Here is a 230686-nt window from a genome sequence, read left to right as displayed (position 1 = left end):
TCTCGCAGCTCCTCCTGGAGCGTGGCGTGTACGCGCCGGCGCACCTGCCGTGGTTCCTGTCCACGGCGCACGAGGACGGCGATCTCGATACCGTCGTGTCTGCGGTGGAAGGGGCGGTGAAGGCGCTGGCCGGCAGCGGCGCTCTGCCGCGCGAGGCGATCGTGGAGCGGCCGCTCGACGCCCGGCAGCGCCAGCTCTGGATCCTCGCGCAGCTCGGCCCCGAGGCCTCGATGGCGCACAACGAGTGCGGCGCCCTGCGCCTGCGCGGCCGCCTCGACATCCCCGCGCTGCGCGCAGCGCTGTCCCGGCTCATCGCGCGGCACGAGGCCCTCCGCACCACCTTCCGCGCGGACGGCGAGGCCCAGATCATCCACCCGGCCATCGACGCCTATCTCCCGATCCACGTCCTCTCCGGCGCCGAGGGAGAAGCCCTCGCCGAGGCCATCCGGCGCCGGGCCGCCGCGCCCTTCGATCTGGAGCGAGGTCCGCTCTTTCGAACCGAGCTGATCCAGCTTCGCGACGACGACTTCGTCCTCGTGATCGCGCTGCACCACCTGATCACCGACGGATCGTCCATGAGCGTCCTGCTCGGGGAGCTGACCCGGGAGTACACCGCCGCGGCCTCCGGCGCGCCGTCGCTGCTCGAAGCGCCTGCCGCGGCGCCGGCGCCAGAGGCGTCCGACCTCGACGAGCGATTCTGGGTCGGCGAGCTCCACGATCCGCCGCCTCCGCTCGCGCTCCCGCTGGACCGGCCGAGGCCGCCTCGGCGGACGTTCGCCGGCGCGGTCACGCGCTGCCGGCTCTCGCGGCCTCATCCGGCCGACGTGCGCGCGCTCGCCGCGGCTCACGGCACCACCACCTTCGTCGCTTTGCTCGCCGCGTACACCGCGCTTCTCCACCACCTGACCGGCCAGCCGGATCTGATCGTCGGCATCCACGCCGCGCCGCGCGCCGCGGGCGGCGCGCCGCGCGTCGGGTACTTCGTCCGCCTCCTGCCGCTCCGCAGCGGCGTCGAGCCGGCGCAGCGGTTCTCCGATCACCTGGTGGCCACGAGCCGCCGCGTCCTCGCCGCGCGCGATCACCAGGACGTGTCGCTGCCTTCCCTGAGCACGAAGATCGGCGCGCGTCACGAGCCCGGGCGCACCCCGCTCGTCGCGGCCACGTTCAACGTCGATCGGCCGGCGCCGCCCATCTCCCTTCCGGGGCTGACCGTCGAGGTGGACACCGTGGGGACCGGGTTCGCCAAGCACGAGCTGAGCCTCAACGCCGACGACACCAGCCTGACCTTCGACTGGACCTTCAACACCGATCTCTTCTCGCCCTCGACCATCCAGCGATGGAATGCGCAGCTCGGCGCGCTCCTCGCCGAAGCGGCACGAAATCCCGACAGCACCCTGGCCGAGCTCGCGGCCGTGCTCGACGGCGCAGCGAGAGAGCGCCATTCCCCCGGGCCGGTGGGGTTCCTCGACGGCGGCCCTCCCCTTCGCGACGGCCCGCCGGTGCACCAGCAGGTGGAGCAGCGCGCCGCCGCGCTCCCCGCCGCGATCGCGGTCGTCGCGGGCGAGGAGCAGATCAGCTACCGAGAGCTGAACGCCCGCGCGAACCGGCTCGCGCGCGAGCTCCTGGCGCGCGGGGTGAGGCCCGGCGTAACGGTCGCCGTGCTGCTCGATCGTGGCATCGACGAGGTGGTCGCCGCGCTGGCTGCGCTGAAGGCCGGCGGGGCCTTCCTGCTCCTCGATCCCGAGACGCCTCCCGATCGCCTCCGCGTGCTCCTGGCCGACGCGGCGCCCGCCGCAGTGATCACCTGGCAAGGCATAACCCCCCTTCTCCGTGGAGACGAGGTCGTGCTGGCCCTCGACGCCGACGCGCCCGCCATCGCCGCGCGCTCTCCGGCTCCTCTGGCCCTGCGGGTCGATCCTGCCGCGGCGGCCTACGGGGTGTACACGTCGGGCTCCACCGGCACACCGAAGGCCTCCATCAACACCCACGCGGCCACCGCGAACCTGGTGGCCTGGCTCGCGCAGCGCCTCGACGTCCAGCGCACCGACCGGGTGCTCCGCAAGGCCCCCGGGGGCTTCGACGTGGGCGTGTGGGAGATCTTCCTGCCCCTCGCTGCAGGCGCGACCATCGTCGTGGCGCCGCGAGGCGCCCACCGGGACATGGCCGCTCTCGCGCGCCTGATCCACGAGCAGGGCGTGACGATCGCGCACTTCGTCCCGTCGCTGCTCGGGCCCTTCCTCGACGAGCCCGGCGCCGCGGCCTGCCGGCTATCGCACGTTCTCTGCGGCGGAGAAGCGCTGCCCGCCGAGACGCGGAGCCGGTTCCACGATCGCCTCTCCGGGGCGACGCTGCACCACCTCTACGGCCCCAGCGAGACAGCCGTGGACGTCACCGCGTGGCGCGATCCGGCCGGCCCCTGGGAGGGCAAGATCCCGATGGGATCGCCCATCGCGGGCGTTCACTTGCACCTGTTCGACGAGGCCGGGCTCCCGGCGCCCGCGGGGGTGCCCGCCGAGCTGTTCATCGGCGGGGTGGCCCTCGCCCACGGATACCATCGCCGTCCGGGCTTGACGGCCGAGAGCTTCGTGCCCGACCCCTGCTGCGCCGGCGGCAAACGCCTGTACCGCACCCGGGATCGGGTGCGACAGCGCGCGGATGGAACCCTGGAGTTTCTGGGGAGGATCGACGACCAGATCAAGCTCGGCGGCGTGCGCATCGAGCCCGCCGAGATCGAGGTGGCGCTGGGTGGTTTGCCGGGCGTGAAGCAGGCCGCGGTGGCCCTCCAGCCCGGACCCGCCGGCCCTCGTCTCGTCGGTTACGTGGTGGGCGATCCCCGGCTCGATCCGGCGTCGCTCGCCGAGGGGTTATCGAGGCTCCTCCCGAGCGTGATGATCCCGTCCGCGTGGGTCTTCCTGGATCGACTGCCCACGCTGATGAGCGGCAAGATCCATCGAGCGGCGCTCCCGCAGCCCGCCGCCGGCGCCGGAGCGCACCCGGGCGCCGCGCCCCGATCGCCGGTGGCGCAAGCCCTCGCGGCCATCTGGTCGCGCCTCCTCGGCGTCGAGGGGCTCTCGGTCGAGGACGGCTTCTTCTCCGCGGGCGGCCATTCGCTGCTGGCCATGCGCCTTGCCGCCGAGGTGCGCGACGCGTTCGGCGTCGAGCTCCCGCTGGGGGCGCTCTTCGATCGGCCGCGCCTCGGCGACGTCGCCGAGGCCATCGCGGAGCTGATGGAAGGCGCCGGAGGATCCAGCGCGCCGATCCCCGATCTCGCCTCGAGGGAGCGAGCGCCCCTCTCCCTCGTGCAGGAGCAGATCTGGCTCGCGCAGCGCGTGGACGCCGGCTCGGCGGCCTACAACACCGCCGAGGGGCTCCGGCTCACGGGCGACCTCGACGTCGGCGCGCTCCGCCGATCGCTGGACGAGCTGCTGATCCGCCACCCCATCCTCGCGACGACGATCGCCGAGATCGAGGGCCAGCCGTGGCAGGTCGCGCAGCCGGGCGCGACGATGCCGCATCGCTTCGAGGATCTGACGGATCGCGCGCCGGAGCGACAGCCCGTGGACGCGCTGCTCGACGAGGTGATCGGCGCGCCCTTTCACCTGGATCGCGATCTCCCCGCGCGCGCTCTGACCGTGAAGATGTCGCCTTCGTGCCACCTCGTCGTGCTCGCGATCCATCACATCGCCTGCGACGAGGGATCGCTGTCGGTGCTGCTCCGCGAGGCGCTGGTCCTGTACCAGGCCTTCGTGGAGGGCCGGCGGCCGGCGCTGCCCGCCCCGCGCGTCTCGTACGCCGCGTTCGCGGCGTGGCAGCGCTCCCGGCTCCCCGACGTGCTCTCGCGGCAGCTCGGCTACTGGAGAGAACGGTTCTCCACCCCGGCGCCGCCGCTCGCGTTTCCAGGCGCCGAGCCGCTCTCGTCCCCCGCGGCGCGACGGCGGGCTCGCGCGCTCGCCGCCGGTCAGGGGCACGCCGTGAAGCGACTGACCAAGGCGCTCGGCGTCACGCCCTTCGTGGCCTACCTGTCGGTGTACCTGATCCTCCTGCAGCGGGCGTGCAGCGAGAGCGATCTGGTCGTGGTCACCCCGGTGGACGTGCGCGCGCAGAGCGAGCTCGACGAGGTGGTCGGGCCCTTCGTCAACCTCCTGCCCCTCCGGGTGGATCTCGGCGGAGCGGCGACGTTCGCCGACGTCGCGTGGCGCGCGCGGGCCGCGACCCTCGGCGCGCTGGCGCACCGCGAGATCCCCTTCCAGTCGATCGTCGCCACCGTGGCCCCCGAGCGGAGCGGTCCCGCGGCGCCGCTCGCGCAGGTCGGCTTCGCGTTCTACGAGCGACCCGTGCCCCCCTTGCACCTGCAGGGGCTGACCATGAGCCCACTGGAGCTCGATCCTGCGGCGCCCAAGCTGGACCTGCTCGTCACCGTCGACGTCACCGCGGCCGAGCCCGTGGTGACGTTCGAGCACGCCGGCAGGGCGCTCGATCCGGATGCGGTCGAGGGCCTGCTCGACGGATGGGTGGCCTTGATCGGGGCGATCGTGGAGGATCCGCAGACGCCCCTCTCGAACCTGGCGCTGACCACGCCGCAGGATCAGCGGCGGATCGTCGACGACCACAACCCGGTGTCCCCGCCCTTGCCCGGCCCCGGGCTGCTGGGCCGCTTCCGCGCCATCGCGGCGCGGCGCCCCGACGCGCTCGCGCTGGAGTTCGCCGACGGATCGTTCAGCTACGCAGGGCTCGCGCGGACCGCCTCGGCCATCGCGCGGCGGCTCAAGGACGCAGGCGTGGGCGCCGAATCCCCGGTCGGATTGCTCTTCGAAGGATCGGCGTGGCTCGTCGCGTCGCTGCTCGGCGTCCTCGAGGCGGGGGGCGCGTTCGTGCCGCTCCATCCCTCCGATCCGCCCACGCGCATCGCTCAGATCGTGCGGGAGGTCGGCATGTCCGTGATCCTGGCCCCGTCCGAGGTTACCGTCCTTCCCGGGCTAACGGTGATCGACGTGGGATCCATCCGCATCCCCGCGGCGCCCTCGCCTCTCCCCGCGGAGGCGCCGGATCCGGCCACGCTCACCGCCGTGCTGTACACCTCGGGATCGACGGGGCAGCCCAAGGCCGTGGGCATCACCCACGGAGGCCTCCTGCGCATGGCGGTGGGCCAGGAGCCCCTGGAGCTGACCGCGCAGGACGGCGTCGTGCAGCTCGCCGACCCACGGTTCGATGCATTCCTGTGGGAGGTCTGGACGACCCTGCTCGCGGGAGGGCGGCTCGTGGGCATCGAGCGCGACGACGTCGCCCATCCGAAGCGCCTCGCCGGGCATCTCGCCGAGCGCGCGATCACGGCCGGCCTCTTCACCACCGCCTTGCTCCACCACGTCGCGACGATCGATCCTGCGGCGTTCGCCGGCCTTCGCTTGGTGCTCTTCGGGGGCGAGGCGGCGGACTCCGCCGTGTTCGCGGCCGCCTGCGGCGCCTGCCCGCGGACCAGCTTCGTCAACGGCTACGGCCCGACCGAGGCGACCACCGTCGCGTCTCTCTTCACCCTCGACCGGGTGGACCCGGCGCGCCGCGTGCCCATCGGCGGGCCGATTCGCGGGGCCCGCCTGCACGTCCTCGATGACGCAATGGCGCCCGTCGCGCCCGGCGTCGCGGGCGAGCTCTACATAGGCGGCGAAGGGCTGGCACGGGGCTACCTCGGGCAGGCGCGGGCGACGGCCGCTCGCTTCGTCCCCGATCCCTTCGCCCGCACGCCGGGGGCGCGTCTCTACGCGACCGGAGACCGGGCGCGGCGTCTGAGCAGCGGCCTCCTCGACTTCCTCGGCCGCGCCGACGAGCAGGTGAAGATCCGGGGCTACCGCGTGGATCTCCTCGAGATCGAGCGGCGACTGGAGCAGCACCCGAGCGTGCGCGACGCGGTGGTCCTCGCCATCGGCGGCGCCGGCATGGAACGGTGGCTCTGCGCGCACCTGGTCCCCAGGGCGAGCCCCGTCGACGCGGCGGAGCTGATCGACTTCCTGCGGGCCCGTGGGCCTTCCTTTCAGGTCCCCGCGGAGATCGTCTGGCACGCGGCGCTCCCGCTCACCTCCCGGGGCAAGGTGGACCGGGCGGCCCTCGCGGCGGCGTCGGCGCGCACGCCCCGGAAGGGCGGCTCCGGCGGCTCGCCCGAGACGCCAACCGAAGCGCTGGTGGCCGGCGTCTGGGCCGCCGCGCTGGGAGGTCCCGTCGGGCGGCACGACGACTTCTTCCATCACGGCGGGCACTCGCTCATCGCCGCGCGCATCACGGCCCAGCTCGGCGAGCGGCTCGGTCTCCAGATCCCCCTGCGCCTTCTCTTCGACGCGCCCACGGTGGCCCGCGTCGCGGCCGCCATCGACGCCCTGCGCCACCAGCGAGCGGGCGCCGCGGCCCTGCCCGGGCCGAGCACCGAGCCCGTGCCGTCCCGGCTCCAGCTCGCCCTGCAGCAGCAGCAGATCTGGCTCTTCCAGCAGCTCTTTCCGAACAATCACATCTTCCACATCCACCTCGGCTTCCGCGGCCGCGGCCCTGTCGATGCCGATCGGCTGGCCCGTGCGGTGGACGCGCTCGCCCGGCGTCACGACGCGCTTCGGACCGTGTTCGCCTTCGACGAGGAGCAAGGCCCCGCGCAGGTGGTCCTGGAGACCGTCCCCAGCGCCTTCGAGGTCTTCGATCTCCGCGCGCTGCCCCCCGAGCGAATCCCCGACGAGACCCGGCGCATCCTGGGAGAGGTGCGCGACCGTCCGTTCGATTTCGACCGAGGCCCCCTGTTCCGCGCAGCGCTTCTCCACGACGGTCCCGATAGCTTCCTCGCCGTCCTCGTGATTCACCACATCGTCTGCGACGGCGCGTCGCTCGCCGTGCTCGCCCGGGAGCTCGGCGCGACCTACGCGCAGCTCGGTCGGGGCCAAGGCCAGCTGCCCGCGGCGGCGGTGCAGTACGGCCACTTCGTGCGCTGGCAGCGCGAGCACCTGACGGCGGAGCGGCTGCCCGCCGACATGCAGCACTGGCGCGACGTGCTGGAGGGAGATCTCGCCCCCTTGCCGATCGGCAACGTCCACAGGAAGCAATCCATCGTCTTCCGCTTCACGAGCGTCGAGACCTCCCTCGACGAGGACGTCGCGCGGCGGCTGCAGGCGGTCCTCTCGCGGGAAGGCGCCACCCTGTTCGCGGCGGGCCTGGCGGCGCTCGGCCGGGCGGTCCTGGCCGAGACCGGCGCGACCAGCCTCCGCGTCAGCACGCTCGTGGCCAACCGCCACCGCGCCGAGCTCCTGGGCGTCGTCGGGCTGTTGGCCACGGTGACCATCCTGCGGCTGCGCCTCCCGCCCGGCGGAGGTCCCCTGGAGGCCCTCCGCGCTGCCCGCGAGGCCGTCTTCTCCGCCTTCGACCACCTGGATCTCCCCTTCGAGGAGGCCCTCCGCGTCCTCGAGTCGGAGCGCGAGATCGATCGGAGCGCGCTGGCTCAGGTGATGCTCCTCGCGCAGGAGACGAGCGAGCTCCCCCTCGACCTGACGGGCCTTGCGGTGGAGCCGGCGGAGATCGACGGGGACGAGCCCGGTCCCACGGTCTCGGGGCACGATCTCCTGGCGCGCCTCGACCATGGCGCGCGGGGACTGCGTCTCCGGCTGCAGTACGAACAGAGCCGGCTCGACACCGCCCTCGCAGAACGAATGTTGAACCACCTCCGGCGTGCCCTCGAGGAGATCGCCGGGCTCTCACCGGCGGACCGCGCCGCGCCCGCGACGGCTCCCCTGCCTGGGTCGGCGCTTCCACAGAAGGAGACCTGACCGTGACGGATCGAGCGCAGCGAGTGACCGAGTTCTACGAGTTCCTGTGGCCCTTCCTCGCGGAGATCGCGGAGGGCGACGCCGCGGCGTGGCTCGACGCCGACCCGGGGGGCCGGCCCTACAGCGAGTACCTGCCGGAGATCCCGGAGCGCCAGGGGGTCGGAAAGGGCGACACCCTGCTCGATCTGGGCTGCGGCAAGGGCCGGCTCACCGTCGAGTTCGTCAAGAAGCTGGGCTGTCGCGTGATCGCCGTCGACCCGCTGGAGCAGAACATCACCCTGGCCGCGGAGCGGTTTCGCAACGAAGGCGTACAGGACTCCGTCACGCTGCTGCGCGGGGCGGCCGAGGCCATCCCGCTGCCGGACGCGTCGGTCGATTTCATCTGGTGTCGCGACGTCTTCAACCATATCGACGATATCGAGCAATCCGCCGCCGAGTGCGCCCGCGTGCTGCGGCCCGGCAAGCGGATGATGAACTACAGCGTGCTCGCCACGCCGAACCTGGAACCCGGGGAGATCCCGCGGTTCGCCGAGCCGCTCGGGCTGAACGTCGACACCCTCTCCGAGGACCGCATGATGACCGCCTTCAAACGCGCGGGCCTCCGGGTGGTCGAGTACGGGACCACCAACATCGAGACGTCCCCCTACTACGAGGCCCTCGGCGAGGACAGCGGGCGCGATGCCATGCGCCTCGCGCGCGCGCTGCGCGCCCGCTCGCGCACCATCGCCCGGCTCGGGGAGCGCAACTACGCCTGCCTCCTCGGCTATTACTACTGGAACCTCAACCTGTTGATCGACAAGCTGACCTACGGCGTGTGGATCCTCGAACGAGAGCAGCCGTGAGCGAGAACCGAGACGGCATCTTCCGCGTGGTGAAGAACCACGAGGAGCAATACTCCCTCTGGCCCGCGGACCGGAGCCTGCCGCTCGGGTGGAGCGAGGCGGGCAAGACGGGAAGCTGGGCCGAGTGCTGTGCCCACATCGATGCGGTGTGGACCGACATGCGCCCGCTGAGCCTTCGCAAGCGCATGGAAGCAGCGCAAGGTGCGGGGCTGCCTGCCGTGGAGGATGTCGATCCGGCCCTGCTGGGAGAGGATCTGGTCACCCGCCTGTGCCGCGGGGACCATCCGGTGGTGGTGCTGCCGCCCTCGGGCGCGACGCTCGACGACGTGCTCCGGCGCGAGTTCGTGCGGATCCGGTTCGTGGGCACGGAGGGGCCCACGGAGCTCGGCGTGCGCCTCGCGCGCGAGGCGTCCACGCCGCCGGCTTCCGGCCTCGCCCGGACCCACCTCGAGGGGGCGTTGACGCTCGACGGGGTGCGGGTCCGCTGCACGGTGGACGTCGACGCGATGAGCCTGGAAGGACGGGGGCGCCTCTCGCGCCTCGACGAGGGCTGAGCCGTGCTGGAGAGCGGCGCCGGAGGGGATCTGCAGGTCGCCGACGTCCTGTTCCCTGAGCAAGAGCTCGCGGCGCTCGTCCTGCCATCGCGTCCAGGCGAACGCCTCACCGAGATGGCGATGCACCGGCGTGACGCCGTGGAGGCCGCGCTCACGCGCTACGGCGCGGTGCTCTTCCGGGGCTTCGCCCTCGCCGGCGCGGCGGACTTCCAGGCGTTCATGACCGCGGTCGCGGGCAACGTGCTCCCGTATGTCGAGCGATCGTCGCCCCGGCGGCAGGTGGAGGACCGGGTGTACACCTCCACCGAGCACCCCGCCGAGGAGGCCATCTTCCTCCACAACGAGCAGTCGTACAACGCGATCTTCCCGCAGAAGATCGCGTTCTTCTGCGTGAAGAGCGCCGCCGCCGGGGGGGAGACGCCGATCGCGAGCTGCCGGCGCGTCTTCGATCGGATCCCGCGCTCCCTGCGCGACGCGCTGCTGACCCGCCGCTACCGCTACGTGCGTACCTACCACAAGAACGTCGGCGTCTCGTGGGAGACGGCTTTTCAAACCACCCACCGGGGCGAGGTGGAGGCGTACTGCCGCGCCAACGACATCGGGCTCGAGTGGCTCGATCGCGGCCGGCTGCGCACCTGGCAGGTGCGCGACGTGGCTCTCCGGCACCCGCGAAGCGGCGACGCGACGTGGATGAACCACCTCACCTTCTTCCACCCATCGACGCTGCGGCCCGAGGTCCGCGCGTTCCTGGCGCAGCTCTGCGGCGCCGACGGCCTGCCGAGCCAGACCCATTACGGCGACGGCGAGCCCTTCGAGCCCGACGTGCTCGCCACGCTGCGCGAGGCGTACGCGGCGGAGACGTGCGCCTTCCCGTGGCGCGAGGGGGACGTGCTGCTGCTCGACAACAGCCTGACCGCCCACGGACGCTCGCCGTTCCGGGGTCCGCGGGTCGTGTGGACGGCGATGGGTCAGCCGTGCCGCTGGGCCGACGTCGCGTTGCCGTCGAGCGGATCCGGCGCCGCCTGAGTCAGAGGAGCCCATCCTGGCGCATCGCGCCCACGCCCGCTTCCAGGGCGCTCGCCACCCGATCGAGATCCGCGTCGGAGTGCGCGGTGGAGACGAAGCACGTGCCGCCTTCCCACACGTAGACGCCCTGCTCGATGAGGTGGCCGAGGAGCAGCTCCGCGTGGGCCGCTGCGCCCTGGAACGCGAAGTTGAAGAACGATCCGAACGAGGCCACCCGGAGCGGCGCCCGAAGCTCGGTGAGGATCGCGTCGAGGCGCCGGGTGAAGTCGCGGGCGCGCCGGTTGAGGTTCTCCTGGAGGGCGGGCCCCTGGGCGGACAGCTCGTCGAGCACGGCGCGAGCCGCGGCCATGGCGAGGGGATGCTGGCAGGACGTGCCGTCGTAGAAGGCCCGGAGCGCCGCACCGTCGATGGCCGCCAGCAGATCCGCCCGGCCGCCCACGACGCCGATGGGCAGCCCTCCGCCCAGCACTTTTCCATAGGTCACGAGATCGGCCTCGACGCCGAGCCAGGCCTGAGCCCCGCCGGGGTGAATTCGAAACCCTGTGATCATCTCGTCGAAGATCAGCGGCACTCCGGCCTGCCGGGTGACCGTTCGCAGATCCTGGAGCAGGGCCTTCGGCACGAGATCGGGACGGCGGCTCTGGATGGGCTCCACCAGCACGGCCGCGAGCTCGTGAGCGCGCTCGCGCACGGCGTTCACCGACGCGGGGCTCGCGTAATCGAGCACGATGGCGTCCTCGATCATGCGCGGAGGGATTCCCGGCACGGCCGGCAGGGTGATCGATCTGTCCCCCGAGAGTCCGCTCCGCGCGAGCAGGCCGTCGTAGCTGCCGTGGTAGGAGCCCGCGAAGAGCGCCACCTTCTCCCGCCCGGTGACGGCCCGCGCGACCCGCAGCGCGAGCATGACCGCCTCCGTGCCGGTGTTGCAGAACGCCACGCGCTCGACGCCGGTCATGGCGGAGATCCGCTCCGCCACCTCGCCCGCCGATCGCACGTCGGGAGCGCAGTTCATGCCGGAGACGAGCTGCCTGTCCAGCGCGTCGCGCAGGAACCGGGGCGCGTGGCCGAACAGGTTGACCCCGAACCCCATGGTCAGATCGACGTACTCGTTGCCGTCGACGTCCCAGAGCCTCGACCCTTCGGCCCGCCTCGCGACGAGGGGATAACAGAGCTTCTTCCAGGCCGACCGGAAGCGCACCATCAACCGGTTGTCCGCGTGCGTCGAACGATGGCTCTCCGCGAGCCGCCTCGACGCGCCGGTCCGCGCGGTCAAGCGGGCGATCAGCGACTCCACGTGTTCCGCGACGCGCGACTCCTTCGCTCGCCTCGAGCCCTCGGCCGGCGGAGGCTCGGGGTCCGGACGCAGCCAGTGGCGCTCGCGCCGAAGCGGATGGATGGGCAGCTCCACGCGCAGGCGCTTCTCCCCGTCGTAGTAGCGGTGCACGAGGACGGGGACGCCCTCCATCCACAGCTTCACCAGGCCGTCGAGCAGCGGCGAATCGTCCGGTGCTCCGCCGGCGCCGGCGCTGGCCAACGACGGGAGCCAGCTATCGACTCCGGAGCCCGCAGGACGGTCGGCAGCTCCCGCGCAGACCACCAGCCAGGATCGATGGGCCTGCGGCGGCGGAAGATCGGGGCTCGGGCCTTCCACGCTCCCATCGGCTGAGGCGGCCCGCCGGAGGCCTTCCTCGAGCGAAACCTCGCCCCGGACGACCGCGGCGACGATCTCCCCGACGCCGCTCCCGGCGACCTGGTCGGGCTGGAGGCCGCAGTCCAACCAGAGCTGACCGAGCGCCCACGCGAGGGCGAAGGACGCCGCCCGGTCGCGGGCCGCGCCGTCGACCCCGCGCGCGGGACAAGGCGCCGCGCCGGGAGCGAACCCCGGCAGCGCGATGCCGAGCTCGGACGCGAGGAGCTCCGCGCAGGCGGTGAGGTGCGCGTGAAGCGGATCGCAGCGCCGATCGAAGAGGCGCGCGATCCGCGCTGCGGCCGCGGCGTCGCCCGGAAAGAAGAGCAGCACCGGGCCGGGCGATCCGGAGACGCGGACGGACGGCCCGCCGCGAGGCTCACGCAGCGCCGCGACGGCCTCCGCGGACGTTCTGCACAACACCGCCCGGCGATGGGCGTGCGCCGTGCGACCGACGCTCAACGAGAACGCCGCGTCGGCGACGTCGACCTCGGGGTGGGCCTCCAGGAAGCCGGCCATGTCGGCGCAGAGCGCGCGCAGGGCGGCCTCGGACTTGGCCGACAGGATCAGCGCGTGACGCTGCCGCGACGACGCCTCGCTGCGCGGTGGATCCGTCCACTCCTCCACGATGACGTGGGCGTTGGTCCCGCCGATCCCGAACGAGCTGACGCCCGCGCGGCGGGGCCCCTCCGTCGTCCACGGGCGCAGCCGGTCGTTCACGAAGAAGGGCGACGATTCGAGGGGGATCTCCGGGTTCGGCCGCTCGAAGTGCAAGCTCGGCGGGATCATCCGATGGCGCAGGGCCAGCACCGTCTTGATGAGCCCCGCGACGCCGGCCGCCGCGTTGAGGTGCCCGATGTTCGTCTTGACCGAGCCGAGCGCACAGAAGCCCGTGCGGCTCGTCTTGCGCCGATAGGCCTGCGTCAGCGCCTCCACCTCGATGGGATCGCCGAGCCGGGTCCCCGTGCCGTGGGCCTCGACGTGCGAGATGCTATCGGGCTCGACCCTCGCGACGCTCATGGCCTCCGCGACGACGCGGGCCTGCGCACGAACGCTGGGCGCCGTGTAACCGACCTTGTCGGATCCATCGTTGTTGACCGCCGTCCCACGGATGATCGCCAATACCTGGTTGCCCGCGGCGAGGGCGTCGGCGAGGCGCGCCAAGAGGACGATTCCGACGCCGTTGCCCCCGACGGTCCCGCCTGCCCGATGGTCGAAGGCGCGGCAGTGCCCGTCGGGGGAGACGATGCCGGGTTGGTAGAGGTATCCGGCCTTGAGAGGCACCGTGATCGACACGCCCCCCGCCAGGGCCAGATCGCACTCGCCCGCGAGCAGCGCCTGGCAGGCCAGGTGCACCGCCACGAGCGACGCCGAGCACGCGGTCTGCACGGTGATGCTCGGGCCGACCAGGTTGAGCTTGTAGGAGACGCGCGTGGTCAGGTAATCCTTGTCGCTCGCCAAGAGGGCCTGAAACGTGCCTGATCCGGCGCCGATGCGGTGGTAGTGGGGCAGGAGGTTGTGCACCAGATAGCTGTTGAAGTCGGCGGCCGCATAGACGCCCACCACCTCGTCCCGCCCCTCGGCGCCGTGGCCCGTGCGATCGAGCAGCTCCCAGGCGTGCTCCAGGAAAATCCGGTGTTGCGGGTCGAGCAGCTCGGCCTCGCGCGGGGTGAGGCCGAAGAACTCCGCGTCGAACAGATCGGCGCCCTCCAGCGCGCCCGCGGCGGGCACGTAGCCGGGCGCGTCCACCAGGTGGGGCGGGACGCCCGCGGCGATCAGCTCCTCGCGCTGGAAGAACGAGATCGATTCCACGCCGTCGCGCAGGTTCTCCCAGAACTGCGCGGCGTCGCGCGCGCCCGGCAGGCGGCAGCTCATGCCCACCACGGCGATGAGGTTCTTATCGTCCGCGGCCGTCATCTGCCTCGCTTTCGACGGGCCTCACCGAGCGAGAAGCCCTCTCGCCCGGCTTCGCGGAGGCGCCGCGCGTCCGCCTGCTGATCGCGCAGCGCCCGCCGGGCCTCGGCGTCCGCGGGCTCCCGGCGGCGGGCCGGCGAGGCGCCGGGGCTCCGTTGAGCCAGGAGCTCGGCGAGGCCCGCGATGGTGGGGCACTGGAACAGATCGACGATGGCCAGCCGGACGCCCAGCGTCTCGACGATGCGCGCGTGGGCGCGCGCGATGCGCAGCGAATCTCCGCCGCGATCGAAGAAGTTGTCGTTCCGGCCGACGGCATCCACCCCGAGCACCTCGCGCCAGATGGACGCCAGGGCCGCCTCGACCTCGCTCCGCGGCGGCGCGAAGGCGGCCGCGCTCTCTGCGTCGAGGGCCGGCGAGGGCAGCTTTCGCCGATCGATCTTGCCGTTCGGATCGAGCGGCAGCTCGGGCACGAAGAGGTGATGGCGGGGGCGCATGAAGTGAGGCAATCGATCGGCCACGTGCGCGCGGAGCTCCGCCACGGACACGGTGGATCCGGGACGGGCGACGACGTACGCGACGAGGAAAGGGTCCCGTCCCTCAGGTTGGAGCGCGACCACGAAGGCCGCCTCGACGCCAGGGTGCTCGCTCAGCGCGACCTCGATCTCGGCGGGCTCGACGCGAACGCCCCGGAGCTTGATCTGCCGGTCGGTCCTGCCCAGGAAGACGATGGTGCCGTCGGTCCGGTATCGGGCCGAGTCCCCCGTGTGGTAGAGGCGCGCGCCCGGCTCGCCGGAGAGCGGATCGGGCAAGAAGCGAGCGGCGGTCGCCGCGGGGGCGCGGAGATAGCCGCGGCCGACGCACGCGCCGCCGATCAGCAGATCGCCCGGGGCCCCGATCGGCGCCGGCGCCATGAGCCCGTCGACCAGGTAGATGCGGGTGTTGAAGATCGGCCGCCCGATGGGCGCCGACGCAGGCCACGCGTCGGGCGGGCCCTCCATCCAGCACGACGTGACGACGTCGCACTCGGCGGGGCCGTAGTAGTTGCCGAGCCGCGCGCGCGGATGGTCCTGGAGGAAGCGCCTCATCTCGGCGGTGATGCGCAGCTCCTCCCCGGTGGACGCGAGCTCCCGCAGGTGCGGGAGGCGGAGCCCGTGGAGCTGGGCCGCCTGCGTGAGGTGATTGGCCATCGCGTACGTCATGACCGCGCGCTCGACGGCCAGATCCGCCATGGCCTCGCCGAGCGCGCGAGGGTCGGCGCGCACGTCGTCCGGGATCGTGACGAGGGTCCCGCCCTGGCAGAGCGTGCCGAACACCTCGAGGTACGCGATGTCGAAGCTGGGCGAGGCGAGCTGGATCGTGCGGAGGGGGCCGCGCGTGGGGCTCGCCTCGTGGTGCCACGCGATCTCGTTGGCAAGCGACGCGTACGTCATGGCGATGCCCTTGGGGCGCCCCGTCGTCCCCGAGGTGTACACGACGTAGGCGAGCCCCTCGGGGCGGCTGAGGTCGCGCGGGTTGGTCGCGCCGTCCGCGGAGGACGAGCCGTCGTCTCGAAGGGACAGGACCGGGCAAGAGGCCCATGGAAGGTCGGGCAAGCCCGGCTGCGCGAGCAGCACGGCGGGCGCGGCGTCCTTCAGGATGTGCTGCACGCGCTCGCGCGGGTAGGTCGGATCGATCACCAGAAAGGCGGCGCCGCGCTTGACGATCGCGAGCAGCGCCATCGCGGCCCACCACGACCGCTCTACGTGTACGCCCACGATGACCTCGGGCCCCACGTCGAGCGCCGCGAGGCGCCTCGCCAGCCGGTTGGCACGGCGATTCAGCTCCCGGTAGGTCAGGCACTCGTCCCGGCCCGCGACGGCGACGGCGTCGGGACGCCGGCGCACCTCGGCCTCGAACATCTGCTGAAGGCTCGCCCGCAGCGCAGGCTCGGAGCGCGTGTCGTTCCACACGGACAGCGCGCGGACGCGCTCCGCCTCGGAGAGCAGCGGCAGCGACCGGACGTCCCGATCGGGCGTGCTCGCGGCCGCCGAGAGCAGCGCCGCGAAGCTCGCGATCATGCGGTCGATGGTGCCCTCGTCGAAGAGATCGAGGCGATATTCCATCGCGCCGTGGAGGCCGTCCTCGGCCTGCTGGACGGTCAGCGTGAGATCGAACTTGGACGTGCCCGTGTCCAGCTCCTCGACGGCGGCGGTGAGCCCCGGCAGATCGAGGGGCGGCAGCGGCCGATCGTGGAACACGAACGCCATCTGGAACAGCGGGGGATGGCTCGGATCGCGGTCGGGGCGCATGGCGTCGACGACCTTCTCGAACGGAGCGTCCTGGTGCGCGTACGCGTCGAGCGCGCCGCTGCGGACCCGCCGGAGGACCTCGCGGAAGGACGGATTGTGCGAGAGATCCGTGCGCAGGACCATGGAGCTCGCGAAGAAGCCGATCAGGCCTTCGAGCTCTGGGCGGGGGCGGCTCGCGATGGGGAACCCCACCACCAGATCGGTCCCGGCGCCGTAGCGGTGGAGCAACGACTTGAAGGCCGCGAGCAGCACCATGAAGAGCGACGCGCCCTCCTGCTCACCGAGCGCGGCGAGCGCCGCGGCGACGGCAGGGGAGAGACGAAACCGGCGCGTGGCGCCGTCGTGCCTCATCACCGGGGGACGGGGCCGATCGGTGGGCAGCCCGATGAGCGGCGGCGCGCCCGCGAGCACTCTTGTCCAGTAGGCCAGCGCGCCGTCGAAGCGGCCCTGTTCGAACGCCTCGCGCTGCTCCACGGCGTAGTCGGCGTACTGCAGGGGAAGCTCGGGCAGCCCGGGAGGCTCGCCCCGCGCGATCTGGCGGTAGAACGCGGCGAGATCGGCGGTCAGGACACCCACCGACCACCCGTCGCAGAGGATGTGATGGATGGTCACGAGCAGCTCTTGCCGGCGGTCCTCCAGCAGGAAGAGCGTCGTGCGCCAGAGGGGACCTGCCTCCAGATCGAACGGGCGGCGGGCCCGCTCGCGCTGCGCCTCGGCCAGGGCGCGGCGTGCGTCCTCGGGGGGCCGATCGCGGTAATCGACGATCTCGAAGGGCACCTCGATGGAGGGCGCGATGACCTGCGCCGGCCGGGTGCCATCGAACGAGAAGGTGGTGCGCAGGATGGCGTGCCGCTCCGCGACCAGGCCCAGGGCCCGGCGCAGCGTGGGGATCGGGAGATCGCCCTCCAGCGACACGACGGCCGCGGCCACGTAGAAGGGGCTCTCGGGATCGAACCGCGAGAGGAACCACAGGCGCTCCTGTCCGAGCGAGAGCGGCGAATACCCCGTCCTGGGGACGTGCCGGCGCGGGGGCGGCGCAGCCTCGGCCGGCGCGCTCCGCGCCTCGAGCGCTCGCTCGATGATCCCGGCCTGCGCCCCCAGCGTGGGCCCATCGAAGATGTCGCGGACCGAGATCTCCACGCCCCAGGTCTGCCTCACCCGCGAGGCGAGCTGCGTCGCCGCCAGGGAGTGCCCTCCGAGCCGGAAGAAGTCGTCGTGGACCGAGACGTCGCCGACGCCGAGGACCGAAGCCCACAGCGCGGCCAGCGCGCGCTCCACGGCGGTGCGAGGAGCGGGGCTCTCCCCGGCGCGATCGGGGAGCGATGGAGAGGGCAGCGCGAGATAATCCACCTTCTCGCTCTCCAGCATGGGGAGGGCGTCCAGGAGCACGAAGCGCGCGGGCACCATGAAGTCGGGGAGCTGCTCCGCGAGGCGGCGCCGTAGCGACGCTTCTGCGCGCGCCCCGCGGCGCGCCGGCGCTGGCACGGACGCAGAATCGAAGAGGCGCTCGTAAAAGGGAGATCCCCGATAGGCGCTCTCGTAGGGCTGGCAGGCGTGGTGGAACTCGACCGGAGCCTCGCGCCGCCGCAGGAGCTGGCCCCGCAGCTGGTAGTCGCGCAAGAGCCCGTCGGCCGCGGTGCGGCCGGAGCAAACGGCGGTGATCCGATCTCCCGCCTTCACCCGGACACCCGGGTAAAAGGCGGGAAAGAACGTGGGCATCCAGCAGTGCTGATGATGGAGGGTGTCGAGCGCCTCGCCCTCCATGGTCGCGACCGACAGCCAGAGGACGAAACCGTCGATGCGCCCGTCCTCGGTGACGGTCATGTCGATGGATCGCTCGTACGAGGCGCCGATCGGACCGCGAAAATCCAGGTCTTCGAACACCGCCGGCGTCGACGCCACGAGCGAGGGCGGATAGCCGCGGACGCCCACCGGCACGTCGAAGCGGCGGCCCACCCGCCGGAAGATCGCCTCCACGTACGGTCGAGCCAGCGCCCCGAAGCGTGGCTCTTCGTGCAGATCGTCGGGGAGCCTGGCGGCGGCGATGAAGGTCGTGCAGCGCTCCGGAATCATCGCGGCGCCCGGGCGCAACAGCCGGCGCGCGTCGTCGAGCAGCGCGGCCGCGCCCTCGCAGCCGCCGATGCCGCCGAGCAGCTCCGACACGCAGACATCGGCGGGCTCGGGCAGCGTGACCTCGCGCGAGTCCCCGTGGATCACGTGGATGCGATCCCCGAAGCCCAGCGACGCGACCAGGTCACGTGCCGCGCGGTAGGCCGCGTCGAGGGTCTCGATCGCGTAGACGCGGCGGGCCCCGGCCTCGACGCACATCAGCGCGAGCACCGCGTCCTTTCCCGTGCCCACGTCGACCACCACCTTGCCCGGCACGTGTCGCCGGATGGCCGCCGCGTAGCGGCGGTTCCGCTCCACGTCGTTGGTCATGGCCTGGTAGACGAGCTCATCGTAGACGAGGTACTCGCCGAGCGAGGGCCACAATTCCGCAGGAGGTTCCTTAGCCTTGGGGGCGCCCCGCAGCGCGACATGGGCGACGATCTGCCCGGCAAAAGGGGCCTCGCACGCGAGGGTGACCGCGGCCGCGGCGACCTCCGGAAGCGCGCGCAGGCGCGCCTCCACCTCGTCGAGCTCGACGCGGTGGCCTCGCACCTTGACCTGCCGGTCCGCGCGGCCGAAGAACTCGATGGCTCCCCCCTCGGCCCAGCGGCCTCGGTCCCCCGACCGGTACATGCGCCCGCCGTCGTCCCAGACGCTCGGCACGAAGCGACACGCCGTGAGACCGGGCTGGTTGCGATAACCGCGCGAGACGGGCGCTCCCGCGATGTGGATCTCGCCGGCCACGCCCGGAGGGACGATCTCGTCGTCCGCGTCGAGCACGAGGACGCGGGCGTTCGGCCTCGGGGCGCCGAGCAGCGAGACCTCGTCGTCGCGCGCGCCGTCGAAGCGGTGGGTCAGGACGATCGGGCTCGTCTCCGAGGGGCTGTAGCCGTTGAGGATGATCCCCGTCCGCGCGATCAGCCGGCGGCATTCGCGGACCAGCTCGATGGAGATGGCCTCGCCTCCCACCGAGAGCGTGGCGAGATCGGCGAGCGGTGCCTCCCCCGAGCCAGCGAGGTAGGCGCAGAGCTCTCGCAGGAGACTGGGCACCTCGTCCACGCACTGGATCTGCTGGTCTCGCAGGTAGGCGACGTAACGGGGGATCTCCAGGCGAAAGCGGGGATCGACCACCAGAACCGTGCCGCCCGCGGCGAGAGGGGGAAAGAGCTGGAGGATGGTTCCGTCGTACGCCACTGAGGTGCCGAGCAGGCACCGGACCCCTTCCCTGTGACCGTATTCGCCCGCGGCCCAGCGCGTGAAGCTGGAGAACGCGCCGTGCTCCACCATGGTGGCCTTGGGCGAGCCGGTGCTGCCTGACGAGTAGATGAGATAGGCCAATTGGGCTGGATCGACGTCGGTGCCCGCGAGCGGCGGCGCGTCCGCGCCGAGGCGGTCGTCGAGCGCGAGCACCCGGCCGCCGAAGCGCGGCGGCGAGGTGCCGGGGGGAATCACGAGGAAGGCGGCGCCGCTGTCGCGGAGCAGAAGCTCCAGCCGATCGGCGGGGAGCCGCGGATCCAGGAGCGTGAAGGCGGCCCCGGCCTGGAGGACACCGAGCGTGGAGACCGCGAGCGAGGTCGTGTACGAAGCGAAGATCGCCACCACGTCCTCCGGCCCCGCGCCGGCCTGCACCAGCGCGCGCGCCAGCCGGCTGCTCCTCGCGGCCAGCGCCCGATAGCTCAGGTGTCCGTCCTCGCCCACGACCGCGATCACGTCCGGCCGCAGGCGGGCCCTGTCGCCGAAGAGCTGGTGGACCGCGCCGAAGGGAGGCTCCACGGCCGAGCGGTTGTAGACGGTCCGGATGCGCGCCTCCTCGTCGGGACCGAACCACCGCAATTGCCCGATCGGGGTGCGTGGGCGCCGCAGGCCGTCGGCCAGCACGTGGAGGACGCGGGCCACGAACGCCTCGGCCTCGAACGGGCGGAGCGACGACCCGTGGCTGCCTCGCAGCGCGGCGGAGCCACCGGCGATCGCCGGGTGGAGGTCCAGATCGAAGGCGTCGACGAAGGGGCTCTCCGAGCGGCCCAGCGCGATCCGGAAGCAGTCCGGATCGAGGGCCTCGCCTCGCTCGCGGAGGCGGCCGATCAGGGCCTCGAAGGGCAGCTCTCGATGCGCCATGGCCTCGAGAAAGTCCTGCTCGACCCCCTGCACCAGCTCTTCGAACGGCGTGTTGGGATCCATCGAGCGCTGCAGGAGCAGCAGATCGGCGGCCGGCCCCGGGGCGAGCTCGTCAAAGCCGGCCAGGCCGATCGTGACGGAGTCCCCATCAGCGGAGCGCCGCCCCGTGGCCAGCAGCGCGCTCGCGAGGAGCACCAAGAGCCCGAGCTCCGAGCCCTGGCAGGCCTTCTGCGCAGCTTCGAAGAGATCCGGAGGGATCGCGATCGCGAACGCCCTCCGGGGCGCCTTGGGAGCATGGCGAGGATCGACGGCGGCTCCTCGCCGGATCACCGGCGCGAGCTTGCGAAGCCAGTGATGCTCCAGGAGCTTGAGCCGAACGGGGTCGGCGCTCATGGCAGCTCGACCTGCTTCTTGCAGTAGAGCCGCTCGGCCACGAGGCCCCTGCGCCTGCACGCCTCGACGAGCCGATTCGACTCGACGATGGGGCGGGACTCGGCGCCCTGTTCGAGGCTCATGAGATAGTAGAGCCACGGCTCCTGCCCCATGGCGTAGACGTACACGTGGGAAGGCTCGAAGCGGGCCACGAGATCGAGCGCGCGCGCGCAGTCGGATCCACGAAAGCGGCGCGACTCGCGGTGCTCGGCCAGAAGGGGCGTGGTCAGCACCGGACCGTACAGCGAGGTGAGCGGCGATCCCTCGCACTCCATGCCCAGGAACATGGCGTCGACCGGCCCCACGTGGGCGCGCACGGACGCATAGACCCGGGGCTCGACGTTGTCCGAATCGGCCATGCACAGCACCTTGCGACCCCCGCCTTCCACGAGGTACGCGGCCTTGCTCCGGATGGCGAGGTCGCCGTGCTCTCCCATGAAGGGAAGCGCCGTGATGGCCCCGCCCGCGCACTCCAGCCGGTCGAGATCGTCGACCTCGACGATGTCACGGAAACCGGCGGCCCGCAGCAACAGGCGCAGCGAAGGATCCTCTAGGCGGCCCCCGCCGCTCTTGGGGACCACCACGCGCCGCACCTTGTGCCTGAGCTCGATCAGCGTCTCGAGGTGCAGGTGGTCCTCGTGGCCGTGGGTGATCACCACGTCGTAAAGGACCTCCGGGAGATCCTCGAAGGAGAAGTACGGCTCCCGGCTCTCGTAGCGATGGTTGATGAGGGGGTCGACCAGCGCATTTCCCCCAGCCCATTCGAGCAGGACGCAGGCGTGGCCGAAGTAGCGGGCGCGGATCCCGGGGCCCGCGTAGGCCTCCACGGGGCGAGGGGCGGTGTCCGTGAGGAGCGCGGAGAACCGCTCCCGCGCGCCCGCGTCGAGGCCGAGGCGCTCGGCCATCTCCTCGGGCCGGCGCGGGGCTCGCCGCATCGCGAACAGCTCGTCGACGAAGGGCGCGTCGAACGGCAGGGAGAGCTCCACGACGCCCTCGCCGGGGAGGCGCGGCGTGCTGAGCGCCGGCGGCCGCCGGTGGCCGGAGACGATCGACAGCGACATCCCCTGCCCGGCCCGGGGGTAGAGCGGGCTCTTGTACAGGAGGGCTTCGAGGAAACGCATCGACGGATGGTTCTCCCGGTCATACACGAGCTCGACGTAGCCGCGGAGCGCGGAGGGCACGCGCTCGTACACGCGGTCCAGGCTGCCTCCCCGCGCCTCGGCGCCGAGGATGTGCTCGAGCTCCGTGATGCCGGAGGCGAGCTCCAGCAGCGGGGTCTGCTCGGCCAGCGTCCTATCCAGGAGGGCTCGAACGGCGTCGGTCTGGATCGTGTCGAAGGCCACCACGGGCGCGCCGAGATCGAGCTTCCCGCGGGCCGCCTCGGCGTGCGCGTTCGGGTCGGCGAGGTACGAGCGCAAGAGCGGCAGATGGGCGTTCGCCAGGTACAGCGCGGCCGAGGGCGGGAACAGGAGGTAAGACCAGGCGTACCAGCGGTCGACCAGGGGCTCGGCGCGCACGTCCGCGCGGAGGAACGACGAGCGAGCGGCGCGGCTCATCGCCTCCGGAGCCACCCTTCCATGCGCGACATGGCCTCGGAGAATGAGGCCGGCGGAATGCCGAACCCGATGCGGAAGTGCCCCGGCACGTCGAACACCTCCCCCGGGAGCACGAACACCCCCGTGCGCTCGACCAACCCGCTACTGAAGGCCTCAGTGGTCATCCCGGGGGCGCTCAGCCGGGGGAAGGCCACCACGCCGGCCTCGGGCGGGATCCAGGACAAGAGATCGGGATTGTCGTCGACCAGCTCGCCGAAGCGCGCGACGTTGGCGCGAATCCAATCCCGGTAGCGAGCCACGATGGGCCTCCAGTGCGCCAGGATCGTCGTCGCCAGGAAATCGCTCATCGGAGACAGCGTGTGCGTGGTGTAGTCGCGGAAATCGCGGCACCGATCCAGCAGCTCGGCGGGGCCCAGGATCCAGCCGACCCGCAGCCCGACGCAGCCGCAGCACTTGATCATGGATCCCACCGCAACCACGCGGTCGGAGGCACCGTAGAGGGAGGGGATGGGATCGTCCCCCGCGTAGGGCAAGAAGCGATAGTGCTCATCCACCAGCACCTCGGCGCCGTGCGCTTCGGCCAGGCGCAGGATGGCGTCGAGTTCCCGGGGCGTGTAGCGCACGCCGGTGGGGTTGTGCGGATTGTTGACCACGATGGTCTGCGTCCGATCGTCGACGAGGCGCGCGAGGGCGTCGAGGTCGGGCCGGAAATGATCGTCCGCGCGGAGAGGCAGGGTGCGGACCTCGTAGCCGAGGTAGCGCGGGACCTCGTACAGCGTCTGGAAGGCGGGCACCGGCACCACCACGTTGACCCCGGGCCGGTGGCGGATCTGGAAGTAAATGAACAGCGCCTCGCTGGTCCCGGTGGTGACCAGGACCGACGCCGGATCGACCCCCGCGTAGGTGGCGGCGACCTGCTGCCGCAGCTCGAGTGATCCCCGGGTGTCGCCGTTCCGGAGGCTTGTGCGGAGCAGCCTCCGGGGATCTTCACCCGTGGCGGCGAAGATGTCCTCCACGGTCTGGTCGAGCACGCCGCTCTCGCCGAGGTTGTACGGCACGTCCTGGTACTGGATGAGCCAGGGCTCCATCTGGTGGGTCGGGATCTTCACGGCGGCTCCGCGGCGGCTCTGGCGGGGGAGAGCGCGACGAGGTGATCGAAGATGCGCTGCACCTGCTCCTCGAGATCGCCTAGGGCTGCCACAGTCGCGATCTCCGCGAGCCAGCCGGCGCGGCACGCGCAGCCGAGGGATCCGAACGACGAGGCGTCGAAGCGGTGATTGTAGGCCTCGATGGCCCGCACCACGGCGGGGGTACACTCCCGGCAGTTGGCGGCGTGGGCCAGGGAAGGCACGCTGTAGTTGGGAGGGCTGATGTAGACGGGCGTAGTGAGCCCGAGGGTCCGGCTCCGCTCGACCACGGCGATCACCGACCAGAGCCGCGGAGGCTGGTAGAGGCCGTGCCGGTAGAGATCCTGGACCAGGGTGTGCGCCTCGACGGTGGCCATCTCGAGGTCCACCCGCGGCAGGCCGAGGCCCTCCAGGAACTGCAGCGTGCTCACCACGTCCTCGATGGCCTGCGCCTCGGTCAAGAAAGGCGGTTTGACCATGACCAGCGGGACGAGTTGCGCACCGAGGCTCTTGACGAGTGCCGACTTCTGCTCGAACTGGCGCAGGCTGAAGCTCTTGTTCACGCACAGATCCCGCACGTCGGCGTTGGCGGACTCAAAGCCCACCGCGATCTCGATCTGCTTCGGCGCCGCAGCGTCGACCAGCTCGCGCACCAGATCCTCGCGCAGGTCGGACACCTTGGCCTCGATGACGACGCGCCGGACGGTGGGGAGCTCGGCGATGCGCCGCACGATCGTCGTCACAGCGCCCCTGCCGATCTCGGCCTCGTCAATCAAGCTCCCGTCGTTGTAGAGGCAGACGATGGGATAGCGGGCTATGCGCGCCCCCTCCGCGTCGACGGCGGCCTCCACCTGCTTTCGATACTGCTCGTCGGTCACCCGCTCGCCGAAGCGCGTGGCGTCCCAGAATCCGCAGAAGGTACACCCGCCGCCCTGGCTGACCCACGCGCACCCGGTGCCCCGCAGGAACAGCACCAGACGGTCCACGCACTCCCCGTCGAGGTGGCCCTTGCGCGGATCGGTGAAGAGGAGCCGGTCGAAGTCGTCCGGGCGCAGCTCCGCGGCCCGCGCGCGGCGGGCATCGTCGCGCAGGCCCCGCATGTACTGCTGGATGCCGCGGCGAAGGCGCGCGCGGGAGGGCCGGGCGAGAGAGACCAGCTCCGTCACAGCCGAATCTCCAGCGAGGGCAGCGAGGAGAAGCTCTTCTCCTCGGGCAGCGTCAGGTCGCACGCGGAGAGGGGCCGCTCCGGATGGGCCGTCACCCCGGCCAGCGACAACAGATACTTCGCGTGCAGGATCCGGAGCGTCGTCACGTCGTAGAGCTCCGTGCTGCCCTCCAGATCACACCAGATCTCGCCGTCCGTCTCCATCATCGACAGGCACAGATCGGCCATGGAATAGCGCGTGACGTGCGGCAAAAGGGTGGTCCTCACCGCGGGCAGGGACAGCTCGTCCCCGGTGTGCCGTAGGAAGCTGAACATCACGCGGGAGCTGTCGTGGGAGGGTATATCGCGATCCGGTGGGGCGTCCTGCGAGTGTCGATGGGCGGCGAGGACCACGTCGCGGACGCGCTCGATCAGATCGAAGAAGGTGGGATCGCCCGTGACGTCGATGGCGAGGGAGAGCGTGCTCACCAGGACGCCCACCAGATCCTGAAGCTCGGGCCGGCCGCGATTGGAGAACGGACAGGCGATGGTGAACCGCGGCGATCCCGTGTAGCGATGAACGAACACGGCGAACGAGGCCAGGCCTGCGATCGCGGGTGTAGCGCGAGCCGCCCGCGCCGCGGCGCGGAGCGCGTCCGAGACGGACGGACGGAGCACGGCGGACTGGCTCGCGCCGACGAACGTTCGCGTGCGGGGGCGCGCGCGATCGGCAGGGAAGATCGGCGAAGGGGGGAGCGTGGCCGCGCTGGCCCGCACGGACCGCGCGCCCGCCCACACCTCTCGCTGCCATCGCGCGAAGTCGACGGGACCGAACGCAGGAGCGGGGAGACGCGGGGCCTCGCCGCGCGCGAGGGCGCGATAGAGGGCGGAGAGATCTCTCAACAGAACGCGCAGCGCCTCGTGATCGCAGATGATGTGGTGGAGGGCGAGCTGGAGCCTGTAGATACCTGCGGACAGCGCGGCGAGGGTGACCCGGAAGAGAGGGCCTCGCGACAGGTCGAAGGGACGTCGCGCCTCGGCGTCGAAAAGCGCCGAGCACGCAGCCTCAGCGTCGGGTCCGCGGCCGGTGAGATCCACCGTGTTCAGCGGAGAATAGGCCTCCTCCGCGATCACCTGGACGGCCTGGCCGCCCCGCTCGGGAAAGGCGGCGCGAAGGGCGGCGTGGCGCGCCACCAAGGCCTGCAAGGCGGCATCGAGAACATTTGCATCGACGGGACCTTCCAGGCGCGCAGCCACCGTCACGACGTATAGCCCGGTGCCCGGCGCGATCCGTTCGAGGAGCCACATGGCCTCCTGTCCGAACGCGAGAGGCCCGCTCTGGGCCGTGCCGCCGGACGCGATCGGCGCGGTGGGCGCGACCTCGCCCGCGGCGGGTTCACTGATTTTCGCGGCGAGCTCCGCGATGGTCGGATGCTCGAAGAGGTCCGTGGTGGATAGCTGGACGTGAGAGACGCCCTGGAGGCGCGCGACGATCCGGAGGGCGTGCACCGAGTCACCCCCGAGGTCGAAGAAGCTCTGTCGGACTCCGACGCTGTCCCTCCCGAGCACCTCGGCCCATATCACCGACAACAGCTCTTCCATCGAGGTGCGCGGTGGGGAGTCGCCGAGCCCCATTTCCGGGTCGGAGGCCCGCCAGGCATGGAGGGCGTCGAACGAGCCCGCGAGGTAGGTCTCGCGACAGAGCCTCCTCCGCACCTTGCCGCTGGTGGTGGTCGGGATGGCCCCGGGCCGGACCAGGAGCACGGCGCGGACGGGGATCTCGTGTACCTCGGCCACCCGGCGGCGGATGGCGAACGCGGCCGCCCGGAGATCGCCGGAAGCGTGGGAGCGAGCCTCCTGGACGATCACGAGGCCGCCGCCCTCGTCCGGCTCGGCGTCGAAGGCGGCGCTGCCGCGGCAGAGCGCAGGATGGCATGCGCTCGCCGTCTCCTCGATGTCGGAGGGGTGGAGGTTTTTGCCATGGAGAATGATCAAGTCCTTGAGCCGGCCCGCGATGAAGATTTCCCCGTCGAGGGAGAACCCGAGATCGCCGGTGCGCAGGAAAGTATCGTCGGATCCGCCCGCGAGCCGGGCCTTAAAGGTCTCGCGGGTGTCGTCCTCGCGATTCCAGTACCCCGCGGACACGCTGGGGCCGCGGACCCATATCTCGCCCACGGCATCCGGCGGTGAAAGAGCACGAGTCTGTGGATCGACGAAGCACACCTGCTCTCCTGGGAGCGCGCGGCCCGACGCGATCAGGGTCCTCGCACCGGGCTGCGTGGGCGCACTCTCGATGATCCGGCCCTGGGCCAGCGCCTCCCGCTGGAAGGCACGAGGGGCGCCGGGGGCGCCACCGGAGACGATCAGGGTGGCCTCGGCGAGGCCAAAGCAGGGGCGAAACGCGTCGAAGCGGAAGCCCGCGGCGGCGAAGTGACGAGCGAACCGCGCCAGGGTGGCCGCGTGTACGGGCTCGGAGCCGTTGAACGCGACGCTCCAGGCGGAGAGGTCGAGCTCGCGTGGAGGACCGGCGGGGAAGGCCTCGACCGAGAGGTCGAACGCGAAGTTGGGCCCGCCGCTCGTGGTGGCCCGGAAGCGCGCGATGCCCTCGAGCCAGCGCTGGGGCCTCTGGACGAAGCGCACGGGATCCATGAAGACGCAGCGCGCCCCGAGATACAGCGGGTGGAGCAGGTTCCCGATGAGGCCCATGTCGTGATAGAGCGGCAGCCATCCGAACACCACGGGATGCTCCGGTGTGCCAAAGGCATGCTGGATCATGCGCTGGTTGTGGATCAGGTTCCCGTGAGTCAACCGCACGCCGCGCGGGTCTCCGGTGGAGCCCGAGGTGTACTGCAACAGGGCCAGCGCATCCGGATCGCTCGGAGGCTCCCGCCAGGAGGCGGGTGAATCGCCGCGCTCCTCCGGAGCGATCCAGGAGAAGGGCGTGGCCTGTCCTGTCTCAAGGAAGAGCTGCTCGACGCGGGCGCGCAGCGTCGCGGGCGCGATGGCGAACGCAGGCCGGGCATCCGATACAATGGCGAGCAACCGTGGGAGGGTGTTGCGGCCCCTCGGCGGACAGGCGGGCACCGCGACAGCCCCGGCGTAGAAGCAGGCGAACAACCCCCGCACGTAATCCAGGCCCGAGGGGCAGAGCAGGATCACGCGCTGTCCCGTCGCGCCGAGCGCCTGGAGCCTGGCGCCAAGGACGCGGGCCGCGCGATCGAGCTCCGCCCAGGTGCATGTGTCCTCGCCGGTCTCGCCGTCGAGGAGAAACGTGTACGCGGGGGCATCGGGGGCGAGGGCCGCGCGGGTGCGCAGCAGATCGACGACGGTGGCTCCCTCGGAGGCGCGCGCGGGCTCGGAAGGCGGCGGGGGGCGGCTTCGCGGGGCGGACATGATGGGCGTCAGGAGCGCGTATGTTGGAGGGTCCCGAGCCCGGGTGTCAACGGCTTGTAGGCGGCCGCCGAAATCCGAGGAAATCACCGCCCGGCTTCAACGGTCGACGCGCCCGAAAATCCTGCACGCCGCCGAAGACCTTTGCCGGGGGCACGCGCCGGCCCTTCGCCAGCACCAGCACCGTCGATAGACACGAGGGGGCGCGCTCCCTCATTTCGACGGTGCGTACGTGGCTCGGCGTGAGCTCGGCCCGCTCGGCGAGCTGCTCGAGCGTGAGTTCAACGGCCTCGCGCCGCCGCCAGACATCCTTACCGAAGCGCATCCCGGCCGTTTCGGAGAAACCGTGTCGCCTTCCACGGATCCCCGCACCCAACCCAGCACGCCTCACCCCACGCCGACCTTCGGCGTCGTGCTCTTGGCGCTCGTCGCCATGACAGCGCTTGGTCGCTCGAGCGAGCCGACGAGGATCGTCAAGGGCCGCTCGCCGCGTTCCAGGCGCAGCGCACGAGGAAGCTGGCGGGGCCGATCTTCTTTTACCTCCGCGGTTGTAGGCTTCGAGCTCGGCGGATGAGCGGAGCATCTCGCCGCAGAAGAACAACAAGCGCAAGCCTCGGGAAGTTACGAGGCATCAACGCGTTGCCGTCCTCCGCGTTCGCGGAGGCCACCGTGTACCGGAAGGATATCTCCTCGATCTTGGCCGCGGTTCTTCAGGAGAAGCGGGACATCCTGGCCACCGCCTTCGGAGGCGATCCACCGGCGGTCGTTGGAGAACAATTTCTCCGCGGACATGTTCGGTCCGACGCTGGTCGTGAATCAGGCACAGAGCACTCGCCCACATGAACTACATATAGAACTACACTCAACATAGGCTCCCAATAGAAACATTCCGAACCCCACGGCGACGATCCACCTCCTCGTCGATCGGCCATCTCCCCCAGCATCCGAGGAGCACGGCTTCCCTCCTATAAGGGCACTTACTTCGGATAAGGGCTCTTACTTCGGACGTCCTGGCGTGGTACTTGTCGTGGCTCTCGCCGTCCGATCAGGCCCGCGGCGGTCCTTGAACTTCAAGGGACGGCCGTGAAGAACAAGAAGCCCAGCCACGACGCCGGCGATCTCCTGCCAGCGTGCAGGACGAGCTCGCCGCCCCCTACGCGAGGTTCAGCGACCTCGTACCAACGGCGGGGGCAACGAGTGCTGGTACCGGCTGGGTGCGGTGAACGATCGCGGCTACGGTGTCTTCCGGCTCGGAAGTCGCATCGTCATGGCCCACCGGCACATGTTCGCGATCGAGCACGGCCGCCCTCCCGCCAGGATGGTCCTGCATACGTGTGGCCAAGAAGACGCGCGTCAACCCGCGTCACTTGTACGAGGGCGCTCGGGCATGTACCGCACTCCGGGGGCAAAGAACAACGCCGCCCTCCGGCGCGTCCGGGCTAGAAGAGACGGGCCGCACCCATCCCATCCCCCGATGTCGCTCGGGCGGCAGCCCCGTCGCCCGGTGGCGGGCACCCAGTCGACCGTGTACAGCGGGCTTGCGCCGGCGTCGGGAGACGCATGGCGACAGAGGCACGAGCCGCACGCCGTCGCCTCATCGTCCGCAGCGAGCGCAGCGCGGACCTGCCCCCCTTGCCAGAGCGCCACCGCTTCGGGCAGCGTCGCGAGCGCCCGCGGGTGAGCGGGGTCGCGACGCAGCCACGCCTTCAGCAGCGTCTCGCGGCAGCGTCTCGCTCGCTCCCAGCGTCGCGATGGTGCGCGTTGCCCTCGGACTCGGGGCGATCGCCATCCAGATTGAGTCCATCTCGAATCTCCTCACCGCCCGTCGTCGGCGCCGTCGTGGAGCTCCGTGCGGGTGGTGACGAGAGCGTCGGACAAGGCGCCAACTTCTCCGCCGCCTGGGTGCGTTGTTCTTCGGCGTCGCTCTCGGAAGCGGCCCTGCCGACGCGCGGCCGCACGGCCCTTGAAGCTCCTCGCGTACCGCGCAGCAGCTCCACGACGAGAGCGGCTGCGCGCCCTGTCGCGGCGCTCCGAGCGGCAATAGCGGTCGCCGCGGTCGCACCGCGAGCAGAGGAAGAAGACCTGGCCGCAAGCCCACCCCCGCGCGGATGACGAAGCGAACGGCTCGTCAAGAGCGTCCGGCAGGTCGGCTGGCGCGCGCACCTGATGGCGCTCCTCGTCGCCGAGGCGGGGCTCCGCCAGGACGGTCCGTGGAGAAAACCTGAAACAGGCGGGAATGCTGGCTGAAAATCTCAGCAATTCCGCGTAATTACGTGGTGGGTCGACAGGGACTCGAACCCTGGACCTACGGATTAAAAGTCCGCAGCTCTACCGACTGAGCTATCGACCCGATCCAGCGGCCGGCGAAGCTAGCAGAAGCTCCTCGCAGGTTCCACCTTTCCGTTCCCGCCGCCTGCCAGCTCTCCGCTCCCTCTCGCCGCCTTCCACCCCTACCCGGCGCTCCACCCCTACCCCGCCTTACGCACCCTCCCGCTCCTGCCACCCCTCCCGCCTCTCCCCTCGCTTCCCGCTCACCGCCGCCTTCCTCGCGCCCTCGCCTCGCGCTATGAGGTCGCGCCATGTCGTCGTCACGCCCTTCCGCCGCCTCCAAGGAATCGTTCGCTTCGCTCTTCGAGCAGTCCGAAGGAGCTGGCAAGCAGCGCCGCCGCCAGTACCACACGGGGGAGACCGTCGAGGTGACCGTGGTCGCGATCGCTCGCGAGGCGGTCTTCGCGGATCTTGGCGGCAAGCAGGAGGGCATGTTCGAGCGCGTCGCGCTCGCCGACGGCGACGGCAAGCTCCGCGTTGCGGTCGGCTCGCGCGTCTCGGCCGTGGTCGCCGGCGTCGACTCGGGCACCGGCCAGGTGCGCCTCACGCCGGTCGTCGTGCGCGCGAGCGACGACGGCGACGGCGGGACGTCGCTCGCGGTCTCCGCGCCTGCCGCGGGCGGCGCGCCGCTGCTCGTCGAGGGAGCGCGGGTCAAGGGCAAGGTGACGGGCATCGAGCGTTACGGCGTCTTCGTCCAGATCGCGGGCACCTCGGGCCGCTCGGGCCGCGGCCTCGTCCCGACGGCCGAGACGGCGACGCCTCGCTCCGCCGACCTGAAGAAGCACTTCACGGTGGGGCAGGACGTCGAGGCGAAGATCCTCAACGTGGACGAGTCCGGCAAGATCCGCCTCTCGATCTCCGCGCTCCGCGTCGACGAGGAGCGCGGCCAGTTCGAGTCGTACGCGAAGGGCGAGCGCTCCGGCGGCGGCAACGACAAGGGCGCGAAGCCTGCGCCTCGCAACTTCGGCACGCTGGGTGACCTGCTCGCGAAGAAGGTCAAGCGCTAGCGCTTCTTCCCCCTCGTCCCGTCTCCAGCTCTCCCTCCCGTCTCCCTCTCCCTCCTCTCCCTCCCCGTCCCCAAGCCGCCGGCAGGAGATTGCATCTCCCCCTCGGTTCAGCATACACCTCGCCCGCTCAGCCCTTGCGGCTCCAGCTTCGGCTCCTCGTCGCTCGCTGGCTCGCTGGCCCCGCGCGCCTTCGCACCTCGGGCCTGGGTCTCCCTGCCTCCGCCTTCGCGTCGATGCCTTCTCTCGCTCGAGCCTCCGCCCCCGCGTCGCTGCCCGCACCGCAGCGCTCTCCGCGCACGCGCGCTCGCCCCCGCGTCGGCTCTCGCGCCACGGCGCCCTACCGCTCGCTCTCCGGCGCCCTGCTCCGCGCTGGCGCTCTCGCCGTCGCCTTCGCCGGCGCCTCCCCGCTCGTCCTTTCGGCCACGGCCTGCGCTCCGTCCCAGGATCCACCCGGCAGGGCCACCGACGATCACCGCTCCGGCGCTGCTCGCGCGCCCGCCCCGTCCGCCACCGGTGCCGCCCTCGCGGCCCCGGGTCTCCCCGCGCCCGAAGCGCTGGCCCCCTCTCCTGGATCCGCCGCGCCGGACGCCGTGTCCCCTGCGTCGCTCGCGTCGTCGGCCGCCGCATCGCTCTCCTCGAAGGAGTCCACGCTCCCGGGCCGGGGCGCGAAGATCGCCAGCATCGCGATGCGCACCTGGATCTACGTCGCTCCCGACGAGCGCTCGACGAAGCTCGGTTACCTGCGCGCCGGCGCGGTCGTCGATCGGGCCGAGCTCCCTGCGGGCACCGATGGATGTGCCGGCGGCTGGTACCGGATCGCGCCGCGCGGTTACGTCTGCGTGGGCAAGGGCGCCTCGCTCGCGCTCGAGCACCAGGTGGTCGCCGCCGCCGTGCGCGGCCCGCGCCGTGGTGCGCCGGTGCCTTACTACTACGTCATGTCGGGCTCGCCCCCGCCGCACCTCTACTTCCGGCTCCCGACCGTCGAGGATCAGCGCCGCGTCGAGGGGTCCACGCTCGGCGTCCACCTCGCCCGCGCCGCTGTCGCGCCCTCGTCGTTGCCGCTCGATCCCGTGCCGGAGTTCCTCCTCGCCGGCCGGGATCTCCCCAAGCCGTACGGCGCCGAGGAGAAGCTCCACTACTCGGTGCATACGGGCCGCACCAAGGAGAGCTCCGCCTTCGGCCTGATCACGACCTTCGAGTGGACCAACCGCCGCTTCGGCCTCACGACCGAGCTCGATCTCATCCCGCTCGATCGCACCCGCCCCGCGCGCCTCAGCGCGATGCGCGGCGTGATCATCAAGGATCTCGACGCCGAGGGCGCCGAGGTCCCCGCGAGCGCCTCCGACACGGCATCGGCGGCCGTCGCGGCGTCGTCGGCATCCCCCACGTCCTCGACCGCCCCGACGCCCGCCGCCGCTCCACCGGCCGACACCGCGAGCTTCTCCGTCGCCGAGCTGCCTGCCGACGAGCTGCCTCCCCCGCCGCCCGGCACCGATCCCCGCCCCGATCCCGCCTTGAAGGGCGCCCCTGCCTTTGTCCGCGTCCACGGCACCACGCGGCAGCGCCCGTCCGCGTCGGGCCGCGCGCTCGTCGACGCGGGCCTCGCGCCGCACCGCTCGGGCTGGGTGCTCACCGGCCGCACGCGTGGCGGCGTCAAGGGGTTGCTCGAGACCACCGAGGGCTCATGGCTCGCCGCCGACCACCTCGTCATCGCCGAGCTGCGCAAGGACCCTCAGGGGTTCGCGCGCGACGGCAAGAAGTGGATCGACATCTCGATCCGCCGCCAGATGCTCGTCGCTTACGAGGGCACGCGCCCCGTGTTCGCGGCGCTCATCTCCAGCGGTCGCAGCGGCATGGCCGATCCCGAGGAGACCGACGCCACCGTCCGTGGCTCGTTCTACATCCACGCGAAGCACGTCTCGACCACGATGGACGGCGATGACGAGGCGTCCGAGGCGGCGTTCGACCTGCGTGACGTGCCGTACACCCAGTACTTCCACGGGGGTTACGCGCTGCATGGCGCGTACTGGCACGACGAGTTCGGCAAGGCGCGCAGCCACGGCTGCATCAACCTGGCCCCTGCCGACGCGGCCTGGCTCTTCGAGTGGACCGAGCCCGCCGTCCCGCCCGAGTGGCACGGAGCGATGAACATCGAGGGCGGCGGTACGCTCGTCTATGTGCACGGCTGACGGCTCCGTGCACGGCTGACGGCTCCGTGCACGGCTGACGGCTCCGTGCACGGCTGACGGCTCCGTGCACGGCTGACGGCTCCGTGCACGGCTGACGGCTCCGGCTGCCCCGGCCCCCTCAGGACAGCCGGACGACCGGCCCAGCTCGCCAGGTGCATCCGGCAAGCTGGGCGGGAGGGCCACTCACCCGAGCGCTGCCGGCCCTCCGGTCCGCCCCGTTACCCCGTTACTGGCAGGACGCCGGCATCTGCGCGCCGACGAGGAGGCCGCGCAGGGTCGAGAGCGCTTGCCGTCCCTGCGGCGAGTTCGCCAGGCCGTCGCACGCCGAGGCGGCCGCGAGGTAGCCGCCCTGCTGCTCGGGCGGGGCCGACTTCGCGTTCTGGCGCAGCGCCGCGCAGCACTTGCGGATCCCGCTGGAATCGCCCGTGCCGACCACCTTCTTTCCGGCGTCCGCGTCCGCTGTGTCGGCGTCCGCCGCATCCGCCCCGGCGTCCTCTTCGGGCACGATCTGCGTCGTGGGGGTCGGCGTCGGGGCCGGCGTCGGCACGACGGGCGCCGAGGGCACCGGCGGAACGTCGTCCTCTTCCTTCTTGGGGCACCCGCTGGTGACCAGAGCCACTGCAAGGGGGAACATCAGCGCCCCCAGAACCGTGAAGAGCCGTGTAGGTTTCATCTCACCTCAAGTATCCGATTCGCGTTTGCGTGGGAACTTCTGTTCGACGAGGAACGCCCCGATCGCAACCAACTTCCCCGAGCGCACGCGGTCATGAGGCCCGCCGGCTGCACGCCCTCGGCGATCCGAGCGGTCGAAGTATGGGCGTCACGAGCCCGCTCGCAAGATCGTGAACGCCGCCGACGGGCGCGCTTCAGGTGCTCCCCGACCTCGGTAGCAGGCGCGTGCGTCGCGGCGAACACGGCGAGCGCGACGGACGCGAGGCACGCGGCGAACGCGGCGAACGCCGGCGCGCGCGCGGGGCGGAATCGCTCGCCGCGCTCGGCGACCGCCGCCGATCAGCGTGAGCCTGGGCGCACGGCGGGCCCAAGCACGCGCGCGTGTGCATGTCCAAATCTCGAAAGGACACGCCGACCGGCCGACGCAGGCGCGCGACTCCAGCGCTCGACCGATACGGCTGAAGCGGGAGCAACCATGAAGTACACGCAGCACGAGGAGTGGACGAACGAACCGCGAGCCGCCGCCGCCAGCCCCGGAGAAGACACCTCGGTCTCGTTCTCGGTGGACGCGCCCTCGCAGGACGCGCCCTCGCTGGATACGCCGGCGATCGCGGAGGATGCCGCCGTCACGACGCCGCCCGCGGCGCGCGCCGCGAGCGAGGAGCGCGACGCGTCCTCGGGGCAGATCGACCTCACCGCGCTGAAGGCCGGCGAGGAGGGCGCCCGCCCCCAGGTCCTCGACCTCTTGCCGATCTTCCCGTTCGGCGAGCCGCCCGCGTCCGCACCCGTGCCTGAGGCGCCGGCGCTCGACGTGCCGGCGCGCGCGTGGCGCGCCCGCTCGATCGCCGTCCTGCTCGCCGGCGCCACCGCGATCGCGGCCCTCACGGCGGGCATCTCTGCCCCGGATGCCGCCGCCACCGGCCCTCGCGCGGCGGCCGGCCTCGCCACCGCGGCCCGCGCGGTCGAGGCGCGGCTCCCGCGCGTCGAGGCGCCCGCCGAGCGCGCGCCGGTCGCGCCTCCTGCCGAGCGCGACAGCTCTGGCGACGCGCCCGACGGCGTCGCCGCCTCGCCGCGCGCACCCGAGAACCGCGTACGGGCCCCGGGCGCAGCCGCGCCGACACGCGCCAAGCCGGGCCCTGCGGCGCCGAACACGACCGACCGCCGCGCTCCCACCGACCCGTGCCGCGGCGACCTCCTCTGCGCGATGCGCCGCGCCACGGGCGGCTGATCCACCGCCGAGCCCCTCGGCAGACCGCCGCGGCCTCGGTCGGGCTCGCTCCCGGCAGGACCCCGCTCAGATAACTCGTTCAGGCAGCGCGCCGGGCTCGCGCCCGGCAAAGCCCCGCTCAGACGGCGCGCCGGGCTCGCGCCCGGCGTGAACCTCGTCAGGCGGAGGCCGGGCTCGGGCCGGACGGGCACCCCGTGTGCGCCGCGATCGAATCGAGCAAGCGGTTCAGATCGAACGGCTTTGCGACCGACGCGCACGCGCCCACCTCGCGGGCCCAGGTGCCGGCGTCCACCGCCGCCGTCATCACGAGGATGGGCGCGCGCGGACCAGGACACGACGCGTACGCGCGGGCGAACCCCCAACCGTCCATCACCGGCATGCGCATGTCGAGCAGGATGAGATTCGGCCGGTTGCGCTCCAGCAGCGCGAGCGCGGCCTCGCCGTCGCTCGCCGAGAGGACGTCATAGCCCTCCTCCTCCAGCGTGATCTCGAGCATTTCCCGGATCTCCTGGTCGTCGTCCACGATCAGGATCTGCTTGCGCCGTGTCACGCGGCTCCTTTCGGTTTGCAGCTTGGCCCGAGGCTCGGCGCTCGCCGTCCCCTCCGCTCCGATTCCACAGTACCCGTCTGCCACGATATCCCCCCACACGGGCGCTTCCCATGCGCGACCACCACTCAGGCAAACGATGTCACGCCCGCGTCCCATGTCGCACGCGACGAGCGCAATATCGACTGCGGAGCCCGTTCGGGTCAGACGCTCAGGGCCGCGAACGCGCCCCGGACGGCGGGGGCGGCGCGACATCGCCCGCGATCTCCATCCTGGGCAGAAGCGAGGCGTCGATCTCGGTTCTCTCTCCGCGCACGAGCTGTTCGATCGCGGCGGCTGCGCGGGTGATGTCGTCGACGAGCAGCCGGATCGCCAGCCCGCCCATGCCATCCGGCGTGCCCGCGAGCCGAGCGCGCGCCTTGTCGAGCAGGCGCAACGCCCCCGGTGGGCTCTGCATCCTCGTGAGCTTGTGCAGGGCCGCGGCGACGAGGATGAGCCCCTGGAGAAACGTCTTCCTCACGGGGTCCCGCTCGTCTCGCCACCCGGACTCCCACAGCTCGTGCGCCTCGAAGAACCGCCCCGCGCGGTAAGCCTCCAGCCCGCGTTGGACGATCGCTTCGAGCGCGGCGTCGGTGGAGGAGCTCATGGCGCGGAGCGACGGCGGACAGCGGAGCGTACCACGCGCCCCGGACGCCCGCGCTCCGGCGCTCCGGTGCTACGCTCGGCGCGTGCAGCGGTGGATCCTCGTCGCGGTGATTGCTGGGCTCCACCTCCTGGCGTTCGCGATCGGCATCCTCCTGCGCCGCCGCAGGCGACGGCGGCGCCTGCAGGCCGACGAGGCGCGCGCCATCGCCGCGCACGCCGACGCAGCGCGCGCCCGAGCCTCCCGCCCGGGCTGACCCCGCTCGCCCGCGCCGACGCCGCGCGCGCCCGCGCCCCCCGCCGCCCCCTCAGCGCGCGAGCAGGCTGCGCAGCCGATCGAGCGCCGCCGCGTGCGCCCGCACCGAGAGCCGGCCGCCGACGTCGTCGTACTCCTCCGAGAGCACGCGCGCGTTCTCGTAGATCTCCCCGATGAGGCTCTGCTTCGCGTACGGCAAGAGCAGCTCGGCCTCCACCATCGACTGCTCGAAGAACGCGATGATCGCCTCCCGCAGCGCCGCCACGTCGTCCGGGATCTTCGCCGACAGCTGCGTCGCCTCGGGGAACTCGAGGCGCAGCGCCTCCCGCTCCTCCTCGGAGAGCCGGTCCACCTTGTTCAGCAGGAGCCGGCTCGGCACCTCGCTCGCGCCGATCTCGGAGAGCACGCCGCGCGTCACCGCGAGCTGATCGCGGAACGTCGGATCCGACGCGTCGGCCACGTAGAGCAGGAGCGACGCCTCGAGCGCCTCGTCCAGCGTCGAGCGGAAGCTCGCCACGAGATCGTGCGGCAGCTTCTTGATGAAGCCGACCGTGTCCGAGACGAGGATCCGCGGGCGCACCTCCGGGTGGAGCGCGCGCACCGTCGTGTCGAGCGTCGCGAAGAGCTTGTCGGCGACGAGCACCTCGCTGCCCGTCAGCGCCCGCATCAGCGACGACTTCCCCGCGTTCGTGTAGCCGACCAGCGCGACGCGGCGCTGCCCTTGCCGGAGCGCGCGGCGCGTCGACTGCTCGCGCTGGACCGCGACGAGCTCCTCCTTCAGCTCCGCGATGCGATCGCGGATCTTGCGCCGATCGAGCTCGAGCGCGCTCTCGCCGGCGCCCTTGCCGCCGATCCCGCCGCGCTGCCGATCCCCGCCGCCGCCCGTCTCCCGGAGCCGCGGCGCGACGTAGTTGAGCCGCGCGATCTCGACCTCGAGCTTCGCCTCCCGGCTCCGCGCGTGGCGGTGGAAGATCTCGATGATCACGCCCGCCCGGTCGAGCACCTGCGCGCCCGTCGCCCGCTCCAGGTTGCGCGCCTGGCTCGGCGAGATGTCGTGGTCGACCGCCACGACCGTCGCCAGGCGCGCCGCCTGCCCGGCGCCGCCCGCGCGCGGCTCCACGCCGTCGTCGTCGCCCGCGTCGTCGCCGTCGTCTTCGCCGAGCTCGACGTCGTCCTCACCGCTTTCACCGCTCTCTGCGGCCCGGCGCGCGCGCGCCTTGTTCTTTCGCTCCGGCGCGCCCGAGGGCACGACGCCGCTGCCGCCCGTGAGCTCCGCGAGCTCCCTGAGCTTGCCCTCCCCGAGCACCGCGGCCGCCGCGAGCGCGCTTCGCCGCTGCGATACGGTCGCGATCACGTTGAAGCCGAGCGTGTGCACGAGGCGGCCGAGCTCGGCCAGATCGGCGGCGTGCTCTACATCGTCGACGCCGGGGAGCTGCACCCCGACGAGCACAGCGAGGGGACGTTCTTGGTTGGTGGTGGTCATACGGTCGTGTGCGAGGGCGGGAGCTTCGCCTCATCCACCCCCGCGACGCAAGCCGCCGCGCGCTCGCCCGCGCATCGCTGCGTCGCCTCGGACGAACCCGCCGGGCTCGCTCCGGCGAACCGCCGAGCTCGCCCCGCCATGGACCACGAGGGCGGGCAGGGACAGCCCGACGCCGGCGGCGGGCGTGGCCTTCCGGGCACGCCCGGGGCACGCGCGTCACATCCCGAGGCGCACGAGCGGCGTCACCTCGCTCGCGCCGCCTCGCCGTGCAGCCGCGCGCTCTCGATGGCCAGCGACGCGAAGCGCCCGAGCTCCGCGGCCACGCCCGTGTCGTCTTGTCGGAGCTCGCGCTCGACGGTCCAGAGGCTCAGCAGGCCGAGCTTGCGGCCGCGCGCCGCGAGCGGCACGAGGATCGCCGAGCGGGCGCCGAGCTCTCGCAGCGCCGAGAGGTGCTCCGGCCCTCGGGCGATCCGCTGCAGCCACGGATCGGTGACCAGCGGGATCAGCGTGGCCTCCCTGCGGGCCGTCGCCTCGGCCAGCGAGGCGGCGTCGCCGAGCAGCAGCGGCGGGTGCTTGAGCAACCTCGGCAGGAGCGCCCGCGCCTCGGGCAGGCGCGCCGACGCGACGAGCCGCGGGGCGCCGCCGTCGTCGAGATCGAGCGCGCAGAGGTCCGCGAAGCGCTCGCCGCCGAGGCGCACCACCTGCTCGATCGTCCCGTCGTGGTCGAGCGACTCCGCCATCAGCGCGCTCGCGTCGATCAGGATCTGCCGCGCGCGCTCGGCCTTCCTGAGCTCGGTCACGTCCTCGACCGTCATCACGGCCGCGGTGATGCGCCCATCGGCGTCGCGCACGGGGGCCACGCTGAAGCTCCCGAGGCGGCGCTCTCCGTCCGCGCGGACGAACTCCATCTCGTCGCGGGAGACCGTCTCGCCGCCGTGCAGCGCCCGGTGGAGCAGCCAGCGCGCGCGCTGGTCGTCGTCGGTCTCGCTGAGCAGCGTCCGCAGCGGCGCGTTGCTCGGGGTCTCCTCGGGGCCGCGGACGATCTCCGCGAACCGCCGGTTGTTGAGCGCGACGGCGCCCGACGTCCCCTCCGCGACGACCACGCCGACCGGGAGCCGCTGGATCGTCGCCTCGAACCGGCCGCGCTCCGCGGCGAGCTGCTCGCGCAGCTGGGCCTGGGTCGCGAGCGCGGCCGCGCGCTCGGCCGCCTTCTTGAAGAGCAGCCGGTCTCCCTCGGAGAACTCCGGCACGCGGCGGGAGCTCACGACCGTGACGCCGACGAGGCGGCCCTCCGAGAGCATCGGCACGCCGTAGAGCGCGTGGAGCGCGTCGCTCGGGCGCTCGCTCTGCGCCCCCGACTCGGGCCCCGCCGCGCCGCCCCCGGCGTCGGTGGCCAGCGGATCCGGCGCCGCCGAGCGCAGCGCCACCGGGCGCCGCTCGCGGACCACGCGCCCCACGAAGCCCTCCGCCAGCCTGTAGGCGCGCAGGCCCCACAGCGCCTCATCGACGCCGATGCCGGCGCGGATCCGCAGCACCTCGCCCTCGAGCAGCAGCATCACCGCCCAGTCGACCGACCGCGCCGACTCGACGAGCACCTCGACGAGCCGCCGCAGCAGCCGATCGATGTGGACGTTGCCCATGCCCTCGGCCGACACGCGATCGAGCGCGCCGAGCGCGCGCTCGCGCAGCGCGGCGCTCCGCGTCGCCGGATCGATGATCACCTGATCGAGCACCTCGTGCAGGATCGTCATCTCGACCCACGACGGCTGCGTGCCTGTCCGCTCGAGCATCCGGAGCACGCAGCGGCGCAGCACCGAGTACTGGGCGGCCACGTCCTCCAGCTCGAACCCGTCGCGGAGCTTGTCGAGCACGCGGAAGCCGAGCAGCGGCTCGGGGAACTCGACCGACACGGACTCGACGCCGCTCCACGCGTCCTGCTCCTGGTCGCCCGGCGGCGCAGCCGCGGCCGACACGGCCGCCTCGAGGCGCTCGGCGAGGCGCGCGAAGATGGAGGGCAGCTCCTCGCGCAGCGCGATGTAGCCGGGGGACTGCTCGCCCGGCGCGCGGCGACGCTCGGCGCGCTCCCAAGCCTCCAGGATCTCCGCGCTGTGGGCGCGCAGGAAGACGGCGAGCGGCGATCTGGGAAGGTCTCTAGGGGCCATTCACGCGCTGGCCGGAGCCGCGGCGCCCTCAGTCTACGCCAGCCCACGAGGACGTAGATCCAGAAACGAACCGGCGGCGGCTCGCCCGTCCGGCTCTCCCGCGGACGGCGCCGAGTCGGTCCGCCCTCTCCGTCCGTACCCTTCTGCCTGCGCCATGCGAGCGCTCTTCCATAAGCGGTTATGTTGCGCTCGTCTGCGCGCCTGTGCCGTCGCGCTCGCTCGTGTGCCGTGGCGCCCGTGCTCCCTGCCGCCGGCGCGCTCGCGCGTGTCGCCGCGCTAGCGTGCGCGCCGGCGCCGCCGCGCGCTCGCGAGGCCCGCCGCGAGCGCGAGCCAGACCGCGCCGCCGGCGGACGGCGCGGCGTCCTCGCCCCGCGCCGCGCCTGCCGCGCCGATCTTGCACCCGCACCCGTCCGAGGCCTCCTCTTGTGGCGGCTCGGATCCCCCGCCGCCGCTGCCGGCCGCTGCGGCGCCGCCGTCGCACTGCTGCGAGCCGATGGTGAGCGCCGTCGCACCCCACAGCGGAGCGCAGGTCGAGGTCGCCCCGCTCTCCGGCGCGCACTCGATCGGCCCGCAGAGCCCGTCGAGGTGCAGCAGCGCGGAGAAGCTCTCGCCGTCGTCGATCGATCGGCCCACCGTGAAGCCGTCGGCGAACTCGTCGCCGCAGGCGAAGAGCGCCGCGGCGGTCCAGGTCAAGCACCGCGCGCCGACGTCCGAGATCTTCTCGAACTCGAGCGACGCGGCCGGCGCGCGCCAGATTCCGTCCTGGGGCCCGCCCACGATCACGGTCGCGCCGTCCGGCGAGAGCGCGAACCCGAGGAGGTCGCCGGCGCTCTCGAAGGCGGTGGTGAAGCTGCGCCCTCCGTCCTTCGAGACGAGCAGCGCGTCGGTCGGATCGCCGTCGAGCCGCACGTAGACGATGTCGGGGTCGACGGGATCGATCGCGCCCAGGAACGGCAGGCGCATGTCGTCGCTCCCCGGGATGTCGAGCCGCTCCCAGGTCGCGCCGCGATCGTCGGTGCGCTGGAGGGCCCCGGCGTAGTCGGGCGCGCCGTAGCGGCCGCTCACGTAGACGCGCGCGCGGTCGGAGGGCGCAGCGTCGACCGTGTGGGCGAGGAAGTCCCCGGGCAGATCGACGCTGGCCTTCGTCCAGCTGTCCGCGTTGTCGCTCGTCTCCCAGAGCTGGGTCAAGAACTGGCCCGCCCCGAGCCCCATGCTGACGACGAGCACGGCACGGGAAGGGTCCTCACGATCGGCCGAGAGGTCGATGACGTAGCGGTTCATCAGATCGCCCTGAGCGAACGACCAGTCGCAGCCGCCGTTCTTCGACGCACTGAGGCCCTCGAAGACCCCGGCGATGATCGTCCCGTCGGCGAGGAAGGCGAGCATCGGATCCTCGTTCCCGCCGAAGCCGACGACCGGCTCGCAGATCCAGCGCCAGCGCTCGCCGCCGTCGTGCGTGGCGAGCAGGCCGTAGGTCGCGCGGACCATGAGGCGCGACGGGTCGCTCGGGTGCGACGCGATCAAGCCTGCGGCCGGGAAGCGGCCGTTGGCCGAGGCCGGCGCGGCGAGCGCCGCGACCGAGAGCAGCGCCGCGACCGAGAGCAGCGGCGCCGCGCAGGACGAGAGGGGGCCACGCCGCCGCGCGCCTGACCCGCTGCGGGAGTGACGCGTCAGCGCTGGGAGGGCTCGCACGGAGCGTTCTGTAGGGACTCGCACGAGGGGTGAGCCTAGTGGACGTCGAACTCGAATGCCGCCTCGTCGATGAGCGACGAGGTCAGGGCCCGGCATTGCACGTCCCAGAGCCCCCCCATCCCGAAGGGCACGTCGGCGACCTCGTACAGGCCGGGCTCGATCTCCGTGCCCTCGTGCACGGACCCGTGCCCCATGCTCGTCATGCTGGCGTAGCAGCGGAGCTTCATCCGCTGCGCCGGGTCCCGCGAGTCGGTCCAGGTGAGCCGCACGTGGAAGGTGTTGAAGCCTCGCTTGATCGGCTCGGTCGACTCCACCGCGAACTCGATGCGCCCGTTCGCACCGACGTCCAGCCGGTGGCCGTCGTCCGGCGCCACGTCCCCGGATCCGCAGCCCGCCGGCGAGAGGACGGCGAGCGCCGCGATGAAGGCGGCGCGGGCGCGCGCCCAGCGGCGCCTGGGAGGTGACTTCGGCGAAGGCTGTTCACGAGGTTCAATCACGTCTTCCCCACACGTAGCGGAGGCCTGCGGACAGGGCGGCGAACGCGCCCTCGTTGCGGCCGATCCCGGAGATCGGCACGTCCACCTGGAGGTTGCCGACGGCGGTCCAGCGCGCGCCGACGTCGTGGGCCAGCACGGCGAGCAGCGCGGTCCGCACGCGCTCCTTTCCCATGGGATCGCGCGGGCCCGGGCCAGGCTCATCCTCGCGCGGCTCGCCCTCGCGCTCGTGGAGCGCGCCCACGGTGAGCGAGGCGCCGGAGGGCCACGAGGGCCCCGCCGCGGCGAGGATCTGCAGGCGGGGCGCGGACCGCGCCGCGTCGCCGTCGGGGAGACGGTAGCTGGTGCGGACGCTGGTCGAGGCGGAGAGCAGCGCGTGGAACGAGCCCCACGACTTCTCGAAGACCATCCCCGGCCGGATCTCGGCCACCCCGAGGCCGGTCGTGTCGGCGCCGGTGATGTCGACGCTGTCGACGCCCATCGCGCGGGCGCCGCTCGCGCCGCTCACGCCGGCGTCGAACGGCGCCGTCGCGGTGCTCGGGCCGCGCCCGGTCGGGAGCGTCACGCCGAGCGTGAACGCGGCGGACGGGATCCACGGCGACGCCGCGCCGTCGATAAGGTCGATCCTGGCCGCCGCGCCCAGGTCACCCTGCCCGCCGCCGGACGACGTGGCGCCGAGCCCCACCCCGCTCCAGGTGACCATCATAGGAACGGAGACGGCGAGCTGAAGGTGATCCCCGGCCCGCACCAGCCACCCGGCCTCGGCCCTCAGCTCGCGGTGGTAGACGCCCTCGCCGGACGCGTCGAAGCCTCCGTCCACCGCCCACGCCCCGAGCTGCTCGGAGATCCGGACGGAGAAGCTCGCCGCGGCGCGCTCCGAGGGAGCGAGCCACTGGGCCATGCCGTGGCCCGCACCGCAGCAGGCCGACGCGCGCGCGGCCCTCGGGTGCGCCGCGACCGACAGCAGGAGCACCACAGCGGCGACGGCTCTGGCCAGCACGGCCGCTCCTATAGGCGAGGCTCCTGCCCCGCGCCAATGCGACACGTTGTCGCGCGGAGGGCGCCTGATCTCGGTCGGGCCGCACCTTCAGGCGGTGTCCCGAGCCGTTTCCGTTCCGCGCGCAGCGCCTCGCGACCGCGCGCGGGGCTCGGCGACGGCGCGGCGCTCAGCTGGCGAGGGCCTGGCGGTAGACCTGGACGTAGCGGCGCGCGGGGCGATCCCAGCCGAGGTCGAGGCGCATGATGCGGCGCTGGACCGCGGGCCAGCGGGGCGACGTGAGGGCCGCGAGGGCGCGCTGCACGCCGCCGAGCAGCGACGTGGCCGTCGGCTTGTCGAACAGGAACCCCGTGCCGGTCTCCAGGGCGGCGTCGATGTCGACGATCGTGTCGACGAGGCCTCCGGTCCTGCACGCCACCGGGGCAGCGCCGTAGCGTTGCGCGTACAGCTGCACGAGGCCGCACGGCTCGAAGCGCGACGGCACGACCACGAGGTCGGCCGCGGCCATGAGCCGGTGCACGACGGCCTCGCTCACCCCGCCGAGGAACTTCGCCCGCTCGGGCGCCTTGGCCGCGGCGGCGGAGAGCTTCTCCATGAGCTCGGCGTCGCCCTCGCCGGCCACGACGACGCTGACGTCGCCCTTCAGGATCTTCGGCATGGCGTTCGCGAGCAGGTCGCTGCCCTTCTGCGCGACCACCCTGCCGATGGACACGAGGAGCGGGCGATCCGGCCGGATCTCGAGCCCGAGCTCCTGGAGGAGCGCGCTCTTGCAGCGGCCCTTGTTGCTCACGTCCTCCGCGTCGTAGCGGGCGATGATGGCCGGATCGGTCATCGGGTTCCAGACGGCGTAGTCGATGCCGTTGACGATGCCGGACAGCTGGTTCGCCCGGGTGCGGAGCACGCCGTCGAGGCGCTCGCCTTGCTTCGGCGTGAGGATCTCGTTCGCGTAGGTGGTCGAGACGGTGGTGAGCGCGTCCGCGGCCAGGATGCCGCCCTTGAGGAAATTGAGCTGGCCGTAGAACTCGAGCCGCTCGGGCCGGAAGTGGTCGTCGTCGAGGCCGAGGTACGGGAGCGCGTCCTTCGGGAAGAGGCCCTGGTGCGCGGCGTTGTGGAGGGTCAGCACGGTCCGGCCAGGCGCGGACTGCTGGTGGCGGAGCAGGTACGGCACCATGGCCGTGGGCCAGTCGTGGGCGTGGACGATATCGAACGGCGCGCCCGACCGGGCGCGCTGGCGGACGAGCTCCACGACGGCGCGGGAGAACAGGGAGAACCGGCGCGCGTTGTCCTCGTAGTCGCGCCCCTCCTCGCCGTAGATGCCGGGCCGATCGTGGAAGCCTGGTACGTCGAGGACGACGAGCTCCACGCCCGTGCTGAGCCGCCCGTCGAAGAGCGTCACCTGGATCGGCCCGCCCGGCGACACCTTCGCGTCGACCTCGAGCGGCATCGGGGTGAGGCGGCGCGCCATCATCAGCCCGCTCGAGTCGAGCGCCTGGTAGCGCGGCAGCGCGATCGTCACCTTGTGCCCGAGCAGCCGGAGCGCCTTCGAGAGCGACGAAACGACGTCGGCCAGGCCGCCGACCTTGACGATGGGCGCGATCTCGGACGCAGCGAAGAGGATGTCCATGCGGGCGCCGTGTGTAGCACGAACCGGGGTGCGTACAGCGCGGCTTCCGAACCCACAGCTGCGCTGAACGCTGGCCAGCGCCCGGGTGTCGCCGCAGAGGCAGCGCCGCGCGCGCCGTTTTGGAGCAACTTTCCATCCGCGCCACACCCCCTTCCAGGGCCCTACATGGCGGATTCCAGGGCCCTACATGGCGGAGACGGGCCGTCCTGCCCTGTGTATCGTTTCTCCATGAGCAGTACGCTTACCTTTCCCAGGCTTTCCTTGGTCCTCGCCCTCCTCGCCACCGGCGTCGCCGTGAGCTGCGGCGCCACGAACGACGGCGGCGGTTCGTCCCAGGGCTCCGGCGGCATCGGCGGCAATGGCGGCAGCGGCGGCAGCGGCGGCGCCGACCCCGGCACCGGTTCGGGCTTCGGCGAAGGCGGCGCGGGGCTCGACTTCGCCGGCTCGCACGGCTCGAGCGGCACGGACGGCGGCGGCGGCGGCGCCTGCCAGCAGCTCGACATCACGTTCGAGCCGCAGACGCCGACCGTGATGATCGTCGTCGATCGCTCGGGCAGCATGTACGGCAGCGGCTTCTGGGATCCGCTCAAGACCGCCGTGCTCAACGTCGTCGACAGGCTGCAGGACAGGGTGCGCTTCGGCTTCGTGACGTTCACCGGGATCGAGAACATGCAGTGCCCGCTGCTCGCGAGGGCCGACGGCATCGCCCTCAACCACCACGCCGCCATCTCGGCCGCCTACGAAGAGGCCTCCACGGTGCCGCCCGGCAAGCTCGAGACGCCCACCGCCATGACGTTCAACGAGACGGTCGTCCCGGAGCTCCTCGCGTTCCCGGAGCCCGGCCCCAGGTACATCCTGTTCGTCACCGACGGCGAGCCCGATCGCTGCGACGACGTGCTGGCCGTGTGCGCGCGCGACGACGTCGTCGGCGCGGTGCAGGACGCCTACGAGCAGGGCATCGGCACGTTCGTGTTCGGCCTCGGGTCGGGCGCGCTCGCGCAGCACCTGCAGGACGTCGCGAACGCCGGCGCGGGCCAGCCCGTCCAGCGGCCCCGGAGCGGCACGAACGAGGATTGCTTCGCCGGCGCGGGCACTTACGCCGACGCCGGCGGCACCGCCACCTACTACACGCCGGACCCCACCGACGCGTCCTCCCTGGAGGACGAGCTCGACGCGGCCATCGCCGGCGTCAAGAGCTGCACCTTCGACCTCCAGGGCTCGATCGAGGTCGACCTCCGCAACGCGTCGCTCGGCCAGGTGCTCCTCGACGGCGCGCCCGTGCCCTACGACGCGCAGAACGGCTGGACGATGGAGAGCGCCACCCGGCTCACCCTCGTCGGCGACGCCTGCGAGCAGCTCAAGGGCGCGCAGGAGATCTCGTTCGACTTCCCCTGCGAGATCCTCGTCCCCCAGTGAACCCAGGGAGCAGCGCGCCGGCGCGCGCCGCCCCTTTTCCGCGCCGCGGGCCGGCGCTTTTGCTAAAGGCCAAGGCCGGCTCGGCCCATGACCAGGATCAGCGCGCGAGAGCTCGCCGGCACGAGCGGCCCCTTCGGCCGCGGCACGCCGGTGGTGCGCCCCGCGGAGGTGCCGGAGGGGTCGGTCGTCACCGTGCTGCGCGTGCCGCCTGAGTCGGCAGGCATGCGGCTCGACCGGTTCGTACAGACCCAGCTCAAGCGGACGAGCCGCACGCGCGCCGCCGAGATCGTCGCCCGCGGCGCCTACTCGCCCGAGGCGCGGCGCCTGCGCGGCAGCGATCGCGTCCGGCCGGAGCAGTGCATCCTCCTCTGGCGCGAGCCGTGGGACGAGCAGGCGCCCGACACCCCGATCCCGGTCCTCCACGAGGACGACGCGCTGCTCGCCATCAACAAGCCGGCGGGCCTGCCGGTGCACCCCACGGCGCGGTACCACAAGAGCACCGTGATCAAGATGATGGAGGCCGCGCGCCCCGACGAGCGGCTGTTCCTGGCCCACCGGCTCGACCGGGAGACGAGCGGCGTGCTGCTGCTCTGCCGCACGCCCGAGGCCGACCGGACCGTGAAGGCGCAGTTCGAGGAGCGCACCGGCGTCGTCAAGCGCTACGCCGCGATCGCCTGGGGCTGGCCCGAGCACGATACGTTCCGGGTCGAGCTGCCGCTCGAGCTCGACGACGCGAGCCGCTACAAGGTCAAGATGCGGGTCGCGCCGCCGGGCCGCGGCCTCGCGTCGGCCACCGCGTGCGAGGTGCTGGGCCGCCGCGCCGATCCCCTCACCGGCCGGCGCTACGCGCTCATCCGCTGCACGCTCGAGACCGGCCGCCAGCACCAGATCCGGGTCCACCTCGCGGCGAGCGGCCTGCCGCTCGTCGGCGACAAGCTCTACGGCCCGGACGAGGGCATGTTCGCGCGCGGCGCCGACGGCGAGCTCACCGACGACGACCGCCGCGCGCTCGAGCTCGACCGTCACGCCCTCCACGCCGGGCTCCTGGAGCTCACGCACCCGATGACAGGCGAACGCGTGCGCATCGAGGCGCCGCTCTCGGACGATCTGCGCACCTTCTGGGACGCGCTCGACGCGTGATCCACGCGGAAGGCGGAGGATCCAGCGCGGGCCACCCCTCCGCTCGTGTGTGTGCGGGGTGACGCTTGCGGGACGCGATGACACCGGTGGGCGAGGCGGCGCCTGCGGCGCGCCATGGACGCTGCAACCGGAGCCCCGCGCGAGCGCGCTCGAGCGCCTGCGGATCTTGTGCCGAAGTACCGACTTACGTACGATGGCCGAGATGACGCGTGCGCGAGACGACCTCGAGGCGCTGCGGGATCCAGCGCTCCGGTCCACACCGCTCGAGGCCGAGAGCACCGCCCAGAGCACGACATCCGGGCCGGTGCCTGGTCCGGGAGAGACGAGGCAGGACGCGGCGGCGCCCTCTCCAGGAGAGCCTGCCGGCGCCGGAGAACCGCGGCAGGCAGGCCCGGAGCGGGCCGCAGCGGCCTCATCGGCCGGCGCCGCGCCGCTGCAGGCCGACCCGCGGGCCCGGGGCGACGAGAGCCTGGATCGGGAGCGCTACGAGCGGTACGCGATGCCGGCGAGCGACCTGCCCGCGGCCAACGTGCAGGCCTTTCGCGGCGACGCGAGCGGGGTGCTCGCGATCGTCCGGCGCGCCGTGCAGTCCGTCACGCGCGATCCGGCGCGCCACCGGCGCCGGCTGCCGAAGTCCCGCTTCGACGCGATCCGCAGCTTGCCGGAGCTCGCGATGGCGCTCGACTACGCGGTGACGCGCATGCAGCCCGAGAGCGCGCCGCCGCCCGAGATCGTCGAGAAGCTCGATGTGCTCTACGGGGTGCTGCGCCCGACGCTCGCCACGGCCGAGGTGTACTTCCCGCGCAGCATCGTCCCGGAGACCTTCGGCATCGTCCGGCGCGCGCTCGTCGCCGGCGATCCCGCGAGCGCGACGGCCACCATCACCAACCTCATCCTGGACCGGTGGAGCCACGTGCAGAGCCGCATCCCGATCACCAGGGAGGAGCTGACCCAGCTGAACAGCACAGCGAAGTGGCTGCTCAGCAACACCCGCCCGCCCGAGCGGCTCGACTCGAGGGACATCCGCGATCGGCTGTGGTCGCTCCTGCGCGAGCGCTACGAGCAGCTGCGGGCGATCGCTCAGGAGGTCTCGGGCGACGACTCGCGGGAGTACGCGCCCGAGCGGCTCGCGGCCGATTGATCCGGCGCGCGGGGCCGCCCCGGCGCGGCGTGGAAGCCCGGCCAGGTCCGGACGGACTTCCGGGGGGCGGGGCGGGTGTACCGCACCGCGGGCCCGATCTACGCTGCCGCCATGCAGGAGCTCCGCAAGACGACCTGTAACCGCGACTGCCCCGACGCCTGCAGCATCGTGGCCACCGTGGAGGACGGCCGCGTCGTGCGCCTCGGCGGCGACCCGGACCACCCGATCACGCGGGGCTTCCTCTGCTACCGCACGTCGCGCTTCCTCGAGACCCAGTACTCGCCCGAGCGGCTGACGACGCCGCTGCTCCGCAAGGGCGGCGAGCTCACGCCCGTCTCCTGGGAGGAAGCGCTCGACACCGCGGCCGAGCAGCTCCTCACGATCCGGCGCGAGTCGGGCCCGGCCGCGATCTTCCATTACCGGAGCGGCGGCTCGCTCGGGATGCTCACGGGCATCGCCGACGCGTTCTTCGCGCGGTTCGGGCCGGTCACGGTCAAGCGCGGCGACATCTGCTCCGGCGCGGGCGACGCCGCGCAGCTCACCGATTTCGGCGAGGAGGACAGCCATGATCTCGCCGATCTCCGGAGCGCCCGGCACATCCTCCTCTGGGGCAAGAACGTCTTCACCTCGAGCCCTCACACGCTCCCGGTGCTGCGCGAGGCGAAGGCGCGCGGCGCGGAGCTCGTGCTCATCGATCCTGTGCACCACAGGACGGCGTCGCTCTGCGGGGCGTTCTACCAGCCGCGCCCCGGCGGCGACTTCGCGCTCGCGATGGCCGTCGCCCGCGTGCTCTTCGACGAGGGGTGGACCGACCCGCGCGCCGCGGACTACTGCGATCACCTCGACGCCTTCCGCGCGCTTGCGCGCCGGAGCTCGGTCGCCGCGTGGTGCCGCGAGGCCGACGTGCCCGAGCGCGCGGCCCTGGACCTCGCGCGCCGCCTCGCCGAGAGGCCCACGGCGATCCTCGTGGGCTGGGGCATGGGCCGGCGCACCACGGGCGGTGCGATCGTGCGCGCCCTCGACGCGCTGGGGGCGGTGAGCGGGAACCTCGGCATCCCGGGCGGCGGCGTCTCGTTCTATTTCAAGCGGCGCCGCGCGTTCGACCTCTCGCCGTTCGAGGGCGAGCGCCCGGCGCCCCGCACCGTGTGCGAGCCCCTGCTCGGGCGCGAGGTGCTCGGGATGAGCGACCCGCCGATCCGCGCCGTCTGGGTGACCGCCGGCAACCCGGTCGCCATGCTGCCCGAGTCCGACACGGTCGCGGAGGCGCTCCGGACGCGTGAGTTCGTCGTCGTGGTCGACTCCTTCCTCACGGACACGGCGCGGGTCGCCCACCTCGTGCTGCCCACGACGACGCTCCTCGAGGCGGACGACGTGGTCGGCGCCTACGGCCACCATTACCTCGCCGTCGCCACGCCCGTGGTCCCGCCCCCGGCCGGGGTGAAGAGCGATCTCGAGATCATGCAGGCGCTCGCGCGGCGCGTGGGCCTCGGCGGCGCGCTCGACGGCAGCGCCCGCGACTGGAAGCGGCGGGTCACCGAGCCCAGGCTCGCGCCGCTCGGCGTGACGCTCGAGACGCTGGAGCGCGGGCCGGTGCGCAACCCGCTGGCGCCGAAGGTGCTGTTCGAGGACCGCAAGTTCCCGACCCCGAGCGGCCGGGTCAACCTCATCACCGAGGCGCCCGAGGAGCGCGTGGATCCCGACGCGAGCGAATTCCCGCTGCTGCTCATGGCGCTCTCCACCGAGAAGTCCCAGTCGTCGCAGTGGGCGCGACCCCAGCGCGGTCCGGCCGTCGTCACGGTCCACCCGGACGCGGCCGGCGGCGTGCCCGACGGCGGCGCCTGCCGGATCACGTCGCGCGTCGGCGCCATGACGGCGCTGCTCCGCCACGATCCTGCCCAGCGCCGCGACGTCGCGCTCCTCCCGAAGGGAGGTCACCTCCGGGACGGCCGCTGCGCCAACGCGCTGATCACCGCGCGCACCACCGACATCGGCGAGGGCGGCGCGCTCTACGAGGAGCGGGTGCGCGTCGAGCCGATCGACCCGCCGGCGCCCCTGCCCTAGCGCGCGGCCCGCGCGGCGGACGCGGCGCACGCGAGATCCCCTGGCCCGCGCGGCCGGCGGTCTCTTACGCTCGCGCGATGGCGAGAGAGCTGCCTGCACGGTTCGGTATCACACCGCACGCGGCGCGCCGCCTCGCGAACCGGCAGATCGCGATCGGCGCGTCGATGGCGCTGGTGGGCGCGGGAGTGAGCGTGACGGGGCTCGGCAGCGTCGCGGCCGGAGTGCCCTTCGGGATGGCCGGCGCGCTCCTGATCGCGATCGGGCTACGCGCCCGATCGATCGGCGTCGCCGTGCAGGTCGTCAACAAGGCGTACAACCTCGCGGCTTCCGGCCAGCGCGAGGACGCCGCCCAGCTGCTCGACTACGCGGAGGCGACGTGCCGCTCGCGCTACGTCCTGCGCGTCATCGACGTCCAGCGCGCGCTCGCCGCCATGCAGCGCGGCGATCTCGCGGGCGCGCTCGCCCGCGCCGACGCCGCGGTGACCCGCCGCACCGACCCGCTCTCCTTTCACCTGGAGCACGCGACGATCGCCGCGGCGCGCTCGCTGAGGGCCCTGCTCCGCGCCTCGACGAGCGATCGCGACGGCGCCGCGGCGGACATCGAGTTCGTGCGGACGAGCGCCCTGGCGTCGCCCGAGGTGCGCGCCCGCGCGGAGCTCGCGGCCGCGGTGCTCCTGGAGCGCTCGGGCGACAGGGAGGCGCTGCGGGCGCACCTGCTCCGCGAGCGGGGCCTCCTCGTCGAGCACACGCGCCCGCGCGAGCGCGCCCTCGTCCGCGCCTACCAGCGCATGCTGAAGGCGAAGGCGAGCTCGGTCTACCGCACCGGCGCGAAGCGGGAGCCGGAGGCGGGAGGCGAGCTCTCGGCGGCGGACTGGGCGGCGCGCATCTCGCCCGACGCGGCGCCGTTCATGCGCGCCCCCGCGCTGGCGGCGGGCGGTGTGGAGGAGCTGTCGCGCGCGGAGGTGGACCGCGCCGACGCCTCCACGCGCGCCGCGGCGGAGGGGCGCGCCGGGAGCAACCGCCAGCCGGCGACGAAGGCGGCGCGCCGCACGGTGCTCCTGTGGGTGGCCCTGGTGATGCTGTTCCTGGGGGTGTGGCAGTTCTTGAGCCCCGATCAACCGCCGGTGGCGCCTGGGGTCGAGCGTTTGCCAGCGAGGCTGATCGTCCGACCGCTCTCGATCGTCGTGGCGTTGCCGATCTTCTTCATCGTGATGCTCGTCGGGGCCGTGCTCGTGAACATGGCGCGCGCGCGCAAGCTCTCGCAGCGCTTCATGGCCGCCCAGATCGCCGTCGCGAAGGGCGAGGAGCAGCGGGGGAAGGGTGAGCTCGAGGCCCTCACGCGAAGCAAGGTGCCCGCGGCCGCGGCGCAGGCGCACCTCGCGCTCGCCGAGCTTTCGGAGCGACAGGGAGAGCTCTCCGCGGCGCTCGCGGCGTGCGAGGCGGGGCTCGCGCGGCTTGGCACCGAGGCGGCGCGCGCGACGGCGGCGGACATCCTGTTGCCTGCGCTCCTGGCCGAGCGCGCGTTCCTGTTCGCGGCGATGGACCGGCGCGCCGACGCGCGCGCCGAGATGGCGCTGCTCGCGGAGCGGTACGCGTCGTACCCGTTCCTGGAGAGGGCCAGGATGCGGGTGGCGCTCGCGCTGCGGGCGCGGGAGGGCGACATCGCCGGGGCTGCGCGCCTCACCGAGCGAGACGCGGACCTGCCGCTGAACGCGCGCGACGAGCTGCTCGCCGACGTGTGCCGCGCGGCGGCGAGCCCGGGCGCCGCGGGCGCTGGCGAGGTGGAGCGGCTCCGCGAGGAGCTCCGGCTCGACGCCGCGAGCCGGCGCTGGCTCTCGGCGGTCGCGCCGGCGGCGCTCGCGGCGTTCGAGCGCCTGAGGGAGCAAGGCGACGCGGACGAGCTCGCCGGGGCCGAGGCCCTCGCGGAGAGGGAGGCGCTCGCCGAGGCCGAGGCGCTCGCGGAGCGCGCCGGGGTGCGCCCGCGGGACGCCGGGGCGGCGTGAGCGCCGCGGCGCCGCGGCGTGGGAGCGGCCTCAGGCGCAGCCGCGCAGATCCTCGCGCCGGACGAGCGCGGCGCCCGATCGATCCACGGCGCGCGTCGCCGCTCAGTTTCCTCGAGCAGGCGTCCGCATCGGCTCCCTCGGCCTGGTCCGCTCGGGGGGCGCGGCGGCCGAGCCCTCCACGGCGTCGCCGATCTCGCGCGCCACGTCCTCCACGGTGCGCAGGCTGATCCTCCCGGCGAGCACCAGGGTCGCGCCGATCTCGCTGCAGTCGATGGGATCCAGCCGCACCGGCGACGCGAACGCGTTGACGGCGGCCATCTGCCCGGCGGCGTAATCGAGGCGCGCGCCGAACACGAGGTCGCCGTACCGGGTATAGGAGACCAACCCGAGCGACGCGTGGGCGCCGCTCATCCGCTCGAAGAAGAGCTTCGACTCGGCGGACATGGGGCCTCGCAGGCTCGACAGCGCGTTGAAATCGGAGGCGACGCCGCCCACGAGGCTGAGGTCGCGCGTGAGGAACACCTCGGCGCCGAGCCCGACGTTGACGAGGGGCGCCGCCGCCTCGACGATGTCGAGGCGGCCTTGCGCCCGGCTCGTCACCGCGCCCCCGGCGATCGCGATCTCCTCGCGATCGGCGGTGATCCGCGCGAACTCGCGCTGGCCCATGTAGAAGAAGCCGTCGAGCTCCAGCCGCAACCTGCTCCACTCCGCGCTCGCGCCGACCGCGACGCGGGCTGGAGAGGGGGCCACGAACGCCCCTTCACCGGCCCAGTAGCGCGCCGCCGCCGTCCCATCGGCGCGCGTGTCGACGTAGCTCGCGTCCAGGGAGTCGACGGCGTGAACGCTGGGCGTCCGCAGGCTGATCCCGGCCGAGAACACCCGGCTCAGCCGGTACGTGACGCCGAGGTGGGCGAGGAGGTCCCATGAATCGCCCGAGAGCGCGGCCTGGTAGGTCGCGTTGCTCGCCGAGCCCGCGCTGGTGTCCTCCACGAGGCTGGCGACGCCGAGCGAGCTCGTGTAGCGGGTGCGCACGAGCGAGAGCGAGGCGCCCACGGCGAGGCGCGAGGTGGCGCTGTAGCTCCAGGAAGGGCCGGCGCTGAAGCGACCCCACGCGTAGCGGAGCGTCTGGGCCTGGCTCACGCGCCGCGAGGCGGACTCCCCCGAGAATCGCAGCGCGTCGAACCCGAACTCGTTCTCCTCCGTCTTGCCGAGGCAGGCGGCGACGACCTGGCGCCCGACCGGCACCCGCGTCGAATCCGCGCCTCGTGCGCCGCTCTTCCAGTTGAAGAAATAGCATGTCGCGTCGGGGAGGCTGTCCACCCCATGATCGCTCACCGACGTGCGATCGAGCCGGAGATCGCCGTAGAGGCCGGGGTCGACCGGCCCTGGCTGGTGCCACCGTTGCAGTGTGCGGTGCGCGTAGCGGAAGAACGCCGACGAGAACGCGATGTTCCGGTCCTCGATGCGGACGATCGTGGCCGGGTTCAGGAAGGGCGCGGCGCCGTCGACGCCCAGCACGACCCCCGTGCCCCCCAGGAGCGCCGATCGCCCGCCGAGGAGCGCGGATTCGTACCTTCCCTGCGCGCGCGCCTCGCCTCCGTCGATCGTCCCGAGCAGCGCGCTGACGAGGCCGAGCAGCGCTCGGCGCGCTCCGGAGCAGCGAACCAGGGCGCGCGGGCTCGGCATGGCAGGCGCCAGCATGGATCACAGCGCCGTCGCCGCAATGGCGGCAGCGCCCGCCCGTCCACGGCCCCCTCCCGAGGCGACGTGCTCCTGCCCGATCCTCGCCCGCAGCGCGGCGTGTCCCTGCGACGCCGCCCCGCGGTCTCTCTTGAGTCGCCGCTGGAGGGTGCGAGAAGTAAACTGCAAGGGATGTCTGATCCGCTTCGCAGAGATGGGTCCGCCATGCCCGCGCCGCCCCTTGCCCCGCTGAAGGCCGTTGATCTCGAGGACGAGCGGCTGAAACGCTTGAACGCCCTCGGGCATTTTCTGGACAACTCCATCCGTATCCCTGGAGTCGGCTACCGGGTCGGCTACGACGCCGTGATCGGGTTGATCCCTGGGGTCGGCGATCTCATCGGTTTCGCGCTCTCGATTTACATCGTGCTCGCGGCGACGCGTTACCGTCTCCCCGCCTCTGCGGTGCTGCGCATGGTGCTCAACGTGGGCCTCGAGACGCTGCTCGGCACGGTCCCACTCGTAGGCGATCTCTTCGATGCGACCTACAAGGCGAACGCGCGCAACCTCGACCTGCTGCGCGCCCATCTCGCGGCGCGAACGCAGGGCGGCGCGCCGCCCTCCAATCTTCGTTTCTACGCCGGCCTGTTCCTGGCGCTGGCAGGCATCCTCGCCCTGGCGGCTCTCATGCTCTTCTCGCTGACAAGAGCGCTACAAGCCCTCTTCGGCTCCTGACGCCCCCATGCCCCCGCACCCCCTGCGGCGCGCCCAGCTCAACCCGCCTCCCCTCTCCACGACGGCCGCCTCCCCTCTTTACAACGGCCGCTGCCCCATCTGCCGCGGCCCCGGCCCGAGCGGGGTGCACCCGCACAGGAGACGGGCCCAGATCGGCGTTTTCGGCGCGGAGGCGTACTCTTGTACGCCGAGCACCGAAAACGCCGAGGTGGGCCCGTATCCGAAGCGGGCGCCCCCCGCTCAGTTGCGGGAGCTGATGAAGAGGCGGAGCACATGCCAGAACAGCATGGCGACCGACGCGAAGAGCTCGAGGGCGGCGCCGACGTACCGGTCCTCGGGGAAGTGGTGCAGGATGTTCGACGTGTCGTACAGGATGGCGGCCCCAGCGAACGCGACCATGGCGACGCTGAAGAAGGTGCCCAGCTGGAAGCCGAACAGCGCGCCTGCCGCGATGAGGACGAGCGCGCAGATGGCGCCCCAGCGCAGGAGCGCCCCAAGGAACGAGAAATCCTTGCGGGTCACGAACGCGATCGCGGTGAGCCCGGCGAAGCCGGCCATCGTGGCGAGCCCAGCGCTCTGGATCGCGCCGGGAGCGACCATGTCCGCGATGTAAAGGAGCGGCACGAAGACGATCGCCTGGGCGAGCACGAAGCCGCCGAGCGCGGCGTACTGCGCAGGCTTCGATACCGACGTGTGCGCCGCGCGGCTGGCCAGCCAGCTCACGAGCATGAACGCCCCGAGAACCAGCAGCCAGCTCGTGCCCATCATCGCCCTGGCGATGACCGAGGCGATGCCGGTCTTGAACAGCGCGACCTCGATCGCAGCGAAGAGGACGATCGCACCGAACAGGTGGTTGTACGTTCGCACGATGAAGCGCTCGCGCGACTCGGCACCGGCGCGGAGCACCGACGAGCGTGTCCCGTATCCTACGTAGTTCTGGTCCATGTTCCCTCTCTGGTAGGCCTCGACTCTAGCACGTGAAGCACGCTGCATGCCCGCGGCGAGGCGGCCGGGGGACGAGGCGCAGCGCCACGACGTCGCGAGCGCCGGCGCCTGTGCAGGGGCCCTCCGCCGCTCGCCGGCTCCCGGGAAAGCCGGCCGGCCCGCAGGTCCCCCACGGCACCGCTCAGGGCCCCCCGGAGCCCGCGGCGCCCGCCGCACGATGATGGAAATGCGGACGTCGCGCCCTGCGTCCTGTCGAAGTCTCCCTGGAAGAAGGGATTAAATCCCCTTCGGGATCTTGTCGAGGTCCACCTGGGAGAGCGCATGCCGGATCAGCGCGCTCCTGTTGGCCTTGGTCATCCCGCGCGCCTTGAGCGAGCTGACCATCTCGTCCAGCCGCTCGAGATCCTCGGTGTACATCGAGATACAGATGACCTTGTAGTGCTGCGGTCTCTCCGGCGCCGGCGCAGCACCGGGCTCGGATGCGGCGCCGCTCGTCCGGGCCTTCGCGCGCACGCGAGGCGCTTCCGTGGGCGTATAGAACGCCCCGGACAAAACACCTTCCACTTCATCGCGATCGAGCAGCGCCCGCGCGGCGCCCCCGAGATCGCCTTCGCTTTTCATTGCTTCCTCCAGCTCCCCTGCCCGGTCGAGGCTCCGCGACTGCGGGCCCTTCATTCAGCGAAACCCCGCGTCCGCGGGTCCTTCATCCAGCGGGACTCCGCGTCCGCGGGTCCCTTCATCCAGCGGGACTCCGCGTCCGCGGGTCCCTTCATCCAGCGGGACTCCGCGTCCGCGGGTCCCTTCATCCAGCGGGACTCCGCGTCCGCGGGTCCCTTCATCCAGCGGGACTCCGCGTCCGCGGGTCCCTTCATCCAGCGGGACTCCGCGTCCGCGGGTCCCTTCACGCCCCCGCCGCCGCAGCGCCCGGCCGCTCGGTGGCCGCATCCCCCCGGTCGACGCTCCACGCTGTCCCGTCGCGCGCCGCCCCTGCCTCGGAGCCCGCCGTGCCGCGCTCGCGGCTCTCGATGATGCGATCGACCACCGCGAGGTAGTCGTCCGCGGCAGGGGTTCCCGACGCGTACTCGAAGATCGTCTGCCCTTGCGCGGGCGCCTCCTTGACCTTGATCGCCTGCCGGATCGGCGCGAGGCAGCGCTCACCGAAGTGCTGCTTCATCGTGCTCACCGCCTCGCGCGCGATCTTCGCGCGGCCGTCGTAGAAGGTCGGCAGCACGCCCCAGATCTGCACCGGGTGATGCAGCAGCGCGTTCACGTTCTTCACCGTCTTGATCACCTGCCGGACGCCGACGAGCGACAGATAGTCGCACGCGACCGGGACGAGCACGCTGTCGGCGAACACCAGCGCGTTCTGGTTCATCAACGACAGGCTCGGCGAGCAGTCGAGCACCACGTAATCGTACTCGGCCGCCGCAGCGGAGAGGCGATCCGAGAGCACGCGGTCGCGGTTCTGGCGCCCTGCCAGGTAGAGCTCCGCCGCGGCGAGCGTCTCGTTGGACGGCAGGAGATCCAGGTTCGGTCGCACCGTCTTGGTCGCGTCCGCGACCCGGAGCCCCATCACGAGCACGTGATAGAGCGACCGCTCCGCGCCCGCGCCGAGCGAGACAGAGACGTTCCCCTGCGCGTCGGTGTCGACGAGGAGCACCCGCTTGTCGCGCGCCGCGAGCCCGGCCGCCACGCTCACGGCCGTCGTCGTCTTGCCCGTACCGCCCTTGTGGTTGAACACGGCCAGGCAGCGGGGCACCCCGGCCGGGCGCTGCGGCGGCTGCGCCGGCCGCTTCGCGCCCCCTGCCGGTGACAGGGGCACCGCGACCGCGCCCTGCCCTTTGAGCTCCGCCGGGCGAGCGGCAGACGCGGCCGGCGCAGCCCGCCCCGTCGCCTCGCCCTGGGCGCTCGCCCGAGCCGCCGGCTGCGCCGGCTCACCTGCCGCCACGGCGGAGCGCGACCCGCCTCCTGCCAGCGGCGCTTCGTCCACGGTCGGCGTTGCTCCCTCGGCCGGCGCCGCGGCCGCCGCCGCGATGTCGCCGAGCCGCACCCCCTTCGCCTCACGGACCAGCTGCGTCCGGCACCCCAGCGAGCACGCGTAGTGCCGGCGCCCGGCGACGTAGAGCACCTGGGACACGAGATCCGGTGGAAACCGCTTCGCGCACGCGTCGCACGTGGCGAGCGCGGCGCCATCCTCCCCGCCGAGCTGGCTCTTTTCCAGGCATTTCTGCGAGCAGAAGAAGGAGAAGCCGCCGTCCTTCTCCTCCATCTGGTACCGGAACTGGACCTCGAATCCGGTCCCGCACACGCTGCACGTCTCGCTGATTCCGCCCACAGCTCGCTCCTTCGCGCCGCGCACAGCGCTTTGCCCAGGCGCAGCGTTGACCATCATCACAGTCAAGGCGCAAAGGTCAACTTTTCTGCGAGCGTGACCCACCCTTCCGGCGCAAGGGCGTGGGAGCGCACGCATCCCGGGACAGAGGCGCGAGGCGGTTCAGTCACGGGACCTCGGCGCCAGACCAGCTCAGTGACGGAAGTGCCGGGCCCCGGTGAACACCATCGCGATCCCCGCCGCGTCGGCCGCGGCGATGACCTCCGCGTCCTTCACGCTGCCGCCTGGCTGCGCGACCGCCGTGATCCCGTGCTCCGCGGCGAGCACCACGTTGTCCGGGAACGGGAAGAACGCGTCCGACGCAAGGACGCTCCCACGAGCCCGCTCGCCCGCCTTGCTGCAGGCGATGCGCACGCTCTCGACCCGCGACATCTGTCCGGCGCCGATCCCGACCGTCCGCCCCGGCATCGCGAGCACAATCGCGTTGGATTTCACGTGCTTGCAGACGCGCCAACCGAGATCGAGCGCCTCGATCTCCTTCTCCGTCGGCGCGCGCTTCGTCACGACCCGACCGCCGCGCACCTCGCCGGCCGCCGAGGCATCCCGCTCCTGGACCACCAGGCCGCCGCCGACGCGCTTGAACGTCAGCTCCCGGTGATCCGCGGGCAGGAGCGCGCCGGTGGCGAGCACCCGGAGGTTCTTCTTGGTGCGGAGCACCTCCAGCGCCTCGGGCGTATAGGCGGGCGCGACAACGCACTCCAGGAACGTCTCGACGAGCACCTCGGCAGCAGCGCGGTCGACCTCGCGGTTCAGGGCGACGATCCCACCGAAGGCGCTCACGGCGTCCGCGTCGCGCGCCGTCCGGTAGGCGGCCGCGAGGCTGTCGCCGGTCGCGACGCCGCACGGGTTCGTGTGCTTCACGATGACCGCGGCGGGCTGCGCGAGCTCGCGCACCGCCTCGAACGCGGCGTCCACGTCGACGAGGTTGTTGAACGAGAGCTCCTTGCCGCCCGCGCCCAGCGACTCCGCCAGCGCGAGCGACCCCGCGGCCGCGCCCCGCTCACGATAGAACGCGCCGGACTGGTGCGGGTTCTCGCCGTACCGGAGCGGATAAGCCCGCTCGAGGGCGAGCGTGAGGAAGCGCGGATAGGCCTCGCGCTCCGCCGCGTTCGGCTCACCTTCCTCGGGGAGCGAGGAGAGGTAACCGGACACCATCCCGTCGTAGGCCGCCGTGTGCGCAAACGCCTTGGTGGCGAGCCGGCGGCGGGTGGCGCTCGACACCTCACCTTGCCTGTCGATCTCGGCGAGCACAGCATCGTAGTCGGCCGGATCGACCACCACCGCGACGCGCGCGTGGTTCTTGGCCGCGCTCCGCACCATCGACGGCCCGCCGATATCGATGTTCTCGATGATCTCGGGGTGCGTGACCCCCGGTTTCCTGACGGTCGCCTCGAAGGGATAGAGATTGCACACAACGAGATCGATCGGCGCCCCGCCGAGCCGCGCGAGGTCCTCGTCGTCGATCGCGCCGCGCATCAGGATGCCGCCGTGCACCCGCGGATGGAGCGTCTTCACCCGGCCATCCATGACCTCGGGAGAGCCGGTATAGGCCTCCACCCCGATGACAGGCACGCCGGCGTCGGCGAGCGCCCGCTGCGTCCCCCCGGTCGAGAGGATCTCCACGCCCTTCTCCGCGAGCCGCCTGGCCAGCGGGAGCAATCCCGTCTTGTCGGATACCGAAATCAGTGCGCGTCGAATCATTGCGACGCACAGCTAGTGCGTCTCTGCGGCGACCGCCAGCCCATCCGACGGCGCCGCGCTCACGCGCCGGGCGGCGCGGCCGGCGTCGGCTCGCCCGCCGCGGCCGGCGGCGCCTTGACCGGCGCCGCCTCGGCGACGAGCTCGCCGTCCCGGTACTCCAGGACGCCCTTGGGCGGCCCGAAGATCGCATAGGCGTCCGGCAGGATGAGCGCCTCACGGAGCACGTCGTCGACGTGCTCGACGAGCACGAGCCGCAGCGCCTTCAGCACCCGCCGCGGCACGTCCCGGAGGTCCTTCCGGTTCTCCTTCGGCAGGATGACGGTCGCGATTCCGCCGCGGTGGGCCGCGAGCAGCTTCTCCTTGAGCCCGCCGATCGGCATCACGCGCCCGCGCAGGGTGATCTCGCCCGTCATCGCGAGATCCCTCCGGACAGGCACCTTCATGAGCGAGCTGACGAGCGCGGTCACCATCGTGACGCCGGCGCTGGGCCCGTCCTTGCGGACGAAATCCGGGAAGTGAATGTGGATGTCGACCTTCTGATAGACGTCCGCCTCGAGCCCGAGGCGGTCGAGGCGCGAGCGGACATAGCTCATCGCCGCGTGCCCGCTCTCCTCCATCCCCTTCTCGAGCAGCCCGGTGATCACGAGCTTGCCCTTGCCCGGCACCACCGTCGCCTCGGCCGGGAGCAGATCGCCCCCGACATTGGTCACGGCGAGGCCGTTCACGAGGCCCACCTCGTCGCGCTCCTCGCGCCGGCCGAGCCGGTACTTGGGGACGCCGAGGTACTTCGGGATGCTCTTCGCGACGACCTCGATCGGCTTCTCCTTGCCGTCGGACACCACCCGCCTGGCCACCTTGCGGCAGACGCTCGCGATCTCGCGCTCCAGCGAGCGAACGCCGCTCTCCTTCGTGTAGTGGTGGATGATCGTCCGGAGCGCGCCCTCCGTGAAGTCGAGCGACACGTCCTCGAGGCCGCACTCCTTCCGCTGACGGGGCACGAGGTACTTCACGGCGATGTTCAGCTTCTCGAACTCCGTGTAGCCCGAGAGCTGGATGACCTCCATGCGGTCCTGGAGCGGCACCGGGATGCCAGAGAGCGTGTTCGCCGTCGTGATGAACATCACGTCGGAGAGGTCGTAATCGAGATCCAGGTAGTGGTCGTTGAACGTGTGGTTCTGCTCAGGATCGAGCACCTCGAGCAGCGCAGCCGCCGGATCCCCGCGGAAGTCGGTCGACATCTTGTCGACCTCGTCGAGCAGGAACACGGGGTTGTTCGTCCCGACCTTCTTGAGCGACTGGATCAGCTTGCCGGGCAGCGCGCCGATGTACGTCCGCCGGTGGCCGCGGATCTCCGCCTCGTCGCGCACGCCGCCGAGCGACAGCCTCACGAACTTGCGCCCCGTCGCGCGCGCGATCGACTTCGCCAGGCTCGTCTTGCCGACGCCGGGCGGCCCCACGAAGCAGAGCACCGGGCCCTTGAGCTTCTTCGTGAGCGCCTGGACCGCCAGGTACTCGAGGATCCGCTCCTTGATCTTCTTGAGGCCGTAATGGTCCTCATCGAGGATCCGCTCGGCCTCGACGAGGTCATAACGCTCCTCGCTCTTGTCGTACCAGGGGAGCTCCAGGATCCAATCGATGTAGTTGCGCACCACGGTCGCCTCGGCGCTCGTGGGGTGCATCATCTTCAGCTTCTTGAGCTCCTTCTTGACCTTCGCGGCGGCTTCCTTGCTCATCCGCTTGGTCTTGAGGGCCTCTTCGATCTCCTGGATCTCGTTCTTGAACTCGTCGCGCTCGCCGCCGCCCAGCTCCTTCTGGATGGCCTGCATCTGCTCGTTGAGATAGTATTCCTTCTGCGTCTTCTCCATCTGCTTCTTGACGCGACTCCGGATCTTCTTCTCCACCTGGAGAATCTCGATCTCGGCCTGCATCAACTCGATGAGACGCTCGAGCCGCTTCTGCGGCTCCTCCATCTCGAGCAGCGCCTGCCGGTCGGTCAGCTTGATGGTCGGCAGGTTGGCGATGATGGTGTCGGCCAGCCGCGAGGCCTCGTCGATGGCCTGCACCGCCATCAGGACCTCGGGCTGGATCTTCTTGTTGAGCTTGACGTACATCTCGAACGTCGACTGGACCGAGCGCATCAGCGCCTCGACCTCGACGCTCGCGACCGAGCTCTCGACGATCTCGTCGTACTCGATCAGGAAGTACGCATCGCTCTGGACATAGCGGCGGATGCGCGCCCGGCGCTTGCCCTCGATGAGGACCTTGACGGTGCCGTCCGGGAGGCGGAGCAGCTGCATGATCGCGCCGACCGATCCGACGCCGAAGATGTCGTCCGGCGTCGGATCGTTCGTCTTCGCGTTGCGCTGCGCGGCGAGGAAGATCTCCTTGCCGCGGTTCATCGCCTCGTCGAGCGCGGCGATGCTGCGCTCACGCCCGACGAACAGCTGCGAGACCATGTGTGGAAAGACGATGATGTCGCGAAGCGGGAGCAACGGGACGATCCCGCGCTCGGGTGCGTTCTTGCCGCGATCACTGTCGTTCTTGAAGAACATCCGCCGTCTTTCCGGGAGTATCGGGAGGTCGGGGCACCCCCGCCTCGGTTGTCACAAATGCCTTGATCTGATGCTGAACTTCCGCCGGCTCGCCCCGCTGCCCTCCAGGGACACGCGGCGCCGGCGCGCTCGGAGGGGCCTCCGGGGGCGAGGGCGCAGCTCGGTCCGCGCCTCGCGCCCCGGCCCGCCGCCCCCCGGGGGCGAGCGCTACGCGAGCTCCGCCTCCTTCGTGTACACGATGAGCGGAGGCTCGTGCTTCACGATCACGTCCTCGCTGACGACGACCTCCTTGATCCCCGTGCGGGACGGGACGTCGTACATGATGTCGAGCATCGCCGACTCGAGGATGGCGCGAAGACCGCGGGCGCCGCTGTTCCTCTCGAGGGCCTGGCGAGCCACCGCCACGAGCGCGCCGCGGGTGAACTTGACCTTCACCCCGTCCATCTCGAAGAGCTTCTGGTACTGCTTGACCAGGCTGTTCTTCGGCTTCGTGAGGATGTCGATGAGGGCCTCCTCGTTCAGCTCGTGGAGCGTCGCCACGACCGGCAGGCGCCCGATGAACTCCGGGATGAGCCCGAACTTGAGGAGGTCCTCCGGCTGGACGACGCTGAGCAGGTCGCCCAGCTTGAAGTCCTTCTTCGCCTTGATGTCCGCGCCGAAGCCGAGGGTGTTCTGGCCGATGCGCCGCTGGATGATCTGATCGAGCCCGACGAACGCGCCGCCGCAGATGAACAGGATGTTCGTCGTGTCGACCTGCAGGAAATCCTGCTGCGGGTGCTTGCGCCCGCCCTTCGGGGGGACATTGGCGATCGTCCCCTCGATGATCTTGAGCAGCGCCTGCTGCACGCCCTCTCCCGAGACGTCGCGGGTGATGCTCGGGTTGTCGCTCTTGCGGCTGATTTTGTCGATCTCGTCGATGTAGACGATGCCGCGCTGCGCGCGCTCGACGTCGTGATCCGCGTTCTGCAGGAGCTGGACGATGATGTTCTCGACGTCCTCGCCGACGTACCCGGCCTCGGTCAGCGTCGTCGCGTCCGCGATGGCGAAGGGGACGTTGATGATCTTGGCGAGCGTCTGCGCGAGCAGGGTCTTGCCGGACCCCGTCGGCCCCAGCAGGAGGATGTTCGACTTGGACAGCTCCACGTCGTCCGAGGAGACCCGGCTGTCGATGCGCTTGTAGTGGTTGTGCACCGCTACAGCGAGGATCTTCTTGGCGCGGTTCTGGCCGACGACGTACTCGTCCAAGGTCGCTTTGATGTCGGCGGGCTTGGGCACCGGGGTCGACCCCGCGTACGGCTCGTCCTTCTCGACCTCCTCCGCGATGATGTCATTGCACAGCCCGATGCACTCATCGCAGATGTACACCGTGGGGCCCGCGATGAGCTTCTTCACCTCTTTCTGCGACTTGCCGCAGAAAGAGCAGCTTAGATTGCCATTCGAGTGATCGTCCCGCCTTCGCTCCACTTCGACCCTCAGTGCGGTCTGCCGACGCTACCGCTTCAATGAGAGGTGGGGTCCCGCCGCGGCGGCGGCCCCTCCAACTTGCGGCGGGAACGGCTTCCACCGTCCCCTGTATTTTCAGCGATGCGCAGCCAAACGCCGCGCTCGGATTCTAGTGCGGTGCCCGTACCGTCGCAAGCTAACGGGGGTGGTCTCCAGCCTGTGGCCGAAGTCAGGGAATCACCCGATGGCGCCCCGCAGTCGGCCACCGACACGCCCGCGCATCGCGCGAAAAACGCGAAAAGCAGCGGATCGAGCGAGCGCAGCGCGGCGCGTGAGGCGCCGGGCCCGCGTGCTCCGCTGCTGCGCGCCCGCGCGCAATGCCCCGCCCGCCACAGCGGCGGGGCGTGGCGCGGCATCGCCACGCCACGCCGCGCCGCGGCGCGGCCCCGGGCGACGCCGCGCCGGCCTTCACCCCGAGCACGCCCGCCGGACGCGGCGGCGCGGCCACCTACTTGTTCCGCTTCGGGAAGACCTCGTCGATCAGGCCATACTCCTTGGCCTGCGTCGCGCTCAGGTAGAAGTCGCGCTCGATGTCCTTCGCCAGCTCGTCCCGGTTCTTGCCGGTCGCGTCGACGAGGATGTCGATCAGCGTCTCCTTGATCTTCTTGATCTCGCGCGCCTGGATCTCGATGTCCGTCGCCTGGCCGCGCGCGCCGCCGAGCGGCTGGTGGATCATCATCCGCGCGTGCGGCAGCGCGAAGCGCCGACCCTTGCGACCGGCGCCGAGCAGCACGGCGCCCATCGACGCGGCCTGGCCGATGCACATCGTCGACACCGGGCAACGCACGTACTGCATCGTGTCGTACATCGCGAGCCCCGACGTCACCACGCCGCCCGGGCTGTTGATGTAGACCTGGATCTCCTTCTCGGGATCCTCGCTCTCCAGGAAGAGGAACTGCGCGATCACGGCGTTCGCGACGAAGTCGTCGATCTCCGTGCCGATGAAGACGATGCGATCCTTGAGGAGACGGCTGAAGATGTTCCACTCCCGCTCGCCGCGGTGGGTCACCTCGGTGACCGTCGGGAGGATGTAGGCCTTCTCGCGTTCGAGAAACTCGATGGCTTGGGTGCGGGTTTCGACTCGTCGGGTCATCCGGTGCTCCGGGGGGTTCGCTGCCGCGCGGCAGGGGCTCTACTCCTGGGCCAGACTGCGTCCGATCGCAAGACCGAACGCGCCCGAGGTTACCGGAAATATCGGCCGCTCGCCGCGCGGCGCACGGAACACGCGGCGCGCCGCGGCCCGCTCGATCCGGCCCGCGCGCGCCCGACGTCGCTCGAGAGCGCGAGAGGCGCGACCTGGACAAACGGCGCACGCCGGCGCAGCAGAGCTGAGGCGCCGGCGTGCGGGGCAGGAGTCCGGCCATTCCGCGCCGGACCGCTGCTGGACGAAGCTAGCTCGCGTCGGCGACCTTCGCCGCAGCCTCGATGATGTCGAGGATCTTGTCCTCGAGGATCATCCCGGCGAAGAGCTCGCGCTTCTGGGGCTCGCGGTACTCCGCCTTGATCTTCGCCACGTTCTTGCCGGTCTGCTCGGCGAGCTCCTCGTAGCCCTTCTCGAGGTCGGCCTCGGTGATCCTGACCGCCTTCGCCTTCGCGATCTCGGCCATGACCAGGCCCGCGCGCACCTTCATCTCGGCGTCGAGCCGCACACGGGCGCGGAACTCCGGCGTCGGATCGACGCGCTGCCCCTGCCTCCGCGCCGTCGCGAGCAGCTCGCGCTCGGCGAGCTGCGCCTGCTGATCGACGAGCGACGGCGGGACCGGGATCGGGTTCGCCTTGCAGAGCTCCACGACGAGCTGCTCGGCGACGGCGTCGCTCGCCCGCTGCGTCAGCTCCTTCTCGAGCTTCTTGCGGAGCGACTCGCGGAGCGCGGACAGGCTCTCGTCGCCGCAGTCCTTCGCGAACTCATCGTCCACCTCGGGGAAGATGCGCTCCCGCAGATCCTTCAACGTGATGTGGAAGGTCGCCTGCTTGCCGCGCAGATCCGCGTTGGAGTGCTGCTCGGAGAACGTGACCGAGACGTCCTTCGACTGGCCGGGCGTCATCCCGGCGAGGGCGTCCTCGATCTCCTTGAAGACCTGGCCGCTGCCGAGCTCGGTCTCGATCTCCTGCTCCTTCGTGTCGCGCAGCGCGCCGCCGACCTCGAGGGTGAACGCGATCGTCGCGACATCCCCCTTCGCCGCGGGGCGCTCCGGCTCGGGCGCCTGCAGCGTCGAGTGCTCGCGCCGGAGGGCGGTGATCTCGGCGTCGATCATCTCGTCGCTCGGCGTGGTCGAGGGGCGCTTCACCTCGAAGCCCTCCCACTTCACCTCGGCGATGTCGGGGCGGACCTCGAAGCGGGCCTTGTAGGAGAACGCGTCGTCAGGGCGGAGCTCGGTGGGCGCGATCGCCGGCTGGGACAGGGGCTGCACCTGCTTGTCGGCGAGCGCCTGGTTCAGCGTGGCGTCGACGAGCCGCTGGGCGACATCGGCGTGGACGCGGCCGCCGTAGAGGTGCGCGAGCACCTGGCGCGGCGCCTTGCCAGGCCGGTAGCCCCGGACCCGGGCCGTCCGCTGGAGCGCCGTATAGGCCTTGTCGACCTCGCTCCGGACCCGGTCCGCGGGGACCTCCACCTGAAACTCCATCAGCACGGGAGAAAGCTTTTCGACGTTGACTTGCATGGCGGTTTTTTCGAAGGGCGGCACTCGTGCCACGCGTCGCTGGGGGGGTCAAGACGAGCGACAGGACGCTGCTTTAAAAAAAAAGGAGCCCCGGCGGAGAGGCGGCCGCCGGGGCTCGGATCCCGGGAGGGATCGTGCAAGCTGATGTTCAGCGCCGCGCAGCGCCGGCGCTGGTGATGCGACGGAGCAGCAGCGCCGAGCGCGACCGCGAGGACGTGCGAGGACGTGCGAGGACGTTGAAGCCATGCCGCACACCACGCCGCCGCGCCGCCGCGCTCAGTCGTCGTCCGAGACGTCGAAGGGGTCCTTGTCGAAGTCGAGCTCGGCGTCGAAGGACCCTTCCTCCTCGACGATGTCCTCGAGCGAGAAGCCGACACGGCTCGGGCGGAGAATCTCCCGCTCGAACTCTGAGAAGCTCTGATACGACCTGGGAAGCGGCATCTGTCCTCCTCACATGTGCCGAGGCGACGTCGGTGCGTCGGTCTGCTCGGCGAAGCTGGGCACCACGTCCGTGATCAAGGGGCGGTCGACGTCGTCCCGCGACTCGAGGTCGAGGGCGGACGACGGCGCGAGCCGATCGCCGACCTGCGTTGAAGCGAAGGCGAAAGCACGAGGACCTGGGCAGGGGCGAGCGGCGCAGGGCCGCGCCCGTCGCCCCAGAAGGCGCGAGCAAGGACCCGGTCGACGGGCCCCGGGTCGCAGCAGGCGAGCAGCGCCCCGCCGAGGCCGAAGCAGCGGCCTCGCCTCGAGGCTCGACCGCGCGCCCATGCCTTCGCCGTTCGGCTACCTTTGCCTACATCAAGCGACATGTGGGCACTGTAGATATCCCTGCCGTTCAGGCCAACAATCCGGCAAGCGATCGATGGGAGGGCGGCGAGCGGGTGACGACGCCCCGCGCGGGTCACGCCCCCGAGGGCGCTCCAGCCCGGCGTCCAGGGCGAGTCCTCGGCGCCGCAGCCCAGCGTCCAGGGCGGCCCGCGGCGGCAGCGCGCCGGGTCCGCGCGCTGGGCCGACCGCAGGACAGACCCGCACGCTCGGTCGAACGTTTGTGTCGAGGCGCCCGCTTCTCTCGACGTGCCGATGGGGGTCGTGTAAGCAGCCTGGTCGGACGCGACACAGCACGATGCCATCGCCCAACGAGGGGGGCGCGCCCGGCAAGCCCGGCTCCGCCCCCAAGCCTTCGCCTGTCATCTTCGCCGTCGCCAACCAGAAGGGGGGCGTCGGCAAGACCACGACCTCGGTCAACCTGGCCGCGAGCTTCGCCGCGGCAGAGTGCCGTACGCTGCTCGTCGACTGCGATCCGCAGGGGAACGCCTCGAGCGGCGTCGGCGTGCGGCGCGGGAGCTTCGAGCTGTCCCTCTACGACGTCCTGATCGGGCGCGCGTCGCTGAAGGACGCGATCGTCGCGACCGAGGTGCCGCTCCTCGGCGTGGTGCCCGCGACCCAGGACCTCGTCGCGGCGGAGCTCGAGCTGGTCGACGCGGACGACCGCGCGGTGCGGCTGCGCAACGCCCTGCGCCCGCAGCTCGCGGGTTACGACTACGTCGTGCTCGACTGCCCGCCGTCGCTCGGGCTCCTGACGCTGAACGCGCTCACCGCGGCGCACCGGGTGCTCGTGCCGCTCCAGTGCGAGTACTACGCGCTCGAGGGGCTGACGCACCTGATGGCGACCATCGACCGGGTGCGGAGCGCCTTCAACCCGGAGCTCACGGTCGAGGGCGTCGTCCTCACGATGTACGACGGGCGCAACTCGCTCACCCACCAGGTGGCCGACGAGGTGAAGGCGCACTTCCGCGTCTTCGACGCGATCATCCCGCGCAACGTGAAGCTCAGCGAGGCGCCGTCGCACGGCAAGCCGGCGCTGCTCTACGACGCGCAGTCGAAGGGGGCGCAGGGCTACCTGAGCCTCGCGCGCGAGATCCTGGACGGCCCGCCCGCCGCCGCGGCAGACACGAAGAAGCGGCCGCGCGGGGACGCCGCCGAGGCGGAGCCGCCGGCTGAGCCTTCGCCCCCGCAGAACCCCGGAGAGCGCGCGAGGGACGCACGACCCAGATCATGAATGCCGATCAGAAAGGGGCGCGGCGCGCGCTCGGACGGGGGCTCGACGCCCTGCTCCCCGCGGCGCCGCCGGCGACAGCGACTGCGGCCGAGGGGCGCAGCGTGTTCGTGTGCGCGATCGAGAAGATCGTCCCGCAGAAAGGGCAGCCGCGGCAGCACTTCGACGAGACCGAGCTCGAGGAGCTCACCGGCAGCATCCGCGAGCACGGGCTCATCGAGCCGCTCATCGTGCGCAGGACGCAGGCGGGGAACGACGCCTTCGAGCTCATCGCGGGCGAGCGGCGGTGGCGCGCCGCGCAGCGCGCGGGGCTCAGGGAGGTGCTCGTCGTCGTCAAGGACGTCTCCCCCAAGGAGGCGTTCGAGCTCGCGCTCGTCGAGAACGTACAGCGGGCCGACCTCAACCCGATCGAGATCGCCGAGGCGTTCGATCGGCTGCTGCGCGAGCACAGCTACACGCACCAGACCCTCGCCGAGCGCGTCGGCAAGGACCGCACGACGATCGTCAACTCGCTCCGGCTGCTCCGGCTGCCGCCGCGGATCCGCACCATGGTCATCTCGCGCGAGCTCAGCGAGGGCCACGCGCGCGCGCTGCTCGGCGCGCCCAGCGACAAGGTGATGGCCGACGTCGCGGAGCGGACTGTCCACGGCAAGCTCCCCGTCCGCAAGGTCGAGGCGCTGATCAAGGCGGCGAAGGAGAAGGAGCTCCGGGCCGCCGAGGGCGAGGAGCCGGGCGAGAAGAAGCGCGGCGGGAAGTCGCCCGCGATCAAGGACCTGGAGGCGCGGCTCGCGCGCCGGCTCGGGACCCGCGTCGAGGTGCGCGACCAGGGCGGCCACGGCGAGCTCGGCATCACCTACGGCTCGCTCGACGAGCTCGACAGGCTCATCGCGCTGCTCGGCGCGTGAGCCGGCGGCCGCGCATCACTTCAGCCTGGCGCTGAGCTCCTTCACCTTGGCGCGGGCGCGCTTGCCGATCTCGGTGTCGCCGCCGTGCTTCCCGGCCTCGGTGAGCGCGGCGATCGCGCTCTGCGGCTTGCGCTCGGCCAGGAACGACAGACCCAGGTAGTAGTGCGCGGCCGCGAACCGCGGGTCCACCTTGATCGCCGCCTGGTAGTCGGCGCGCGCCCCCGGCTCGTCGCCGAGCTCGTGGCGGCACGTCCCGCGGCGCACGTGGAACTCGGCCTCCGGCTTCAGCTTGATGGCGCGGTCGAACGCCGCCACGCAATCGGCGTAGGCCTTCGCCGGCCCGAGCATCCGCCCGATCGTCGCGATCGTCGCCACGTCGTCGCCGGTCGCAGCGAGCGCCTTCCTGAGCTCGGCCGCGGCCCGGTCGAGCACCTTCGCCTCGAACAGCATCGCGCCGTAGGCGAAGCGCGTGGCGGCCGTGTCCTCGGCCTTGAGCGCCGCCTCGTAGTGCTTGCTCGCGTTCGCGACGTCGCCCTTCAGCCCGTACGCGTAGCCCAGGTTCTGGTGGAGCGCCGCCCGGTCCGGCGCCTGCTCGATCGCCTTCGAGAGCACCGCGATCGCCTCGTCCGGCCGAGGCGGCTCGTCCAGGTAGAGCGCGGCCAGGTTCAGCGCGGCGGCCTCGAGCTTGGGATCGCTCGCGAGCGCCTTCTTGTACGACGCCTCGGCGCCGGCGCGATCGTTCGTCTTCTCGTTCGCGAGGCCGAGGTAGTAGTGCGCCTCGGCGCTGCCCGGCTCGTGCTCGATCGCCTGGAGGAGGTGCTGCTTCGCCTCCTCGTACTTCTCGTTCTTGATGTACGCGATGCCCCGGTCCAGCGCCGTGGACGACGCGCCCTTCGAGGCCGCCGCGTCGCTGCCTTCGGGCGGATCGGCCAGGAGCGGGTCGCGCTGGGGCTCCTGCGCGCCACCACACGAAAGGGCGCACGCCGCGACGCACGCGGCGAGCGCCATAGCCGAAAGGACCCGCTGCGCGGCGGGCCTCGCCGTCGTCGTCCACACCGCGCGCGTAAACCACCTCTCGTTCATCCGACACTCCCTTCGCCGTCCAGGCCCTGGAGGACCGCGTGCAGCCGCTCCTCCACCTCTTGCGTCCGCTTGCCGTTCGGGATCTTCGTCCCGTCCGCGTCGCTCACGTAGAACACGTCGGCCACGCGCGTCCCCTCCGTGTTGATCTTGGCGACCGAGATCGAGAGGCCGAGCTGGTAGAGCGCGTCCGAGATCGCGAACAGGAGGCCGGGGCGATCGCGCGTGAGGACCTCGATCACCGTGTGGTGCGAGGCGCGATCGTCGATGGATATCTGCGTCCGGACCTTCGGCGTCGGGCGCTCGCGCAGCGCGCCGCCCCGGCGCTTCTTGGCGAGCTCGGCGCCGGAGAGCTGCCCCGAGAGCACCGCCTGGATGTCGGTCACGAGCTTCGGGATGGCGCGCGCCACCCCCCCTACCCCTTCGCCGCGGTCGCGCACCCAGAACAGGTCGACGGCCTGCAGGCGCACGCCGGCGGGCGGGGACGAGCCCGCCCTCGCGCGGATCACGCCGCCGTCGTCCATCCCCTCGTCGTCGCACGCGCGCGAGTGGATCTGCGCCGCGTGGACCTCGAGGCGCGAGGCCGCGAGCGCGGCCGTGATCGCCGCGAGCAAGCCGGGGCGATCCGGCGCCACCACGCAGACCTCCGCGGCCTCCGGGTGGCGCGACGGGACGAGCGCGACCGAGACGGTGTTGGCGCCGGACTGCTGCTGCCGCGCGAGCTCCGAGTGCGCGGCGATCGCGGCCGGGCTGTTCGCGAGCAGGTAGCGCTCGGGCATCGACGCGAGGTAGCGGGCCAGGAAGTCCCGCTGCGCGCGCCGCTCGGCCTCGCTCGCCGCCGGGAGGTCCTCGAGGGCGCCGACCGTGCCGCTGATCGCGCGGGCCATGCGCTGGTCGTCGATGTCGAACGACCCCGCGTCCTCGCGCGCGCCGCGCAGGGCCCTGTCCGCGGAGAGGTACAGCTCGTCGAGCATGCGCGCCTTCCACGACGTCATCGAGGTCGGGCTCGTGGTCGAGATGTCGGCGACCGTGAGCAGGTAGAGATCGCGCAGCCCCTCGCGGCCGTGCACCTCCTGGCAGAACTCCGAAATCGTCGCGGGATCATCGAGATCGCGCCGGGTCGCGATGAGGTACATCACGAGGTGCTTCAGCACGAGGTGGCACGCCTCGTCGATGTCCTCCTGAGGGAAGCCGAGCCGCGCCAGGATCTTCCGGGCCATCTCGGCGCCGCGCCCGCTGTGATCGGTGCCCCCGATCGCCTTGCCCACGTCGTGCAGGAGCGTGGCGAAGAACAGCATCGTCGGCCGGGTCGCCTCGGCGGCGAGCCGGCACGCGAGCCCGAACTCGCCCGCGAGCTCGCCCCGCACGAGCGCCGCCAGCCGATCGACCGCGGCGACCGAGTGAACGTCGACCGTGTACACGTGGTAGACGTCGTGGTGGACGCGCCCGACGACCGGCAAGAACTCCGGGATCATCGCGAGCAGGAGGCCGAGGTCGTGCAGCTCGCGGACGACCGAGCCGCTCTGCAGCTCCGTCTCCTTGCACGTGGCGACGAGGGTCCGGAACCGCTCGGCGGCCTCGGGGCTCTCGCGGAGCGCCGCGCAGAACGCCGGATCACCGGCGGCGCGGACGATCGCGCCGCGCGCGTACGGCAAGAGCGGCACGCCGCGCTCGACGGCCTCGGAGACGAGCCGCAGCGCGATCGCCGGATCGGTCCTCAGCAGATCCGGATCGCTCATCGTGATGCAGCCGTCGAAGAGGCGGACCCCCGCGCCGAGGTCCTCGTCGCGGCGGCGGCGCCGCGTCAGCGTCGGCGTGGCGCGCGAGACGATCATGTCGAGGGAGCGCGAGATGGTCCGGGCGCTCCGGTAGTAGTCGCTCATCATCCGCTCGATCGCCTCGGGCGACACGGCGCCCTCGCCGGGGGGCGGCGCGCCCTTCCGGCCGGCGTCGGCCGGGCCGGCGCCCTTGCTGTAGCCGAGCGCGCCCGCGCAGAGCTCCTGCTCGTCGAACGTCAGCCGGTCGGTCCTCCGCCCGGAGTGGGCGTGGAGCAGGTTGCGGATGCGCCAGAGCATCTCCGCGGCGCTCCGGATCTCCTCTGCCTCGCGGGCGACGAGCGCGCCGAAGCGGACGAGCGCGTCGAACTCGCCGACGCCGTAGCGCGCCTTCGCGGCCCATCGGGCGACGTCGAGATCGCGCAGCCCGCCCGCGCCGTTCTTCACGTCCGGCTCCAGGAGGTAGACCGAGCCGCCGAAGCGCTCGTGCCGCTGCGAGATCTCCTTCCCGAGCCGCTCGATGAAGCGGGGCAGCTCCGAGTGCGCGAAGATGCCCGACGAGGCGCGCTGCCAGAGCGACTCCGACAGCGACGCGTCGCCGACGACGTGCCGCCAGTCGAGCAGGCTCGTCGCGGTGGGCAGGTCCTCGCGCGCGCCGTCGATGAGGTCGTCGATGGTGACGACCTGGTGCCCCACGGCGACCCCCATGTCCCAGAGCGGGTAGAGCAGCGCGTCCGCGATGGCGCTGGCGCGCTGGGCGTTGTGGGCGAGGATGCGCAGATCGAGATCGCTCCGCAGCGCGACAGCGCCGCGGCCGTAGCCGCCGACGCCGGCGATCGCGACCGAGTCCCACTCCTTGCGGCTGGGCCCGCCGGACTCGCGCAGCAGGTGGAAGAGGCGCGCCAGGAGATCGTCGAGCAGGCGCGCGTGGCGCCGCCCAAGGGCGACCCCGACGGCGGCCGGGTCCGCGGCCGGCGTGGGGCCGCTCGGCGCCGTGCGATCGAGCTCGGCGCGCTCGCGCGCATAGGCGGCGCGGAGCTCGACGAGCCCGCTGGGCCTGGACGTGGGGGAGAGGTCGACGCTCATGCGGTGTCGTTCTGCTTTCTCAGGCGCCCGGGGCGCGGAAGGCGGTGACGTGCGCGTTCACCTTGACCGGCGTGAGGCCGGCGCCGCAGAGGCGCGGCGCCTCGCTCGCGGCGGAGAACAGGAGCCCGCCCGGGCCGAGCTCGGCCGCGAGGCGGCGCGCCACCGCGTCGCCGGCGGGCTCTGCGAGATACAGGAGCACGTTCTTGAAGAAGATGATCTGGAACCCGCCGCTCGGCACGGCGTGCACCAGATCGCAGACCTCGAAGGACACGACGTCGCGGAGCTGCTGGCCGACGTGCAACGCTCCGCCCTTCTCTTCACAGTACCGCTGAACGAAGGACGGGGGGAGCTGGTCGACGGCCTCGGCGGAGTAGACGGCCTCGCGCGCCGCCTCGATCGCCGGAGCGGCGCGGTCGACCCCGAGCACGCTGAAGCGGCGGCCCGCGCTCGCGAGCACCATCGCCAGGGTATAGGCCTCCTCGCCGGTGCTGCACCCGGCCGAGAGGCCGGCGATGGGCAGGTCGGGCGGGAGCCTGGGCAGCACCGAGGTGGCGATGGCCTCCCAGATGATCGGGTCGCGGTAGAAGCGCGTCTCGCCGACGCGGAGCGCGCTGACGATCTCCTCGATGGCCTCCCTGTCGTCCCGCAGCCGCTCGGCGGCCGCGAGCGGCGACACGCCGTGGCGCGCGGCCACGGCGCTGAGCACGGCGAGGACCCGCTCGCGCACCCAGCCCGGGGCGGCGAGGCTGCGGCCCAGGCCGAACCGGCGCTGCAGCTCGGCGAGCGCGAGGTCGACGGCCCGCTGGGCGGACCGCGCCGCAGGACCTCCTCCCGCTCTCGACGATCGGGCCATGGAAGGTCGTCGCTATCAGCCGAGGAAGCCGGCTTTCCTGGCCTGGGCTCCCTTGCCGCCGCCGTCGAGGGCGATGGCGAACACGTCCTTCAGCGCGAGCACGAACGTCTCGCCCTTGGTGCTGCGCGCCTTGAGGAGCCCGCCCGCGCTCGACACGGCCTCGATCTTGGTCACCGGGAGCGACACGCCGTCGTGCGCGGCGTAGATCGTGAGCACGCGCCCTTCAGGGAGCTCGGCCCAGCCGTCTTTGTCGGTCTTCGCCTCTGCCGTCTCGAGGGCTGCCTTGAGTAGGTCGTCGGTCATGAGCAACGTTTCCGTCCCGCGCCCTGCCGCGTCAAGCACGTGCTCGCCCTTACCGTGATGCAAGGCGATCGGCGTCCTGCGGGGCCCCCTCCGTGGTACCGTACTGTGCGGATGTCGAGAAGGCCGCCCAGCCAGGTCTCTCCCCCCCCGCGCGCGACCCCCTCGGAGGCGCAGCAGGTGGGCAACATGCCGCCGGGGTGGCAGCCGGAGGATCACCTCTTCGTCGACGACATCAAGAAATCGTTCGGGGCGACGAAGGTGCTGCACGGCATCACGATGCACCTCCGGCGGACCGAGACGGCGGTGATCATCGGCGGGTCGGGCGCCGGCAAGACCACGCTGCTCCGGCTGCTCATCGGGCTGGAGCGGCCGACCACCGGCCACATCTGGGTCGACGGCGTGGACATGGGCGCGCTCGACGATTTCGAGATGAACCGGATGCGCCAGCGGTTCGGCATGGTGTTCCAGTACGCGGCGCTGCTCGACTCGCTGACGATCTTCGACAACGTGGCGTTCCCGCTGCGCGAGCACCGGAAGCACATGTCGAAGCGGGACATCCGCGACAAGGTCGTGGGCATGCTGAACTCGCTCGGCCTCGAGAACAAGGAGGACCGGATGCCGTCAGAGCTGTCCGGCGGGCAGCGCAAGCGCGTGGGCCTGGCGCGCGCGCTGATGCTCGAGCCCGAGATCCTCATCTACGACGAGCCGACCAGCGGGCTCGATCCGCTGACGAGCCGGATGGTCGACGACCTGATCGAGGAGACGCGGGCGCGCTTCAAGGTGACGAGCGTGGTGATCTCGCACGACATGGCGAGCACGTTCCGCATCGCGCACCAGGCGTTCCTCGTGATCCAGGGGCGCGTCGTCGCGTCGGGGACGCCGGACGAGCTGGCGCACGGCGACAACGAGCAGGCCCGCCAGTTCATCGCGGCGTCGGGGGTGGCGACGGATGAGGTGTCGCGGGTGAACCGGCCTGCGCTGGCGGACAGCACGGGCGGGCGGGTGATCGAGTTCAGGAAGGCGGCGGAGTAGCTGGCGGGTGCCGAGCACCGCGACACCCAGCGAAAATCGGGACCTGGCGGCGTGCTACAGGCGGAGCAGCGCGACGTGGCGGCCGCGCGGCGTCGTGACGTCGCTGAACCGGGGCGCGGTCCGGGCGAGCCGGCCGCGGGCGTCGAAGATCACGAGCGTCGCGCGCCTCTGGCGCAGGCGCGCGAGGTAGCTGTCGAGCTGGGCGAGGCCTTCGCGGAGCGGGTCCTTCTGGCCCTTGCGCCACACCTTGAGCTCGAGCGCGCGCCGCTGGACGGCCCGAGCACCGCCGGGCTTCTGGTAGGGGAAGCGGACGAGCAGATCGATGCGCCCGCGGCCGACGCCGTACTCGCGATCGATGGATCCGCCGCCGTTGGCCGCGCGCTGGAGGAAGGCCATCAGGACGAGCTGCGGGGCGACCTCGGGGTACGGCATCCCGGAGGCGAGCACCTCGCCGTGCTCGTGCCAGAAGGCGGCGAACGCGCGGAGCAAGCGCCGGAACGCGAGGCGGCCGTCGGGCAAGCGGAAGCGCTCGGGCGGGGCGTCGATCCGCTCCTCGGCCGAAGAGGAGAGGACGCGGGCGATCACCTCGCGGTAGATGGGGTTCGCGACGCGCAGCGGCTTGCCCTGGGCGATGAGCCCGAGATCGCGGGCGTAGGAGACATCGTCGTCATACGTGTCGCCGCCGCCCTCGTACGTCCCCGCGAGCATGGGCTCGATCACGCGGCGGACGCGGGGCTCGGCGAGCTTGCTGACCAGCGAGTCGAGGTGCGTGGCGCGCGCGAGGAGGAGGTGCTCCTTGGCCTTCTCGACATGCGCCGCGGTGATGGGCTCGCTCGGCGAGATGGCGAGCTTCTCGACGATCTCGCGGCCGAGGGCGTTGACGAGCCACGGCTGGCCGACGGTGAGGTCGAAGGCCCGGAAGAGCGCCGCGTCGAGGAAGACCTGGCCGGTGTCCTCGGTGTGCTGAGCATAGAGCGCGCGGAGCTCTTCCTCCGAGAAGTCGCCGAGCCGCAGCGACTCGAGCTTGATGTTGAACGGGCTCGCGGTGCCGAGGCGCTCGGGATCGCCCCCGCTCGCGGCCTTGTAGTCGCGCACGTCGCGCAGCCCGCAGAGGATGATCGAGGCGGGGAAGTGCTCGGGGCGGCTGGGGAAGCCGGCGCGGAGCTGGCGCAGGACGCTGAGGAGGCCCTGGCCACGCAAGGCGTCGATCTCGTCGAAGATGAGGGCGAGCGGACGCGGGCAGGCGCGCGCCCAGGCGGTGAGGGCCGCGGAGAGGAGGCCCTCACCGCCCTCGAGAGAGAACGGCGGCGGCTGGAGCTCGGGCGGCAGCGCGATCTGCGCCGCGCGCGTGAGCTCGCGCAGGACGGCGCGCTGGGCGGAGCCATAGTCGTCGCCGGCGGCGCTTCCCTCCTCGCAGGAGAAGAGGACGGCGGCGTGTCGACCCGAGGCCGTGAGCCGCTCGGCGACGGCGCGCAGGGCGGTCGTCTTGCCCGTCTGCCTCGGGGCGTGGACGACGAAGTAGCCCATCTGCTCGACGAGCCTCGGGGCCTCGGGCAGGCGGCTCTCGGCCGGGATCATGTAGTGCAGATCGGGGCGGCACGGCCCGGTCGTGTTGAAGCGGCGCTTCACCCGCGCCAGCGTTGGGCCAGCGGCGGGGAGGATGCAATGGCACGGCCGCCGCTTACGGTCGTCGCGACCTGAGCGAGAAGGTGAAACGAATGGATCGGTGGTTCTGGATCGGCCTCGGTGGCGCAGCGGGAACGCTCGCCCGCTACGGGCTCTCGACGTGGTGCCAGCAGCGCTTCGGCGCCGAGTTTCCGTACGGGACGCTGGCGGTCAACGTGATCGGGTCGTTCTTGCTCGGCGCCGTCGGAGAGATCGCCGCGACGACCGAGCTCCTGTCGCCGACGCTCCGCCTCAGCCTGAGCACCGGCGTGATGGGCGGCTTCACCACGTACTCGAGCTTCAACAACGAGACGATCCGGCTCATCGAGTACAGGTCGTGGGCGGCGGGGCTCGCCAACATCGCGATCACGCTGGTCGGTTGCTTGCTCGCCGGCGCCCTCGGGATGGTCGTCACGAGGCGGCTCATCGCGGGCTGACGCGGTGGGGGCGGGCGCTGAGGAGCGCTGGCTCGGGGGCTGGGATCAGCCGCCGACGCCGGGACTCGGTGTGGCCTCCGGCGTCAGCGCGCTGCCGCCCGGCGCGCTGCCGCCCGGCGCGCTGTCGCTCGGCGCGGTGCCGCTCGGCGCCTCGCCGCCGCCGGACGGGGCTTTCTTGGCCGAGTTGCCGGAGCGGGTCTCGAACATCCACGCGGCCTTGTTCAGCTCGGGGACCAGGATGGTCCCGTCGACCCGGCGCGCGGCCCTGAAGGCGCGGAGGATCTTCTCGATCACGACCGCGACCCTGCCGTCCTGGAGATCGAGCGCCCGCTGGGTCACCCGGCGCCCCGCAGCGACCTGGACGCTGGCAGTCCCGCGCACCCGCTGCGCCATGGTCCGGAGCGCGGCCGCGCACTCGGCACCGACGTCATAGTCCTCGAGGAGCTGCGCGTCCTGCGGATCGGCCCGCCGGGTCTCGTCGATAAAGGCCGCGAGCGCCTCGAGGCCCCTGGCGAGGTTCTCGGGGGAATCCGCGCGCCCGACGACGGCGTCGACCCGCGCCATGCGGCGCGGGCCGAGCGCGTTGCGCAGGCCGTCGTAGCAGAGGTCCCGCTCGGCGATGCCGTCGCGCATCGCGCTCCGCCCCTGCACCTCGAGCGCGGCCCGGGCGCCGGCGACCTCGGACGCCGCCGCGTCGTGCGACCGCTTCATCGCCTGGAGCCTGCCCGCCTCGGCGACGAGCAACGGCAGGAGCGCCTCGGGCATGCGCACCTTGCCGCGCTGCGCCCCAGACAGCGAGCCCAGGATGCGCCGCGCCGAGGCGACGAACTGAGGGACGTCATCGATGAGGCTCTGCGAATCGATGCGCGTCCCCTCCGCTACGAGGTCCTCCTCGGGAATGCCCGCGTACGTCCGCGCGGCGAAAGCGCCGTCCGCGGGGCCGAGCTCCCGCGCGAGCGCGTCGAGGGTGGTGGTGGAAACGATAGGCGCCTCGGCCGGCGAGGTCGCCGGCGCGGGCTTCTTGGTCTTGGAAGTGGCCATGAGAGGGGAAGCTACGGGAAAGCGTCAAGGAACGGAAAGCGAACACGTCGTTGCGCAAGACCACGTCGCGACGATCCTGTCCGAACGAATGCACGGGGGCCGGGAGAGCGGCGCAGGGTCGGTGGCTGGGGCGCGCTCGGCGGGCGCGACGCGCGGACCAGGCAAGATCGACGGCGTCACGACGGCGGGCGGCGCACGCGAGACCGGCGAGGGAACGCGCGCAACCCCGGCCGCGCCGGCGCACCACAGGCGCGGGGCGCGCGCGCAACGCGGGGCGACGCGCGCACAGGCGGCCCGGACATGCGCACGACGCGGAGGCGGCGTGCGGCAAGCCCGTCGCCCCCGCGCGCCAGAGATCCCGGGCACGCGCACGGAGCTCGGGAACGCGCGCACGACGCGCCAGCGACGCGCGCACGACGCGCCAGCGACGCGCGCACGACGCGCCAGCGACGCGCGCACGACGCGCCAGCGACGCGCGCACGACGCGCCAGCGACGCGCGCACGACGCGTTGCGTCACACATGTCCCCTGCCCTTCATCGCCGGCGACCGCTGCGCCGCAGGCTCGCCGCGTCCAGTACGGCGGGTGAGCTCCCCTGCCGGGGACCTGCTTCGCGAGAGAAAAGAGAATTCAACGCAAAGGCGCCATCAATTTCATGCATTTTTGCGCCTTTGCGTTGAACTCTCTCTCCCGATCCCTCGCCGGACCCCTGGTGAGTGGAACCAGAGAACCTCAGGACGGGCGCGCTGCAGCGCGGAGTAGCTCGTCCCACGCGGGCACGCCGAGGCCGCCGAGAGGTTGGGCGAGCGCTGCGGCGCGCTGCGCGGCGGAGCGGGCGTCACCGGCGCCGGCGCTCGCGAGGCGCCGCGCGAGCTCGCGGTGCGCCGCCACGGCAAGCACGCGGCTCATGTGATCCTCCGCGGTGTCGCCGAGGAGCGCCTCGGCCTGGTCGGCGAGAGAGCGGGCGGACGCGAGGGCGTGATCGGCGTCCGTATCGACCGCGGCCCCCAGCAGCTCGACGAAGAGCTCGGCCCGCAGGCGTGATCGCCGGTCCAGGCCCCAGTCACCCCACTGGGCAACGGAGCTGCGCGCGCTCATGAACCACATCGCGGCATCCCAAGGATTCCCCATGACCATCGAGAGGAGCCCGGACGCCACCGCGCCAAACGCCTCCGCACGGAACCCGCCGTCCGGCTCGAGTCGCTCGTCCGAGGGAGCCCGCCCGTCCCTCCGATGCCTGAGGAGCTTCGCGGCCCGCTCCTCGTTTCCGCGGGCGATCTCGACGAGCGCCTTGGCCGCTTCACAGCGGCGCGCGAGGCTCGCGTGCTCCTTCGGCCAAGGCGCGCCCTCGGCGAGCGCTCGCTCAAGCCCCCAGAGCGAGGCGTCGAGATCGCCGGTGAGGAAGTCTAGATCTGAAATCACGACGCGCATGATCACATCGACACCCACGGATTCACGCCGGGGAGAGCTCGCGTGCGGCCCGGGATCGAGCAGCGCGGCAACCCGCCCTCGCGCCGCCGCGACCTGACCGCGCTCGGCAAGCCGGAGAAGGTGCGATCGGGCGGCGATCGGAACGAGCCGCGATCGGATGACATCCGTCGATGCCTCGACCTCGGTCGCGAGGGTCTGGTCGAGCTCTTGCGCGCGCTCGAGATGACCGAGGCACCAGTGCACGAACGCGTTCGCCCGAAGCGCGCCGTACATCGCGTCGCGCGCACCGTGCAGCGAACCATCCCCGTCACGAAGCGCCCGGTCCGCATAGGGAACCGCTTCAGCCGCGCGATCCTGCGCGGCAAGCGCAATGGCGAGCCCGGAGCATGCACCGACCGCGAACGCGACGGAATCGCCGTCGAGACGCTCGATCGCCCCGGAGAAGAGCCCCGTCGCCGACCTGAAGTCCCTACTGGCAAGATCCCAGATGGCAAAGTGCAGATCGCGCAGCGGTCCCGGTGGGTGGACCACCGAGGGCTCGGTGATCTCCGCCGCGGCGAGCACGGAGAGCAGATCGTCGACCCACGGCCGGACCACGATATCTCCGCCGAAGAGCGCGAGCGGGGACACCGCTCTCATGAGCAACAGCGCATCGTTGACGCGCCTGCCCTCGCTCGCCGGTGCCGCCGCTGTCAGCGAGGAGAATGCCGCCTCCACGCCGCCAACGAGGGCCGGCGCTCCTATCTTGTGGCTCTCCAGGATCGGCTCGATCGCCATGTCACGCGACAGGCCACGCGCTACGCGCGTTGTCCCCGGTAAGCTGTTGGGCGCGCCCGCGTCCTCCTCGATGACGTACTCACCGCTCCGGATCGACCACACGTCGGGCGCCGCGGCCGCGAACACCGGTGCGAGCGCGCGCGGCAGCATCACCACGACCTCGCCGTGTGACGGCCCGAGTACGTTGCGCTTCTCGTTCCAGAGGGAGAACACGCGCGCCCACGGCTCGGTGTCCGCGTAGGCCGCGCGCGACGCGTCGACCAGGTGGATCGCGCCGCGGAGCTCGTCGGGTGGGTCGAGGAGCGGAAGCAGGACGCGATCCGCGAGCTCGCCGTCGGTGAGCGGCGTGTCCTCGGTCCGTGCGCCGTACGGCTCCAATCGGACGAGACGAACCTCCGCGCGCCCGCGCCGCGGGAGCTCCGCGGAGAGCTCGGCGACCAGCTGGTCCGCCGCGCGGGGGCTCGCGCACCGTGCAAGGTACAGGTGGAACCGCCGCGAGAGCGCGAGCGCCCGGACCAGCCGCGAGCGCTCCCCGCCCGCGGCGCCGGTCATGCGCTCTTCTCCCCCGCGGCGTCCTTCGCGTCCGGAACCGGCCCCGCGAGCTCCTGCATGCCGGCCACCGACGGGTGGACGTCGACCCACTCGTCATCATTCAGGTAGCGCAGGATGACGTTGTTCTGGAGCAAGTGATCGGCGGCCTCGCGCTCCTGCTCACTGTTCGTGATGAGGCGCTTCGTGCGGTTCACCGTGGCGAGCCACGGGATCGCGCCGCTGTCGTAGACGATGCTCCGGTAGGCGTTCCCCGCCCGATGGAGCTCACGCTCGAGCGTCTTCGCGTCCACGGGGAACGTCTCGAGCTCCAGCAGCGTCTGGAGCAGCCGCACGATCTCGCGCGGGTAGCCGCCCGACCACAGCGCGATGTCGCGGATCCGGCTCCGGAGCGCCGCCTTGCCGAAGATCTCCTCGAGCGCGGCCTCGTCGATGCGCTTCTTCACGAGCTCCGTGATGACCTCGACCCCCTCGGCGTGGAGCGTGCCCCCGGCGTCCCGGACCTTGATCATCGGCAGGAACGACACGGGCGGCTCGACCATGCGGCGCGCGAGCGCCGGCGGGATCGTGTAGAGCACGTGTACCGGGAGCTGGAGGTAGGGCGCGCCGGTGGAGAAGATACGCTCGGCGCTCTCGAGCACCGGCTTCCAGGTGAGGCTCGTACCCCGGAGCTTCTCCAGCGAGTCGAAGAGGATCACGACGCCGGAGCGCCCGAGCTTGCGCGCGCGCCAGTCGAGCTCCCGGAGCTCGTCGTGCACGAAGCGGACGAACGTGGACAGGTGCCGAGCAACGATCTCGCGGACCCGGTGACGTACGGTCGGGTTGGTCTTGAGGTTGAGCTCGACCCCGGTCTTCGTCCCCGCCTCCACGCCCGCGGTGAGCTTTCCGATCTCCACGTCGGTCCGCGAGAGCCACGCCCAGAGCCGCCGGTGAGGCCCCTCCGTCAACGCGCTGGCCGCGTCCTCGCCCTCCGCAGCCAGGACGGTACGCTCGGTGTGGAGCAGCACGAGCGCCAGGACGTCCGAGATGTCGATCTCCACGGTCAGGTCGAGGACGTCGTCCGCGTCGATCAGGACCGTGAGCAGGTTGCGCCGCTTCGGATCGGAGAGCCTGGCGGCGAGGCGCTGGATCTCGGTGCTCTTTCCCGTGCCGCGGAGGCCCGTGAAGAGCTGGCAGACCGGCGTCCTGGAGAGCTCGATCTGGCGTGCGAGCTTGTTCGTCCAGTGAGCCCCGCGGACGCCGCGGACGTCGATGTCCACGTTGCGCTCATCGCCCGGCGACAGCGGCTCGTCGGGGTTGCAGCGGTTGTAGAGCTCCTGGAGGCGCTCGAACTCCATCGCCGGGAAGGTACCCGACGGCACCATGCTCGTCAGGGAATTCGCGCCGCCCGTCGGCACCGCCCCCCGGGTCACTCCACGAGCCCGCGCTCCCGGCTCGCCTCGTCCAGCCGCACGAAGCTCGCTCCCATCCGCGCAAGGTCCTCCACGAACGCCCCCAGCGCCTCGATCCGCCTGCCCAGCGCGATCCGGAGCTCCGGCTGGTACGGCGCGAGCGCCTCGAGGCCGTCGCTCCGGTCGAGGAAGTCCATCCCGTGCAGCTCCAGGTTGACGAGCGCCTCCCCGGCGCACGCGCGCGCCAGGAGCCGCGCGCCCGCCGCGCCCGCGAGCGCCACGCTGCCGCCAATGACCGGCAGCCGGAGCCCCGGTGTCACCTGGATCGGCAGCTCAACGAAGCGCCGGCCGCCGCGCCGGTACCACGGTCGCCCCGGCCGGTACGGCCGGCGCGGCGCGGCGAGCACTCGCGGGGTGTCCAGGATCGCCGACGACCCCCTCCCCTTCACCCGCTGCACGCCCATCGCGAGCGCCTTCGCGGCGTAGTACGGCGGACACGGGAACACCGAGGAGTCGAACGCGACCCCGACGGCGTCGAGCGCGTCGAACAGCGCGTCGCTCACCGTGTACCCCGGCGCGCGGAAGCCCGTCGGACGCCGGCCGACGGCCTCCGCGATGGCCTCGGCGCCCAGCAGGACCTCCCGCGCGATCGCGGCGCGCGGGAGCCGCGAGAGGTCGTAGCGGTGCCCGTACGAGTGGTTCTCGACCGCGTGACCGGCGTCGCTCAGCGCGCGCAAGGCCGCGGCGCTCTCGGGGCGCGCGAGGTCGCGGCCGATCGCGAACAGCGTGACGGGGATGCCGTGGGAGGCAGCGAAATCAGCGATGCGCGGCAGCGCCGTGTCGTAGACGGCGCTCAGCGCGGCCGCCGCCCCGGAGCGATCCGGGACGGCGAGCCCGTGGATGGCGAAGTAGTTCGGGACCTCGTCGAGGTCGATCGAGACGGCGGCGAGGCGCCCCCGCATCGGACCGCGTCAGCTCGCGGCCATCTTCGCCACCTCGGCGGCGAAGTCGTCCTCTTTCTTGGCGATGCCCTCGCCGCGCTCGTACCGCACGAAGCGCGTGAGCTTGAGCTCGCCGCCGGCCGCCTTCGACGCCGCCTGGAGGAGCTTCTCGATGGTCTGGCCGCTCTCGCCGCGCGAGGCCGCCTCCACCGACTCCTGCTCGAGGAGCGCGACCTCCGAGTACCACTTGTTGAACTTGCCCTCGATGATCTTCGGCCACGCCGCCTCGGGCTTCGGCTTCGGATCCTCGCGCAGCTGCGCCTCGAAGATCTCCTTCTGCTTGGCCTTCAGCTCCTCCGTGACCTCCTCGCGACGGAGGACGAGCGGGCTCATCGCGGCGGCCTGCATCGCCGTCTCCTCGACGAACTTCTGCACCGCAGGGTGCTCCGCCACCGCCTGGCTCGACGCCTCGACCGCCACGAGCACGCCGATCTTGCCGCCGAGGTGCACGTACTCGTGCGCCACGCCGTGCTTGCCCGCCGGGATCGACACGCGATCCCAGCGGCGCACCGCGATCTTCTCGCCGATGCGCGCGGTCAGCTCGGTGGCCGTGTCGGCGATCGACTTGCCGCCGATCGAGAGCTGAGCCGCGTCCGCGCCGTCGGGCGCCTTCTCGACCGCCGCGAGCACGTCGCCGACGAACTGGCGGAACGCGTCGTTGCGAGCGGCGAAGTCGGTCTGGATGTTGACCTCGACCATCGTCGCGCTGCGCCGGTCGGCCGCGACCACCGCGCGGACCTCGCCCTCGGTGGCGGACGCGCCGGCCCGCTTGGCGCTCTTCGCGAGACCCTTCTTCAGGATGATCTCGACCGCCTTCTCCATGTCGCCCTCGGCCTCCGTGAGGGCGCTCTTGCAGTCGCTCATCCCCGCCTGGGTACGCTCACGAAGCTCCTTGATCGCCTGCGCATTGATGCCGGCCATGGCTCTTTCTCCTTCAACCTGAAACCTAGATAGGAAGAGGCCGCGCCGAGCGGCCCCCGTTCACCACACGTCCGACTGCTGTTGCACGAACGGCCCAGCGAGGGCGGGTCGAACCGCAGAGGCACAGAAGGCGCAGAGGCGTGAAATTTTCATTTCTGTCCCTGCGCCCTCTCTGCTCTCTCGCGGCTGCCACACCGCCCAGACGAGCAGCGACGTCGTCGTCACCGCGCCGCCCGAGCGCTGGGCCGCTCCGTCGCGGCTCGCGCCGCGCTACGACGCCTGCTGCTGGCGCGGACCGCCGCCGCGGCCGCCGCGGCCGCCCTGGTAGACGTTGATCTCGTCGCGCTGGCCGCGACCGCCGCCTGCTGCCCGCCCTCGCCGTGATCCTTGCGGCGCTGCGCGCCCTCGACGCACGCGTCCGCGACGCGGGCCGTGATCAGCCGGATCGAGCGGATGGCGTCGTCGTTGCCAGGGATCACGAAGTCGACGAGATCCGGGTCGCAGTTCGTGTCCGTGATGGCCACGACCGGGACGTTCAGCTTGCGCGCCTCGCTGATCGCGATGGACTCCTGGTGCGGATCGATCACGAAGATCGCCGCCGGGAGGCCGCCCATCCCCTTGAGGCCGCCCAGGTACTTCTCGAGCCGCTCGCGCTCCTTCTCGAGGCGGACGACCTCCTTCTTGAGCAGCTGCTCGTAGGTGCCGTCCTCCTTCATGCGCTCGAGCGTGCGCAGGCGATCGAGGCCCTGCTTGATCGTCCGGAAGTTCGTCAGGGTGCCGCCGAGCCAGCGGTTCGTGACGAAGTACATGCCCGCCCGGCGGGCCTCCTCCTGCACGATGTCCTGCGCCTGGCGCTTCGTGCCGACGAACAGCACGTGGCCGCCGCGGCCGACGGCGTCGGTCAGGAAGTCGTACGCGCGCTTGAAGAGACGCGTCGTCTGGTCGAGGTCGATGATGTGGATGCCGTTGCGCGCGCCGTAGATGAACGGCCGCATCTTCGGGTTCCAGCGCTTCGTCTGGTGGCCGAAGTGCACGCCCGCGTCGAGCAGCGAGCGGAGCGGAAGCGGGAAATCCCCCGGCTGGGGGGCGGCGGCCTGCATGGTGTCGGCCGCGGGGACGGATGCGGAGAAGCTGGTATCAGTCACGGCAGTGCCCTTTCGGTTGGTCCGCCGCTCCCCCTCCCGCGACCAACCCCATGCGCGGACAGGAGCGTCCGTGCTGATGGGGCACCGGGCCGCGGAATGCCGTGGGTGCCAGGAGAGCGTGTGGATTCGGTTCTGCGGCAGCGAAGGCGAGGATTCAGCCTCCGCTGTCCCCCTCGTCACGAGACCGCAAGAAGGGGGCGGTTTGCTACCCCGAGGCGCCTCGCTTGTCAAGCGATGAAGCCGCCACCCCGGCGTGCACGATTTCCGTGTGTTTGCGTGTGTCTCCGCGCGGTTGTCCTCGCAGCCACCCACGCAGTTGCCTTCGTGCAGTTACCTTCGTGCAGTTACCTTCGTGCAGTTACCTTCGTGCAGTTGCCTTCGTGCAGTTGCCTTCGTTGCGCCAGCTGCGCCGGTGGGACCACGCGGCGCGGAGCACGGGAACGCCGGGCCACGCCCCCTGGCGCGCCGTGGCCCGGCATCCGCGATGGCGTACACTCGCCTCGTGCGAACCGCATCACGAGGCTTTCTTACCGCACGCTTCGCTTCAGTCTGCGCAGGGCTCGCGATCGTCTCTGCGTGCATCGCCTCGGCGCCGGAGGGCATCCGCCGGCAGACCGACGGCGATGGCGGCGATTTCGGCGTGGACCCGCAGACCACGTCGACGTCATCGTCCGCCGGCGCAGGGCTGCCCGGCGGCGATCCGCACGCGCTGCTCGGCGCGGACCCGACGCACGGGCCGTTCAACGGAGGCCAGCGCGTCCTGCTCCACGGCAACGGCTTCAGCTCCCAGGTCCGCGTCTGGTTCGGCGACGTCGAGGTCGATCCGTCCGCGATCGTGCCCATCGATCCCAGCCGGGTCCAGGTGGCGGCGCCGCCGGGCGCGGCGGGCCCGGTGGAGCTCGCCGCGCAGAACGGCGACGACGCGTCGACCCGGCGAACGCTGCCGGGCGGCTACGTGTACGACGCGCTCTATGCGTCCCCGTCGAGCGGGCCGATCTCCGGCGGGACGACCATCGAGCTCGTCGGCCAGGGCACGCGCTGGAACGAGAGGACGGTCGCGAAGATCGATCAGAAGCCGTGCACGTCGCTCGCCGTCCAGGAGCCGACGCGGCTCCTGTGCACGGTGCCCCAGGGCACGCCCGGCGCGAAGACGATCTCGGTGACGACCGGCGGCGAGACGATCCTCGTGCTGGACGGCTACACCTACGAGGACAGCGAGAACGGCTACAAGGGCGGGCTCAGCGGCGCGCCGCTCGCCGGACGGCTGAAGGTGCTCGTCTACAACAACTTCACGGGTGATCCGATCCCCGGAGCGAGCGTCGTCGTCGGCACCGACACGACCTCCCCGATCGAGGTCGACGCGTCCGGCGTCGCGGTGATCGAGGACGCGTCGCTCGATTCGCCGCGCACCGTCACCGTGGCCGCGACGTGCCATAGCCCGATCTCGTTCGTCGACGTGGCGGTCGACACGGTGACCGTCTACCTGGATCCGGTGCTCACCCCCGCGTGCGGCGCGTCCGGCGATCCGCCCCCGCCAGTCGGCGGCAAGGTCGGCAGCGCGGGGGCGATCGAGGGCGAGCTCGTCTGGGACACGTCGCTGGACCCCGGGAGCGCCGCGTGGGGCAACATCCCGAGCCCGCGCCGCGACACCGAGCGAAAGGCGGCGTACCTGTTCACGACGGGCGCCGATCCGCTCGCGACCTTCAGGCTGCCGTCCGAGTTCCAGGCCATCACGCCGGAGACGTCGGGCGAGCTCGGGCACGGGTTCACGATGTACGTCGCCCCCGGCAACCGTACGATCTACGCGCTGGCGGGCCTCGAGGATCGCTCGACGACCCCGCCGCGGTTCACCGCGTACGCCATGGGCGTGGTCCGCGGGATCCCCGTGCTCCCGAACGAGTGGACGAGGGAGGTGTTCGTGCGGATCAATCAGCCGCTCGACCACGCCCTCTCGATGGACGTCAAGGCGCCGGCGAAGGGGCCGAAGGGGCCGGATCGGATCCAGGCGAACGTGTCGCTGATGATCGGCAACGACGGGTTCGCGACGCTCCCGATCGGCGCGCAGAGCCCGCTGATCCCGTTCGACGGGGGGCTGACGTTCGTCGGCGTGCCGCCGCTCGCCCGCGACCTGCTCGGCGCGAGCTACCACTCGTCCGCGCGCGCGGTGACCGGCCAGGCCGGGCTCGCGCCGCTGTCCGTCGTCGGGCGGGTCCTCTCGACCAGCACGAGCGAGCCCGTGCGCATCGGCGACTTCGTGGGGGTGCCGACGCTCGAGGCGCCCGCGCAGAACACCGCCTGGGATGGGTCCCACCTCGCGACCTCGTTCGGCGCGGGCGCGCCCGTCGATCTCAGCGTCTACGACATCGCGAGCGGAAACGGCCTCATCCGGTGGACCGTGGCCGTGCCGGCAGGGTCGCACGCCGTCGAGGTGCCGGACCTCCGGCAGCTCGGGCTCGAGCACGGCGCGCTGCCGCCGGGGCCGCTCACGATCGGGGTGTACGGGGCGCGGATCGACGGCTTCGATTACGGCAAGCTCGTCTACCGGCAGCTCAAGCCGGCAGGGATGACGGCCTACTCCCTCGACAGCTTCAACGCACACCTGTGATGAACGCCCCGCCCCACCCGACGCGAGCGCGCAGGCCGACGCGCGCACGGAAGCCAGGACGCCGCGCCCGATCGCGGCACGCTGCAGCCGCCCTCGTCGCCGTCGCCGCGGGGCTCGGGCTCGCGCCGAGCTGCTTCGACAGCGGCACGCGGTGGGGTGAGCGGCCGGAGGAGCCGCCGCTCTGCACGGCCGGCGACGTGCGCTGCGGGGCGGAGCTCGCGCGTTGCGAGGAGACCGGCGCAGGGCTGGCCTGGGTGACGCTCGACGACTGCGCCGCTCGAGGGCTCGTCTGCGCGTCGCTCGAGCTCGGCTGCCGGCCCTGCGTTCCCGCTGCGCGCTCGTGCCGCGAGCAGGACGTCGTCGTCTGCGACGCGGACGGCCGCTTCGGCCGCGTGATCGACACGTGCGACACGGAGGCCGGCGAAGCGTGCCGGAGCGGGAGCTGCCAGCAGCTCTGCGCCGTCGCGGAGCTCGAGCGGAGCAACGTGGGGTGCGAGTACTGGGCGGTCGATCTGGACAACGCGCGGATCGACGCGACAGGAAACGCGGCGGCGCAGCAGTTCGCGGTGGTGGTCTCGAACCCGCAGCCGGACGTGCCGAACGAGATCCACATCTTCCAGGACGACGGCGCGCCCGGCGACGAGCCGGCCCCGGTGGAGATCGCGAGCGCGCTCATCGCGCCGCTCTATCTCCAGGTGTTCAAGCTCGGGCCGCGCGAGGTCGATGGCAGCCCGGAGGGCGAGTACAACACGGGCACGCACACGGCGCTCACGCGGCACGCGTACAAGATCACGTCGAAGTTCCCCATCGTCGCCTACCAGTTCAACCCGCTGGAGAACGCCAACGTGTTCTCCAACGACGCCTCGCTGCTGAAGCCACGCGAGGCGCTGACGTACAGCCCGGGCGCGATGGCGACGGCGTACGTCGTCACAGGGTGGCCGCAGACCATCGCGGTCACGGACGATCCGGACACGAACTTCGATCCGCAGAACCCGATCGACCTCCGGGCGTTCCTGACCATCGTCGGGACGCGCGAGAACACGACCGTGCAGGTGACGACGAAGGCGAAGGTCGTCGGGGGCGGGCCCGTCCCGGAGACGCCGGAGGGCGGGTCGATCGAGGTCAAGCTCGGCGCGTTCGACGTGCTCAACCTGGAGAGCGGCGGGTTCAACGCGGACTTCACCGGATCGATCGTGAAGGCCGATCAGCCGATCGCGGTCTTCACCGGGAGCGAGGCCTCGGACGCGCCGCACTTCGAGGTGCTCGCGGATCGCCGCTGCTGCGCCGACCACCTGGAGGATCAGCTCGATCCGACCCGGACCGCCGGCAAGCGGTTCGCGGTGCCGCACACGCCGAGCCGGTCGCTGACCGTCAAGGAGGCCGGCGCGCGGATCGAGGCCGTGCCCGAGCCGGAGTACGTCAGGATCGTGGCGGCCAGCGGCAAGGGCGCCGTGATCGAGACGACCCTGCCGCCGCCGGACGATCGGATCACGCTGTCGGCGCTGGGCGAGTTCCGCGAGGTGACGGCGTGGGGCGACTTCATGATCGAGAGCTCCGAGCCGGTCATCGTGTCGCAGATCATGGCCAGCCAGAACGCGACGGGGGTCAAGCAAGGGCTGCCAGGCGGAGACCCGAGCCTCATCATCCTGCCGCCCATCGAGCAGTTCCGGCCGGACTACGTGTTCCTGACCCCGGACAAGTACGCGTTCGACTTCATCTCGGTGGTCGCTCCGAGGTCGGCCGTCGTGCGGCTCGACGACGCGACGCTCGGGCCGGACGAGTGCGAGATCGCGCCCGCGGACGGGCTCACGGAGGAGCAGCGCGGGGGCGGCGCGCCGTCGTTCGTCGTCTACCGCTGCCAGCTGAGCTTCGCGGCGATCGATCCGGCGCGGCAGGCGCCGGACAACGTGCTGCCCGGGATGCAGCGCGACGGCGTGCACTGGCTCACGGCCTCCGCGCCCGTGGGGCTGCTCGTGACGGGGTTCGACTCGTTCGTGAGCTACGGGTACGCGGGCGGCACCGAGCTCCGCGAGATCGCGCCGCCGGACTGAGCCGCCGCGGTCAGCCGCCGCCGCCGAGGAGCCCCTTCAGCTTGGCCACGAGCCGCAGCGCGTCGAGCGGCGCGAGCCGATCGATGTCCACGGCGCGCAGCGTCTCGATGACGGCCGACTGCTCCGGCGGCACCGCGGCCTGCGCGGGGACGAACAGGTCGAGCTGCGCGGCGCCGCCGCGCGTGCGGCCGCGGAGGGAGGCGTGCTTGCCGCCCGGCAGCGCGGCGCCCGACTCCAGCGTCGCGAGGATCGCGCGGGCGCGCGCGAGCACCCCCTCGGGGACCCCCGCGAGCCGCGCGACCGCCACGCCGTAGCTGCGGCTCGCGGGGCCCGCCTCGAGCTTGTGGAGGAAGATCACGTCGTCGCCGTGCTCGCGCGCGGCGACGGAGTAGTTCGCGATGCCCGGCGCGCGCGCCGAGAGCTCCGTGAGCTCGTGGTAGTGCGTCGCGAACAGGGCGCGGCAGCCGATCGCGTCGAACAGGTGCTCCGCCACGGCCCACGCGATCGCGAGGCCGTCGTACGTGCTCGTGCCGCGGCCGATCTCGTCGAGGATCACGAGCGATCTCCGCGTCGCGTCGCGGAGGATCTCGGCGGTCTCCCGCATCTCCACCATGAACGTGCTCTCGCCGCGCGCGACGTTGTCGCTCGCGCCCACCCGCGAGAGGATCCGGTCGACGAGGCCGATCTCCGCCTCGCGCGCCGGGACGTAGCTGCCCATCTGCGCGAGGACCACGATGAGCGCCACCTGGCGCATGAGCGTCGATTTGCCCGCCATGTTGGGGCCCGTGATCAGCCAGAGCCGCTCCCCCGAGAGATCGAGGCGCGTGTCGTTCGGCACGAAGTGCCCCGCGGCCGCGTAGCGCTCGACCACCGGGTGGCGGCCGTCGCGGATCGCGAGCGCCTCGCCCGTCGTGACGTGCGGCCTCACGTAGTCGTTGCGGTGGGCGACGTCGGCGAGGGCGGCGGCGACGTCCCACGCCGCGAGCTTGCGCGCGAGCGCGCGGAGGCGGCCCTCGCTCTTCGCGACGAGGGCCCGCAGCCGGTCGAAGAGTGCTGTCTCCCGCTCCAGCGCGCGCGCCCCGGCGTGCTCGATCTTGTCGGCGAGCTCGTCGAGCTCGTCGCTCGTGTAGCGCTCGCCGGTCGCGACGGTCTGCTTGCGGCGGAAGGTCGCCGGGACCTTGGCGATGTGCGCGCGCGTCACCTCGATGTACCAGCCGAAGACGCGCGTGTACTTGACCCGGAGCGAGGGCGCGCCCGTCTGCGTGCGCAGCTTCGCCTCGAGCGCGAGGATGAGCTCCGTCGCGTTCTTCTCCACGCCGCGCGCGTCGTCGAGCTCCTTGTCGTACCCCTCGCGGAAGATGCCGCCCTCGCGCGTGTTCGGGGGCGGCCGCTCGATCAGCGCGGCGGTGAGCTCGGCGCACACGTCGGCGACGACATCCAGCGACGCCGCCTCGGCGAGGAGCGGCTCGGAGCCCGATCCGGCCGCTGCAGCGTCCTTGCCCCGCGCAGCTGCGCCTTCCTTGCCCCGCGCAGCGGCGCCGTCGTCGCTCCGCGCCGCCGCCTTGCCGAGGTCGGGGATCGACCGGACAGCGGCGATCGCCGCCGGGGCCGCCGTGAGGCCGTCGCGCAGGAGGCCGAGGTCGCGCGGCGTGGCCTCGCCGAGGAGCGCGCGGACGCTGAGGCGCTCGAGGTCGCCGACGCCGCCGAGCGCTTGCCGCAGCTCGCCGCGGGCGCGCGGGTGCGAGACGAAGAGCTCCACCTCGTCGAGGCGCCGGCGGATGCCGGCCAGGTCCGCGAGCGGCGAGAGCAGGCGGCGGCGCAGGAGCCGGGCGCCGCCCGGGGTGACCGTGCAGTCGATGACGTCGAGCAGGGTGCCGCGGCGGCCGCCGTCCGCGGCGCGCACGAGCTCCAGGTGCGCCTGGGCCGTCTCGTCGATGCGCAGCGTGCCCGAGGTGTCGTGCGGGGCGATGCGGCGCACCGGGATGCGCGCGCCGGGGCTGCAGCGGCGCGCGAAGCGCAGCGCCCGGGCCGCGGCGCGCACCGCCGGGAGCGGGTGCTCGGCCAGCGCCGCCGCCGAGATCGGCTCGATCGCGGCGTCGTCGAGGATCGACGCGACCTGCGCGCTGTCGAGCTCCTCGTCGTCGCGCAGCGCCGCGCGGCAGGCGAGCGAGGCGGCCGCCGCGCGGACGTCCGGGAGGTCCCGGGCGATGAGCGCCTCGCGCGGATCCGCCCGGGCGAGCTCCGCGAGCAGCGTCGCGGCGTCCGGGACCGAGGTGGCCGAGAGCTCGCCGGTGGAGAGATCCAGCAGCGAGAGGCCGTAGGAGCCCCCCGCTCCAAGGGCGTCGCCGCGGGGCACGCCGCCGCCGTCGACCGCCGCCAGGTAATGGTTGGCGCGCGCGTCGAGCTGATCGGTCTCGGTGACGAGCCCCGGCGTGACGACGCGCACGACCTGCCGCGGCACGAGCCCCTTGATCTTGGACGGATCCCCGCACTGCTCGCAGATCGCCACCTTGTGGCCGAGCGCCAGCAGCCGCGCGATGTACCCGTGCGCCGCGTGGTGCGGGACGCCGGCCATCGGGGATTCGTCGGGCTCGCCCTTGTTGCGGCTCGTGAGCGTCAGGTTCAGCGCGCGCGACACGAGGACCGCGTCGTCGTTGAACATCTCGTAGAAGTCGCCCATCCGGAAGAAGAGGATGGCGTCGGGGTGGAGCGCCTTCGCATCCTCGTACTGGCGCATCACCGGGGTCAGCTTCTTCCTGGCCGCAGGCTGCTCGGACGGCTGCATCGCCGGCGTCTTAGTCTCGACCGCCGGTGAGGTCTACGCGTGATTCGCGCGTTTGTTCCGCTGTTTTCGTGGAAATATCGGCGCCGAAGCCGCAATGCCGCGGGGCCGGCAGGTGGCTCAGCGGTACCGGCGCGTCACGGCGACGTCGCGTGAGCTCAGCAGGAACAGGCCCTGGACCGAGCCGTCGGTGACGGCGAGCTGGCCCGTGGCCGGAACGAGCTGGATGGACTGCGGCTGGAGCTCCGATGTGTCGCTGATGTCCGCGAGGTCCAGGGCGAGCGGCGTGAACGCCCCCTGGGTGGTGAAGCGGAACTGCATGTCCTGCTCGGGCACGCCGCCCGTGACCGCGAACCGGAACATCGGGTTGAGGAACGCACCCACGTCACCGTCGGTGACGCGCCCGTCGCGCGGCGTATGGGCGACGCGCCCGTTGAACCGCGAGAGGCGCGTGTCGCACGAGTTGCGGCAGTAGCCGCCCGCAGGATCGGCGATCACGTGGTGCAGGAAGCCGGCGCCGTTGCTCCGGACGACCCACTGGCCCCCGGCGCGGATGTCGAGCTGCACCGAGCCGGCGAAGCAGCACGCCGCGAACCCGACCTCGTCCGTCCGCTCGAGCTCGAGGTGGTCCTCGTAGGCCTCGACGATGCGGAGCGCCGGGCGCGACGTGATGACGCTGCCGTACTTCGCGTTGCAGGTGTCGAACGAGCAGACGGCCGAGTCGACGCTCTTCCAGTAGGTGGCGTCTTCGTCCGGGAGCTCGGACGTGATCTGCGCGAAGTCTGCGAGCTGCTCGGCGCGGGTCTCGGCCTCGCCCTCCGGGACGCCCGCGGCCTTCAGCTGCGCCTTCACGCTGGTCAGGCTCTGCACGCCGCGGCGGCAAAAGCGGGCGTCGGTCCCCCTCAGGTCGAGGTCCTCGTCGAAGGCGACGGAGGCCCGGGTGATCGACGTGAGCACCCCCTCGTACGTCACGGCCCACGTCTCGTTGGCGATGTGCACCCGCGGGTCCTCGAGGTTCATCGTCAGCGCGTGCTGCGGCCCGCCGGACCTCAGCACGAGCCCCCGCTCGTCGAGCTCGCTTTCAGCGCTGTCGCTCGACGCGATCACCTCGCGCTGCACCCCCACCGCGAGCGCGAGGTCAGGCGCGGCCCCCTCGGACGGGAACGTGGCGCGCATCTTCGGGCTCTCCCCGGAGAGCGGCACGACCGCGCCGCTGCGATCGTAGAGGATCGGCAGGCCCTGCACGCCGGGCTCGATCTGGCCGGAGCCGTCGCTCGCCACGATGTAGGTCTCCGAGCGGACAGCGTGCGGGAGGACGACGTTGCAGGACGCCTCGCCGCTCGTCTCGAGCAGCGGGCTGCTCGGCGAAGCGTCCGCGTCGCAACCCGCGCGGACGCTCTGGCGCTCGGGTCCGCGGCAGGCCGCGTCGAGGTCGTCGATGTCGACGATCGCGACCTGCCCGTTCGTGAGCGCCATGTACGCGAACGTGCCCCGGAGCTTCAGCGGGCCGGCGCCGGAGTCGCGATCGCTCGACGTGCGGTACAGCGTCTCGAGGTCGCACGACGTGACGCTGCTGTCGCACGCCCTGAGCTCCGGGAGGGGGCTGCACCGGATCCCCCTCGGCACCACGCCCGTCGCCGGGAGGCTCCTCGGGACCTCGCGCTGCACGATCGCGAGATCGCGGACAGGCGCCGGCAGGCGGATGCGGTCGGGCGGCTGGAACGGGTTCCAGTCCGGGTTCTCGCGAGAGAGCGGCGATCGGCTGGACGCGTCTTCGCTGACGTCGTCGCTGATGTCGAAGACCATCACGCTGCCGTCGCCGGCGTCGACCGCGTAGAGGTAGCGGTTGAACTCGGGGGGCGACGCCTGGCTCACCGCGAGGCGCCTCGTCGTGACGACGCGCCCGGGCTCGAGCGTCGACGCGGGAAGCAGCGGGGGCTGCTCGCGCGGCTCGCAGGGCGTCGGGAGGTCGACGACGTGGATCACAGGCGCGTCGAGATCGGCGATGAACAGCCGGTCGCCGGAGAGCGCGAGCCCCGCGGGCCGGGCCTTGTCGAAGGCCTGCTCCGGGCTGGCCGCGACCGCCGGCTGAGCGCACGACACGTCGTCGGGCGGCACGTCGCCGGGCGGCGGCTCGTCGGGCGGCGCTGCCGGCGGGAGCGAGACCTGGAGAGGGACCCACCGCTCCACATCACACGCCGCGAAGCCTCCGTCCTGGTACGCCGTGTCCTCGAGCAGCTTCTGCGCGTCGATCACGACGAAGCCGCCGAGATCCGGCAGGGTCACGAGGAGCTTCTGCCGGCCGCCGCCCTCCATGGCGAGGCTCCCGTTCGACGTGGAGCAGACGTCGTCCACGAACGCGCCGGGGGGGTCGCCAGGCGGGGTTGGCTCGACGTCGTACCCGTCGTCGTTGCACGAGCTCCGCAGCTTGGCGCTGCTCTCCGGGTCCGCGTCCGGGTCCGGCGGGTCGGCGACGAGCAGCATCTCGCCCGGCGCCGAGGGGAGCGAGCAGGCCGGCCAGGAGCTGAGCGACGGGACCGGGCAGCCCTCGCGCGGCAGCACCTTCGCCGACGGGAGCGCGTAGATCCCCGCGCGCCCCGGCTCGGCGACGGCGACGAACGACGCGGTCCCCCCCGGCGTCGCGACGATGTCGACCGGCTGCGCGCCGACCGGGAGGAAGCTCGGGGCGGGCGTGCCCGTGTCCCGATCGACGATCAGCGAGGACTCGGTCGTCAGGTCGACGACCGCGACCTCGCCGTGCGCGGTCTGCGTGACGAGGCCGTAGAGGTGCGGGAGCGTGGCCCTGCCCCCGTCCTTGGCGTCGACCTCGTAGTCGGTGGACGACTCGACGGTGCCGTACGAGCAGTCCGTGATCGGCAGCGAGCGCATCACGCCCGGCTTGTTCGGATCCGGCCGGTCGATGGCGAGGCAGACGAAGGCGCTGCGGCCGGACTGCGCCAGGGCCTCGACAGGGACCGGCGTGGCCTCCGCGGCGCACCCGGCGAGCGCCAGGGCGGAGGTGGAGGCGACGAGCGCGAGGCGCGGCTTCATTGGGACTCCCGGGGCGGGACGGGCGTGCCCACCGTGAGGATCATCGTTCCGAACGTGTTCGTCTTGCGCATGTCGAGGTTGACAACGCCGAGGTACGAGTCGGTGAAATGCGCGATGTACATGAGGGAATAGGGGTCGCAGCCGGCGCTGCCCTGCTCGCGTTCGCAGCGCTTCTTGTCGGCATCGTCGCTGCGCGTGGAGCCCGTGTCGAACGCGAGCGCCTGCGGCCCGCGCCCGGTCTTGATGACGGCGTCGACGCGGCGCGCTTCCGGGTCGTAGGAGAACGCGAGCCCAGAGTCGAACGCGAGCGCGAAGACCCTCCGGCGAGGCACGCCTTCCAGGTCGATCACCTCACCGATCTCGATCCGCGACGGGTAGGCCCCGAGCACGGCGGCGTCGTGGAACCCGATCGAGTAGAACACCGAGGCCCGCTTCGCCGCGGGGACGTCCGAGTCCTTCTTGACCAGCGTCGTCGTCAGCTCGCCGATGAGCAGCGAGTTCGGGCCGCGATGCGCCACGTACACCGGGATCGGGATCTCCACGCACCGCTCGAGGCACTCGGCCGCGCCTGCGCAGCCGTCCTCGCACGCCTGCCGCTCGCTCGCGTCGAACGCGATCCCGCGGGAGTCGGTGCCGCTCGCGAGCGCGGTGATCGGCGCCGGGGTCGACTCGTACAGGCGCGGCGCGCCGCCCGAAGCGGCGTCCTGATAGCGGAGCAGGCCGAGCTCCGGCGCCGCGAGGTACGTGACCGCGAACGCCGGCTGGTCGTCGATCGCCCACCCGCCCTGCTGCAGCGCCCCGAGCACGCCCGGGCGCGGCACGGCCGCGACCTCCGTCGGCCCGAAGGCGAGATCCGTGAGGACGTGCGCGAGCTGCGGCCTCTCGTTCGCTTCCCAGCGGTTCACGATGACGCTCGCGGCGCTCTCCGTCTGGTGCGAGACGACGATGCTCGTCCCGCCCGGGCCGGCGGCGATCCCGAACGGCTCCAGCGGCAGCTTGCGCCGGATGAGCTCCTGGCCCGGGTCCTCCCCGATGCGGTGATCTCTGCTGCAGCGCTCGCCCGCCGCGCTCGCGCCGCAGTCCAGCTGGAAGCAGGCGTCGCCGTCGCAGCGCTGCGCGCCGGCGCCGTCGGACCGATCGTCGGCGACGTCGAAGAAGGTCACCGAGGGGTCGCCGCGCACGGGCACGAACAGGCGCGCCTGCCGCTCCGCGCCGGGGTCGGCGCCCTCGCCGCTGAGCGGCCTGTGCACGAGGAGGAGGTTGGACGCGAACGCGCCGATCACGGCCGAGCTCCGGACGACCTCGTCCTCGCCCTCGAGGGCGGAGATGTCGAGCGGCCCGCACGGCCCCGGGTAGAGAGACGACGCGGCGTTTGTCGCCAGCCCCACCTTATTGCACGCATCGCGCACGCTGGCGCTGGCGTCCGGCCCGCCGGGAGCGAGCGCCGACTGGAGCGTGAGCGCCCGCCTGCGCAGCCGCTGGAGATCCAGCGCCTGGACCGTGCCGCCGTTGAACTGGAGATCGAAGTCCGAGTTCGCGACGTAGAGGACCCGTCCCCCGAGAGACACCGCCAGGCCCGTCGGGTAATAGAGCCCCTCGACGGGCGGCGGGAGGCCCTCGCCCTCGACGAAGCAGCCCACGCCCCCGAGCCCGCCCACGCCCACGATCGAGGCCGCGAGGCCCACGCCAACGATGCGAGGTGTCTGGAGAAGTGTGCGGGCGAGCTTCATGCGGGCGCGGAGACTAGTCAGCACCAGGAGCACTGGCAACCCGCTCCGCTCGGTGGGTTCGTTTGCGGCGGACACGCGCCGGGCGCGGCGCTCGCAGCGGGCCTCCTGGCGAACGAGCGGCACACGCCGCTGCGAAGCCCCTCGTTTCTCGCGCGCACCTGCCGCAGCGCAGCACGCCCGCACGGCCTGCCCCGGGTGAGCGCGCACAGCCCGCCAGGCGCAGCCTCTTCGTGGCGAGGCGCGCTGCAGCGGTCGCCTGTCACGGGGTGGCGAGCCCTGCGGCGGGGTAGAGGTGGCGCTCCCCTGCGCCGGGTGGTGCCCAAGGTGCGCCCCTGCAGTGTGGGCTCCGCAGGTCAAGGTCGACCAAGATCGATCGCCGTCGTCCGTCCCCCTGCACGTTGATCTCGGAGACGCGGCGCGCCTTTGCTACGTTGGTCGCCGGGACATGGCCGATCTCGCAGCCGCCCTTGTCATGGGAATCGCCCTTCTTGGGCTGATCTATTGGTATTTTCGCTCGAACAACGGCGACCGGACCCGTCCTCGCGCGGCGACGACGCTGACGCAGGGGGGCCCAGGAGCCCAAGCCCTCGACGAGGGGGAGGGAGATCTCGAAGATTCAACGACCAGGCCAGGCGCAGCAGGGCTGCGGGGCGGCGCGCCCGCGAGCGAGAGCGCCCACGCGAAGACCGCAGGAGGTCACGGCCGCACCGAGCGGGTCTCGAGCGCCGACTGGAAGCGTTCGAACGGCCCATCGCGCCGCGACGACGACGACGCGTTCGACGACGATGACGACGACCTCACGCTGATCACGCTGGCGCCGCCGGAGGTGCTGCAGAACACGATCAAGCGCGCGAGCGTCCCGTCGTACGGCGGCGACGATGACGACGACGATGATGACGATGGGCACGAGCGCGAGGAGCCGTCCGCCGTCCCCATCATCTACGACGACGAGGCCGCCGTCGACGAGCCGACCAGCTCGTCGCCGCTCCTGCTCATCAGCGCCGTCGGCCAGACGGACCCCGGTCAGAAGCGCAAGAAGAACGAGGACTGCTACCTCTGCCTGGACGAGCACTACCTGTTCGCCGTGGCGGACGGCATGGGCGGCCACGCGGGCGGCGACGTCGCCAGCCGCCTCGCGGTCGACACGATCGCGCGCGCGTTCAAGGATCAGTCGTTCGTGGACAGCGACGCGGAGAGCCCCTACCCCGACGTCCCTCGTCGCGGCAGCGAGCTCGCGGTCGCGATCCAGCAAGCGAACCAGGCGATCTACGAGCGGGCCCACGCCGAGCGGAGCCTCACGGGCATGGGCACGACCCTCGTCAGCGCGCGGTTCTCGCCCAACAAGCAGCGCCTCTACATCGGCCACGTGGGCGACAGCCGCTGTTATCGCCTGCGCGACAACGAGCTCACGCAGCTCACCACCGATCACACGATGGGCGCCGCGGGGATCACCGGGCCGATGGCGAACCACCTGAGCCGGGCGATCGGAATCTCCCCCGCAGTCAAGGTCGATCTGATCATCGCCCGGCCCCACCCCGGCGACGTCTACCTCCTCTGCTCCGACGGCCTGTCGAAGATGACGACCCACGAGGCGATCCGCGACATCCTGCTCGCCGAGCCCGATCCCGAGAAGGCGTCGCAGGCGCTCATCGAGAAGGCGAACGCGGGCGGCGGGCGGGACAACATCACTGTCATCCTCGTCCGCGTCAGCGATCCCAAGGACCTGGCGCGGCTCGCCTCGCGCGCTGGCGCCAGCGCCGGCGCCAGCGCTGGCTGATCGCTCGCCGGCCCCCTCCCCCCTCCCCTCCAACGAGATCGACCGCGCACGGCGCTGACCGAGAGGTCCGCGCGGCCGGCGGAGCATGCCCGCCGCGCGCAGGCCATTGCAGACAGCGTGTCTGCATTGCCACGAATCCCGACGGATTCTCATGCTCCGCGCCGGTCAGCTGCCTGCGTGCGTACGGGCGAGTGGTCACGCTCGTCACGGATCCGGATCCCGCTCGTGCGCAATCGCGATTTCGCGGCCATTACCATTCACGAGCTTCGATTATCACGTCAATTGACGCCTGCCGGGATCGGCAAGAGAAGCGACGTGAGCTCTTGACGTGCTTTGCCTCGAGAGCGCTTCATGGCGGCCACGGATGGCTCGTCCAGCGGAGCCGCTGACCGGGGATATGGCACGCTCCTTTCTCTGCATGATCGTCTTCGCCTCTCTGCTGCTCAGCGCGCCATCGCGCGCGGCGGAGCCGGCACGCCGCGCGCTGCGGCTGCGCTACAGCGAGGATGCGCAAGCGGCCTCGTGCCCCGGAGAGCGCGCGCTGCGCGAGCGGATCCGGCTGCGCGTCGGGTACGACCCTTTCCGCGAGGACGCGACCGAGGAGGTCGACGTCGCGATCAGGCCTCACGGCGCCCACGTCGTCGCGACGACGACCTACCGGAACGCCGACGGGCGGGTCTCCGGCCGAGGCTTCGACCTCTCGCACGGAGACGGCGCCTGCGAGCAGCTCACCCATACCGTCGCGGTCGCGATCTCCTTCACGCTGACGCCGTTCGCGGGCGACAAGCGAGCGCCCGACGCGCCGCCTCGCCCGGAGATCGCGCCGGCGCGCCCGGAGCCCGCGAGCAGGCCCGACGAGCCGTGGAGCTCGGCGCGGGTCGGCATGGGCGCGATAGCGGGGCTCGGGGTGCCCGAGGGGCTGTTCGGCGGCGCCTCCTTTCTCGTCAGGGTTCGCTGGTCACAGAGCCTCTCCTTCTCGCTGGAGAGCCGGGGCACGTTCGTCGTCTCGAAGCCGAGCGCGCTCGGACACGGCGAGGTGTCGAGTCCGTACGCCCCGAGCCCCGGCGGGAGCACGAAGGCGCGATCGCCGTACCCGCGCACGCACACGAGCGGCGCCTTCGCTCCGTGCCTCCACACGGTCGACCTGCTCGTCACATGCGCTCTCGTCGAGGTGGGCGTTGCGCAGGTCGGCGATCGGACCACCCCCGCCGGCGACGTGTCCCTGCTGTTCATGGCGCTCGGGCTCCGCGGCGGGATCGAGCTCGCGCTCAACGACACGCTCTCGTTCTATACCCACGCCGAGGTCCTCGCCGCGCTCGGGCTCGTCGACCACCCGCTCGCCGGCGCGCTGAGACATCTGCGTCCGAGCGCTTCCCTCGGCGCCGGGCTACTCGCGGGGTTCTGAGCGCACGGAGGGCCCCGCGCGGGCAGGATGACGGTGCGGACGGCGCGGCGGCGCGGATGCTGGCTGGAATTTTCGAGCGCCGTGCCCCGATCGCGCCGCTCGTGGCGGCGCTACGCTGCGGAGCAGCACGATGACGGCGCGCGATTCGGGCTTCGGCCCAGGTCGCCCGCCGGCGCTGCGCGCCGCGCAAAACGCCTTCTCGCTGGCATGAAGACGCGAGGTTCGCGTAGCCTATCCGGACGGTGCTCCCGGAGTTCACCGACCCGACCGACCGCTTCATGATCGAAGCCCGCAGCCGAAGCGGCGGCATGGGTGATATTTTCAAGGGCACGGATCAGACCACCGGCGCCCCGGTCGCGCTCAAGGTCCTGCGCGCCGCCGCGTCGCACCAGGAGCGCGCCCGCTTCGCGCGCGAGATCTCGATCCTCGCCGATCTGCGGCACCCCAACATCGTCCAGTACGTCGCGCACGGCACCTGGCTCGACGGGCGCCTCTTCTTCGCGATGGAGTGGCTGGACGGCGAGGATCTCGGGCAGCGCCAGCGGCGCGCGCCGCTCGGCCTGCGCGACTCGGTGGAGGTCGTCCGGCGCAGCGCCGCCGCGATGGCCGCCATCCACGCCCGCGGCGTCGTCCACCGCGACCTCAAGCTCTCCAACATCTTCCTCGTCCGCGGCAAGGGCACCGCGATCAAGCTGATCGACTTCGGCGTCGTGAAGCTCGCGGTCCCGGACGACTGCCCCACCGAGCGCGGCACGATCATCGGCACCCCGCATTTCATGGCGCCCGAGCAGGCGCGCGGCGAGGCGGTCGACGCGCGGGCCGACGTGTACTCGCTGGGCGCCGTCCTGTTCCGCCTGGTCACGGGCAGGAACGTGTTCGAGACCGAGAACGCGATCGCCCTGCTCAGCCGCCTCGTGGTCGAGGACCCCCCGCGCTCGCAGCAGATCCGCTTCGACGTGCCCGAGGCCCTCGACGAGGTGCTCGCGCGCGCCATCGCCCGCGATCGCGAGCAGCGGTACGAGAACGGCGGCGAGCTGGCGCGCGCGCTCGCGCGGGTCGGGGAGCTGAGCAACGATCCCCCCGCGACCGACAGGTCCGCCTCGATCGTCCGGCGCGCGGCCGCGCAGGAGATGATGCCGAGGCCCGCCGGGCCGGGCGACGAGCGGCCGCAGGTGCGGCTCGCCAACAGCGAGCGGCGCGTGGTCGCCTGCGCGCTCTTCGAGCTGGGCGCCGGCCCGCTCCGCCCCGCGGTGGACGCCGCGCTCCGCGAGGTCCTCGGCGACGACCCGCGGTTCGAGCCGCTCCCCGACGGGAGGCTCGCCGCGGCGCTCGGGGTGGAGCGCTCGCGGGGCGACGAGGCGGCGCGCGCCGCGCGGGCGGCGCTGACCGTGGCCCGATCGACGCCGGGCGCGCGGGCCTCGGTCGCGGTCGGGCACGCCGTCCGCGGCAGGGCGACCCTCGCCGGCGAGGCGCTCGATCGCGCCGCGCAGCAGCTGGAGTACGCGGCGCCCGGCGCGGTCCGGATCGACGCCCACGCGACAGCGGCGCTGGAGGGGCGGTTCGTGGTCCAGGAGGACGCGCGCGGCGGCGTGCTCGTCCACGAGGACGCCGCCGGCTTCGACGCGCGCAAGCTCGCCGGGCTCCCCACGGCCCCCTTCGGGCGCGAGCACGAGCTCGCCAGGCTCCAGGGCATCTTCAAAGAGATCGCCGAGGGCGGCGCGCCGCGCGCGGCGCTCGTGACCGGCCCCGCCGGCATCGGCAAGAGCCGCGTCCGCGCCGAGCTGATCCAGCACCTCGAGACGGCGCCGCACGCGCCGATCATCCTGCTCTGCCGCGGCGACGCGATGAGCCAGGGCGCGGGCCTCACGGGGCTGGGCCGCGCCCTGCGCGCGCTCATGGGCATCCGCGAGTGCGAGCGCCTCGAGGAGCAGGTGCAGAAGGTGAGCGCCCACGTGGCGATGCGCCTGGCCCGCCCGCTCCGCTTCCTCGCCGGCTTCATCGGGGAGCTCGCCGGCGTGCCCTTCCCCGACGAGGGCAACGAGCCGCTGCGCGCGGCCCGCGAGAGCCCGCAGCTCATGGAATCGCGCACGCGGATGGCGGTGGAGGCGTTCTTCCGCTCGAAGTCCGAGACCACGCCGCAGATCCTGGTCATCGAGGACATGCACTGGGCCGACAGCACCACGGTCGAGCTCGTCGACTGGCTGCTCGGCTGCGCCGATCTCCGCTTCGGGGTCTTCGCCTTCGCGCGGCCCGAGCTCTCCGCCCGGTTCCCGTCGCTGTGGGAGCACCGCGACGTGACCCGCGTGACGCTCCCGCCGCTGGCCCCGGAGGCCGCGGATCGGCTCGTGGCGAGCGCCCTCCCGCAGGCCGACCCGGCCACGCGCGGCGCCATCGTCCAGCGCGCCGGCGGCTACGGGCTCTTCCTGGAGGAGCTCATCCGGTCGGCCGCGGAGGGGCGCGACGGCGTGCCGCTCAGCGTGCAGGCCCTTGTGCAGGCCCGCGTCGATCGCATGTCGAGCGGGGTGCGCGGGGCGCTGCGCGCCGCGTCCGTCTTCGGCCAGGTCTTCTGGACCGCGGGCGTCGCGGCGCTGCTCGAGCGCGCCGTGGGCGCGGAGCTCGCCGAGCTGGAGGCGGGCGAGATGATCGCGCGCCAGCTGGAGCCGCGGGTCCCGGGGCAGGTGCAGTGGACGTTCCGGCAGGCGATCGTGCGCGACGCGGCGTACGCGTCGATCCTCGAGGAGGACCGCGCCGCGCTCCACCTCGCCGCGGCCGCCTGGCTCGAGTCCGCGGGCGTCGATCCAGGGCTGATCGCGCGCCACGCCGAGGCGGGCGGCGACAAGGCGCGGGCGGCGCTGCTCTACGCGCGCGCGACGCGGGACCCGGCGGCGAGCGGCGCGGAGCTCGACGAGGCGCTCGAGCGCGCGACGCGCGGGCTCGCCTGCGGGGCCGAGGGGACCACGCGCGCCGCGCTCCTGGTCCGCCGGGCGGAGATCCTCGAGCTGCTCGGCCGCCTCGGCGAGGCGCTCGACGCCGCGGAGCAGGCGTCGCGCCTCGCGCTGCCCGGCTCGGATCTGTGGGGCGAGGCGCAGGTCGTCGCGGTGACCTGCATGATCGAGGCGGGCCAGGGCGCCGAGGGCGACGCGCGCGCCGCGTCCGCGCTCTCTCCGCAGTTCGCGGCGGCGCTCTCGCCGTCGATCCGCGCGAAGCTCCTCGCGTCGCGCGTCCGCGCCCTGGCGGCGCTGGGCCGGCCCGCCGAGGCGCTCCGCGCCGCGCACGCGGCGATGGAGACCGCGCGCGGGAGCGGCTCGACCGACGCGCTCCTCCTCGCCAGGGAGGCCCACCTGGCCGCGCTGATGCACGCCGGCGATCTGGCCGCCGCGGCCTCTCTGGGCGCGCCGCTCGTCGCGGACGCCGACGGGGCCGGCGACGCCGTCATCGCGGCAAGGGCCCGCCTGAACACCGGCTCGGCGCTGAACCAGCTCGGCCTGTTCGAGGAGGCGCAGGCGCTGCTCGATCGCGCGCTGCTCGACGCGCGGAGCCGGAAGCTCCGGGCGATCGAGGGGTTCGCGCTCCACAACCTCGGGATGTCGTACGCGCGGCTCGGCGACATCGAGGAGGGCGTCGCGCTCGAGCGCCAGGCGAGCGCGATCGCCGACGCGTGCCAGATCTCCCGCCTCAGGTTCGCCGGCCGGCTGTACGAGGCGCTCTTCCTCGTCTGGCGCGGCGCCCCCGGCGACCACGCGACCGCCCACGCCGTCGCGCGCTGGCTCTGCGAGGAGGCGGCGCACCACGCGGCCGCGCTGCAGGCGATGGCGAGCTTCGCGATGGCGCGCGTCCAGCTGGCGCGCCGCGAGCTCAGGGCCGCGGTCGACGCGGCGCGCGAGGCCTCGCGCCACCTCGCGGGTGGGCCCATCGAGGAGTGGAGCGACGCGATCCGCGTCACGCTCGTCGAGGCCCTCCTCGCGATCGGGGACGAGCGCGAGGCGAACGCCGCGCTCGACGCCGCGTTCTCCGCCCTGGCCGCGCGCGTCGAGGCCCTGCGGGATCCCCGCCAGCGCGACGCGTTCCTCCGGGGGAACGACGACGTCGGGCGTCTGATCGCCCTCGCTCGAGAGCGCCTCGGCCGGTCGCTGCCCTCGACGCAGCGGCCGCCGCACGCGGCGGACCCGTCCGCCCAGCGGGCCGCCGGGGCGCCGTCACGGAGCAAGGTCGCGAAGACCGCCGGCGCCCTGGGACGGAAGGAGCGCGCCGAGGCGCCGAGCAGCAACGATCCGGCGGCGCACCGGAGCGCGAGCCCTGCGCAAAACAAGGACGCGCACCCGGAGGGCGCGGCGGCGGCAGCGCACGAGAAGGGCGCGCCACGTTCTTGACGTTGGGTGGCCGGGTAGCTAAGGCCATCCGCGATGCGAAACAACGCTCCTGAGCGGCTCGTCGCGCGCTGTTCCACGTTCTCCACCCCTGCGCGTCCGGCCGGCGCGAGCCAGGGTGCTGCGCTGGCAGCCCGCCCGACCTCGGGCCGGTGGCTCACGGCGCGCGTCCTGCCGCTGCTCGCGGCCGCGGCGCTCGGCAGCGCGGCGCTGCTGTCGCCCGCGATCGCGTCCGCGCAGTCGAAGATCGCCGTCGTCGACGTGCGCCGCGCCATGCTGGAGACCGAGGAAGGGCTCCGCGTGCAGGCGACGCTCAAGAAGCTGTTCGACAGCCGCCAGGTGGAGCTCGACACGAAGCGCCGCGCGCTCGACGACGAGCGGGACAAGCTCGACAAGGAGGCCCAGGCGGGCAAGACGCCGAAGGACGTCCTCCAGCGCAGGTTCGAGACCTGGCAGCGGCAGGCCGCCGAGTTCCAGGCGACGACGCTCGACGCCCAGCGCGAGATGCAGCGCAAGGAGAGCGAGCTCACGACGCCGATGCTGCAGAAGGTGCTCGGCCTCCTCCGGCGCCTCGCGGCGCAGGAGGGTTACGACCTCATCCTCGACAAGTCGGCCGTGCCCTACTACCGCGCCGATCTCGAGCTCACCGATCGCGCCATCCAGATGTACAACAGCGGGCAAGCCGGCGAGGCGCCGCCCGCGAAGGGCGCGCCGCCGGCAAAGGGCGCGCCGCCCGCCGCCCCGGCGAAGCCGGCCGCGCCCGCCAAGAAGTAGCCGCGCAGCGCACGTCGCTCGCGGGGCGCTCGTGGCTCACGCCGCGCGGCGCGATATCCTCTGGGCGGGGGCACGCAGCGCGAACGGGCGCTGCGGGGCCACCTGGCACGGAGGTGGTTCGGTGGGCTCTTTTCTCGTCGGCCGGGGAGCGCGCCTCACGGCCTGCATCGGGCTCGGCGCCGCAGGCGCCCTGGCCGCTCCCGCCGCCTGCCTGTACCCCGAGTACACCTTCGATGAGCCCGAGCCTTCCGGCGGCGCCGGGGCCATCAGCAGCGCCAGCGGGGACGGGGCGGAGGACTGCACGAACGGCGCCGACGACGACGGCGACGGCCAGATCGACTGCGCGGATCCCGCGTGCGGCGACTTCGTGTGCACGGCGGCCGTGCCGGAGGGCTGGAGCGGCTACTTCGCGCTGTTCGACGGTGAGCCCGCGATGGACCCGGGCTGCCCACCCGAGTTCGCCGCGGGGCCGCCGTTCGTCGGAAACCGCGGCCTGTCCGCGCCGCCGGCGAGCTGCGCGTGCTCGTGCGGTCCCGCGGAGGGGCAAGCCTGCGGCCCTGTGGACGCGATCACGATCACCGTCGCCGACGCGCCTTGCGGCTCGGAGCCGCACTGCCTCTTCCCGCTCGCGACGCCCGGCTGGGCGGCCCAGGTGTGCAGGGGCCCCGATGGAGTCTTCAGCGACAGGCTGACCTGCGGCCCGAGCAGCGACGCGGAGTGTTCGGCGACCACCGGCGCGCCGTGCGCCGTGTCGGTCAGCGTGAGCCCGCTCGCGGCCTCCGGCGGCGCGTGCGCGCCGAGCGCCGCGCAGGTGCAGAGGCCGGACCCGAGGTGGACGCGCCTCGGCCGCGCGTGCGCCGCGGCCGAGCCGCTCGGCAGCGGCTGCAACCTCGGCCAGGTCTGCGCGCCGAAGCCGGCCGCGCCGTTCGAGGGCGGCCTCTGCATCGCCAGGGACGGCGACGCCGCCTGCCCGCCGGGCCCCTACACGGAGCGGCGCGTCTTCTTCACCGACATCGAGGACAGCCGCGGCTGCGACGACGACTGCGCGTGCGGCGCGCCGTCGGGCGGGACGTGCCCGGCGACCGTCGCCCTCTACTCCGACGCGCAGCTGCACACCTGCTCGATGCAGGTGACGGAGCTGCCCGCGGGAAGCTGCGTGGACCTCGAGGACAACCCTTCCGTCGTGGGCCGCAAGGTGACGTCGCTCGGCGCGCCCACCGGCGGCGCGTGCCGGCCGAGCGGCGGCACGCCCAGCGGAGAGGCCCGCGGCGCGAGCCCGCGGACGTTCTGCTGCCGCACCTGATGCGCCCGCCGGCCCGGACGGCGCCGGGCCTCAGAAGCTGCCGGCGACGCTGAGGCCCGCGAGGTCGGCGCCAGGCGCCTGCGGCAGGACCTCCGCGCGGCGGACGCCCGCGCGGGCGCGCCGCCCGGCCGCGGCAGCGGCTGCGCGGGCGCTCGCGTCCGGCTCGGCCGCGGCCGCGCTGCCGCTCATCACGAGCAGCGTGATCCCCGCAGCGACGCCGACGACACCGAGCCCGATCGCCGCATCGGCGACGCCCGTGTAGAGCCGGCCTCGATCGGCGACGGGCCTGGCGGAAGGAGGGCAGCTCCTGTCGCCGCCGCACAGCGCGTCGAGATCGCTCAGCGTGCCGGCGCGGAGGCCGAGGAAGACCCCACCCACGGCGCCGCTCGCGATCCCCGCGCCGAGCACGGCGAGGCCCGGCACCTTCGACGGACGCGTCGCCGGCAGGCGCGCCAGCGCGGCCCTCGGCGGCACGTCCACGGGCGCGCCTCCCGGCGACGCGCTCGCCGGCCGCGGCGCCGCCGGCGGCTCGGCGATCGCGATCTCCACGGTCTTCGCGTCCCGCTCCGCGAGCGTGACGGTCTCCCGCGCCGCCTCGCGATCGCCGACCCAGGCCGAGACCACGTGGGGCCCTGGATCGACCGGGATGTCGGCGCTGATCTCCGAGGCGCCGAGCGCGGCGCCGTCGAGCAGGATCGTGGCCGTGAGCGCCCCCGCGCCCCGGCGGATCGCGAGCCTCGGGATGCGCGCCTCGAGGTCCTCGATCCGCGCGCCGACGTTCGCGCTGACGTCGTTCGCCCGGGGGTCCCCGTCGGCCGCGGCCGCGGCGATGCGGTAGTTGCCGAGCGCCGAGACGAGCTTGCCGAGCCGCGCCTCGCACTCCGCGATGTTGAACAGCACCTGCGGCGTCCGCCGCACGCTCGCGACCGCGTGGAACTTCGCGAGCGCCGCGGCGCAGTGGTTCGCCGCGCTCAGCGCGACCCCCTCCTGGAAGAGCGCCCGCGCCTCCGCGAGCTCCTCCTTGGACTGGGCCCGCGCCGAGGGCGGCGCGATCAGCGCGGCGCCGAGCGCCGAGGCCGCGATGACCCGCCGCCAGCTGCTCGTCCGAAGTCCGCGTCGCTCCATGCATCCCCCCTGCCGGGCGCCGCGCCCCTCTTCGCGCTCGGCTCGCTGACGTCCGCGCGCCGTTTACCCTACGCGCCGGCGGGGCCGCGTCCAGCGGCCCGGGGCGCCGGAGGCGCGCGCCGCGATCGGCCGCCAGGCCTGGATCGCCTCCTCCTGCGCCACCACGAAGTCGTGCGGATCGAAGCGCACGAAGTGCCCGGTGCGGAGGATCAGCTCGCGCTGGAGCAGCCGGCGCTCGCCCGGGGTGACCCGCCCCGTATCCAGCTCGTCGAGCACGACGTCGGGCGTGTAGGGGCGCCCGCGGCGGTAGCGCGCGCTCATGTCCCAACCCTGGCAGCGCTCGCGCCAGAAGGCCCGCCAGCGCGCGGCGTCCACCGTGGGCTGCTCCGCCATCTCCGGCGCCGGCGCCTCGGGCAGGTCGTTGGGATCGCTGACCAGCTGCGCGAGCTTGAGCTCGCGAGGCTCGCCCACGTCGGGCTCGGGCGGATCGGCGACGAAGATCTCCTCGTCCTCCACCGCGACCTCCTCCCACATCCCCGCGCCGGTGATCCGCTCCAGCGCGTAGGCCGCGGCGAGCTTCACTTCCCCGTCCACGTCGCGCTCGAGCAGGTCGATGAGCAGCGGCACCGCGGCGGCCGCGCCGGCCCACCCCACGGCGAAGATCAGGCCGCGGCGCGGCGCCTCGGCGGTGCGCGAGGCGAGCAGCCGCGCGTCGGCGTCGTCGCCCGCGAGCGCGAGCAGGAGCGCCGCGGCGTCCGCGCCGTCGGCCTCGTCCAGCGCGCCGCGCAGCGCGAGCGGGGCGTGCGGGTGATCCGAGAGCGCCATGGCCGTCCAGGCGGCCTCGCGCAGCGCCGGGTCCGGCGCCGCGGTCGACGCGAGCGCCCGCTGGATCAGCTCGGGCAAGCGGGGGCCCGGCGTGCAGCCGAGGTGGTGGAGCGCGCACGCCGCCACGGGGGCCTCGTCGTCCGACGCCGCCGCGACGAGCTCGTCCTCGGTCGCGAAGCCGCGGTAGGCGAGGACGTCGATCGCCATCGCGCGGACCAGCGGCTCGCGCTCGCGGAGCAGGCTGCGGAGCGCGAGCGGCAGGAGTTCGTGCGGGACAAGCTTCAGGGCAGCGCCGAGCGCGTCGATGAACGCCCTGTCCTTGCCGCTCCGGAGCAGCGCGAGCTCGGCCGCGGCGAGCGCGTCGCGGCCGGCGAAGCAGCCGAGCACCATCGCGCTCGCGAACGCGACGCTCGCGTCCTTCACGGGCGCGTCGGCCACGAGCCGCGGCACGTGCTCGAGCGCCGGCGCCCCGATCGCCGCGATCACGTCGATGGCCGCGAGCATGCGCCGCTCGAGGATCAGCGCCCCGCGGAAGGGATCGCCGAGCAGCGGCGCCCGCTGCATGCCGACCATCGCGACCTCCTCGAAGCACTCGCGGGCGCGGGCGCGGAGGAAGGCGAGATCGTCGATCGCGTCACCGATCTCGGGCGCGAAGCCCGGCGGCACGGGGCGCGCAGCTCCCTCGTCCGGCCGCGCCGCGGGCGGCCGCACCTCCGCCGCCGCGGGGAGCGCGCCGGGCGCGGGCGCCTGCTGCTTCAGCGCCTCGACGGCGGCCTTGAGCTCCTCGAACGTCCGCGGCGGCGGGATCGGCGGCGGGGGCTTCGCGACGAGCTCGGCCGGGGGCGGCTCCGGGACCTTGAGGAGCGGCGCGAGCGACGCCCGCTGGACCGCGTGCAGCCGCGGCCGGTCGCGGCTCGCCAGGATCGGCGGCAGGTCGAGCGGCGGCGCCGGCGGCACGAGGGCGAGCCGCGCCGCCGCTTGCTCGAGCCAGCCACGCGCGCTCCGGAGCAGCTCGTCCACCGCGGCGAAACCCGCGTCGAGCCCGATCGCCTGCTCGATCCGAGCGGCGACGTTGTCGGTTTCTGCCAGGGCGGCACGCACGGCGCCGAGGGGTTCGGCGCGGCCGTCGAAGGCGTCGTAGATCGCGCCGAGGGCCCGCTCCAGGGCGCGCGCCGGCCCGGTCAGGTCGGTCACCGGTTCGACGTCGTGCTCGAGCGACAGCGCTGCGCGGCGGAGCGCGGCGTGCGCGTTCTCGAGCTTGTCGTGGGCGAGCACGTCCGTGCCGGCGGGCGCGGAGGGCTGCCCCTCCTGACCGCCGGGCGCGACGAAGGGCAGGTATGAGAAGGACACGCGCCATGAATACACCTGCGCGAAGGAGGCCCCAAGACGCGCGCTGAGGTAGCCTGCCCGGACGATGAAGGATCCTCCGCAGAGCGCGCAGAACGTCGACGACGTCGAGGCGTACGCGACGCTGGCCGCCCAGCTCGCGGACCCGAGCGCCGACCGCGCGGCGCTCCTCGCGGCGCACGGGCTCGACGAGGCCGGCTGGGAGGCGCTCGACGACGCATGGCAGGCGCGGCTCTCCGAGGCGGACGATGACGACGGCGAGGAGGTGGGCGTGCCGCCGCTCGTCGTCGCCTACGCCGAGACGTTCGCGAGGGTGCAGCGCGCCCGAGCGAAGAGCGAGCTGTCGTTCGAGCGCTTCCTCGAGGCCGCGCGCGGGTTGAAGCGGGGCACCGACATGGCGACGGTGCTGAGCCGCCTGGACCTGACGCTCGAGGACTACCTGAGCGCGCAGCAGCGATGGACCGCGGCGATGCTCGAGGACGAGGCGCTCATGGCGCGGTTTCAGCGGGCGATGAGGTAACCGGGACGGCCGCGGGGCGACATCGGCCGGGCCGCCGCAGCGCGCCGCCCGACGGCGACGAGGGGGTATGTTCGTGGACATGGTGGAGGGCGACGAGGAGGTCCGATCGATCCGGCTCGAGGAGCTCGCCGCCGTGGCCGGGGCCCTCGAGGCGGGCCTGCCGCGCGACGAGGTGCTCGCGGACGCGGGGCTCTCGGCCGCGGCGTGGGAGGCGGAGCGGGAGCGTTGGATGTCCAGGCTCGCCGCGCAGGCCGCGCGCGGGCAGCTGCGATCGAGCCGCCGGTACCTGGAGCTCGTCGCCGCGCAGAAGCGCCGCGCCGAGGAGAAGGCGCGGGGCGCGCGCAGGAAGCTGGAAGGGCCGATGCCGGTCGCGCCCGCAGCGCGCATCGCCCCGCTCCAGGGGGCGCCTCGGGATGGGACGACGCCGCCGCCTGCCGCAGGCGTGAGCGACGAGGGGGCTGCGCGATCTCCCTGGGCCAGGCTGAGCGCCGCCCCGCCGCCGCCCGAAGTCGTGCAGCCTTCGCCGTTGCCGCCGGCCATGCCGTCGCCGTTGCCGCCGGCCATGCCGTCGCCGTTGCCGCCGGCCGTGCCGTCGCTGCTCTCGGCGGTGCCTTCGTCACTGCCCATGCCGAGCCTGGAGCGGCCGTCCACGGCACCGCGAGCCCGCATGACGCTCCTCGGCACGACGTCTCTCCCGAGCCGGGATGCGCTGCCGTTCCGTCAAGACGTGTCGGGCGCGCCCGCGGTCGAGGGTACAGCGACGTCACCGGCAGACAGCCCGGAGATGGAGGCGCCGACCATCGGCACGGTCGGCGCGCTGGCGGCCGACAGAGCCTTGCCCTTCTCCGGCACGGCCCCTGTGCCCCCGCTCGATGCCGCTCTGCCCTTCTCCGGCACGGCCCCTGTGCCCCCGCTCGATGCCGCTCTGCCCTTCTCTCGCCCGGCCCCTGCGCCTCCGGCCGACAGAGCCTTGCCCTTCTCTCGCCCCGCCCCTGCGCCTCCGGCCGACAATGCCTTGCCCTTCTCTCGCCCGGCCCCTGCGCCTCCGGCCGACAACGCCTTGCCCTTCTCTCGCCCGGCCTCCTCGCCGCCGGCCGCCAACCCCTTGCCCTTCTCTCAACCGGTCTCCTCGCCGCCAGCCACCGATCCCCTGCCCTTCTCACGGCCGGCCTCCTCGCCGCCTGCCGGCAACCCCCTACCCTTCTCGCGACCGGCCTCTTCGCCGCCGGCCGATAACGTCCTGCCGTTCTCGCGACCGACCCCCTCGCCGCCGGCAGACAACGCCCTGCCCTTCGCTCGTCCGGGCCAATCGCCCGCGCCACCGCGGCCTGCCAGGGGAGAGATCGCGCCGCAGCCGCCCCAGATCCCGACGGGGAGCTGGGCCCTGCCCTTCCTTCAGCCAAGCGCCGTCGAGCCGTCCACGAGCCCCTCGCCCGCGGAGCCCGCCGCGCAAGCGCACGCAGGCGCGGAGGACGACGAGATGATGCGCCGCGTGGAGCGGATCTCCCTCGCGCGGTACGCGAGCCTGTGCGCCGACATGCGCGACCATCCGAATCACATCCCGCAGATCCAGAGCCACTATGGGTTGACCCCACAGAGCTGGATCGCGCTCCACAGGAGTTGGCACGAGCGCCTCGAGTCCGATCCGGCGCTCAAGGCGCAGTGGCAGGCGCTCCTCGACCGGAGCGCGCGGAGCTGAGGACACCAGCGCTCGAGTCGGGCGCCGTTCAGCGCTGGCGTCGAGAGGTGTCGAGGCTCACCGCGCGCCGGATTTTGATTGACATCGGCCATGTGAACGTTCACATTTGACCCCCAGGGATATCCTTTCGCTTCGCCCTGGAAGCCTGCGCTCGGGACCTCGCCTGTACCAGTTCGGGGGCGAAGCGCCGCCCGAGCGGCCATGATCAAGGGCTCTGGACCAACAGGTAAGGTGAACATGCGTCGCTCACGTACATTGGCGAGAACGGCTTGTTGCGGGGTTGCGCTCGCCTCGGTCGGGCTCGTCGCGAGCCCCTCCGCGCTGGCCGATTACCCCATCGCCTCGCACCGCTACCTCGCCGACCCGGCCTCGCTGGTGCACGACGGGCGCGTCTATCTCTACGGCTCGAACGACGACGACAACGTCAAGGCGGACGGCTCGGACGACGGCTACAAGATGGCCTCGTTCGTGGCCATCTCGAGCAGCGACATGAAGAACTGGACCGACCACGGGGAAGTGATCCGCGTGCCCCGCGACGCCTCCTGGGCGGCCAACACGTGGGCCCCCGCGCTCATAGAGCGCAACGGCAACATCTACATGTACTTCGCCAACAACGGATCAGGTATCGGCGTCGCCAAGAGCGACAGCCCGACCGGACCGTTCAAAGACGCGAAGGGCAGCGCCCTGATCACCTCGAGCACCCCCGGCGCCTCGGGCCAGAACATCTGGCTCTTCGATCCGGGGGTCTTCATCGATGACGACGGCCAAGCGTACCTCTACTTCGGCGGCAACGGCGAGCAGAACGCGCGCGTCATCAAGCTGAACAACGACATGGTGAGCGTCTCGGGCTCGGCCTCCACGATCACGATCCCGTACTTCTTCGAGGCCTCGTGGATGCACAAGCGGAACGGCGTTTACTATCTGTCGTACTCGACGAACCCCGCGAACGGCATGCGGATCGACTACCTCACGAGCTCGAGCCCCACCTCCGGCTTCACCCACCGCGGCACGGTGGGGCCCCAGCCGCCGAAGAACAACAACAACAACAACCACGCGGGAATCTTCGAGTTCGGCGGCTCCTGGTACCACGCCTACCACAATCGCTCCGTCGCCAACGACGCCGGCGAGCCCCCGGGCTATCGCCGGAACCTCGGGATCGAGTCGTTCACCTACAAGGAGGACGGGTCGATCGTGCCAGTGACCTACACGACGGACGGGCTCAAGCAGGTCAAAAACCTCGACCCCTACGCGCGCGTCGAAGCCGAGACCTTCAACGCGCAGCGCGGCATCGAGACCGAGCCCTGCGAGGAGGGGGGGATGAACCTCTCCAACATCGAGGACGGAGACTGGGTGCGTCTCCGCGGGGTCGACTTCGGCGAAGGGGCGGAGAGCTTCAGCGCGCGCGTCGCGAGCGCCGGGCAGGGGGGCAGCATCGAGCTCCACCTGGAGACGCCCGACGGCACGCTCGTGGGAACCTGCGCGGTCGCGGCGACCGGGGACTGGCAGACGTGGGGCGACACGTCGTGTGCGGTCGACGGCGCCACCGGCGTTCACGACCTGTACCTGGTCTTCACCGGCGGCGATTCGTACCTCTTCAACGTGAACTCCTGGCAGTTCTCGCCCATCGGGGGCGAGGGCGCCGGCGGAGGTGCCACGGTTGGAAGCACGAGCGGCGGTGGCGACGGCAGCGTCAGTGGCGTCGGGGGCGGCGTCGGCTCCGGCTCCAGCTCCAGCGCCGGCTCCGGAGGAGCGGCCTCGACGGGTACGGCCACGGGTGGAGGGTCCCCCAGCTCAACGTCAGCCGCCCAGGCGTCGTCGGGGGGCACCTCCGGCGGGGAGTCGGGCGATCCGGCTGGTTGTAGCTGTCGCGCGGCGAGCCGCGCGCCGTCCGGAGGCGCCCTCGCGCTGACAGCGCTGCTCGCGGCGTCCCTGGGGCTCCGGCAGCGCGGCCGGAAGGGGCGTCGTCCGGGAGTGACGAGCTGAATCGGTAACCTTGGCGGCGATGGCCACATCGCCGCCGGCGCGTGGGGTCAGCCCTCTTCGGGTCCGGGCCCGATCTCCGAAAACCAGTCGTCGAGGCCGGCGAGCGTCCTGGCCCAGGCCACGAGCGCGGCTTCGCCCCCCAGGCGCAGGAGGAGCGTGTCCAGGCACGCGCCGTTGTCATAGCGTCGATCGTACGTGAAGAGAGGCGTGATCTCGGCGATCGTGGGGCGCCACGCCTCGGGTGAGGCGCGCTCTCGCCATACGTCGCACAGGCTCTCCACCGACATCCAGGGGAACATGCTGCAAAGCGCGTCATCCGACTCCTCGGGGCGCTCGCGGAGCGTCTCCTTCACCGTCTCGGCGACGGCCCCGGACAACCGCTCCCTCGCTTCCAGGGAGAGCGACGGGAACACGGTCGCCCACGCGGACAGCCTGTTCGACGCTCGGGCAGCGCCACGCACGAGCTCCGCGAAACGCTCCGCGTGCTCCTCGCCCTTCAGCGCCTTCCCTACCATCTCGAGCATTCCAGACGCTTCCTCGTCGTCTAGGTCCGGGCGCACGAGGCGCTCCACGTCGGAAAACGGGCCCAGCGCGAGCGCGATCTCCAGCTCGGCCTGATGTCGGTCGTCGTCCCCTTCCATCGCGGCGCAAAAGCTGGTCGCGAGATCTCTGTCGCCGAGCGCCACTGCACGGCGGGAGAGCGCCGCGAGCGCGTCGTCAATCTGAGAGCCCATGCACGGCAACACCTTCTGGTGAATGGTGCGGAGCTCCTCCAGCGTCGCCGATTCCGCCCAGTTCTCGATGGCGCGGCCCTCGCCGCGAAAGGCCTCTGGTGGCTCCGAGAAGAACATGCGCGCCAGCTCTGCTCGGACATCCGCCGCGACGAAGGACACGAGCTCGGAGGCGACGTAGTTGCGGTCGGAGACGTCCGTCCGCGCTTTCACCTCCGCGAGGGGAGCATCCTGCACCTCGGCCGCGAGCCACGGAGGCAGCTGCCCGCAGCGGAGCGGCCCGAGCGAATCCGCGGATCCTCGCGATTCGCCTTGCCAGCGACGGACGAGCGCTCGGGCCTCCTCGGGAACGAGCCGGTTCCATTCACTCTCGGGAACATGAAAGAGAAAGCGCTGCGCTGTGAGCGGAAACCGTTCGGAGGACAGCAGCCATCCCATGGCTCGCTGAACGATCGCGCTCGCTCCAGCCGAGGTCCCCAGGAGCCGCTCCGTCAAGACTTCCAGGCGATCTTCGAGCTCCGGCAAGGCGGAGATCTGCGCGTCCACGTCCTCGAGTCGCTCGGCGCGGCGCTCCTCGGGGTAGAGCGGCGCCAGCAGGGCAGCCCAGGACGCACGGCGCTCTGGATGGATCCCGGCAAGGCGCCTGGCCGCCAGCAGCAGAACCTCCTCCCGCGCGGGGGAGCGGAGCCGCTCGGCCATACGCCGGAGCGCGCCGATCACGAGCGCCTTCACGACACGACGTGATTTCAGCCCGCCCAGTACGAAGCGTCTGCGGTCTAGCTGGTATGCCGACGGGGGCTCGGTCGCGCCGGCGGCCTCGAGCCCTCCGACGGCGCGGTCTGCTTCGTGCAGCAAGGGCGTTGGCCATGCTACATCCGCCTCGGACACGGCGGGCCGGACTGCCCGCCACAGCCGAAGCCTGTCTTTCTCGTTCAGCGGCTTGGCGAGCTCGATGCCTGCGTCCGGCCGAAAGATCCCCTCGTGGATGGCACCGGCAACCACGTCCGGGAGCGCATGCACGAGCAAACTGATGATCTGCTCGAAGATCGTGCGCAACCGCAGCGCCTGCACCATGCACCGACCGCGCGCGGCTTCCGACGTCGCCTCGCCGAACGCGGCGTGGCTTCGCCGCCACGCGGCGACGACGAGCGCACGAAAGCCGAACGAACCGCCATCCAGGGGTTCCCAGGCGGCGCGCATCGGCTCGGCGATCACGCGATCGAGCTCTCCCGCCGTGGCATCGTGCCGCACGAAGTGCATCGCCCCGTATCGAATGACGTACTCCGATGGAGCGACAGGGGCGATGCTCCCTTCGGAGCAGCTGTCGAGAGTAGCCCGGACATGTGCGGTCAAGAGCGCCCGCCCGCGGGCGTCACCCAGGCTGCTCAAGCGCAGAGCAAGCTCTTTCGCGAGAGCTCGATGACGGAATGCAGCGCCATGCGTTATGTGACAGAGCCATGGTTCTAGCTTCCGGAACGTGGCAGACACTCGGGCCTCGGCCTGATCGCCTCCCACGATCTGGACTAGCTCTGCCCCCGAGATCGGCCCGCTAGCGGCGCTCAAGACGCACACGGTATCTGCGTCAACGTCACCAGGCAACGCCGCGACGGAGCACTCCGGCGGCGTCTCCAAGACGACATTGGACCAATCGTTCAACCGATGAAGGACCTCACCCCATTGGGCGGCCGTGACACCGGGGTCATTGTCCGCAGACACCCACACGCGGACGTTCCCGGGCAGCCCGGCTGACCATCCGATGCGCGACCATACCGTCGGATCATCGTTCTCGTGGGCACCGTCGAGGACGAGCAGCAGCGGCATGTCGGGGTTCTCGTCACCGGCGAGGATCGGTCGGATGTCATCTGCCACGCGCGGGGCGAGCGCGCGCTCGGAGGCCTTCCTGGAGGTCAACGCTCCGAGCCGCGCATGCAGCGCGGCGACCCATACCGAGGGATCCGCCATGCCGCCGTGGACCGAGATCGGGATGAACGCCACGCGGGCCAGCCCTCGCCGCGTGAGATGAAGACAGAACGCTCCGAGCAGAGCGCTCGTGCCAGAGCGCGCAGGAGCCCTGAGCAAGGCCCGCTCGCCTGGGCGGGAGCTCGCCCAGAGCGCTTCCAATGCTGACCACGGGCGCTGCTCCGGAGAGGTGGGAGCACGCGGCTCGCCGTGAAACCAAGCCGCCACAGCCGGAGAGGCGAGGAGGGCCCGCGTGGCCTGCCAGACCCCGTCCGGCGCGCGCTCCAGCCCGGCGAGCAAAGCTGAAATCGCGGCTTCTTCGTCGACTTCTGTCATCGCCAGTCCTGGCTCCGGGTCGGGTTCTCCATGGGCCCCCCGCCGGCGAGCGCCGTATCGCCGCGAACGCGCGCGATCAGTCCGGCCAAGGTCCGATCTCCGAGAACCACTCGTCGAGCTCCGCGAGCGTCCTGGCCCAGGCCACGAGGGCGGCCTCACCTCCCACACGCAGGAGCAGTGTGTCCAGGAACGCGCCGTTCCTGTAACCCCGATCGTACGTGAAGAGAGGCGTGGCCTCGAAGATCGTGGAGCGCCACGCCTCGGGCGAGGCACGCTCTCCCCACACATCGCACAGGCTCTCCACCGACATCCAGGGGAACATGCTGCAAAGCGCGTCATCCGACTCCTCGGGGCGCTCGCGGAGCGTCTCCTTCACCGTCTCGGCGACGGCCCCGGACAACCGCTCCCGCGCGCCCTGGGAGAGCGATGGGAACACGGCCGCCCACGCGCGCAACCTGTTCGATGCCCGAGCTGCGCCCCGCACGAGCTCCGCAAAGCGGGCCGCATCCTCCTCGCTCTTCAGCGCCTCCCCTACCAGCTCGAGCATTCCAGATGCCTCCTCGTCGTCCAGGTCCGGACGCAGAAGACCCTCCACGTCGGAAAGCGAACCCAGCGCGAGAGCGACCTCCATTTCGGCTTGATGCCGGTCGTCGTCTCCTTCCATCGCGGCGCAGAAGCTGGTCGCAAGCTCCCTATCGCCCAGCTCCACCGCACGACGGGAGAGGGTGGCGAAGACCTTGTCATCACAAGGTCCGACGCGTGGCAAGATGTCCTGGTGGATGCGACGGAGTTCTTCCAGCGTTGCCAACGCGGCCCAATTCTCGACGGCGCTGGTCCTGCCGCGATAGGCCTCCGGCGGCTCCGAGAAGAACATGCGTGACAACTCGGCGCGACGTTCCCCACTGACATGCGGAGCGTACTCGGAAGCGCCATGGACCCGACTGGCGCCCTCAACCCGTCTCACCGAGTCAACAAGTCTGCATTGGACTTCATCGGCGAGCCAAGCCGGGAGGTTCCGGTCGAGAAGCGGCTCGATATCTCCCAAATATCCCCGGGATTCACCCTGCCAGCGTCGAACGAGAACCCGCGCCTCCTCAGGATCCAGTCGGCTCCACTGGCTTTCGTGTACGTACTGGAGGAAGCGACGTGCCATCACGGGGAACCGATCGGCAGACGCGACCCAGCCCATAGCCGTGTGCACGATTCCGGCTGCATCCTCCGAGCTCACCCGAAGCCGCTCCGCCAGTACGTCCAACCGGTCCTCCAAGCGCGGCAAGGCGACTATCCCAGCATCCACCTCATGAAGCAATCTGACACGACGCTCGTCCGGACAGAGACGCGCAATCCTGGCACTCCATACCAGCAGCTCTTCCTGACGCAAGCCCGAGAGGCGTCGCTCGGCGAGGAGGAGCACCTCGTCTCGCGCTGGAGAGCTCAGGCGCTCCGCGATTCGTACAAGTGCACCAATGGCGGGCGCCGCGATCATACGACGAGACTTCAACTCGTAAAGGATGCGGCTCTTGAGCTCTGCTCCACGCTCGACCAATGAATGGATCGAGCCGGTTTCCACCAGCTCAGCGACGGCGCGCTCGGCTTCGCCCAGCAACGGCTCTGGCCACGCCACAGCAGCTGGCGACACTGCAGGTCGGACGGACTTCCACAGACGTATCCGCTGCTCCGCGCTCAGCGGCTTGGCCAGCTCAACGCCTGCGCCCGCTTGAAAGATCCCTTCGCGGATGGCGCCAGCGACCGTCTCCGGGAGCGCATGTACGAGCGAAGTGACCAGCTGTTCGAAGATCGTTCGCAACCGCAGCGCCTGTACCATGCACCGGACGCGCTCGGCTTCCGACACCGCCTCGAGGAACGCAGAATGGCTTCGCCGCCACGCAGCGACGACAAGCGCACGAAAGCCAAACGCGCCACCGTCCAAGGACTCCCAGGCGGCGCGCATCGGTTCGGCGACAATACGATCGATCTCTTCACCGGTCGCCTCATGACCCACGAGGTGAATCGAGCCGTACCGAACGACGTATTCTGCTCGGGGAAGGGCGACATCGACCTCTCCGAAGACACCATCGAGAGTCGCTCGAACGTAGGCATTCACGCACTCGTGTCCGCGAGAAAGCCCATGGTCGATCGAGCGGCGGACGACCTCTTCACCCCATGCTCTATCCAGGAACGCTACGCCGTCCTCGGTGCGGGAAAGCCATTGTCCGAGCCGCTCCAGCGTATCCTTCACTCGATCCTCCGACCGGCTGGAACCAGCGACCCTGGCAAGCTCTGCCTCCGACATTGGCCCGCTTGCGGCCGCCAGAATGTACGCCGTATCGAAATCGACGTCCTCGGGCAGCTCTGCGACTGGGCGCTCAGGCAGGTCCTCGATCAAAAGCTCTGACCACTCGTTCCCCCGATGAAACAACCGATCACGCTCCGCAGCCGTTCGTCTCGATCCATCACTCTCGACACCGGACACCGAGACCCACACGCGAACATCAGTGGAGAATGCCTCAGACAATCCGAGCCGGGACCATACAGCCGGGTCGTCATTGTCACCAGCGCCATCGAGAATGATGAGCAGCGGAATCTCCGGGGTTTCGTCGCCGTCGATGAGCGGCCGGATATCATCGGCCACGCGCGGTGTGAGCGCGCGCTCGAACGGTCCCGTCCGAGTCAACCGTCCGAGGCGCGCGTGCAACGCAGCAACCCATACCGAGGGGTCAGCCGTACCGTAACGGACCGCGATCGGTATGAACGCGACCCTGGAGAGTTCTCGCCTCGTGAGACATATCGCAAACGCACCGAGCACCGAGCCTATTGCAGCGCCCACCGGAGCTCGAATGAGAGTCCGTTCACCAGGCCGCGAGTTTGCCCAGAGAGACTTGAGCCTGGACCAAGGGCCCGGCCCGCCCGCCTCGAGATGAGATTCGCCCTCCTGGGGAGAATCCAGTTCGCCACGGACGCTCGCGGTCGAAGCCGCGGTTGCAAGGATCGATCGAGTGGCGCGCCATACCGATCCCGGGGCGCGCTCCAGACCTTCCAATAAAGAATGAATCACGGCATTGTCGTGGGAATTGCTCATTTCTTGGTCGAGGCGGCGGTGTCGTCTTCGGGCGGCACGAACTTTGGTTGCGGTGGCGGCGGCGGCTTGTCGGGCCGCCTAAAATTGCCCTGCTCATCGCGGAACGCATTCGGATCACGCCTCGTCACTTGCTGCGATCCGTCCGGGTTCAATTTCGGCACCACATTGGTACTAGATGGATTCTGAAGCGCCACCCCCTTCCCCGGATCGTTCCTATCCGCGTCATAGACGCCGTCTCTCTCGTGATCCCATTTTTTCCCGTCATGCATGACCCCCCCGACCGCCTCGCCTGCAGTGAGGCCCGCCCCCTTCTTGACTGGATCAGACACGCCTTTGTTCGGATCCGCGTTGATGTTCTCCGGGTGGATGCCCAGTTCGCGGAAGACTTGCGCGCAGAATGGGCAAGGCTTCTCGGGAGATATGTTTTTCTTGCTCTGCCTGTTGGACGCCTCGATTCGCGCGCCGCGGCGATACTCTTCGCGCAGCTCGTTGCGAACACCGGCGTTTTGCTCGGCTTCGGACATCTTCGCCCACCCCTCCTTCTTGCTGAGGCGGCCGCGAATGTCTTTGGCTTGTTGGTTCAACGCATCGATCTCGGCGCATCGACCCGCTTTACTGGATGCTTTCGGCTTTTCTACACCATTTGCATCGACATTCCGAGGATCATTGGGTGGCTTATCAGGATCCTTGAACTTGTCTCGCGCATTGACGACGGCATCCTTGAGCGCCGGGTCCAGGTCATTATCACTCTGAACCGTCGAACTCTTCCCTTCGATGCTCTTCAGCTGATTACCATCCGCATCCTGGCGTCTGGTAATGGACGCGAACATCAACCCCGTCGGATCAACCATCTTCGTGGGCCGATTCCCCGCATAGGAGAACCCGTTCTGCCCGCCGAGCAGCCCGACCGGATCGACGCTGATGTACCGCCCTACCGCGGGGTCGTAGTAGCGATAACGGTTGTACGCCAGGCCCGTCTCGTCATCGTAGTACTGCCCGAGGAACCGCAGCGGCGTGTCCGTGCGCGCGCCTTCCCGCGGGCGCGCGCCCCACACCGTGCGGTCGAGCTCACAGGCGACATTCCCGGCGGCGTCGAGCAGGCGTTCCGGTCTGCCGACGGGGTCGTTCAGGTAATAGTACCACTCGGCCGAGACGGCGTCGCCTTCGCCGCTCCTCGCGTCCCTCTGCGCCCACGGCGCCGACGTCTCCTCGTCGGTGCAGTACGTCCTCTCTTGGGTGACCCGATCGCCCTCCGGGCCCCGCTCGCGCTTGATCTCATGAACGAGCGTGTCCCCGTCCCAGATGAACCGCGTCGTGGACAGCGTGTCCATGCGCCCGCCCTCGTCTCGCCTGAGCACGCGCTTCTCGAGGCGCCGGGCAAAGGGATCGTAGACATGCTCGATCCGGACGCCGTCGGGGCGCACCACCGCGCTCAGGAGACCCGCGCCGTTCCATTCGTAGCTCGTCGTGGCCTCCTGACCGCTCGGCATGACCACGCGGCGCCTGATCAGCCTCCCGTCGCCGTCCCACACGTACGACACGGGGCCGCGCCGGAGGAGCACGTTGCCGCGCCCGTACTCGCGCTCCAGCGCGCCGTGACCGAGCTCGCGCACGTTCCCCTCCGCGTCGTACCGGAAGCGCTCGCCCTGCCCGTGGACGTCGGTGCGCGCCAGCACCTGACCCCGAGGATCGTGCTCCCATCGCTCGGCGCCCGAGCGATCGTCGTCGACCGCGGCCACATCGCCCTGCGGCGTGTAGTGAACCGATTGCCGCACGGTGAGGTCATGGGGGAGCGCCCCGACCCAATCGGGCTGCCCCGCGGCCACCCGAGGGGCCGCGACCCCGCGAGACACGGCGCGCTGGACCATGCGGTCCAGCCCGTCATAGACGACATCCACACGCCCGCCGCCGGGCAAATAGCGAGCGGTCTCTCGCCCGAGCGCGTCGCGGACGACGCCGAGCTCCTCGTTGCCGTCGAGCTTCACGCGCAACGCGCGGCCGGCGACGTCGCGCACCCAGGCCTGTCGGTGCCCGAGGGAGGTCCTCCGCTCGACGACATTGCCCATCAGATCGTGCTTCGTCTCCACCGAGAACGTCTCGCCGCCGCTCACCTGCCGCTCACACGTCACCCAGCCCAGGAGATTGCGCTCGAAATAGACGTCGCCCGAGGGGCCGTGCGCCGCGATGATGTAATCCAGCTCGTCGTACTCGAACGTCTCGACCCCGCCGTCGGGGTACTGGTGCTCCACGACGCGACCGACGAGGTCGTACACGTACCCGGTCTTCTCGCCGAGGCCGTTCTCGAACTGCACGACGCGCCCCATCGCGTCGTAACGATAGCGAAGGGTGCGGCCGTCGAAGGTGACCTCCTCCGAGACGAGCCTGGCGGCGTTCAGCCGGATGCGGTGCACCTCTCCATGGCTGTTGTGCACCTCGACCAGGCGCCCCTCGCGGTTGTATCGATATTTGCTGATCCGCCCGTCGGGCTCACGCGTCTCGACGATCCGGTTGTACCCCGCATAGCGGTGCGTGGTGGTGTGGCCGTTCGGGTGCCATATCGACGTGCAGTTTCCGGACGGGTCGTACTCGTAGCGCGTGACGCCGCCGTCCGGCGTTCGCTCGGATCGGAGACGGCCGGCGTCATCGTGGGCGTACGTGACCATCGCCCCCGACGCGTCGCGCATGCTCTGGCGGCGGCCCCAGTAGTCGTACGTGTACTGCGTCACCGCGCCGGTGGGGTCGGTCCTCTCGATGAGGTTTCCGTGATCGTCGTACCGGTACAGCGTCTGCCCGCCGTTCGGCGCGACGGTCCGCGTGGTGAGCCCGCGGCGATCGAAGTGCACCTCGAAGATCGCGCCGATGGCGTCGCGCCACACGAGCCCGCCCGTGAGGCGCCCGGTCTCGATGACGCCCCCGGCAGGGTCGACCGCCCTCCGGATGTGTCCGTCGGCGTCCCGCTCGAACGTGGTCACGCGGCCGAGAGCATCCGTGATCCGGAGCTCCCGCCCGCGGGCGTCCCGCTCCCAGCGGGTCGTCGCCCCCGTCGCGTCGGTGAACGACAGCAGGTTTCCCCACGCGTCGTACGTCCGGCAGAAGACGCCGGCGGCCGTGACCGCCTTGTCGACGCTCCCGAAGTCGTTTCCGAAGAAGCGCTCGACCGAGATCGAGTCCGCCGCCTCCACGTAGTTGTGAGGCCCGTACTCGAGCTTCGTATGGAAAATGCCCTTCGCGGCGGTGATCCCATCGGCGAGCACCGCCGGAACGTCGGCGGCGAGGCTCTCGTCCTCGCGCCCCGGATACGCGCCCCAGGTCTCGACGCACCGCGCCTCCCCGTCATAGCGGAAGGTGAAGCAAAGGCCGGTCGGGTGCTCCTGGCACGTCAGGAGATGGTCCGTATACGTATACCGGGTCGCCGCGCCCATCGCGTCCTCGGCGAGCACCAGGTCCCCGCCGTCGTCGTAACGATACCGCGCGAACGGGACCAGCTGGCCCCGGTGCGCCGCGTTCGTCACCTCGAACGACGCGATGCGCCCCTCCCTCGTGGAGCGGACCTCGACCCTGCGACCGACCGAGTCGACGATCTGCGTCAGGACACCTTCCTTGTAGAAGAATGAGATGCGGTTGTCGTGAGAGTCGGTCTCCGCCGACAGGAGGTACCGGTCTTGCCAGGCGTGCTCGAAGACGAGCCACCGGCCGTCGCCCCGATCGAGCACGAAGCCTGTCTGGCCGCGGACGAGCAGCCACCCGGAGGGGCCCACCGCCGACTCGCCGACGCGCATGGGCGTGAAGTCGACGTACATGCCGTTGCCGGTCCAGAGCCTCGTCCGGCCGCGGTGCACCTCCACCTCCCACGCGTACGAGTGGTACCAGCCGCGCCCGAGCCCGACGTCGCGGTCGCGCGCGGCGCTCGTGTAGCTGCGGGTCAGCGTCAGCGGCAGCGGACCCGGCAAGTGCACGTCGGTGACGGGGATGGTGAAGACACGGCCTGTCACGATGTCGACAGGGTCTCCCTTGGAGCCTTTGCCGCTCCCCTTCTTCCCATGATGGTTGGGGCACGCCCCGCCGTTCTGGCCGGAGCCGCAGGCACCTTTGCCGCCCCCCGACGCGCTGTCACCCCCGTTCTTGCCATTCGCGCCTTGCTTGTCCTTGCCCGCGCCGCCTCCGCGGCCGCCGGCCCCGCCGCCGTCACCGCCGCCGCCGAGAACGAAGACTCCGGGGTTCATCCCCGGGATGGCCGGGATGTTGGGGACAGGTGCCGTTCGCATCGCTGTTTCTACGCTCCCTGAGTGAAAGCTATGACAGCCGAGCCTTCCGGCGGACACGCGGTGCGTGCCGTCAATTCAACCGCAAGAGCCTCCCGACGATCCGGAACAGCCCCCGCGACGCGGCGCTGATGCGGCTGCCCACGACCTCGATGTCGCCGTCCTGACGAATGCGGACCGCGCCGCGGCCGGAGCGGAGCAGCAGCTCCTGCTCTGCCTCGATGGCGACGGTGGTCGCCTTGAGGTGGAGCGTCTGCGGCCGCTGCGTCGTCAAGGCCGCGACGATCAGCGGGGGCTCACCCTCGCAGAGCTCGACGAGCACGGCGTCGCCACGGGCGCGGGCGTCGGCGATCACCTCGGGATCGACGTCGGGCGCGATCTGGGCGTCGACGGGCCCCTCGGCGCCACGAACGTGGATCGACGCCTTCCGCCCCACGATCGAGGCGACGCGCGCGGTCCGCATGGCGGCGCCGAGCGGCTGCGCCTTCCGCGCCGGGAGCGGCGCCGCGGCCGGCTCGGCGAGCACGTCGTCCAGGGTCACGCGCGGCGACCCGGACGCCTCCTCGGCCGGGGCCCCGGCGGCCGGCTCCTCGAGCGAGAGCGACGCGCCGGCCGCCCGCGAGCCACCGTCGAACGGAGTCGCCATCAGACCTCCGAGACCTTCTTCGGCAGCTGGATCTTCGGCGCCAGGATGGTCACGAGCGGGGACGTGATGGTGACGCCGGCGCCGTCGATCACCACCTCGCTGGCGCCGCACTTGAAGACGATGGCGCCCTTCGCCTCAATCTTGTGGAAGGCCCCGATGAACGTCGCGGGCCCGACGGCCTGGACCACGTGAGACCCCTTGAGCTTGTCGACCACCGCGCCGCCCACCATCGCGGTGCGCGAGCCGGTGACCGTCTCGCTCTCGCCCCCATTGCTGAGGACGACCAGGCCCGTCGCCTTCTCGCTCTTCGAGCCCGTGACGCTCTCCGCGTAGCTGCCGAACGCCACCTGCACCGTGGCGGCGCCGACGTCGATCGTCTTCTTGCCTGTCACGTTGTTGTCGATGTCCTGGATCGCGCCCAGGACCCTCATCGAGCCCACGTCCTCCTTGTGGGTGCCCGTGACCTTGGCGGTCGTGTGCCCGGGGCCCTTCTCGCGGTCGGTCGCGTCGACGCCATCGACGGCGCCGTCCGGCCCGCCGACGTTCGCCGTCGACCCGCCGCCGCCGCCGCCCCCATCCATGCCCAGGGCCGAGGCGAGCGCCTCCGGCTTCACGAAGACCTTCCCGGCGAGGCTGCTCTGCGCCACGTTCGACGCGATCGAGGCGAGCATGTTGGGCGGGCCGGCCGCGCCCGGCGCGCCGCCGGCAGCGCCGCCCCCGCCTCCGCCGCCGCCCATCGAGGCCGCGAGCTGGCTCGCGCCGGGGATGCCCGACGCGCCCGCGATCATTCCGGGCATGCGGCTCATGTCCCCGCCGGCGACGGCCTTCATCGCCCCTGAGACCCCCGCCGCCTTCTGGGTCAGCCCGTTGATCGGCGCCATCACCTGGTTGATGGCGCCGTCGACCTGCCCCTGGACCGCCGCGATCGCGTTGTTGGCCATCACGCTCGCGAACTGCACAGCCGCCTGCGCCGCGAGCGCGAGCATCGCCTCGAGGGGGTTGCCGTCCATCTCGAACTGGTTGCCGCCCACGGTGGTCGTCGCGTTGCCCTTCGCCGTCAGCGCCGACACCGCGTTCACCTCGACGTTGCGGTTGCCTCCAACGCTGATCGTCTGGTTCGCGCCCACCGTGTTCTGCGAGCCCTTCGTGATCTTCGTCGTCTGGTTGCCGCCGACCTCGAGCGACGCGTTGTTCCCGACGACCGACGTCTCGTTGTTGCCGATGTTCCGCTTGGCGTTGTTCGCCGCGACCGTCTTCATGTCGCGCTGGGCGTGCACCATGATCTCCTCGGAGCCCGCCTTGTCCTCGAAGCGGATCTCGTTGGCCCCGCCGCCGCCCGGCGTGCTCGAGGTCTGGATCGCCGTGCGGGTCTTGCCCTCCGGCAGCGCGTACGGCGGCATGTAGACGCCGTTGTAGAGGCGCCCGGTCACGATCGGCCGATCGGGGTTCCCCTCGAGGAACTCGACGATCACCTCCCAGCCGATGCGCGGGAGCATCATCGAGCCGGAGGTCTGGAGCTGCGCGACCCGCATCCAGCACGACGCCTTGTCGTCGATCACGTCGCTGCGATCCCAGTGGAACTTCACCTTGCAGCGGCCGAGCTCATCGGTGTGGATCGCCTCGGTCTGGGAGCCGGCGGGCGCCACCACCGTCGCCGTCTGCGGGCCCTCGATCAGCGGGATCGGCGTGATGCGCCGCGGCCTGTACTTCACGGAAGCCGGCACGAGGCGCGCCCGCGCCCTGGAGCGCGGCGTCGCGCGCTCGCTGCCGCCGTGCGCGTCGTCGTCCTCGTGGACGTAGGTGTGCTTCACCGCGAAGAGGAAGTACTCGCCGTCGAGCTCGCCGGCGTCCGTGATCGCGAGCTTCTGGCCGACCGCGAGGCGCGAGCAGACGGTGTCGATCTCGATCGTGTGCCGCTCGACCTGCTCTTCCTCCAGCCGGATCTGCGCGAGCCGCTGCCCCTCGGTCGGCTCGAAGTAGCCGCCCGGGTAGTCGTAGCGCTCCAGCGCGTCGTTCTCGCCCGACGCCGCGGTCGCCGTGAGATCGAGCTTCGGCCGCTTGAAGTCGAAATCGCGGAGGACGAACTTGCCGGAGCGCACCCGCTCGAGCTCGCGGATCGCGTAGATCGCGTCGCGCTCGTCGGCCGCGCTCAGCCCGGTGCGCCGGCGGAACGGCAGCGCGGGGTCGCCCGGCATCGGCCCGGCGACGGTGCTGTCGTCGTCGAAGACGAGGAGCTCGCCGTCGGCGTCCACCTCGACGAAGCTGTAGATGCCCTCGTGCTCCATGAGCCGCGAGATGAACGCGAGCGCGCTCTCCTGGTACTGCACGCAGTACTCGCGCTTCGGACAGTCGCCGCTCAGCCGCCACGCGACCTTGGTGATCCCGTGATCCTCGAGCACCTTCGCCACGATCTCCTTGGCGCTCATGTCCTGGAAGATCCGCGAGTCTATGCTGCGCGCGAGGAGCGCGAGCGAGGAGACGACGCGGACGGCGTAGCGGACGCCCAGCAGCCCCTCGACGCCGAGCTCGGTGGTGCCGATCGAGGTCGCGGCCTCCACCGTTCCCGCGATGACGCGCGGCGCCTCCCCGGGCACGCCGAAGGAGAGCGCCGCGGGCTTGCCGATCATCGCCTCGAGCTCCTGGTACGTGTGGAGGTACACCTCGACGTCGAGGACGAGCGGCCTGCCGGCCTCGTGGGTCGACTCGAAGCGGAGCACCCGGGCCGCGGGGACCTCGTCGATCGTGAAGTGCGCAATCATCTCGCGTGCCACGTTCGCCTCCTCCTCAGTTGTCGAGCACCAGCGCGGCGGCGTCGGAGACGTCGCCGTCGAGCTTCGCGGAGACGCCGATGATCGCGACGCTCGCGGGCGTCAGCGAGAGGATCGACGCGCCCATGACCAGCGTGAGCGCGCCGGTCGCCTCGAAGACGGCGTTGTTCGCCTTGACGATCTGCGCGCCCCCGGCGAGCTCGGTGTACGTGCCGAGCGAGCTCTCCACGCGGTTCCCGTTCGCCACGTTGACGATCGCGCCGCCGACCTTCACGTTCATCGATCCGCCGACCTGGACGCCGCGGCCGGACTTGACCGCGATCACCTTCGCGCCGGTGGCCGTCTCGCTCCGGTCGCCCTGGACCGTCACGGAGCGGTGCCCCAGCGCGAGCTCGACGAGCGCCGCGCCGACCTCGTGGTTGAAGCCGGCCAGGGTCTGATCCGTGACCGAGCCGACCACGAGATCGATCTGGTTGCCGGACACCGTGAGCGAGCTGTTGCCGGTGACGTCGCGCTTGTGATCCCCGCCGATCTTCATGTCGCGGTTCCCGCCGATCGAGAGCGAGTGATCGCCGCCCATGTCGTCGACGTGGAAGGTCTCGATCTTCATCGACTGGTTGCCGGAGACCGAGAGCGTCTGGTTCGACCCGATGCTGGTCGTCATGCTGTCCGTGACGTTCGTCGTCTGGTCCGCGCCGATCTTCTTCTTGTGGTTGTTGCCGATCGACTCGGTCGCGTTGTTCTTCACCTCGGTGGACATGTCCTTCGAGGCGTTGATGAACATCTCCTCGCCGCCCTTCGTGTCCGACATCCGGAGCTCGTTGGTGCTGCCCCCGCCCGGCGTCGTCGCGGTCTGGAGGGAGCTCTTCCCTGCCTCCTTCGGGAGCGCGTAGGGCGGCGGCGTGAGCGCGTTGTACATGCGGCCCATCACGAACGGCCGGTCCGCGTCGCCCTCGACGTGGCGCACGGTGACCTCCCACCCGACGCGCGGCAGCAGCATCGATCCGCCCGTGGGCACCTGGCTCGTGCGGATCCAGCGGCTCGAGGTGTCGTCCTTCTTTCCGGAGCGATCCCAGTGGAAGGAGACCTTCACCTGCCCGCTCGCGTCCGTGTGGATCTCCTGCCCCGAGGGCCCGGTGGTCATCGCGGTCTGCGTGCCCGGGATCACCTGCTCGCGGGCGCGCCGCGGGGGCCTGTAGCGCGTGGTCCCGGTCGGCACGCCCCAGAACTCGCAGCTCGACCGGAGGTCGCGCGCGCCGTCCTCCGCGCCCGCGCGGCCGGAGAGCTCGAAGTTCCGCGGCCGGCTGCCGGCGATGCGCGCGCGGACCACGAGGTACTCCTGGTTGAGCGGGTCGTAGGGGTGGCCGTCCACCGAGAAGCGCCGGCCCGGGAGCAGCGCGAGCGAGCCGGTCTCGCCGTGCACGACGTCGCGCTCCGCCTGCACCGAGTCGAGCAGCACCTTGGCGAGCCGCTCCGCGACGCCCGCGTCGGCGGTGCGCGCCGGGTGCTCGTAGATCTCGAGCACGTGGTCCCCGGGATCGCTCCCCTCGGCCGACGCCTCCGGCTTCGTCGAGGGCTTCTCCGGGTCGTAGTCGCGGACGAACACCTTGTCGCTCCGCACGGAGACCTCCCGCGAGAGGCGGACGATGCGATCCGCGAAGCCCTCGACGCCGAAGTCCTGGAAGAACGGCAGCGACGTCGCGCCCTCGATGTCCTCGAGGCCGGTCGGCGAGTCGCCGAAGACGAGGACGTCCTCGTCGTCCTTCATGTGGATCGCGAAGTAGATCCCCTCCTCGGCGAGGAGGCGGTGCACGAAGTCGAGGTCTCGCTCGCGGTACTGGACCGTGTAGACCCGCGTCGGGTGGGGCTCGGTCACGCGCCAGTCCTGCTGGCCCGCGGGTACGCCCGCGCCCTCGAGGACCTCCTTCACGATGTCGACAGCGCTCTTGTCCTGGAAGATCCGGCAGTCGGAGCGCTGCCCGAGGTTCCAGAGCGCCGGCGCGACCTCGATCCGCAGCGAGGGCACGTCGTCGAGATCGGGCACGAGCTCGGCGAGGACGATGGTCCCGGCGAAAGAGCGCGTCTGCGTGTCGTCGCTGCGCGACAGCGTGAAGACGGCGCGCTTGCCGAGGACCTCCTTCGGCCTCGGCAGCGCCGCCTCGTCGTCGAGCAGCTCGCACTCGAGGCGGGTGAGCTCCGAGAGCTGCTCCGTGAGCTCGAAGCGCAGCACCCGGTAGATCTTGCCCTCCACGCTGAGGGAGGGGATCGCGAGGACATGATGTTCAGCCACTCTTCACCTCTCTCTTCACGTCACGAGCGCTCATGGGCCCTCACGATCCGAGCTTCATCGACGCGCCCATCTTGACGACGAGCGCGCCCTTGACCGCGATCTTCGACCCCTTGATCACGACGGGCCCGCCGCCGAGCTTGAGCTCGCTGCCGCCGCCCTTGAAGGCGCCGACGGCGCCGAGGAGGGTGATGAGCGGCGCCTGCACCACGAGATCGCCGTCCAGCTTCTGGTAATGGAGGCCGCCGACCATGTTGGTGACGCCGAGCGCCACGTGGGAGAGCGAGCCCTTCGTGAGGTGGAGCTCCGCCGCCAGCGAGGTCTGGTCCTTGTTGGCCGTGATCTGCTCTCCGTGGCTGCCGTTGATGATCTGCGCCTTCACGGCGCCCACCGTCTCCGTCATCCCGCCGAGGACGTTGTCGTTGATCGAGCCCAGGCTGCCGGAGAGCTGCAGCGCGCCGACCTTGCGGCTCATGTCCCCGGTGATGGAGTGCCTGACGCCGTTCGAGATCGTGATCTGGTTGCCGCTCACCGTGTAGGAGCGGTTGCCGGTGACCTTCTCGACGTGGTTGCTGATCGCGTTGGTCGTGTCGTTGCCGCCGATCGAGATGCTCTGGTTGCCGGTGATCTTGTGCGAGAGCACCGCGCCGACGTCGAGCGATTGATTGCCGGCCACGGAGGTCGAGTCGTCGACCTTCACCGAGCGGGAGCCGTTCACGCTGATGTGCTGCTCCTCGTTGACCGTGACCTCCTCGACCTTGTCGTTCTTGATGGTGACGTTGAGGTCCTTCTGGGCGTGGATGCCGAACCCCTGGCTCCCCGCGGTGTCGGACATGCCGATCTGGTTGTGGCCGCCCGCGCCGGGCGACGACATGCTCTTCAGCGTGCCGGACGCCTTGGCGGCGGGGAGCGCGTCGGGCGGCGTCTTCTCCGCGTTGTACGTGCGCCCGAGCACGAGCGGCCGGTCCGGGTCGCCGTCGAGGAACGCGACCGAGACCTCCCAGCCGACGCGGGGGAGGATCATCGAGCCGCCCATCGCGATCTGCGAGACGCGCAGCCAGCAGCTCGATGTGTGGTCCTGCTGGCCCTGCCGGTCCCAGAAGAAGCGGACCTTGATGCGGCCGTACTTGTCGACGTGGAGCGCCTGCTCCTGGGTGCTCGACCCGGTGACGACCGCCGTCTGGATGCCGCGGATGCGCGGCCGCCGCGCGCGGCGCTCGGCCGCGAAGGGCGCGCCCTTGGGGACGCCGCGGAAGTGGTTCTCGACGTCGTAGTTCGTCGCGCCGCCGGTGAGCGTCTGGTTGCCGCGCGAGACGAGGCGGGTGACCACGAACTCGCCGTTCAGGCACGGCTCCGCGGCGCCCTCGACGACGAACGGCTCGCCCACCTTGAGCCCGGCCGCGCGGCTCTCGCCCTCGCACACGTCGGCGTCGGCGGAGAGTTCGCGCATGCGGGCCTCGGCGAGGCGGCCGCCCACGCTCCCCTTCGTGAAGCCGGCGGGGTACTCGAAGTAGGGCGCCGCGATGGCCTCCTTGCGGGGCAGCGCGGACTCCGGCTTCACGTCGGGCTTCTCGAAATCGTGGTCCCGGAGGTGGACGAGGCTCGTGCGCAGCGCGCGCGTCCTCGTGAGCTTGGAGAGCGGCAGGCTCCCGGGCAGGCCGCCCTGCGCCATGCGGAAGCTCACCGGCAGCCCCTCCTCCACCTCGAAGGCGGCGGGGTCGTCGGTGACGATCATCGTGTGCCCGGCGGCCTCGTGCCGGAAGTAGTAGAAGAGGCCGTTGTCCTCGAGGAGCCGCGAGACGAAGTTGAGGTGCGACTCGCGGTACTGGACGATGAACTCGCGCGGCTCGTACTCCTTCGCGATCCGCCACGCGACCTTGTCGCCGAAGCCGGCGTCCTCGAAGACCGACTGCGCGACCTGGACGATCGTCTTCTCCTGGAAGATGCGGCACCCCTCGCGGTGCGCGAGCGCGGCCAGCGCGGGCCGCAGGCGGACGTCGAACTGGCGGCTCTCGCCCACGATGTGCGCGAAGCCGGCGCGGTCCACGATGCCGTCGTACAGCCGCTCCTGGCCCGACGTGTCGACGACGCGCAGGCAGAGGCGGCTGCGCAGGCAGTCCTCGACCCGGAACGACGTGTCCAGCGTCGCGAAGCGCACCTCGACCGCGTAGGGCGTGGAGATCGCCTCGACGGCCTCGAAGCGGGTCACGGCGACGTCCGCGGGGAGCTTGTCGCCCTCCAGGGAGAAGGTGGCGAAGGTAGCGGCCATTGGGGGCATGGTAGGCGATCGGCGGACGGCGCCAAGCCCCGGCGCTGGAACCCGACGCGGGGGGAGCGGCGTGGGGGGCGGATCGTGCGGATCCGAGACCCTCGCGTGCCCACCGCGCGATCCGAGCTCGCCGCGCGCCCCGCCCGATCGAACGCGGCGCCCGCTCCACGGCGAGATCTGGGTTCTAGAATTCAGGCGAGCTCCAACCTGTTCGGCACGCCAGGAGGTTCTTGATCAGGGCAAGACGCCGCGGACCGGCAGCCGCGATGGGGTTCGCACGAAGACCATCGTGCTCCACTCGATGGTGGGGTTGACCAAATCGATTCGCTTGAATCGAGAGAGCAAGGATTCGAGCGCCACCCTCGCCTCCAGGCGCGCGAGGAGGTGGGCGACGCAGAAATGGACGCCGTGCCCGAACGCGACCGACGCCCCCGTCCCGGTCTTTGGCACATCGCGGTCCATATTGAACTCGTCGGGATCGGGAAACACGGCCTCGTCGCGGTTGGCGGACGCGAGGATGACCGTCACTGGAGCGCCGGCGGGCACCTTGACGCCGCCCACCTCCGCTCCGGGCATCGCCTTGCGGAAGATGTTATGGGTAGGCGGGTCCCACCGGAGCATTTCTTCGATAAAGCGAGGGATGAGCGCCGGGGTTTCGCGCAGCCGCTCCGTGTCCGCGGGGCGCTTGGCGAGGGTAATGATTGATTTGCTTATCAATGTGGATGTTGTATCGAACCCCGCTGGGACCAGGACGAAGATGAAGGACATGAGCTCTTCCGGGGTGAGCTTATGTCCGTCGATTTCGGCCTGGAGGAGCGCGCTCACAAGATCATCGCCGGGCGCGCGCCGCCGCGCCTCGAGGACGTCGCCGAGGTAGCGCTCCATCTCGGCGACGGACGCGCGGACGCGCTCGGCGTGCTCGGGGCTCCGCGGGACGGGCGTGACGCTGAGGATATCGTCCGTCCACCGTTTAAAATTGGCGTGGAGAGAAGGATCCAGGGTGAGGAGCTCGCCGATGACGCCCGCTGTCATCGGGACGGCGTAGTCGGCGACGAAATCCGACTCACCCCTGGATTGCAGGGTGTCGGAGAGGCGCTCGGCGATGGCGCGGACCATGGGCTCAATGCTCGTGATGATCCCGGGACCCAGGGCGCGGCTGACGAGGTTCCGGAGCTTCGTGTGCTCCGGCGGGTCCATTGCGAGCAGGGAGTGCGCCCCCGGCTGCCTCGGGAGCCAAGGCGGGTGAAAGGCGTCGACGTTGCCAGCGGACGAGAATTTTTGAGGGTTCTTGAGGACGGCGATGACATCGGCGTACCGGCTCACCGCCCAGGCGCCCAGCGGCTCGAGCTCGCACACCGGCCCGGAGCGGCGCATCTCGGCGTAGGTGGGGAACGGGTCCGCCTGGAAATGGGGGGCGAACAAATCAAACGTCCGCAGCTCTTGGGTCATGCGAATAGCTCTCCTGCGACAAACGGGTTGAAATCACAAGAAAGAGCAAGAATTTCACAGGGAGGCGGGGAGGCGGGGAGCGAAAGACGGCAAGAGGGAGAAATTCATTTTCTTCTTGTAGAGTAGCCCCCCGGACCGCCGGGTCCGGGGGGCCCTCGCCAGATCCGGACAAGGAGATTTCCACCATCCGGCTCTTCCGCCGAGAGGGCTCAGGGGGACGCCCAGAGCTGGACGCGGATCCTCGGCCTGGGCAGCGAGAAATCCCGCAGCAGGGCCTTGAATCGCTCCCAGTTCAGGTACGCACGCTGGCTCCGCCGGCATAGCCACTTGTGCCATGCCCGTTCGGCCTCACGGATCAAGAGCGCGAGGCTCCGGATGTTTCCGTTTACGCCGAAGTAGTTGCAGTGCCCGATGATGCGTCGTGTGAGCGCGGCGTGTTGCTCCTTGACCGGCAAGTGCCGATGGCGTCGGCAAAAGTCGACGACGGCCGTGATGGCCCGTCGGAGGCGCGCCTTGCGTGTCTTCATGCTCGGCATCCATCGACCCGATCGGCTTCGCCGCCAGTAGTGCGTGAAGCCGAGGAAATCGAAGGTCGCCGGCCCCTCGCTCCCAGGTCCCCCGTTGTCCGGGCGGCCGAAGGGCAACAGGCGGGTCTTGTCCGGATGCAGCTTCAGTCCGTACCGCTCGAAACGCCGCGGCAGCACCTCCATCACCCGCTTGGCGTCGTCCTCCCTGTCGAAGCCGATGACGACATCGTCGGCGTAACGGATCAGGGTGGCCTTGCCCGCGAGCCGCGGTTGGACCTCGCGCTCGATCCACAGGTCGAGCACGTGGTGAAGGTAGACGTTGCCCAGCATCGGCGACAGGACCGAGCCCTGCACCGTCCCGTCCTCCGGCGCCGAAAACTCCGCGCCGTCGAGGACCCCCACATGCAGACACTTGCCGATCAGCCGCAGCAGCGACTTGTCGGCTACCCGGGCCTGGAGCATCTCCATCAGCTTCGTGCGGTCGATGCTGTCAAAGAAGGACTCGATGTCGGCCTCCAGGATCCATTCCACCCCGCCGAGCAGCATCCGGTTCAGAGCTCGCAGCGCGTCGTGCGCGCTGCGACCGGGCCGAAACCCGTACGAGACGTCTCGAAAGACCGGCTCGTAAACGACCTCCAGCACCTCCCGCACCGCGGCCTGGACGATCTTGTCCTCGGTGCACGAGATGCCGATCGGTCGTGTCTTGCCCCGTTCCTTCGGGATGTGCACCCGCCGGATGGGCTGGTGCCGGTAGCGCATCGACTTCATCCGCGCGTGCAGATCGCCGACATTGCGCTCCAGGTCCTGCCCGTACTGCTCCTTCGTGATGCCATCCACGCCCACCGCAGCGTCCTTACGAAGGCTGCGGTACGCACGCTGCAGCGCTTCTTCGTCGATGAGGTGCGCCAGCGCGAGGAGGACCCCTTCCGGGTCTCGCTCCGCTCTCTCCCTTACCTTCAACAGTCCCGGTGACATGGTGTTCGCCGTCGTGGCAGCGCTCATGGTTCCCTCCTGAAGTTCCTCTCGACACGGGTCCCCTTTGCTTGACGGGCTCCGGTGCCCTCCGTTCGCCCGCGTCCTCGCTCGTATGGGACCCTCCGACTCCCTCGTCTCCTTCGGCTTCGGCTCCGGTTCCCCTTGCTGTGGGCCTACCGCGAGGCGGATGCGCATTTTCCTTGCGGAGCCCGCTGGGGCTCGGCTGCGAGACACGGGCATCCGCGGCGTGTCTCGCCCCGGGGACGGATCACCGGCTCCCCGTCGTACCGGCGTTTCTCGTGGAGAGACGAGGGCCTCCCAGGTGCCTGGGCCGTCCTCTTGCTGCGCGCCGCAGCCAGATACCCCGCCGGGTGCGTCCCCCTCCCGCCCTTGCGAGGTAGGACGCTGTTGCCTTCAGGCGGAAGAACACCCTGGGCACCCGGACGTTGGAGGATTTCGTGGCTGACACGCTGCGGCTCGCTCGCTCGCCTGCCTACGCATCGCCGAGCCCCTCACGGGACCCGTCGCAAGGCTGGCTTCCGGCTGGTCGGGCGTGACCTTGGCCGGGCGGGATTCGCACCCGCTGGACAGCAAACCCGATTTCAGAAGCTACCGCTCACTCCTTTCCTTCGGGACCAGCCTTGCCTGGTCGCACTCTCCCCGCCTCCCCGTCTCCCTGTTCAAATTGGACCAGTACCGGCCAAAGCCCCCATCACTTCGACGCGGGCAGCGAGTGAACCGGTATCCAGGAGCGCCGATCACTCGATCACGATCGGCCGCGCCGGGACCACCGCGCGCGGCAGCTCCTCCTGCGCCACCCGGGCCTGCGCCTCGGGCGCGGTCACCTTCCCGGCGAGCGCGAAGCGCACCGGGATCTCCACCAGCGTCGAGAGCCGGCTCGCCTCCACGGAAGCCCGCAGCGCGAGGACGCCGTTCACCTGCCGCACGCCCCCGAGCGGCGCGGCCAGCGACACCCCGGGGGGAAGCGGGATGCGCACGTCGACCTCGACCGGGCGGCCCAGCGTGTGGCGCAGCGAGACCCCGAGCTTCCCCGTCGTTCCCGCGCGCGGGCGCTTCGGCCAGGAGACCTCCACCTGCACGGGGCTCGCCGCCGCGGCCGGCGGCCGGCTCCAGCGCCGGAGCGCCGGGCGCTCCAGGCGCGCCACGACCGCGGCCCCCGCGACCTCGACCGCCGCCTCCGTCGCGCCCGCGTCGAGCGGCACCACGAGCCGCCCCGACGGCCCGACCTCCACGTCGCGGCGCACGCCGCCCGACGTGACCGTGACCCGTGCGGCCCCTCGGCCCTCGCCCCCGTGGGCCAGGAGCGCGCGCACCACCGCGCGCGTGCTGGCCGGCGCGCCGTAGCCGCCGCGCACGTCCCGCTGCACACCCACCCAGCCGAGGAGCCTCGCGGGCGGCGCCGCGCTCCGGCCGAGCCCGGCGGCGCGGAGGAGCGCCGCGTAGACCACCGCGCGCGCGCTCCGATCCTCGGCCTGGCCCGGCGGCAAGGTGACGCCGCCGGTCGGGAGCAGCGCCACCCAGGCGCGCAGCCGGTCCGCCACGTTCGCGGCCAGCGCCGCCCGGTGTGGCCGCTCCGCGAGCGCGAGCAGGACCCGGGCGAGCGCCACGCGATCGCCGCTCTGGATCACCTCGTCCAGCGTCCTCGTGACGAGCGCGTCCCAGCACGCGTTCACCGCGCCCCCCGCCGGCGAGGGCTCGACATCGAGCGCGTCGAGCGCCGCCGCGGGCTGCAGGGGCTCGGGCGGGCAGCGCGCGTCGATCTTCGGCAGCTCCTCCGCCACGGACGCGGACGCGAAGGTGCGCGCCCGGAGCGCCGGAGGCCAGAAGACCAGGTCCTTCTTGCTGCCCTTGTACGCGAGCAGCCGGCCCACGGCGCGGCGGCCGATGTCCTCCGCGCGCGCGGCGAGCGGCGCGCCCTCGCCCCCGCGCGCGGCGGCCCAGCGGCGCACGAGCGCCGCGACCTCCACCGCGTCCGCCATCGCCCCGGCAGACGAGAGCCGATCGGGATCCATCGCCTCGAGCGCCGCGGTGAGCGCGCCCGCGAGGCCGCGCTCGACGACGAGCCGCGGGCGGCCGGTGGGCTGGTAGCGCTGCGCGTCCGCCGCAATGCGCAGCGTGGCCGTGGCGCCGCCCTCGACGATCTGGGCGATGTTCAGATCGGTGGGCTCGCCCGCGGGGCGCACGTCCCACGCGTGCACGAGCGTGTCGCCCGGGGTCCCCTGCGCCTTCAGGGCGACCGCGAGCTCCGCCCGCCCCGCGCGCAGCGCCCGCACCCGCGCGCGCACCGGGGCCGCGCCCCCCGCGGGCACGTCGACCGCCACCGCCCGGCGCCGTGGGTCCGCGAGCGCGGCCACGCCGCGCGCCGTGAGCTCCACGATCGCGCGGAGCGGCCTCGGCGAGCGGTTCCGGACCGAGATCTCGACGTCGACCGCGTCGCCCTGGACCCACGCGGCGCCCGCCTCCACGCGCGCCGAGAGCGGCTGCGCAGTGGGCACGTCGAGCGTGGCGGTGGCCGGCGTGGCGCCGTCCGGCACGCCCACGAAGACGAGCCGGAAGGTCGTCTCGACGTCGCCGAGCGGGACGCGCATCCGCAGCCGACCGTCCTTGTCCGTGCGCTGGGGCGGCGACCAGAAGAACACGCCCCGCGGCGCGCCGGACGAGGTGCGGTGGGATCCACCCAGCTTGCCGTGGCCTTGACCGAACCCGGCGCCGCCCGCGCCAACGCCGGAGAGGCCGAGGCCGCCCAGGCCGATCCCCTCGCCCAGCGACGTGCCCGTGAACTCCTCCAGGAGGCTCTCCCACGCCGACACCGTGGCGTCGCCGACCTCCATGTCGAACTTCGCGTCGACAAGGCGATCCTCGCCGACCGCCCTGGCGTACGGCGTGCCCGAGCGCAGCACGCGCTCGAACGGATCGCGCACGTCGTCGCCCGTGCCGATCCGGCCGTCGGGCCCGGGCGCGTGCAGGGCGAAGCCGCGCCGCACCGTGAGGAACGGCGCGGGCGGCGCGGTCGTCGGGGTGAACTGGATCGTTCCGCCCCAGGGATCGAGCAGGAGCGACTCCTCGAGCTGTGCGTCGCGCACCAGGCGGCGGAGCAGCGCGTTCGGATCGCGGAGCGCCGGCTCGTCCGGGTCGAGCAGGCGCTCGCGCCGGAACGCGCGCGCTGCGGCGAGGATGCGGAAGAGCTTGAGGCGGGTGACGCGGCGAGCGACGTGATCGAACGTGACCTGCGGGTCCACCGCCAGGAGGTCCGCGAGCGAGAGCGGCTCGCCGCCGGGCGTCTCGGGGGGCGCATCCATGGCGGCGGTGACCAGGGTCATCAGCTCGGGGTTCCACGCATAGGCGCCGCCCGGCCCGCGGCGGCGCACGTCGCGCAGCCGCTCCGGATCGCTGGTGGCCTCGAAGACCGCCCCCTCGAGCGAGCGAAGCACCTGGCCGAACGCCTCGTCGAGCGCCGCCCGCGCGGAGCCGGCCGGATCGTTCGCCGGCGCGATCGCCTCGCGCGCCCTCGCGCTGAGCTCCGCGCGCCGGAGCGGCTCGAGCGCGGGATCGCCCTGCAGGAAGGCGCCACAGCGCTCGGGCTCGACCATGCCCTGGCAGAGCCGCGCGCGCGTGTCGAGCGCCGCGAGGCCGCCGACGCTGCCCCCGCCGTGCAGATCCACGACGACGGCCGCGACGGTCCCGGGCAGGCCGCGGCCGCCCCCGTCGGTGAGCGCGAGATCCACGTCGACGGCGCCGCGCGGGGCCGCGCGGCCGCCCGTGATGCGGGCCTCGATCCGAGGGAGGACGCGCGGCGTGACGAGCACCGCGCCGCCTGCCTGCCGCGCGGCGGCGCCCGGCCGGGGAGCGGCGGCGCTGAGCGTCCAGACGCCGGCCGCGCCCTCGGGCAGGCCGAGCGCGCCGCCCTCCGGGCCCCCGGCGATCCAGGCGCTCGCCGCGCGGGCCGAGTTGCCTGCCTGGACGATCACGCTCCAGCCGGCGCCGTCCGCTGCGCTGCCGCCCTCCGGCCGCCCGCCAGCGCGCGGGCCCATGCCGCCGGCGTCGATCACGCGGAGCGGGAGCGCGTCGCCGGCGCGGGCGAGGAGCCGCTCGGGCCGGAGCAGCGCCGAGGCGTCGCGATCGACCGAGACGCACAGCGCGAACGGCTCGCGCCGCGACGCGAGCGCCGGGAGCTCGCCTGATGGCCGCACGCGCACCGCCGCCGCGACGCCGCCAGCGCACGGCCCGACGTTGCGAAAGGCCCCGAGCTCGACGGGCGCGTCCCAGGTCACCTCGGCCTCGCCGTACGCGTCGGTGGTCACGGCGGCCTGGAGCCCGTCGCCCTCGACCGTGAACGGGCCCTGCACCGGCTTCCGCCGCGCATCGCGGACGCGCAGGAGCATGCGCTGAGCGACGCCGGGAACGATCGCGCCCGCCTCCGGGAGCAACGTCGCCTCCGAGGTGGGGCTCTCCACGGAGACGGTGGCCTCGCGCTCGAGCTCGTGCCCCTCGAACGTCGCGCGTGCGACGACGCGCAGCGTGGTCCCCGCGCCCTGCACCACGGTGGTGGGCGCCACGGCCGCGCCGCGGACCTCGCCGGCCGCGTCGGTGCGCGCGGGCGTGGTGAGCTTCTCCCACGCGGCCCTGTCCTCGGGCGGGCTCGTGCCCTTCGGCCCGGTCCAGGTCCGCACCGGCAGCCCGGCCACGGGCTGGCCGGCGCCGTCGCGGATCCGGATCACGTAGCTCGCGCGATCCCCGGCGCGCAGGTCCTGCTCGGACCACTCGGCCAGCATCTGCGGGGCGCCGGGCGTCTCTTCGCGCGGCGAGAGGGAGATCTCCGCGGCGTTCGACGAGGCCCCCGCCGCGCTCCGCGCGCGGGCGCGGAGGATCCAGCGCCAGCCGGGCTCGTCGATCCAGGGGACGGGCACGCGTATCATGGCGACGCCGGCCGCGTCGGTCGTGACCACGGCCGTGTGCCGGGCGACGCCGCCCTCGAGCAGGCTGACCTCCACGGGGACCCGCGGGGCCGGCTGCCCCGAGGCCTGGCTCTGCACCGTGATCCACGCCGACATCGCGCTGCCCGGCACCACGCGCGTGTCAGGGACGTGCAGGTCGACCTGGAGCGGCGCCAGTCGGTGCACGGTGAGCGTCCGGGTCCGCTGCCGGTCGCCGGCGCGCACGCCGAGCAGCAGCCGGAGCTCGCGCTCGGGCCCTTCCGGGATCGGGACGTCGAGGTGAGCGCGCCCCTTCGCGTCGGTGGTGACCCGCACGGGCGGCGGGACGGCGCTGACCTTGCCGAGGTGCTCGGGATCCCAGGTCGCCTCCACGGTGACCGCCTCGAGCGGCCGGAGCGTGATCGCGGTGGGGAAGCCGAGCGCGAGGACCTGGACCGGCAGGGTGGCGCCGGGCGCGCCGCGGTCGGGCGCGTGAAGGAAGAGGTCGAGGCCGCGGGCGACCGCATCGCGGCCATCCGTGGCCGCGTCGGAGGTCGCGGCGGCGCCGAGGGAGGCGACGAGAAGGAGGCCGGCGAGCGGAAGGGAAGGCCTGGGCATGGTGCCTTTCGACACCGCCAAGGGGAGCAGGTTCCTGCGCTGCAGGCGGGCTTGGGTCTCGGTCGGCGTCAGATCGGTCATGACGCCGAGTCCTTCTTCAACACGTCGTAGGTGGAGAGCGAATGCGGCGTGACGACGAGCTCGGCGTGCCGGCCGCGGGTAACGGGGATTGAGACCGGAGGCGGCAGGCAGCGTTCGGAGCGGTGCCGGTCGAGCACCTGGCGGACGGCACCGACGTGGATGGTGTCGCGCTCGAGCACTTCGACGAGGGCCTCTTCAAGGTCGGCGGCGCCGACGGCGTCGAGCAGTCTCAAAAGCCGGGCGCTCGCGCTGCCGACGTTGCCTCCACGCTCGGCGACGATGCGAGGAAGGCCTGGCTGCTGCGGGCGGCGCGAGCGAGGCGATCGAGGCCGCGGTGCTCGCGGGCGCGGCGCTTCTCGTCGGCGAGGCGCTGGAGGTGCTCGGCCTGCTCGATCTGTTGGCCGCGGTCCCACGAGCGGACATGGGTCGCGACGATCTCGTTGCCGTCGGCGCCCTGAGCTGGGAGGTCATCGCCGTAGCCCGTGCGGGACAAACAGAAGGCAGCTCGCCGCCTCCCGAGCCCGCGGGAAGAGAAACCGTGCGACGACCACGGCGAGGCCGGCACCGAGCACCGCGCCGCCGAGCGCGGATAGCAGGCCCCCTGTGTCGTGCTCGCCGCGCACCACGAAGACCGAGAGAACCAGGAGCGGATTGCCCACGGTCGCGTGGCCGGTCATCCAGAAGCTCGCCGTCGCGAAGGCGTCGAGGGCCAGCGGAACCTTGACATCGCGACGCTGTGCCACGCCGAGCGCGACGAGCACGAAGCCGAAGCTCGCCATCGCCTCGCCGAGGCCGCGCGCGCCGGCCACGGTCGCGTTCCCGGCAGCCCAGAGCGGCGCGAGCTGTGACGCGACTGACGTCGCCGCCCCGGCCCCACAGAGCTGCGCGAGTACCCGTGCTCCCGCGCTTCTCCAAGGCTGCCCGCCCATCGCGGATGCGATGAGCGTGATGAGCGGGTTGGTCTGGGCACCTGAGAGCCCGCCGAACGACCAGAGCACCAACCCGTAGCCGAGGCCCAGTGCGATGGAGCCCAGCAATGCGCCAGCCATCGTTCCGGCTCCCAGCTGCCCCCGGACCGCGCCCGACCCGAACATGACGGCGACGAGGAGCGCGCTGCCCAGCAGCTCTCCGATCACCGGTCGGAGCCAGGCGGGGCCGCGCATGCGCTACGCCAACGCCGTAGGTTCGAGGTTCTCCGGCTTCTCGGCGAGCTCGTCCGGCGTGAGCCGGGCGTAGATCTCGACGAGGTTGCCGTCAGGGTCCTCGAGCCACAGCTCGTGGAGCGGCGTGCCACGCCAAGTCGTGCGCGGCGGCTTGCTCACCGTCAACCCGGCGGCCGTCGCCAGCTCGTAGGACCGAACGACCGCGGCCTTCCCAGCGACGGCGATACCGAGGTGGTAGAGCGTGTCTCGGTGCAGCTCCTTGCCGTCGGAGACGACGAGCACGAAGTTCGTGTGCAGCTCCGGCCGAACGAAGGTCGAGTAGCGATGCGTCCACTCCTTCGGCTCGGTGCCGAGGAGCCAGGCGTAGAAACGCGTGCTCTTCGCGAGATCCTTCACGCGCACGCTGGCGTGGAACTCCTGCGCCTGTGGCCCCTCGGGGAGGTCGAGCAGCGCGTCGAGCACCTCGAGCCTCGCCAGGATCTGGTCCCGCGCGGTCCGGAACCGCGTCAGCATCTCCTCGCGTGGGATCGACGGATCCTTGCTCGCCGGATCCTGAATGGGCCAGTGCAGCCGCCGCGCCTTGCCGAGGAAGACCGGGCAGACCTCCTCGGCGCAGAGCGTGATGACCGTGCCCACGGTGGCGGCGTCGATCGTCTGCACAGACTTCGAGTGGTGCGTCGTCAGGTCGACCCCGACCTCGCGCATCACCTCGATCGCGTACGGGTTCACCTTCGACGGCTCGCTCCCCGCGCTCTGCACGGCGATGCGCGAGCCGAAGAGCTTGCGAGCAAGGCCCTCGGCCATCTGGCTGCGCGCCGAGTTGGCGACGCAAAGAAAAAGGATCGTCTTGCCGGTGTTCATCGTGGTCAGGCCTTGCTCTCGGGAGTGCTCGGGCCGGCGCATGCGGGCGGCGCGACATCGAGCGGGGTGTTGGGGAAGAAGCGCCTCTGCGCCCACAGGGCGACGTTCACGAGGCCGATGAGGACGGGCACCTCGACGAGAGGACCGATGACCGCCGCGAACGCCGCGCCGCTGTGAATGCCGAAGCTCGCGATCGCGACAGCGATGGCCAGCTCGAAGTTGTTCGACGCAGCAGTGAACGAGAGCGTCGCCGACTGCTTGTAGTCCGCGCCGACGCGCTTGCTCATGAAGAACGACACCGCGAACATCAGCACGAAGTAGATGAGCAGCGGCACCGCGATGCGAAGAACGTCGAGCGGCAGCTGCACGATGGTCTCGCCCTTCAGCGAGAACATCACCACGATGGTGAACAGCAGGGAGACGAGCGTGATAGGGCCGATGCGAGGCACGAACGCCTTCTCGTACCAGTCACGCCCCTTCGTGCGCACGAGCACCCGTCGCGTGAGGAACCCGGCGGCGAACGGCACACCGAGGTAGATGGCCACGCTCGTCGCGATCTCGCCGATGGTGATGTTCACGACGGCTCCCTCGAGTCCGAGCCAGGTCGGCAGGAGCGTGGCGAAGAAGTACGCGTAGACCGAGAAGAACAGGACCTGGAAGATCGAGTTGAAGGCCACGAGCCCGGCGCAGTACTCGGTGTCGCCCTTGGCGAGATCGTTCCAGACGATGACCATCGCGATGCAGCGCGCGAGCCCGATGAGGATGAGGCCGAGCATGTACTCTGGCTTGTCGCGCAGGAACACCACCGCGAGCCCGAACATCAGCAGCGGACCGATGATCCAGTTCTGGACCAGCGACAGAGTGAGCACCCGCTTGTTGCGGAAGACCTTGCCGAGCTCCTCGTAGCGGACCTTGGCGAGCGGCGGGTACATCATCAGGATCAGCCCGGCCGCGATAGGGATCGACGTCGTGCCGACGCTCATGTCGTTGAGCGCAGTCGTGAACCCGGGCGCGAGGAAGCCGAGGGCGACGCCCAGGCCCATCGCGAGGAAGATCCAGAGCGTCAGGTAGCGGTCGAGGAAGGAGAGATTGCCGAGCAGGCCGGCTCTTGCGTTGGTCATGCGGGTTCAGTTCCTTGTGGTCGTGCGAGGCGTCGTGTCCGTGCCTGGAAGCGACGCGAGCCACGACTCGATGCGAGCCCGGAGGCTCTCGCGCACCTCTCGAGGACGGGGTCGATGCGGCTCACCCGGATCCCGTCGACGGCCGCTCCGAGTGCTTCTGCGACGTGCGCGGCGGGGTCCGTCGTCGTCAGGTGAACCTTGTGTCCACGGCGGGCCAGCTCGACGGCGATATTCACCGCCACGGTCGTCTTGCCGACGCCACCCTTGCCCATCGTCATGATGACGCCGCGCCCACCTGCTTCGAGCGACGGCACGAGCTGGGCGAGTGGAGGAATCGAAGCGCGGCCAGCGCCTCCCGCGACGGGTACGCCCCCTCGACGGCGATGCGGTCACCGACCAGCACGAGCGGGAGCACCTCGGTCCCGCGCGCGAGCGCCTCCTTCACGGCAGGCGTCCCCCGGTGGAACAGCACATGGCGGGGTCGAACACGCGGATCGTCACGGACATCGGAGCTTCCTTTCGTCAATCGTCGATATACGATGACATGGACGTGCGACGGCCATCAGAGCCCCCCGATGAGGGCCTTCAGACGCCGGAGCACCCCGGGCTCGATGCAGTAACAGACGCGGGGGCCGTCGACGTCGCCGCGGATGAGGCCGGCCTCCTTGAGCACCTTCAGGTGCTGCGAGACCGTCGACTGGGCGAGCGGCAGCTCGTCCACGATGTCGCCGCAGACGCAGGCGTTCTTTCGGATCAGGATGCGCACGATCTTCACGCGCGCCGGGTGTCCGAGCGCCTTCGACAGGCTGGCCAGCTCCTCGTCGGCCTCGTCGCCCTCGATCGGCCGGAGGTCTACCTGCTCGCGCGCAGGCGGACAGCAGCGGTCGGCCGCCTCGAGCTTCGCTTTCATCGTAAAGCAACGATAGGAGATGATGCGCCCTCTGTCAACCGGCGGATTTCGCGCCCTGATCCTCGCCGTGAGGCGCTCGGGCGTCGAGGAGAGGAGAGCACAGCCCGGAGCGGGGTGGCCTCAGGCGAGGCCAGGCCGCGCGAAGCGGAGCGCGACGGGGCGCAGCCCGAGCACGACGTGCACGAGCGCCGTGAGCGCCGCGCCCGGGAGCAGGTTGAGCGCGATGGTGTGCGTGAGCGCCGGAAGCGCGGTGTCGAGGACGACGGGCGCATCGAGCGACCAAGCCGAGGCGGGGCGGGCGGCGAGGAGGAGCGCGACCGAGGCGGAGTAGAGCGCGATCAGACCCGCGTGGAGCGCGTATTCACGCGGCGTGAGCCCGCCGAGGTCCTCGCGGGAGCGCCGCTCCTCGAGCACGTCGAGGATGGCGACGACGAAGGAGGCTGCGACGGCGCCCAGACCGGCCCAGAGGAGGAGACCGGCGCTCGGAGCGAGGTAGAGCGTGCCAACGACGATGGCGAAGAGCGCCGCGTGGATCGTGTGAAGGTGGTGCTCGCGGCGCGAGGCCTCCTGGGCGAAGAGGCGGTATTTCCAGAGATGATAATAGATCCCGTCGATCGCGCCGACGGCGGCGTAAACGGCGAGCAGGATGGATGCGATCTCGTTCATGTCGATGACCTCCACCGAGGAGGACGGTGTTCGAGCGACGAGGACGCAGGGAATCGAACGAGACGCAGTGCGTCCGAGGAGATGAAGAGGAGCGAAGGGATGGAGCGCGAAGGGGGCGGGAAAGCAGCGAGCGCCGCGCCAGGCAGGGAGCGGGAGCTTGTGGTGGACCGGCCAGGAGGACGGGTCGCGCGTCAACCGCAGGAGCAGCGGGGCCCGTTGCCGGGAGCACGCGGCACGCAGTCGATGACGTGCCCGCGCGCGTCGATGGCCACCTCGCAGCACTGCTCCACGAGCGAGCGCAGCTTCTCCCGCCCGCGCTGGACGCGGGACTTCATCGCCGTGAGCGAGATGCCGAGCATGTCGGCCGCGGCCTTCTGGGAGAGGCCTTCGAGCTCGGTGAGGGTGAGGGCCTCACGGTAAGGCGACGGGAGCATGGCGACGAGCGGACCGATCGCCAGGGCGAGGAGATCGGCGGCCCCGTCCTCACCGCTCGGGGGTTCTGCCTCCATCTCGGGGACGTCCCCCTCGACGAGGAGATGCCGCGCGCGGGCCCGGTGGTGCTCGGCGATGGCGCTGCGGGCGACCTGGTAGACCCAGGGGCCGAAGCGCTCGTCGTCGCGCAGCCCACCAACGCCCCGCTGCATGCGCAGGAACACGTCCTGCACGACGTCATCGACATCGGCCGCCGTCGAGACGCGACGCACGACGAAGGGGCGGAGGCGCGCCTCGAGCTGATGCCAGGCGCCGCGCGCGTCCGCGTCGATCATGCCCGAGCCTCCGGCCGAGCGGGTTTGAGCGCCTCGATCGTCGCGGAGGTGATGTACTGCTCGGCGCCCGACCCGGGCACCCAGTCACGGATGAACTCGCGGCTTTGGGGCTTCACCCCGATGCGTATGTCGGTGAATCCGGCCTGATGCAAGAGCCCCTGGAGCTCGTCGGCCCTCACCGCCCCCGCGACGCACCCGGTGAGCGCGGCGACCTGCTCGCGCAGCGCGGCAGGAAGCTCCGCGGTCGCGAGGACGTCGGCGATCGCAAGCCGGCCGCCGGGCCGGAGGACGCGATAGGCCTCGCGGAACACGGCGGGCTTGTCCGGGGAGAGATTGATGACGCAATTGGAGAGGATGACATCGGCGGTCGCGTCGGCGACGGGCAGGTGCTCGATCTCGCCCAGGCGGAACTCCACGTTGTCCGCGTTGATCTTTCGCGCATTCTCCCGCGCCTTGGAGATCATTTCCGGGGTCATGTCCACGCCGATCACCCGCCCGTCGGGGCCGACCTGGCTGGCGGCGAGAAAGCAGTCGAACCCGCCGCCGCTGCCGAGGTCGAGCACGGTCTCGCCCGGCCGGAGGGCGGCGATCGCCTGGGGGTTGCCGCATCCGAGGCCCATCTCCGCGCCCTCCGGGACGGCGGCGAGGTCTTCGCGTGTATAGCCGAGCTTGAGCGACGCCGCCTGCGCTGGCGCGCAGCAGCTCGGGGCGCAGCAGCCCGTCCCGGCCACGGCTACTTTTCCATAATGATCTCGGACAGCTTCACGGGTCTGGTCGATGGTTCGGTCGGTCATCTCGGGCCTCCTGCCTGGAGGACGGGGATCCGAGCGGATGGACGCAGGAAATCGACCTGGCGCTCGTCGAGCGCGGCGCGAGGCCGGCGCGGGCGCTGCGCCCTCGGGGGGCAGTGTGGCTCCTGTGTTCCGTGAGGGCGCGGACCATCACCCCCGGCGCCGTCCTCCCGCGGCAGAGACCACCACCGCAACCGACCTATTCCTAAGGAACGCGCCGCTGCGGTTCGTTGTCACGCGCCAGCGCCAGCAGGCGGGCGGGGCCAGCCGGCTCCTCGGTCACCCAGGGCACGATCGCCACCCTCTTCGCGTGAAGGGTGCGCACGACGTCGATCTGCTCGAGCTCGGCGGCAACACGCTGCTTCAGGCACGGGTCTGCCGAGTCGGTGGCCGCCAGGCAGCCGTTGATGACCCATCCGAACGGCTCGATCTGAGCACGACGCAGATCCGCTTGGAGGCGGGCTGCTTCGGAGACGGGCGTCGTTTCGGCGAGCGTCACCAGAAGAATCTTCGTGTAGCCGGGATCCCGCAGCCTCATGAGCGGTGTGACGAGACGCATGGGCGCCTGCTTTGGCTCCGCACCCGTTCCGATGACCTGCCGGTGATAAGAGCCCGTCGTGTCGAGGAGGAGGAGCGTGTGCCCGGTGGGAGCGGTGTCGAGGACGACAAAGTTCGAGCGAGCCTGGGAGACGATCCTCGAGAACGCCGCGAAGACGGCGACCTCCTCGTAGCAGGGCGAGCGAAGATCCTCGGCGAGCAAGGCCCTGCCGGCGTCATCGAGGCTCGCGCCGCGCGTCGCCATCACGCGGTCCACGTACGCCTTCGCCTCGGTGGCCGGATCGATGCGGCTGATCGTCAGGTTCTCGATCTGCCCATCGAGTGTCGAGGCGATGTGGGCCGCCGGATCGGTGGTGCTCAGGTGCACGTGGTGACCGCGCGAGGCCAGCTCGGCGGCGATCGAGGCAGCGATCGTCGTCTTTCCCACACCGCCCTTTCCCATCACCATCACGAGCCCTCGGCCGGGCATCGCGATCTCGTCGATGAGGGACGAGAGGCGCGGGAGCGATGGCCTCGCGATCGGGGAAACGGCGTGTGACAGGGCTTCGGCCGCGCGATCGTCGAGGAGCGCGCGGAGCGCCGGGAGGCCGACCATGTTGAACGCGCGTAGAGGGATGCGCAACGTGGGCAGTCCCTGCAATCGAGGAGGCAGCGCGCGGAGCGCCGCTCGCCCGCGCTCCGTGAGCGCAGCAGCGACGGGATCGGCCTGATCGGCGGCCTCGAACACCGCGTTGATGACGAGCTGTTGGTTCTTGATGCCGATGGCCATCAGCTCACCCGACGTCCGCTCGGCCTCGCGTAGAGCGGCTCGATCAGGCCGTGTCACCAGGACGATCGTGGTGCGAGCGCTGTCGGCCAGCGCGCCCATCGCCGCGGCGAATCGCGCCTCCTGCATCCTCAGCCCCGTGTGCGGACCGAGACACGAGGCTCCCTGCGCGGTCGACTGGAGGAAGCTGGTCCAGGCGCGTGGCAGGCTGAGGAGCCGCAACGTGTGCCCGGTGGGCGCGGTGTCGAATAGAACGTGGTCAAACGCCGCGGACGCCTGGTCGCCGGCGAGCAGCTCGGCAAACTCGTCGAATGCGGCGATCTCGACGGTGCACGCGCCGGCGAGCTGCTCGCGCAGCTCGGCGAGCTGGCCATCCGTCCAGAGTTCGCGATACGGCGAGATGACGCGCTCGCGGTAGTCGCTGGCTGCCCGCTCGGGATCGATGTTGAGGGCCCAGAGTCGGTCGACACCGGGAACCTCGGTCGGTCGGTTCGAGAGCGCGACGCCGAGCATCTCGTCGAGGTTCGAGGCCGGGTCGGTGCTGACCAGGAGGATTCGCTTCCCTGCATCCGCCAGGCGGATCGCTGTCGCACACGCGAGAGCCGTCTTGCCGACACCCCCCTTTCCGGTGAAGAAGAGGAAGCGACCCGGCTGGTCCAGGAAGATCGTCATCGATGTGGCCTCCGTCAGTCAGATTTATGAGGAGGCGCTGCGCGCGTCGACCGGCTCCTCGGCTCGACGTCGAGCGGACGCGCGCACGCGGGCGGCGCGCTCGCCGTCACCCCGGCGCCATGACCACCATCGCCGCGCGCTCCCCGCCGTCGCTCCCGGCGAGGGAGACCGCGCACGGGTGCGGCGCGAAGCCGCGCGCGAACGCCTCCGACGCGATCGCGAGGTGCAGCGGCATGGCCGCGGCGCCGAGCGCGCCGATGCGCTGGGCGGGGCACTCCAGCTGCTGCGGATCGCAGAAGAGCTGCTGCGTGCGCACCGACGCGGCCTGGAGCTCGAAATGGCGGAAGGTCTCGAAGCTGATGTCGGTGAGCATCCAGCCCGCGCGCAGCCCGCGCTCGGCCAGCGGCGCGAGCGCGGCGCGGAGCGCGGCGGTGAGGCCCGTGGCCTGGAACGCGGACTCGTCGTTGTCCGGGCGGGCCCGCTCGTGCGCGGTGGAGAGGCCGACGATCTGCCCGAGCTCGCGGAGGAGCGCGCGCCGAGCGACGTCGGGGCGCGTGAGGACCACGAAGGCCGCGCACTCGCCGGGGACGAGGGCGTCGAGGTTGTCCGGCCGGAAGAGCCGACCCGCGGCGTCGAGCGCGGCGATGCGCGCGGGGTCGTAGTCGGTGTGCACGCCGCCGAGCAGCGCCGCGTCGATCGTGCCTCGCGCGAGCGCGTCGCACAGCTCCGGCAGCAAGAACCCCGGCGCGGCGGGGCCGCGCGTCGAGACCTTGACCGCGATCTCCGGCGCGCCCCCGTACGACTGCGCCCGCGCGGCGAGCTCGGCGGCGACCCGCTGCGCCGGGGCCTCGCCGCCCGGCGGCCGCTGCCCGAGGTGCTCGTCGAGGCACAGGCCCATCTGCAGGCGAAGCCCCCGCGCGGCGGAGCCGAGCTTCTCGAGCGCCTCGCCGAGCGCGCGCTCCGCGAGCAGGACGGCGCGCGCCGCGCCCGTGACGCGCGGATCGAGCGTGGGCAGGAAGCACATCGTGACGCGCTCGCCCTGCCCGTCCACGAGCGGCGACTCGCGCATCGCCGCGGCCGAGGCGCGGTGCGAGAAGGCGGTGTCGATCGAGCGCAGCCCGACGGGCGTGACCGCGCCCGCGGCCACCATGACGGCGAGGGGCCTCACGCTCGCCCCCGCTCGCGCACGATCACGCGCGCGTCCTTCATCCGCCGGGGCGCCTTGACGTGCGCGCGCCAGACCATCTCGACGGCCACCGGCTTCTGCGGGCCGACGGCGTAGAGGTCGACGAGCACGGTGTCGAGGTGGGGCGCGAAGGCGACCGGCGCGCGGTCCTTCACGTGGAACTCGATCTCCACCTGCACCTTCGGGAGCTCGAAGCTGAGCGCCCCCTCGGGCGTGAGGTTGAGCGTCCGCACCGGCTCGCCGCCCGCGAGCGGAGGATCCGCGATGAGGCCCGGCGAGGCGCAGAGGTTGAAGCGGTGGTCGAAGTCCTCGGGCAGGAGCGGCGCGCGGTTCTCCCGCCACGCGGCGTCGTACGTCCCGGCATACCCGCGGCGCGGCTCCCAGTGCCGGCCGACGGCCCCGATCCCCGCGGGCGGCGGCGCGGTCTTCGCGGTCCGGATCGGGTACGAGGGATCCTCGATGGCCGGCGCCGGCTGGTGGGTGAGCGAGGCCGGCGCGCGCGTGACGCCCGTGCCGATCGGGTTGCGCGGCTCCTCGAGGGGCGCCGCGGGATCGTCGTCGTCCACCCCGCCCCAGGCGTGGTCGTAGCGCATGTCGATCTGCTCGATGGGCGCCGGCGCGGTGAGGCCGCCGCCCTTGTCCACCCAGAGCCGCTTGCCGAACACGACGAGCGATTTCCTGAGCGGGCCCACCTCGACGCGCACGTCGAAAGACGGCACCGCCTTGCCGTTCGGCGCGTACGCCGTGGCCACGAAGATCACGTCGGTCGCCGGCTTGAACAGGCAGATGTCGGCCGGGTACGCGACGCTCTCGGGCTTCTTCTCCTCCCAGGGCAGGTCGGCGAGGCGGACCCCGCGCGTGCGCTCGGGGGGCGCGAGCTCGAGGCTGCCGTCGCCCTGGAGCTCGAAGCTCGCCTTCACGATCGTGACCAGCTGCTCGCCGTCCCGGTCGACGAGCAGCTGTGGGTGCGCGGCGAAGTCGGTCTTGTTGTCGAGCGGGGGCTGGCTCATCGCGGGCGCATTATCGACAGGATCGGAGGCGATGTCTCTCCGAGTTCGACGGCGGCGCGCGCGTTCACCCGGCCATGGCCACCTCGGCGGCGTACGCGTCGAGGCCGTGGCCGCGCAGCATCGCCTCCACGAGCGCGATCGGCTCGGCGCAGGCCGGGTCGTCCGCGCCCTCCCCTGCGACGACCGCCGGCAGCGCCCGGGCCACGACGAGCCGCACGGCGCGATCGCGGAGCGCGAGCGAGAGCGGCAGCGCCCCGAGCAGGCGGTGGCCGTGCAAGGCCGCGCGGAGGGTGAAGCGCTCGCGGTCGCCGACGCGCGCGCGCACGGGCGAGAGGAGCAGCGCGCCGAGCAGGTCGGGCTCGCCGAGCGCCAGGGTCGCGTCCGCGATCCACCGCGTGGCCCTCCGGGCGAGGTCCCGCTCACTCCGCCAGGAGGCGTCCTCGCGCGCCCGCCGCGCCGCGCGGCCGTGGAGCGCGGCGAGCCAGGGCGCGAGCGCCGCCGGATCATCCAGCGGATCGGGCCGCTCGAAGCGCGCGATCGCCCCGACGGTGAGCCCCTCGGCCTCGAGCGCGCCGGCGAGCGAGAAGAGGCCCGCGGCGACGTCGGGCGGGGGCGCAGCCGCGGCGAGGCGCCGCGACCAGGCGACCACCTCGGCGCGGGAGGCGGTCACGCCGGGCGCCACCTGCGCGCGGTCCGGCAGCCGGGCGACATCGATGCGCTCGTCCAGATCCCCCCGCGTGATGAGCCGCGGATCGAGCAGCGGCGCGCCGCCGGGGCGGCCCACGCTGGCGAGCACGCAGGCGCACTCCACGGCGACCGAGACGCGCACCGACTCGCCGTCGTCGATGAAGCTTGTCGGGAAGGTGCGGCACCCCAGCGGCTTGGCCTCGGGCCCGCCCTTCGCGTGGAGCGAGCAGCGCCCCTCGCCCTCGAGGTAGGCGCACCGGCCGTCCCGCATCGCCACGACGGAGGCCGCGCACGGCCACGTCCCGCGCTCCGGCGTGAAGGCCCGCTCGTGGCGCGCGCCCCCGCTCAGCACGTCGGGGCGCAGCGCCCGCGCCCGCGCGGCCTCCTCGGGATCGAAGAGGATCGAGGCGTAGATCCGGCAGCAGCTCCCGCGACCGTCGCAGTGCAGGCTGAAGTCGGGCAGCACCTCCAGCGGGCGCTCGCGGGGATCGCGCTCTCCCGGGTCGAGCGCGGGCGCCGCGGGCGCCGCGGCACGCCACGGCCCCGCGTCCTCGCCGGCGTCATCCGCTCCCAGCAGCCCCGCGGCATGGAGCTCGGCGAAGAACGCCTGCGCCGCGGGCACACGCGCGTGTGCGCCCTCGCGGGCCGCCGCGATGACGATGCCCTCGACGTCGCGCGTCCCGTCGGCCGCGGAGAGCAGGACCCACTCCCGTGGGCCGAGCTGGAGCAGCTGCCCTGTGCGGACATCGTGGAGGATGACGCGTTCCTCCTCGCCGGCCACGTGGCGCCGCGCGAGCACGTGGCCGGCGAGGCGAGGGCGCGCCGGCGGAGTGCTCGGGCTCACTCGAGGCACGCTATCCGACGCCGGCGGCAGCCCGCCACCGAAACGAGGCGCGGCGGCGCAGGCCGCCCCCGCCGCGCTCTCCCCGGGCGGCGCGCGACGGCCGCGGCGGCGCCCTCAGCGCACGCACTTCACCCATGAGGCGTTGCTGACGATCCCGTCGCTCAGGTTGAGTACGCCTCGGAAGGAGGGGTCAAAACACATTTCCTGCCAATCCACAGAAATCGCTCAGCACCGCCGTCTCAGCTCCTGCTCGATGTGCCGAGTCGCAGACCCTACGCGCCTTTGGCAGGCGCAACGCGCCTGAACGCACCCGGGCGACCGCGGGTTCCCGTGCCCTGACAATTCTTCGATCAGCCTTAACCCGTGACGTCCCGCGCGCCGAGCACCCACCGATCGTAGTTGACACCGAAAATGTGAACGTTCACAGTGCATTCCTGCGGGTGTCCTTTGTCCTCCAGATCCATTCCGATGGTAAGACCAAGGAGTGGTTCGGGCTCCAGGGACGCGGAGGGTAGACCCCAGCCACCGGGGCGCACTGTGGGAAGAACGCGCCGCCAGCTTTGCGGCAGATCACGGGGACAACGGCCGGGTAAGGGCGACGCCGCGCGTGATGTCAACACGTTCTTGAATGTGAATCAGCAAGGAGACCAGCCGTGAAAGAGACGAAGTCCTGGCGCAAGGGTTGGGCGGTCGTGGCGCCCTTCGTGTTGGCGCTGCTCGCGATGACGGGGTGCAACGAGAAGAGCGAGGGGACGGGCGCCGCGCCTGCCGAGGGCGGCGGCGCGAAGCCGAAGATCGTCAAGCTCGCCTTCGTCACCAACAACGCGTCCGAGTTCTGGAAGATCGCCCAGGCGGGCGTCCGGAAATATGAGCAAGAGAGCAAGGTTCAAGTCGACGTGAAGATGCCGTCGAACGGCACCACGGAGGAGCAGAACCAGATCCTCGAGAACCTTTCGAGTCAGGGCTACGACGCCATCGCCGTGAGCGCCATCGCGCCGGCCGATCAGGTCCCGGTGCTCAACAAGGTGGCCGGGAAGAGCAAGCTCATCACGTTCGACTCGGACGCCCCGGCGTCGAGCCGCCTTCTCTACATCGGCACCAACAACCACGAGGCCGGCAAGGCGCTCGGCGCGCATATCGTGAAGCTGCTCCCCGAGGGCGGCAAGATGGCCGTGTTCGTCGGCACGCTCTCCGCGGACAACGCGAAGCAGCGCCTGCAAGGCATCCAGGACGCGATCGCCGGCAAGAAGATCGAGATCGTCGACAAGCGGGAGGACAACACCGACCGCGCGAAGGCGCGCTCCAACGTGGAGGACATCATCAACGCGCACCCGGACCTGAAGCTCGTCGCAGGCCTGTGGTCTTACAACGGCCCCGCCATCGCGGCCGCCATCGAGGCGCTCGGGAAGAAGGGCAAGGTCCTCGCGGCGGTGTTCGACGAGGAAGAGGAGACGCTCACGGCCATCGAGAACGGCACGATCTCGGCCACGGTCGTCCAGAAGCCGTTTCAGTTCGGTTACCTGGCGAGCAAGTGGGCGCATGAGCTCTCGGTCAAGCCCGACACGGCGATGGGGCAGATCCCGGCCAACAAGAGCATCGACACCGGCATCGACCTGATCGAAAAGACCAACGTGGCGACCTTCAAGCAGCAGCTCGCCGAAATGAAGAAGTGAGCGTGACAGCGTCGGCTCCGGATCTGCTCGCGATGCGCGCGATCACCAAGCGGTTCGCCGGGGTGGTCGCGCTCCAGGGCGTCTCTCTCTCGCTGAAGCCGGGCGAGGTGCTCGCCCTCATGGGCGAGAACGGCGCCGGCAAGAGCACGCTCATGAAGATCCTCGGGGGCGCCCTGCAGCCCGACGAAGGCGAGATCCGCATCGACGGGAAGAACGTCGCCATCGAGAGCGTGCGCGCCGCCAAGCGCCTCGGCATCGCGCTCATCCACCAGGAGCTGATGCTGGCGCCGAACCTGGACATCGCGGCCAACATCTTCCTCGGCAACGAAGGCGGCGCGACAGGGCTGCTCCTCCGTCCGCTGCCGAAGGGCGACATGGCCGCCCGCGCCAGTGAGCTGCTCCTGCGCGTGGGCTTGCGGCTCCCGCCCTCGACCCCGGTGTCCGCGTTGACCGCCGGTCAGATGCAGATGGTCGAGATCGCCAAGGCGCTCGCCCTGAGCGCGCGCATCCTCATCATGGACGAGCCGACTTCGTCGCTCACGAGCGGTGAGTCCGAGCATCTCTTCGGGATCATCCGCAAGCTCCGGGCGGACGGCATCGGCATCGTCTACATCTCGCACCGCATGGAAGAGGTCATGACGCTGGCCGACCGCGTGACGGTCCTGCGCGACGGCCGCCACGTCGGGGACCTCACGCGCGCGGGAGCGACGCGCGAGCGGATCGTCTCCATGATGGTGGGCCGCGAGCTCAGCGCCCACTACTTCCCGGAGAAACGGCCCCGTGTATCGACCGAGCCCGTGCTGGTGGTCGAAGGGCTCGTCGTGCCCGGCGCGCCCGCGCAGATCTCTTTCTCGGCCGGACGCGGGGAGATCCTCGGCTTCGCCGGCCTGGTCGGCTCGGGCCGCACGGAGCTCATGCAGACGATCTTCGGTGTCACGCCGGCGCTCGGGGGCCGCATGACGCTCGAAGGCAAGGAGTTTGCTCCTCGAAGACCCAGGGACGCCATCGACCGCGGCGTCTACCTGGCGCCGGAGGATCGCAAGCGCCACGGCCTCGTGCTGCCGCTCAGCGTCGCGGAGAACACCTCCCTGCCCGACATCGGCAACTACAGCCGCTGGGGGTTCCTGAACAGGGAGACGGAGCGCCGGGTCGCCGAATCGGAGGTGGAGCGCTTGAGGACGAAGACGCCCGGCATCCGTCAGCCCGTCGTGAACCTCTCCGGCGGAAACCAGCAGAAGGTGGTGCTCGGGAAATGGCTGGCCATGAACCCGCGCGTGCTCATCCTGGACGAGCCGACGCGGGGCATCGACGTGGGCGCCAAGGCCGAGATCTACCGCCACATGACCGCCCTCGCGGATGAAGGCATCACGATCTTGATGGTCAGCTCGGACATGGAAGAGATCATCGGAATGAGCGATCGCGTCGCCGTCATGCACGAGCGGCGCATCAAGGGCGTGCTGCCGCGGGAACGGCTCAGCCAGGAGCGGATCGCGACCCTGATGACGGGGCACGCCGACAAGGAGGATCTGTCGTGAGGCGCGAGCTCGGGATGACCATCGCGCTCGTCGTGATGTGTCTGGGCCTCTACATCTCGAACCCGGATTTTCTCGGGCAGTCGAACTCGATCAACACCCTGCGGCAGATCTCGATGCTCGGGATCTTCGCGATCGGCATCGGGTTCGTCATCATCGCCGGCGGCATCGATCTGTCGATCGGGTCCGTGATCGGCCTGACGGGCGTCCTCATCGCCAAGCTCTCGTCGACCCAGCTCGGCGGCCTGGGTTACCCGCTCTGGATCGGCATTCCGGTGGCGCTCGGCGTGGCGCTCCTGATCGGCCTCGGCCAGGGCCTGTTGATCACGCGGCTCAAGCTGCAGCCGTTCATCGTCACGCTCGGCGGCATGCTGTTCTTGCGCGGCGTCTCGCAGACCATCGCCGGCGGGGGCACGCTGAGCCTCGGTGGCTCGCCGCTGCTCGCCCTCGCGAACGGCGGGCTGCTCGAGAGCGGGAGCGACGCGCTCGTCCCGTATCCGCTGCTGATGTTCCTCGCCGTGGGCGGCGTGGCGGCCTACGCGCTGCACTTCACGGTGTTCGGTCGTTACGTTTACGCGATCGGCGGCAACCGCGACGCGGCCGAGTACTCCGGCATCAACGTGAGGCGGGTGGAGACGTCGACCTATGTGATCTCGGCGGGCCTCGGCGGCGTGGCGGGCGTCTGCTACGCGTCGTACATCGGGCAGATGTCGCAGCAGGTCGGCATCGCGTACGAGATGTACGCGATCGCCGCGGCCGTGCTCGGCGGCTGCTCGCTTCGCGGGGGTGAAGGCACGGTGCTCGGCATCATCATCGGCTCCGCGGTGATGCGCGTCATCGACAACGGCATCAACATGTTTCAGCTGCCGTACGAGGACGCCGACCGCATCCAGCGCATCTGGCGCCTGGACCCGAACTGGACCTTCATCATCATCGGCGCCGTGATCCTCGTCGCCGTGATCCTCGACCAGATCGTGCACATCGTGCAGACGAAACGGCGCATCCGGCATGCCTCCGCGGGCGCCGCCGAGGCGGCGCCGAGCCTGCAGGCGGCCGCGGCGGTCAGCGCAGCTGGGCCGCCCGCCGCGAGAGCGCCCGATCGCGAGAGCGTCTGAGCTTTCCGGCGACGGGAGACGAACCGGCAGGTCGCCAGGAGCGCCCCGCCCTGACCCTCAGAGAAGTCGTTGCCTCCTCAGCCCGGCGGCCCGGCCTGAGCGGCGCCGGAGCTTAAGACCCCTGTCGCCCGCCCCGTCTCGGCGCCATGACGGGTCCATGTCAGTCCACTCGAAGAAGACGTCTATCGGCCTGTCCAGCAACAGCAGGCCGAAGAACAAGAACAAGCGACATCACTGGAAGCGCTACCGCGGCCAGGGCAAGTCACACCACGGGTGATCGCGTCATGGCGAGGTGAGCCGGCGAGCATAGCCCGCCGCCGGGCCCACGAGCGCGGCGGCCGCGATCACGCCGCGCGCCCGGAGCGTATCCCGGGGCGAGCGCGCCTCCGGCGGCGCGACAAACGCCTCGAGCCAGGCCTCGGCCGGCGGCCGCGCCAGCACCCCGCCGAGGTCGAACAGCGAGAGATCCGAGACCCCGGCCGCCTCGGCGGCGGCCACGTCCTCGCGGAGCTCGGCGACCGAGCGGTAGACAGGCTCGTCGCCGAGCGCGCCTTTGCCCACGGCGCCCAGCGAGGCGCCCGCCCTCGGACCGAACCGCCGGGCGGCGGCGCGGCACCCCCAGGCGAGCAGCGCGAGCGCGTCCTCCCGGCCGAGCGCGCCGCGCGAATACCCCTCGAACAGCGACGTGTACAGCATCGCGCCGACGCGCCCCCACGACGGCGCGGACACGGGCGTCCCGAGCAGCCGCTCCCAGCCGCGTTCCGGCCCGTCGCGCCCGTCCGCCAGGACGAGCGGCACGATCGCCGCCGAGGTCGCCACCCCGCGCGCGTGCACCGCGCCCGCCAGCTCGGTGTACGCGCGCTGCGCCTCGTCCCACCGCGGGCTCCCCCGCGCTCCCCGCGGCCCACCGCCGAGCAGATCGAGCGCGCCGCGCCCCCCCGCGAGCGCCCGCCGCACCGCCTCGATCGGCGGCTCGAGATCGAACACGACCTCCGCCGCGGCCAGGCGCCGCGCGTCGAGCGCGTCCAGCAGCCGCGCGACGAACGCGCCGAACGCCGCCGCATTGCCGGCGCTCGCCCAGCGTCCGTCCTCGTCCGCGATCATCGGCCACACCGCGACCGGCACCCCCGCGTCCGCGCACGCAGCCACGAGATCCGGCAGCCCCGCCGCGGTCTCCGGCCGCACCGCGATCGAGAGCTCCAGCGCATACCGCCGCAGCAGCGCGAGCGTCCCGGGTGCCCGCACCACCTCGAGCGGCAGCAGCTCGCTCCAGATCCGGCGGCGGGGCGTCACGCCCGCCGCCCGCGCCGCGGCGCCGCCTGCGCTCGGTCGCCGCCCGCGCCGCCCGCGCCGCGGCGCCGCGGTTTCCTTCCGAACGCCCCAGAGCCCCCGCTACACTCGCGCGTCATGAAGATCCTCTATGGCGTCGTCGGCGAAGGGATGGGGCACGCCATGCGCTCGCGCGTGGTGATCGAACACCTGCTCGCGCAGGGACACGAGCTCGAGATCATGGCGTCGGGCAGGGCGACCGACTTCCTGTCCAAGCGCTTCGCGGGGGTGAACCGCATCCACGGGCTCCACATGATCTACGAGGAGAACCGGGTGCGTCGCGGCAAGACGCTGTGGTCCAACGTGCTCTCCGGCGCGACGGGCACGCCGAAGAACATCGCCGCGTACTTCGAGCTCATCAAGGACTTTCGCCCCGAGCTCACCGTCAGCGACTTCGAGTCGTGGACGTACCTCTACGCCAAGCTCCACCGCCTGCCGATCCTCTCGGTCGACAACATGCAGATCATCAACCGGTGCACCCACGACGCGGAGATCCTCGCCGGCCACGAGGCGGGTTTCCAGCTCACGCGCGCGTTCGTGAAGAGCAAGCTGCCGTTCTGCAACCACTACGTCATCGCCACGTTCTTCCGCCCGCCGGTCCGCAAGCAGGAGACGACGCTCGTGCCGCCGATCCTCCGCCCCGAGATCATCGCCGCGAACCGCCGCCCCGGGGAGCACCTGCTCGTCTACCAGACCGCCGAGGGGAACGACGCGCTGTCGGCGACGCTCGCGAAGACCGGGATCGAGTGCCGCATCTACGGGATGCGCCGGAACATCACGGAGGAGCAGGTCGAGGGCAACCTGCGCTACCGCCCCTTCAGCGAGGAGGGCTTCATCGACGACCTCGCCTCGTGCCGCGCCGTCATCGCCGGCGGCGGGTTCACGCTGATGGGGGAGGCGGTCTACCTGCGCAAGCCGATGCTCGCCGTCCCCCTCGGCCGCCAGTTCGAGCAGGTGCTCAACGCCCGCTACCTCGAGCGCGAGGGGTTCGGCCGCGGCGCCGATTCGCTGGACGACCCGGCCGTCGTCGCGGATTTCGTGAAGGCCATCCCGGCCTGTGAAGAGAAGCTCGCGGGCTACTCCCAGGACGGCAACCGGAAGCTGTTCGAGGTGATGGACGGCCTGCTCGATCGCGCGCACGCCGGCGTGCTCTGAGCGCGGAGCGGCGGCCGGCGCGCCGCGCTCCGCCGGGATCCCTCCCCTACTTCGGCCTGCAGCCCTTGAGGTCCGAGCCGGAGACGCCGTTGCACTCCTGGTCCGCGGGGCAGTCCGTCTGCTCGACGCACGTCTTCAGGCACTCGAGCGCCGCGCTGTCGTCGGGCTTGCCGCAGACCGCACCGCTCTCACACTCGCCGTCCGCGCCCGCTTCGTCGCATGCCTCGCCGAGCGCCGCCTCGCCGCCACAGCCCCACGCGAGCAGCGCGCCGACGAAGAGCCCCATCCCGATCCACCTGGTTCGCATGCATGACCTCCCTTGTCTTCAGCCCACCTGCAGGCGGCAGGGGCGCGGCGGCGCCGCTCGCGCGATGGCGCGGCGCGCGCTCGGCCCCCTCCGCACGCAGCCCGATGCTACCGCGCGCTGCGGCTCTTGACGCCCTGACGCTGGCTCCACGACGCCGATGCCGTCTCCTCGATCCGGATGAGCACGGCGGTGATGTTGTCGCGGCCACCGTTCTCGTTGGCGCAGTCGATGAGCTTGCCGCACGCGTCGGCGAGCACGGCGTTGTCCTCGACGATGCGCGCGATCTCGCGATCGTCCACGAGCCCGTGGAGGCCGTCGGAGCAGAGGAGGAACACGTCGCCCGCCTCGACGCGCTCCGCGCGCAGGTCGATGTCGACGCTGGGGCCGATGCCGAGCGCCCGGGTGATGACGTTGCGGGGCAGGTAGGCGAGGTCGCGCTCGGTGAGGTCGGGCCGCTCGAGGAGCGCCTCCGCGATGAGCGAGTGGTCGCGGGTCAGCTGCGAGATATCGCCGTTGCGGAGGAGGTAGCAGCGGCTGTCGCCGGCGTGGGCGACGTAGAACTTCCGCTCCCGCGGCGAGAACGCCGCGGCGACGACCGTGGTCCCCATCCCGCGGTAGAACCGCGAGTCGTCGGCGTGCGCGAAGATGCGCGCGTTCGCGTACGTCACGGCGGCGCGCAGCCTGTCGCCGGTCGACGCCTTGCGCCGCTTGCCGTTCGCCTCGCGGAAGTAGCCGGCGATGGCGCTCGCGGCGATCCGGCTCGCGACCTCGCCGGCCTCGTGCCCGCCCATGCCATCCGCGACGACGTAGACGTTGAACTCGGGGAGGAGGATGTATCGGTCCTCGTTGTGGACCCGCTCCCTGCCGACGTCGGATAGACCTGCCGCGGTGGCGCGCATTCGCCCCGAGTCTAGACGACGCTTGGCCCCCCAGGGAACTGGGTTAATCTCCCCGCCATGTCCGACCTCGTGATCGACAACCCGTATACCCTCGAGGAAGCCGTCCGCCGGCCTCTTGCAGACGAGGCCGCCGTCGACCGCCTCCTCGACACGGCGACCGCCGCCGCGCGGCGCTTCTCGCGCACATCCATCGCCGAGCGCGCCGCCCTGTGCCAGCGCGCGGTCGAGCACATCGAGGCCAACACCCCGTCGATCGCCGCCGACATCACCCGCATGATGGGCAAGCCCCTGCGCCAATCCCGCAATGAAGTCGCGGGGATGGCCAAGCGAGCCCGGCACATGATCGCGATCGCCGAGGGCGCGCTCGCCGATGTGATCCTGCCGGAGCTCCCCGGGCTCGAGCGGCGGATCGTGCGCGCTCCCCTCGGTGTGGTCTTCAATCTCCCCGCCTGGAATTATCCGCTCCTCACCGCCGTGAACGTGGTCATCCCCGCGGTGCTCTCGGGCAATGTGGTGCTGCTCAAGCACTCGCCGCGCTCGCCGCTCTGCGGAGAGCACTTCGCGACGGCGTTCGCGGAGGCCGGCGCGCCGCCCGGCCTCGTCCAGGCCTTCCACTGCAGCCACGCCACGTCCGAGCGCATCGCGTCGGACCCGCGGGTCAACTTCGTCGGTTTCACCGGTTCCGTCGAAGGCGGACGCCGGATCTATGCGGCCACATCGAAGAAGGTGGCCGTCGACGCCGGCCTGGAGCTCGGCGGGAAGGACGGCGCCTACGTCGCGGCCGACGCGGACCTGGAGAAGGCGGTGGACGGGATCGTCGACGGCGCCTGTTACAACGCCGGACAGAGCTGCTGCGCTGTCGAGCGCGCGTATGTTCACCGCGACCTGTATCCGAAGTTCGTGGAGGCCGCGCTGGAGCTGATGAAGCGTTACGTCCTCGGCGATCCGACCGATGAGCGGACGAACCTGGGTCCGATGGCGCAGCCTCACGCGCCGGCGTTCCTGGAGGCGCAGGTGAAGCAGGCGATCTCCCGGGGGGCGAAGGTGCTCTGCGGCGGCCGGGCGACCCAGGTCGACAGCCGCGGCCGCTTCTTCGAGCCGACGCTCCTCGTGGACACGGCGCCCGATCTCGACGTGATGCGCATCGAGTCGTTCGGGCCGGTGCTGCCCGTCGTGCCCGTTTCGTCCGATGAGGAGGCGCTCGCGCTGATGAACGACAGCGATCTCGGGCTCACCGCGTCGGTCTGGACGCGCGACCGCGAGCGCGCCGCGCGGCTCGCGCGCGAGCTCGACGTCGGCACGGTCTACATGAACCAGTGTGACACCCTGGATCCGGCGCTCCCGTGGACGGGCGCGAAGAACAGCGGCAAGGGCGCGACGCTCTCGACGCTCGGGTTCCTGCACCTGACGCGGCCGAAATCGATCAACTTCAAGATCGGCTGAACTCCCGGGCGCGCGGCGCGCGGCGCGAACACCGCGCCTCGCGCAGCCCGCGAGCAGATGAGCTCGAAGGGACGGCTTGCGCCGGGGGGGAAGTGCGGTATCCCGAGGCGATGGAAACTCAAGAGATCTATCGCGGGCGCCTCATCGATCACGTTCAGCTCGTCGTGTCCGACCTGGCGGCGAGCAAGAAGTTCTATCGGGCCGTCTTCGAGGTGATCGGGATCCCGATGGCAGGCGAGGGCGACGATTACTTCTGGGCCGACGAGCTCTTCATCTCGAGCGCGGACTCGCCGGCCGCGGCCGGCGTGACCACCGGCCGGACGCACCTCGCGTTCCAGGCGAGCGACCGCGCGACGGTCGATCGGTTCCACGCCGCCGCGATCGCCGCGGGCGGCAAGGACAACGGCGCTCCGGGCAAGCGCCCATACCACCCCGGCTACTACGCGGCGTTCGTGCTCGACCCGGATGGCAACAACATCGAGGTCGTCCACCACGGCCAGGCAAACAGGTCGGCGGACGCGATAAAGATCACGTTCTGATCGCGAAGATGTCGCGAGAGCGTTGAAGATCCGACACAGAATCGATTGAAGTCGGCACGGGCGCCAGCGCACCACCGCTGCTCCTCCCGCGCTTCCTTCCCTGCGTCCCTCTCGGCGCCTCCTTGCTTCTCCTCAGACCGACTGCCCCGCTGGCTCGCCGTCGATACAGACCCGCTTCCTGGCGACGGGCCTCGGCGCCACGTCGTTCAGGACCACCCCGAGGATGCGGCGATCGCCGAGCTGCTCGGCGGCCCTCGTCAGCGACGACGCCCGGGTCAGCGAGGCGCGCGCGACGAGGACGATGCCGTCGGAGGCGTCCTCGATGACGTTGGCGTCGCCCGAGCCAAGGACCGGAGGGCCGTCGATGACGACATAATCGTGGTAGCGCCGCAGCGTCCGCATCGCGGCCTCGAAGTGGACCGAGTGGAGCGCCGCGGGGTAGCTCGCCTCGGGCGATGGCTCCGCGAGCACCGAGAGCGACTGGCTGACGGCGATGACGCCCAGCGGGCGGATCTCGCCCGCCATCCGCCGCCGGAGCTGCTCCGAGAAGCTCGCGTGCGCGGGCAGCCGCAGGCCGAGCGTCGCCGCGACGCGGGGGCACGCGAGGTGGCCGTCGACGAGCAGCACCCGGGCGCGCTCGGCCTCGGCGAGCGTCATCGCGAGGCGGACCGCGAGCGCGGTCTTGCCCTCGGCCCGGCCGGGGCTCACCACCGCGACCGCGAGCGGCTCGCCCGCCCGCCGCTGATCGAGCCGGTGCCGGAGGACCCGGAGCGCCGCGAGCGCGGACGCGGGCGCCCCCCGGAGCAGCTCGAACACGCCGTGCCCCTCGGGATCGAGATCCGCGCCGATGATCTCCACCTCGGGCGCAGCGAACGCGGGGCCGCCGGCGCGCGCGAACGAGCGCACGCCCACGCAGGCGAGCGGCGCCTCGGGCGCGCTCCACGACGATCGGTCGACCCCCTCGCAGTCGCCGAGGTCGAGGCTGTCCCGGAGCGTGTCCTCCGGGGCGGCGCCGGCCGGAGTGGCCTCTTCCGACGCGCCGGGCGGCTCTGCGCCTGGCCCGAGCCCGCCTGGCGGCTCCATGCCGGGCCCAGCCGCCCACGGCGGCTCCGCGCCGTGCCCGAGCCCGCCGTGCGGCTCGGCGCCGGGCCCAGCCGCGCCAGGCGGCTCCGTGCCGTACCCCGGCTCGCCGGGCGCCTCTGCGTAGTACGCGGGCACGATCGTGCGCTCGCGGAGCGGCGGGCGCGCCGGGAGCTCCGGCATCGCGGCCAGCAGGGCGGGGCCGCCGAGCGCGTGGATGTCGCCGCCGTCGTAGAGCGTGTCGTTGAGCAGTACCCGGGCCCCGGCGACGCCGAGCGCGAAGAAGAACGTCACCGCGGCGCCAGCGAAGAAGACGCGGCCACGCCCCCGGTCAGGGCGGCTCGGCAGGTAGGCCTGGTCGAGGACGTCGAGCTCGGTCTCGCTCTTGTTCTCGGCGGCGTCCGCGGACAGGTCAGCGGCCCGCTCGTTGGCCTGAACGGTCTTCAGGTACTCGCGCGCCCGCTCGAGATCGAGGCGGAGCCGGTGCCACTCGGTCTCGAGCTCGATCACGCGCTCCTCGGCGCCCCCGTCGGCCGCCCACGGCGGCGCGCGCGGCGCCTCGCCCCTGGTCGCGCTCTCCGCCGGCGCGCGCGGCGCCTCGCCCCCCGCCGGCGCCCTGCCCCCTCCGCCGCGCGCGCGCAACCCCGCGATCTGCCGGAGGAGCGCGGTCCGCTCCGCCGCGAGCGCCGCGCGCCGCGACGGGGTGAGCGCGCGCGCCTCGCCGGCCGGCGCCTCGGTGACGCCCGCGCGCACGAGCCCGAGCGCGCTCTCGGCAGCGGTGAGCTGGCTCTTCGCCGCCTCGACGCGGCGCTTCGCGGCGACGGCGTCCGGGTGGATCGGGGTCACGGTCGTGAGCTTCTCGGCGAGCGCCGCCTCGGCTGCCGCGACCGCGGCGACGGCGGCGGTGCGGGCCCGCTGCGCCTCGACGACGCTCTGGGGCAGCGGCTGCCCCGGCGCCGCCGCTGGCGATCGCCCGGCCCCGAGCAGCGCCTCGACCCGCGCGAGCTGCCGCTCGAGCGCCGCGAGCTGCGGATCGACCGGGCGGACAGGCTGCGCTGACGACAGGGCGCGCCCCAGAGCCGCGGGCGCGGGGGCGCCGGGCGAGCCGAGCGGCTGGGGCGCCGGCGCATACGGAGAGTCGTTGAGCCCCCACTGGAACTGCGGATTCCTGGCGAGGAACGTCGCCAGCGCCCGGCTCGCCGCGTCGACCTTGGAGCTGGCCTCGGCGAGCTCCTTCCGCAGGAAATCGCGGGTCATCGTCGCCGTGCCGAGGCTGTCGCGGCGGTAGTCGTCGAGCAGGATCTGCGTGAGGCGGGCGGCGACCTGCTGCGCCACGTGCGGATCGTCGTGGGTGAACGAGACGACGTACGTATCGCTGCTCTGCGCGCGGAAGCCGACGTGGTTCTTCATCTCCTCGACGGCCTCGACCATCGAGCGGGCGGTCTTCTCCGGGTAGAGCCCGAACGCCTCGACGACGCCGGCGAGCGTCCCGCGCGCGGTGAGCGCGTCCTTGAGCTTCGATCCGAGGCGCGCCGCGCGCGCGGTGCTGCTCTGGGGATCGCGGCCGGTCTGGATGGTGTCGCGGTAGAGGATCGTGGCCTCGCTCCGCCACACCCGCTTCGTGGCGAGCGCCAGGGCGAAGGAGATCGCGAGTCCGACGGCCAGCATCGCGGCCGCTCCGCGCCAGTACATCCGGACCCGGCCGAGGACGCTGATCGCGCGATCCAGGCGCTCCCGGGGTGTGCTCTCCGTGCTCAGGCTGGCCATGGTGTTCCTCGCCCCGCGGGCAGCGCGTCCAGCGCCGCGCGGCGCGGAGGGCGCGCGCGCGGGCGCTCCGCCTCCGCACGGCAAGGCGCGTGCTCGCGGGCGCGTCACCCCGGGACGCACCCGGCTCGGCGCCACCACGCGGGCTGACCGCGTGAGAGAGGGCCGATGCCGACGCACGCCATGGACATTCGGCGTCCGGCGCGCGCGGCTCGCTGCGCGGACGCTCCCGGGAAGGCGGGCGCTTGTCGCGACCGCCCCGCGTCGAGGGAGGCGGGCTCGCCAGCGCGGCGAGCCCTGGTCCTCGTCACAGCCGCTGCGAGTAGTACTCGATGATCAGCTGAACCGCGATGGGGAACGGGATGCTCGTCTCGTCCGGGAGCGCGGCCACGCGCGCCTGCCGGGCGTCCTTGTCGACAGCGAGCCACGTGGGGGCCTCCATGTCCGTCCTCGCGAGGCCCTCCACGACGGTCCGGTGGTCACGACGCTTCTCGCTCACGCTCACCGTCTCTCCGGTGGTGACGCGGTAGGACGGGATATCGACGCGCTTTCCGTCGATGAGCACGTGCCCGTGCGCCACCAGCTGTCGCGCGGCCGGGATGGTGCGCGCGAAGCCCGCGCGGAAGATGACGTTGTCGAGCCGCCGCTCGAGCAGCTCGATGAGCTTCGCCCCGGCGGCGAGATCGCTCCTGCGCGCCTCGAGCATGAGCGTCTTCAGCTGCGTATCGGTGAGGCCGTAGTTGAGCCTGACCTTCTGCTTCTCGCGGAGCCGCAGGGCGAACTCGCTCAGCTTCTTGCGGGCCTGTCCGTGCTGCCCGGGCGGGTAAGGCCTCCGCTCCGTCTTCCTGGCCGACAGCCCGGGGAGCTCGACCCCGAGCGCGCGCATGACCTTGACGCGAGGTCCGGTATAACGGCTCATGCCCGGGCCCTCCCCAGGGACGCGCGCGCGTCGCGATGGTGGAGCGCGGCGCCGCAGGGCGCCGGTGCGTCAACGTAGTCCTGGATGTTCATCGAGCTTCTCTGTCCTTGTGCATGGGTCTTGCTGTTACTTGTTATCGAGGTGTTACCGAGGGTGCCATCGAGGGCTCACACGCGCCGGAGGTGGCGGAGGATCGGGAACTGCGCTTTACGGAAGAAGCGCGCGAGTCCATTCGTGGTCCGGATGCGGGCGCCGAGCGGCTCGGGATAGTCGTTATCGCCCAGGACGCGCAGCCATGGAAACGTCTCGACGACGCCTCCCTCTCGGTGGAGCTCGACGTGACGCGCGCCCCTCGCCGCGGTGGGACGGAGCTGGAGGCACGGGCTCGCGTCGAGCAGGAGCTCCACGTCCTTGGCGAGGCGCAGGGAGACCTGGGTCAAGAAGGCGCCGATCCGCTCGGGGCCGAGATGGGAGAAGAGGCCGAGGCCGAGGATCAACGTGGGCCAGTCCTGCGCGTCGGCGAGCTGATCGATCCAGTGATCGCAGCCGGGGGACGCCGTGGCCAGCGCATACCGTGACGTCTGCGGGGCGCGCCGGGACTTCCACGCGACCACGCGGGGAACGTCGATGTCGATCCAGTGGAGCTGCCCGTTGTCGACGCGCGAGAACCGGGTGCACGGCCCGGAGAAGAGCCCGATGGCCAGCCCGTCCGGGTGACGGCGGAAGAAGTCGTCCACGACGTCGTCGACCAGCCGCGTGCGGGTCGCGAGGGGGCGGAGCTCCTGTTCCGTGAAGCCGGCGCGCTCGACCTCGAGCACGCGGGCGAGCTGGCGCGCTTCCTCATCGTGGAGCCCGAGGTCGGGAAACGCGTCGGAGGCGTACGCGCACGCGGCGACTCCCGCGAGCTCGCGTCGAGCAAACGAAGGGGCAGCGTCGATACTGAAAATCATTTTCACTTTCGTTACAGGGACGAGCGTCACGTGTCAAGCAGCGAACAGCCGGCGATCAGCCGCGACCCCACCCAGGTTGAGCCCGGCGGACCTCACCCAGGTTGAGCCCGGCGGACCTCACCCAGGTTGAACCCGACGGACCTCACCCAGGTTGAGCCCGGCGGACCTCACCCAGGTTGAGCCCGGCCGGCGGACCCGACCCAGGTTGAGCCTGCGACCCAGGTTGAGCCTGCGACCCCACCCGCCCCGCCTCTTGACGGCCGACAGTCGAGAGCTATCTTTTAGATATATCTTTTAGAATATCGGCCCGGCCGCCACAGGGCCGCCGGGCCGTGGAGCCGGGGTGGTCTGCGCACGAGCGCGCGGCAGCTGAGTGTTCGCCGCCGTGGTGGTCCGCCGCCGAGCCAGAGAGGGATTTTGTCTATGTTCTGGGGATACGAACACCATCACTGCGCAGGCCCGCGAGGGCCAAGGGGGGGTCCGTTCGGGAGGGGTCGGCCCGGCATGGGTGGCGGCCCGCCGGGCTGGTGGGGCGACTGGTTCGGAGGGCCGCCGCTCCGCGCCGATCGCGGCGGTGTGCGCTACCTCGTGCTCGACGTGCTCGCCGAGCGAGCTCGCCATGGCTACGAGGTCATCCAGGCGATCGAGCAGCGCAGCGGCGACACCTACCGGCCGAGCCCCGGCGTCATCTATCCGACGCTGCAGATGCTCGAGGAGCTCGGCCACGCGCGCGTCATCGAGGCCGAGGGGCGCAAGATCTACGAGATCACCGACGCGGGGCGCGAGGACCTCAAGGCGAACCGCGAGTATGTCGACGAGTTCTACGAGCGCTTCGTCGAGACCTCGTGGGAGCGCTTCGCCGAGGATTTCGGCGACGTCATGAAGCGCATCGGCTCGCTCATGAAGATGCTGCGCCACGCGATGCGCCGGGGGCGCATCACGCCGGCCGTGCTCGCGCGCACCGTGAAGGTGCTCGACAAGGCGGCGGCCGAGATCGAGGAGCTGCTCGCCGAAGATCCGGAGGGGCGCGCCGGCCGGCGCCCGTGATCCGCGCCGCCGTGGAATCAGGGCGCGACGCGCTCAGGCACGCTCTCGAAGCAGAACACCCGCCAGGCGTGTGGCTGGCCAGGACGCACGAGCTCCGTCACAGCGCCGCGCGTGAACTCCGCGACGACGCCGCGCCAGAACGCCAGAGCGCCCCGGTTCCCCTCGGCGACGCGCACGGTCCACTTCCCGGGGAGGCCGTTCCATAGGAGGCACGCCGCCTGGCGGCCCACGCCAGAGCGGCGATAGCGGCGAAGGACGAAGAACTCGGCCACATCGAGGGTGTCCGGGTCCTCCACCGCCGGCGAACCGCGCGTCGCCAGGACAAACCCCGCGACGCGCCCGCCGCATCGAATGAGGAACGCGAGCCGCCGCTCCCGCTCCGACCAGTAGAGAGGGAGCTTGGGGTAGCCGAAGCGCCCGTCCTGCCCCAGCTCGATCGCGGCGAACACATCGCTGAGATCGTGAATGTACAGCTCGAGAAGGTTGGACAGGATCACCGCATCCGCCGGCGTCGCCGCGTCCAGAGAGACCGTCTGCGCATCTGCCATATCCAGTTCTCCCATCCGCCAGCGCGCGCTCGGGCGCTCCTCGGCGGCGCGCAACGCCTCGTCGCACGCGTCGATTCACGACGACAAGCACCTTCGCTCGCCAGCCGCGCGCCGAGCGACGCGGCCTGCGCTCCTCGGCTCAGCCGAGGAAGCCGCGCGCGCGGGCGATCGCCTCGATCGCCGGCCTCCGCCGCTCCAGTTCCTCGACGTCCTTGACGGGAAGGAACCGGGCCGCGAGGCCCTCACGCGGGACGCGAACGAACCGGGCCGGCAGCCCGAACGTGACCTCGTTCAGGATGCGCTCGAACTGGATCGCCTTGCGGTCGTCCACCTTCTTCTCGACCTCCACATAGATCCAGTCCAGCGCGAGCGTGCTGAGCGCCTCGGCGCTCGCCAGGAAGGTGTTGGTGTTGAAGACGGGCACGACCTTCGGATCGAACCCGACCGGCAGCCGGAAGTCCTCCGCCATCACCGGTCGGCCGTTCCACCGGAACGGCCCACCCCCCTTGTCGCCGCCCTTGTCGACCACCTCGACGGAGAGCGGCCCGCCGTGGCCGAGGTGCCAGCCGAGGAGGACCGGATCGACGGTCGCGCCAAGGTTGTCGAGGTTGGCGATCCAGACGATCTTCCCGCCGCGGGCGATGAAGCGGCCGAGGAGGCCGCTCTCGCGGAGGGCATCCGGGAGATCGCCGTGGCCGGTGGCGTAGACGCTCGGCTCGCCCGCCTCGTCCAGGAACAGCCCGCCTTCCGGCGTCAGGCGCAACGAGACGTGCTGCTCGAACGTGGCGCACAGATCGCCCGGCTCGTCGAGGCGCGGGCCAAGCGCCTCGCGGATCGGTCCGTTCGTCGCCTCGCTGGTCATCAGCCACAGCGGGACCGGGACCCCTGTCGTGCGCCGGAGGTGATCGCTCTCGGCGAGGCGCACATCGAGAAAGGTCCGACCGGGCAGCACCTCGACGAGCGCCTTGACCACGCCGCCCATCCGGGTGGCCATCCCGCCGGCGAGGACGCAGAGGGCGACCTCGCCCCGGCGCAGCGCGGCCAGGCCCGCCTCGCGGCAGCGGGCGTGCTCGGGCGTGCCCTCGGCGGGCAGGTCGGCGACATCGCCGGGCGCGGGCGGCTCGACCGTGCCCTGGAGGCGGTTGCGGGCGTCCCGGTCCTTGCCGATGGATGCGGCCCACCGGGCGACGCGATCGGGGTCGAACCCGCGAGCCCGGAGGCGAGCGAGGAGAGGGCCAGGGAGCGCGGCGATCTGCTGGGTGAGGGAAGACACGGTATCCTCAAAAGACCACGAGGCGATGCGCGAGGCAACGGCAGTCAGCGGCCGGTCGACTCCAGGAACAGCTCCTCCACCGCCGCCGCGGTCGCCGCGCGCTGGAGCCAGCGTCCCAGGACGTCCACGTCCGTCTCGCGGAGGATCCGGCCCCGCGCCTCCTCGCTCGCCGCGACGCCGCGCGCGTCCAGCAGCATCAGGATCGCCGCCGATAGCCGCCCCACCGCCTGCTCGGCCCGCGCCTGCTCCTGCTCGGCCCGCGCCTGCTCCTGCTCCGCCCGCGCCTGCTCCTGCTCGATCCGAGCCTCGGCGGCCTCGATCATCCCCTCCAGCTTGCCCACCAGCTCGCTGGCGGTGACCAGCTCGGCGGTATCCGCGTAAAAACGGAGACGCCCCGCCTCCACCGCCAGATCCAGATCGAGGACGTCCGATCGGTACCGCCCGGCGCGCGAGGGGATGCTCTCGTAGCGCCGCTCTCCGGTGGACGGTAACCGGTGCGCTTTGAGGTGCCCGCGCGGGATGTCGTAGATGAAGTACTCACGGATCCCGAGGGTCGCGTAGCGCACGACGTTGTCGACGAAATCCTTGCGCCAGTTGCCGGCGTAGTGCACCTCGATCGCGAGGTCGATCCCCTTGCCCTCGGCGCTGACCATCCAGCAGAGTCGCGGGGTGGGCTCGACGTCGGTCACCGCGATCACGTCGGGCGTGAAGCCCTTCTCGCCCGGATAGTGGGCCTTCATGTCGGCGCCGACATAGACGCGCCGCCCGCGCCGGCCGAACCAGGCGCGGAGCGTGTCGCGGGCTTCCACCTTGGCGTCGAAGTGCGGGTCCCCTTCGGCCATGGCCAGGCGCTCGTCGATCTCCTCCTGGGACATGGAGTCGACGAGCGCCGCGATCGCCTGCTGGCGCTGAGCGGGCGACATCGCGGCCCACTCGGCCTCCGTCGGGGCGCGCGGCGCCTCGGCCGGAATCGGCGCCGCGGCGGGGTCGACGGGCTTGCGGATGGGAGCCGACATCCCGCCCAGCATACCACCATTTCAGGGCGCTCCCGTCGGACGGACCTGCGAGGCCGCGCCGCGGCCATCCCAGGAGCGCCCGGCGCTCGCGGCGCGCTCACCCGAGGAACCGGAGCAGGACGTTGAGCAGCACGAGCACCAGGGACATCCCGCCGCACACGAGCGCGACCTCCCTCCCGGACACGCGCACCACGACGCGGCTGTCCTCGGCCCGCGCGGCGCCGTAGAGCGCGGCGGAGGCGCCGAACACCATGTAGAGAATGTCCTTGTAGGCCCACGAGAGGAAGAAGATGCCGATCAGCGCGCCGCACAGGCTCACGAAGATCGCCGGCGCGAACCGCCTCGCCGTGGGGCCGACATCGACGTCGCCCAGCCAGATCGACAGCGGCACCTTGATCGACGCGTACAGGACGAGCGCGAACAGGCACATCCCGAGCAGGCCCGTCTCGGCCGCGGCGAGGAGATACGAGTTGTGGGCGGTCAAGCCGAGCGACGACTCGTCGCCGAACTGCCCTGCGCCGACGCCGATCCCCTTCGTCCGGCGGATCATCTCGAACGCTTCCCGGAGCAGCTCGACGCGCTCGCCCGAGCTCTCGCTCGCCTCATCGCCGCTCCGGCCCCCGAGCAGGAGCATGGGCGGCCCGACGAAGCAGGCGGCGATGACGCCGAGGGTCCCGCTCCGCCGGATGAAGCTGATGCCGAGGACCGCCAGGTACACGATGACGCCCGAGCGCGAGCGCGACAGGACGACCATCGCGCCGATCGCCGCGATGACGGCCGTCACGGGGAGCGCGCGGAGCGCCCCGGCAACGCGCGAGATCAGCCGATCCGTGAGCAGGACGGGAAGCGTCAGCGCGCGGCGCGCCCCGCAGGCCCGCGCGGGCCCTGGCGCAGCGCCGCCGGGCGGCGCGCCAGCCGACGAGGGTGAGCCCCCGCGGACGGACCTGCGTGGCCGGCGCGGGCCGAAGCGCCGCTCGGCGAGCGCGATCGCGAGCGGGATCGACATTCCGGCCATCAGCGAGAGCTCGTTGGGATCGGCGAGCGAGCCGCGGTAGCGGACGCGGCCATCGATGGTCGACGTGCCGAGCGGCCCGGGGCGCTCGCACCGGTAGTTGCCGTCGGGTACGGGCGCCTCGATGCGGCAGTCGAGGTTGGTCTCGCAGGGGCGCCCATCCGGCTCGAGCTCGCCCTTGCCTTCCCAGTCATCGGGAGCCGCGATCATGCAGCCGTGGGGCTGGAACGCCTGCACGATCGCGACCACGGTCGTGAGAACGGCGCAGCCGACGAGCGTGATCGCGAGCGCCCGCAGCCCTCGCGGCGAGGCGGCGGCGACGGCGACGGCGACGAAGATGCCCGCGACGGTCGCGAGCTGCATTCCGCGCTCCTCGAGCGCGGTCGGGCGCTTCAGCGCGGTGGTCAGCGCTGCCCAGGCGAGGAACGCGAGCGCATAGACGACCTGAGGCGCGAGCGTCGGTTTGAGCCGGCGCCACACGACGTCGAGGGCGACGCAGAGCAGGGTGATCCCGAACGCCGCGTGCACGAGCGGAATCCCCGAGAGCGCGGGGATGAACTCCTGCGGCTTGATGATGACGAGCGCGCACAGCGCGCACACGACCCACGCTGCCATGGTGTGGCGCGCCGTTCGCGTGGCGCGCGCCGCGCACGGGCGGCCCGCGCCGCGCCCTCGTGACGGCCGCGCGGAGGCGCCCTGCGCGGGCGCGATGAGGCGCGGCGCGCATTCCCCCCCTTCCGCGCGACGGATCTAGCACCGCGGGCCCGAGCGGCACGCGGGAAGAGCGCCAGTGCGCGCGCGAGGAGCAGGCGCGGAGCGCGGCGGCGGGATCGGCGCTTGCTGGAGCGCCATCGCATCAAGGAGGCTGGAAACCGCATGTGCTCCCGCTGTGTCCGGATTGCCCTGCTCTGCTCCGCGCTCACGGTCCTCATGGCGCTCCCGGGCTGCGGCGCGGGCGCGCGCGCACCACGCGTCGATTTCGACGCGGAGCGCCGCGCGACGAGCGCCTATGCGGTCGGCCCCGGCGACGTGCTGGAGGTGCGCGCCTGGAAGAACGAGGCGCTGAGCCAGCGCGTCACGGTGCGACCCGACGGGTTCATCACGATCCCGCTCGTCGGCGACGTCCTGGCGTCGGGGCGCACCGTCATGGCCGTCGCCGAGGACATCGCGACGCAGGCCGCCAAGTTCTATCATGAGAAGCCGGTCGTCAGCGTCGAGGTGGCAGAGCTCCACAGCTACCGGGTCTACGTGATGGGCGAGGTGTCGCGTCCTGGCGAGTTCACGCCGAGGGGGCAGATCACCGTGCTCCAGGCGCTGGCCCTCGCGGGCGGATTCACGCGGTTCGCCGATCCCGACGAGGTGGTGATCGTCCGGCGCGACGCGATCGGCGAGCGCAGGATTCCGTTCGTGTTCGATGAGGTCGTCGGGAAAGGCGATCTGCGCGGGGATCTGCCGCTGCAAACGAACGATACCGTGGTGGTGCCGTAGGAAGGCCCGCGACGAACGCGCGTCGAACCCAGCAGAGCGTCAGCGGGACGCAGAAGCTATCTGACGAGCCGGAGCTAGCCTGACCGCTCCCGCTCTGCGCGCGAGAGAATGAGGCGAATCAGAGCGGCGAGCTCAGCCGGCGGCTCCCGGCACTGGTCGAGGTAGCGCTCGGCCAGATCCATACGGTCCGGCCGCTTCCGCGCGCAGGGAATCGTGCGATGGAGCTCCTGGAACACGAGCTTCCCGGAGACGTGCTTCCGCAGCTCGTCGAGATCGTCCTCGCGGGCCCGCAGGAACGCGAGCCGCTCTCGAAATACCTCGCGCGCAGTGTCTTGCGCACCGAACGCGCTCGCCCAGGTCGCGAGCGCATCCTCGGCGTTCACGGCCGCGAGCGCCTGCACGGCGGTGAGATAGCTTCGGCCGACGAAGCTCGGCTGCGCTCCGTGGGCATCGGCCAGGCGCCGCACGGTCCAGTTATGCGCCCCGATCGGAAGCGCCTCGCGATAGAAGCCGCGGATGCGATCGGCCACTGCGTCCACCGTGTCCCATCCTTCAGCCACACGGCCTTCGCGTCGCCACAACACCCTCCGCAGCACGCTGAGCCACCCTTCCGGATCCAGCAGGTAGCTCTCCAGGTCGTAACGAGAAAGCCGGTAGCAGGTGCCGTCGAATGACGGCTCCGACTGACGCGCGAGCTCCTCGTCCGGCGTGAAATCCCTGTCCAGAATGCCGTATACGGGCACCGGCGTGCCGCGCCGCCTGAGCTCCTTGACGGCGTCCTGCACGTACTTCCAGCCATCCTGGGCGTGAAATGTGACCATCCGTCCGAGATCGCCGAACCATTCCTTGTAAAAGAACTCGTCCTCTCGGTAGTCCTCGCCCTCGCAGATGATCGCGATGCCTGCGCCGCTCCGCAGGACAATTTCGAGCTCGTCGAGGCTCTTGTAGCCGCTCATGGTGCGCCCTCGTGGGGCACGTCGAAGCGACTTTCCGGATAATCGAGGCTCTTCACCTCCACCGATGGAACACTGCGCACGATCTCCGGTGAGTGCGTCGCGAGGAACACTTGCATCTCGAGGAGGCGCGCGACGCGCCGTAGCTGGGCGAGGAGCTGACGCTGCAGGGTCGGGTGCATGCTGATCTCGGGCTCGTCGATGAACAGCACGCCGTGTGGCCGCTTGCGCCGCGCGATCTCGCCGAGGAGCATCACGCACTGTCGCTCGCCCGAGGGGAGCTGGTCGAGCATCACCTCAGCGGGTTTACCGGACGTGTCGTTCCAGGGCGCCGTCACGCGCACCCTCCCCTCGCGAACGAACACCTTGCGCCCGGGGCCGAGCGCTTCTTGGAGAAGCTCGACCGATCCTGCGAGCTCCCCGGGGTCCTCTCCGCGGCTCTTTCGTTCGAGATCCAGGTAGTTCTGCCAGACCCAGAGCTGCTCGAGGGAGCCAGTCCACTGGCTCGTAGGGGAATACCGGGAGATCCACCGCGTGTCGGCGGGAGGGGGCTCGATGGTGCCGCCACGGAAAGGGCGGAGCTCTCGGTCATTGGGGAAGTAGATCAGGCCGCCGAGAGGTTGCTCTTCACCCAGCTCCACCTGCTTTACGTGAAGACGCAGAGCATCGATGTAGTTGCCCTTGGACCACCGGCGCGCCAGCCCGACGTCGTTCGTCTTGAGATAGACTGTGCCACCGCGAACGTCGCTCTTGGAGCTGTACGATGCCTTCCCATAGACGATCAGCTCCGGGTGCTGCTCGTCCTGAACGAGACCGCTCAGCGGTTGCTCGATCGTCAGCGCCACCAGCCCGGCCTCGTCGAGGATCGGCGCCGGTCTCTGAGGATCGACGACGAAGGCGAGCATGGCCTCGATGATGTCGAACACCGTCGTCTTCCCCGACCCGTTGCTCCCGACGAGGACGACGCGATCCCGGGCGTCGCCCGTGACCGGATCGGTGAAGTCGAGGACATGCTTGCCCCGGAAGCAGCGCAGGTCGTGGATCTCGAGGCTCCTCACGCGCATGACGGTCCTCCCTCTACCTCAGGCAGTACCACGGCAGAAGGGCCATGGATCGAACGAGCGCATCATGAACGCCGATCTGAAGAGCCGATCTGAAAGTCGGACGCAGTCCACGTGGACACGCGGCCGCTCGCCCGCGGCGCAGGCGTCGGGACTGGGCCCCCACCCGCCTCGACGTCGTACCGCCGCAGGGCCCGCCGCACACCGTCGGCCGGGCGTCTGCGGCCGGCCGTCTGCTGATGATGCGCGGCCGCGATTTTGGCATCCTGGACAGGATGCGCCCCGAGGCCACGCCGCTCGCCGCCGTATTGACCCTCGCGTTGCCGGTGATCCTCGCGGCGTGTGCCCCCGCGAGCCCCGGCCCCCCGGGCCCCGCCGGCAAGGCCGCGGCGGCGCCAGGCACGCCGGTCCTCGCGGCAGCCAGCGCGCCTTCTGGCCCGGGAACCCCTGGGCCTGCCGGCGCCGCGTCCGCGGGGGCGGCGCAGGCCGACGGCGCGCACGGCGCCGCGCCCTCCCCCGCCCCAACCGAGCCGGCCCCCGCCATCTCGGCCGACGAGGCCGAGGCGATCCTGTTCCCGGGCGACGCCACCGCCCACCGGGACGCCATCGACGCCTGCCGGCGCGGGACCGCCGGGACAGCGGCCGCGCCAAGCCCAGCGCACGAGCGCATCCGCTGCCTGCTCGCGCTCCGCTACCAGGGCGACCCGCAGGCCGCAGCGAGCGCCACCGCGCTCTTCGACCAGAACGGCAGCGTCGCCGGGCTGGAGCGGGAGCACATGATGGATGGCGGCTACCGCGGCATGCTCCACCTCGTCCCGGAGCTACCGGTGCGCGCCGAGCGCCGCCACCTCGAGTGGACGGTGGCGGCGATCGCCGACTTCGACGCCTTCGTCGCGGATCTCGCGGCCACGGCCAGCTCGCCCGTGCGCTACCGGCACCGCGCCCTCGCGCTCCGGTACTTCCGGTCCGTCCGGGCGCGGACGCCTTCCGCGTACGCCTCGGGCTGGACGGTCGCGTACAACCTCTCCGGCTCGCTCCACCGCTCCGCGGACGACGTGCGGGAGACGCTCTTCCACGAGCTCTTCCACCTGAACGACGGCGCGCACGGCGGGTGGTCGCAGGCGGCGCTCTCGCCGATCTACGACGGGATCGTCGCGCGCTGCGGGACGAGGATCACCTGCCTCACGCCGTACTCGCCGAACGAGACCATCGTGAAGGGCGGCACGTATTACTCGTTCCAGCCTGGAAACGGCGTGGTGGAGTACGCCGCCGAGCTGGCGATCCGCTACTACCGCGAGCAGCGCGCGGCGCTCCGCGGCAAACAGCTCACGAAGGCGCCGTTCAAGTGCGGCCCGCCGGAGAACGCGCGGGCGTGGTCGCTGCTCGCGGGAGAGTTCTTCGGCGGCGCAGATCGGGTGGCGCCCTGCCGGGAAGGTCCTCCGGCAGCGCCCTGAGCCACACCGCAGCACGCGCTTTCATCCTCCAACATGCTGGGCATGCCGTGACGAGGGGCGCAATCCCCATCGGAGGCCCGGTCGCGCGCAGGCGCGTCACCCCAGCTGCGACCGGTGGACGATCGAGGGTCGCGGCAGCTCGAGCGGCGGCATCGGATCGAAGAGCGAGCGCTCCGCGTCGGCCACCTCCTCGGCCGAGAAGGGCCGGAGGGTCTGGCAGAACTCGACCATGATGCCGTTGGGATCGATCGTGCAGATCGAGCGGCAGAACTCGCGATCTCGCTCGGTCACCTCGAGGCCGTGCGAGAGCCACCGCGCGAGCATCCGACCGTAAACCTCGCCCGTCGGGGCGCTGAAAGCCAGGTGGTTCATCCACACCGGCAGCCCGAGCCCTGTCGAGAGATCGGTCCTGAAGCGGCCCCGCACCGTCTCCTCGTGCAGATCCCAGAACGCCAGCAGCGGACCATCGGGCTCGCTGGTCCGATACAGGGCGTGCCTCGCCCAGCCCCCGTCGCGGCTGCCCTCGTAAGGCACCGCGATGACCTTCACGAGACGGAACCCCATGGCCCGGGTATAAAACCGGTGTGTGGCGACCAGATCGCTGGTCGCCAGCGCGATGTGATGCACCGCCATCGTCCCCCCCTTTTCGTGCATGTCGAGGATGCCACGAGCCGGAGCGCTCGTTCAAGCTGGATTTCGAGCGCGGCGGGATCGGCGCTGAGCCCCCGGGCGTCTGCGCTATCCTCGGCGCACGCCATGTCCGACGGCGATCTCGTGTTCGCATCCATGCCTGCCGGGCTCATCGCCTTCGCCTCGTCGTGCGGAGTCCCGCAGGAGGATCTCCTCCGGGCGGCCGGCGTCTCGCCCGAGGTCCTCGCCGCGCCCGACGAGCTCGTGCCGTATGCATCGCTCTTCTCGCTGTGGGAGGTCCTTCTCCAGCGCCTCCCCGGCGAGCCGCTCGGGCTGCGTTATGCGCGCTGCATCCCGGTGTCGGTCGTCGGCATCGTGGGGCACGTCCTTCGCCACAGCGAGACCGTGCGGCAGGGCGTCGCCGTCTATGGCCGCTTCTGCCGGCTGATGGACCCGTACCTCCGTATCACCCTCGAGGAGCGCGGCGGGGTCGCCCGGCTCGCGCTCGAGCACGAGCCGCGCGTCGTCGCCATGGCCGAGCCGATCGAGATGATGATCGCGACGCTCGCGCGCTTCATCGCGCTCTACCTCGGCGGCTCGGCGCGGCCGATCGAGGCGCTGTTCCGCCATCCTCGCCGGCACCCGCCGTCTCTCTACGAGGAGGCGATCGGGGCTCCGGCCCGCTTCGACGCGGGCGCCACGGGCCTCGTCTACGATGCGCGTCTGCTCGACGCGCCCCTCGTCGGCGCGGACCCGTCGGTCCGCGACTACCTCGTTCGCCACGCCGAGCAGCTCCTCGCCGCGCGCGCCGCGCCCGCCAGCGCCGCGACGCTCGACGCGCGCGTGCGCGCCCGCATCGACGAGCGGCTCGACCGCGGCGACGTGGACCAGGAGGGGGTCGCGCGCTCTCTGGGCATGAGCACGCGCTCGCTCCAGCGCGCGCTCAAGGACATCGGCACGTCGTTCACGGCGCAGCTCGACGAGGCCCGGCGGGAGAAGGCGCTCGATCTCGTCCGCCGGCCTGACCTCGCCCTCCAGGAGATCGCGTTCCTGCTCGGCTATGGCGAGCCGCGCCACTTCTACCGCAGCTTCCGTCGCTGGACGGGCACGACACCGGGAGAGTACCGGCGCGCCCGCGCCCGGTAGCTCCGCAACCCCGAAAGACCTCGACGGCCTGGTCGATGAAATCGAGGTGCTGCTGCGTGAGGGGCAGGCCGGCGCGCTGGTTCGCGGCCATCTCGCCGAGCGTCCGCGCGACGTCGCGGAGCTGCGAGAAGCGCGAAGCTCGACGAGAGGGGCATCGTGCCCTTGCCCAGCCCGGTGATCATGACGTGGCTCCCGATCCGCTGCGTGCCGGCGCGCAGGCAAAGCGCGTGCTCGCCGCCATCCCGTGAATGGCCGCAAAACCGCGATCGATCAACGCGATGAACGCAGCGTTCGCCTTCTTCGCCGAGCCTCCGCGCTCGAACACGCGGATGGCTTCGCCGTACGCCGTGCGCCACGTCAGCACGACCATGCCGGCGACGAGCCGCACGACGCCATCGGGCTTCGGACCAGCGAGCTCGACCGCGAGCGCCTCGACCGTCTCATCCCCGATTTCGCGGAGGCGCGCCTGGAGCGACGGGCTCGCCGCGACGACGCGCCCCCAGCCGACCGTCTGGCTGTCGATGCGAGCGAACGGATGTTTCTGCTCGCACAGCCTGTCGACGAGGCGGCGGAGCGCGTCGATCGGCGACTGCCCTTGCGGCCTCTCGCCGATTGCCTCGCGCAAGAGCCGCTTCACCTCGTCCTCGCGATCGAAGAGGAGGTCCTCCTTGCGCGCGAAGTAGTTGAACACCGTCATCTTGGAGACACGGGCGGCGGCGGCGATCTCCTCGACCGTCACCGCGTCGAAGCCGCGCGCGAAGAACATCGCCGTCGCGACGTCGGAGATCCGCTGCCTGGTCTCGCGCTTCTTGCTTTCCCGGAGCTCGCCCATGGATCGAATCTTAGACTAAGACAAATATTTGACTTGCGCAAACATTTACCGAGTCCAAGATTTGGGTCATGACGCACGACGTGGTCATCGTAGGCGCCGGCCCGGTCGGGCTCTTCCTCTCAATCGAGCTCGCGATCGCGGGCGTGAAGCCGCTCGTGCTGGAGCGGCTCGTGGAGCCCGACCGCACGATCAAGGCCGCCGGGGTCGGCGCGGTGGCAGCCGAGGCGCTGGAACGACGCGGGCTCGCGCGTGCGCTCGACGACGAGCGCCGCGCCACCATGGCGCGGATGATGCCGGCGCTGAGGGCGCGCTTCGGATCTGGAACGGTAAAGAGGCCAGGAGGCCATTTTTCTGGGATGTTCTTGATTGACCAGGACCTCCAGCGCGACCCGGAGCGCCACATGCGCCTCGTGCCGCAAGAGGCGCTCGAGAGGATCCTGAGCGCGCGCGCGACCGAGCTCGGGATCGAAATCCGTCGCGGCATCACGGTGGAAGGCTTCGAGCAGGACGACGACGGCGTGACCGCGCAGACGAGCGCGGGCCCGCGGAGCGCGAAGTACCTCGTCGGCTGCGACGGCGGCCGGAGCCGCGTCCGCAAGCTCGCCGGCTTCGAGTTCCCCGGCACGGATCCGACCATCACCGGCTATCAGGCTGTCGTCGAGCTCGATGCGCCCGAGAAGCTCGCGATGGGTTGGCATCGAACGCCGCGCGGCCTCGTCGCGTCCGGACCGATGCCGGGGCGCGTCTTCACGGCGGAGTTCAACGGGCCGCCGCCCCATCGGGATGCGCCGATCACGCAAGCCGAGGTCGAAGCGGCGATTCAGCGCGTGAGCGGCACCGACGTCAAGATCCTGTCGATGACGATGGCGACGCGCTGGACCGATCACGCGCGGCAAGCGACGAGCTACCGAGCTGGCCGCGTCTTTCTCGCCGGCGACGCCGCGCACGTCCACTCGCCCTTTGGCGGCCAAGGCTTGAACCTCGGCCTCGTCGACGCCGCGAACCTCGGTTGGAAGCTCGCCGCGGCGGTGAAGGGGCGCGAGCATCTCCTCGACTCGTACACCGCCGAGCGCCATCCTGTCGCCGCGCGCGTCCTCGAAAATACCCGCGCGCAAGTCGCGCTCATGCGACCTGACCCGCTGACGAGCGCGCTCCGCACCATCGTGAGCGACCTGATGAAGCTGCCCGAAGGCAACCGCTACCTCGGCGAGATGCTCTCGGGCGTCGGCGTTCGTTACGACCTCGGGGACGACGACCCGCTCGTCGGCACGCTCGCGAAGGACCAGCTCCTCACGCTCGAAGGCGGCAGCGAAGAGCGGCTCTACGTGCTGATGGAGAAGGGCGGCGGCCTCTTCATCTCGCCTTCGGAACGGTCACTCCCGCGCGACGTGCACGTCGCACGCACCCACGACGGCCCGTCGATGCTCGTCCGTCCCGACGGCTGCATCGCGTGGACAGACGCGTCGTCGAAGTCGCTCGACGACGCGCTCGCGCGCTGGTTCTGAAGGAAAGCACCGGATTGCGACGGTTCGCCCCCGCGGAACAGTCCCGCCGGAGATTGCTGGCGCGCGGAACCAGGGGCGGCCGCGAAGCGGGATGCTCGGAAAAAATCTACAATCGCCGGCGCGCGCGAGCGCCCATGGTGCTTGCATGACCCGACACGACCCCCACGCTTTTCATCTCTCCGACACCTACGTGCAGCTCCTCGACGGCGGCGCCGCGAAGCTGATCCCTGTGGACGCCGAGTTCTGGGCGAAGATCGGCGAGCGCGAGGAGCTGCACGCCGGCCGCATGGTGGGCCTCTTTCACATGAACGAGAGCCCCGATCACCGCGAGGTCCACCCCCATGGCGACGAGATCCTGATCCTGCTCTCCGGCTCGGTCGACGTCGTGCTGGAAGACGAGGGCGGCGAGCGCGTGATCCAGCTGCGCGATCAGGGCACGTGCATCGTCCCTCGCGGCGTCTGGCACGGGCAGATCGTGCGCGCGCCGAGCGTGATGATCTTCATCACGCCCGGCGAGGGTACTCAGCACCGCGCGTGCTGATCCCACGCGATGACCGGTAAGATCACGCTTTGGAGCGCGCTGGAGCGCGTTGGGGCGCGTTGGGGCGACCAACGATTCTGCGTCGCGGCTTGACACTGAACCACGGCGCTCGCTTGACAATCCATGGGGGATTTGCTTCGCTCGTCGTGGGCGTTGCGCCCATCCTTGGACGTGACTACGGCGTCCGCCGAGCTGAACGACTTCGCATGATCCACGATGCTCCGCCTGGAGCGGTGAGCGACCGCTTCGACATGGTCACGCGCGCAGAGCGCGCAGATCTCGGCGCCCTGATGGATGTCGTCGTCGCGCAGGCATGGGCCGCGACGCCGTTCATCTACTCCAACGACGTCGAGGACGCCTATCTGGAGATCCTGCGGGAGACCCCCGCGTTCACGTTCGGCCTCGTCGAGAGGGCGACGGGGCGCCTGGCCGCGGTCGGCAACGCCGCTCCGGTCGCCGTGCGGAGCGACGATCTGGCGGCGCTGCCCGACGGCGGCTGGAGGTGGCAGGTCCTCCGTGCGAAGGCGGTCCGCGACGGCGACCCGCCAACCCACCTGGGCGCGTTCACCGCCTCGGTGTCACCGCTGTTCCGCGGCCAGGGCGTGAGCGCGCTCGTGCTCGCCGGCTTCAAGGCCCTGGCGAGGCGATCGGGCCTCGCCGGCGTGCTCGCCCCGGTGCGCCCCCCGTCCAAGGCATCCTGCCCAGGCATCGACATCGAGGAGTTCCTCGATCGCGCCCGCGAGGACGGGTTGCCCACCGACCCGTGGATCCGAACGCATGTCCGCGTTGGGGGCCGGATCGCCGGGACTCCCCGTTGCGCCCTCGTGGTCGACCTGGAGCTCGATTTCTGGGAGGTCTGGCTCGGCAGGCCTATCCTGCCTTCCGAGCGGTCTTTCGAGATCCCCGGCGGCCTTGCCCCCGTGTACGTCCAGGGTCGGCGCGGACGTTATGAAGAGCCAGCCGTCTGGATCGTTCACTCGCTCTGACCCAGAGCTGCTGGACCCGACTGGCGATGTGGATTTCGGGCCCTATGGCCGCCCAGCACAGGCCTCGTCGCTGTCCCATCGGGGGTGCACCAGCCGCTCGGCGGTCGCAACCGTGCCTCGCGCGTCGGTCACCACCCCCCTGATCCGGAGCGGTTGGCCGATGGCACAAGCTGGCTCGCGGAGCACGGCCGGCCATCCGATGAACTCGCACCGGCCGTCCTCGAGCTCCTCGAGCTCGATTCTCCCCCGGCTGGTCGTCGCCGAGGACGGATCGCCGATCACGGTCGTCGTGACCTCGAGCTGGGCGCCCTCCGGCTCCAGGCCGAGCGTCCTGACGCTTGTCCACACGTGCCAGCCGCCCTGCGCGCCGTGGGCGAGCTCGACCTCCTGGCCGTCGGCGAGCGGCTCGAACTGCCACTCGCCGGTGCCGAGCTCGGCGATGCCCTGCGCCGGCGGCTCGTCCCCGCCGGCACAGCCAGGAGCGAACGCGAGGAGCACGGCGAAACCGGCGGCGGAGGTCGAGCTGGCCACGGCGTGGACTCCTACGAGCGCCGGCGGCGGCGCGCGGCCGCCAGCAGCCCGAGAAGCGCGCCGCTGAGACCGACGGCGCCGCCCGCATGACCGCCGGCGTTGCAGCCTCCAGAGGCGGCCCCGACGGCGGGCGGCGGCACATCGACCGGCCGGCCGCCCGGCAGCGAATCGGGCAGCGGCGGGACGCGCCGATCGTAGAAGGACGTGGGGACGGGCTCGTCGGGAAGCACGCAGGTCGTCGTGCGGCTGCCGTCGGCGGCGATCGTGCCTACCGCCACATAACCGGTCGAACAGCGGCAGGTCGGCGTCATGTTCATCGGCACGCACTCGCCGTTCGCGCCGCAATCGAACGTCGCACAAGGATCCGCGAGCGGCGGCGCGTCAGGGAGCGCCCGGTCACCCGGGTTGAGGAACGACATGCGGAGGTCCTGGCAGGTCACCGTCGGCCGACCCGACGGATCGAACGTCGTGCGCGCGGTCGTCCCGGGCACGCACGCGCAGGCGGCGACGGGCTGGGCGCCGTCCGCGCCCTCGACGACGCGGCACAGGCCGCCTGCGCCGCACGCCGCGAAGTCGCACGGCGACGCGGCGCCGGCAGCCTCGGCGCCCGGCGGGCCCACGCACAGGTCGCGATCATCGACGTAGCGCGGGAGCAGGCGGGTGTTCGACACAACGGGACCGTCGGTGCGCCGGAAGATCGGATCGACGGTCATCTCCTCGGGCGACAGGCGGGTATAGAGCCGGGTGATCGTCGCGTTGCCCTCCAGCAGCGGCAGCAGCGCGTCGCGCGCGGCCAGCTGATCCTCGTCCGAGGTCATCGTGTTGCGGACCTGCTCGGCGATGTCGGTCGTCGGTCCGCTCATCTCCGTGACGAACCCTCGACCGCCGGCATCGTCGACGCCGCGCGCGACGAGCGCCGTCCAGTTCGTCTGCACCGGCCACTGGTTCGCGCTCCAGACGATCTGGTTGTCGTCGATCTCGACGTCCGGCCAGTTGGCCGGCCCATAACGCCGGTCGCCGAGGATCATCACGGTGATGCCCATCTCCGGCTCGGCCGCGATCGCCGTCAGCCGGATCGGGATCGACGGCGACCCCGACGGAAGCGTGAAGCGGAACGGCTGGATGTCGGTGACCTCGGCGTCCGGCTGGAGCCGCAGCGCGAGGAACTTCATCCCCTCGCTCGTATAGATGCGGATGTACGGCACCATCGCGTCGTTGACGCGGAAGTTGTTGTCGCGAAGCCAGGCGACGAGCGCCGTGGGATCGGTCGACTCGACAACGGCCACGTCGTACGGGCCGACCTCTTCCCGGATGTGCACCGTGACGTCGCCGTCGTCGGCGCCGTCCGCGGTGCCCCCGCCCCCCGCGGATTCGGGGAAGGCGGGGTAGCAGCTCGGGTCGTCGGGCCACTGGAACTGCGGGCCCGTCGCTGTATCGAGGGCGGTGAGCGCAAGCTGCGGGAACACAGCGAGGCTCTCCACCGCCGGCACCTCGGCCAGCGGGACCACCCAGGCGAAGTCCGGCGCCGCGCCGGCATACTGGATCTGCGTCACCATCGTGACCGACCCGTCCTCGTTCGTCGCGAACAAGATCCGCTCCGCGGTCTGGTCCACCGGCTGTCGTCCGCAAAAGAATCCGCCGCACGCCTCGGCGGGTCGCGGCGCAGTCATCAGCGCCGCCGCCGCCATCACCGGAGCCATCCATAGCTTGCGCATGGTCTACATCCTCCTCGCCCGACCGATCGGGCGAACGCCCCCCAGGCAAACACAGTGCCATGCACAAGAAAAGGCGATTCCTGAGTACGACGCCGGGGGCGACCGATCCAGGCGAGCGCGCGTCAGGCCACCTCCATGGCCCGCATCTCGACGAGCTGACACCAGCGCGCCAGTCGACGTCGACGCGCCACACGCGCGGCGCCGTCTCGATCTCCTCCCAGGCCGCCGTCGACGTCGGCGCTGGCGGCGATGGTCGCTCCGGCCTGGATGCGGAACCCATCCGGGCCCACCGCACCCGCGAGCTCCTCGCGCAGCGTCACCGGCGCCGAGAGGCGCGCGCCGCAGGTGGCCGTGCCGCCGCCGCCAGACTCCAGGATCGAGAGCACGTGGGTCAGGCACTACGGGGCTGTGCCCATTCGCATGCTGCCGACCTTGTGCGTCCTCGGCCTGTTCGTATAAGCTTGGCGCGTGGACCTGCGCGATTTGCGCCACGTGTTGGGCGAAGTGGTCACTCCTGCCTTGTTCGCCGCTCAAGAAGGGCGGCCGGGCACGCGGCCACGGCTGGCGAAGCTCCATCAGGCCGCGCAGGAGCTGATGCCCGAGGCGTGGGTGGATTTCGAGGGGCGAGCGTTGCTGGCGGAGATTTTAGCGCACACGCACGAGACCGCGGACCTTCACGCGCTGCGCGAGGCGAAGCTGGCCGCCTTCGCAGACCTGCTTCGACGGCGGATCTCTCAACTCGAAGCCCAGGGAGCCCACCCGTCGGCGTCCGAGGCCCCCGGCGCTGCGCCACGCGCCCCGGCCAAGCCAACGACCAACGACGAGGCGAGCGCGGACGGGGCGCCCCGCTCGACAGAGCCCGCCGGCACGGGGCTGAAGGCGCGGAGGCCATGGCTGCTCGGCGCTGGCCTGGGATCGTTCGTCGTGTTCGGCGCGCTTGGCGCGCGCGCCCTCATCTCGCGTTCAGAGGAGCAGGATTGCCCCTCCGGGTTCTACCGGCGCGGCGACGCCTGCGTCAGTCCAGACGACCCGCTCGAGCGCTACGCGAATTGCATCCTTCGGGACGTCAAGACCTCCACGTCGAGCGACAAGGGCACCCTCGTGCAGGTGAAGGTGGACGAGGCGAAACGCGGCGCGGCCAGCGCGCTCGAAGTGAAGAACAAGTTCGAACAGAGCGTCGAGTCGAACACGGATCGCTGCGTCGTGCTGGACGTCTCGGCGCGCTGCTTCGCGCTCGCGACGGGTGATAAAAACATGCCCGCGCTCCCGCGTAGTTGCATGGAGGGAGCTCTTCCGGAGCAGCCCTCGGCGCAACCTTCGGCCCAGTCGCCGAGAACCCAGCATCCGAGCGCGCCGCCGTCGCCGCCTTGCGTCGTCGACCTCGCCACGTTCAACCTTGGCAAGCCGAAGTGCCCAGACAAGTCGAAGAGCCGTGCGGCGACCGACGCCGAAGCGAGACAATTGGCGACGATCCACCGGAACTGCAGCGCTTTCACGGTCGTCTCCTGTGAGCCCTGACGCATGAGCCGCGCGCTCTGCGTCCTGCTGCTCGCGGCCCTCTCGTTGGTGGTTCGCCGTGCGCACGCAGACGGCTTCATTTCCCTCGAACTGCAGGTACCTCTCAAAGAAGAGCCTGCTCATCTGTGTATCGTCACGGCCCGCGCCACGAAGCTCGTCAATCCGGACAAGAAGACGTCGTCGTACAGTTCGTTACCGCTCAAGGCGTTAGCGCTCGACGAGCAGGGGCGCATAACGGCCATCCCACAGGAGGCGGAGAGCAATCCCGCGCTCGAAGGGGTTTCGCGAGCACTGACGATGGCGCTCCCCGCAAGAGCTTCGCCGGGGGCCGACGGGGATGACCAGGAGCTCTCTGCCTGTGCCGAGCCCTTCGCCGAATGCGACGCGCGGCTAGACCAGACTCCCGCCATACGCGAGTGGTTCGACAAGGACCTTCTGGACAAACAGAAGCTCGATCTACACGTCACGTGCGGGTGGAACGTCGCGCGTCCCAACAGCAGAGGCTCGGTGGTCTTCGTTGGTCTCAACCTGATCCACGGCGCGGATGCTCCCATCACCGAAATCAGGCTCGACGGGACCGTAGCGGCGATCCGCTTCGCCGGCACGCTCGGAGGCGCCGAAGCCGCTGCGGTCCGGGTAATCGGCGGCCACTACGCGCCTAGCCTGACGGTGTTCACCACCAGCGGGCGCGCCGTGCTCCCGCTGCAGCCGCGCTGCCTGACCTCGGTTGCACAGCTCCCTCTGGTCTCCGGTATTGCCACCCAGATTCGTCGCGTCACCCTGGAGCGGCAGAACGCAAGCGCCCGACCGCTTCGCGTGTGCAGACCTGAGATTACCGAGCAGTCGTTCGTGATGCGCCTGCCCGTCCACGACGAGCGCGTCGAGACTCGCATCAAGGCGGAGCTGGGAGCAGACGCGACGCTCGAGGCGCACTGGTTCGAACCGACGCCGCCGTCACAGCTCAGCATGCAGCTGAAGCAGGTCGGCTTCTCCTGGCGGCCCGATTGCGCCTACCCGTTCAGCTCTCTTGGATGTCCGCGAGCTTGGCTGGAGGGCATCGAATGCTCCCAGCGAGAGCCATCGACCGAGGGGACGTGCGCCTATGCGTGTAGCGCCGCCGGGTCGTTCAAGCTGCCTACATCCGTGGAGTTTTCAGCCGATGAGTCTCGACAACGCTGGCCCGATCGGCTGGGGCGTCCGGCGGAAGAGCTGTTCGGCCTCCCCGATACTCGCGTACGGCAAATCGCAGTGGATTTCTCGAGCTGGCGCAATCTACCGGACATCGAGCGCGCCAGCATCGATGGAGTAGAGGTTCAGCTACCTGATCGCAGCACCACGTTCATCGACCTGCGTGGAAAGATCTTCAACCTGAACCAGACCCCCGGCCAGAATGTGGAGCTGCCAAACCAGGAAATCTCGGCGGTGAGCTTCGCCTGTGGTGCCCCAGTACAGTACCGCGTGCGCGGCCTCCCGCGCTACTCGCCCCACGGAACAGTCGACGTCGAGGATGGCCGAGTTGTCGTCCGCTCCCCCGCGTGCGACGATTTCGCCCACTGCTCGAGCATCGAGTCAGCGCTGAGCCTCGGGCTCCTCAGCCGCGGCCCCCAGGACGGCATCGCTTCGTCCAAATTTGGAACTGGACTCTACGTCCAAGGCGACTTGATGGCCAAGTACATCCCATGGGGCGGATGGTGGTTTGGAGGCGCCGGCTATACGTTCGGCATCGGGAGCCGCGAGTACGTCGCCGCCGACGACACCGGATATCATCAAAAATGGGCACCGTACGGCCGCATCGGATATCGTGTTGCGATAGGTGTGCGTTCCCTGGATCTTCGCCCCGTGATACCGCCGGCGCAACTGGGGATAGGCATCGAGGGGGGCTATGGCCACGTGCTCACCCTCGGCCGCGCGAGCGCCATGGGAGGTGACTTTTACCTTTCGCCCAACGCTTTCGTCCGCTTTGGGCGCGCCGCGATCGCCTTCAGAATGCTCTGGTTCGAAGAGCTTGCATTCATCGACGAGCGCGCGTCCGAGCTGCTGCGCGCCTCATCGACCACGTACTACGGCTACGAGCTTCGCTACCACTTCGACCGCAATCCTTGAGCCGAGATCGTCGGCCAGGACGAGGCGTGAGCGCGACGGCCGCGCTCCGCCTCCGCGGCGGATGTGGGGCAATGTGCTGGGAAACGGGAGCGAGAAGCCGCCCAGCGTGTCGTGGACGGGCTCCCTCAATGCCTGGATGGGTTGCGAATACAGCGTCACCATTCCGGGAGGGAGCCATTCGCTCGGGTTGAGCAACTGGGTTGGCGCCGCGCGCCGCCGCGTTGGCATGGAGCGCGCTTGGCCTCCTTCGGATACCGCGGGAATAGCGCGCTTGTCGGCCTGGAGAGCGGCGCCCTCGCTGGTACGCGTGTTGCCAACACCGCCCGTGATGTGGCCAATGAGATCTGTTCATCTCGCATGGTTGACGCTCGCCGCCGTGGCGTGCAGCACGGATCCGGTGGCGGTGGACCCGCGGACAACCTCGCAGCTGGTCCTCGAGGGAGGGCTCGTCGCGGAGTCTCCGAAGGTCATCGTGCTGGTCGTCGATGACGCGGACACGGCCGAAGCCGCGCAGCTCCGCGAGCGCGTCGCCCAGAGCGTGCGCGCAGGCCTCCTTGCCGTGATCGAATCGCGGTGGGGAACATGCGGCAGCGCGGATCCGGCCCAGTGGCACCCCGGCGATATCCGGGTGGTCGTCGCGCGGCCGAGCGCGCCCGACGCTGCGGCGCTCGTCACGTCGAGGGAAATCCCCGCGCTCGCGTGGACCACGCAGACCTCGCACGAGGAGGAGGTCGAGGCGGTGATGGCAGGCGTGACAGAGGCGCTGGGACAGCGGCTCGCCGAGCCCGGGGAGGAGTACCGCCCGCTACGGACGGCCACGCGCGCGCTGGAGCTCGTCACGGGCGCGCGCGCACCCGTGGGGGATGCCGAGGTAGCCCTCGTCAGGTCGCTGCCCCAGGACAGGATCGCGAGGCTGCTCGTCGCGAGCACGCGCGACGACGAGGGGCCCGGGCTCGTCGCCGACGAGGTACCCAGCCAGACAGCGCTGTCGATGACCCTGGACACGGAGGTGGTCGGGCCTTTCACCACGCCCGATTGGACCTGTAGCGCCATCGACGAAGGCGGCGGGCGACTCGCGGCGTGGAGCGAGCTCGTGAGCGCGGAGCCGATCGCCTCGAGCTGCGACGATCAGCACACGTGGGACATGCTCCTTCACCCGGGCTTTGCCGATTGCGGCCCCATCTGCCAGGCCCACCCGCTCGCCGTGGACGCCGGAGGCGTGGTCGCTTGCAAGATTATGATCGATCAGGCCGATCTCGAGCGCTGCGATGCCGCGCTGGGTCGGCGCGATCCAGGCGGGCAGCCCACGCTCGTCGAGCGCGGCGGCAAGGAGCTGCGCCGCTGCGAGGTCGTGCAGCTCGCCGGCGCCGACCTGGAGAGCTGCCGGCATTCGCTCGATTGTCCAGGATGCCCGAGCGGCTTCTGCGCGACCGAGGTGCCGGAGCTCGTGTCGCAGTGGCGCTGCGGGCCCTCGGAGCACCCATGGCCGCTCCGGTTCATCGGCGGCGCGCTCGAACGCCGTGGAGGGTGGATCAACATCACCTGCAGCACCGAAGCAGCGGAGTGAGAGACCACACCGTCCGGCGCGCCGTGTCCGGTCGTCGACACCTCGTTCCGAACCTGACAAATCCTCTCATTTTGTTGACATTGCAGCGAAGAACAATTGAACAGGGAGACGGGGAGATTGATGGGATTCTACTCCCCGTCTCCCCGCCTCCCTGTGAATTCTCCCGGAAAGGAACCAGCGGAGTCGGGTTCAGTCGATGAGGGTCCAGGTGGCCTTGGCGGTGCAGCCGTAGGCGTCGAGCGCGCCGGGGTGCGAGAGGGGGACGAGCTTGGTCTGGCCCTTGGCGAGCGGCCCGGTGACCGAGCGGGTGTAGGGCCCAGGATCACCGTAGTAGTGCGTGACGGTGAAGGTGATCTTCGCCGTGTCCGGAACGCCAAAGAGCGAGGTGTTCTTGATCGCCGCGTTCGGGTTGAAGATGCTGGGAAAGGTGATCGAGCAGGAGAGGTTCACGGTCTTCGTGACCGGGCCGCCGCCGTCATCCCCCCCGGGGCCGATGATCGCCTCTGCGCCCTCACCCACGACCTCGGCGACGTCGCTCGCGCCCTCGTCGGCGCTGTCGGCGTCGAGCGGCTCGGCGATGCAGCCGACGAGCGAGAAGGACGAGATGAGCGAGCAGAGGAGCAGGTTCTTGAGTTTCATGGTGATGTCTCCTTGGGTCGGGGTTCACGCTCACGAGATCACGTGTCAGCGGCCTCTGGCGATACCGAGTCGCCCGGGAGGGCCCTTGTCGCTGTCTCGCGGCGTCGCATTCCGATAGAGCAACCGGCGGGCCAGGTTGTCGGGGCGCTTCGGAAGGCCGCCGGCGCGCCCAGGATCCACGGGGAAGACCGCTTCTTTCGGGGTTTTCGCGCTCGTCCGCGCGGCGCCGGGTGGGGGGCGCCTGCGCGGCGCGGTGGAGGTCTCAGCCCCCACGCCGACGGCGCGAGCCTCCACCACGTGACTTCTCAGGTGCTCTCTGGCCCGGGAGGCCGGGGCCGGCTCAGGCTCTGTGCTCGTTCGACGGGTCGGCGCCGCCCGCGTTCCGCAGGCTGTGGAGGGAGCGCGGCGCCTTCGATGCACGAGCCCGAGGAGTCGAGCGCCCGTCCGTCGCGATCCGGCGGCCTCCTTGACGGCGATCGGCGCCCCATGGGATCGTCAGACATGCAGGCCGAGGCGCGATTCTCCGAGGCGCGCAGCGTGCAGCGCGCTCCTCGGCGCCCGGGTGGTCCTGCCGTGGGCGGGGCACCTCGGTGAAGCTCGAGGAGCGTTGATGCTGGCGCCGAACGATCATCCCCCCTCTTTCTCGTCGGCGCCTCCGAGGGTTCACGTTGCGTGCGTCGGTGTCCTGGTTGGCCCCTGCGTCGTGCTCGCCGTCCTCGCGGGCAGGGAAGTGGCCGTCCCGTGGTTCGTGATGGAGGCGGGCTTGCTCGTCGCGCTCCTCTGCGTCGCCGCCGCGGCCCGCAGCGCTGCGCTGCGCGTCTCTCTCCCCCTCTTCGTTTTTCCGCTCGCGTACCTGTTCTTCCGCATGACCCGGGAGGGGATGACGTGCCCCGACATCCCCCCTTCCTGGTACGCATGGCGAGAGTGGTTGCCGATGATCGGGCGCGTCTTCGGGCTCCTGTCCGCCGTCGCCGGCGCCTTCGGGGCGGTGTTCTTCGCTGCCATGGCGAGCACCATGGTCCGCGTGCCGCCGCGCGCTCTCCACGCGGTGAGCGTCGCCGTCCTCGCGCTGACCACGGGCCTCCTTGCCGTATCGACCGCTCACGCCGTGCGAGAGCCCGATCCGGAGGATCACATCGCGTCCCTCCCGACCATCGGAGTCGTTCCGCCCGTCGAGGGGGAGCCCTCGATGATCGACGAGGGCCCGTCGGACCCGTCCGGACCGCCCGTCGTGACGCGCATCCACGACGTGAGCATCGGCCGGCTGGGCGTGCGCCGGTTGTGCCCGAGCCTGTCCGAGAGGTGTTTTCTCGATGTGGAGGAGGCCGGGAGGCCTTTCGACGCTCACCTCGTGACGTGGCTGTCTCAGCGCGGCACGTACACGATGGTCGCCCCCGAGGCGTGCCGGCAGCAGCCGGGCTGGATCAATCCCCGCGATTCTTTCGTCATCCGCCAGGCGTCGCCGCTCGTTCGCGAAGCGTCTCTGTTCGCCAAGGACCGCGAGCTGGGCGAGCTGCTCATGCTCGACGGAGCGATCTACGATGCCCATCGCGGCGGCGAAGCAGGTCCGGTCGTCCTCGCGGCGCCGCGGTTCTTCGCGATGCCCGCGTCCATGCGCCTCGTCGCAGGCGTGCTCGGCGCCCACCGGCGCGCGATCGCCGTCGCCGCCTGCGGAGCGCTGCTCTCCCTGGCGCTGCTCCGCCATCGCTGGCGCGCCCGCCGCGCCCTCGCGCAGATCGCTGGGGCGAGGGCCGCGGTGCTCGCCGAAAACGGCTGGCTCGACTTCGCGGACGGCTCGCCTCCCGTGCGCGCCGCAGACCGCGGCTTGCCGCCCGGACCGGTCGTGGTCCTCGGACCGACGTCCGCGGGCACGTACCGCGGAGGGGCTCTCTCCGGCGCCGAGATCGTCGCCGGAGAGCAGGCCCGGCTGCTCGAGCGAGGGAGCGCGCGGATCGCGCAGCTCGACGTCCTCGTCTTCTTCGTCGCGGTGCTCGCGCCGCTGCCGCTGCTGACCGTCGCGGTCACGCTGGGCCTCTGGTAGCCCCCTGCCCGCCGTTGCGCGCCCCATGCGGGTGCTAGGGTGGCGCTCATGTCGAACGCGCTCCGAGCGACGCTCCTGAGCCTCTTCGGCAGCCTCGCCCCGAGCTGTGCCTCGCCGGGCCTGCTCGCCGCGACGGCGGCGCCCGAGGCGCCCGCCGATCTCGTGATCTCCGCCGGCGTCGTCCGGACCATGGACCCCGGGAACCCGCGCGCCGAGGCGGTCGCCGTGCGCGGCGAGCGGATCGTCTTCGTGGGCAGCGCGGCCGACGCGAAGGCCTTCGTCGGGCCGGGGACGCGCGTCGAGGAGCTGCCGGGGCGCGCGGTCGTGCCCGGCCTCGTCGACGGGCATGCCCATCTCTACGGGCTCGGGGTCGCGCTGGAGACGCTGAGCGTGCGCGGCGCGAAGAGCGCCGAGGCGGCGGCGGCGCTCGTGGCCGAGGCGGCGAAGGCCCGCCCGAGGGCCGAGTGGATCACCGGGCGCGGCTGGGACCAGAACCTCTGGCCGGGCGCCGCGTTCCCCACGCACGCCCCGCTCGACGCGGCGGCGCCGGAGCACCCGGTGGCGTTGCGCCGCGTCGACGGGCACGCGCTCTGGGCGAACGCGGCGGCGATGCGCGCGGCCGGGGTCGGCCGAGGCACGCAGGATCCGCCGGGCGGGCGCATCCTGCGCGACGCCGCGGGCGAGCCGACGGGCGTCTTCATCGACAACGCGATGGGCCTCATCGAGGCCGAGGTCCCGGCCGACCCGCCCGCCGTGCGCGAGCGGCGCATCCTGCGCGCGGCCGAGGCGGCGCTCGCGTCCGGGCTCACGGGCGTGCACGAGATGGGCATCGGCGACGAAACCGTGGCCGTCTACCGCGCGCTCGCCGCCGCCGGGCGGCTGCCGATCCGCGTCACCGCGTACCTCGCGGGCGAGGGGAACCTCGATGGGCTGAAGGCGCGCGCGCCCGACGTGGACCCGACGGGCACGGCGATGTTCGTGCTGCGCGGGGTCAAGCTCTTCGCGGACGGCGCGCTCGGCTCGCGCGGCGCGGCGCTGCTCGCGCCGTACGCGGACGAGCCCTCGACGAGCGGGCTCCTGCTGATGGATCGCGAGGCGCTCGCGCGCGCGGCGCGGATCGTCGCGGACGCGGGCTTCCAGCTCGCTGTGCACGCGATCGGCGACCGCGCCAACCGCGCCGTGCTCGACGCGTTCGAGGCGCTCGGCCCGGAGCGGGCGGCGGCGCTGCGGTTCCGGGTGGAGCACGCGCAGATCCTCTCGCCCGACGATCTGCCGCGCTTCGCGGCGCTCGGGGTGATCGCGTCGATGCAGCCGACCCACGCGACGAGCGACATGCCGTGGGCGCCCGCGCGGCTCGGCGCCGATCGCCTGAAGGGCGCCTATGCCTGGCGATCGCTCCTGTCGTCGGGCGCGCGCGTCGTGTTCGGCTCGGATTTCCCGGTGGAGGACGCCTCACCGCTGCTCGGCATCCATGCCGCCGTGACCCGGCAAGATCTCTCGGGCCACCCCCCGGGCGGGTGGATGCCCGAGGAGCGCCTCGACCTCGACGAGGCGCTCCTGGCCTTCACCGAGGCGCCCGCGTACGCGGCCTTCGCCGAGGGCCAGCGGGGCCGGATCGCGCCTGGCTACGTGGCCGATCTGACCGTCCTCGGCCGCGCTCTCTCGCCCGATCGCTCGCTCGTCGACACGCCGATCGACATGGTGGTCGTCGGCGGCCGCGTGGCGCACGCCCCGGCGCCGCGGTGAGCGGCGCGCGCTGCGCTTCGTCCGGACCGCCATGAGACCTCACGGCCGACGCATGCAAACGACGAACGAAAGGAGGAATGAGCACCGATGCTTGCACGCTACCAGATCGTCCGCGGGCGCCGTCCGGAGGGTGATCCGCTGCCAGAGGGCAAGCGGTACGACACGCGCAAACACACGCACCACGTCCTGAGGCCCACCCCGGAGATCGTCGAAGAGTTCCTGTCGGATCCCTCGCAAGCTGGCTTCAAGAGGTTTCGCGCCGCCTACTTCGCGGTGCTCGACAAGAGGTTTGCGGAGCAACGACCGCACTTCGACGCGCTGGCGCAGGAGGCCCTGCAAGGCGACGTGTTCCTCGGCTGCAACTGCCCCACGGCGCGCCAGCCCGAGGTCCGGCATTGCCACACGTGGCTGGCGCTGGAGTACCTCGCCCGCAAGTACCCGGACCTGGACGTGAGGTTCGATGCGCGGTGAGCGGCGTTCACTCACGCTCGCGGCGAGCGAGGCCGCTCGGACGTCGCGCGTTCGCAGGGTGCGGCGAGGGCCCCGCGGTTCAGCGCCGCATCCGTGAGCAACAGTCGTCCGCCTCGGGAGCGGCGACCGCGGGTCGCGCGCCGCTCGAGTCGGACAGGTCGTCCTGCTCGTCGGGGTAGCGGATGCGCTCGTCGCCGGCCTTGGCGCCCAGCCCGGTGCTGCGCCCCTTGGGCTCCTCCCATTCCTCCTGGCGCCCGAGCGCGGTAGCGCCGGCCGACTCCGACGGGGTGGTCACGGGGCCTTGGTCGGACGGACACCGCGCGGCGCGCCCCCGCCTGGCGCCGTCCGTCGCAACATTGGCGCCCGACGCCGCTGCCGCAGCGGCGCGCCGAGCCCATCCTTGCGTCGATCCCGGTGAGGCGCCGCGCGCCCCCGGGATCGAGCCCCCCGCCGAGGTACGCCATGAGCCAGTTGCCCCGAGGCCCGCGCAGCCGACTTCTTACGACCTACAAGTTCCTCACCCGTCCGTTCGAGCTCCTCACGCATTGCGCCGCCACCTACGGCGATGTCTTCAACGTCCCCGTGCTCAGCGGCGACGTCGTGATCGCCGGAGGCCCCAGGACGGTGCAGGACGTGATGACGGCGCCGCCCGAGACCTTCCTTCCCTTCGCCACCAAGGCGATCGCGCCGCTCGTGGGGGAGCACTCGCTGCTCATGCTCTCGGACGAGCGCCACAGGCGCGAGCGGAAGCTGCTGACGCCGCCGTTCCACGGCGATCGCATGCGCGCCTACGCGGCGGCGATGGCGGACACCACCGCGCGACGGCTCACCGAGGCGGCGCGCGCGCCCCGCGCCATCGCCCAGGAGCTCACGCAGGCGATCTCGCTCGACGTCATCATCCGCGCCGTCTTCGGCGTGGAGGAGCCGTCTCGAACGAGCGCGTTCGCTCGGGCCGTCGTCGCCATGACCGACGCGCTGACCCCGGCGCTGACCTTCCTGCCGCCCTTGCAGCGGGAGCTCGGCGGCCTCGGCCCCTACGCGCGCTTCCGCCGGCGCGTCGGCGACCTGGACGCCCTGTTCCGGGCGCAGATCGAGCGGGCGCGCGCGGCGCCGGGCGACGACATCCTGAGCCTCATGGTCTCGGCCCGTTACGACGACGGATCGCGCATGAGCGATCGGGCCATCTTCGACGAGCTCCGGACGCTGCTGTTCGCCGGGCACGAGACCACGGCGCTCGCCCTCGCGTGGGCCCTCGATCACGTGCACCGCCACCCCGGCGTCCTCGCGCGCCTCCGCGACGAGATCGACGCCCTCGGCCCGGAGCCCGACCCCGAGCGCCTCGCTGCCCTGCCCTACCTGGAGGCCGTGTGCAAGGAGGCGCTGCGCATCTATCCGATCGTCACCGAGTCCCCGCGCCTCCTGGCGCAGCCGTTCCGCCTCGGCGAGCACGAGCTCCAGCCGGGAACGGGGGTGGCGCCCTGCATCCTGCTCGTGCACCACCACCCCGAGCTCTACCCCGAGCCGTCCCGGTTCAGGCCAGAGCGCTTCCTGGAGCGCAAGTTCTCGCCGTTCGAGTACCTGCCCTTCGGCGGCGGACACCGCCGCTGCATCGGCGCGGCCTTCGCGATGTTCGAGATGAAGATCGTGCTCGGCGTGGCGCTGTCAGCATGGGAGTTCCGCCTGCTCGACGAGCGTCCGCCCCGCCCCGTGCGCCGCAATCTGACGCTGAGCCCCTCGGGCGGCGTCCCGCTCGTCGTGCGCGCCCGGGACCGCAGCCGTCTTGATGCCGTCGCCGCCTGATCCTGGCGCGAGGAGGCGCACGGGAAGCCCCGGCACGGGAGCGCGCCACCGTGGATGCGACGACACGGCGGACATGGAGGAGAGAGAGAAGATCACGACATAAAACCTCCGTGCTCTCAGCGCTTCGGCGATCGTCGGGGGTGGTTCTGGAATAGAGGGGCTCCCCCGCTTGCCGCATCGCCCCCATGCCGAGACGCCTCCTCCGCTCGACCGCCGCCTCCTCTCCCTGTGCATCTCTCTCTGGACCGGTCGTGCCGATCGGCGCGGCCACGGGCGCCCCTCGGCAGCGCGCCCCGGGCCCATCGCGTCACGCGCGGCCGCTCACCCGGCTCGGATGGGCTGCCGCGCTGCTCCTGGCGGCGCCCTCGTGTGAATCGGTCACCCCCTCGGGTTCGCCGCGCCCCTCCGCGGCGGCGCAAGCCCGGCTGGAGCTGCACGCCGGCGATGCCGACGTCTGGGCCTTCAGCGCGCGCGTCCAGGGCGCCCTCGCCGGAGCGGGCACGCTGGAGGACTGCGCGATCCGGGTGGGCGGCGACGTGTTCCCCGCGGCGATCGAGCAGCAGCGGTTCTTCGCGGACGTCCCGCTGCTCGAGGGCGAGAACGAGATCGTCGCGCGCTGCCGGGTGGCGAGCGCGGGCGACCTGGACTCTCCGCCCGTCACCTACCGCGTCCGGCTGGAAGACACGCCGCGCGCCCGCGCCCGCGCCGCGCTGGCCGGCGGCAAGCTCGTCCTCGACGCGACGAGCAGCGAGCCCAGCGAGCGCTCCCGCGCCGACATCGTCGCCTTCGACTGGTTCCGCGTGCGCGGCGGCGCGGCGCCGGAGCCGCTCGGACAGGGCGCTCGCCTCGAGCTGCCGGCGCCCGACGCTGGCGGTCAGGCGCTGGTCGAGCTCAGGGTGCGCGACGAGCGCGGCCGAGGCGACGCCGCGCGGGTCGCGCCGCCGCTCGAAGCCGCCTCCGGCAGGGCCGCACCGGCGTGGATCGACGACGCCGTCCTCTACGGCGTCGTACCGCCGTTCTTCGGCGATCCGCCGCTCCGGAGCGTCCGCGCCGCCCTCCCCGCGATCGAGCGGCTCGGCGTCACGGCGATCTGGCTATCTCCACTCTTCGCCGCGCCCGAGGGCGACTTCGGGTATGCCGTCACCGATTACTTCAGCGTGCGCCCCGACTACGGGACCGAGCAAGATCTCCGCGAGCTCGTGGACGACGCGCACCGGCGCGGCCTGCGCGTGCTGCTCGATCTCGTGCCCAACCACACCTCGGCCGAGCACCCGTATTTCCGGGAAGCCGAGCGGCGCATGCGCCACGCGCACAGCTTCGCCTTCTACGATCGCGACGACGGCGGGGAGCCGACGCATTACTTCGACTGGGAGCACCTGCCGAACCTGAACTACGACAGCGCCGAGGTGGCGCGCTGGATGCTCGAGGCGTCGCTGCACTGGGTGCGCCGGTTCGACATCGATGGCTATCGCGTCGACGCCGCGTGGGGCATCAAGCAGCGGCGGGGCGAGCTCTGGTCCCCCTGGGCCGCCGAGCTCCGGCGCGTGAGCCCGCATGTCGCGCTGATCGCCGAGGCCTCGGCGCGCGATCCGTACTACCTGCAGAACGGCTTCGACGCGGCCTATGACTGGACCGAGGAGCTCGGACACTGGGCCTGGAAGGACGTGTTCGGCGCGCCGCGGGGCATCGCGGCCCGGCTCGGCGCGGCGCTCGCCGCCACGGCGGCGCGCTCCGCGCGCCCCGAGCGCACGCTCAGGTTCATCAACAACAACGACACGGGCGCCCGCTTCGTCACCCGCCACGGGCCGGGCCTGACGCGCGTCGCCGCGGCGGCGCTGCTGACGTTGCCGGGCATCCCGTGCGTCTACACGTTCGACGAGCTCGGCGCCGAGTACGAGCCTTACGGCGGCCTCGCCCCGGTCTCACGGCCCCCGCGCGGCGAGCTGGCGCGGCATTACGAGCAGCTGATCCGGCTCAGGCGCGGTGTCGCGGCGCTCCGGTCGCCGGGACACATCACGGTGCACGCCGGGGGGCCGGACGACGAGGTCTTCGCCTATGTCAGGCACGGTGACGACGCGTCTCGCTTCGCGCTCGTGGTCCTGAATTTCAGCGAGCGATCCGTGAAGAAGCGGCTCACCGTCCCGGAGCCGTTCGCCGCCCACGCGCGAGGCGGCCTGCGCGACGCGCTGAGCGGCGCCGGCGCGCACCTCCGGGCCGGCGCCCTCGCGCTGGACCTCGCGCCCTGGGACATCCGCGTCCTCGTGCCGCGCTAGGGCGAAGGACGAGCCCCGCGCGTCAGCTGGGCGCTCCTCGCGCCCTGCCGCGCCGGGCCACAAAAAACAGAGCGCCCATTCGACGGCGGGGGGGGAAGCCGTCACGGGCGCTCTGCCGTGGTTACCTAGCAGGACACGGGCCAGGGCTTCTCCGTACTTATTTCAAGGACTTACCCATCAGGAAGTCCCTGAAGCTTTCGATCCTGAGAGCTCCGCTTGCAGACCTGACGGATGCGCTCGCGTCGCGGCCCAGGGCGGGGTGCGGTGGCGGTCCAGCGCGATCACCGCTCGTCGTCGCCGGGCTCGACGCTCGCGCCACGTTTCGCGCCTTTTCACGGAGCTCGTGAGCGCCTCGCTTCAGGTGGTGATTTGCTTGCGCGCGACCAGGAGCGAGCGGCCGTTCGAGCCAGGTGGGAGCAGCTCGATGTCCGTGAAGCCGGTCGCGGCGACCAGCGCATGCAGCTCGCTCGGGCGCAGGCTCGCGCCGTTCGAGGCGAGGAGCAGGCATAGCGAAAGCATGGCCGGCACGACCGGGCCGGGGACGTCGTCGGAGAGCAGCGTCTCGCTGATCACCACCCGGCCGCCCGGATCGAGGGCGGCGTGCACGTTGCTCAAGATGAGCGCGCGTTCGTCGGCCGACCAGTCGGCGAGCACGGCGGACAACAACACGACATCGGCGCCGCCAACCTCGCGCGCCCATGCTGCATCGCGCGCGTCCCCGGGGATGCAGCGAACGCGCTCGGATGCGCCGGCACCGCGGATCCGCCGCTCGGCATACGCGCAGGCGAGCTCGAGATCGACGAGCGTGATCGCGAGCTCGGGTAGCGCGGCGGCGAGCTCGAGCGCGACGGCGCCTCCCCCACCGCCGAGATCGACGAGGCGACGGCTCGACGTCAGGTCCACGCGCGCCGCCAGCTCGGTCCCGGTCCCCGCGCTCGAGCGATCCATCGCCGCCAGGAAACGCTCGAGCTCGGGCGCGCTGTTCGCCATTGCCCGGTAGCCGTCGTCCTCGCCTCGCGCGAACGCCCACAGCGACGCCTGCGGCCTCCCGGCGCGGATCGAAGCCGGCAGGTGCGCGAACAGCGCGTAGAAGTGCTTCCATTGGTGACTCAGGACCGGGACCAGCGAGGCCGGACCATCGACCGTCAGCGCCGCGCGCGCCAGCTCGGTCGCGCGATAGCCGTCCTCCGTGCGATCGAGCAAGCCGAGCGCTGCGAGAAGCTCGAGCAACCGCTCGAGCGGAGCGGGCGCTGCGTCGAGGCGCGCCGCGAGCGCCGCCGCGGTGGCAGGCCCGCCCGCCGTCGCGTCGAATACTCCAAGCTCGACCGCCGTGAACAGGCTGGCCGACAGCGCGTAGCCGACGACGAGACGCTGGAGCTCCGCAGCCTCCACTATGCCACCCGTCCCTTCCTCGGGGCGCCCGCGCGCTCCAGCGCGGCCGCGAGGGCGTCGACGACGAGATCGCACTCCTCCTCGGTGCAACACGGGTGAGGCCCGATCCGCACGCCGGCATTCGGGCGCGCGTCGACGTCGATGCCCTGCTCGCCGAGCGAGTCCACGACCGCGCCCGCGACGGCCTCGTCCATCGGCACGCACACGAAGCCCCCGCGCGCGGAGGCATGCGACGGCCGTCGCATGAAACCCGCCGACGTCGCGGTGCCCGATCCATCCCGGATAGGCGGGTTCCCATCCCGCGGCGAGCTCGGGGCGCACGTAGGCGAACGCGAGGCCGGTCCCACCGCCGCACATCCACTTGTAGAGGCCGCCCACCAGCACGTCGGGATCGAGCACGCCGACGTCGATCGGGACCACGCCGACGGCCTGGAACGCATCCAGGATCACGAGCGCACCCGCGCGCCGCGCCGCCGCCACGAGCCGAGCGGCATCGAGCAGCGCGCCGGTCCTCGGCGACACCATCGCGATCGCGATCGCGGCGACGCGCTCGTCGAGCACGGCGGCGAGCTCCTCGGGCTGGAACCCACGACCGTCAGCCGGCGCGATCTCGACGATCTCGAACCCGCGCCGCTCCTGCGCGGCCCACAGGTAGCGCGACGAGTGAAAATCGATCGTCGAGATCACGATACGCCGGCGCTCGCCCCTCGGCTCGAGGCACGCCGCGATCGTCCCCTGAGCCGCCGTCGCGCTGCCGTGCAGCCCCACCGACCCCGGCGCGGCGCCGAGCAGCTCCTCGATCGCGCGTGTGGTCTCGAACATCGCCTGGATCCACGGGCCGATCGAGCGGCTGCGAAGGTGGAGCGTGCGGACGTACTCGTCGAGATCCTGCTGCACATCGCGCGGCAACGGCCCCAGGCACTGCGACGCGAAGTAGCGCCGCTCGCCGAGCAGCGGGAACCGCGAGCGGGCAGCGAGCACGGCGTCGGTCATCGCGGATACCAGAGCTGATACATGGCGTCGAAGAAGCGCCACGACGCACGCGCGACGGCCTCCGCGCCGCGCCACGCGCGCTCGGCCTCGCTGGCCCCCGCCGGGACGAGCCTGGCCAGCTCGCGCGCCTCGTCGACGTGCTCGATCTCGAGCTCCTCGTGCAGCGTGAACCACGGCATCGCATCCGCCGCGATGAGCTCGGCCCGGAGATCCCGATCTGCGCGTTCGCGAGCAGCATCCACACGCGCCCGAGGTCACCGCGCTCGCGCCCCCAGCGCGTGAACAGCGGATGCTCGGCCAGCGTGCGGGCCTCGTAGTGCGTGACGATCGACTCGGCATCGCGCCGAGGCGCGGGCGTGTGGACGTGACCGTGCGGGTACGGCGGCATGACGTCGTAGGCCTCGGGCGACAGATAGATGGTGAGCCGCGGAGTCCCACCGAACCGCACCGACACGTAGCTATGGATGCCTCGCCCGTCGGCGAGGGGCCGCCGCGCGAACCCGGCCACCGCAGCGCGGTAGCCATCGGTGGCGACGGCTCCCGCGAGGTAGCGCTCGACGCGGTCGCGGACGACCTCGTCGTTCGGCAGGTAGTGCGAGATCGGGACGTGCAGCGTCGCGACCCCGGGGCGCGCATCGCCGGCCACGAGCGAGAAGCACGAGCCGATCGGCTTCGACAGGAAGGGGCCACGGTGGCCGACCACCGCGTCGAAGTACGCCGTGGCGGCGCCCGGCGTGTACGTGCGCGCCGCGGCGAACGCCCGCTCGAGCTCATCCACCGTCACCGCGTGGTGGCGGTAGTAGATCTTGACCCGCGCCGTCGGGCCATCGCTCAGATCGAGCGAGCCTCGGGCGCTCGTCGACGGGACGCGCGAAGTGGTCGCTGAGCAGCGCCACCGGGAACGAGCGCAGGCGTCGCCAGACGTGGGCGTCGTCGAGCGCGAGCGCCTCGCGTACGACAACCTCCGGGTAGCCACGCAGGTCCGCCGCGAATGCACGGAACGTCGCGCGTTGCTCGTCGAACTCGGCGATGAAGGCCGCGACTGCGCGCGCCGAGCCCCAGGCCGGACCCGCGGCATCGACGATGCCCTGGAGCCACGCTTCGTTGCCCCCTTCCACCCGGTACGCCGCCTCGATCACGTTGACGAAGTCGAACTGCCGCCGCATCTGCACCGCTCCACGATCGTATCGCGATAGCGCTACAGCCTCCGCGTGACGCCCATCCAGATCCAAGCGGCTTGCGAAGAAAGCCCCAGGCACGCCTGTTATCGACGCCGACAAGCCGCGGAATCCCGACTACTTCGCGTGGACGCTCGAGCTCTCCCGCCGCGGCAGCGTCATCGCGATCGCCAACGTCGTGCGCAAGGGGGCGGTCATCGACCCAGAGAGCGCCGATCCCAACGTCCAGCGAGTGCGCCGCCTGAACAAGCGGCTCGCCGCCGAGCGACGCGTGAGCGCGACGGCGATGCAGACCGTGGGCAGCAAGGGATACGACGGCCTCGTCACCGCGGATCCACCGCCACCGCGGCCGAGCGTCTGCCGGGCGCTCTTCGCGCCTTCCCGCGCCGGGCCACAAAAAACAGAGCGCCCATTCGACGGCGGGGGGGGAAGCCGTCACGGGCGCTCTGCCGTCGTTACTTAGCAGGAGACGGGCCAGGGCCTTTCCGCACCGTTTTCAAGGACTTACCCGTAAGGAAGCCCCTGAAGCTTTCAATCCTGAGATCGCCGCATGCAGACCTGACGGATGCACAGGCGCCGCCGCACCAGGGCCGTGCAGCGACGGTCCAGCGCGATCACCGCTCGCGGCGCTCCCCGCAGTGACCGGCGGCGCCCGCCGTCGCGGGGGCTCGTGGCCTCGCGCGGCGCGGCGCTCGTCGCGGCATCGGCGCACGCGATGGCGCCGCCGCGGTGCGCGCCGCGCAGTGTATCGCACGCCGCCGGGAAGCGGCGGCTACTCCGGGAAGCTCGTCAGCGCGCAGTAGAGGATCCACTCAACATCGTTCCCGCTGCCTGCCTTCTTCGAGCATACGTCCTTTTTGTCCGGGTCTAGCCTCCATCGCGATCCACAAAACGCCTCCTTCGCCTCCTGGCCGGAGGCCGTCAACGCGAGGCAGATCAATTGGCGTTCGATGCGCGGCCCGTCATGAAAATCCAGCTCATCCGATGCGGTGAGGGTGACCTCTGACGCGTTCATGTCATCCAACATGACCTCGCCAGGCCCTTCGCCCACATCCTCCGTCGCCATGGCACATGAGAAACAAGCGAGCGATAGCACGAGAGTGGCAATCAGCCTGGTCGTCCTGACTTCCATGAGTGAAGGTTGCTGCGATTTGTAGACCACGGTCGAGCGCGCATGGACGATGCACTGGCGTCCTCGGATCCATGCTGGGCATACGTGCGCCTGGAGCCGCACCTCCTGCTCGCCGGCGTATTCCCCTACCCGGCCAGCAGGCGAAGGTGCTCATCCAAGTGGTCCGATCCGCCGCTGGGACGAAGCGCTCCGCCCTCTGCGACGAATCAGCGCTTGAGCCCGGTCCGCGCGAGCCCCTCCACGAAATACCGCTGCGCGAACAGGAAGAGCACCACGAGCGGCAACATCGCGAGGGAGGCGCCCGCCATGAGCACGGCCGGCTCGCCGCCGTAGGCGTTCTGGGTGCCGGCGATCATCTGCTGGATGTTCATCTTCTGCGGAGAGGTGATGTAGATGAGCGGCCCGAAGTAGTCGTTCCAGGCGGCCTTGAGCCCGAGGACCGCGAGCGTGGCGATGGCCGGCCCGGCGAGGGGGAAGACCACCCGCGTGAACGTCTGGAAAGGGTTCGCGCCATCCAGCGTCGCGGCCTCGATGAGCTCGTCCGGAATGCTCGCGAAGTACTGCCGCATCAGGAAGATCGCGACCGCGCTGCCCGTCGCGCCCGGCACGATGAGCGGATAGTAGGTGTCGATCCAGCCGATCCGGGCGAAGCCAACGAACTGCGGGATCAACGTGACCACGCTCGGCAGCATCATCGTCGACAGGAGCGCGGCGAAGATCGCGTCGCGCCCCGGAAAACGGAGCTTCGCGAAGGCGTAGCCGGCGAACGAGGCGGTGAGGAGGCCGCCGAGGGTGGAGGGGACGGCGATGAGGAGCGTGTTCCAGGTGCCGCGGAGGATGTCGATCTCGGCGAAGGCCTGCCGGTAGTTGGCGAGCGTCGGGCGCGCCGGGATCCAGCGGATCGGGACCGCGTAGATCTCGTCCGCCGGCTTCACGCTGGTGCTGATCATGAACGCGAAGGGCGCGAGCACGAAGACGGCCACCAGCGCGAGGACCGCATAGGAGAGGAGCCGGAGCGCGCGGCGCCCTCGGGACCTCCGGCCGCTACTCATCGTGCACCCAGCGCCGGGCGAGGCGGAACTGGAGCACGGTCACGATCATCACGAGCGCGCCGAGCACCCAGGCCATCGCCGACGCATAACCCATCTGGAAGTACTGAAAGCCGGTGAGATAGAGATAGAGCATGAACGTCGCCGAGCGGAACTCCGGGCCGCCGCGCGTCATCACGTAGACCTGATCGAAGCTCTGCAGCCCGCCGATGACGCTGGTGACGGCGATGAAGAACGTCATCGGGCTGATGGCCGGCAGGGTCACGTGCCGGAAGCGCTGCCAGGCGTTCGCGCCGTCGAGCTCCGCCGCCTCGAGCAGCGATCGCGGCACGCCCTGGAGCGCGGCCAGGAAGAGGACCATGTTGTAGCCGAGCCCGCTCCAGATCCCCATCACGACGAGCGCGGGCTTGACGAGGTGCGGGCTCGAGAGCCACGCGGGCGGGTCGGCGACGCCGAGGGCGCGGAGGTACGTGTTGATGAGCCCGTAATCGGCGTTGTAGATCCACTTCCAGAGCAGCGCCGCGGCCACGATCGAGCACACGGAGGGGATGAAATAGACGGTGCGGAAGAACCCCTCGAGCCTGAGCTTCTGGTTCAACAGGAGCGCGAGCAAGAGGGAGATGGTGATGCCGATCGGGACGCCGAGGAGGTAAAAGGCCGTGTTGGCGAGCGTCCGCCAGATGAAGAAATCCCGGGCGAAGAGGCGAGCGTAGTTGTCGAGGCCGACCCACTGCGGCGGCGTGAGCACCTCGAAGCGGGTGAAGCTCAGATAGAGCGACGCCAGCATCGGGCCAAGCGCGAACACGACGAAGCCGAGCACGGGGATCGCCACGAACGCACAACCCCAGCGCGCGTCGGCGCGGGCGCGCGGTATCTGCTTCTTCAACGCGCTGCCTCCGGTCCGGGGTTGTTCTCCCGCATGGTTTGCTCGACGAGCGGCGCGAGGGCCGGGAGCAGCTCGCGCGCGCGCCGTTCGCCGCGCCAGACCTGGGGGATGAAGCTCGAGAAGACCTCGTGCCAGAAGGCGTTGGGCATCTCGGTCTCGGGGCTCGGGCGGCTCGTCTCGGCGGCGCGCAGGAAGACCTCGGCGTGGGCCGGCCGCTGCCCGGGCTGGAGGAAGGCGGCGGTCGCGGCGACCGATCGCTGATTGGGCACCTGGAGCCCGGATCGGGCCAGCTCGCTTTGCCCCTCGGGGCCGGCCAGGTACTCGATCAACGTGAACGCCTCGGCGATGCGCCGGCTCGCGGCGCTGACGGCGAGCCCCACGGAGCCCGACCAGCTCACCGAGGTCATGCCCGGCTTCGGCACCGGCACGGGCGCGACATCCCAGTCGAAGCGCATCCGGCGGTACCGCGGGACCATCCAGCGACCGTCGATGTGCATGGCGACGAGCCCGGCCTCGAAGAGCTCGCTCTGCCCGGCGCCGCCGCTGCGGGCGAGGTTGGGCGCCACCTGATGGCGGAGGGCCAGATCCGCGCACCACTGCACCGCGTCCATCGACACGTCGGAGTCCATGAGCCACCGGCGCTGCGCCGCGTCCACGATCTCGCCGCCCGCCGACCACACCGCGGCTTCATAGGGATATCCGGTGATCCCCCAGTGCTGGACATACCCTTCGCGGTACGTGAGCGCGCGAAAGGCGGCGATCGCCTGGTCCCAGGTCATCGGCACCTCGGGATCCGGCGCGGGCACGCCGCGGCGGCGCAGCACGTCCTTGTTGTAGTAGAGCACCGTGGGGCCGATGTCCTTCGGCAGCGCGTAGAGGCTGCCCTCGTGGAGGACGCGGCCATTCCAGCGATAGCGGTCCAGGGCGGTCGGCCAGATGTCGGCGAGGTCGAGGGTCCGACTCTCCTGCACGAGACCGTCGATGTCGCGCAGGACGCCCTGACTGACCATCTCGCCGAACGCGCCGTCGGGCACGTAGAAGACGTCGGGCGCGCGCTTCGCCACGATCATCAGCCGGAGCTTGTTGAGGTAGTCGTAGCCGACGCCGGGCACCTGCGTGTACTCGACGTGGATCTCCGGGTGGATCCGCTCGAAGGCGGCGAGCGCCGACCGCATGATGGCCCGCTCCTCCGGCATCCCCCAGCCGACGAAGGTGATGGTCGTGCGCGCGACGTGCGAGGGGGGATCGGCCTTCGAGGCGCATCCGGCGGGCGAGATGGACGCGCACAAGACCACGAGCCGGAGCGCGCGACGGGCCATCTCAGACCCGCTCCTCGGTGCGCGGATCGAACAGGTGGACGTGCTCCGGCGCGGCGGCCAGCGCCACGCGCGCGCCGACGGCCGGCGTCGTGCCGCGATCCAACCAGCGGCACACGATCGCGGCCTCGCCGACGCGCAGGTGGACGTACGACTCGAACCCCATCGCTTCGACCATCTCGACGTCGCCCTGCACGCCGAGCGAGGCGCCGGCGGGCGCCGGGCCGAGGTGCTCGGGCCGGACCCCGGCGATCACCCGGCCCTCGCGGTGCTCCGGTGTCCTCGGCAGCGCGAGCCGCACGCTCGGCGCCGAGAGCACCGAGGTCGGGCCGTCGAGGCGGAGCTCGGCGGGGATCAGGTTCATCGGGGGTGCGCCGATGAACGTCGCGACGAAGACGTTGGCCGGCCGGTCGTAGAGCTGCTGCGGGCTGTCGTGCTGGAGGAGCGCGCCTCCGTGGAGGACGGCGATCCGCTCCCCGAGGGTGAGCGCCTCCGTCTGATCGTGGGTCACGTACACGAACGTCGTCCCGAGGCGACGATGCAGGCGGCGGAGCTCGGCGCGCATCGAGCTGCGCAGCGCGGCGTCGAGGTTCGAGAGCGGCTCGTCCATGAGCAGCACGCCCGGCTCGCGCACGATGGCGCGCCCGATGGCGACGCGCTGCTGCTGGCCGCCCGAGAGCGCCCGCGGCTTGCGATCGAGGAGGTGATCGATCGCCAGCGCGCGCGCCGTGGCCTCCACGCGGCGCTTCACCTGGTCGCGCGGCACGCGGCGGAGCGCGAGCGAGAACGCCATGTTCTCGAAGCACGTCATGTGCGGGTAGAGCGCGTAGCTCTGGAAGACCATGGCGACGTCGCGCTGCTTCGGGGGCACGTCGTTGACCACGCGGCCGCCGATGGAGAGCGTCCCGCCGTCGACGTCCTCGAGGCCCGCGATCATCCGGAGCGTCGTCGACTTGCCGCACCCGGAAGGCCCGACGAGCACGAGGAGCTCGCCGTCCTCGACGCGCAGCGACAGGTCCTCCACGATGGGCGCGCCCCCCTGGTAGCGCTTGTACACATGCTCGAACGCGATCGCGGCCACGCTTCCGCCTCCTCGGCGCCGCTGCTCGTGAACCGCGGCGTGGGCGAGATCAAGCTGCCGGGCGAGCGCCGCCTTCGCGTCGCCGGGCGAGCCCCCAGCTGAACGCTGAGCCGATGATCTCGGCCAGATCCGCGACGTCGTGACCGCGCGCGACGATCTCTTCCGTGATCACGCTGCCAATGTGGCCGGCTACGCCGGTGACCAGGACGCGCATGAAACCTCCTAACTTTGTGGCCGGGGCTCACGCTCCGCGACGTAGCGCGCGAGCGCGTCGTCGAGCGACGGCAACAAGAGCCCGCGGCCGCTCCCGAGCGCGCTGTACCGCGGGCGCGGCGCGGCCAGGCCGAGCGCGCGGCTCGGGCAGCGCACGAGCCGCGTCGCGGGGACGCGCGCGAGCGCCGCGCTGCGCGAGGCGAGCTCCGCCCAGCTCGTGGCGTCCCGGTTGGCGAGGTGCCAGATGCCGCGCTCGCCGTCGATCAGCAGATCGAGGGTCGTGTGCACGAGATCCGGGACGTAGGTCGGCGAGACGATCACGTCGTCGGCCGCGTGGAAGCTCCGGCCCTCGCCGAGGGCGCGCAGCGCGGCGCCGACGAAGTTCGCTTCGTCCCAGGGACAGAAGAACGCGGCGGTGCGCACCACCAGCGCCTCCGGGAGGATCGCCAGGACGTTCCACTCCGCCGTCGCCTTGCTGCGGCCGTAGACGTTGAGCGGCCGCGCGGGATCGGTCTCCACGTACGGCGAGCGCTGCGCGCCGTCGAAGACCAGATCGGCCGAGAAGGTCACGAGCCGCGCGTCCCGCCGGCGACACGCGATCGCGAGCACGGCGGGCCCCAGCGCGTTCTCGCGCTCGCAGCGGTGCGGCTCGCGCTCGGCCTCGTCGACGCGCACGAACCCCGCCGTGTTGACGACGGCCCACGGGGCGAACCGATCGAGGGCGCGCTCCACCGACGCGGGATCGGCGATGTCCATCTCGTCGCGCCCGATCGTGCGATGGGGCAGGCCGCGCAGCGCGCACAGGCGCGCGAACGCGCGGCCGAGCGTCCCCTTCGCGCCGGTGATCAGGATGGGCGGGCCGGCGGCTGCAGCCTCGGGCGCGGGCGCGGCGGCCGCGACCGGACCGTAGGTCAGCCGCTCCGGGCGCCGCCACCAGCCCGGCGAGGCCAGCACAGGATGATCGAAGCGATCGCCGCGCGCGAGCGCGGAGACCAGCCGCGCGAGCGCCGTCGACCGCGGCTCGGGGCCGCGCACATCGAAGACGCCCGGCTCGTAGTGCCCGCGCTCCTCGGTGACGAGGCAGCTCCAGTCGAAGCAGCCAAGCAGCGACCACGCGGTGACCGCGCGCACGTCCGCGCCCGCCGCGCGCGCCGCCTCCGCGGCGCGGAACGCCTCGACCAGCCAGCGAAGCTGCTCCTCGCGCGGCCCGCCGAGGTGCACCTCGCTGATCGCCACGGGCCGGCGGTAGCGATCCCAGACCTCCTGGAGCCGCGCGCGGTGCCCGTCGATGCCCTCGGCGACCGCACGCACGGCCTCGACATCGGCATACGCGTGCTTGCCATTTCCGCCGTGCGACCAGGCGGGGTAAGAGGCCAGCCGCTCGTCGAGGAAGCGCTCGCTCGTGATGTAGTAGTTGATGCCGAGGATGTCCGGCGGACATGGATCCTCGACGAACCACGCGAGCTCGGCGGGCGAGGCGCCCCACCCGAGGAGCAGCGGAAACAGCGGGTGATCGCCGTCCACGCGCCCCGTGAGCAGATCGAAGCTGAGCCAGCGCCGGTGATTCTCGTGCTCGGCCTGGTAGGCGAGCAGCGGCGTGCTCATCGTCTTGCCGACATCCTCGGTCTGGATCAGCCGCGCCCGGGGGATCACCTCCCGGATGGCGCGCATGGCGAGCGCGATCGCGCGGCACTCGGTGAGCAGCGCGCGCACGAACGTGCGCGGATCGCGGCCGTGCGGGTACCAGTGCCCGTAGAGGCCCGAGAAGCGGGCCGTCGTGAGCGGCTCGTTCACCGGCGTCCAGTCGGTGACCCACGGATAGCGCTCGGCCGCCGCGCGGGCGAAGCGGGCGAGCCCCTCGGAGAAGCCCGGATCGACGAGGCTCGTGTAGCGCGGGCCGCTGCCGTGGTGGACGAGCCCGAGGATGGGCCGCACCTCGAGCGCCCGGAGCCGCTCGAGCCGCGCGTCGGCCCAGCCGAAGTCCAGGCGCTCCGGCCGATCGGGGGCCGTCCGCTCCCAGAGCACGGGCATGCGCAGCGCCTGGATCCCGAGCGCGGCGAAGCGATCGAGATCCTCGAGGCGGCGCGCGTGCCCGCTCCGCTCGAGCTGGTGGTGGTACCCATCGCCGACGCGGTTGACCGTGCACTCCACGCCGCCCCAGATCTCGAGGGGCGCCCTCGCCTCTTCCGCCATGGTCAAGCCGCCTTGGCCGCGGCGAGCTGTCGGTTCGGCACGCCGGCCAGCTTGGCATAGAGGGTGAGCGCCTGCGCCACCACCTGGTCCATGTTGTAGTAGCGGTAGGTCCCGAGCCGCCCGGCGAAGTGGACGCCCGGCGTCTCCCTGGCGAGCTCCTCGTACTTGCGGTAGAGGGCCGCGTTCTCCGGCCGCGGTACCGGATAATAGGGATCGCCCTCGCCCTTCGGGATCTCGTAGACGATGGTCGTCTTCGGGTGCACCTGACCCGTGAGGTACTTGAACTCGGTGACCCGGGTATACGGGTTCTCGTTCGGATAGTTGATGACCGGCGCGTCCTGGTACCTCTCTTGATCCTTGGTCTCGAAGTGGAACTCCAGGGAGCGATACGGCAGCTTTCCGAAGCGATAGTCGAAGAAGGCGTCGACGGGGCCGGTGAAGATCACCTCGCGATGAGGGATCTCGCTCTGCATCTCGCGAAACGAGGCGTTGAGCAGGATCTTGATGTTCGGGTGATCGACCATCCGCTCGAACATGCGCGTGAAGCCGTGGAGCGGCATGGCCTGATAGGTGTCGATGAAGTACCGATCGTCACGGTTGCTCCGCACCGGCACCCGCGCGGTCACGGCGGCGTCGAGCTCGGACGGGTCGAGTCCCCACTGCTTCCGGGTGTAGTGCTTGAAGAACTTCTCGTAGAGCTCGACGCCGACCTTGCTGACGATCACGTCCTCGCTGGTGCGGATCTGCTCGCGTCGCACGGCCCGGGACGCGAGGAACGCCTCCACCTCGGGCGCGCTCAGGCGCAGGCCGTAGAGCTGGTTGATGGTGTCGAGGTTGATGGGGATGGGGACGAGCTGCCCGTCCACCCAGGCGCGCACGCGGTGCTGGTACGGGCGCCACTCGGTGAACTGCGAGAGGTACTCGAAGACCTCCCGCGAGTTGGTGTGGAAGATGTGGGGGCCGTACCTGTGCACGAGGACGCCGGCGGCGTCGTGGTGATCATGGGCGTTGCCGCCGATGTGCGGGCGGACATCGCACAGCACCACCTTCTTGCCCGAGCCGCGCGCGAGCCGCTCGGCGAGCACGCAGCCTGCGAAGCCGGCGCCGATGATGAGATAGTCAAACATCGGCGCCCTGCCGCGCCGCCGGGCGCCGGCCCACCCTCAGCACGCCGTCGAGGAGCGACTCGATCTTCGACCATGTCGCGTCCCACGACCCCTGTGCGAGCAGCGCGTCGGCCCGCGAGAGCCGCGCGGCGTGGTCGTCGGCGAGGTACGCCTCGACGGCGGCCACGAAATCGCCTGCGGTGTCGGCGATGCGCGCGAGGCCGAGCTCGCCGTAGGGCCGGACGACATCGCGGATCGACGTGGAGACGACGGGCTTGCCGCCCGCGAGGTACTCCGGCGTCTTGGTGGGGCTGATGAAGCGCGTGGCCTCGTTGCGCGCGAACGGGAGGAGCGCCACGTCCCAGCCCGCGAGGTAGGCGGGCAGCTCCTCGTAGGTCTTCTTGCCGAGATAGTGAATGTTGGGCGCGCGAGGCAGGCTCGCCGGATCGATCTTCACGACCGGACCGACGAAGACGAGGTGCCACGAAGGCCGGGCGGCGGCCACGCCGGCGATGAGATCGAGATCCATGCGCTCGTCGATGACGCCGAAGTAACCGAGCCGCGGGCCCGGGATCGTGGCCTGATCGGCGGGCGGCGCGAGCGGCCGGCGCGCCGCCGCGAAGTGGGCGATGTCGACGCTGCTCGGGAGCAGGTGCACGTTCGCGTGCAGCGCCCTCTTGGACTCGTAGAGGCTGCGCCCTCCCGTGAAGACAACGTCGGCGCGGCGGAGCAGCTCGGCCTCGTGATGCTTGAGCGCGGGCGGCGCGCCGGCGAACGCTGAGAGCTCGTCCATGCAGTCGTACACGACCGCGCTGGCCGCGAGGTGGCGCGAGAACAGGAGCGCCATCGGCGTGTAGTACCAGAGCACGTGATCATCGATGCCGAAGCGATCGAGCATGTCGTCGACGAGATCGCGCTGTAGCGCGTGGATCCGCGCGTCGTCGAGGCCTGGTGGCAGGTGCGGCGTGACGACGCGCACGCCGTGGCGATCGACGGGCGCGGCCTCGATCCGCGGCGGCCCGTCGCTCCACATCGGCTCCTCGAAGAAGAACACGCGTCGCGTGCGCGCGCAGCGCGAGAGGAGGTGCTGCGGGCGCTGGAAGACGAAGCTCCAGCGCAGGTGCGAGAAGCAGACGACGTCCGGCCGCCGTTTCGGGCTCATGCTTGTCCTCCTCATGGCGGCCGCGGCGCGGCTGATGTGCACGAGCGTGCCGCCGGGGAGGGGCAATACAAGGAACGTACCTGAGGGCCACGTCCATCGCGGAGCTCGGCCGCCTCTCAGCCGCCCGGTCTGGCGAGGCTCAGTTTGAACATCACTCCTCCCCGGCGATCACCTCGTCCATGATGATGCCTTCTTGGCGCGGGCCGGCGCACTCCGCGAGCTCCATCGAGTCGGGGTGCACCTGCCCGACAGCTCGGCCGCGCGTGGCGGCGGCGATGGCGTCGATCAGGAATTTCGGCGTCCGATCGGCGTAGAGAAGCCCGTTGGCCTCCTGGTAAGTATCGGTGAGCTGCGTGTAGCAGAAGCCCGCGAGCAGCGGTGTCGCGCGCACCACGGCGAGGAGGCGCTCGTACGCCCGCTCCAGCGCCGCGGGGTTATCGGCGGAGGTGTATCCCCACGTGCCGGGGCGGCGGAGCGCGATACCGCCCATCTCCGAGAGCACGATCGGGTGCTCCAGCTTGCGCGAGTGGCCGTCGAGCACGAGCACGCGGCCGCCGGGGCGCTCGCGCCGGAAGAGCCGCGGGCGACACTCGCCGCCGTCGTAGCGCTGGGCGATCCGGGCCGGATCAGGATCGTAGTCATGAATACCGATGATGTCGGTGGCCACGGCCTCCCAGCCGTCGTTGCCGATCACCGGGCGCGTCGGGTCGAGCGTCTTGGTGAGGTGATAGAGCGCCTTGACCCCGTGCCGCTCGCGCGCGCTGTCCGGCAGGTTGGGCACGCCCCAGGACTCGTTGAAGGGCACCCAGGCGATGACGCACGGATGGCTGAAATCGCGGTTGATCGCCTCCGTCCACTCGCGCGTGAGGCGCTCGATCGAGAGGGGCGTGAAGCGGTAAGCGCTCGGCATCTCCTCCCACACGAGCAAGCCCAGCCGATCGGCCCAGTAGAGATAGCGCGGATCCTCGATCTTCTGGTGCTTGCGCGCGCCGTTGAACCCCATGGCGCGCGTGAGCTCGATGTCGCGCCGGAGCGCGTCGTCGTCGGGCGCGGTCATCCCGGTCTCGGGCCAGTAGCCCTGATCGAGCACCATCCGGAGCACGATGGGCCGCCCGTTGAGCACCACGCGGTCGCCCTGCACCGCGATGGATCGGAGCGCTGTGTAGCTGTGCACGCGATCGATCGTCTCGCCGTCGCGGGTGACGAGCTCGATCTCGGCCTCGATGAGCGTGGGTGACTCCGGGCTCCAGAGCAGCTGATTGCGCGAGTCGTCGATGCCCGGATCGGAGAGCGCGATCCGGCGGTGGACCTCGCCGAGCACCACGGCGTAGCTGTCCTCGGCGAGCAGCGCGCCGTTCGCGGTGAGGCGCAGGCGTAGCCGCAGTCCGTCCCGGCGCTCGCCGCCGATCCGGGCGTAGAAATCGAGCTCCCATCGGTCGAGGCTCGACTGCCAGCGGAGCGCCGCGATCGAGCTCGCGGGCACGCGCTCCATCCACACCGTCTGCCAGATGCCGGTCGTGCGCGGGTACCAGATGGAGTGCGGTTCGAGCTGCCAATCCTGCTTGCCGCGCGGCTTGGCGAGGTCGAGCGGATCGTCCTCCGCGCGCACGACGATCTCGACGGCGCGCGCCGAGCCGACGAGGTCGGTGATGTCGACGCTGAAGGGGGTGTAGCCCCCGGTATGATGCGCCGCGCGGCTCCCCGCGACCCAGACCGTCGCGTCGTAGTCGACGGCTCCGAAGTGCAGCATCAGCCGCTCTCCACCGCGGAGCTCCGGCACCGCGATGGTGCGCCGGTACCAGACGGCGCGGAAGAGGCCGCGCGCGCCCACGCCGCTCCGCGGGGTCTCCGGCGCGAAGGGGACCTCGATGAAGCCCTCCCAGCCGACGTCGGCTGGCTCCCGGAAGCGCGCCTCGGGATCGAGCGCGAAGCTCCACGTACCGTTGAGCGATTCCCACCCGGCGCGCCGGAGCTGCGGCCGCGGGTAGCCATGCGCGCGCCCGCCGGCGGTGGAGAGGTCTGCTCCGGGGGGCGGCTCGGCGGTGACGGACGGGCGGTTCATCCTTCGAGGTGCTTCCTTTGCTGTACGGCGGGGCAGACCTTACAGCGCCTCAGGCGTCACGCCATGCCGCCAGCGCGGGTTTTGATCCGCGCGGTGGCGCAGACTTCATCGACGCGAGAATACCGGACAATCACCGTCTCTCCATGAGTCCGGGAATTCCGGTTATGGGGACGGGCCGGGCGGCAAGCAGGCAAGTAGCCTCGAGCGGCGGGCTGGCTCTGACAGGGAAGCTGCTCGCCGCGAGCTGGTCGACCCTCACTCGGCGTAGACGGCCACCGTCGCGGTGCACGAGGCGTTGCCGACGCAGCCGGCGCGGAAGGTGTAGTAGTCCGAGAGCGCCGCGACGTGGGTCGTCTTCGGCATCTCGGAGCAGCCGATCGTCTCGGCGGAGTCCACCGCGACCTGCACGCCGTTGCGATCGAAGAGGCGGATGTACGACATCCCCGAGCGGCTCGCCCCGTAGAGCACCGCCGCGCAGGTGCCGAAGGAGATCGTCTCTCCGGCGTTGAAGGAGTACGCCTGGTCGACATAGTTGGTCGTGGCGTAGTTCGTGCTGCTCCTCGAGTACGAGAAGGTGCCTTTGCCGTGCGCGATCGCGACCGTGCCGCTGCACGAGGAGAAACCGTCACAGCCGGCCCGGATCTGGAAGGGCCAGCCCGTCGACGACGTCGTATAGCGGATCTGCGCCGAGATCGACCCCGAGGGGCCGTCGTTCGCCGAGGCCACCTGCACGGGCGACCCGGAGCTCAGGTCGAAGAGGCGGAGGAACGTGTCGCCCGAGGAGCTGGCGCCGACGATGCCGGTCGTGCCGATCATCACGCGCCTGTTTGGGTTGATATTGAGGTTGAAATTGGCCGTGTTCACGGTGGCGTTGTTGGTCGCGCTCCGGCTGAAGGAGAAGAGCGATATCGCCTCCTCCGCCTCGCCGACGACCTCGCTCTGCTCCTCTTCGCTGAGCGCCTCTGCCGCGCAACCGGCCGAGAGCGTCATTGTCAGGGCCAAAAGGACCTGTTCAAACGAGCGGGTGTTCATGTTCTTCCTTCGCTGCCTTTCTCTGGGGTAGCGCGGGCGCGTGAGCGGATCTCGCGGGCGCGCGCGTGCGGGGACTCTGTTCGTTCCTGCGCGGGCGGAACCCGCGGGCGCGTCAGGGGACGTCACCTCGAGAGGCGTCGCGTGGCCTGCGCGGTAGCTCGATCGGATTCAGCGTACCGCCGAGCACAGCCGTAGCAAAGCCCTTGCGATCACCCGACCAGCGGGCGAAGGAAGTCTTCGAGTTGCTCGAGCGTGCCCGGGGAAGCGCGCCATCCGATGTAGCCGTCCGGGCGGACCAGCACGAGCGCATCGCCGTCGACGTCGTAGCCGGCACGCGCGTGCCTGTCCGTATCGACGAGGGCGCGCCGGCTGATCGGCTCCCCCGGCTGCACCACGGCGCGCGCGTGCACGGCGGGGCCGTACCGGGCGTTCACCCGAGCGACCGTGTCCCCGTGGGCCGCGCCGAAGGCGAGCAGCGTGAAGTGCGGGCCACGGAACACATCGAACAGGCGGACGGGCGCGCCCTCGGCGTCATGACAGGGCGCATCGGGCGCTCGGTCCCCGGCGAGGACGCGCACCGGCGCGCCGTGATCGTCGCTGGCCTCGTCGCGGGCCAGCGAGCTCCCGCGGTAGCTGATGTCGAGCTGCTGCGTCTCCGGGCCGCGCCGCACCTCGCCCGGGCTTCCCTCCGCGGTCCGGCGATGCAGCCTCGAGGTGAGGCCGAGCATCGCCGCGGCGACGGGAAGCCGCTCCTCCTCGTAGGTGTCGAGCAGCGCCGCGGGCGCTCCCGCCAGCACCTGGCCGAGCTTCCAGCCGAGGTTGTAGGCGTCCTGGATGCCTGTGTTCAGGCCCTGCCCGCCGGCCGCGGGGTGCACGTGCGCGGCGTCGCCGGCCAGGAACACCCGGCCGACCCGGTACCGGTCCACCATCCGCACGCTGGGCCGGTAGAGCGACAGCCAGCTCGCGTCGTGCAGCCGGACATCCGAGCGCCCCGTCCGCTCGTGGAACAGCCTCTCAACGGCCTCCACCGTCAGCTCGGGCGCCTCGTCGCCATGGATCGGTATCAGGATCTGGAAGCGCTCCGTGCCGGGCAGCGGGCACAGCGCGACCGGGCCGCCGAGCGCTTTCGGCCAGGCGTGCCAGCGCTCGCGGTCCAGCCCGTCGGCGCGGACGTCGCCCACGAGCGCCCGGTCCGCCTCCAGCGTCTCCCCCTGAAAGCCGACGCCGAGCGCGCGCCGCACGAAGCTGCGCCCCCCGTCCGCGCCGACGAGGTAGCCGGCGCGGACCCGCTCCGTCTCGCCCCCGCGGACCAGCGTGGCCGTCACGCCGTCGCGGTCCTGCTCGAAGCCGGTCAGCTCGGTCGCGAGCTCGACACGGACGCCGTGCTCCGCGAGCCGGGCGCGCAGGATCTCCTCCGTCCGCCATTGCCCGAGGAGCAGGATGTTCGGATAGGGCACGTCCGGCGCCGGCGCGCGGCGCTCGAACATGGCCCAGTCGCCGAGCACCGCAGCGCCGTCGTAGGCGCGGATCAGCGGGTAAGGGGCTCCTGCGGCCATCGCCGCTTCCAGCACCCCGAGATCGTCGAGGACCTCGAGGGTGCGCGGCTGCACGCCCTTTCCACGAGAGCCGGCGAAATGGGCAGGCGCCTTGTCGATGATCCGGCACGCCACGCCACGGCGGGCCAGATCGCACGCGAGGGTCAGGCCGGTGGGCCCCGCCCCCGCGATGAGGACATGCGTGCTCAGCGACGGATTCATTGGCTGTCTCCTGTCAGGTGAAGTCACGCCATCTTGGAAGCTGTCGCTTGCCTCGTCAGCTTGCGTTCTGCCAGCATGGCTCCATGCGCAAGCGGGACGCTGTCACGCCGCGGAAACAGCCTACGCAGGACCGGTCGCGCGCGACGGTCGAGGCGATCCTGCAGGCGACCGCTTACATTCTGGTCCGGGACGGGTACGCGCGGCTGACGACGAACCGCGTGGCCCAGCGGGCCGGGGTGAACGTCGCGTCGCTGTACCAGTTCTTTCCGGGCAAGGAGGCGCTCGTGGCCGAGCTCCACCGCCGGCACATCGAGCAGGGCCGCGCGGCCGCGGCCGCGGTGCTCGCCGCGCATCGAGGGCAGTCACCCGATCGGGTGGTCCGGACGATCGTGGAGGCCGGCATCGCCGCCCACGCGGTGGAGCCCGAGCTGCACCGCGTGTTCCTCGAGCAGATGCCGCGCATCAGGGCGACCCGTTCCGCGGCGAGCGAGGGCTTCCTGCTCGAGGAGGCAAAGCAGCTCCTCGCGGCGTGGGGCTGCCCGGCGCCGGACGTGGAGCTCGCGTGGTGGATGATGCAGACCGCGGCGCACGCGGTCGTGCATCAGGCGATCGTAGAGCGGCCCGACGACCTGCGCTCCGGCGCGCTGGCCGAGGAGCTCGTGCAGCTGCTCGAGCGCTACCTGCGCGGGAAGCAGAACCCAGGGCCCTGCGCCGACGCGGGGCGGGAGGATAGGTGATCTCGTCGAGGGCGCCGAGGGCGCCTGCCTCGCGTGGCCTCCGCGCGCTCAGCCGGGCGTGGCAATCTCGTCGTAACCGCGGCCGCTGAACTGGAGGAGGCAGACGCCGTGGCCGAAGGGATCGGCCAGGCGGAGCATGCGCCCCCACGCCGCCACCTCGATCTCGGCTTCGGGGACCGCACCTGCCTCCTGCGCGCGGCGCGCGGCGGCCTCGAGGTCGTCGACCACGAAATCGAGGTGGACCGGCGTCCAGTGACGCCGGTAGTCGCGCGGGGACGCGCCGGCGGCAGGCTCGCTGCCGGCCGGCTTCACAAGGAGGTAGATGGGCGCCGCCGCGCCGAGGAGCTCGACCCCGGAGGCACCAAAGCGCCGCCCGACGCGCAAGCCGAACGCACGCGTGTAGAACGCGATGGCAGGATCGAGCGCCGGTACATCGATGTTGACGAGCAGGTCGGACATGCGAGGAGTCTAGCTCCTGGGCGCGTCGCCCCCAAGCCAGGGCCCTTCGCGGCCGCGCGAGGGGGCGCTCGGCGCGAACCGGGAGCGCTCGGGTCAGAGCGTCTCGAGGTACGCGACGAGATCGTCGATCTGGGCCGGCGTGAGCGCCGAGGTGACGCCGTGCCGGTCCCCTCCGCCGCACGGGCCGAAGCGGTCGTGGAGCGTCGCGGCGCAGCCGTCGTGCATGTACGGGGCGCGCGCCGCGAGCCCGCGCAGCGAGGGCACCTGGAAGGCCTTGCCCGTGCCCACGTCGACGGTCTCGTTGTTCGTGAGCGTCTCGCCGGAATGGCACGTCGCGCACGCCAGCGTCGGGTCGTTGAAGAGCGCCTCTCCGCGCGCGACGGCGTCCTCGTCCGCCGGCTTCGACCGGGGTAGGGCATTGATCGCGTCGAGCCACGCCGCGAAGGCATCGCGGTACTCGCGGTTCGGAACCGGACGACCCAGCCGCTTCTCGAAGACTTCCGTCATGAAGGCGCTGAAGTCCGCAAGGTTGCCGTCCCAGTTCAGCGGCGCCGTCGCGAGGACGCCGCCTGCGACGGATTGCGTACGGCGCGGTCCGATGGGATTGAAGTTCCACACGCGTCCATCTTCCCGCCCCTCCGGGTGGCAGGACGCGCAGGCGAGGGACAAGTCTCCAGCGCTGCCGCCGTGGAAGAACTGGTGGGCATCGTCGCGCCGGCTCTCACCGGGAAGCTCGAGCGCGCCGAGCCTCTTGCCGCTGAGGGCCGCGAGGCGCACGAAGCGCGGCGGCTCCCGTATCTGCACGATCAGGTTCTTCTCTCCGTCGTAGCCGACCGCGATGGGCTGGCCCACGCCCTTGACACTGAGGATGCGCTGGTCAGGGGCGAGCGAGCAGGTGTCGAGCGCGTCGTGCCACTCCAGCGTCTTCAGCGGCGTCTCGACGATCTCGTGGTCGCCCGCCTGTACGATCGCCACGCTGAGCCCGTCCGGCGATACCGCGATATCCACCGGGAGCCGCCCCATTCCGATGCCACCCACGCCAGGTGTGGGCCGCGTGGGGTTCGACGAATGGGCCTCGCTGGGCAGCGGGCGCATGAGGGTCACCGCCGCATGGATCCAGCCCTGGTGGCAATCGTTCGTGACGTAGCCGCCGTGTACCGTGTTGCTGACGGGCGAGACGACGCCGCGCTGGTGCACCATGGCCACGCCGCCCCCGGGCAGCGGGACCGTCCTCCACGCCACCGCCGGCTCGAACTCGCGCTCGACGCCGCTGAACGTGCTCTGGATGTATGCCGGCGGCGTGAACCGCTCGGCCACGGTCCCGTCCTTCGCGATCACCAGGAGCTCGGAGGACCGGAAGCTGCTCACGAGGAGCGAGTCCCCCTCGACGACCACGTCGCGCAGGTCGCGGTCGAGGCGGAGCTCGCGGACCGGCGGGGCAGCGACGTCCGAGGAGAGCGTCACGAGCTCGCCGCCCGCGCACGCCACGTGGAGCAGGTCTGTCGCGGCGTCATAGGCAATCCCGCGGGGCGCGGGGCAAACGGGCCTGCGGTGGATCTCCGCGGTCGCGAGCTCGATCGTGACCACCGCGCCCCCGCGGCGGAGCGCCACATGAACGGAGCCAGCCGGCCCCTCGGCCACGCGCCCGGGCTCGTCGTCCTTCTCCAGAGGGAGGATGGCGTCCACCTCGAAGGTGACGAGGTCGACGATGGAGATCCTGTCGCGGTCCGGATCCGCAGCAATGGCGCGCGCCTTGTCGGCGGTCACGAGGAGCGTCCCGCCGCTGATCGGGGGAGGCGGCACCGCGGAGAACTTCGGGCCCAGATCTGGCGTCGGGGACTCCGTGGGCGGTGAGTTCTCATACCAGGGGAGTTCGTTATAGCCATCGAGCACCTTGCACCCGGCGATAGCCGCAATCATGGCGACGAGCGTGGTGAGCCCCGCTCCGGATAGATTGTTCATTGCGCCTCCTGCGACCGGCGCGGCGATGCAAGAAGGCTGCCGGGGTCGTGCATCGAGCCTTTGGCGACACCACCTCTCCCCGAAATGAGCGAGATCGCAGCAAACGCACCGAATTCACGGGGCGCGTCCATGCAGCAGGATCACCATCTCCGCCCGAGGCACAGCCTTCCGGGTGCCGGAATCCTGCCGTAAGACGCAAAATGTATACGCTGAAAAGGCCACGTGTTGCGGTCGTTCCACACGCGGCGATCAGGCTGGCGCCTCGTCCATGGTCGCTTCCCGCCCAGTCGCGTCGATCTTGCTTTGCTCGTAGTGGTTGTCACCTGTCGAGCTTCGCGAGCACATCGGTCGCTTCGTAAAGCCTTGCAGCATGGCGGATGGACTGGCGGAACCTCTCGACCGCTCCGGTGTCGCCGGGTCGGACCAGCGCGACGATGTCGTCATCGGTCCGCCGCAGCAGCTCCAGGACGAGCGCGCCGCCGATAGCCCCGGTCGCCCGGTCACGAGATGCGCTTCCTTCATGGCCGAGAGGGAGCGCATCGCGTGGACACGGCGACCGGAAGGGCCCCTCCCCTCAAGCCATCATCGCGCTCTGGGCCGCTTCGTCCGGGCGCCCTGCCAGGAGCAACCTCGACGCCGGCCGCACGATCTCCTCGATCACGCGCGCGGCCGCCTCGCCGCGCGCCGCGGCGCCGAACCGCCCGTGCGCCGCGAGCTGCGCGCCTCCCGCGCTGTCGCCTCCCTCGAGCTCCGCGCGCCCGAGCCCCGCGAACACCTCTTCCACCGCCGCCCGCACCCGCTCGCCGCCCGCGCGGATCGCCCAAGCCACCGTGCCCCACGCGAGCTCCGCGTGCCGCGCCTCGTCCGCGGCGATGATCGCGAGCGCGCTCCGCACCGCCGGGTCCTCCGCTGCGCCGAGCTCCTCGGCGGCGACCACCGCCGCGATGGTCTCGCCGATGCAGCCTTCCTTCGCCGCGCGCGCCGCGATCGACGCGAGATCTGCCTCGACCTCCACCCGCCCGTCGAAGGGAAACGCGCCCGGCGCGATCGCCTCGCCCGCATAGGCGCTCGCGAGGGCGAAGCAGAGGCGCGCGTGGCGGGCCTCGTCGAGCGCGGCGCGGTGCGCCTCCTCCACGAGATCGGCCGGCGCGCCCGCGGCGAGCAGCTCGAGCGCGAAGCGGCCGAACGAGGCCACGGACGCGTGCTCGAAGAGCGCGTCGCGCGTCCACGCCGCGGCCAGCGCCGCCCGCACCTCCGCGGTGAGATGATCGATCCGCGGCGCGGCGGCCTCCGGCGCGCCCCAGCCGGCGTTGCCGCGGGCGCGGACGAACGGCGCTGTCCGCGCCGCCTCCTCGACGAGGTACGGGCGCCCCTCGCACATCGGGATGAAGTACGTCTGATAGCAGCACTGGCCGTCCTGCAAGGCTCCATCGCTCTTGACGCTGTGCGATCCGAAGCCGGACTGATTGAGGATTTCCTGCCCTTCCGACCGCGAGGGGCACGCGACAGGCTCGCTCCCGCCGGCACCTCCGCCGCCCCCGGCACCCCCCTCGCCGCCAGCATCTCCGAGGCTGCTCGCATCGTCCTGCGGCCATGCGAAGCAGGCCACCTTGGACACGGGTTCGGGATCCTCGGGACAGCTGCTGTAGGTATTGGTGCAGCCGGCCGCGCCCGCAGCAGCGGGGAGCGCGAGCAGGGCGAAGAGGCGATGGGCAAGCGTGCGTCGGAAGGTATGTGCGGTGTTCATCGGGGACCTCGTTGATGAAGAGCAGGGCTCGACGCGCTTGCACGACGCATGCCTCCGCGAATCCAGGCCCAATTCGAGCCCTCCGCGCCGGCAGAGTATGGTCGGACGGTCACGGGGGGCGCGCAGCTTTACGCCCTCTCGCGGATAGGGCACGTCCCCTTCCATGGAGGAGCCCCGAACACCGACCGACGCGCAGCCCCCTGCCCCCGAGGCCGAACCGCCGGAGTCGCTCGAGGCGCTCGTGCCGAGGCGCAGGCTCTGGCCGGTCTTCGCGGTGCTCGGCCTCGTGATCGCGGCGGCGGGCCTCCTCGCCTTCCGCTCGATGACGGCGACCGATCCGCTGCGCATCCTCGTGGCCATCGATCTCGACGGGTACTGGTGGGAAGGGTCGCAGCCCGCGGGGAGGCTGGCCGACGAGCTCGGCGAGCACCTCGCGGAGCTCGGGTTCGATCCCGTGAAGGGCGGCGACCCGAAGGTGATGAAGGCGCTCGAGAGCGCCAGGGACCCGAAGGAGGCCGCGAAGGCGCTCGGCGCCGGCTTCATCATCGAGGCGCGCCTCGCGCCCGAGATCGTGGAGCACCCGATCAAGGAGGGTTACTTCGAGCTCCGGGTCGACGCGCCGGTGACGCTCACGTTCCTCGACAAGGGCACGTCGACCGAGCGGCGGATCCGCGGCTACTCCGGGGCGACGAAGAAGGACCGCGCGATGGCGCTGCTCGCGAACTCCATGGCCTCCCAGGCGCTCGACGCGGTGATCGCGCAGCTCATGGACCACCCCTCCGTGCGCGAGATCACGGAGGGATCGGACATCAAGCTGCTGGAGCGGCTGGCGTCGGCGCGCAGGTTCGTGAAGGACCGCGCCGCGAACCTCGACCGGGCCGCCGGCGCGTACGCCGCCCGCGCGAAGGAGATCGAGGCCGAGGAGCAGGGGCGCGTGACCTTCCTGTCGCCCCAGGCGGCGGAGGACCTGCTCGTGGGCACGGCCGAGGGCGGCTATTTCGTCAAGACGGCCGACGTCTCGGTGTTCCACTCGGTGCGGTCCAGGGACCTCGCCCGCAGCGATGCGCTGGAGACGGTCGAGTGGCGGCCGCTCGATCAACCGGCGGTCCCGACGACGGATCCCGGCGCGGTCAAGCCGATGTGGAGGGGTTATCACGTGTACTCGTACCCGTCGTCGCAGCGCGACGGCGACCGGGTCGCGCTGGTGGAGGACTTCATCGGCTGGGCGAAGACGATCACGGTCGTCGACCGATCCGGGCAGAGCAAGCGCGTGCGCGTGGATCCGGAGCACCGCTTCGTCGACCCGAAGCTCGCCCCCGGCGGCAGGTTCGTGGCGGTCTACGATCGCCCGGAGGCGGACGCGCAGGCCGATCTGATGGTGCTCGACACCGACGGCGGCAAGGAGGTGTTCGGCCTCCACACCGAGAATGAGTCGCTCGGCGGGTTCGCGTGGCTCGACGAGACGAGGCTCGCGTTCGTCTACGTGCCCGACGCGTCGGAGGGCGACGCGCCGCACCTCGCGGTGGTCGACGTGGGCAAGCAGCCGCTGTCGATCGAGCGCCCGTTCCGCGCGAAGCCCGGGGAGGACCTGCGCAACCCGGCGGCATCGAGCGACGGGACGAAGATCGTGTGCGTCGTCGACGGCGACGAGCCGGGGATCGCGGTCATCGACACGACGACGTGGCGCCGGAAGGTGTACGCGGCCCCGGGCGGGGCTTCGTGGCCCGCGTTCTCGCCCGACGCCGCGCGCGTCGCGTTCGAGACGCGGGGCGCGGGCGGCACGGACATCGCGGTGCTGGCGCTCTCCACGGGCGAGATCAAGAAGCTGACGGTGGGCTCCGCGACGGAGCGGGTGCCGCGGTTCTCCGCCGACGGGAAGCGCGTGCTGTTCGAGGTGCGGTACCGCGACCCGGTGTTCCCGAAGAAGCGGTCGATCTCGCGCATCGCGAGCGCGGCGGTCGAGCCGTGACCGCGCCCCTCCTCCCTCCGCAGCGCGGAGCCAGCGCCCCGCCGCCGGAAGCCGCCGCCCCGCCGCAGAACACCGGCGCCCCGCCGCAGCCGCAGAACACCGGCGCCCCGCCGCCGGACGCCGCCGCTCCTCCCGGCGAGGAGAGCGCCGCGACCGCGATGTTCTACCGCATGTCGGCCGAGCGCCTCCGCGCGCGCTGCCTGTGGAGCGGCCTCGCGCTCGCGCTGTCGGCCCTGGTGCCGTACGAGGTCGCCTACGGCCACGGGATCTTCGTGTGGAGCGTGCTCCCCGAGCTCGCGCCCGCCGCCCAGGTCGCCGCGCTCGCGCCCGCGATCGCCGGCCTCTGGCTGCTCTTCCTCGGCGCGCGCACCGAGCGGCGCGCGGGCCTGCTCGTCGAGCGGCCGACGTCGCGCGCGATCGCCGTGCTCGCCGCGTTCGTGGCCGTGAACGTCGCCGTGTGGATCGGCCGCCGGAGCTCCGCGTGGGACATGCTGCCGCTGCCGGACAGCCTGGTGACGCGGCCGGCCCCGTTCCTCGCGGTCTTCGCGTTCACCGCGGCGGGCGTTGTGTTGCGCTTCCACGCCCGGGCGCGCAGGGGCGGCAGCGCGCTGCTCGTCGCGTCGCTCGCCGCGGCGCTCGTCTTCTACCTCTGGCCATCGCGCGGCGAGATCCCCGCGCAGACGATCGCGCGCGCGGCCGTGCTCGTCGCGACGCTGCCCGACGCCCGCTTCCAGCTCGGCTACGGCATGGTCCTGCTCTTCGTGCTCGGCCCGCTCGCGATCGCCCTGCTGGGCCTCGCGTACGCGCGCCGCGTCCCCCGGCGCGAGCACCCGGGCCTCGCGATCGCGGCCGTGTGGGCCATGCCCGGCCTCATGCTGCTCTTCGTGTACCGCGCGTTCCTCTCGGGCGGCTGGGGCGTCGAGGCGGGCACCGTCGCCTTCTTCGCGCTCCTGCTCGCCGCGGTCGTGGCGGCGCTCGCCTCCGCGATCGAGGTGCTCGCGCTCGGCGTGATGGTGCCCGAAGCCGAGCTGGAGCCAGGCATCGGGGCCAGCGCGGGCGGCGCCCGGCCGATCGTGGCGGCAGGCGCGGCCGCGGCCTCGGTCGCCGCGCTGCTGGGCGCCCTGCTCGTGCTCGGCCGCCCCGCGCCGAAGGGCGTCGACTGGAGGCTCGGCGCGCCCACGGCCGAATGGGACAGGGTGTACGGCGAGCTCTTGCCGAGCTGGGAGCGCGCGCGCATCGCCCGCGACGCGCACGCGCGCGGCGGACGCGCGCAGGGCACGGGCGCGGAGGCGCAGGTGCTGACCAGGGCGCGCAGCCGCGAGATGCTCGCGGTCGCCAGGGCGCAGCCCGACGGTAAGGACGTCGCCGCGGCACTCGCGACGCTGGCCGCTCAGGTGGACGATCTCGAGCTCTCCGGCCGCGCGTTCGGCCGGCTCGTCGCCGAGGCCAACGACGCGGCGCGACGCGCCGGGCTCGGGTACTACCTCGACGCGGCCGTCAATCTCGGTGTCACGGCCGACGGCGCCACGCGGCGCTTCTACACAACGCCTTACCGGGTCAAGGAGGTCCACGCCTACCGCGTCGGCGGCGACCGCTTCGCGACGCTCCTCGTGGAGCCGATGACGGACGAGCGCCGCGTCCACCTCGGCTTCTCGCGCGACCAGGATCCCTTCGCGCTCGTCCTCGGCTCCGAGGTCCGATCCTATGCCGAGCGGTTCGATCAGGAGGGCGCGACGTGCCACGCGGCGGCGGACGGCGCGGACGGCGCTCGCGCCGGCGCCCTCGCGCGCTGCGACGCCGCGCTCGCGAAGCTGCGCGAGCGCCTGGGCTCCACGCTCGAGCGGGCCGTGCTCGCCGGCACCGAGCGGCACGAGCTCCAGCACCAGATCGACGGCCCTCACCTGCCCCTCTCGCCCGCGGTGACCGAGCTGCTCGCCGGCTTCTCCGACGAGGCGCAGGGCCGCGTGAGCCGCGAGCTCTCCGCGTACATCGCCGAGATGACGGCCGGCGACGCGCCGCCGCAGCTCACGCTCGTGCACCTGTTCCCCTTCGGCGTCGTGGCCCGCGGCGGCGCCGAGCACCGGGTGGCCACGCTCGTCCTCGAGACGCTCTCCGGGAGGAAGCTGCGCTTCGGCGCGCGGCAGGTCGATCCCGAGACGTACGCGCAGGCGTTCGACGAGCAGGTCCGCCGCGGCGACGACGAGCTGCGCGAGGCCGCGCGGCGGGGCTACCGCGAGCACTTCGGGGTAGATCTGCAGGAGCCCGTGCGCGAGTGACCGCCCCTCTCGCCTGGAAGCGCCGGCGCCGCAGCCAGCCCCGCTTGGAAGCGCCGGCGCCGAAGCCAGCCCCGCTCGCCTGCGCGCCTCAGCGCAGGACGCGCGTCTCCCGCGCCGCCGACAGCGCCGCGCCGCCGGCCCACGGCTCCACCCGGTCTCCCAGCGAGGCGCGCACCTTCGCGACCTCGTCCCGCGTGATGGCGGGCGCGCTGTTCCCCCAGCTCGACCGGACGTAGGTGAGCACCAGCGCGACGTCCTCGTCCGACAGCGTGACGCCGAGGTTGGGCATCACGTCGTTGTAGAGCGCGCCGTTCACCTCCATCGGGCCGGCGGCGCCGAGCAGCGTGATCCGGATCGGCGTCTCCTTGTCCTCGAGCAGCCATGACGAGCCGGTGAGGGGCGGATAGCGGCCCGGCTTCCCCTCCCCCCTGGCCTGGTGACAGTTGGCGCACGAGCGATAATAGATCTTGCCGCCTTGGGCGAGGTCCTCGGCCGGGACGCCGGAGGCCGCCACGCCGCCCGTCGGCGTCCGGGCGTCCAGCTTCCGGAGGACCATCCACGGCAGCGCGAGCACGCCGAAGGCCACGATCAGCATGATCACCACGACGTGCGCCGTGCTCTGCGCTCCGTCTCGAGCGTCGTCGCGCTTGCTTGTTGGACCCACGGGGTGCTCCTCCGCCGCAGGTGAAGCGCACACGTCCGCGGCCGTCAAGGATCCCCTGACGCCCGCGGACGCGCTCGGCTCGGCGCGGCTACGCCGTCGCCGTGGCCACGGCGACCGCGGCGCTCTCGCTCCTCGCGGCGGGGGCGCGCGCCGCCTTCTTGCGGGTGACGCTGCCTTGCGGGTGACGCTGCGCCGGCCGTCGATGCTGACGGGCGCGTCCCCGTCCACCGTCACGCGGCGCACCACGCGGACCTGATCGCCGTAGTCGTTGATCGCGTAGTGCTGCGTGGCGCGGTTGTCCCAGACCGCCACGTCGCCCGCGGCCCAGCGCCAGCGCACGGTGTTCTCGAGGCGCGTGACGTGCTCCTGGAGCACCTGGAAGCGGTGCGTCGAGTCGTGGGACGAGACGCCGAGCAGCCGCTTGACGAAGTGGCCGAGCACGAGCGACCGCTCCCCGGTCTCCGGGTGGACGCGCACGACGGGGTGCTCGGTCTCGTACACGGTCGACGTGAACACCTCCTGATAGCGCCGCACGTCGTCCGCCGACGAGTTCGGCTTCCGCGCCTGGTAGTCGTACTCGTTGCTGTGGACCGCCCACAGCGTGTCCGCGAGCGCGCGCAGCGCGGGCGGCAGATCCTGGTATGCGGCGACCGTGTTGGCCCAGACGGTATCGCCACCGTACGCCGGGATCACGAGCGCCCGGAGGATCGAGGCCCTCGGGTAGGCGTCCACGAACGTGACGTCGGTGTGCCAGGAGTTCGCGCGCCCGCCCTCCCGCGAGTCG

Annotated in this window: 159 protein-coding genes, 1 tRNA gene and 3 pseudogenes (2 of these 163 running past the window's edge); 55 read left to right on the top strand and 108 right to left on the bottom strand. The window is 71.6% G+C overall.

Annotation, left to right across the window (positions count from 1 at the left end; genetic code table 11):
* The 4 genes in view from WMF11_RS17730 to WMF11_RS17715 are tightly spaced (at most 3 nt apart) and all read left to right on the top strand, a layout consistent with a single transcriptional unit that may run on beyond the window.
* A protein-coding gene (locus WMF11_RS17730; RefSeq protein ID WP_437978272.1) for an amino acid adenylation domain-containing protein crosses the window boundary here: on the top strand, positions 1 to 7790 show its 3' portion. The gene continues 1516 nt to the left of window position 1, outside the view; 7790 of the gene's 9306 nt are visible here — the last part of the coding sequence; its start codon lies off the left edge, out of view; it ends in the stop codon at positions 7788 to 7790.
* Positions 7791 to 7792: 2 nt separating this feature from the next.
* The gene (locus tag WMF11_RS17725; protein WP_437978271.1) at positions 7793 to 8632 is read left to right on the top strand and encodes a class I SAM-dependent methyltransferase; all 840 of its coding nucleotides are present in this window, start codon (positions 7793 to 7795) and stop codon (positions 8630 to 8632) included.
* Complete coding sequence (locus WMF11_RS17720) at positions 8629 to 9186, top strand: MbtH family protein (protein ID WP_437909551.1); 558 nt, start codon at positions 8629 to 8631, stop codon at positions 9184 to 9186. Before WMF11_RS17725 ends, WMF11_RS17720 begins: the two co-directional genes overlap by 4 nt.
* Before the next feature lie 3 nt (positions 9187 to 9189).
* The gene (locus tag WMF11_RS17715) at positions 9190 to 10212 is read left to right on the top strand and encodes a TauD/TfdA family dioxygenase (RefSeq protein ID WP_437909550.1); all 1023 of its coding nucleotides are present in this window, start codon (positions 9190 to 9192) and stop codon (positions 10210 to 10212) included.
* 1 nt (position 10213) lies between these two features.
* Here WMF11_RS17715 and WMF11_RS17710 read toward each other — a convergent pair whose 3' ends face one another.
* The 8 genes from WMF11_RS17710 to WMF11_RS17675 all read right to left on the bottom strand — a co-directional run bounded on the left by WMF11_RS17710 (position 10214) and on the right by WMF11_RS17675 (position 30324).
* Positions 10214 to 13816 (bottom strand): type I polyketide synthase, encoded by a 3603-nt coding sequence (locus tag WMF11_RS17710; protein ID WP_437978270.1) that lies wholly within the window; start codon positions 13814 to 13816, stop codon positions 10214 to 10216.
* Positions 13813 to 20718 carry an amino acid adenylation domain-containing protein gene (locus WMF11_RS17705; protein WP_437978269.1) on the bottom strand — a complete coding sequence of 2302 codons (6906 nt, stop codon included), beginning with the start codon at positions 20716 to 20718 and terminating at the stop codon, positions 13813 to 13815. The genes WMF11_RS17710 and WMF11_RS17705 overlap by 4 nt, the downstream gene beginning before the upstream one ends.
* Complete coding sequence (locus tag WMF11_RS17700) at positions 20715 to 22313, bottom strand: MBL fold metallo-hydrolase (protein WP_437978268.1); 1599 nt, start codon at positions 22311 to 22313, stop codon at positions 20715 to 20717. Before WMF11_RS17700 ends, WMF11_RS17705 begins: the two co-directional genes overlap by 4 nt.
* Positions 22310 to 23422 (bottom strand): aminotransferase class I/II-fold pyridoxal phosphate-dependent enzyme, encoded by a 1113-nt coding sequence (locus WMF11_RS17695; RefSeq protein ID WP_437978267.1) that lies wholly within the window; start codon positions 23420 to 23422, stop codon positions 22310 to 22312. The genes WMF11_RS17700 and WMF11_RS17695 overlap by 4 nt, the downstream gene beginning before the upstream one ends.
* Positions 23419 to 24606 carry a radical SAM protein gene (locus WMF11_RS17690; RefSeq protein WP_437978266.1) on the bottom strand — a complete coding sequence of 396 codons (1188 nt, stop codon included), beginning with the start codon at positions 24604 to 24606 and terminating at the stop codon, positions 23419 to 23421. Before WMF11_RS17690 ends, WMF11_RS17695 begins: the two co-directional genes overlap by 4 nt.
* A complete protein-coding gene (locus WMF11_RS17685; RefSeq protein ID WP_437978265.1) occupies positions 24603 to 28064 on the bottom strand; it encodes an AMP-binding protein in 3462 nt (1153 codons plus the stop codon). Before WMF11_RS17685 ends, WMF11_RS17690 begins: the two co-directional genes overlap by 4 nt.
* Complete coding sequence (locus WMF11_RS17680) at positions 28024 to 28299, bottom strand: helix-turn-helix domain-containing protein (protein ID WP_437978264.1); 276 nt, start codon at positions 28297 to 28299, stop codon at positions 28024 to 28026. Before WMF11_RS17680 ends, WMF11_RS17685 begins: the two co-directional genes overlap by 41 nt.
* 1949 nt (positions 28300 to 30248) lie before the next feature.
* Positions 30249 to 30324: transfer RNA gene (locus WMF11_RS17675), tRNA-Lys, on the bottom strand.
* Between the two features lie 229 nt (positions 30325 to 30553).
* On the opposite strand from WMF11_RS17675, the gene WMF11_RS17670 reads away from it, so the two are divergent.
* Both WMF11_RS17670 and WMF11_RS17665 read left to right on the top strand, forming a co-directional pair.
* Positions 30554 to 31309 (top strand): S1 RNA-binding domain-containing protein, encoded by a 756-nt coding sequence (locus tag WMF11_RS17670; RefSeq protein ID WP_437300168.1) that lies wholly within the window; start codon positions 30554 to 30556, stop codon positions 31307 to 31309.
* A 590-nt stretch (positions 31310 to 31899) separates the two neighbouring features.
* Positions 31900 to 33498, top strand: a complete 1599-nt coding sequence (locus WMF11_RS17665) for a L,D-transpeptidase (RefSeq protein ID WP_437978263.1) — start codon at positions 31900 to 31902, stop codon at positions 33496 to 33498.
* A 226-nt stretch (positions 33499 to 33724) separates the two neighbouring features.
* On the opposite strand, the gene WMF11_RS17660 is transcribed toward WMF11_RS17665, so the two are convergent.
* Positions 33725 to 34171, bottom strand: coding sequence for an acyltransferase (locus WMF11_RS17660; RefSeq protein WP_437746648.1), 447 nt, complete (start codon positions 34169 to 34171; stop codon positions 33725 to 33727).
* A 474-nt stretch (positions 34172 to 34645) separates the two neighbouring features.
* Here WMF11_RS17660 and WMF11_RS17655 point away from each other — a divergent pair, with 474 nt between their 5' ends.
* Positions 34646 to 35398 (top strand): hypothetical protein, encoded by a 753-nt coding sequence (locus tag WMF11_RS17655; RefSeq protein WP_437978262.1) that lies wholly within the window; start codon positions 34646 to 34648, stop codon positions 35396 to 35398.
* Positions 35399 to 35555: 157 nt separating this feature from the next.
* On the opposite strand, the gene WMF11_RS17650 is transcribed toward WMF11_RS17655, so the two are convergent.
* Together WMF11_RS17650 and WMF11_RS17645 are read right to left on the bottom strand one after the other, a co-directional pair.
* A complete protein-coding gene (locus tag WMF11_RS17650) occupies positions 35556 to 35948 on the bottom strand; it encodes a response regulator (protein ID WP_437909540.1) in 393 nt (130 codons plus the stop codon).
* Between the two features lie 208 nt (positions 35949 to 36156).
* Positions 36157 to 36591 carry a DUF309 domain-containing protein gene (locus WMF11_RS17645; protein ID WP_437978261.1) on the bottom strand — a complete coding sequence of 145 codons (435 nt, stop codon included), beginning with the start codon at positions 36589 to 36591 and terminating at the stop codon, positions 36157 to 36159.
* Between the two features lie 82 nt (positions 36592 to 36673).
* Between WMF11_RS17645 and WMF11_RS17640 the strand changes: the two genes are divergently transcribed.
* Positions 36674 to 36844 carry a hypothetical protein gene (locus WMF11_RS17640; protein WP_437553086.1) on the top strand — a complete coding sequence of 57 codons (171 nt, stop codon included), beginning with the start codon at positions 36674 to 36676 and terminating at the stop codon, positions 36842 to 36844.
* Between the two features lie 51 nt (positions 36845 to 36895).
* Here WMF11_RS17640 and hflX read toward each other — a convergent pair whose 3' ends face one another.
* The 6 genes from hflX to glgA all read right to left on the bottom strand — a co-directional run bounded on the left by hflX (position 36896) and on the right by glgA (position 45295).
* Positions 36896 to 38326 (bottom strand): GTPase HflX, encoded by a 1431-nt coding sequence (hflX, locus tag WMF11_RS17635; protein ID WP_437978260.1) that lies wholly within the window; start codon positions 38324 to 38326, stop codon positions 36896 to 36898.
* 242 nt (positions 38327 to 38568) lie between these two features.
* Entirely contained in the window at positions 38569 to 40488 is a 1920-nt protein-coding gene (locus tag WMF11_RS17630; RefSeq protein ID WP_437909537.1) for a GAF domain-containing protein, read from the bottom strand.
* 276 nt (positions 40489 to 40764) lie between these two features.
* Positions 40765 to 42180 carry a WD40/YVTN/BNR-like repeat-containing protein gene (locus WMF11_RS17625; RefSeq protein WP_437978259.1) on the bottom strand — a complete coding sequence of 472 codons (1416 nt, stop codon included), beginning with the start codon at positions 42178 to 42180 and terminating at the stop codon, positions 40765 to 40767.
* Between the two features lie 35 nt (positions 42181 to 42215).
* Entirely contained in the window at positions 42216 to 42677 is a 462-nt protein-coding gene (locus tag WMF11_RS17620; RefSeq protein ID WP_437978258.1) for a FixH family protein, read from the bottom strand.
* Positions 42670 to 43674: a hypothetical protein gene (locus tag WMF11_RS17615; protein WP_437978257.1), complete on the bottom strand. Its 1005-nt coding sequence runs from the start codon at positions 43672 to 43674 to the stop codon at positions 42670 to 42672. The genes WMF11_RS17620 and WMF11_RS17615 overlap by 8 nt, the downstream gene beginning before the upstream one ends.
* A gap of 166 nt (positions 43675 to 43840) precedes the next feature.
* Positions 43841 to 45295, bottom strand: a complete 1455-nt coding sequence (glgA, locus tag WMF11_RS17610; RefSeq protein WP_437553074.1) for a glycogen synthase GlgA — start codon at positions 45293 to 45295, stop codon at positions 43841 to 43843.
* A gap of 228 nt (positions 45296 to 45523) precedes the next feature.
* On the opposite strand from glgA, the gene WMF11_RS17605 reads away from it, so the two are divergent.
* From WMF11_RS17605 to WMF11_RS17585, 5 genes are all read left to right on the top strand, one after another.
* Positions 45524 to 46711 carry a vWA domain-containing protein gene (locus WMF11_RS17605; RefSeq protein ID WP_437978256.1) on the top strand — a complete coding sequence of 396 codons (1188 nt, stop codon included), beginning with the start codon at positions 45524 to 45526 and terminating at the stop codon, positions 46709 to 46711.
* Positions 46712 to 46798: 87 nt separating this feature from the next.
* Entirely contained in the window at positions 46799 to 47851 is a 1053-nt protein-coding gene (locus WMF11_RS17600) for an RluA family pseudouridine synthase (protein ID WP_437978255.1), read from the top strand.
* Positions 47852 to 48053: 202 nt separating this feature from the next.
* Positions 48054 to 48992: a hypothetical protein gene (locus WMF11_RS17595; protein WP_437978254.1), complete on the top strand. Its 939-nt coding sequence runs from the start codon at positions 48054 to 48056 to the stop codon at positions 48990 to 48992.
* Positions 48993 to 49103: 111 nt separating this feature from the next.
* Positions 49104 to 51053 (top strand): molybdopterin-dependent oxidoreductase, encoded by a 1950-nt coding sequence (locus WMF11_RS17590; RefSeq protein ID WP_437978253.1) that lies wholly within the window; start codon positions 49104 to 49106, stop codon positions 51051 to 51053.
* Positions 51054 to 51130: 77 nt separating this feature from the next.
* Positions 51131 to 53056, top strand: a complete 1926-nt coding sequence (locus WMF11_RS17585) for a hypothetical protein (protein ID WP_437978252.1) — start codon at positions 51131 to 51133, stop codon at positions 53054 to 53056.
* Between the two features lie 102 nt (positions 53057 to 53158).
* Here WMF11_RS17585 and WMF11_RS17580 read toward each other — a convergent pair whose 3' ends face one another.
* On the bottom strand, positions 53159 to 54742 hold the full coding sequence (locus tag WMF11_RS17580) for a hypothetical protein (protein WP_437978251.1): 1584 nt from the start codon (positions 54740 to 54742) through the stop codon (positions 53159 to 53161).
* Positions 54743 to 54961: 219 nt separating this feature from the next.
* Here WMF11_RS17580 and WMF11_RS17575 point away from each other — a divergent pair, with 219 nt between their 5' ends.
* Positions 54962 to 55468, top strand: a complete 507-nt coding sequence (locus WMF11_RS17575; RefSeq protein WP_437978250.1) for a DUF4112 domain-containing protein — start codon at positions 54962 to 54964, stop codon at positions 55466 to 55468.
* A gap of 240 nt (positions 55469 to 55708) precedes the next feature.
* Here the strand turns inward: WMF11_RS17575 and WMF11_RS17570 are convergent, their stop codons facing one another.
* From WMF11_RS17570 to WMF11_RS17530, 9 genes are all read right to left on the bottom strand, one after another.
* A complete protein-coding gene (locus tag WMF11_RS17570; protein ID WP_437978249.1) occupies positions 55709 to 56413 on the bottom strand; it encodes a Bax inhibitor-1/YccA family protein in 705 nt (234 codons plus the stop codon).
* 276 nt (positions 56414 to 56689) lie between these two features.
* Complete coding sequence (locus WMF11_RS17565) at positions 56690 to 57034, bottom strand: hypothetical protein (RefSeq protein WP_437909526.1); 345 nt, start codon at positions 57032 to 57034, stop codon at positions 56690 to 56692.
* 280 nt (positions 57035 to 57314) lie between these two features.
* The gene (locus WMF11_RS17560) at positions 57315 to 58748 is read right to left on the bottom strand and encodes a ParA family protein (protein WP_437978248.1); all 1434 of its coding nucleotides are present in this window, start codon (positions 58746 to 58748) and stop codon (positions 57315 to 57317) included.
* A 189-nt stretch (positions 58749 to 58937) separates the two neighbouring features.
* A complete protein-coding gene (gene purH, locus WMF11_RS17555) occupies positions 58938 to 60506 on the bottom strand; it encodes a bifunctional phosphoribosylaminoimidazolecarboxamide formyltransferase/IMP cyclohydrolase (RefSeq protein WP_437909524.1) in 1569 nt (522 codons plus the stop codon).
* 59 nt (positions 60507 to 60565) lie between these two features.
* A complete protein-coding gene (gene lon / locus WMF11_RS17550; protein ID WP_437553053.1) occupies positions 60566 to 63058 on the bottom strand; it encodes an endopeptidase La in 2493 nt (830 codons plus the stop codon).
* A gap of 207 nt (positions 63059 to 63265) precedes the next feature.
* A complete protein-coding gene (gene clpX / locus WMF11_RS17545) occupies positions 63266 to 64522 on the bottom strand; it encodes an ATP-dependent Clp protease ATP-binding subunit ClpX (RefSeq protein WP_012235779.1) in 1257 nt (418 codons plus the stop codon).
* 487 nt (positions 64523 to 65009) lie between these two features.
* Positions 65010 to 65654, bottom strand: a complete 645-nt coding sequence (locus WMF11_RS17540) for an ATP-dependent Clp protease proteolytic subunit (RefSeq protein WP_012235778.1) — start codon at positions 65652 to 65654, stop codon at positions 65010 to 65012.
* A 298-nt stretch (positions 65655 to 65952) separates the two neighbouring features.
* Entirely contained in the window at positions 65953 to 67221 is a 1269-nt protein-coding gene (tig, locus tag WMF11_RS17535; RefSeq protein WP_437978247.1) for a trigger factor, read from the bottom strand.
* 276 nt (positions 67222 to 67497) lie between these two features.
* Positions 67498 to 67662, bottom strand: coding sequence for a hypothetical protein (locus tag WMF11_RS17530; protein ID WP_012235776.1), 165 nt, complete (start codon positions 67660 to 67662; stop codon positions 67498 to 67500).
* Between the two features lie 682 nt (positions 67663 to 68344).
* On the opposite strand from WMF11_RS17530, the gene WMF11_RS17525 reads away from it, so the two are divergent.
* Positions 68345 to 69280, top strand: coding sequence for a ParA family protein (locus WMF11_RS17525; protein ID WP_437909522.1), 936 nt, complete (start codon positions 68345 to 68347; stop codon positions 69278 to 69280).
* Positions 69277 to 70182 (top strand): ParB/RepB/Spo0J family partition protein, encoded by a 906-nt coding sequence (locus WMF11_RS17520; protein WP_437553047.1) that lies wholly within the window; start codon positions 69277 to 69279, stop codon positions 70180 to 70182. Before WMF11_RS17525 ends, WMF11_RS17520 begins: the two co-directional genes overlap by 4 nt.
* Before the next feature lie 15 nt (positions 70183 to 70197).
* On the opposite strand, the gene WMF11_RS17515 is transcribed toward WMF11_RS17520, so the two are convergent.
* From WMF11_RS17515 to WMF11_RS17500, 4 genes are read right to left on the bottom strand one after another with little or no spacing between them, the layout of a single operon-like run.
* Positions 70198 to 71265: a tetratricopeptide repeat protein gene (locus tag WMF11_RS17515; RefSeq protein ID WP_437978246.1), complete on the bottom strand. Its 1068-nt coding sequence runs from the start codon at positions 71263 to 71265 to the stop codon at positions 70198 to 70200.
* Positions 71262 to 74123 carry a [protein-PII] uridylyltransferase gene (glnD, locus tag WMF11_RS17510; RefSeq protein ID WP_437909520.1) on the bottom strand — a complete coding sequence of 954 codons (2862 nt, stop codon included), beginning with the start codon at positions 74121 to 74123 and terminating at the stop codon, positions 71262 to 71264. The genes WMF11_RS17515 and glnD overlap by 4 nt, the downstream gene beginning before the upstream one ends.
* A gap of 19 nt (positions 74124 to 74142) precedes the next feature.
* Positions 74143 to 74976, bottom strand: coding sequence for a CheR family methyltransferase (locus WMF11_RS17505; protein ID WP_437872506.1), 834 nt, complete (start codon positions 74974 to 74976; stop codon positions 74143 to 74145).
* A gap of 15 nt (positions 74977 to 74991) precedes the next feature.
* Entirely contained in the window at positions 74992 to 75279 is a 288-nt protein-coding gene (locus WMF11_RS17500) for a hypothetical protein (protein WP_044965043.1), read from the bottom strand.
* Between the two features lie 111 nt (positions 75280 to 75390).
* On the opposite strand from WMF11_RS17500, the gene WMF11_RS17495 reads away from it, so the two are divergent.
* Positions 75391 to 76311 carry an ABC transporter ATP-binding protein gene (locus WMF11_RS17495; RefSeq protein ID WP_437978245.1) on the top strand — a complete coding sequence of 307 codons (921 nt, stop codon included), beginning with the start codon at positions 75391 to 75393 and terminating at the stop codon, positions 76309 to 76311.
* A 54-nt stretch (positions 76312 to 76365) separates the two neighbouring features.
* Here WMF11_RS17495 and WMF11_RS17490 read toward each other — a convergent pair whose 3' ends face one another.
* Complete coding sequence (locus tag WMF11_RS17490; protein WP_437978244.1) at positions 76366 to 77940, bottom strand: ATP-binding protein; 1575 nt, start codon at positions 77938 to 77940, stop codon at positions 76366 to 76368.
* A gap of 89 nt (positions 77941 to 78029) precedes the next feature.
* Between WMF11_RS17490 and crcB the strand changes: the two genes are divergently transcribed.
* On the top strand, positions 78030 to 78413 hold the full coding sequence (gene crcB, locus WMF11_RS17485) for a fluoride efflux transporter CrcB (RefSeq protein ID WP_437978243.1): 384 nt from the start codon (positions 78030 to 78032) through the stop codon (positions 78411 to 78413).
* Between the two features lie 45 nt (positions 78414 to 78458).
* On the opposite strand, the gene WMF11_RS17480 is transcribed toward crcB, so the two are convergent.
* From WMF11_RS17480 to rpsB, 6 genes are all read right to left on the bottom strand, one after another.
* Complete coding sequence (locus tag WMF11_RS17480; protein ID WP_437978242.1) at positions 78459 to 79454, bottom strand: hypothetical protein; 996 nt, start codon at positions 79452 to 79454, stop codon at positions 78459 to 78461.
* Positions 79455 to 80185: 731 nt separating this feature from the next.
* Positions 80186 to 82213, bottom strand: a complete 2028-nt coding sequence (locus WMF11_RS17475; RefSeq protein ID WP_437978241.1) for a hypothetical protein — start codon at positions 82211 to 82213, stop codon at positions 80186 to 80188.
* Entirely contained in the window at positions 82210 to 83574 is a 1365-nt protein-coding gene (locus tag WMF11_RS17470; protein WP_437978240.1) for a hypothetical protein, read from the bottom strand. The genes WMF11_RS17475 and WMF11_RS17470 overlap by 4 nt, the downstream gene beginning before the upstream one ends.
* Before the next feature lie 44 nt (positions 83575 to 83618).
* The gene (locus tag WMF11_RS17465; protein WP_437978239.1) at positions 83619 to 84563 is read right to left on the bottom strand and encodes a polysaccharide deacetylase family protein; all 945 of its coding nucleotides are present in this window, start codon (positions 84561 to 84563) and stop codon (positions 83619 to 83621) included.
* A gap of 9 nt (positions 84564 to 84572) precedes the next feature.
* Entirely contained in the window at positions 84573 to 85523 is a 951-nt protein-coding gene (gene tsf, locus WMF11_RS17460) for a translation elongation factor Ts (RefSeq protein WP_437553028.1), read from the bottom strand.
* Between the two features lie 221 nt (positions 85524 to 85744).
* Positions 85745 to 86668: a 30S ribosomal protein S2 gene (gene rpsB / locus WMF11_RS17455; RefSeq protein ID WP_437978238.1), complete on the bottom strand. Its 924-nt coding sequence runs from the start codon at positions 86666 to 86668 to the stop codon at positions 85745 to 85747.
* Positions 86669 to 87170: 502 nt separating this feature from the next.
* Here rpsB and WMF11_RS17450 point away from each other — a divergent pair.
* On the top strand, positions 87171 to 89273 hold the full coding sequence (locus WMF11_RS17450) for an IPT/TIG domain-containing protein (protein ID WP_437978237.1): 2103 nt from the start codon (positions 87171 to 87173) through the stop codon (positions 89271 to 89273).
* Positions 89273 to 91324 (top strand): IgGFc-binding protein, encoded by a 2052-nt coding sequence (locus WMF11_RS17445; RefSeq protein WP_437978236.1) that lies wholly within the window; start codon positions 89273 to 89275, stop codon positions 91322 to 91324. Before WMF11_RS17450 ends, WMF11_RS17445 begins: the two co-directional genes overlap by 1 nt.
* 10 nt (positions 91325 to 91334) lie before the next feature.
* Here WMF11_RS17445 and mutS read toward each other — a convergent pair whose 3' ends face one another.
* From mutS to WMF11_RS17430, 3 genes are all read right to left on the bottom strand, one after another.
* Positions 91335 to 94109, bottom strand: a complete 2775-nt coding sequence (gene mutS, locus WMF11_RS17440) for a DNA mismatch repair protein MutS (RefSeq protein ID WP_437978235.1) — start codon at positions 94107 to 94109, stop codon at positions 91335 to 91337.
* Positions 94110 to 94226: 117 nt separating this feature from the next.
* Positions 94227 to 97157, bottom strand: coding sequence for a hypothetical protein (locus tag WMF11_RS17435; protein WP_437978234.1), 2931 nt, complete (start codon positions 97155 to 97157; stop codon positions 94227 to 94229).
* A complete protein-coding gene (locus tag WMF11_RS17430; RefSeq protein ID WP_437978233.1) occupies positions 97154 to 98887 on the bottom strand; it encodes a hypothetical protein in 1734 nt (577 codons plus the stop codon). Before WMF11_RS17430 ends, WMF11_RS17435 begins: the two co-directional genes overlap by 4 nt.
* A gap of 472 nt (positions 98888 to 99359) precedes the next feature.
* On the opposite strand from WMF11_RS17430, the gene WMF11_RS17425 reads away from it, so the two are divergent.
* The 5 genes from WMF11_RS17425 to WMF11_RS17405 all read left to right on the top strand — a co-directional run bounded on the left by WMF11_RS17425 (position 99360) and on the right by WMF11_RS17405 (position 108513).
* Positions 99360 to 100664, top strand: a complete 1305-nt coding sequence (locus WMF11_RS17425; RefSeq protein WP_437978232.1) for a PP2C family protein-serine/threonine phosphatase — start codon at positions 99360 to 99362, stop codon at positions 100662 to 100664.
* A 397-nt stretch (positions 100665 to 101061) separates the two neighbouring features.
* Positions 101062 to 102069 (top strand): hypothetical protein, encoded by a 1008-nt coding sequence (locus WMF11_RS17420; RefSeq protein ID WP_437978231.1) that lies wholly within the window; start codon positions 101062 to 101064, stop codon positions 102067 to 102069.
* Positions 102070 to 102377: 308 nt separating this feature from the next.
* The gene (locus tag WMF11_RS17415; RefSeq protein ID WP_437978230.1) at positions 102378 to 106439 is read left to right on the top strand and encodes a serine/threonine-protein kinase; all 4062 of its coding nucleotides are present in this window, start codon (positions 102378 to 102380) and stop codon (positions 106437 to 106439) included.
* Positions 106440 to 106472: 33 nt separating this feature from the next.
* Positions 106473 to 107210, top strand: coding sequence for an OmpH family outer membrane protein (locus WMF11_RS17410; RefSeq protein WP_437909506.1), 738 nt, complete (start codon positions 106473 to 106475; stop codon positions 107208 to 107210).
* A gap of 121 nt (positions 107211 to 107331) precedes the next feature.
* Complete coding sequence (locus WMF11_RS17405; RefSeq protein ID WP_437909505.1) at positions 107332 to 108513, top strand: hypothetical protein; 1182 nt, start codon at positions 107332 to 107334, stop codon at positions 108511 to 108513.
* Positions 108514 to 108543: 30 nt separating this feature from the next.
* Here WMF11_RS17405 and WMF11_RS17400 read toward each other — a convergent pair whose 3' ends face one another.
* Entirely contained in the window at positions 108544 to 109638 is a 1095-nt protein-coding gene (locus tag WMF11_RS17400) for a hypothetical protein (protein ID WP_437978229.1), read from the bottom strand.
* Positions 109639 to 109701: 63 nt separating this feature from the next.
* The gene (locus WMF11_RS17395) at positions 109702 to 111813 is read right to left on the bottom strand and encodes a hypothetical protein (protein ID WP_437978228.1); all 2112 of its coding nucleotides are present in this window, start codon (positions 111811 to 111813) and stop codon (positions 109702 to 109704) included.
* A 64-nt stretch (positions 111814 to 111877) separates the two neighbouring features.
* Here WMF11_RS17395 and WMF11_RS17390 point away from each other — a divergent pair, with 64 nt between their 5' ends.
* The 3 genes from WMF11_RS17390 to WMF11_RS17380 all read left to right on the top strand — a co-directional run bounded on the left by WMF11_RS17390 (position 111878) and on the right by WMF11_RS17380 (position 116012).
* Positions 111878 to 112330, top strand: coding sequence for a hypothetical protein (locus WMF11_RS17390; RefSeq protein WP_437553003.1), 453 nt, complete (start codon positions 111878 to 111880; stop codon positions 112328 to 112330).
* 67 nt (positions 112331 to 112397) lie between these two features.
* Positions 112398 to 114029: a hypothetical protein gene (locus WMF11_RS17385; protein WP_437978227.1), complete on the top strand. Its 1632-nt coding sequence runs from the start codon at positions 112398 to 112400 to the stop codon at positions 114027 to 114029.
* Positions 114030 to 114266: 237 nt separating this feature from the next.
* The gene (locus tag WMF11_RS17380; RefSeq protein ID WP_437978226.1) at positions 114267 to 116012 is read left to right on the top strand and encodes a glycoside hydrolase family 43 protein; all 1746 of its coding nucleotides are present in this window, start codon (positions 114267 to 114269) and stop codon (positions 116010 to 116012) included.
* Positions 116013 to 116059: 47 nt separating this feature from the next.
* Here the strand turns inward: WMF11_RS17380 and WMF11_RS17375 are convergent, their stop codons facing one another.
* A complete protein-coding gene (locus WMF11_RS17375; protein WP_437978225.1) occupies positions 116060 to 116956 on the bottom strand; it encodes a hypothetical protein in 897 nt (298 codons plus the stop codon).
* Between the two features lie 165 nt (positions 116957 to 117121).
* Here WMF11_RS17375 and WMF11_RS17370 point away from each other — a divergent pair, with 165 nt between their 5' ends.
* Positions 117122 to 117487, top strand: a complete 366-nt coding sequence (locus WMF11_RS17370; protein ID WP_437978224.1) for a hypothetical protein — start codon at positions 117122 to 117124, stop codon at positions 117485 to 117487.
* Between the two features lie 237 nt (positions 117488 to 117724).
* Positions 117725 to 118210, top strand: coding sequence for a hypothetical protein (locus tag WMF11_RS17365; protein ID WP_437978223.1), 486 nt, complete (start codon positions 117725 to 117727; stop codon positions 118208 to 118210).
* Between the two features lie 904 nt (positions 118211 to 119114).
* On the opposite strand, the gene WMF11_RS17360 is transcribed toward WMF11_RS17365, so the two are convergent.
* The 24 genes from WMF11_RS17360 to WMF11_RS17245 all read right to left on the bottom strand — a co-directional run bounded on the left by WMF11_RS17360 (position 119115) and on the right by WMF11_RS17245 (position 154935).
* The gene (locus tag WMF11_RS17360; RefSeq protein WP_437978222.1) at positions 119115 to 121670 is read right to left on the bottom strand and encodes a hypothetical protein; all 2556 of its coding nucleotides are present in this window, start codon (positions 121668 to 121670) and stop codon (positions 119115 to 119117) included.
* Between the two features lie 443 nt (positions 121671 to 122113).
* The gene (locus tag WMF11_RS17355) at positions 122114 to 126382 is read right to left on the bottom strand and encodes an RHS repeat-associated core domain-containing protein (protein WP_437978221.1); all 4269 of its coding nucleotides are present in this window, start codon (positions 126380 to 126382) and stop codon (positions 122114 to 122116) included.
* A gap of 70 nt (positions 126383 to 126452) precedes the next feature.
* A complete protein-coding gene (locus tag WMF11_RS17350) occupies positions 126453 to 127025 on the bottom strand; it encodes a hypothetical protein (protein WP_437978220.1) in 573 nt (190 codons plus the stop codon).
* Complete coding sequence (locus WMF11_RS17345) at positions 127025 to 129796, bottom strand: type VI secretion system Vgr family protein (RefSeq protein WP_437978219.1); 2772 nt, start codon at positions 129794 to 129796, stop codon at positions 127025 to 127027. Before WMF11_RS17345 ends, WMF11_RS17350 begins: the two co-directional genes overlap by 1 nt.
* Positions 129797 to 129809: 13 nt before the next feature.
* Complete coding sequence (locus tag WMF11_RS17340; protein WP_437978218.1) at positions 129810 to 132083, bottom strand: type VI secretion system Vgr family protein; 2274 nt, start codon at positions 132081 to 132083, stop codon at positions 129810 to 129812.
* A 40-nt stretch (positions 132084 to 132123) separates the two neighbouring features.
* Positions 132124 to 134349 (bottom strand): type VI secretion system Vgr family protein, encoded by a 2226-nt coding sequence (locus WMF11_RS17335; protein ID WP_437978217.1) that lies wholly within the window; start codon positions 134347 to 134349, stop codon positions 132124 to 132126.
* A 234-nt stretch (positions 134350 to 134583) separates the two neighbouring features.
* Complete coding sequence (locus WMF11_RS17330; RefSeq protein ID WP_437978216.1) at positions 134584 to 135798, bottom strand: cytochrome P450; 1215 nt, start codon at positions 135796 to 135798, stop codon at positions 134584 to 134586.
* 209 nt (positions 135799 to 136007) lie between these two features.
* Complete coding sequence (ltrA, locus tag WMF11_RS17325) at positions 136008 to 137327, bottom strand: group II intron reverse transcriptase/maturase (protein WP_437978215.1); 1320 nt, start codon at positions 137325 to 137327, stop codon at positions 136008 to 136010.
* A gap of 731 nt (positions 137328 to 138058) precedes the next feature.
* Positions 138059 to 142933: an alpha-2-macroglobulin family protein gene (locus tag WMF11_RS17320; RefSeq protein ID WP_437978214.1), complete on the bottom strand. Its 4875-nt coding sequence runs from the start codon at positions 142931 to 142933 to the stop codon at positions 138059 to 138061.
* Positions 142930 to 143166, bottom strand: coding sequence for a hypothetical protein (locus WMF11_RS17315; protein ID WP_437978213.1), 237 nt, complete (start codon positions 143164 to 143166; stop codon positions 142930 to 142932). The genes WMF11_RS17320 and WMF11_RS17315 overlap by 4 nt, the downstream gene beginning before the upstream one ends.
* The gene (locus WMF11_RS17310) at positions 143163 to 143426 is read right to left on the bottom strand and encodes a hypothetical protein (protein WP_437978212.1); all 264 of its coding nucleotides are present in this window, start codon (positions 143424 to 143426) and stop codon (positions 143163 to 143165) included. The genes WMF11_RS17315 and WMF11_RS17310 overlap by 4 nt, the downstream gene beginning before the upstream one ends.
* The gene (locus WMF11_RS17305) at positions 143401 to 144096 is read right to left on the bottom strand and encodes a hypothetical protein (RefSeq protein WP_437909492.1); all 696 of its coding nucleotides are present in this window, start codon (positions 144094 to 144096) and stop codon (positions 143401 to 143403) included. The genes WMF11_RS17310 and WMF11_RS17305 overlap by 26 nt, the downstream gene beginning before the upstream one ends.
* Positions 144097 to 144099: 3 nt before the next feature.
* Entirely contained in the window at positions 144100 to 144957 is an 858-nt protein-coding gene (locus WMF11_RS17300; protein WP_437978211.1) for a VOC family protein, read from the bottom strand.
* A 5-nt stretch (positions 144958 to 144962) separates the two neighbouring features.
* Positions 144963 to 146078 (bottom strand): ACR3 family arsenite efflux transporter, encoded by a 1116-nt coding sequence (gene arsB / locus WMF11_RS17295; RefSeq protein WP_437909490.1) that lies wholly within the window; start codon positions 146076 to 146078, stop codon positions 144963 to 144965.
* Positions 146075 to 146350, bottom strand: a complete 276-nt coding sequence (locus tag WMF11_RS17290; RefSeq protein ID WP_437979318.1) for an ArsA-related P-loop ATPase — start codon at positions 146348 to 146350, stop codon at positions 146075 to 146077. The genes arsB and WMF11_RS17290 overlap by 4 nt, the downstream gene beginning before the upstream one ends.
* A gap of 2 nt (positions 146351 to 146352) precedes the next feature.
* On the bottom strand, positions 146353 to 146523 hold the full coding sequence (locus WMF11_RS17285) for an arsenic metallochaperone ArsD family protein (protein ID WP_437978210.1): 171 nt from the start codon (positions 146521 to 146523) through the stop codon (positions 146353 to 146355).
* A 117-nt stretch (positions 146524 to 146640) separates the two neighbouring features.
* On the bottom strand, positions 146641 to 146988 hold the full coding sequence (locus tag WMF11_RS17280; protein ID WP_437978209.1) for an ArsR/SmtB family transcription factor: 348 nt from the start codon (positions 146986 to 146988) through the stop codon (positions 146641 to 146643).
* A gap of 120 nt (positions 146989 to 147108) precedes the next feature.
* Entirely contained in the window at positions 147109 to 147654 is a 546-nt protein-coding gene (locus tag WMF11_RS17275) for a hypothetical protein (RefSeq protein ID WP_437978208.1), read from the bottom strand.
* A 191-nt stretch (positions 147655 to 147845) separates the two neighbouring features.
* Positions 147846 to 148421 (bottom strand): sigma-70 family RNA polymerase sigma factor, encoded by a 576-nt coding sequence (locus WMF11_RS17270; protein ID WP_437909484.1) that lies wholly within the window; start codon positions 148419 to 148421, stop codon positions 147846 to 147848.
* Positions 148418 to 149215, bottom strand: a complete 798-nt coding sequence (locus tag WMF11_RS17265) for an arsenite methyltransferase (protein WP_437909483.1) — start codon at positions 149213 to 149215, stop codon at positions 148418 to 148420. The genes WMF11_RS17270 and WMF11_RS17265 overlap by 4 nt, the downstream gene beginning before the upstream one ends.
* Positions 149216 to 149417: 202 nt before the next feature.
* On the bottom strand, positions 149418 to 151208 hold the full coding sequence (gene arsA, locus WMF11_RS17260) for an arsenical pump-driving ATPase (protein WP_437978207.1): 1791 nt from the start codon (positions 151206 to 151208) through the stop codon (positions 149418 to 149420).
* A 106-nt stretch (positions 151209 to 151314) separates the two neighbouring features.
* Positions 151315 to 152376: a beta-ketoacyl synthase N-terminal-like domain-containing protein gene (locus tag WMF11_RS17255; protein ID WP_437978206.1), complete on the bottom strand. Its 1062-nt coding sequence runs from the start codon at positions 152374 to 152376 to the stop codon at positions 151315 to 151317.
* A complete protein-coding gene (locus WMF11_RS17250; protein ID WP_437978205.1) occupies positions 152373 to 153404 on the bottom strand; it encodes a DUF2169 family type VI secretion system accessory protein in 1032 nt (343 codons plus the stop codon). The genes WMF11_RS17255 and WMF11_RS17250 overlap by 4 nt, the downstream gene beginning before the upstream one ends.
* Positions 153405 to 153468: 64 nt before the next feature.
* A complete protein-coding gene (locus tag WMF11_RS17245) occupies positions 153469 to 154935 on the bottom strand; it encodes a YkgJ family cysteine cluster protein (protein WP_437978204.1) in 1467 nt (488 codons plus the stop codon).
* 653 nt (positions 154936 to 155588) lie between these two features.
* Here WMF11_RS17245 and WMF11_RS17240 point away from each other — a divergent pair.
* From WMF11_RS17240 to WMF11_RS17230, 3 genes are read left to right on the top strand one after another with little or no spacing between them, the layout of a single operon-like run.
* A complete protein-coding gene (locus WMF11_RS17240) occupies positions 155589 to 156608 on the top strand; it encodes a sugar-binding protein (RefSeq protein WP_437909478.1) in 1020 nt (339 codons plus the stop codon).
* A 32-nt stretch (positions 156609 to 156640) separates the two neighbouring features.
* On the top strand, positions 156641 to 158143 hold the full coding sequence (locus WMF11_RS17235) for a sugar ABC transporter ATP-binding protein (RefSeq protein ID WP_437979317.1): 1503 nt from the start codon (positions 156641 to 156643) through the stop codon (positions 158141 to 158143).
* Positions 158140 to 159255, top strand: coding sequence for an ABC transporter permease (locus WMF11_RS17230; protein WP_437978203.1), 1116 nt, complete (start codon positions 158140 to 158142; stop codon positions 159253 to 159255). The genes WMF11_RS17235 and WMF11_RS17230 overlap by 4 nt, the downstream gene beginning before the upstream one ends.
* A gap of 282 nt (positions 159256 to 159537) precedes the next feature.
* Here the strand turns inward: WMF11_RS17230 and WMF11_RS17225 are convergent, their stop codons facing one another.
* The gene (locus tag WMF11_RS17225; RefSeq protein WP_437978202.1) at positions 159538 to 160548 is read right to left on the bottom strand and encodes a hypothetical protein; all 1011 of its coding nucleotides are present in this window, start codon (positions 160546 to 160548) and stop codon (positions 159538 to 159540) included.
* A 114-nt stretch (positions 160549 to 160662) separates the two neighbouring features.
* Between WMF11_RS17225 and WMF11_RS17220 the strand changes: the two genes are divergently transcribed.
* A complete protein-coding gene (locus tag WMF11_RS17220; RefSeq protein ID WP_437978201.1) occupies positions 160663 to 161739 on the top strand; it encodes a glycosyltransferase family protein in 1077 nt (358 codons plus the stop codon).
* A gap of 46 nt (positions 161740 to 161785) precedes the next feature.
* Here WMF11_RS17220 and WMF11_RS17215 read toward each other — a convergent pair whose 3' ends face one another.
* Together WMF11_RS17215 and WMF11_RS17210 are read right to left on the bottom strand one after the other, a co-directional pair.
* Positions 161786 to 162046: a hypothetical protein gene (locus WMF11_RS17215; protein ID WP_437300102.1), complete on the bottom strand. Its 261-nt coding sequence runs from the start codon at positions 162044 to 162046 to the stop codon at positions 161786 to 161788.
* 107 nt (positions 162047 to 162153) lie between these two features.
* Positions 162154 to 162945: a Stp1/IreP family PP2C-type Ser/Thr phosphatase gene (locus tag WMF11_RS17210; protein ID WP_437909473.1), complete on the bottom strand. Its 792-nt coding sequence runs from the start codon at positions 162943 to 162945 to the stop codon at positions 162154 to 162156.
* Positions 162946 to 163002: 57 nt separating this feature from the next.
* Here WMF11_RS17210 and WMF11_RS17205 point away from each other — a divergent pair, with 57 nt between their 5' ends.
* Both WMF11_RS17205 and WMF11_RS17200 read left to right on the top strand, forming a co-directional pair.
* Complete coding sequence (locus WMF11_RS17205) at positions 163003 to 164388, top strand: aldehyde dehydrogenase family protein (RefSeq protein WP_437978200.1); 1386 nt, start codon at positions 163003 to 163005, stop codon at positions 164386 to 164388.
* Positions 164389 to 164498: 110 nt separating this feature from the next.
* The gene (locus tag WMF11_RS17200) at positions 164499 to 164927 is read left to right on the top strand and encodes a VOC family protein (protein WP_437978199.1); all 429 of its coding nucleotides are present in this window, start codon (positions 164499 to 164501) and stop codon (positions 164925 to 164927) included.
* Positions 164928 to 165059: 132 nt separating this feature from the next.
* On the opposite strand, the gene WMF11_RS17195 is transcribed toward WMF11_RS17200, so the two are convergent.
* The 3 genes from WMF11_RS17195 to WMF11_RS17185 form a co-directional block, all read right to left on the bottom strand.
* A complete protein-coding gene (locus WMF11_RS17195; protein WP_437978198.1) occupies positions 165060 to 167774 on the bottom strand; it encodes an exopolysaccharide transport family protein in 2715 nt (904 codons plus the stop codon).
* 304 nt (positions 167775 to 168078) lie between these two features.
* The gene (gene rpsD / locus WMF11_RS17190; RefSeq protein ID WP_437909469.1) at positions 168079 to 168690 is read right to left on the bottom strand and encodes a 30S ribosomal protein S4; all 612 of its coding nucleotides are present in this window, start codon (positions 168688 to 168690) and stop codon (positions 168079 to 168081) included.
* 167 nt (positions 168691 to 168857) lie between these two features.
* A complete protein-coding gene (locus tag WMF11_RS17185; protein WP_437552964.1) occupies positions 168858 to 169640 on the bottom strand; it encodes a class I SAM-dependent methyltransferase in 783 nt (260 codons plus the stop codon).
* A gap of 504 nt (positions 169641 to 170144) precedes the next feature.
* Between WMF11_RS17185 and WMF11_RS17180 the strand changes: the two genes are divergently transcribed.
* Positions 170145 to 170687 (top strand): PadR family transcriptional regulator, encoded by a 543-nt coding sequence (locus tag WMF11_RS17180; RefSeq protein ID WP_231864867.1) that lies wholly within the window; start codon positions 170145 to 170147, stop codon positions 170685 to 170687.
* 17 nt (positions 170688 to 170704) lie between these two features.
* On the opposite strand, the gene WMF11_RS17175 is transcribed toward WMF11_RS17180, so the two are convergent.
* From WMF11_RS17175 to WMF11_RS17160, 4 genes are all read right to left on the bottom strand, one after another.
* Positions 170705 to 171235 (bottom strand): GNAT family N-acetyltransferase, encoded by a 531-nt coding sequence (locus WMF11_RS17175; protein WP_437978197.1) that lies wholly within the window; start codon positions 171233 to 171235, stop codon positions 170705 to 170707.
* A gap of 139 nt (positions 171236 to 171374) precedes the next feature.
* Complete coding sequence (locus tag WMF11_RS17170) at positions 171375 to 172508, bottom strand: UTP--glucose-1-phosphate uridylyltransferase (RefSeq protein ID WP_437978196.1); 1134 nt, start codon at positions 172506 to 172508, stop codon at positions 171375 to 171377.
* Positions 172509 to 172552: 44 nt separating this feature from the next.
* On the bottom strand, positions 172553 to 173524 hold the full coding sequence (locus tag WMF11_RS17165; protein WP_437978195.1) for a Uma2 family endonuclease: 972 nt from the start codon (positions 173522 to 173524) through the stop codon (positions 172553 to 172555).
* 97 nt (positions 173525 to 173621) lie between these two features.
* Positions 173622 to 175151 carry an O-antigen ligase family protein gene (locus WMF11_RS17160; protein WP_437909464.1) on the bottom strand — a complete coding sequence of 510 codons (1530 nt, stop codon included), beginning with the start codon at positions 175149 to 175151 and terminating at the stop codon, positions 173622 to 173624.
* Between the two features lie 261 nt (positions 175152 to 175412).
* Between WMF11_RS17160 and WMF11_RS17155 the strand changes: the two genes are divergently transcribed.
* Entirely contained in the window at positions 175413 to 176024 is a 612-nt protein-coding gene (locus WMF11_RS17155; protein ID WP_437978194.1) for a polysaccharide biosynthesis/export family protein, read from the top strand.
* 74 nt (positions 176025 to 176098) lie between these two features.
* Here the strand turns inward: WMF11_RS17155 and WMF11_RS17150 are convergent, their stop codons facing one another.
* Both WMF11_RS17150 and WMF11_RS17145 read right to left on the bottom strand, forming a co-directional pair.
* Positions 176099 to 176980, bottom strand: a complete 882-nt coding sequence (locus WMF11_RS17150) for a hypothetical protein (protein WP_437978193.1) — start codon at positions 176978 to 176980, stop codon at positions 176099 to 176101.
* Positions 176977 to 178041 carry an AAA family ATPase gene (locus WMF11_RS17145; protein WP_437978192.1) on the bottom strand — a complete coding sequence of 355 codons (1065 nt, stop codon included), beginning with the start codon at positions 178039 to 178041 and terminating at the stop codon, positions 176977 to 176979. Before WMF11_RS17145 ends, WMF11_RS17150 begins: the two co-directional genes overlap by 4 nt.
* Before the next feature lie 272 nt (positions 178042 to 178313).
* Between WMF11_RS17145 and WMF11_RS17140 the strand changes: the two genes are divergently transcribed.
* The gene (locus WMF11_RS17140) at positions 178314 to 179492 is read left to right on the top strand and encodes a hypothetical protein (RefSeq protein ID WP_437978191.1); all 1179 of its coding nucleotides are present in this window, start codon (positions 178314 to 178316) and stop codon (positions 179490 to 179492) included.
* Positions 179493 to 179588: 96 nt separating this feature from the next.
* On the opposite strand, the gene WMF11_RS17135 is transcribed toward WMF11_RS17140, so the two are convergent.
* Positions 179589 to 180125: a VOC family protein gene (locus WMF11_RS17135; protein WP_437909459.1), complete on the bottom strand. Its 537-nt coding sequence runs from the start codon at positions 180123 to 180125 to the stop codon at positions 179589 to 179591.
* 123 nt (positions 180126 to 180248) lie between these two features.
* On the opposite strand from WMF11_RS17135, the gene WMF11_RS17130 reads away from it, so the two are divergent.
* Positions 180249 to 181268 carry an AraC family transcriptional regulator gene (locus WMF11_RS17130; protein ID WP_437978190.1) on the top strand — a complete coding sequence of 340 codons (1020 nt, stop codon included), beginning with the start codon at positions 180249 to 180251 and terminating at the stop codon, positions 181266 to 181268.
* Positions 181269 to 181446: 178 nt separating this feature from the next.
* Here WMF11_RS17130 and WMF11_RS17125 read toward each other — a convergent pair whose 3' ends face one another.
* Entirely contained in the window at positions 181447 to 182100 is a 654-nt protein-coding gene (locus WMF11_RS17125; protein WP_437978189.1) for a TetR/AcrR family transcriptional regulator, read from the bottom strand.
* Between the two features lie 68 nt (positions 182101 to 182168).
* Between WMF11_RS17125 and WMF11_RS17120 the strand changes: the two genes are divergently transcribed.
* The 3 genes from WMF11_RS17120 (at position 182169) to WMF11_RS17110 (ending at position 185132) form a co-directional block, all read left to right on the top strand.
* Complete coding sequence (locus WMF11_RS17120) at positions 182169 to 183605, top strand: FAD-dependent monooxygenase (protein WP_437978188.1); 1437 nt, start codon at positions 182169 to 182171, stop codon at positions 183603 to 183605.
* A gap of 145 nt (positions 183606 to 183750) precedes the next feature.
* Positions 183751 to 184146, top strand: coding sequence for a cupin domain-containing protein (locus WMF11_RS17115; RefSeq protein WP_437978187.1), 396 nt, complete (start codon positions 183751 to 183753; stop codon positions 184144 to 184146).
* 206 nt (positions 184147 to 184352) lie between these two features.
* Positions 184353 to 185132: a hypothetical protein gene (locus WMF11_RS17110; RefSeq protein WP_437978186.1), complete on the top strand. Its 780-nt coding sequence runs from the start codon at positions 184353 to 184355 to the stop codon at positions 185130 to 185132.
* 42 nt (positions 185133 to 185174) lie between these two features.
* Here WMF11_RS17110 and WMF11_RS17105 read toward each other — a convergent pair whose 3' ends face one another.
* From WMF11_RS17105 to WMF11_RS17095, 3 genes are all read right to left on the bottom strand, one after another.
* On the bottom strand, positions 185175 to 185663 hold the full coding sequence (locus WMF11_RS17105) for a hypothetical protein (protein WP_437552927.1): 489 nt from the start codon (positions 185661 to 185663) through the stop codon (positions 185175 to 185177).
* Between the two features lie 11 nt (positions 185664 to 185674).
* Positions 185675 to 187378, bottom strand: coding sequence for a DUF2330 domain-containing protein (locus WMF11_RS17100; protein ID WP_437978185.1), 1704 nt, complete (start codon positions 187376 to 187378; stop codon positions 185675 to 185677).
* A 122-nt stretch (positions 187379 to 187500) separates the two neighbouring features.
* On the bottom strand, positions 187501 to 187764 hold the full coding sequence (locus WMF11_RS17095; protein WP_437978184.1) for a hypothetical protein: 264 nt from the start codon (positions 187762 to 187764) through the stop codon (positions 187501 to 187503).
* Positions 187765 to 187897: 133 nt separating this feature from the next.
* Between WMF11_RS17095 and WMF11_RS17090 the strand changes: the two genes are divergently transcribed.
* From WMF11_RS17090 to WMF11_RS17080, 3 genes are all read left to right on the top strand, one after another.
* Entirely contained in the window at positions 187898 to 188896 is a 999-nt protein-coding gene (locus tag WMF11_RS17090; RefSeq protein WP_437978183.1) for a hypothetical protein, read from the top strand.
* Positions 188897 to 188899: 3 nt separating this feature from the next.
* Positions 188900 to 190999 (top strand): hypothetical protein, encoded by a 2100-nt coding sequence (locus WMF11_RS17085; RefSeq protein ID WP_437909449.1) that lies wholly within the window; start codon positions 188900 to 188902, stop codon positions 190997 to 190999.
* A 337-nt stretch (positions 191000 to 191336) separates the two neighbouring features.
* The gene (locus WMF11_RS17080) at positions 191337 to 192566 is read left to right on the top strand and encodes a hypothetical protein (RefSeq protein ID WP_437978182.1); all 1230 of its coding nucleotides are present in this window, start codon (positions 191337 to 191339) and stop codon (positions 192564 to 192566) included.
* Positions 192567 to 192755: 189 nt separating this feature from the next.
* Here WMF11_RS17080 and WMF11_RS17075 read toward each other — a convergent pair whose 3' ends face one another.
* Entirely contained in the window at positions 192756 to 193205 is a 450-nt protein-coding gene (locus WMF11_RS17075; RefSeq protein WP_437978181.1) for a hypothetical protein, read from the bottom strand.
* Between the two features lie 610 nt (positions 193206 to 193815).
* Between WMF11_RS17075 and WMF11_RS17070 the strand changes: the two genes are divergently transcribed.
* From WMF11_RS17070 to WMF11_RS17060, 3 genes are all read left to right on the top strand, one after another.
* A complete protein-coding gene (locus WMF11_RS17070; protein WP_437978180.1) occupies positions 193816 to 195246 on the top strand; it encodes a hypothetical protein in 1431 nt (476 codons plus the stop codon).
* 48 nt (positions 195247 to 195294) lie between these two features.
* The gene (locus WMF11_RS17065; protein WP_437978179.1) at positions 195295 to 196992 is read left to right on the top strand and encodes an amidohydrolase; all 1698 of its coding nucleotides are present in this window, start codon (positions 195295 to 195297) and stop codon (positions 196990 to 196992) included.
* A gap of 87 nt (positions 196993 to 197079) precedes the next feature.
* Entirely contained in the window at positions 197080 to 197463 is a 384-nt protein-coding gene (locus WMF11_RS17060) for a hypothetical protein (protein ID WP_437978178.1), read from the top strand.
* Between the two features lie 79 nt (positions 197464 to 197542).
* Here the strand turns inward: WMF11_RS17060 and WMF11_RS17055 are convergent.
* A pseudogene (locus WMF11_RS17055) lies at positions 197543 to 197728 on the bottom strand (DUF899 domain-containing protein); the annotation flags it as partial.
* A gap of 197 nt (positions 197729 to 197925) precedes the next feature.
* On the opposite strand from WMF11_RS17055, the gene WMF11_RS17050 reads away from it, so the two are divergent.
* Both WMF11_RS17050 and WMF11_RS17045 read left to right on the top strand, forming a co-directional pair.
* Positions 197926 to 199263 carry a cytochrome P450 gene (locus tag WMF11_RS17050; RefSeq protein ID WP_437978177.1) on the top strand — a complete coding sequence of 446 codons (1338 nt, stop codon included), beginning with the start codon at positions 197926 to 197928 and terminating at the stop codon, positions 199261 to 199263.
* A gap of 251 nt (positions 199264 to 199514) precedes the next feature.
* Complete coding sequence (locus WMF11_RS17045; protein WP_437978176.1) at positions 199515 to 201536, top strand: alpha-amylase family glycosyl hydrolase; 2022 nt, start codon at positions 199515 to 199517, stop codon at positions 201534 to 201536.
* 357 nt (positions 201537 to 201893) lie between these two features.
* Here WMF11_RS17045 and WMF11_RS17040 read toward each other — a convergent pair whose 3' ends face one another.
* The 3 genes from WMF11_RS17040 to WMF11_RS17030 all read right to left on the bottom strand — a co-directional run bounded on the left by WMF11_RS17040 (position 201894) and on the right by WMF11_RS17030 (position 205087).
* Positions 201894 to 203921, bottom strand: a complete 2028-nt coding sequence (locus WMF11_RS17040) for an aminotransferase class V-fold PLP-dependent enzyme (protein WP_437978175.1) — start codon at positions 203919 to 203921, stop codon at positions 201894 to 201896.
* Positions 203918 to 204163 carry a hypothetical protein gene (locus WMF11_RS17035; protein ID WP_437978174.1) on the bottom strand — a complete coding sequence of 82 codons (246 nt, stop codon included), beginning with the start codon at positions 204161 to 204163 and terminating at the stop codon, positions 203918 to 203920. Before WMF11_RS17035 ends, WMF11_RS17040 begins: the two co-directional genes overlap by 4 nt.
* A 528-nt stretch (positions 204164 to 204691) precedes the next feature.
* The gene (locus WMF11_RS17030; RefSeq protein ID WP_437978173.1) at positions 204692 to 205087 is read right to left on the bottom strand and encodes a hypothetical protein; all 396 of its coding nucleotides are present in this window, start codon (positions 205085 to 205087) and stop codon (positions 204692 to 204694) included.
* A 100-nt stretch (positions 205088 to 205187) separates the two neighbouring features.
* On the opposite strand from WMF11_RS17030, the pseudogene WMF11_RS17025 reads away from it, so the two are divergent.
* Positions 205188 to 205430: pseudogene (locus tag WMF11_RS17025) on the top strand (O-methyltransferase); the annotation flags it as partial.
* A gap of 441 nt (positions 205431 to 205871) precedes the next feature.
* Here WMF11_RS17025 and WMF11_RS17020 read toward each other — a convergent pair.
* The 12 genes from WMF11_RS17020 to WMF11_RS16965 form a co-directional block, all read right to left on the bottom strand.
* Positions 205872 to 206165: a hypothetical protein gene (locus WMF11_RS17020; protein ID WP_437978172.1), complete on the bottom strand. Its 294-nt coding sequence runs from the start codon at positions 206163 to 206165 to the stop codon at positions 205872 to 205874.
* 272 nt (positions 206166 to 206437) lie between these two features.
* Positions 206438 to 207283, bottom strand: a complete 846-nt coding sequence (locus WMF11_RS17015) for a carbohydrate ABC transporter permease (protein ID WP_437978171.1) — start codon at positions 207281 to 207283, stop codon at positions 206438 to 206440.
* Positions 207276 to 208166, bottom strand: a complete 891-nt coding sequence (locus WMF11_RS17010; protein ID WP_437909434.1) for a carbohydrate ABC transporter permease — start codon at positions 208164 to 208166, stop codon at positions 207276 to 207278. Before WMF11_RS17010 ends, WMF11_RS17015 begins: the two co-directional genes overlap by 8 nt.
* The gene (locus WMF11_RS17005) at positions 208163 to 209485 is read right to left on the bottom strand and encodes an ABC transporter substrate-binding protein (protein ID WP_437978170.1); all 1323 of its coding nucleotides are present in this window, start codon (positions 209483 to 209485) and stop codon (positions 208163 to 208165) included. Before WMF11_RS17005 ends, WMF11_RS17010 begins: the two co-directional genes overlap by 4 nt.
* A gap of 1 nt (position 209486) precedes the next feature.
* Positions 209487 to 210563 (bottom strand): ABC transporter ATP-binding protein, encoded by a 1077-nt coding sequence (locus WMF11_RS17000; protein ID WP_437978169.1) that lies wholly within the window; start codon positions 210561 to 210563, stop codon positions 209487 to 209489.
* Between the two features lie 49 nt (positions 210564 to 210612).
* Complete coding sequence (locus WMF11_RS16995) at positions 210613 to 210777, bottom strand: hypothetical protein (protein ID WP_437909431.1); 165 nt, start codon at positions 210775 to 210777, stop codon at positions 210613 to 210615.
* An 8-nt stretch (positions 210778 to 210785) separates the two neighbouring features.
* A complete protein-coding gene (locus tag WMF11_RS16990) occupies positions 210786 to 212969 on the bottom strand; it encodes a family 1 glycosylhydrolase (protein ID WP_437978168.1) in 2184 nt (727 codons plus the stop codon).
* Positions 212970 to 212971: 2 nt separating this feature from the next.
* Positions 212972 to 214096, bottom strand: coding sequence for a UDP-galactopyranose mutase (gene glf / locus WMF11_RS16985; RefSeq protein ID WP_437978167.1), 1125 nt, complete (start codon positions 214094 to 214096; stop codon positions 212972 to 212974).
* The gene (locus tag WMF11_RS16980; RefSeq protein WP_437978166.1) at positions 214089 to 215237 is read right to left on the bottom strand and encodes a glycosyltransferase family 1 protein; all 1149 of its coding nucleotides are present in this window, start codon (positions 215235 to 215237) and stop codon (positions 214089 to 214091) included. Before WMF11_RS16980 ends, glf begins: the two co-directional genes overlap by 8 nt.
* A gap of 151 nt (positions 215238 to 215388) precedes the next feature.
* Complete coding sequence (locus WMF11_RS16975) at positions 215389 to 217299, bottom strand: glycoside hydrolase family 2 protein (protein WP_437978165.1); 1911 nt, start codon at positions 217297 to 217299, stop codon at positions 215389 to 215391.
* 255 nt (positions 217300 to 217554) lie between these two features.
* Positions 217555 to 218331, bottom strand: a complete 777-nt coding sequence (locus WMF11_RS16970) for a hypothetical protein (protein ID WP_437978164.1) — start codon at positions 218329 to 218331, stop codon at positions 217555 to 217557.
* Positions 218332 to 218540: 209 nt separating this feature from the next.
* Positions 218541 to 220088 (bottom strand): FAD-dependent oxidoreductase, encoded by a 1548-nt coding sequence (locus WMF11_RS16965; RefSeq protein ID WP_437978163.1) that lies wholly within the window; start codon positions 220086 to 220088, stop codon positions 218541 to 218543.
* An 83-nt stretch (positions 220089 to 220171) separates the two neighbouring features.
* Here WMF11_RS16965 and WMF11_RS16960 point away from each other — a divergent pair, with 83 nt between their 5' ends.
* Entirely contained in the window at positions 220172 to 220825 is a 654-nt protein-coding gene (locus WMF11_RS16960) for a TetR/AcrR family transcriptional regulator (RefSeq protein WP_437978162.1), read from the top strand.
* 48 nt (positions 220826 to 220873) lie between these two features.
* On the opposite strand, the gene WMF11_RS16955 is transcribed toward WMF11_RS16960, so the two are convergent.
* From WMF11_RS16955 to WMF11_RS16940, 4 genes are all read right to left on the bottom strand, one after another.
* Complete coding sequence (locus WMF11_RS16955) at positions 220874 to 221284, bottom strand: VOC family protein (protein ID WP_437978161.1); 411 nt, start codon at positions 221282 to 221284, stop codon at positions 220874 to 220876.
* Between the two features lie 93 nt (positions 221285 to 221377).
* Entirely contained in the window at positions 221378 to 223246 is a 1869-nt protein-coding gene (locus tag WMF11_RS16950) for a c-type cytochrome (protein WP_437978160.1), read from the bottom strand.
* A gap of 319 nt (positions 223247 to 223565) precedes the next feature.
* The gene (locus WMF11_RS16945) at positions 223566 to 223730 is read right to left on the bottom strand and encodes a hypothetical protein (RefSeq protein WP_437979316.1); all 165 of its coding nucleotides are present in this window, start codon (positions 223728 to 223730) and stop codon (positions 223566 to 223568) included.
* 90 nt (positions 223731 to 223820) lie between these two features.
* Positions 223821 to 224993 (bottom strand): ferritin-like domain-containing protein, encoded by a 1173-nt coding sequence (locus tag WMF11_RS16940; RefSeq protein ID WP_437978159.1) that lies wholly within the window; start codon positions 224991 to 224993, stop codon positions 223821 to 223823.
* A 163-nt stretch (positions 224994 to 225156) separates the two neighbouring features.
* Between WMF11_RS16940 and WMF11_RS16935 the strand changes: the two genes are divergently transcribed.
* Together WMF11_RS16935 and WMF11_RS16930 are read left to right on the top strand one after the other, a co-directional pair.
* Positions 225157 to 226962 carry a hypothetical protein gene (locus WMF11_RS16935; RefSeq protein WP_437978158.1) on the top strand — a complete coding sequence of 602 codons (1806 nt, stop codon included), beginning with the start codon at positions 225157 to 225159 and terminating at the stop codon, positions 226960 to 226962.
* Positions 226959 to 229238 (top strand): hypothetical protein, encoded by a 2280-nt coding sequence (locus WMF11_RS16930; RefSeq protein ID WP_437978157.1) that lies wholly within the window; start codon positions 226959 to 226961, stop codon positions 229236 to 229238. Before WMF11_RS16935 ends, WMF11_RS16930 begins: the two co-directional genes overlap by 4 nt.
* Positions 229239 to 229326: 88 nt before the next feature.
* Here WMF11_RS16930 and WMF11_RS16925 read toward each other — a convergent pair whose 3' ends face one another.
* Positions 229327 to 229794 carry a c-type cytochrome gene (locus tag WMF11_RS16925; RefSeq protein WP_437979315.1) on the bottom strand — a complete coding sequence of 156 codons (468 nt, stop codon included), beginning with the start codon at positions 229792 to 229794 and terminating at the stop codon, positions 229327 to 229329.
* A gap of 282 nt (positions 229795 to 230076) precedes the next feature.
* Positions 230077 to 230686, bottom strand: a pseudogene (locus WMF11_RS16920) (TauD/TfdA dioxygenase family protein); its annotated part runs 281 nt beyond the window's last position; the annotation flags it as partial.

This window comes from Sorangium sp. So ce295 (assembly GCF_051527405.1).
Lineage (GTDB): Bacteria > Myxococcota_A > Polyangia > Polyangiales > Polyangiaceae > Sorangium > Sorangium cellulosum_B.
This window is presented reverse-complemented; position numbering and strand designations above follow the sequence as displayed.

What these genes read in the sequence shown, in the direction of transcription:
- WMF11_RS16960 (WP_437978162.1), top strand. Translation starts at nt 220,172, where the DNA reads ATGCGCAAGCGGGACGCTGTCACGCCGCGGAAACAGCCTACGCAGGAC.
- WMF11_RS17220 (WP_437978201.1), top strand. Translation starts at nt 160,663, where the DNA reads ATGAAGATCCTCTATGGCGTCGTCGGCGAAGGGATGGGGCACGCCATG.
- WMF11_RS16955 (WP_437978161.1), bottom strand. Translation starts at nt 221,284, where the DNA reads ATGTCCGACCTGCTCGTCAACATCGATGTACCGGCGCTCGATCCTGCC.
- WMF11_RS17530 (WP_012235776.1), bottom strand. Translation starts at nt 67,662, where the DNA reads ATGCCGCTTCCCAGGTCGTATCAGAGCTTCTCAGAGTTCGAGCGGGAG.
- WMF11_RS17300 (WP_437978211.1), bottom strand. Translation starts at nt 144,957, where the DNA reads ATGAACACCGGCAAGACGATCCTTTTTCTTTGCGTCGCCAACTCGGCG.
- mutS (WP_437978235.1), bottom strand. Translation starts at nt 94,109, where the DNA reads ATGCAGCCGTCCGAGCAGCCTGCGGCCAGGAAGAAGCTGACCCCGGTG.
- WMF11_RS17110 (WP_437978186.1), top strand. Translation starts at nt 184,353, where the DNA reads ATGATCCACGATGCTCCGCCTGGAGCGGTGAGCGACCGCTTCGACATG.
- WMF11_RS17385 (WP_437978227.1), top strand. Translation starts at nt 112,398, where the DNA reads ATGTTCGTGGACATGGTGGAGGGCGACGAGGAGGTCCGATCGATCCGG.
- WMF11_RS17475 (WP_437978241.1), bottom strand. Translation starts at nt 82,213, where the DNA reads ATGACCGGCGCCGCGGGCGGGGAGCGCTCGCGGCTGGTCCGGGCGCTC.
- WMF11_RS16935 (WP_437978158.1), top strand. Translation starts at nt 225,157, where the DNA reads ATGGAGGAGCCCCGAACACCGACCGACGCGCAGCCCCCTGCCCCCGAG.
- WMF11_RS16990 (WP_437978168.1), bottom strand. Translation starts at nt 212,969, where the DNA reads ATGGCGGAAGAGGCGAGGGCGCCCCTCGAGATCTGGGGCGGCGTGGAG.
- WMF11_RS17080 (WP_437978182.1), top strand. Translation starts at nt 191,337, where the DNA reads ATGAGATCTGTTCATCTCGCATGGTTGACGCTCGCCGCCGTGGCGTGC.
- WMF11_RS17280 (WP_437978209.1), bottom strand. Translation starts at nt 146,988, where the DNA reads ATGAAAGCGAAGCTCGAGGCGGCCGACCGCTGCTGTCCGCCTGCGCGC.
- WMF11_RS17425 (WP_437978232.1), top strand. Translation starts at nt 99,360, where the DNA reads ATGGGAATCGCCCTTCTTGGGCTGATCTATTGGTATTTTCGCTCGAAC.
- WMF11_RS17655 (WP_437978262.1), top strand. Translation starts at nt 34,646, where the DNA reads ATGAAGTACACGCAGCACGAGGAGTGGACGAACGAACCGCGAGCCGCC.
- WMF11_RS17335 (WP_437978217.1), bottom strand. Translation starts at nt 134,349, where the DNA reads ATGGCCGCTACCTTCGCCACCTTCTCCCTGGAGGGCGACAAGCTCCCC.
- WMF11_RS17235 (WP_437979317.1), top strand. Translation starts at nt 156,641, where the DNA reads ATGCGCGCGATCACCAAGCGGTTCGCCGGGGTGGTCGCGCTCCAGGGC.
- WMF11_RS17645 (WP_437978261.1), bottom strand. Translation starts at nt 36,591, where the DNA reads ATGAGCTCCTCCACCGACGCCGCGCTCGAAGCGATCGTCCAACGCGGG.
- WMF11_RS17030 (WP_437978173.1), bottom strand. Translation starts at nt 205,087, where the DNA reads ATGCGGCGGCAGTTCGACTTCGTCAACGTGATCGAGGCGGCGTACCGG.
- WMF11_RS17540 (WP_012235778.1), bottom strand. Translation starts at nt 65,654, where the DNA reads ATGACCCGACGAGTCGAAACCCGCACCCAAGCCATCGAGTTTCTCGAA.
- purH (WP_437909524.1), bottom strand. Translation starts at nt 60,506, where the DNA reads ATGATTCGACGCGCACTGATTTCGGTATCCGACAAGACGGGATTGCTC.
- WMF11_RS16950 (WP_437978160.1), bottom strand. Translation starts at nt 223,246, where the DNA reads ATGAACAATCTATCCGGAGCGGGGCTCACCACGCTCGTCGCCATGATT.
- WMF11_RS17680 (WP_437978264.1), bottom strand. Translation starts at nt 28,299, where the DNA reads ATGCGCTTCGGTAAGGATGTCTGGCGGCGGCGCGAGGCCGTTGAACTC.
- WMF11_RS17445 (WP_437978236.1), top strand. Translation starts at nt 89,273, where the DNA reads ATGAACGCCCCGCCCCACCCGACGCGAGCGCGCAGGCCGACGCGCGCA.
- WMF11_RS17630 (WP_437909537.1), bottom strand. Translation starts at nt 40,488, where the DNA reads ATGGCCCCTAGAGACCTTCCCAGATCGCCGCTCGCCGTCTTCCTGCGC.
- crcB (WP_437978243.1), top strand. Translation starts at nt 78,030, where the DNA reads ATGGATCGGTGGTTCTGGATCGGCCTCGGTGGCGCAGCGGGAACGCTC.
- WMF11_RS17350 (WP_437978220.1), bottom strand. Translation starts at nt 127,025, where the DNA reads ATGGCGACTCCGTTCGACGGTGGCTCGCGGGCGGCCGGCGCGTCGCTC.
- WMF11_RS16995 (WP_437909431.1), bottom strand. Translation starts at nt 210,777, where the DNA reads ATGCGCGTCCTGGTCACCGGCGTAGCCGGCCACATTGGCAGCGTGATC.
- WMF11_RS17160 (WP_437909464.1), bottom strand. Translation starts at nt 175,151, where the DNA reads ATGGCAGCGTGGGTCGTGTGCGCGCTGTGCGCGCTCGTCATCATCAAG.
- WMF11_RS17520 (WP_437553047.1), top strand. Translation starts at nt 69,277, where the DNA reads ATGAATGCCGATCAGAAAGGGGCGCGGCGCGCGCTCGGACGGGGGCTC.
- WMF11_RS17250 (WP_437978205.1), bottom strand. Translation starts at nt 153,404, where the DNA reads ATGAGCCAGCCCCCGCTCGACAACAAGACCGACTTCGCCGCGCACCCA.
- tsf (WP_437553028.1), bottom strand. Translation starts at nt 85,523, where the DNA reads ATGGCCGGCATCAATGCGCAGGCGATCAAGGAGCTTCGTGAGCGTACC.
- WMF11_RS17705 (WP_437978269.1), bottom strand. Translation starts at nt 20,718, where the DNA reads ATGAGCGCCGACCCCGTTCGGCTCAAGCTCCTGGAGCATCACTGGCTT.
- WMF11_RS17050 (WP_437978177.1), top strand. Translation starts at nt 197,926, where the DNA reads ATGAGCCAGTTGCCCCGAGGCCCGCGCAGCCGACTTCTTACGACCTAC.
- WMF11_RS17180 (WP_231864867.1), top strand. Translation starts at nt 170,145, where the DNA reads ATGGGTGGCGGCCCGCCGGGCTGGTGGGGCGACTGGTTCGGAGGGCCG.
- WMF11_RS16965 (WP_437978163.1), bottom strand. Translation starts at nt 220,088, where the DNA reads ATGAATCCGTCGCTGAGCACGCATGTCCTCATCGCGGGGGCGGGGCCC.
- WMF11_RS17195 (WP_437978198.1), bottom strand. Translation starts at nt 167,774, where the DNA reads ATGGCCAGCCTGAGCACGGAGAGCACACCCCGGGAGCGCCTGGATCGC.
- WMF11_RS17515 (WP_437978246.1), bottom strand. Translation starts at nt 71,265, where the DNA reads ATGAACGAGAGGTGGTTTACGCGCGCGGTGTGGACGACGACGGCGAGG.
- WMF11_RS17600 (WP_437978255.1), top strand. Translation starts at nt 46,799, where the DNA reads ATGACCAGGATCAGCGCGCGAGAGCTCGCCGGCACGAGCGGCCCCTTC.
- WMF11_RS17320 (WP_437978214.1), bottom strand. Translation starts at nt 142,933, where the DNA reads ATGACCGATCTGACGCCGACCGAGACCCAAGCCCGCCTGCAGCGCAGG.
- WMF11_RS16975 (WP_437978165.1), bottom strand. Translation starts at nt 217,299, where the DNA reads ATGAACCGCCCGTCCGTCACCGCCGAGCCGCCCCCCGGAGCAGACCTC.
- WMF11_RS17525 (WP_437909522.1), top strand. Translation starts at nt 68,345, where the DNA reads ATGCCATCGCCCAACGAGGGGGGCGCGCCCGGCAAGCCCGGCTCCGCC.
- WMF11_RS17275 (WP_437978208.1), bottom strand. Translation starts at nt 147,654, where the DNA reads ATGAACGAGATCGCATCCATCCTGCTCGCCGTTTACGCCGCCGTCGGC.
- WMF11_RS17500 (WP_044965043.1), bottom strand. Translation starts at nt 75,279, where the DNA reads ATGACCGACGACCTACTCAAGGCAGCCCTCGAGACGGCAGAGGCGAAG.
- WMF11_RS16980 (WP_437978166.1), bottom strand. Translation starts at nt 215,237, where the DNA reads ATGAGCCCGAAACGGCGGCCGGACGTCGTCTGCTTCTCGCACCTGCGC.
- WMF11_RS17595 (WP_437978254.1), top strand. Translation starts at nt 48,054, where the DNA reads ATGACGCGTGCGCGAGACGACCTCGAGGCGCTGCGGGATCCAGCGCTC.
- WMF11_RS17175 (WP_437978197.1), bottom strand. Translation starts at nt 171,235, where the DNA reads ATGGCAGATGCGCAGACGGTCTCTCTGGACGCGGCGACGCCGGCGGAT.
- arsA (WP_437978207.1), bottom strand. Translation starts at nt 151,208, where the DNA reads ATGACGATCTTCCTGGACCAGCCGGGTCGCTTCCTCTTCTTCACCGGA.
- WMF11_RS17155 (WP_437978194.1), top strand. Translation starts at nt 175,413, where the DNA reads ATGTGCTCCCGCTGTGTCCGGATTGCCCTGCTCTGCTCCGCGCTCACG.
- WMF11_RS17575 (WP_437978250.1), top strand. Translation starts at nt 54,962, where the DNA reads ATGCCCGCGCCGCCCCTTGCCCCGCTGAAGGCCGTTGATCTCGAGGAC.
- WMF11_RS17150 (WP_437978193.1), bottom strand. Translation starts at nt 176,980, where the DNA reads ATGAGCGGCTACAAGAGCCTCGACGAGCTCGAAATTGTCCTGCGGAGC.
- WMF11_RS17040 (WP_437978175.1), bottom strand. Translation starts at nt 203,921, where the DNA reads ATGACCGACGCCGTGCTCGCTGCCCGCTCGCGGTTCCCGCTGCTCGGC.
- WMF11_RS17605 (WP_437978256.1), top strand. Translation starts at nt 45,524, where the DNA reads ATGAGCAGTACGCTTACCTTTCCCAGGCTTTCCTTGGTCCTCGCCCTC.
- WMF11_RS17380 (WP_437978226.1), top strand. Translation starts at nt 114,267, where the DNA reads ATGCGTCGCTCACGTACATTGGCGAGAACGGCTTGTTGCGGGGTTGCG.
- WMF11_RS16940 (WP_437978159.1), bottom strand. Translation starts at nt 224,993, where the DNA reads ATGAACACCGCACATACCTTCCGACGCACGCTTGCCCATCGCCTCTTC.
- WMF11_RS17205 (WP_437978200.1), top strand. Translation starts at nt 163,003, where the DNA reads ATGTCCGACCTCGTGATCGACAACCCGTATACCCTCGAGGAAGCCGTC.
- WMF11_RS17210 (WP_437909473.1), bottom strand. Translation starts at nt 162,945, where the DNA reads ATGCGCGCCACCGCGGCAGGTCTATCCGACGTCGGCAGGGAGCGGGTC.
- WMF11_RS16925 (WP_437979315.1), bottom strand. Translation starts at nt 229,794, where the DNA reads ATGGTCCTCCGGAAGCTGGACGCCCGGACGCCGACGGGCGGCGTGGCG.
- WMF11_RS17470 (WP_437978240.1), bottom strand. Translation starts at nt 83,574, where the DNA reads ATGGTGCCGTCGGGTACCTTCCCGGCGATGGAGTTCGAGCGCCTCCAG.
- WMF11_RS17580 (WP_437978251.1), bottom strand. Translation starts at nt 54,742, where the DNA reads ATGCCGAGCCCGCGCGCCCTGGTTCGCTGCTCCGGAGCGCGCCGAGCG.
- WMF11_RS17400 (WP_437978229.1), bottom strand. Translation starts at nt 109,638, where the DNA reads ATGGAGCGACGCGGACTTCGGACGAGCAGCTGGCGGCGGGTCATCGCG.
- glnD (WP_437909520.1), bottom strand. Translation starts at nt 74,123, where the DNA reads ATGAGCGTCGACCTCTCCCCCACGTCCAGGCCCAGCGGGCTCGTCGAG.
- WMF11_RS17505 (WP_437872506.1), bottom strand. Translation starts at nt 74,976, where the DNA reads ATGGCCCGATCGTCGAGAGCGGGAGGAGGTCCTGCGGCGCGGTCCGCC.
- WMF11_RS17565 (WP_437909526.1), bottom strand. Translation starts at nt 57,034, where the DNA reads ATGAAAAGCGAAGGCGATCTCGGGGGCGCCGCGCGGGCGCTGCTCGAT.
- lon (WP_437553053.1), bottom strand. Translation starts at nt 63,058, where the DNA reads ATGTTCTTCAAGAACGACAGTGATCGCGGCAAGAACGCACCCGAGCGC.
- WMF11_RS17125 (WP_437978189.1), bottom strand. Translation starts at nt 182,100, where the DNA reads ATGGGCGAGCTCCGGGAAAGCAAGAAGCGCGAGACCAGGCAGCGGATC.
- WMF11_RS17415 (WP_437978230.1), top strand. Translation starts at nt 102,378, where the DNA reads ATGGGTGATATTTTCAAGGGCACGGATCAGACCACCGGCGCCCCGGTC.
- WMF11_RS17065 (WP_437978179.1), top strand. Translation starts at nt 195,295, where the DNA reads ATGTCGAACGCGCTCCGAGCGACGCTCCTGAGCCTCTTCGGCAGCCTC.
- WMF11_RS17465 (WP_437978239.1), bottom strand. Translation starts at nt 84,563, where the DNA reads ATGCGGGGGCGCCTCGCCGCCGTCTCGATCGACCTCGACGAGGTCCCG.
- WMF11_RS17700 (WP_437978268.1), bottom strand. Translation starts at nt 22,313, where the DNA reads ATGAGCCGCGCCGCTCGCTCGTCGTTCCTCCGCGCGGACGTGCGCGCC.
- WMF11_RS17265 (WP_437909483.1), bottom strand. Translation starts at nt 149,215, where the DNA reads ATGACCGACCGAACCATCGACCAGACCCGTGAAGCTGTCCGAGATCAT.
- WMF11_RS17100 (WP_437978185.1), bottom strand. Translation starts at nt 187,378, where the DNA reads ATGCGCAAGCTATGGATGGCTCCGGTGATGGCGGCGGCGGCGCTGATG.
- glf (WP_437978167.1), bottom strand. Translation starts at nt 214,096, where the DNA reads ATGTTTGACTATCTCATCATCGGCGCCGGCTTCGCAGGCTGCGTGCTC.
- WMF11_RS17590 (WP_437978253.1), top strand. Translation starts at nt 49,104, where the DNA reads ATGCAGGAGCTCCGCAAGACGACCTGTAACCGCGACTGCCCCGACGCC.
- ltrA (WP_437978215.1), bottom strand. Translation starts at nt 137,327, where the DNA reads ATGAGCGCTGCCACGACGGCGAACACCATGTCACCGGGACTGTTGAAG.
- WMF11_RS17015 (WP_437978171.1), bottom strand. Translation starts at nt 207,283, where the DNA reads ATGAGTAGCGGCCGGAGGTCCCGAGGGCGCCGCGCGCTCCGGCTCCTC.
- WMF11_RS17130 (WP_437978190.1), top strand. Translation starts at nt 180,249, where the DNA reads ATGTCCGACGGCGATCTCGTGTTCGCATCCATGCCTGCCGGGCTCATC.
- WMF11_RS17145 (WP_437978192.1), bottom strand. Translation starts at nt 178,041, where the DNA reads ATGCGCGTGAGGAGCCTCGAGATCCACGACCTGCGCTGCTTCCGGGGC.
- WMF11_RS17120 (WP_437978188.1), top strand. Translation starts at nt 182,169, where the DNA reads ATGACGCACGACGTGGTCATCGTAGGCGCCGGCCCGGTCGGGCTCTTC.
- WMF11_RS17480 (WP_437978242.1), bottom strand. Translation starts at nt 79,454, where the DNA reads ATGGCCACTTCCAAGACCAAGAAGCCCGCGCCGGCGACCTCGCCGGCC.
- WMF11_RS17070 (WP_437978180.1), top strand. Translation starts at nt 193,816, where the DNA reads ATGCTGGCGCCGAACGATCATCCCCCCTCTTTCTCGTCGGCGCCTCCG.
- WMF11_RS17670 (WP_437300168.1), top strand. Translation starts at nt 30,554, where the DNA reads ATGTCGTCGTCACGCCCTTCCGCCGCCTCCAAGGAATCGTTCGCTTCG.
- WMF11_RS17305 (WP_437909492.1), bottom strand. Translation starts at nt 144,096, where the DNA reads ATGCGCGGCCCCGCCTGGCTCCGACCGGTGATCGGAGAGCTGCTGGGC.
- WMF11_RS17165 (WP_437978195.1), bottom strand. Translation starts at nt 173,524, where the DNA reads ATGTCGGCTCCCATCCGCAAGCCCGTCGACCCCGCCGCGGCGCCGATT.
- WMF11_RS17420 (WP_437978231.1), top strand. Translation starts at nt 101,062, where the DNA reads ATGGCACGCTCCTTTCTCTGCATGATCGTCTTCGCCTCTCTGCTGCTC.
- WMF11_RS17585 (WP_437978252.1), top strand. Translation starts at nt 51,131, where the DNA reads ATGGCGAGAGAGCTGCCTGCACGGTTCGGTATCACACCGCACGCGGCG.
- hflX (WP_437978260.1), bottom strand. Translation starts at nt 38,326, where the DNA reads ATGACCACCACCAACCAAGAACGTCCCCTCGCTGTGCTCGTCGGGGTG.
- WMF11_RS16970 (WP_437978164.1), bottom strand. Translation starts at nt 218,331, where the DNA reads ATGAACACCCGCTCGTTTGAACAGGTCCTTTTGGCCCTGACAATGACG.
- WMF11_RS17710 (WP_437978270.1), bottom strand. Translation starts at nt 13,816, where the DNA reads ATGACGGCCGCGGACGATAAGAACCTCATCGCCGTGGTGGGCATGAGC.
- WMF11_RS17215 (WP_437300102.1), bottom strand. Translation starts at nt 162,046, where the DNA reads ATGCGAACCAGGTGGATCGGGATGGGGCTCTTCGTCGGCGCGCTGCTC.
- rpsD (WP_437909469.1), bottom strand. Translation starts at nt 168,690, where the DNA reads ATGAGCCGTTATACCGGACCTCGCGTCAAGGTCATGCGCGCGCTCGGG.
- WMF11_RS17075 (WP_437978181.1), bottom strand. Translation starts at nt 193,205, where the DNA reads ATGAAACTCAAGAACCTGCTCCTCTGCTCGCTCATCTCGTCCTTCTCG.
- WMF11_RS17495 (WP_437978245.1), top strand. Translation starts at nt 75,391, where the DNA reads ATGTCGAGAAGGCCGCCCAGCCAGGTCTCTCCCCCCCCGCGCGCGACC.
- WMF11_RS17660 (WP_437746648.1), bottom strand. Translation starts at nt 34,171, where the DNA reads ATGAAACCTACACGGCTCTTCACGGTTCTGGGGGCGCTGATGTTCCCC.
- WMF11_RS17085 (WP_437909449.1), top strand. Translation starts at nt 188,900, where the DNA reads ATGAGCCGCGCGCTCTGCGTCCTGCTGCTCGCGGCCCTCTCGTTGGTG.
- WMF11_RS17005 (WP_437978170.1), bottom strand. Translation starts at nt 209,485, where the DNA reads ATGGCCCGTCGCGCGCTCCGGCTCGTGGTCTTGTGCGCGTCCATCTCG.
- WMF11_RS17355 (WP_437978221.1), bottom strand. Translation starts at nt 126,382, where the DNA reads ATGCGAACGGCACCTGTCCCCAACATCCCGGCCATCCCGGGGATGAAC.
- WMF11_RS17185 (WP_437552964.1), bottom strand. Translation starts at nt 169,640, where the DNA reads ATGATTTTCAGTATCGACGCTGCCCCTTCGTTTGCTCGACGCGAGCTC.
- WMF11_RS17370 (WP_437978224.1), top strand. Translation starts at nt 117,122, where the DNA reads ATGAAAGAGAAAGCGCTGCGCTGTGAGCGGAAACCGTTCGGAGGACAG.
- WMF11_RS17570 (WP_437978249.1), bottom strand. Translation starts at nt 56,413, where the DNA reads ATGGACCAGAACTACGTAGGATACGGGACACGCTCGTCGGTGCTCCGC.
- glgA (WP_437553074.1), bottom strand. Translation starts at nt 45,295, where the DNA reads ATGGACATCCTCTTCGCTGCGTCCGAGATCGCGCCCATCGTCAAGGTC.
- WMF11_RS17330 (WP_437978216.1), bottom strand. Translation starts at nt 135,798, where the DNA reads ATGACCCAAGAGCTGCGGACGTTTGATTTGTTCGCCCCCCATTTCCAG.
- WMF11_RS17410 (WP_437909506.1), top strand. Translation starts at nt 106,473, where the DNA reads ATGCGAAACAACGCTCCTGAGCGGCTCGTCGCGCGCTGTTCCACGTTC.
- WMF11_RS17290 (WP_437979318.1), bottom strand. Translation starts at nt 146,350, where the DNA reads ATGGGCAAGGGTGGCGTCGGCAAGACGACCGTGGCGGTGAATATCGCC.
- WMF11_RS17390 (WP_437553003.1), top strand. Translation starts at nt 111,878, where the DNA reads ATGAAGGATCCTCCGCAGAGCGCGCAGAACGTCGACGACGTCGAGGCG.
- WMF11_RS17135 (WP_437909459.1), bottom strand. Translation starts at nt 180,125, where the DNA reads ATGGCGGTGCATCACATCGCGCTGGCGACCAGCGATCTGGTCGCCACA.
- arsB (WP_437909490.1), bottom strand. Translation starts at nt 146,078, where the DNA reads ATGACCAACGCAAGAGCCGGCCTGCTCGGCAATCTCTCCTTCCTCGAC.
- WMF11_RS17270 (WP_437909484.1), bottom strand. Translation starts at nt 148,421, where the DNA reads ATGATCGACGCGGACGCGCGCGGCGCCTGGCATCAGCTCGAGGCGCGC.
- WMF11_RS17020 (WP_437978172.1), bottom strand. Translation starts at nt 206,165, where the DNA reads ATGGCGACGGAGGATGTGGGCGAAGGGCCTGGCGAGGTCATGTTGGAT.
- WMF11_RS17060 (WP_437978178.1), top strand. Translation starts at nt 197,080, where the DNA reads ATGCTTGCACGCTACCAGATCGTCCGCGGGCGCCGTCCGGAGGGTGAT.
- WMF11_RS17430 (WP_437978233.1), bottom strand. Translation starts at nt 98,887, where the DNA reads ATGAAGCTCGCCCGCACACTTCTCCAGACACCTCGCATCGTTGGCGTG.
- WMF11_RS17435 (WP_437978234.1), bottom strand. Translation starts at nt 97,157, where the DNA reads ATGAAGCCGCGCCTCGCGCTCGTCGCCTCCACCTCCGCCCTGGCGCTC.
- WMF11_RS17140 (WP_437978191.1), top strand. Translation starts at nt 178,314, where the DNA reads ATGCGCCCCGAGGCCACGCCGCTCGCCGCCGTATTGACCCTCGCGTTG.
- WMF11_RS17115 (WP_437978187.1), top strand. Translation starts at nt 183,751, where the DNA reads ATGACCCGACACGACCCCCACGCTTTTCATCTCTCCGACACCTACGTG.
- tig (WP_437978247.1), bottom strand. Translation starts at nt 67,221, where the DNA reads ATGCAAGTCAACGTCGAAAAGCTTTCTCCCGTGCTGATGGAGTTTCAG.
- WMF11_RS17200 (WP_437978199.1), top strand. Translation starts at nt 164,499, where the DNA reads ATGGAAACTCAAGAGATCTATCGCGGGCGCCTCATCGATCACGTTCAG.